At 66.5% G+C, this 225,998-nt stretch carries 202 protein-coding genes, 2 tRNA genes, 3 rRNA genes and 4 pseudogenes (2 of these 211 running past the window's edge); 128 read left to right on the forward strand and 83 right to left on the reverse strand.

The annotated features are described in order from the left end of the window. On the forward strand, window positions 1–501 hold the 3' portion of the coding sequence (locus tag CNE_RS18595) for a putative 2-aminoethylphosphonate ABC transporter permease subunit (RefSeq protein WP_013951818.1). Its footprint begins 1,230 nt before the window's first position; the window shows 501 of its 1,731 coding nt (coding positions 1,231–1,731); its start codon lies off the left edge, out of view; it ends in the stop codon at window positions 499–501. A gap of 61 nt (window positions 502–562) precedes the next feature. Beyond that, window positions 563–1,591 (forward strand): putative 2-aminoethylphosphonate ABC transporter substrate-binding protein, encoded by a 1,029-nt coding sequence (locus CNE_RS18600; protein WP_013951819.1) that lies wholly within the window; start codon window positions 563–565, stop codon window positions 1,589–1,591. 82 nt (window positions 1,592–1,673) lie between these two features. Here CNE_RS18600 and CNE_RS18605 read toward each other — a convergent pair whose 3' ends face one another. After that, window positions 1,674–1,997 (reverse strand): PadR family transcriptional regulator, encoded by a 324-nt coding sequence (locus CNE_RS18605; RefSeq protein ID WP_041228506.1) that lies wholly within the window; start codon window positions 1,995–1,997, stop codon window positions 1,674–1,676. A gap of 537 nt (window positions 1,998–2,534) precedes the next feature. On the opposite strand from CNE_RS18605, the gene CNE_RS18610 reads away from it, so the two are divergent. Both CNE_RS18610 and CNE_RS18615 read left to right on the forward strand, forming a co-directional pair. Next, window positions 2,535–3,458 carry a DMT family transporter gene (locus CNE_RS18610; RefSeq protein WP_013951821.1) on the forward strand — a complete coding sequence of 308 codons (924 nt, stop codon included), beginning with the start codon at window positions 2,535–2,537 and terminating at the stop codon, window positions 3,456–3,458. Window positions 3,459–3,537: 79 nt separating this feature from the next. Further along, window positions 3,538–3,855, forward strand: a complete 318-nt coding sequence (locus tag CNE_RS18615; RefSeq protein ID WP_013951822.1) for a helix-turn-helix domain-containing protein — start codon at window positions 3,538–3,540, stop codon at window positions 3,853–3,855. Window positions 3,856–3,877: 22 nt separating this feature from the next. On the opposite strand, the pseudogene CNE_RS42895 reads toward CNE_RS18615, so the two are convergent. Both CNE_RS42895 and fur read right to left on the reverse strand, forming a co-directional pair. Next, window positions 3,878–4,112: pseudogene (locus tag CNE_RS42895) on the reverse strand (hypothetical protein). Window positions 4,113–4,140: 28 nt separating this feature from the next. After that, window positions 4,141–4,629, reverse strand: coding sequence for a ferric iron uptake transcriptional regulator (gene fur, locus CNE_RS18625; RefSeq protein WP_013951823.1), 489 nt, complete (start codon window positions 4,627–4,629; stop codon window positions 4,141–4,143). A gap of 619 nt (window positions 4,630–5,248) precedes the next feature. On the opposite strand from fur, the gene CNE_RS18630 reads away from it, so the two are divergent. After that, window positions 5,249–5,401, forward strand: coding sequence for a hypothetical protein (locus tag CNE_RS18630; RefSeq protein ID WP_013951824.1), 153 nt, complete (start codon window positions 5,249–5,251; stop codon window positions 5,399–5,401). A gap of 13 nt (window positions 5,402–5,414) precedes the next feature. On the opposite strand, the gene CNE_RS18635 is transcribed toward CNE_RS18630, so the two are convergent. The 3 genes from CNE_RS18635 to CNE_RS18640 form a co-directional block, all read right to left on the reverse strand. Then, a complete protein-coding gene (locus tag CNE_RS18635; protein WP_013951825.1) occupies window positions 5,415–5,840 on the reverse strand; it encodes a PRC-barrel domain-containing protein in 426 nt (141 codons plus the stop codon). A 188-nt stretch (window positions 5,841–6,028) separates the two neighbouring features. Continuing rightward, window positions 6,029–6,187 carry a hypothetical protein gene (locus CNE_RS42130; protein ID WP_228772745.1) on the reverse strand — a complete coding sequence of 53 codons (159 nt, stop codon included), beginning with the start codon at window positions 6,185–6,187 and terminating at the stop codon, window positions 6,029–6,031. A 133-nt stretch (window positions 6,188–6,320) separates the two neighbouring features. Continuing rightward, window positions 6,321–7,238, reverse strand: coding sequence for a LysR substrate-binding domain-containing protein (locus CNE_RS18640; protein ID WP_013951827.1), 918 nt, complete (start codon window positions 7,236–7,238; stop codon window positions 6,321–6,323). A 187-nt stretch (window positions 7,239–7,425) separates the two neighbouring features. Between CNE_RS18640 and CNE_RS18645 the strand changes: the two genes are divergently transcribed. Beyond that, window positions 7,426–8,448, forward strand: coding sequence for a DUF1338 domain-containing protein (locus tag CNE_RS18645; RefSeq protein WP_041228507.1), 1,023 nt, complete (start codon window positions 7,426–7,428; stop codon window positions 8,446–8,448). Window positions 8,449–8,539: 91 nt separating this feature from the next. Here the strand turns inward: CNE_RS18645 and fusA are convergent, their stop codons facing one another. Then, window positions 8,540–10,648 (reverse strand): elongation factor G, encoded by a 2,109-nt coding sequence (fusA, locus tag CNE_RS18650; RefSeq protein WP_041228508.1) that lies wholly within the window; start codon window positions 10,646–10,648, stop codon window positions 8,540–8,542. Window positions 10,649–10,940: 292 nt separating this feature from the next. On the opposite strand from fusA, the gene CNE_RS18655 reads away from it, so the two are divergent. Beyond that, the gene (locus tag CNE_RS18655; RefSeq protein ID WP_041228509.1) at window positions 10,941–11,570 is read left to right on the forward strand and encodes a response regulator transcription factor; all 630 of its coding nucleotides are present in this window, start codon (window positions 10,941–10,943) and stop codon (window positions 11,568–11,570) included. Window positions 11,571–11,639: 69 nt separating this feature from the next. On the opposite strand, the gene CNE_RS18660 is transcribed toward CNE_RS18655, so the two are convergent. Next, window positions 11,640–12,413 carry a FadR/GntR family transcriptional regulator gene (locus CNE_RS18660; RefSeq protein WP_041228510.1) on the reverse strand — a complete coding sequence of 258 codons (774 nt, stop codon included), beginning with the start codon at window positions 12,411–12,413 and terminating at the stop codon, window positions 11,640–11,642. Between the two features lie 155 nt (window positions 12,414–12,568). Between CNE_RS18660 and gudD the strand changes: the two genes are divergently transcribed. From gudD to CNE_RS18675, 3 genes are all read left to right on the forward strand, one after another. Continuing rightward, complete coding sequence (gudD, locus tag CNE_RS18665) at window positions 12,569–13,924, forward strand: glucarate dehydratase (protein WP_013951832.1); 1,356 nt, start codon at window positions 12,569–12,571, stop codon at window positions 13,922–13,924. An 87-nt stretch (window positions 13,925–14,011) separates the two neighbouring features. Continuing rightward, on the forward strand, window positions 14,012–15,034 hold the full coding sequence (locus CNE_RS18670; RefSeq protein ID WP_013951833.1) for a Bug family tripartite tricarboxylate transporter substrate binding protein: 1,023 nt from the start codon (window positions 14,012–14,014) through the stop codon (window positions 15,032–15,034). A 100-nt stretch (window positions 15,035–15,134) separates the two neighbouring features. Then, window positions 15,135–16,133, forward strand: coding sequence for a Bug family tripartite tricarboxylate transporter substrate binding protein (locus CNE_RS18675; protein WP_013951834.1), 999 nt, complete (start codon window positions 15,135–15,137; stop codon window positions 16,131–16,133). Window positions 16,134–16,682: 549 nt separating this feature from the next. On the opposite strand, the gene CNE_RS18680 is transcribed toward CNE_RS18675, so the two are convergent. Both CNE_RS18680 and kdgD read right to left on the reverse strand, forming a co-directional pair. After that, the gene (locus CNE_RS18680) at window positions 16,683–18,209 is read right to left on the reverse strand and encodes an aldehyde dehydrogenase (NADP(+)) (protein WP_013951835.1); all 1,527 of its coding nucleotides are present in this window, start codon (window positions 18,207–18,209) and stop codon (window positions 16,683–16,685) included. A gap of 104 nt (window positions 18,210–18,313) precedes the next feature. Continuing rightward, a complete protein-coding gene (kdgD, locus tag CNE_RS18685) occupies window positions 18,314–19,228 on the reverse strand; it encodes a 5-dehydro-4-deoxyglucarate dehydratase (RefSeq protein ID WP_041228511.1) in 915 nt (304 codons plus the stop codon). Window positions 19,229–19,640: 412 nt separating this feature from the next. On the opposite strand from kdgD, the gene CNE_RS18690 reads away from it, so the two are divergent. After that, complete coding sequence (locus CNE_RS18690; RefSeq protein ID WP_013951837.1) at window positions 19,641–20,621, forward strand: DedA family protein/thiosulfate sulfurtransferase GlpE; 981 nt, start codon at window positions 19,641–19,643, stop codon at window positions 20,619–20,621. 25 nt (window positions 20,622–20,646) lie between these two features. On the opposite strand, the gene CNE_RS18695 is transcribed toward CNE_RS18690, so the two are convergent. From CNE_RS18695 to CNE_RS18720, 6 genes are all read right to left on the reverse strand, one after another. Next, complete coding sequence (locus tag CNE_RS18695) at window positions 20,647–21,603, reverse strand: DUF1177 domain-containing protein (RefSeq protein ID WP_013951838.1); 957 nt, start codon at window positions 21,601–21,603, stop codon at window positions 20,647–20,649. Between the two features lie 58 nt (window positions 21,604–21,661). After that, on the reverse strand, window positions 21,662–22,822 hold the full coding sequence (locus tag CNE_RS18700) for a porin (RefSeq protein WP_013951839.1): 1,161 nt from the start codon (window positions 22,820–22,822) through the stop codon (window positions 21,662–21,664). A gap of 134 nt (window positions 22,823–22,956) precedes the next feature. Then, on the reverse strand, window positions 22,957–23,712 hold the full coding sequence (gene pepE / locus CNE_RS18705) for a dipeptidase PepE (RefSeq protein ID WP_013951840.1): 756 nt from the start codon (window positions 23,710–23,712) through the stop codon (window positions 22,957–22,959). A 44-nt stretch (window positions 23,713–23,756) separates the two neighbouring features. Then, window positions 23,757–24,950, reverse strand: a complete 1,194-nt coding sequence (locus CNE_RS18710; protein WP_013951841.1) for an aminotransferase class V-fold PLP-dependent enzyme — start codon at window positions 24,948–24,950, stop codon at window positions 23,757–23,759. A gap of 67 nt (window positions 24,951–25,017) precedes the next feature. Continuing rightward, window positions 25,018–26,625: an OPT/YSL family transporter gene (locus tag CNE_RS18715; protein WP_013951842.1), complete on the reverse strand. Its 1,608-nt coding sequence runs from the start codon at window positions 26,623–26,625 to the stop codon at window positions 25,018–25,020. Window positions 26,626–26,689: 64 nt separating this feature from the next. Continuing rightward, complete coding sequence (locus CNE_RS18720) at window positions 26,690–27,403, reverse strand: IclR family transcriptional regulator (RefSeq protein WP_013951843.1); 714 nt, start codon at window positions 27,401–27,403, stop codon at window positions 26,690–26,692. A 203-nt stretch (window positions 27,404–27,606) separates the two neighbouring features. On the opposite strand from CNE_RS18720, the gene CNE_RS18725 reads away from it, so the two are divergent. Next, the gene (locus CNE_RS18725) at window positions 27,607–30,390 is read left to right on the forward strand and encodes a hypothetical protein (protein WP_013951844.1); all 2,784 of its coding nucleotides are present in this window, start codon (window positions 27,607–27,609) and stop codon (window positions 30,388–30,390) included. 12 nt (window positions 30,391–30,402) lie between these two features. On the opposite strand, the gene CNE_RS18730 is transcribed toward CNE_RS18725, so the two are convergent. Beyond that, window positions 30,403–31,158, reverse strand: coding sequence for an IclR family transcriptional regulator (locus CNE_RS18730; RefSeq protein ID WP_013951845.1), 756 nt, complete (start codon window positions 31,156–31,158; stop codon window positions 30,403–30,405). A 189-nt stretch (window positions 31,159–31,347) separates the two neighbouring features. Between CNE_RS18730 and CNE_RS18735 the strand changes: the two genes are divergently transcribed. The 8 genes from CNE_RS18735 to CNE_RS18770 all read left to right on the forward strand — a co-directional run bounded on the left by CNE_RS18735 (window position 31,348) and on the right by CNE_RS18770 (window position 40,411). Further along, window positions 31,348–32,388, forward strand: coding sequence for an LLM class flavin-dependent oxidoreductase (locus tag CNE_RS18735; RefSeq protein WP_013951846.1), 1,041 nt, complete (start codon window positions 31,348–31,350; stop codon window positions 32,386–32,388). Window positions 32,389–32,609: 221 nt separating this feature from the next. Next, complete coding sequence (locus CNE_RS18740) at window positions 32,610–34,616, forward strand: sigma-54-dependent Fis family transcriptional regulator (protein ID WP_013951847.1); 2,007 nt, start codon at window positions 32,610–32,612, stop codon at window positions 34,614–34,616. 235 nt (window positions 34,617–34,851) lie between these two features. Beyond that, on the forward strand, window positions 34,852–35,931 hold the full coding sequence (locus CNE_RS18745) for an ATP-NAD kinase family protein (protein WP_013951848.1): 1,080 nt from the start codon (window positions 34,852–34,854) through the stop codon (window positions 35,929–35,931). Between the two features lie 71 nt (window positions 35,932–36,002). Beyond that, window positions 36,003–37,004 carry a thiamine pyrophosphate-dependent dehydrogenase E1 component subunit alpha gene (locus CNE_RS18750; protein WP_013951849.1) on the forward strand — a complete coding sequence of 334 codons (1,002 nt, stop codon included), beginning with the start codon at window positions 36,003–36,005 and terminating at the stop codon, window positions 37,002–37,004. Window positions 37,005–37,040: 36 nt separating this feature from the next. Then, window positions 37,041–38,057 (forward strand): alpha-ketoacid dehydrogenase subunit beta, encoded by a 1,017-nt coding sequence (locus CNE_RS18755; RefSeq protein ID WP_013951850.1) that lies wholly within the window; start codon window positions 37,041–37,043, stop codon window positions 38,055–38,057. After that, window positions 38,057–39,181, forward strand: a complete 1,125-nt coding sequence (locus CNE_RS18760; protein ID WP_013951851.1) for an acetoin dehydrogenase dihydrolipoyllysine-residue acetyltransferase subunit — start codon at window positions 38,057–38,059, stop codon at window positions 39,179–39,181. The genes CNE_RS18755 and CNE_RS18760 overlap by 1 nt, the downstream gene beginning before the upstream one ends. Window positions 39,182–39,261: 80 nt before the next feature. Beyond that, entirely contained in the window at window positions 39,262–39,603 is a 342-nt protein-coding gene (locus CNE_RS18765; protein WP_013951852.1) for a carboxymuconolactone decarboxylase family protein, read from the forward strand. Window positions 39,604–39,649: 46 nt separating this feature from the next. Continuing rightward, window positions 39,650–40,411 carry a lipoyl protein ligase domain-containing protein gene (locus CNE_RS18770; RefSeq protein WP_013951853.1) on the forward strand — a complete coding sequence of 254 codons (762 nt, stop codon included), beginning with the start codon at window positions 39,650–39,652 and terminating at the stop codon, window positions 40,409–40,411. Between the two features lie 182 nt (window positions 40,412–40,593). Here the strand turns inward: CNE_RS18770 and CNE_RS18775 are convergent, their stop codons facing one another. Beyond that, window positions 40,594–41,415: a hypothetical protein gene (locus CNE_RS18775; protein WP_013951854.1), complete on the reverse strand. Its 822-nt coding sequence runs from the start codon at window positions 41,413–41,415 to the stop codon at window positions 40,594–40,596. Window positions 41,416–41,850: 435 nt separating this feature from the next. Next, window positions 41,851–42,240 (reverse strand): OsmC family protein, encoded by a 390-nt coding sequence (locus CNE_RS18780; protein ID WP_013951855.1) that lies wholly within the window; start codon window positions 42,238–42,240, stop codon window positions 41,851–41,853. Window positions 42,241–42,805: 565 nt separating this feature from the next. On the opposite strand from CNE_RS18780, the gene CNE_RS18785 reads away from it, so the two are divergent. The 6 genes from CNE_RS18785 to CNE_RS18810 all read left to right on the forward strand — a co-directional run bounded on the left by CNE_RS18785 (window position 42,806) and on the right by CNE_RS18810 (window position 48,398). Beyond that, window positions 42,806–44,337, forward strand: a 16S ribosomal RNA gene (locus CNE_RS18785). A 62-nt stretch (window positions 44,338–44,399) separates the two neighbouring features. Then, window positions 44,400–44,476: transfer RNA gene (locus CNE_RS18790), tRNA-Ile, on the forward strand. An 11-nt stretch (window positions 44,477–44,487) separates the two neighbouring features. Then, a tRNA-Ala gene (locus CNE_RS18795) sits at window positions 44,488–44,563 on the forward strand. Between the two features lie 296 nt (window positions 44,564–44,859). Beyond that, window positions 44,860–47,740: ribosomal RNA gene (locus tag CNE_RS18800) — 23S ribosomal RNA — on the forward strand. 126 nt (window positions 47,741–47,866) lie between these two features. Next, window positions 47,867–47,979, forward strand: a 5S ribosomal RNA gene (rrf, locus tag CNE_RS18805). The 16S, 23S and 5S rRNA genes sit together here with 2 tRNA genes alongside, the layout of an rRNA operon. A 140-nt stretch (window positions 47,980–48,119) precedes the next feature. Continuing rightward, window positions 48,120–48,398 carry a GIY-YIG nuclease family protein gene (locus CNE_RS18810; protein WP_013951856.1) on the forward strand — a complete coding sequence of 93 codons (279 nt, stop codon included), beginning with the start codon at window positions 48,120–48,122 and terminating at the stop codon, window positions 48,396–48,398. A gap of 69 nt (window positions 48,399–48,467) precedes the next feature. Here CNE_RS18810 and CNE_RS18815 read toward each other — a convergent pair whose 3' ends face one another. Continuing rightward, window positions 48,468–48,890 carry an organic hydroperoxide resistance protein gene (locus CNE_RS18815; RefSeq protein ID WP_013951857.1) on the reverse strand — a complete coding sequence of 141 codons (423 nt, stop codon included), beginning with the start codon at window positions 48,888–48,890 and terminating at the stop codon, window positions 48,468–48,470. Between the two features lie 46 nt (window positions 48,891–48,936). Next, window positions 48,937–49,413: a MarR family winged helix-turn-helix transcriptional regulator gene (locus CNE_RS18820; RefSeq protein WP_013951858.1), complete on the reverse strand. Its 477-nt coding sequence runs from the start codon at window positions 49,411–49,413 to the stop codon at window positions 48,937–48,939. A 181-nt stretch (window positions 49,414–49,594) separates the two neighbouring features. Between CNE_RS18820 and CNE_RS18825 the strand changes: the two genes are divergently transcribed. Continuing rightward, window positions 49,595–51,061, forward strand: a complete 1,467-nt coding sequence (locus CNE_RS18825; protein WP_041228512.1) for a DegQ family serine endoprotease — start codon at window positions 49,595–49,597, stop codon at window positions 51,059–51,061. 260 nt (window positions 51,062–51,321) lie between these two features. Then, the gene (locus CNE_RS18830; protein WP_010809792.1) at window positions 51,322–51,654 is read left to right on the forward strand and encodes a hypothetical protein; all 333 of its coding nucleotides are present in this window, start codon (window positions 51,322–51,324) and stop codon (window positions 51,652–51,654) included. Window positions 51,655–51,806: 152 nt separating this feature from the next. Here CNE_RS18830 and CNE_RS18835 read toward each other — a convergent pair whose 3' ends face one another. From CNE_RS18835 to CNE_RS18855, 5 genes are all read right to left on the reverse strand, one after another. Next, window positions 51,807–53,390, reverse strand: coding sequence for an MFS transporter (locus CNE_RS18835; protein WP_013951860.1), 1,584 nt, complete (start codon window positions 53,388–53,390; stop codon window positions 51,807–51,809). Continuing rightward, on the reverse strand, window positions 53,387–53,875 hold the full coding sequence (locus CNE_RS18840; RefSeq protein WP_013951861.1) for a MarR family winged helix-turn-helix transcriptional regulator: 489 nt from the start codon (window positions 53,873–53,875) through the stop codon (window positions 53,387–53,389). Before CNE_RS18840 ends, CNE_RS18835 begins: the two co-directional genes overlap by 4 nt. Window positions 53,876–53,999: 124 nt before the next feature. After that, window positions 54,000–55,970, reverse strand: a complete 1,971-nt coding sequence (locus tag CNE_RS18845) for a transglutaminase TgpA family protein (protein ID WP_013951862.1) — start codon at window positions 55,968–55,970, stop codon at window positions 54,000–54,002. Further along, window positions 55,967–56,998: a DUF58 domain-containing protein gene (locus CNE_RS18850; RefSeq protein ID WP_013951863.1), complete on the reverse strand. Its 1,032-nt coding sequence runs from the start codon at window positions 56,996–56,998 to the stop codon at window positions 55,967–55,969. The genes CNE_RS18845 and CNE_RS18850 overlap by 4 nt, the downstream gene beginning before the upstream one ends. A 5-nt stretch (window positions 56,999–57,003) precedes the next feature. Further along, complete coding sequence (locus CNE_RS18855) at window positions 57,004–57,930, reverse strand: AAA family ATPase (protein WP_013951864.1); 927 nt, start codon at window positions 57,928–57,930, stop codon at window positions 57,004–57,006. 255 nt (window positions 57,931–58,185) lie between these two features. Between CNE_RS18855 and CNE_RS18860 the strand changes: the two genes are divergently transcribed. Continuing rightward, the gene (locus CNE_RS18860; RefSeq protein ID WP_013951865.1) at window positions 58,186–59,007 is read left to right on the forward strand and encodes a phytanoyl-CoA dioxygenase family protein; all 822 of its coding nucleotides are present in this window, start codon (window positions 58,186–58,188) and stop codon (window positions 59,005–59,007) included. Between the two features lie 15 nt (window positions 59,008–59,022). Here CNE_RS18860 and CNE_RS18865 read toward each other — a convergent pair whose 3' ends face one another. Both CNE_RS18865 and CNE_RS18870 read right to left on the reverse strand, forming a co-directional pair. Next, complete coding sequence (locus CNE_RS18865; RefSeq protein WP_013951866.1) at window positions 59,023–59,856, reverse strand: IclR family transcriptional regulator; 834 nt, start codon at window positions 59,854–59,856, stop codon at window positions 59,023–59,025. A 118-nt stretch (window positions 59,857–59,974) separates the two neighbouring features. Next, window positions 59,975–61,576 carry an MFS transporter gene (locus CNE_RS18870; protein WP_013951867.1) on the reverse strand — a complete coding sequence of 534 codons (1,602 nt, stop codon included), beginning with the start codon at window positions 61,574–61,576 and terminating at the stop codon, window positions 59,975–59,977. Window positions 61,577–61,637: 61 nt separating this feature from the next. Between CNE_RS18870 and CNE_RS18875 the strand changes: the two genes are divergently transcribed. Then, the gene (locus CNE_RS18875) at window positions 61,638–62,618 is read left to right on the forward strand and encodes a LysR family transcriptional regulator (protein ID WP_013951868.1); all 981 of its coding nucleotides are present in this window, start codon (window positions 61,638–61,640) and stop codon (window positions 62,616–62,618) included. Between the two features lie 53 nt (window positions 62,619–62,671). Here the strand turns inward: CNE_RS18875 and CNE_RS18880 are convergent, their stop codons facing one another. Beyond that, on the reverse strand, window positions 62,672–62,953 hold the full coding sequence (locus CNE_RS18880) for a hypothetical protein (protein ID WP_013951869.1): 282 nt from the start codon (window positions 62,951–62,953) through the stop codon (window positions 62,672–62,674). A gap of 140 nt (window positions 62,954–63,093) precedes the next feature. Then, on the reverse strand, window positions 63,094–63,657 hold the full coding sequence (locus tag CNE_RS18885) for a YggT family protein (RefSeq protein WP_041228513.1): 564 nt from the start codon (window positions 63,655–63,657) through the stop codon (window positions 63,094–63,096). A gap of 238 nt (window positions 63,658–63,895) precedes the next feature. Between CNE_RS18885 and CNE_RS18890 the strand changes: the two genes are divergently transcribed. Then, window positions 63,896–64,354 carry a MarR family winged helix-turn-helix transcriptional regulator gene (locus CNE_RS18890; RefSeq protein ID WP_013951870.1) on the forward strand — a complete coding sequence of 153 codons (459 nt, stop codon included), beginning with the start codon at window positions 63,896–63,898 and terminating at the stop codon, window positions 64,352–64,354. Window positions 64,355–64,486: 132 nt separating this feature from the next. Then, the gene (locus tag CNE_RS18895) at window positions 64,487–65,206 is read left to right on the forward strand and encodes a glycine zipper 2TM domain-containing protein (protein WP_013951872.1); all 720 of its coding nucleotides are present in this window, start codon (window positions 64,487–64,489) and stop codon (window positions 65,204–65,206) included. On the opposite strand, the gene CNE_RS18900 is transcribed toward CNE_RS18895, so the two are convergent. The 3 genes from CNE_RS18900 to CNE_RS18910 all read right to left on the reverse strand — a co-directional run bounded on the left by CNE_RS18900 (window position 65,203) and on the right by CNE_RS18910 (window position 68,387). Then, window positions 65,203–66,753 carry an acyl-CoA synthetase gene (locus CNE_RS18900; protein ID WP_013951873.1) on the reverse strand — a complete coding sequence of 517 codons (1,551 nt, stop codon included), beginning with the start codon at window positions 66,751–66,753 and terminating at the stop codon, window positions 65,203–65,205. The two genes, CNE_RS18895 and CNE_RS18900, sit on opposite strands and share 4 nt — an antisense overlap. A gap of 112 nt (window positions 66,754–66,865) precedes the next feature. Further along, window positions 66,866–67,576 (reverse strand): dienelactone hydrolase family protein, encoded by a 711-nt coding sequence (locus tag CNE_RS18905; RefSeq protein WP_013951874.1) that lies wholly within the window; start codon window positions 67,574–67,576, stop codon window positions 66,866–66,868. Between the two features lie 94 nt (window positions 67,577–67,670). Further along, window positions 67,671–68,387 carry a phospholipase D family nuclease gene (locus CNE_RS18910; RefSeq protein ID WP_238553110.1) on the reverse strand — a complete coding sequence of 239 codons (717 nt, stop codon included), beginning with the start codon at window positions 68,385–68,387 and terminating at the stop codon, window positions 67,671–67,673. Window positions 68,388–68,620: 233 nt separating this feature from the next. Here CNE_RS18910 and CNE_RS18915 point away from each other — a divergent pair, with 233 nt between their 5' ends. Beyond that, window positions 68,621–68,827, forward strand: coding sequence for a dodecin (locus CNE_RS18915; RefSeq protein ID WP_013951876.1), 207 nt, complete (start codon window positions 68,621–68,623; stop codon window positions 68,825–68,827). Window positions 68,828–69,003: 176 nt separating this feature from the next. Here CNE_RS18915 and CNE_RS18920 read toward each other — a convergent pair whose 3' ends face one another. Then, window positions 69,004–70,671: a ShlB/FhaC/HecB family hemolysin secretion/activation protein gene (locus CNE_RS18920; RefSeq protein WP_013951877.1), complete on the reverse strand. Its 1,668-nt coding sequence runs from the start codon at window positions 70,669–70,671 to the stop codon at window positions 69,004–69,006. 183 nt (window positions 70,672–70,854) lie between these two features. Then, window positions 70,855–72,360 (reverse strand): collagen-like triple helix repeat-containing protein, encoded by a 1,506-nt coding sequence (locus CNE_RS18925; RefSeq protein WP_013951878.1) that lies wholly within the window; start codon window positions 72,358–72,360, stop codon window positions 70,855–70,857. A gap of 730 nt (window positions 72,361–73,090) precedes the next feature. Between CNE_RS18925 and CNE_RS18930 the strand changes: the two genes are divergently transcribed. From CNE_RS18930 to CNE_RS18995, 14 genes are all read left to right on the forward strand, one after another. Then, a complete protein-coding gene (locus CNE_RS18930; RefSeq protein ID WP_013951879.1) occupies window positions 73,091–74,197 on the forward strand; it encodes a collagen-like triple helix repeat-containing protein in 1,107 nt (368 codons plus the stop codon). A 370-nt stretch (window positions 74,198–74,567) separates the two neighbouring features. Beyond that, window positions 74,568–74,747 carry a Flp family type IVb pilin gene (locus CNE_RS18935; RefSeq protein ID WP_013951880.1) on the forward strand — a complete coding sequence of 60 codons (180 nt, stop codon included), beginning with the start codon at window positions 74,568–74,570 and terminating at the stop codon, window positions 74,745–74,747. Window positions 74,748–74,771: 24 nt separating this feature from the next. After that, window positions 74,772–75,299 carry a prepilin peptidase gene (locus tag CNE_RS18940; protein WP_013951881.1) on the forward strand — a complete coding sequence of 176 codons (528 nt, stop codon included), beginning with the start codon at window positions 74,772–74,774 and terminating at the stop codon, window positions 75,297–75,299. 72 nt (window positions 75,300–75,371) lie between these two features. Next, window positions 75,372–75,848: a TadE/TadG family type IV pilus assembly protein gene (locus CNE_RS18945; protein ID WP_013951882.1), complete on the forward strand. Its 477-nt coding sequence runs from the start codon at window positions 75,372–75,374 to the stop codon at window positions 75,846–75,848. Window positions 75,849–75,898: 50 nt separating this feature from the next. Further along, entirely contained in the window at window positions 75,899–76,852 is a 954-nt protein-coding gene (gene cpaB / locus CNE_RS18950) for a Flp pilus assembly protein CpaB (RefSeq protein ID WP_013951883.1), read from the forward strand. Window positions 76,853–76,871: 19 nt separating this feature from the next. Further along, window positions 76,872–78,311, forward strand: coding sequence for a type II and III secretion system protein family protein (locus CNE_RS18955; protein ID WP_013951884.1), 1,440 nt, complete (start codon window positions 76,872–76,874; stop codon window positions 78,309–78,311). Between the two features lie 46 nt (window positions 78,312–78,357). Beyond that, window positions 78,358–79,599: an AAA family ATPase gene (locus CNE_RS18960; RefSeq protein ID WP_013951885.1), complete on the forward strand. Its 1,242-nt coding sequence runs from the start codon at window positions 78,358–78,360 to the stop codon at window positions 79,597–79,599. Window position 79,600: 1 nt separating this feature from the next. After that, on the forward strand, window positions 79,601–80,917 hold the full coding sequence (locus tag CNE_RS18965; RefSeq protein WP_013951886.1) for a CpaF family protein: 1,317 nt from the start codon (window positions 79,601–79,603) through the stop codon (window positions 80,915–80,917). Next, window positions 80,910–81,836: a type II secretion system F family protein gene (locus CNE_RS18970; RefSeq protein ID WP_013951887.1), complete on the forward strand. Its 927-nt coding sequence runs from the start codon at window positions 80,910–80,912 to the stop codon at window positions 81,834–81,836. The genes CNE_RS18965 and CNE_RS18970 overlap by 8 nt, the downstream gene beginning before the upstream one ends. A 31-nt stretch (window positions 81,837–81,867) precedes the next feature. Then, window positions 81,868–82,914, forward strand: coding sequence for a type II secretion system F family protein (locus CNE_RS18975; protein ID WP_013951888.1), 1,047 nt, complete (start codon window positions 81,868–81,870; stop codon window positions 82,912–82,914). Continuing rightward, window positions 82,911–83,774 (forward strand): tetratricopeptide repeat protein, encoded by an 864-nt coding sequence (locus CNE_RS18980; protein ID WP_013951889.1) that lies wholly within the window; start codon window positions 82,911–82,913, stop codon window positions 83,772–83,774. Before CNE_RS18975 ends, CNE_RS18980 begins: the two co-directional genes overlap by 4 nt. Next, on the forward strand, window positions 83,771–84,118 hold the full coding sequence (locus CNE_RS18985) for a DUF3613 domain-containing protein (RefSeq protein ID WP_013951890.1): 348 nt from the start codon (window positions 83,771–83,773) through the stop codon (window positions 84,116–84,118). Before CNE_RS18980 ends, CNE_RS18985 begins: the two co-directional genes overlap by 4 nt. Further along, complete coding sequence (locus CNE_RS18990) at window positions 84,115–85,803, forward strand: TadG family pilus assembly protein (protein ID WP_013951891.1); 1,689 nt, start codon at window positions 84,115–84,117, stop codon at window positions 85,801–85,803. The genes CNE_RS18985 and CNE_RS18990 overlap by 4 nt, the downstream gene beginning before the upstream one ends. A gap of 38 nt (window positions 85,804–85,841) precedes the next feature. Next, window positions 85,842–87,206 carry a sigma 54-interacting transcriptional regulator gene (locus tag CNE_RS18995; protein WP_011616405.1) on the forward strand — a complete coding sequence of 455 codons (1,365 nt, stop codon included), beginning with the start codon at window positions 85,842–85,844 and terminating at the stop codon, window positions 87,204–87,206. Between the two features lie 15 nt (window positions 87,207–87,221). Here CNE_RS18995 and CNE_RS19000 read toward each other — a convergent pair whose 3' ends face one another. After that, window positions 87,222–87,578, reverse strand: coding sequence for a YgiW/YdeI family stress tolerance OB fold protein (locus tag CNE_RS19000; protein WP_013951892.1), 357 nt, complete (start codon window positions 87,576–87,578; stop codon window positions 87,222–87,224). A 138-nt stretch (window positions 87,579–87,716) separates the two neighbouring features. Here CNE_RS19000 and CNE_RS19005 point away from each other — a divergent pair, with 138 nt between their 5' ends. Beyond that, entirely contained in the window at window positions 87,717–88,865 is a 1,149-nt protein-coding gene (locus CNE_RS19005; protein WP_013951893.1) for an exonuclease SbcCD subunit D, read from the forward strand. Then, a complete protein-coding gene (locus tag CNE_RS19010; protein ID WP_013951894.1) occupies window positions 88,862–91,924 on the forward strand; it encodes an AAA family ATPase in 3,063 nt (1,020 codons plus the stop codon). Before CNE_RS19005 ends, CNE_RS19010 begins: the two co-directional genes overlap by 4 nt. A gap of 18 nt (window positions 91,925–91,942) precedes the next feature. On the opposite strand, the gene CNE_RS19015 is transcribed toward CNE_RS19010, so the two are convergent. Next, window positions 91,943–92,200 carry a hypothetical protein gene (locus tag CNE_RS19015; RefSeq protein WP_013951895.1) on the reverse strand — a complete coding sequence of 86 codons (258 nt, stop codon included), beginning with the start codon at window positions 92,198–92,200 and terminating at the stop codon, window positions 91,943–91,945. A 482-nt stretch (window positions 92,201–92,682) separates the two neighbouring features. On the opposite strand from CNE_RS19015, the gene CNE_RS19020 reads away from it, so the two are divergent. The 5 genes from CNE_RS19020 (at window position 92,683) to CNE_RS19040 (ending at window position 97,286) form a co-directional block, all read left to right on the forward strand. Beyond that, the gene (locus CNE_RS19020; RefSeq protein WP_041228515.1) at window positions 92,683–93,345 is read left to right on the forward strand and encodes a 3-oxoacid CoA-transferase subunit A; all 663 of its coding nucleotides are present in this window, start codon (window positions 92,683–92,685) and stop codon (window positions 93,343–93,345) included. Window positions 93,346–93,367: 22 nt separating this feature from the next. Then, window positions 93,368–94,009: a 3-oxoacid CoA-transferase subunit B gene (locus CNE_RS19025; RefSeq protein ID WP_013951897.1), complete on the forward strand. Its 642-nt coding sequence runs from the start codon at window positions 93,368–93,370 to the stop codon at window positions 94,007–94,009. 40 nt (window positions 94,010–94,049) lie between these two features. Continuing rightward, entirely contained in the window at window positions 94,050–95,252 is a 1,203-nt protein-coding gene (pcaF, locus tag CNE_RS19030) for a 3-oxoadipyl-CoA thiolase (RefSeq protein ID WP_013951898.1), read from the forward strand. A gap of 90 nt (window positions 95,253–95,342) precedes the next feature. Continuing rightward, the gene (locus CNE_RS19035) at window positions 95,343–96,074 is read left to right on the forward strand and encodes an SDR family NAD(P)-dependent oxidoreductase (RefSeq protein ID WP_013951899.1); all 732 of its coding nucleotides are present in this window, start codon (window positions 95,343–95,345) and stop codon (window positions 96,072–96,074) included. A gap of 204 nt (window positions 96,075–96,278) precedes the next feature. Beyond that, window positions 96,279–97,286 carry a Bug family tripartite tricarboxylate transporter substrate binding protein gene (locus CNE_RS19040; RefSeq protein ID WP_013951900.1) on the forward strand — a complete coding sequence of 336 codons (1,008 nt, stop codon included), beginning with the start codon at window positions 96,279–96,281 and terminating at the stop codon, window positions 97,284–97,286. A gap of 100 nt (window positions 97,287–97,386) precedes the next feature. On the opposite strand, the gene tcuB is transcribed toward CNE_RS19040, so the two are convergent. From tcuB to CNE_RS19055, 3 genes are all read right to left on the reverse strand, one after another. After that, window positions 97,387–98,586: a tricarballylate utilization 4Fe-4S protein TcuB gene (tcuB, locus tag CNE_RS19045; protein ID WP_013951901.1), complete on the reverse strand. Its 1,200-nt coding sequence runs from the start codon at window positions 98,584–98,586 to the stop codon at window positions 97,387–97,389. Further along, entirely contained in the window at window positions 98,573–99,982 is a 1,410-nt protein-coding gene (gene tcuA, locus CNE_RS19050) for an FAD-dependent tricarballylate dehydrogenase TcuA (RefSeq protein ID WP_013951902.1), read from the reverse strand. The genes tcuB and tcuA overlap by 14 nt, the downstream gene beginning before the upstream one ends. Window positions 99,983–100,093: 111 nt before the next feature. Then, the gene (locus CNE_RS19055; RefSeq protein ID WP_013951903.1) at window positions 100,094–101,020 is read right to left on the reverse strand and encodes a LysR family transcriptional regulator; all 927 of its coding nucleotides are present in this window, start codon (window positions 101,018–101,020) and stop codon (window positions 100,094–100,096) included. Window positions 101,021–101,219: 199 nt separating this feature from the next. Between CNE_RS19055 and CNE_RS19060 the strand changes: the two genes are divergently transcribed. Continuing rightward, a complete protein-coding gene (locus tag CNE_RS19060; protein ID WP_013951904.1) occupies window positions 101,220–102,206 on the forward strand; it encodes a Bug family tripartite tricarboxylate transporter substrate binding protein in 987 nt (328 codons plus the stop codon). Window positions 102,207–102,358: 152 nt separating this feature from the next. Beyond that, window positions 102,359–103,537 carry an FIST signal transduction protein gene (locus CNE_RS19065; RefSeq protein WP_041228516.1) on the forward strand — a complete coding sequence of 393 codons (1,179 nt, stop codon included), beginning with the start codon at window positions 102,359–102,361 and terminating at the stop codon, window positions 103,535–103,537. 1 nt (window position 103,538) lies between these two features. Here CNE_RS19065 and CNE_RS19070 read toward each other — a convergent pair whose 3' ends face one another. Then, entirely contained in the window at window positions 103,539–104,585 is a 1,047-nt protein-coding gene (locus CNE_RS19070) for a phytoene/squalene synthase family protein (protein WP_013951906.1), read from the reverse strand. Between the two features lie 111 nt (window positions 104,586–104,696). Further along, window positions 104,697–105,353, reverse strand: a complete 657-nt coding sequence (locus CNE_RS19075) for a dienelactone hydrolase family protein (protein ID WP_013951907.1) — start codon at window positions 105,351–105,353, stop codon at window positions 104,697–104,699. Window positions 105,354–105,510: 157 nt separating this feature from the next. Between CNE_RS19075 and CNE_RS19080 the strand changes: the two genes are divergently transcribed. Both CNE_RS19080 and CNE_RS19085 read left to right on the forward strand, forming a co-directional pair. Then, window positions 105,511–105,996, forward strand: coding sequence for a SixA phosphatase family protein (locus CNE_RS19080; RefSeq protein WP_013951908.1), 486 nt, complete (start codon window positions 105,511–105,513; stop codon window positions 105,994–105,996). Between the two features lie 125 nt (window positions 105,997–106,121). Further along, window positions 106,122–107,048 (forward strand): LysR family transcriptional regulator, encoded by a 927-nt coding sequence (locus tag CNE_RS19085; RefSeq protein WP_013951909.1) that lies wholly within the window; start codon window positions 106,122–106,124, stop codon window positions 107,046–107,048. Window positions 107,049–107,051: 3 nt separating this feature from the next. On the opposite strand, the gene CNE_RS19090 is transcribed toward CNE_RS19085, so the two are convergent. Together CNE_RS19090 and CNE_RS19095 are read right to left on the reverse strand one after the other, a co-directional pair. Beyond that, complete coding sequence (locus CNE_RS19090; protein WP_013951910.1) at window positions 107,052–108,635, reverse strand: aldehyde dehydrogenase (NADP(+)); 1,584 nt, start codon at window positions 108,633–108,635, stop codon at window positions 107,052–107,054. 20 nt (window positions 108,636–108,655) lie between these two features. Next, window positions 108,656–109,588, reverse strand: coding sequence for a dihydrodipicolinate synthase family protein (locus tag CNE_RS19095; RefSeq protein WP_013951911.1), 933 nt, complete (start codon window positions 109,586–109,588; stop codon window positions 108,656–108,658). Window positions 109,589–109,700: 112 nt separating this feature from the next. Between CNE_RS19095 and CNE_RS19100 the strand changes: the two genes are divergently transcribed. The 6 genes from CNE_RS19100 (at window position 109,701) to CNE_RS19125 (ending at window position 116,357) form a co-directional block, all read left to right on the forward strand. Next, window positions 109,701–110,657 (forward strand): LysR substrate-binding domain-containing protein, encoded by a 957-nt coding sequence (locus CNE_RS19100; protein ID WP_013951912.1) that lies wholly within the window; start codon window positions 109,701–109,703, stop codon window positions 110,655–110,657. Between the two features lie 109 nt (window positions 110,658–110,766). Then, window positions 110,767–111,735, forward strand: coding sequence for a Bug family tripartite tricarboxylate transporter substrate binding protein (locus tag CNE_RS19105; RefSeq protein ID WP_013951913.1), 969 nt, complete (start codon window positions 110,767–110,769; stop codon window positions 111,733–111,735). A gap of 15 nt (window positions 111,736–111,750) precedes the next feature. Beyond that, window positions 111,751–112,767: a 4-hydroxythreonine-4-phosphate dehydrogenase PdxA gene (locus CNE_RS19110; RefSeq protein WP_013951914.1), complete on the forward strand. Its 1,017-nt coding sequence runs from the start codon at window positions 111,751–111,753 to the stop codon at window positions 112,765–112,767. A gap of 90 nt (window positions 112,768–112,857) precedes the next feature. Next, window positions 112,858–114,033: an L-rhamnonate dehydratase gene (locus tag CNE_RS19115; RefSeq protein ID WP_013951915.1), complete on the forward strand. Its 1,176-nt coding sequence runs from the start codon at window positions 112,858–112,860 to the stop codon at window positions 114,031–114,033. Window positions 114,034–114,108: 75 nt separating this feature from the next. Then, window positions 114,109–115,422, forward strand: a complete 1,314-nt coding sequence (locus CNE_RS19120) for an MFS transporter (protein WP_013951916.1) — start codon at window positions 114,109–114,111, stop codon at window positions 115,420–115,422. After that, on the forward strand, window positions 115,419–116,357 hold the full coding sequence (locus CNE_RS19125) for an amidohydrolase family protein (protein WP_013951917.1): 939 nt from the start codon (window positions 115,419–115,421) through the stop codon (window positions 116,355–116,357). The genes CNE_RS19120 and CNE_RS19125 overlap by 4 nt, the downstream gene beginning before the upstream one ends. Here CNE_RS19125 and CNE_RS19130 read toward each other — a convergent pair. Then, a complete protein-coding gene (locus tag CNE_RS19130) occupies window positions 116,348–117,325 on the reverse strand; it encodes a LysR substrate-binding domain-containing protein (protein WP_041228517.1) in 978 nt (325 codons plus the stop codon). The two genes, CNE_RS19125 and CNE_RS19130, sit on opposite strands and share 10 nt — an antisense overlap. A 211-nt stretch (window positions 117,326–117,536) precedes the next feature. Here CNE_RS19130 and CNE_RS19135 point away from each other — a divergent pair, with 211 nt between their 5' ends. Further along, a complete protein-coding gene (locus CNE_RS19135) occupies window positions 117,537–119,282 on the forward strand; it encodes an IlvD/Edd family dehydratase (protein WP_013951919.1) in 1,746 nt (581 codons plus the stop codon). 67 nt (window positions 119,283–119,349) lie between these two features. Continuing rightward, window positions 119,350–120,693 carry an MFS transporter gene (locus CNE_RS19140; protein WP_013951920.1) on the forward strand — a complete coding sequence of 448 codons (1,344 nt, stop codon included), beginning with the start codon at window positions 119,350–119,352 and terminating at the stop codon, window positions 120,691–120,693. A 24-nt stretch (window positions 120,694–120,717) separates the two neighbouring features. Here CNE_RS19140 and CNE_RS19145 read toward each other — a convergent pair whose 3' ends face one another. Further along, entirely contained in the window at window positions 120,718–120,954 is a 237-nt protein-coding gene (locus CNE_RS19145) for a hypothetical protein (RefSeq protein WP_013951921.1), read from the reverse strand. A gap of 183 nt (window positions 120,955–121,137) precedes the next feature. Here CNE_RS19145 and CNE_RS19150 point away from each other — a divergent pair, with 183 nt between their 5' ends. Next, on the forward strand, window positions 121,138–121,683 hold the full coding sequence (locus CNE_RS19150; RefSeq protein ID WP_013951922.1) for a GNAT family N-acetyltransferase: 546 nt from the start codon (window positions 121,138–121,140) through the stop codon (window positions 121,681–121,683). 59 nt (window positions 121,684–121,742) lie between these two features. Beyond that, a complete protein-coding gene (locus tag CNE_RS19155) occupies window positions 121,743–122,888 on the forward strand; it encodes a hypothetical protein (RefSeq protein ID WP_013951923.1) in 1,146 nt (381 codons plus the stop codon). 103 nt (window positions 122,889–122,991) lie between these two features. On the opposite strand, the gene CNE_RS19160 is transcribed toward CNE_RS19155, so the two are convergent. Together CNE_RS19160 and CNE_RS41030 are read right to left on the reverse strand one after the other, a co-directional pair. Continuing rightward, on the reverse strand, window positions 122,992–123,219 hold the full coding sequence (locus CNE_RS19160) for a hypothetical protein (protein WP_013951924.1): 228 nt from the start codon (window positions 123,217–123,219) through the stop codon (window positions 122,992–122,994). 83 nt (window positions 123,220–123,302) lie between these two features. Continuing rightward, window positions 123,303–123,560, reverse strand: coding sequence for a hypothetical protein (locus CNE_RS41030; RefSeq protein ID WP_148271640.1), 258 nt, complete (start codon window positions 123,558–123,560; stop codon window positions 123,303–123,305). Between CNE_RS41030 and CNE_RS19165 the strand changes: the two genes are divergently transcribed. Further along, a complete protein-coding gene (locus CNE_RS19165; RefSeq protein WP_013951925.1) occupies window positions 123,559–124,107 on the forward strand; it encodes a PadR family transcriptional regulator in 549 nt (182 codons plus the stop codon). The genes CNE_RS41030 and CNE_RS19165 overlap by 2 nt on opposite strands. Window positions 124,108–124,161: 54 nt before the next feature. Here the strand turns inward: CNE_RS19165 and CNE_RS19170 are convergent, their stop codons facing one another. Both CNE_RS19170 and CNE_RS19175 read right to left on the reverse strand, forming a co-directional pair. Continuing rightward, window positions 124,162–125,157 (reverse strand): NAD(P)H-dependent flavin oxidoreductase, encoded by a 996-nt coding sequence (locus CNE_RS19170; protein ID WP_013951926.1) that lies wholly within the window; start codon window positions 125,155–125,157, stop codon window positions 124,162–124,164. 61 nt (window positions 125,158–125,218) lie between these two features. Continuing rightward, window positions 125,219–125,653 (reverse strand): nuclear transport factor 2 family protein, encoded by a 435-nt coding sequence (locus CNE_RS19175; protein ID WP_013951927.1) that lies wholly within the window; start codon window positions 125,651–125,653, stop codon window positions 125,219–125,221. A gap of 223 nt (window positions 125,654–125,876) precedes the next feature. Here CNE_RS19175 and CNE_RS19180 point away from each other — a divergent pair, with 223 nt between their 5' ends. Both CNE_RS19180 and galE read left to right on the forward strand, forming a co-directional pair. Next, window positions 125,877–126,899 (forward strand): tyrosine-type recombinase/integrase, encoded by a 1,023-nt coding sequence (locus CNE_RS19180; RefSeq protein ID WP_013951928.1) that lies wholly within the window; start codon window positions 125,877–125,879, stop codon window positions 126,897–126,899. 159 nt (window positions 126,900–127,058) lie between these two features. Then, window positions 127,059–128,078, forward strand: a complete 1,020-nt coding sequence (gene galE, locus CNE_RS19185; protein WP_013951929.1) for a UDP-glucose 4-epimerase GalE — start codon at window positions 127,059–127,061, stop codon at window positions 128,076–128,078. A 110-nt stretch (window positions 128,079–128,188) separates the two neighbouring features. Here the strand turns inward: galE and CNE_RS19190 are convergent, their stop codons facing one another. Next, the gene (locus CNE_RS19190) at window positions 128,189–128,497 is read right to left on the reverse strand and encodes an H-NS histone family protein (RefSeq protein WP_010809859.1); all 309 of its coding nucleotides are present in this window, start codon (window positions 128,495–128,497) and stop codon (window positions 128,189–128,191) included. Window positions 128,498–129,024: 527 nt separating this feature from the next. Between CNE_RS19190 and CNE_RS19195 the strand changes: the two genes are divergently transcribed. From CNE_RS19195 to CNE_RS19325, 27 genes are all read left to right on the forward strand, one after another. Next, window positions 129,025–130,731 (forward strand): methyl-accepting chemotaxis protein, encoded by a 1,707-nt coding sequence (locus tag CNE_RS19195; protein WP_013951930.1) that lies wholly within the window; start codon window positions 129,025–129,027, stop codon window positions 130,729–130,731. A 113-nt stretch (window positions 130,732–130,844) separates the two neighbouring features. Next, window positions 130,845–132,815 carry a putative bifunctional diguanylate cyclase/phosphodiesterase gene (locus CNE_RS19200; protein ID WP_013951931.1) on the forward strand — a complete coding sequence of 657 codons (1,971 nt, stop codon included), beginning with the start codon at window positions 130,845–130,847 and terminating at the stop codon, window positions 132,813–132,815. A 152-nt stretch (window positions 132,816–132,967) separates the two neighbouring features. Further along, window positions 132,968–133,360 (forward strand): response regulator, encoded by a 393-nt coding sequence (locus tag CNE_RS19205; RefSeq protein ID WP_013951932.1) that lies wholly within the window; start codon window positions 132,968–132,970, stop codon window positions 133,358–133,360. 141 nt (window positions 133,361–133,501) lie between these two features. Beyond that, entirely contained in the window at window positions 133,502–133,978 is a 477-nt protein-coding gene (locus CNE_RS19210; protein ID WP_013951933.1) for a chemotaxis protein CheW, read from the forward strand. A gap of 103 nt (window positions 133,979–134,081) precedes the next feature. Next, a complete protein-coding gene (locus CNE_RS19215; protein WP_013951934.1) occupies window positions 134,082–135,731 on the forward strand; it encodes a methyl-accepting chemotaxis protein in 1,650 nt (549 codons plus the stop codon). Window positions 135,732–135,851: 120 nt separating this feature from the next. Next, window positions 135,852–137,711, forward strand: a complete 1,860-nt coding sequence (locus CNE_RS19220) for a methyl-accepting chemotaxis protein (RefSeq protein WP_013951935.1) — start codon at window positions 135,852–135,854, stop codon at window positions 137,709–137,711. 44 nt (window positions 137,712–137,755) lie between these two features. Beyond that, window positions 137,756–138,490, forward strand: coding sequence for a DUF4088 domain-containing protein (locus CNE_RS19225; protein WP_013951936.1), 735 nt, complete (start codon window positions 137,756–137,758; stop codon window positions 138,488–138,490). Between the two features lie 485 nt (window positions 138,491–138,975). After that, window positions 138,976–139,293: a flagellar transcriptional regulator FlhD gene (flhD, locus tag CNE_RS19230; protein ID WP_010812713.1), complete on the forward strand. Its 318-nt coding sequence runs from the start codon at window positions 138,976–138,978 to the stop codon at window positions 139,291–139,293. Continuing rightward, entirely contained in the window at window positions 139,290–139,895 is a 606-nt protein-coding gene (gene flhC / locus CNE_RS19235) for a flagellar transcriptional regulator FlhC (RefSeq protein WP_013951937.1), read from the forward strand. Before flhD ends, flhC begins: the two co-directional genes overlap by 4 nt. A 119-nt stretch (window positions 139,896–140,014) precedes the next feature. Further along, on the forward strand, window positions 140,015–140,878 hold the full coding sequence (motA, locus tag CNE_RS19240; RefSeq protein ID WP_013951938.1) for a flagellar motor stator protein MotA: 864 nt from the start codon (window positions 140,015–140,017) through the stop codon (window positions 140,876–140,878). Between the two features lie 27 nt (window positions 140,879–140,905). Continuing rightward, window positions 140,906–141,871 carry a flagellar motor protein MotB gene (gene motB / locus CNE_RS19245; RefSeq protein WP_013951939.1) on the forward strand — a complete coding sequence of 322 codons (966 nt, stop codon included), beginning with the start codon at window positions 140,906–140,908 and terminating at the stop codon, window positions 141,869–141,871. Window positions 141,872–141,923: 52 nt separating this feature from the next. Next, window positions 141,924–143,939: a chemotaxis protein CheA gene (cheA, locus tag CNE_RS19250; RefSeq protein WP_013951940.1), complete on the forward strand. Its 2,016-nt coding sequence runs from the start codon at window positions 141,924–141,926 to the stop codon at window positions 143,937–143,939. Window positions 143,940–143,981: 42 nt separating this feature from the next. After that, on the forward strand, window positions 143,982–144,476 hold the full coding sequence (locus CNE_RS19255; protein ID WP_010812708.1) for a chemotaxis protein CheW: 495 nt from the start codon (window positions 143,982–143,984) through the stop codon (window positions 144,474–144,476). 30 nt (window positions 144,477–144,506) lie between these two features. Next, window positions 144,507–145,418: a CheR family methyltransferase gene (locus tag CNE_RS19260; protein WP_013951941.1), complete on the forward strand. Its 912-nt coding sequence runs from the start codon at window positions 144,507–144,509 to the stop codon at window positions 145,416–145,418. Next, window positions 145,418–146,068 carry a chemoreceptor glutamine deamidase CheD gene (gene cheD / locus CNE_RS19265; protein WP_013951942.1) on the forward strand — a complete coding sequence of 217 codons (651 nt, stop codon included), beginning with the start codon at window positions 145,418–145,420 and terminating at the stop codon, window positions 146,066–146,068. The genes CNE_RS19260 and cheD overlap by 1 nt, the downstream gene beginning before the upstream one ends. 23 nt (window positions 146,069–146,091) lie before the next feature. Continuing rightward, entirely contained in the window at window positions 146,092–147,174 is a 1,083-nt protein-coding gene (locus CNE_RS19270) for a protein-glutamate methylesterase/protein-glutamine glutaminase (RefSeq protein ID WP_013951943.1), read from the forward strand. Between the two features lie 88 nt (window positions 147,175–147,262). Then, window positions 147,263–147,649: a chemotaxis response regulator CheY gene (gene cheY, locus CNE_RS19275; RefSeq protein ID WP_011616433.1), complete on the forward strand. Its 387-nt coding sequence runs from the start codon at window positions 147,263–147,265 to the stop codon at window positions 147,647–147,649. Between the two features lie 17 nt (window positions 147,650–147,666). Next, a complete protein-coding gene (gene cheZ / locus CNE_RS19280) occupies window positions 147,667–148,299 on the forward strand; it encodes a protein phosphatase CheZ (protein ID WP_013951944.1) in 633 nt (210 codons plus the stop codon). Window positions 148,300–148,862: 563 nt separating this feature from the next. Continuing rightward, window positions 148,863–149,543 (forward strand): CsgG/HfaB family protein, encoded by a 681-nt coding sequence (locus CNE_RS19285; protein WP_013951945.1) that lies wholly within the window; start codon window positions 148,863–148,865, stop codon window positions 149,541–149,543. Window positions 149,544–149,570: 27 nt separating this feature from the next. Then, on the forward strand, window positions 149,571–149,945 hold the full coding sequence (locus CNE_RS19290; RefSeq protein ID WP_013951946.1) for a DUF4810 domain-containing protein: 375 nt from the start codon (window positions 149,571–149,573) through the stop codon (window positions 149,943–149,945). Next, window positions 149,942–150,601 carry a DUF799 domain-containing protein gene (locus tag CNE_RS19295; protein WP_013951947.1) on the forward strand — a complete coding sequence of 220 codons (660 nt, stop codon included), beginning with the start codon at window positions 149,942–149,944 and terminating at the stop codon, window positions 150,599–150,601. The genes CNE_RS19290 and CNE_RS19295 overlap by 4 nt, the downstream gene beginning before the upstream one ends. Before the next feature lie 239 nt (window positions 150,602–150,840). Next, window positions 150,841–151,983 (forward strand): flagellar biosynthesis protein FlhB, encoded by a 1,143-nt coding sequence (gene flhB / locus CNE_RS19300; RefSeq protein ID WP_013951948.1) that lies wholly within the window; start codon window positions 150,841–150,843, stop codon window positions 151,981–151,983. After that, the gene (gene flhA, locus CNE_RS19305) at window positions 151,980–154,061 is read left to right on the forward strand and encodes a flagellar biosynthesis protein FlhA (RefSeq protein ID WP_013951949.1); all 2,082 of its coding nucleotides are present in this window, start codon (window positions 151,980–151,982) and stop codon (window positions 154,059–154,061) included. The genes flhB and flhA overlap by 4 nt, the downstream gene beginning before the upstream one ends. 10 nt (window positions 154,062–154,071) lie before the next feature. Next, the gene (gene flhF / locus CNE_RS19310; protein WP_013951950.1) at window positions 154,072–156,402 is read left to right on the forward strand and encodes a flagellar biosynthesis protein FlhF; all 2,331 of its coding nucleotides are present in this window, start codon (window positions 154,072–154,074) and stop codon (window positions 156,400–156,402) included. Between the two features lie 11 nt (window positions 156,403–156,413). Continuing rightward, the gene (locus CNE_RS19315) at window positions 156,414–157,208 is read left to right on the forward strand and encodes a MinD/ParA family ATP-binding protein (RefSeq protein ID WP_013951951.1); all 795 of its coding nucleotides are present in this window, start codon (window positions 156,414–156,416) and stop codon (window positions 157,206–157,208) included. Window positions 157,209–157,304: 96 nt separating this feature from the next. After that, a complete protein-coding gene (locus CNE_RS19320) occupies window positions 157,305–158,021 on the forward strand; it encodes an RNA polymerase sigma factor FliA (RefSeq protein WP_013951952.1) in 717 nt (238 codons plus the stop codon). Continuing rightward, the gene (locus CNE_RS19325) at window positions 158,021–158,458 is read left to right on the forward strand and encodes a flagellar protein FlhE (protein WP_041228771.1); all 438 of its coding nucleotides are present in this window, start codon (window positions 158,021–158,023) and stop codon (window positions 158,456–158,458) included. Before CNE_RS19320 ends, CNE_RS19325 begins: the two co-directional genes overlap by 1 nt. A 27-nt stretch (window positions 158,459–158,485) precedes the next feature. On the opposite strand, the gene CNE_RS19330 is transcribed toward CNE_RS19325, so the two are convergent. The 3 genes from CNE_RS19330 to flgA all read right to left on the reverse strand — a co-directional run bounded on the left by CNE_RS19330 (window position 158,486) and on the right by flgA (window position 160,238). Continuing rightward, window positions 158,486–158,947: a flagellar protein FlgN gene (locus CNE_RS19330; RefSeq protein ID WP_013951954.1), complete on the reverse strand. Its 462-nt coding sequence runs from the start codon at window positions 158,945–158,947 to the stop codon at window positions 158,486–158,488. Between the two features lie 5 nt (window positions 158,948–158,952). Next, window positions 158,953–159,261, reverse strand: coding sequence for a flagellar biosynthesis anti-sigma factor FlgM (gene flgM / locus CNE_RS19335; RefSeq protein ID WP_013951955.1), 309 nt, complete (start codon window positions 159,259–159,261; stop codon window positions 158,953–158,955). Window positions 159,262–159,422: 161 nt separating this feature from the next. Then, window positions 159,423–160,238, reverse strand: coding sequence for a flagellar basal body P-ring formation chaperone FlgA (flgA, locus tag CNE_RS19340; RefSeq protein WP_013951956.1), 816 nt, complete (start codon window positions 160,236–160,238; stop codon window positions 159,423–159,425). 244 nt (window positions 160,239–160,482) lie between these two features. On the opposite strand from flgA, the gene flgB reads away from it, so the two are divergent. The 14 genes and pseudogenes from flgB (at window position 160,483) to CNE_RS43080 (ending at window position 175,078) form a co-directional block, all read left to right on the forward strand. After that, the gene (gene flgB, locus CNE_RS19345) at window positions 160,483–160,890 is read left to right on the forward strand and encodes a flagellar basal body rod protein FlgB (protein WP_013951957.1); all 408 of its coding nucleotides are present in this window, start codon (window positions 160,483–160,485) and stop codon (window positions 160,888–160,890) included. A gap of 24 nt (window positions 160,891–160,914) precedes the next feature. Beyond that, a complete protein-coding gene (gene flgC, locus CNE_RS19350) occupies window positions 160,915–161,322 on the forward strand; it encodes a flagellar basal body rod protein FlgC (protein ID WP_010812667.1) in 408 nt (135 codons plus the stop codon). A gap of 55 nt (window positions 161,323–161,377) precedes the next feature. Then, on the forward strand, window positions 161,378–162,049 hold the full coding sequence (gene flgD, locus CNE_RS19355; RefSeq protein WP_013951958.1) for a flagellar hook assembly protein FlgD: 672 nt from the start codon (window positions 161,378–161,380) through the stop codon (window positions 162,047–162,049). Between the two features lie 68 nt (window positions 162,050–162,117). Then, on the forward strand, window positions 162,118–163,359 hold the full coding sequence (gene flgE / locus CNE_RS19360; RefSeq protein WP_013951959.1) for a flagellar hook protein FlgE: 1,242 nt from the start codon (window positions 162,118–162,120) through the stop codon (window positions 163,357–163,359). Window positions 163,360–163,385: 26 nt separating this feature from the next. Beyond that, window positions 163,386–164,129 (forward strand): flagellar basal body rod protein FlgF, encoded by a 744-nt coding sequence (locus CNE_RS19365; RefSeq protein ID WP_013951960.1) that lies wholly within the window; start codon window positions 163,386–163,388, stop codon window positions 164,127–164,129. Window positions 164,130–164,183: 54 nt separating this feature from the next. Continuing rightward, a complete protein-coding gene (gene flgG, locus CNE_RS19370; RefSeq protein ID WP_010812663.1) occupies window positions 164,184–164,969 on the forward strand; it encodes a flagellar basal-body rod protein FlgG in 786 nt (261 codons plus the stop codon). An 11-nt stretch (window positions 164,970–164,980) separates the two neighbouring features. After that, a complete protein-coding gene (gene flgH, locus CNE_RS19375) occupies window positions 164,981–165,679 on the forward strand; it encodes a flagellar basal body L-ring protein FlgH (RefSeq protein ID WP_013951961.1) in 699 nt (232 codons plus the stop codon). Continuing rightward, the gene (locus tag CNE_RS19380; protein ID WP_013951962.1) at window positions 165,663–166,832 is read left to right on the forward strand and encodes a flagellar basal body P-ring protein FlgI; all 1,170 of its coding nucleotides are present in this window, start codon (window positions 165,663–165,665) and stop codon (window positions 166,830–166,832) included. Before flgH ends, CNE_RS19380 begins: the two co-directional genes overlap by 17 nt. Before the next feature lie 2 nt (window positions 166,833–166,834). Next, window positions 166,835–167,878, forward strand: a complete 1,044-nt coding sequence (gene flgJ / locus CNE_RS19385) for a flagellar assembly peptidoglycan hydrolase FlgJ (protein WP_013951963.1) — start codon at window positions 166,835–166,837, stop codon at window positions 167,876–167,878. Window positions 167,879–168,187: 309 nt separating this feature from the next. Beyond that, a pseudogene (locus CNE_RS39305) lies at window positions 168,188–169,203 on the forward strand (IS110 family RNA-guided transposase); the annotation flags it as partial. Window positions 169,204–169,399: 196 nt separating this feature from the next. Further along, window positions 169,400–171,325, forward strand: a complete 1,926-nt coding sequence (flgK, locus tag CNE_RS19395) for a flagellar hook-associated protein FlgK (RefSeq protein ID WP_013951965.1) — start codon at window positions 169,400–169,402, stop codon at window positions 171,323–171,325. A 46-nt stretch (window positions 171,326–171,371) separates the two neighbouring features. Beyond that, window positions 171,372–172,601 (forward strand): flagellar hook-associated protein FlgL, encoded by a 1,230-nt coding sequence (gene flgL / locus CNE_RS19400; protein WP_013951966.1) that lies wholly within the window; start codon window positions 171,372–171,374, stop codon window positions 172,599–172,601. Between the two features lie 593 nt (window positions 172,602–173,194). Next, window positions 173,195–173,638 (forward strand): GNAT family N-acetyltransferase, encoded by a 444-nt coding sequence (locus tag CNE_RS19405; protein ID WP_041228519.1) that lies wholly within the window; start codon window positions 173,195–173,197, stop codon window positions 173,636–173,638. A 1,146-nt stretch (window positions 173,639–174,784) separates the two neighbouring features. Continuing rightward, window positions 174,785–175,078: an SOS response-associated peptidase family protein gene (locus CNE_RS43080; RefSeq protein ID WP_407919949.1), complete on the forward strand. Its 294-nt coding sequence runs from the start codon at window positions 174,785–174,787 to the stop codon at window positions 175,076–175,078. 363 nt (window positions 175,079–175,441) lie between these two features. On the opposite strand, the gene CNE_RS19415 is transcribed toward CNE_RS43080, so the two are convergent. The 3 genes from CNE_RS19415 to CNE_RS19430 form a co-directional block, all read right to left on the reverse strand. Further along, a complete protein-coding gene (locus CNE_RS19415; RefSeq protein WP_013951971.1) occupies window positions 175,442–175,681 on the reverse strand; it encodes a DUF2789 domain-containing protein in 240 nt (79 codons plus the stop codon). 347 nt (window positions 175,682–176,028) lie between these two features. Beyond that, a complete protein-coding gene (locus tag CNE_RS19425) occupies window positions 176,029–176,727 on the reverse strand; it encodes a hydrolase (protein WP_013951972.1) in 699 nt (232 codons plus the stop codon). Window positions 176,728–177,337: 610 nt separating this feature from the next. Continuing rightward, a complete protein-coding gene (locus tag CNE_RS19430; RefSeq protein ID WP_013951973.1) occupies window positions 177,338–177,577 on the reverse strand; it encodes a hypothetical protein in 240 nt (79 codons plus the stop codon). Window positions 177,578–177,958: 381 nt separating this feature from the next. Here CNE_RS19430 and CNE_RS19435 point away from each other — a divergent pair, with 381 nt between their 5' ends. Both CNE_RS19435 and CNE_RS19440 read left to right on the forward strand, forming a co-directional pair. Beyond that, a complete protein-coding gene (locus tag CNE_RS19435; protein ID WP_041228522.1) occupies window positions 177,959–178,879 on the forward strand; it encodes an AraC family transcriptional regulator in 921 nt (306 codons plus the stop codon). A gap of 209 nt (window positions 178,880–179,088) precedes the next feature. Next, entirely contained in the window at window positions 179,089–179,799 is a 711-nt protein-coding gene (locus tag CNE_RS19440; protein WP_013951975.1) for a response regulator transcription factor, read from the forward strand. Between the two features lie 72 nt (window positions 179,800–179,871). Here the strand turns inward: CNE_RS19440 and CNE_RS19445 are convergent, their stop codons facing one another. The 9 genes from CNE_RS19445 to CNE_RS19485 form a co-directional block, all read right to left on the reverse strand. After that, on the reverse strand, window positions 179,872–180,264 hold the full coding sequence (locus CNE_RS19445; protein ID WP_041228523.1) for a response regulator transcription factor: 393 nt from the start codon (window positions 180,262–180,264) through the stop codon (window positions 179,872–179,874). Window positions 180,265–181,019: 755 nt separating this feature from the next. Continuing rightward, window positions 181,020–181,748 carry a YoaK family protein gene (locus CNE_RS19450; protein ID WP_013951977.1) on the reverse strand — a complete coding sequence of 243 codons (729 nt, stop codon included), beginning with the start codon at window positions 181,746–181,748 and terminating at the stop codon, window positions 181,020–181,022. A 33-nt stretch (window positions 181,749–181,781) separates the two neighbouring features. Further along, window positions 181,782–182,930: a porin gene (locus tag CNE_RS19455; RefSeq protein WP_013951978.1), complete on the reverse strand. Its 1,149-nt coding sequence runs from the start codon at window positions 182,928–182,930 to the stop codon at window positions 181,782–181,784. Between the two features lie 4 nt (window positions 182,931–182,934). After that, on the reverse strand, window positions 182,935–183,228 hold the full coding sequence (locus CNE_RS19460) for a XapX domain-containing protein (protein ID WP_013951979.1): 294 nt from the start codon (window positions 183,226–183,228) through the stop codon (window positions 182,935–182,937). 37 nt (window positions 183,229–183,265) lie between these two features. Next, the gene (locus CNE_RS19465; protein WP_013951980.1) at window positions 183,266–184,879 is read right to left on the reverse strand and encodes an MFS transporter; all 1,614 of its coding nucleotides are present in this window, start codon (window positions 184,877–184,879) and stop codon (window positions 183,266–183,268) included. After that, complete coding sequence (locus tag CNE_RS19470) at window positions 184,876–185,310, reverse strand: DoxX family protein (RefSeq protein WP_013951981.1); 435 nt, start codon at window positions 185,308–185,310, stop codon at window positions 184,876–184,878. Before CNE_RS19470 ends, CNE_RS19465 begins: the two co-directional genes overlap by 4 nt. A gap of 28 nt (window positions 185,311–185,338) precedes the next feature. After that, a complete protein-coding gene (locus tag CNE_RS19475) occupies window positions 185,339–187,285 on the reverse strand; it encodes an amidohydrolase (protein ID WP_013951982.1) in 1,947 nt (648 codons plus the stop codon). A 6-nt stretch (window positions 187,286–187,291) separates the two neighbouring features. Further along, window positions 187,292–188,281, reverse strand: coding sequence for an alpha/beta fold hydrolase (locus tag CNE_RS19480; protein WP_013951983.1), 990 nt, complete (start codon window positions 188,279–188,281; stop codon window positions 187,292–187,294). Window positions 188,282–188,397: 116 nt separating this feature from the next. Continuing rightward, window positions 188,398–189,084, reverse strand: a complete 687-nt coding sequence (locus tag CNE_RS19485) for a hydrolase (protein WP_013951984.1) — start codon at window positions 189,082–189,084, stop codon at window positions 188,398–188,400. 530 nt (window positions 189,085–189,614) lie between these two features. Between CNE_RS19485 and CNE_RS19490 the strand changes: the two genes are divergently transcribed. Next, complete coding sequence (locus CNE_RS19490) at window positions 189,615–190,223, forward strand: response regulator transcription factor (protein ID WP_049800663.1); 609 nt, start codon at window positions 189,615–189,617, stop codon at window positions 190,221–190,223. 21 nt (window positions 190,224–190,244) lie between these two features. Here CNE_RS19490 and CNE_RS19495 read toward each other — a convergent pair whose 3' ends face one another. Further along, window positions 190,245–195,752, reverse strand: a complete 5,508-nt coding sequence (locus CNE_RS19495) for a trifunctional serine/threonine-protein kinase/ATP-binding protein/sensor histidine kinase (RefSeq protein ID WP_013951987.1) — start codon at window positions 195,750–195,752, stop codon at window positions 190,245–190,247. A gap of 213 nt (window positions 195,753–195,965) precedes the next feature. Between CNE_RS19495 and CNE_RS42135 the strand changes: the two are divergent. Further along, window positions 195,966–196,160 (forward strand): annotated as a pseudogene (locus tag CNE_RS42135) (LysR family transcriptional regulator); the annotation flags it as partial. A 60-nt stretch (window positions 196,161–196,220) separates the two neighbouring features. Here CNE_RS42135 and CNE_RS19500 read toward each other — a convergent pair. The 7 genes from CNE_RS19500 to CNE_RS19530 form a co-directional block, all read right to left on the reverse strand. Further along, window positions 196,221–197,333: an alkene reductase gene (locus CNE_RS19500; RefSeq protein WP_013951988.1), complete on the reverse strand. Its 1,113-nt coding sequence runs from the start codon at window positions 197,331–197,333 to the stop codon at window positions 196,221–196,223. Between the two features lie 289 nt (window positions 197,334–197,622). Further along, window positions 197,623–198,546, reverse strand: coding sequence for a LysR family transcriptional regulator (locus CNE_RS19505; RefSeq protein WP_013951989.1), 924 nt, complete (start codon window positions 198,544–198,546; stop codon window positions 197,623–197,625). Window position 198,547: 1 nt separating this feature from the next. Beyond that, window positions 198,548–199,213 carry a TetR/AcrR family transcriptional regulator gene (locus CNE_RS19510; protein WP_013951990.1) on the reverse strand — a complete coding sequence of 222 codons (666 nt, stop codon included), beginning with the start codon at window positions 199,211–199,213 and terminating at the stop codon, window positions 198,548–198,550. Between the two features lie 165 nt (window positions 199,214–199,378). Then, window positions 199,379–201,010, reverse strand: coding sequence for a cation acetate symporter (locus CNE_RS19515; RefSeq protein ID WP_013951991.1), 1,632 nt, complete (start codon window positions 201,008–201,010; stop codon window positions 199,379–199,381). Continuing rightward, a complete protein-coding gene (locus CNE_RS19520; protein ID WP_013951992.1) occupies window positions 201,007–201,369 on the reverse strand; it encodes a DUF485 domain-containing protein in 363 nt (120 codons plus the stop codon). Before CNE_RS19520 ends, CNE_RS19515 begins: the two co-directional genes overlap by 4 nt. Before the next feature lie 97 nt (window positions 201,370–201,466). Continuing rightward, complete coding sequence (locus CNE_RS19525; RefSeq protein ID WP_013951993.1) at window positions 201,467–202,690, reverse strand: FAD binding domain-containing protein; 1,224 nt, start codon at window positions 202,688–202,690, stop codon at window positions 201,467–201,469. 2 nt (window positions 202,691–202,692) lie between these two features. Continuing rightward, window positions 202,693–203,181 (reverse strand): VOC family protein, encoded by a 489-nt coding sequence (locus CNE_RS19530; RefSeq protein WP_013951994.1) that lies wholly within the window; start codon window positions 203,179–203,181, stop codon window positions 202,693–202,695. Window positions 203,182–203,587: 406 nt separating this feature from the next. On the opposite strand from CNE_RS19530, the gene CNE_RS19535 reads away from it, so the two are divergent. Beyond that, window positions 203,588–204,703 (forward strand): amidohydrolase family protein, encoded by a 1,116-nt coding sequence (locus CNE_RS19535; RefSeq protein ID WP_013951995.1) that lies wholly within the window; start codon window positions 203,588–203,590, stop codon window positions 204,701–204,703. 98 nt (window positions 204,704–204,801) lie between these two features. Here the strand turns inward: CNE_RS19535 and CNE_RS19540 are convergent, their stop codons facing one another. Then, entirely contained in the window at window positions 204,802–205,914 is a 1,113-nt protein-coding gene (locus CNE_RS19540) for a helix-turn-helix transcriptional regulator (protein ID WP_013951996.1), read from the reverse strand. A 267-nt stretch (window positions 205,915–206,181) separates the two neighbouring features. Between CNE_RS19540 and CNE_RS19545 the strand changes: the two genes are divergently transcribed. Next, complete coding sequence (locus CNE_RS19545) at window positions 206,182–207,780, forward strand: hypothetical protein (protein ID WP_013951997.1); 1,599 nt, start codon at window positions 206,182–206,184, stop codon at window positions 207,778–207,780. A 147-nt stretch (window positions 207,781–207,927) separates the two neighbouring features. Here CNE_RS19545 and CNE_RS19550 read toward each other — a convergent pair whose 3' ends face one another. Then, a complete protein-coding gene (locus CNE_RS19550; protein ID WP_013951998.1) occupies window positions 207,928–208,422 on the reverse strand; it encodes a hypothetical protein in 495 nt (164 codons plus the stop codon). A gap of 365 nt (window positions 208,423–208,787) precedes the next feature. Between CNE_RS19550 and CNE_RS19555 the strand changes: the two genes are divergently transcribed. Then, on the forward strand, window positions 208,788–209,195 hold the full coding sequence (locus CNE_RS19555; RefSeq protein WP_013951999.1) for a PPC domain-containing DNA-binding protein: 408 nt from the start codon (window positions 208,788–208,790) through the stop codon (window positions 209,193–209,195). Between the two features lie 110 nt (window positions 209,196–209,305). Here the strand turns inward: CNE_RS19555 and CNE_RS19560 are convergent. Then, window positions 209,306–209,772 (reverse strand): annotated as a pseudogene (locus CNE_RS19560) (DUF1697 domain-containing protein). Between the two features lie 524 nt (window positions 209,773–210,296). Between CNE_RS19560 and CNE_RS19565 the strand changes: the two are divergent. The 3 genes from CNE_RS19565 (at window position 210,297) to CNE_RS19575 (ending at window position 214,680) form a co-directional block, all read left to right on the forward strand. Next, entirely contained in the window at window positions 210,297–210,947 is a 651-nt protein-coding gene (locus CNE_RS19565; protein WP_013952001.1) for a response regulator transcription factor, read from the forward strand. Next, window positions 210,944–213,865, forward strand: coding sequence for a hybrid sensor histidine kinase/response regulator (locus tag CNE_RS19570; RefSeq protein ID WP_013952002.1), 2,922 nt, complete (start codon window positions 210,944–210,946; stop codon window positions 213,863–213,865). The genes CNE_RS19565 and CNE_RS19570 overlap by 4 nt, the downstream gene beginning before the upstream one ends. Before the next feature lie 308 nt (window positions 213,866–214,173). Continuing rightward, window positions 214,174–214,680, forward strand: coding sequence for a glycine zipper family protein (locus CNE_RS19575; RefSeq protein ID WP_013952003.1), 507 nt, complete (start codon window positions 214,174–214,176; stop codon window positions 214,678–214,680). A gap of 94 nt (window positions 214,681–214,774) precedes the next feature. Here the strand turns inward: CNE_RS19575 and CNE_RS19580 are convergent, their stop codons facing one another. After that, complete coding sequence (locus CNE_RS19580) at window positions 214,775–215,221, reverse strand: hypothetical protein (RefSeq protein ID WP_013952004.1); 447 nt, start codon at window positions 215,219–215,221, stop codon at window positions 214,775–214,777. 268 nt (window positions 215,222–215,489) lie between these two features. Here CNE_RS19580 and CNE_RS19585 point away from each other — a divergent pair, with 268 nt between their 5' ends. Genes CNE_RS19585 through CNE_RS19600 form a run of 4 tightly spaced genes read left to right on the forward strand, consistent with a single transcriptional unit; the run spans window position 215,490 to window position 218,976 of the window. Continuing rightward, window positions 215,490–215,819: a hypothetical protein gene (locus CNE_RS19585; protein ID WP_041228524.1), complete on the forward strand. Its 330-nt coding sequence runs from the start codon at window positions 215,490–215,492 to the stop codon at window positions 215,817–215,819. Window positions 215,820–215,872: 53 nt separating this feature from the next. Beyond that, window positions 215,873–216,367, forward strand: coding sequence for a DUF3302 domain-containing protein (locus CNE_RS19590; protein WP_013952006.1), 495 nt, complete (start codon window positions 215,873–215,875; stop codon window positions 216,365–216,367). Next, entirely contained in the window at window positions 216,368–217,546 is a 1,179-nt protein-coding gene (locus CNE_RS19595) for an HlyD family secretion protein (RefSeq protein WP_013952007.1), read from the forward strand. A gap of 44 nt (window positions 217,547–217,590) precedes the next feature. Further along, the gene (locus CNE_RS19600; protein ID WP_013952008.1) at window positions 217,591–218,976 is read left to right on the forward strand and encodes an efflux transporter outer membrane subunit; all 1,386 of its coding nucleotides are present in this window, start codon (window positions 217,591–217,593) and stop codon (window positions 218,974–218,976) included. Between the two features lie 381 nt (window positions 218,977–219,357). Here CNE_RS19600 and CNE_RS19605 read toward each other — a convergent pair whose 3' ends face one another. Further along, window positions 219,358–220,056 (reverse strand): alpha/beta hydrolase, encoded by a 699-nt coding sequence (locus tag CNE_RS19605; RefSeq protein ID WP_013952009.1) that lies wholly within the window; start codon window positions 220,054–220,056, stop codon window positions 219,358–219,360. Between the two features lie 221 nt (window positions 220,057–220,277). Next, window positions 220,278–221,249 carry an NAD-dependent epimerase/dehydratase family protein gene (locus CNE_RS19610; RefSeq protein ID WP_013952010.1) on the reverse strand — a complete coding sequence of 324 codons (972 nt, stop codon included), beginning with the start codon at window positions 221,247–221,249 and terminating at the stop codon, window positions 220,278–220,280. A gap of 114 nt (window positions 221,250–221,363) precedes the next feature. Here CNE_RS19610 and CNE_RS19615 point away from each other — a divergent pair, with 114 nt between their 5' ends. Beyond that, the gene (locus CNE_RS19615; RefSeq protein WP_013952011.1) at window positions 221,364–222,260 is read left to right on the forward strand and encodes a LysR family transcriptional regulator; all 897 of its coding nucleotides are present in this window, start codon (window positions 221,364–221,366) and stop codon (window positions 222,258–222,260) included. A gap of 14 nt (window positions 222,261–222,274) precedes the next feature. On the opposite strand, the gene CNE_RS19620 is transcribed toward CNE_RS19615, so the two are convergent. Both CNE_RS19620 and CNE_RS19625 read right to left on the reverse strand, forming a co-directional pair. Then, the gene (locus CNE_RS19620) at window positions 222,275–223,294 is read right to left on the reverse strand and encodes a class I fructose-bisphosphate aldolase (protein WP_013952012.1); all 1,020 of its coding nucleotides are present in this window, start codon (window positions 223,292–223,294) and stop codon (window positions 222,275–222,277) included. 85 nt (window positions 223,295–223,379) lie between these two features. Beyond that, window positions 223,380–223,715: a DUF3175 domain-containing protein gene (locus tag CNE_RS19625; protein ID WP_013952013.1), complete on the reverse strand. Its 336-nt coding sequence runs from the start codon at window positions 223,713–223,715 to the stop codon at window positions 223,380–223,382. 224 nt (window positions 223,716–223,939) lie between these two features. On the opposite strand from CNE_RS19625, the gene ilvD reads away from it, so the two are divergent. Next, window positions 223,940–225,799, forward strand: a complete 1,860-nt coding sequence (ilvD, locus tag CNE_RS19630) for a dihydroxy-acid dehydratase (protein WP_013952014.1) — start codon at window positions 223,940–223,942, stop codon at window positions 225,797–225,799. 161 nt (window positions 225,800–225,960) lie between these two features. Here ilvD and phnE read toward each other — a convergent pair whose 3' ends face one another. Next, window positions 225,961–225,998 carry the 3' end of a phosphonate ABC transporter, permease protein PhnE gene (gene phnE / locus CNE_RS42140; protein ID WP_013952015.1) on the reverse strand. Its footprint extends 751 nt past the window's final position, so the window shows 38 of its 789 coding nt (coding positions 752–789); its start codon lies beyond the right edge, outside the window; it ends in the stop codon at window positions 225,961–225,963.

The raw sequence follows: 225,998 nt of genomic DNA on the forward strand, positions 1-225,998 counted from the left end.
GCGGTGCCGGGGCTGGTGCTGGGCCTGGGCTATGTGTTCTTCTTCAACGCGCCCGGCAATCCGCTGCACGCGCTGTACGGCACCATGGCGCTGCTGGTGCTGTGCAACGTGGCGCACTGCTACACCACCGGCCACCTGACCGCGGCCGCGGCGCTGCGCCAGCTCGATAACGAGTTCGAGGCCGCGGCGCTGTCGCTCGGGGTGGCGCCGCTGGTGACATGCTGGCGCGTGACCGTGCCGGTGTGCCTGCCGGCACTGCTTGATATCTTCCGCTACCTCTTCGTGTCGTCGATGACCACGGTCTCGGCGGTGATCTTCCTGTACAGCCCCGACACCGTGCTGGCCGCGATCTCGGTGCTGAACATGGACGATGCCGGCGACACCGCGCCCGCTGCCGCGATGTCGACGCTGATCCTGCTGACCTCGGTGCTGGCGGCCTTGCTGCTGCACGCGGTCTCGGCCGGCTGGCTGCGCCGCGCGCAACGCTGGCGCGCCGGCTGACCCTTGCCCGATTCGCCGTACCCCTGCATTCCGGAACACTCACCGAACCCAAGGAGAAACCATGTCCCGCATCACCAACCTTGTCACGGCGCTTGCCGCCGCGGCCGCCCTGCCGATGCTGGCGGGCAACGCCAGCGCCGCCACCGTGCTGACGGTCTATACCGCGCTCGAAGCCGACCAGATCGCCGCCTACAAGGCCGCGTTCGAGAAGGTGCATCCCGATATCGAAATCAAGTGGGTGCGCGACTCCACCGGCATCGTCACCGCCAAGCTGCTCGCGGAAAAAGCCGCGCCGCGCGCCGACGCGGTGTGGGGCCTGGCCGGCTCCAGCCTGGCCATCCTGGACAAGGAAGGCATGCTCGACCCGTATGCGCCGAAGAACCTGGCCGCAATCGATGCCAAGTACCGCAGCCCGGCCAACCCGCCGGCATGGGTCGGCATGGACGTGTGGGGCGCGGCGATCTGCTTCAACACCGTGGAGGCGCAGAAGCAGGGCCTGCCCAAGCCGACCTCGTGGGCCGACCTGACCAAGCCGATCTACGCGGGCAAGGTGGTGATGCCGCACCCGGCCTCGTCGGGCACGGGCTTCCTCGATGTCAGCGCCTGGCTGCAGATGATGGGCGAGCAGAAGGGCTGGCAGTACATGGATGGCCTGCACAAGAACATCGGCCTGTACACGCACTCGGGCTCCAAGCCGTGCAAGATGGCCGCGCAGGGCGAGTTCCCGATCGGCATTGCGTTCGAGTACCGTGCCATGAAGTCGAAGAAGGAAGGCGCGCCGATCGATATCGTGCTGCCGAGCGAAGGCCTGGGCTGGGACATCGAGGCCACCGCCATCGTCAAGGGCAGCAAGAACCTGGACGCCGCGCGCAAGCTGGCTGACTTCTCGGCCTCGCGCGAAGCGATGGCGCTGTATGAGAAAAACTTTGCCGTGCTGGCCGTGCCCGGCATTGCCAAGCCCGACGCGCTGCTGCCCGCCGACTACGAGAAGCGCCTGATCAAGAACGACTTCCGCTGGGCGAGCGACAACCGCGACCGCATCCTGGCTGAATGGAGCAAGCGCTACGAAGGGAAGGCGGAGAAGAAGTAAGGCACAAGGCGCGCCTGGCGGCGAGGGGATGGCCCGCAGAAACGGGTACGCCCCCCGCGCCGCGGCGGCCGCCCTGGCCGGATCAGGCCAGGCGCGGCACTTCGTCGGTGGCCGGCTGGCCGGCGTGCAGGCGGCGGTAGAGATCGTCGATGCGCTTGCGGCTGGCCTGCAGTTCTTCGCGGCCGCGCTCGGTCAGCAGGTAGACCCGGCCGATGCCGTCGCGCAGCACGCTTTCCAGATAGCCTTCCATTTGCAGGGCGCGCAGCAACGGGCGCACTGAGCCGATATCGACCTGGAAGCCGTATTCCAGCAACATGTCGGCAAGCATGGCCACCGTAGCCGGGACTTCGAGCGCAAATTGCAGGACGTAGACGCGGGCCAGCAGGCCCAGGAACTGTCGTTTCATGTGGACTGGCAACGCGGCAGACGCCGCGCCGGTTGACGCAGGCGCCGTCCGGAACCCGGGGTTTGCAGGCGTTGTGACGCCGGCGGCGCGGCAGCCTGCCATTCTGTTGGACTGGCAGTGCGCGATGCGCCGGGCAAGGCGCATTTTACCCGTTCGGGCAAAAAAGAAGCCGCCAGGAGCCCTGGCGGCTTGTCGGGAATGCGTCGGAGGGGTCAATTAACTCTGGCGCAGACCAGAGTTTAATTTAATCGAAGGCGGCTTGTCACGCGTCGGTAACAGCGCCCCCTCCAGCGTGGGGTGATGACGAAAGCCTTTGATAAGAAAAGTGACGAGTTCGCGCGACATTGTGCCGAGAACGGCGCTCAAACATGTCGTAGATTCGTCAACATCACTTAAATTCCTAGGCAGAAAGCGGGTCGCCATCGTGGCAACGGCGGGCACAGGTCCGAATCCGGCTTGCGGTATGCGCTGCACAGGCGTCCAATCGCGGCAACCCTCAACCTGCGTCGGCTTGCACGGCGCCTCCTGGTTCCCCCGATGAAACCCGCCGATCTCGCCCGCTTGCTTGCCCTGGCCGCCATCTGGGGCGCCAGTTTCCTGTTTATCCGCATCGGCGCGCCGGTGCTGGGACCGATGCCGACCGCCTTCGCCCGGGTGCTGATCGGCGCGCTCACGCTGGCGGCATGCCTGCCGCTGCTGAAGCTGCGCTGGGATATGCAGGGCAAATGGCCGGCGGTGCTGGCGCTGGGCGTGGTCAATTCCGGTATCCCGTTTGTCATGTACGCCGTCGCCGCGCTGTGGCTGCCGGCCGGCTATTCGGCCGTGTTCAATGCCATGACCCCGCTGATGGGCGTGCTGATCGGCGCGCTGGCGTTTTCCGAACGGCTCACGCGCGCCAAGGCCGCGGGCGTGCTGCTGGGCGTGGCGGGCGTCGCGGTGCTGACCCGCACCGGACCGGTGGCGTTCTCGGCGGACGTGCTGCTGGGCGCGCTGGCCTGCCTGCTGGCCACCGCCTGCTACGGCCTGTCCGGCTTTCTCGCGCGGCGCTGGATCACGCAGCGCGGCGGGCTGGACAGCCGGCTGGTCGCCGCCGGCAGCATGGTCGGCGCCACCGTGTTCCTGCTGCCCTTCTGCCTCGCCGCGCTGTGGCGCCACAATACGCTGCCCGCTGCCGGCACCGGCGTGTGGGCGGCCATGCTGGGGCTGGGCGTGTTGTGCACGGCGCTGGCCTACATCCTGTATTACCGCCTGATTGCCGACCTGGGCCCGGTGCGCTCGCTGAGCGTCACCTTCCTGATCCCGCCGTTCGGCATCATCTGGGGCGCGCTGTTCCTGGGCGAGGCACTATCGTGGGCGCACGCGGCGGGTGGCGCGCTGATCGGGGTGGCGGTGTGGCTGGTGTTGCGGCCGGTGGCGGGGGTGGAGACGCCCGTGCAGGCGCGGCCGGTGGCAGGACGTTGAGGTCGTAACGCTCCGAAACTTGGGCCCGGTAACGGTGCCCGTGGCGTATGGTCATCCTCGTCGGGATATAGTCGGGCCCATGAAGATCCAGACAATCTTCGGCGCGGATGGCCAACCTGCATTCGTCGTGATCCCTTACGCCGACTATCTCTCGCAACATGCGCGCGCAAGCGAGCTGATTCCATATCCGGTCGTGCGCCGCGTGCTGGCCGATGACGTGCCGCCACTGCGCGCCTGGCGCGAGCATCTTGGCCTGACCCAGGCAGACGTCGCAGTGCGCCTCGGCATTTCACAGCCCGCCTATGCGCAGCAGGAGAACAGCACCCGCCTGCGCAAGACCTCGCGTGAGCGCATTGCCGCCGCACTCGGCATCACTGCCGCGCAACTCGATATCTGAGCCAGGACGCCAGGCCGCGGGTTCAGGCCTGTGCCGTCGTGCCCGCCGCCACGTTGTACTGCTCGCGCACCATCACCACCACGCGGCGTGCCTGGCGCAGGTGACGCACGGCGTCGGCTTCGCTGCGTTCGGGCGGTGTGGTCGGGCCGGTGCACGCAGACCGCGCGCAGCTGGCAGTCGTGGCAGCGGGGCTCCTGCCGCAGGCACAGGTTGATCAGGCGTTTGAGTTCGGACAGGGGCTTCTTCAGGCGCTCCATGGATGGCTCCGTCAGGTGCGCGGCGCGCTTACGCCCGGGCGGGCAGCCCCGGCGTGGGTTCGGCCTCGGTGGCGCCGGCCCGGCATTGCGGGCAGACACCGTACAGCACCAGCATGTGCTCGCGCAAAACAAAGGCGTTGTCGGCGGCTACCTGGCGCTGGCGCTGCTCGATGCTTTCGTCGCGGAATTCCTCCACGCGGCCGCAGGCAACGCAGATCAGGTGGTCATGATGGCCGCCTTCGTTGAGTTCGAACACGGCGTGGTCGGACTCGAAGCTGTGCCGCAGCAGGATGTCGGCCTGCACCAGCTGGTTGAGCACGCGATACACCGTGGACAGTCCCGCGTCCTCGTCCTGCGTCAGCAGGATGCGGTAGACGTCTTCGGCGCTCAGGTGGCGCCGGGCGCTGGTGCGGAACACTTCAAGGATCCGCATGCGCGGCGACGTGGCCTTCAGGCCGGCGCGCTTGAGATGGATCGGCTTTCTGCTCTCGAATGACATGGCGGAAGGCATTGGCATGCGGCTGGCGCCCCGCGGGCAGGGCGGCGCCCGGCCCGGCGCCGCGCACGGGCGGCGTCGATGGCTTGGCGGGATTTCAGGCTGAAGCGCCAGGGACGGACCAGCGCTGGCGCTCCCGTCCCTGGCGGCGCGCCGTGCCTGCACGACGCGCGGAATAAAAAGGTGGCCTGGCTTGTCACCGGAAGACGCGATCGGGAAAGCGGGGTCTGGTTGCTTTCCCGATCTTCCGAAGACTGGCTACTGCCAAACGCTCCGCGTGACGGAGCGGTCCCCACAAAAGTCGGTGTCGAATGCCGCCGCGGCGGCATCCGGAAATCCTGTTCCTGCCAGCTTCGGTTGCTGCCGCGTGCCGCGGCGCGCCGGACCTGGCCGGTCTGCCTGTCGGGCGGTGCGCCGTGCGTCAGGCAGTGATCGAATGGTAAATGGGAATCGATCTCATTACAAGAGAAATTTTACCGGGCAGCCTCTTTTTTTGAGGGTGGTCTGGTGGCTGCAGGGGGCGATCCGGCGGCGGTAGCTGGCTTCGACCTGATGACGCTGGCGCTCGCGGCAGCAAGCCGGCGCGTTCGCGCTGGCCTGGTCGCTCCATGTTGCTGCCGACGGCGGGCCACTGGGAACGGTGTCGTGGCTTGGCACGCTGACCGCCAGCGCGTTTGCCGTGGCGCTGGGCCGTTCCTATGCGCCACGCGCGGTGCAGCGCCTGCTGCCCGGCGTGGCGGGTATCGGCCTGGCCGCGCTGGTCGCGCGCTGGTTGCTCGCAACCTGGGTGTAGCCCCTGCGTAGCCTTACAGCGGCGGGGACACCCAGTACGGGTCGCGGCCGTAGTACTCGTGCAGCGACTTGCCCCACTGGGGATCGGCCATGCTCGGCCAGCTGTCCTTGTTGAAGCCCGGTGCGGATTTGAGCCGGTCTGCCGTCACGGCAATCCGGAAGCATTTCTCGTCGGTGTCCATGACCAGTGCATTCCATGGGATGGCGTGCAGTGTGTCGCCGATGCCGAGAAAGCCGCCGGTGGTCAGCACCGCGTAGGCGATGCGGCCGTGCGGTACATCCAGCATGATCTCGGAAATCTTGCCGACGTGTTCGCCGTCGGATGAATAGGCCTTGGTGCCGTCAAGGCTCGATGCCGCCATCACTTCAGGGCCCGGGCCTTCGCCCACGCCTGAACCGATGATGGCCGCGCCTTCACGGGTGGGAGGTTGGTTCGGCATGCTGTGCTCCTTGTCGCAAGACGTTGGAATGCATGGCATGCGCAATGACCATGCCTGCGCCGTTTGTGGCGCCGTGCGCATGGAGCTGAAGTCGCCAGCTGCCGCCGTGGTAATTCTTTCGTGTGGCATGGAAAAAAGGCGCGTCAGCGTGGCGCTGCGCGCCTTCCTGCAGCGGTTCCCGGCGGAGCCTAGAAGCGATGCCGCATGCCAAGCATGACGCCCACGCGCGTGGTGCTGTCCACGCCCGCGGCGGGCGGCGCGCCCTGCTGGAACATCAGCCCGCCCCCCAGCGTGGTGCCGCGCGCCAGGCTGCCAGGCTGCTCGCCGGCGGTCTTCATGTAGACCACGCTGTTGTTAATCCGGTAGTCCTGGAAGAAGAAGTCACCGCCGATATACAGCGGCTCGGACCAGGCGCTGGTTTACCTGCATTGCGCAAACGCCCCCGGAAAGTGCGTCATCGACCGCAGCGAGGTGGCGCGATCAGTTGCCCGCAGCCGTGGCCGGCGCATCGCGCGACAGGCCCAGGATCCAGTTGCGGAAGGCCGCCAGCGCTTCGGATTCGGGCCGGCCCTCCGGATAGGCAAAGTAGTAGCCCTGCTGCTCGTCCAGCATGCCCGCCAGCGGGATCACCAGCTGGCCGGTCTGCAGCTCGCGCTCGATCAGCAGGCGCGGCGCCAGGCCGATGCCGAGCCCGGCCGCGGCGGCGGCCGTCATCATCGTGAACAGTTCATAGCGCGGCCCGCGCGAGGCGGCCAGGTCATAGGCCCAGCCCTGTGCCGCGTACCAGTCGCGCCAGGCGTTGGCGCGCGTGCTCAGGTGCAGGTGTCGGCAGCGCGCCAGGCTGGCGGCGCCGGTCACGGGGTGCCCGGCCAGGAAGGCGGGACTGCACACCGGCACCATGCCCCCTTCGCGGAAGATCACGCCGCCGCGCGTGCCGGGCCAGAACTGGTCGCCGAAGTAGATCGCCGCGTCATAGGCGCATTCCTGGAACGAAAACGGCTGCGAGCGCGCCGACAGGTTGACCGTCACATTGGGATGGCGCCGCGCAAAGTCCGGCAGGCGCGGGATCAGCCATTGGGTGGCAAAGGTGGGCACCACCGCCAGCTCCAGCGTGTAGCCCATGGCCCGGCCGGTGGTGATTTCCAGCGTGTCGCGCTGCAGGTGGTCCAGGTGCCGGCGGATGCGCGCGGCGTATTCGCGCCCGGTATCGGTCAGCTCCAGGCGCCGGCGCACGCGCGTGAACAGCGCCACGCCCAGGCGCTGCTCCAGCTGCGCCACCTGCCGCCCCACCGCGCTGTGCGTCAGCGCCAGCTCTGCCGCGGCGCGGGTAAAGCTGCCCAGCCGTGCCGAAGCCTCGAAGGCCTGCAGCGCGCCCAGGTTGGGGATGTCGTTTCTCATGGGACTGCGAGGGAAGGAAGGCTGACAGTATAAACAGCGGCGCCAGGCCGCACCGCTACCGCGGTCGTGCGCCGCACGCACAACGTTGTGCGCAATGCGCGCTTGTGCGCGCCATGGGGGCGCCCCTATCCTGCCTCGCGGATCGTCGCCAGCCCGGCTGCCATCCAGTGCTCACCTGTTTGCGCCCATGACCTCCAAACTCTCCACGCTCCTTACCGCCAACGTCGGCGCCGCCCGCGCCGCGCAACTGCTCGCGCTGGTCACCTTGCCCGCGGATCTGCCGCAGGCCCCGCAGGGCCGTGCCAGCCGCGCGGAAATCGCCCAGGCCCTGAACATGGTGCTGTTCGGCGGCATCCTCGAGCGCGTGCCGAGCGGCCGCGCCTACACCGACGATGTCGCCGCTGCCGGCGGCAAGGTCACCTTCGACCATGGCGCGCTGCGCACGGTCAAGTGGCGCGACAACGGCGCGCTGCCCGAAGGCGAGGCCGCCTTCACCCGCATCCTGCGCCCGCTCGGCTACGTGCTCAACGGCACCTATCCGCTGGACCGCATCGGCATGACCGGCCGCTCATACGCGCATGCCGACGCGCCCGAGGACATCGCCCAGTTCTTCCTCAGCGAATTCCATCCGGAACGCTTCAGCGAAGCCTTCCGCGCCGCCGTCAGCCGCGTCACCGGCACCTCCGCAGACCCGCTCACGCCGCGCGCGCAGACCCTGCTGTGGCAGCTGGAGCGCGACGGCGCGCTGGACCTGGCCGACGGCGCCGAGCTGGTCGGCCTGCTGGTGCCATGCTTCGAGCGCCAGCACGCCACGCCGAGCCTGGCCGACTATGAAACCCTGCTGAGTGAATCGGCGGAGATGGCCTGGGTCGCCACCGAAGGCAACGCCTTCAACCATGCCACCGACCGCGTCGACGACGTGTTCGCGCTGGCCGAGCAGCAGAAGCAGCTGGGCCGGCCGATGAAGGACAAGGTGGAAGTCTCGCGCAGCGGGCGCGTCAAACAGACCGCGTTCCGCGCGGATACGGTGCGCCGCAACTTCGTCGGCGCGCAGGGCGAGACGGTGGAGCGGGACGTGCCGGGGTCGTTCTACGAGTTCATCACGCGAGACCGCTTTGCCGAAGAAGCGGCCGCGCCGCAGCGTTATGACCTGGGGTTTGATGCGGGCAATGCGCAGGGGATCTTCAAGATGACGGCGGCGGCCTGCTGAGGTGATGAGGGGGGAGGGCGCGGGCGCGTGGATGCGCCGGCCCTCTCCCCCGGCCCCTCTCCCGCAAGCGGGAGAGGGGGGCAAACCCTTGTTACCCCGCCCGCTTCGTCGAAATCACCGCCTCAGCCACATTGGCCGGCGCCTCGGCATAGTGCTTGAACTCCATCGTGTACGTCGCGCGTCCCTGCGTCAGCGAGCGCAGCGTGGTGGAGTAACCGAACATGGTTGCCAGAGGCACCTCGGCGCGCACGATCTTGCCGCCGCCACCGGCGATGTCTTCCATACCGTGCACCATGCCGCGGCGTGACGACAAATCGCCCATCACGTTGCCAGTGAATTCCTCAGGCGTTTCCACCTCGACGGCCATCATCGGCTCCAGCAGGATGGGCCTGGCCCGGCGCATGCCTTCCTTGAACGCCATCGAGCCGGCCATGCGGAATGCGTTCTCGTTCGAGTCGACGTCGTGGTAGGAGCCGAACACCAGCGTGGCCTTGATGTCGACTACCGGGTAGCCGGCCAGCACGCCTGACTGCAGGGTCTCGCGGATGCCCTTGTCCACCGCGGGGATGAACTCGCGCGGGACCACGCCGCCCTTGATGGCATCGACGAACTCATAGCCGCCGCCGTGCGGCATCGGCTCGAGGTTGAGCACCACGTGGCCGTACTGGCCGCGTCCGCCCGATTGCTTGATGAACTTGCCTTCCACGTCCTTGACCGGCTGGCGGATGGTCTCGCGGTAGGCCACCTGGGGCTTGCCGACCGAGGCCTCCACGCCGAACTCGCGCCGCATGCGGTCGACCAGGATTTCCAGGTGCAGCTCGCCCATGCCGGAGATGATGGTCTGGCCGGATTCCTCGTCCGTAGTCACGCGGAAGGACGGGTCTTCCTGCGCAAGGCGGTTCAGCGCAATGCCCATCTTTTCCTGGTCGGCCTTGGTCCTCGGCTCGACGGCCTGCGAGATCACCGGTTCCGGGAAGCTCATGCGCTCCAGGATGATGACCTTGTCGGGGTCGCACAGGGTGTCGCCGGTGGTCGCTTCCTTCAGGCCGACGGCCGCGGCGATGTCGCCGGCGCGCACTTCCTTGATCTCCTGGCGCACGTTGGCGTGCATCTGCAGGATGCGGCCCAGGCGCTCGCGCTTGGCCTTGACCGGGTTGTAGACGGTGTCGCCGGATTTGACCACGCCGGAATAGACGCGGAAGAAGATCAGCTGGCCGACAAAGGGGTCGGTCATGATCTTGAACGCCAGCGCCGCAAACGGCTCGTCGTCGCTGGGATGGCGCTCGGCCTCGCGGTCGTCTTCGGTGTGGCCCAGGATGGCCGGCACGTCGGCGGGCGAGGGCAGGTAGTCGATGACGGCGTCCAGCATGCTCTGCACGCCCTTGTTCTTGAAGGCGCTGCCGCACAGCATCGGCACGATCTCGTTGGCGATGGTGCGCTTGCGCAGGCCGCGCTTGATCTGCTCCTCGGTCAGCGGCTCGCCCGACAGGTACTGGTGGAGCAGCGTCTCGTCGGCCTCGGCGGCGGCTTCGACCATCTTGTCGCGCCATTCCTGCGCGGTGGCCAGCAGGTCCGCCGGAATGTCCTGGTATTCGAAGCGCACGCCCTGGCTGGCATCGTCCCAGACGATGGCCTTCATCTTGACCAGGTCGACCACGCCCTGGAAATGGTCCTCGGCGCCCAGCGGGATCTGGATCGGCACGGCGCGGCCCTTGAGGCGGTCGGCGATCTGCGTCTGCACGCGGAAGAAGTCGGCGCCGACGCGGTCCATCTTGTTGACGAAGGCAATGCGCGGCACCGCGTACTTGTTGGCCTGGCGCCAGACCGTCTCGGACTGCGGCTGCACGCCGCCGACAGCGTCATAGACCATGCAGGCGCCGTCGAGCACGCGCATGGAACGCTCGACTTCGATGGTGAAGTCGACGTGTCCCGGTGTATCGATGATGTTGATGCGGTGTTCGGGGTAGTTGCCGGCCATGCCCTTCCAGAAGGCAGTGGTGGCGGCCGACGTGATGGTGATGCCGCGCTCCTGCTCCTGCTCCATCCAGTCCATGGTGGCAGCGCCATCGTGCACTTCGCCCAGCTTGTGGTTGACGCCCGTGTAGAACAGGATCCGTTCGGTCGTCGTGGTCTTGCCGGCGTCGATATGCGCGCTGATGCCGATATTGCGGTAGCGCTCGATGGGGGTCTTGCGAGGCACAGTGTTCTCCATGGATGAAACACGCTGGAATAGAGTAGCACCACTGGCCGTTTGCCGTTGTCCCTGCCGTGCGCAGGGGCACACCGCCGCAGCCCGGTGCTCCGGCATGAGCGTGTGTCTGAGGCGGGCCTAGGATTCGGCTTCATGCGAAACCGATTTCTCCCATCCTGCCAGCGTCCGCGGCTCCCTATACTGGCGCAGCATCGCGCCCCGCGTGTTCATCGCCCTGCCATCCCATGCCCGGTCAGGATGCGCCCGGTTGCCGATGCATTCCCGGACTACGAAGCCACGCATGACAACCATCCTGATCGTTGACGACCATCCGGCGATGCGGCTGGTGCTCAGGCACCACCTGTTGCAGCTGCTTGGCGTAGACGAGGTGATCGAAGCAGACAACGGACAGTGCGCCATCGAGCTGGTGCGCGCGCGCATGCCGGACCGCGTGCTGCTCGACCTGGACATCCCGCGCTCCAGCGGGCTGGATGTGGCGCCACGCCTGCGCGCGATCCATCCGCAGGTGCGCATTCTGGTGGTGACGGCGCTGGACCCGGCGGTGTTCATCAGTCGGTCATGGCAGGCCGGTGCGCAGGGCTTCGTCAGCAAGACCCAGGACATCAAGGAAATCCTGCGTGCGGTCGAGGCGGTGCTGGCGGGCTATACCGTGTTCCCGGTGCTCAACCGCGGCGGCGCGCCGCGCCAGGCCATGTCGGCGGACGAGGAGATCCTGCGGCGCCTCTCCGACAAGGAACTGGTGGTGCTGCAGATGCTGGCGCGCGGCATGTCCTACAAGGCCATCAGCGCCAGCCTCTTCATCAGCAACAAGACCGTCAGCAGCTACAAGGCACGCATCATGGGCAAGCTGCAGGTCTCGTCCCTGGTGGAGCTGGGGGATTTTGCGCGGTGCTGCCGGCTGACGCCCTGAGCCCGGTCATTCTCATTAGACATCGTATGACTTGGCGGGGCGACACCCACCCGGGTGCGTGCGCGCCGGTCAGCCTTGGGCGGCGGCCGTCCCTGAGGCCTTGCGCAGCCGTTCGCGGCTGTTGGTCAGGTGCATGCGCATGGCGGCCTTGGCCCCGTCGGGGTCGCGGCGCTCGATCGCGTCGTAGATGTTCTCGTGCTCGATGCTGACGCGCTCCAGGTACTGCTCGCGCTCGGGCGTGCTGACCTGCAGGCGGCTGCGCGGGATCACCATGGTGCCCAGGTGGCCCATGATGTCCGTGAAGTAGCGGTTGCCGGTGGCGCGCGCGATCGCCAGGTGGAAGGCAAAGTCGCTCTCCACGGCGTCGTTGCCGGCGCCGGCGCTGCGCTTGAGCTCATCCAGCGCCTGGCGCATGGCGGCCAGCTGCGCGTCGGTGCGGCGCGATGCGGCCAGGCCCGCGGCCTCGGCTTCAAGGCTGACGCGGAATTCCAGCATCGCCATCACATCCATGGCCGTGCCCAGCGCGTCCGGCCCGATGCGGAAGGGCGAAGGCGCCTCGGCCGCGCGCGCCAGCACGAAGGTGCCGATGCCGTGGCGGGTCTCCACCAGGCCGCTGGCCTGCAGCCGCGACAGTGCCTCGCGCACCACGGTGCGGCTGACCCCCATCGACGCCATGATCTCCGACTCGGTCGGCAGCTTGTTGCCGGGCTTGAGCTGGCCCTGGCGGATCTCTTCGCCAAGGGCCTGCACCACTTCCTCGGCAAGCGTGCGGCCGCGGCGGCGCAGCGGCGCTTGCGGCGCAGGAACGGGCGGAACGGACTGGGCGGGGGTGGAGTTCGGCATGGTGGATACGGGCGGGGTTTCCCGGACTTGACCGGTTCGAGATGGCCTCATTATACTGGGTTATCAGTCATACGATGACAGATAACATACGCGACACGATGGTCGGGGTGAACGATACTGCGCCCGCCATCAGAAATGCCGGAGACAACCCAGAGATGACCCCAACCGCCGCCCCCATGGCGTCCGCCCACACCCCGGTCGTAACCGAACTGACCGTGGTGCCCGTGGCCGGGCATGACAGCATGCTGATGAACCTGTCCGGCGCCCATGGCCCGTACTTCACGCGCAATATCGTGATCGTGCGCGACAGCGCCGGCCAAACCGGCGTGGGCGAGGTCCCGGGCGGCGAGGGCATCCGCCAGACGCTGGAAGACGCGCGGCCGCTGCTGGTGGGCCAGCCCATCGGCCAGTACCAGGCCATCCTGAACCGCGTGCGCGCGGCATTCGCCAGCCGCGATGCCGGCGGCCGCGGCCTGCAGACCTTTGACCTGCGCATCACCATCCATGCGGTGACGGCACTGGAGGCGGCCCTGCTCGACCTGCTCGGCCAGCACCTGGAGGTGCCCGTGGCCGCGCTGCTCGGCGAAGGCCAGCAGCGCGACGCGGTGGAGATGCTGGGTTACCTCTTCTATATCGGCGACCGCCAGCGCACCACGCTGGACTACCGCACCGAGCCCGATGCCGACAACGCGTGGTTCCGCCTGCGCAATGAAGTGGCGATGACCCCCGCGGGCGTGGTGCGCCTGGCCGAAGCCGCTTATGAGCGCTACGGCTTCAACGACTTCAAGCTCAAGGGCGGCGTGCTGAGCGGCGACGAAGAGATGGAAGCGATCCTGGCGCTGGCCGAACGCTTCCCGAAGGCGCGCATCACGCTGGACCCAAACGGCGCCTGGTCGCTGGCAGAAGCCGTGCGCCTGTGCCGCGACAAGCGCGGCGTGCTGGCCTATGCTGAAGACCCGTGCGGTGCCGAAGACGGCTACTCCGGGCGCGAGATCATGGCCGAGTTCCGCACTGCCACCGGCCTGCCCACCGCCACCAACATGATCGCCACTGACTGGCGCCAGATGGGGCATGCGGTGCGGCTGCAGTCGGTCGACATCCCGCTGGCCGACCCGCACTTCTGGACCATGCAGGGCTCGGTGCGCGTGGCGCAGATGTGCGCGGAGTGGGGCCTGACCTGGGGCTCGCACTCGAACAACCACTTCGATATCTCGCTGGCGATGTTCACCCACGTGGCCGCCGCCGCACCGGGGCGCGTCACCGCCATCGACACGCACTGGATCTGGCAGGACGGCGAGAACCTGACCCGCAACCCGCTGCAGATCGAAGGCGGCCTGGTGCAGGTGCCCAAGACGCCGGGCCTGGGCGTGGAGCTCGACATGGATGCCCTGGCGCGCGCGCACGCGCTGTACCAGCGCAAGGGCCTGGGCGCACGCGACGATGCCGCGGCGATGCAGTTCCTGATCCCGGGCTGGAAGTTCAACAACAAGGCGCCCTGCACGGTGCGCTGACGCGGTACCGGCAATGACGCCAACCGGCCGTTGCCGTTATCGGGACGGCCGGGCTCATCTGATAAAGACACACTGCAGGAGACAACGATGTACACGTTCCAACGCCAGCCCGCCCTGCGCCTGCACCACTGGCTGCGCGCCTTTGCGCTCGGCTCTGTCGTCACGGTGGCGGCCCTGACCGTCAGCGCCGCCGCCTACGCCGCGCCACAGGACTGGCCGCAACGCCCGGTATCGGTCGTGGTGCCGTTCCCGCCGGGCGGCTCCAGCGACGCCATCGCGCGCATGCTGACCGTGCCGCTCAATGAAAAGCTGGGCCAGCCCTTCGTCATCGACAACCGCCCCGGCGCGACCGGCGCCATCGGCGCCACCTTCGTCAAGCGCGCGCCGGCGGACGGCTACACCATGATGGTGGCGTCGATCGGCGTGTATGCGGTGAACCCGTTCCTGCAGAAGAACCTGGCCTATGACCCGGCCAGGGATTTCGACCTGCTGACGGTGGCGGTGCGCGCGCCCAACGTGCTGGTGGCCAATCCGCAGTTCCCGGCCAACACGCTGCAGGAACTGGTGGCCTACATGAAGAAGAACCCGGGCAAGGTCAGCTTTGCCTCGTCCGGCGCGGGCTCGTCCGATCACCTGACCGCGGCGCTGTTCTGGCAGAAGAGCGCCACCGACGGCCTGCACGTGCCCTACAAGGGCGGCGGCCCGGCCATCTCCGACCTGCTTGCCGGCCAGGTCGACGTGTCGTTCCAGAACGTCAACGCCGTGCTGCAGCACATCCGCACCGGCAAGCTCAAGGCCATGGCGGTGACCTCCGACAAGCGCTCGCCGGTGCTGCCCAATGTGCCGACCATGGCCGAGGCCGGCGTGAAGGATGTGGAGGTGTACTCCTGGCAGGGCGTGGCCGCGCCGCGCGGCCTGCCGCCCGAGGTGAAGAGCCGCCTGCACGGCGCGCTGGTGTCGTCGCTGAACGACCCGAAGATGCGCCAGAAGCTGTCCGAGAACGGCTTCGAGGTGGTGGCCAACACGCCTGAGCAGTTCAGCCAGTTCGAGGCGCAGGAGCTGCAGCGCTGGAAGACCGTGATCGAGAAGGGCAAGATCGCGCTGGACTGAAGCCATCCCACTGAACCCGGACACTGCAGCACCGACCGCACCGGCCATGCACGCATAGCGTGCCGCGCCAGCGCGCGCGTCATCGACAGGAGACAACAGCATGACCCAGGGACGCCGCACCTTCCTCAAGCAATCCTCCGCACTGGCCGCCGGCCTGGCCGCCGGCCCGCTCGCGGGCCTGTCATCGGCGGCGCACGCCGCGCAAGACTGGCCCACCCGCCCGATCCGCCTGGTGGTGCCATACACCGCCGGCGGCTCGTCGGACATCATCGCGCGCCTGATTAGCAAGCAGCTGGGCGAAGCGCTGGGCCAGTCAGTGGTGGTGGACAACCGCCCCGGCGCCAACGGCAACGTCGGCGCGGCACTGGTCGCGCAGGCCACCGACAACCACACGCTGATGCTGTGCGATATCGGCGCGCTGGCGATCAGCCCGTCGGTCTATACCAAGCTGACCTTCAATATCGCCAAGGACCTCAAGCCGGTGTCGATGCTGGCCTACTCGCCGCACCTGCTGGTGGTGCATCCGTCGGTGCAGGCGGCCAGCGTGAAGGAACTGGTGGCGCTGTCGCAGCGCAGCCAGCTCAACTTCGCCGTGACCGCCATCGGCAGCGCGCCGCACCTGGCCGGCGTGGCGGTGGAGCAGGCCACCGGCGCCAGGTGGCAATACGTACCCTACAAAGGCGGCTCGCAGGCCATTGCCGATACCGTGGGCGGCAGCGCCCAGGTGCTGATGAACGGCATGCTGGCCACGCTGCCGCACGTGCAGTCGGGCAAGCTAAAGCTGATCGCCCAGTCCAAGCGCACGCGCATGCCGCTGCTGCAGAACGTGCCGACCATCGCCGAGCAGGGCGTGCCGAATTTCGAATCCGGAACGTGGCAGGGGGTGATGGCCCCGGCCAGCATGTCCGATGCGATGGTGGCGCGCATCAGCGGCGAGTTGATCCGCATCATCCGCGCGCCGGATCTGCGCGCGCAGCTGGTGGCCCAGGGGGCGGAGGTGGTGACGATGACGCCGGGGGAGACTGGGAAGTTCTTTGTTGCCGAGCAGACGCGATGGGCGGGGGTGGTGAAGCAGGCGGGGATCAAGCTGGAGGCTTGAGTGGGAGCTAGCGGACCGCAGCAGGTTCTTCACAGATTTGCGGGTGTGGCTGGTTTTGGCTTGGTGCCATGCGCTCGGGTGTCGCTCTTGACTAGCGTGGGCTGTTTCGCCGGCGTAGCCGGCGAGTCACTTTTTGTCCGAGCGACAAAAAGTAACCAAAAAACGCGTCGCCTATGCGGCTGGCAATCAATTCCACGGCGTTGGTGGTTCGCACGGTGGTGCTTGCCGTTTGGGCGTGGTTGCTCGTTCGACCCTGCTACGCCATGTGAGTCAGGGATAGTGCCTGCGTTAGCCCACTATTGAACGATCCCCATGCGGGGCGTAGGCCGCCTGCTGCAAACGGCATCGCGGGGACGCCTACGGCTGCTGCGCGGGCTCAAAATGCGCTGACGGTCATCGGGCGCTTGCGCGAAGCGCAGCCCACGCCCGCCAAGAACAACACCCGACCGCATGGCGGCCAATCCAAAGCAGCCCCGTTCGCCAAGGGCTCCCCTAATCTAGCGAAGTCCCCAATAAGAAAAGGCCCCGCGTACTGCGGGGCCTGCGGGATTAACCCTTCACCGCTTCCGGCAACAACGCCTGCGGCAAGTTCTGATAACAAACCGGCCGCAAGAACCGGTCAATCGCCGTCGCCCCCACTGAAGTCGAACGCGCATCCGAAGTCGCCGGGAACGGCCCGCCATGCACCATCGCATAGGCAACCTCAACCCCAGTCGGATAGCCATTGCACAGCACCCGCCCGGCTTTGCGTTCCAGCACCGGCAGCAGGCGCCGCGCGGCCGCGTGGTCGGCATCGTCGAGCTGCATCGTCGCCGTCAGCTGGCCCTCAAGCTGCCGCGCCACCGTCAGCATCTCGTCGAGATCGCGGCACACCACCAGCACCGTCGACGGCCCGAACACCTCGGCCTGCATCCGGTGATCCGCCATGAACTGCGCCGCGGTGGTCTCGAACATCACCGGCCGCGCCTGGTTGGCCCCGTTGCCGTCGACGCCGTCGCCAATGCGTTGCAGACCGTCGAGCGACGACAGCTGCGCCACGCCTTGCTCAAAGGCGGCATGGATGCCGGGCGTCAGCATGGTCGCTGCCGGCTTGCCTTGCAGCGCGCCGAGCGCCGCTGCGCGGAACTTGTCGAGCGCGGGGCCTTCAATGCCGATCACCAGCCCGGGGTTGGTACAGAACTGGCCGACGCCCATCACCAGCGAATCCACCAGCTGGCGGCCGATTTCCTCGCCGCGTGCATCGAGTGCCGCCGGCAGCAGGAACACCGGATTGATGCTGCTCATCTCCGCATACACCGGAATCGGCTGCGGGCGGCGCTGGGCAGCCTGCATCAGCGCCAGGCCGCCGGCGCGCGAGCCGGTGAAGCCCACCGCCTGGATTGCCGGATGCGAGACCAGTGCCGTGCCGATGGCATTGCCCGCCCCGACCAGCAGCGAGAACACGCCTTCGGGCAGGCCCGCGTCCTGCACGGCCTTCTGGATCACGCGTCCCACCAGTTCCGACGTGCCCAGGTGCGCCGGGTGTGCCTTGACCACGACCGGGCAGCCCGCGGCCAGTGCCGAGGCGGTGTCGCCGCCGGCCACGGAGAAGGCCAGCGGGAAGTTGCTGGCGCCGAACACCGCCACCGGGCCGATGGCGATGCACTGCATGCGCAGGTCCGGGCGCGGCGGGTTGCGCTCGGGCAGCGCGGCGTCGAAGGTGGCCTGCTGCCAGCGGCCTTCGCGCAGCACGGTGGCGAACAGGCGCAGCTGGCCGGCGGTGCGGCCGCGCTCGCCCTGCAGGCGCGCGATCGGCAGCGCGCTTTCCAGGCGGGCGCGTTCGGTCAGCGTGTCGCCCAGCGCTTCGATGCCGGTGGCGATGGCTTCGAGCAAGGCCGCGCGCTGCTCTGGCGTGGTGTTGCGGTAGGTGTCGAAAGCGGCTTCAGCCAGCGCACAGGCGCGCTCGACCTCGGCCTGGCCGCCGCCATGGAAGTCAGGGCCCAGGGCTTCGCCGGTGGTGGGATTGATGGCCTGCAGCAGGGCTTCGGTGCCGCGCACGGCTTGCGCGCCGATCAGCATGTCGCCGGTGATGTGCATGGAAGGATTCCTTGTCAGCGTTTGAATGGGAAAGCCGGCCGGAGGGCATATGCCCCGCGGCCGGCCTGTCGCTATGCAGTGCGAGGACGGGCTTACGTTGGCGATTACTGCGGGCCGAGCTTGTTGATCAGCGTGCCCAGCATCTCCATCTCCTCGCCGGTCAGGTCGGTCAGCGGCGCGCGCACCGGGCCGCCGTCGCGGCCGACCAGGCGGGCGCCGGCCTTGACGATGCTCACGGCATAGCCGGCCTTGCGGTTGCGGATGGCCAGGTAGGGCAGGAAGAAGTTGTCGAGCAGGCGGCCCACGGTGTCGTGGTCATCCGCGGCGATGGCGCGGTAGAAGTCCATCGCGGTCTTGGGGATGAAGTTGAACACGGCCGACGAATACACCGGCACGCCCAGCGCCTTGTAGGCCGCGGCATAGACCTCGGCCGTGGGCAGACCGCCGAGGTAAGAGAAGCGGTCGCCCAGCTTGCGGCGGATGCTGACCATGGCCTCGATGTCGCCCACGCCGTCCTTGAAGCCGACCAGGTTGGGGCAGCGCTCGGCCAGGCGTGCCAGCTGCGTCGCATCCAGCTTCGAGTTGGCGCGGTTGTAGACGATCACGCCGATGTCCACCGACTTGCAGACCTGCTCCACGTGCGCGGCAATGCCGTCCTGGCTGGCTTCAGTCAGGTAGTGCGGCAGCAGCAGCACGCCGGCCGCGCCCAGGCGCTGGGCTTCCTGCGCGTAGGCGATGGCGGTGCGGGTCGGGCCGCCGGCGCCGGCCAGGATCGGCACCATGCCGGCGCAGGTGCGCACAGCCGTGTCGACCACGGCCGAGTAGTCCTGCGGCGTCAGCGAGAAGAACTCGCCGGTGCCGCCCGCAGCGAACAGCGCGGTGGCGCCGTAAGGGGCCAGCCACTCCAGCCGCGCGGCGTAGGCGTGCGGCGCGAAGTCGCCCTGGGCGTCGAAGTCGGTGATGGGGAAGGACAGCAGGCCTTCAGAGACGATTTTCTTGAGTTCGTTGGGTGCGAGCATCGCGGCAATCCTGAGCGGGCCAGTGGCCCCGGGTGGCAGTGGCGGCTGACTGCGACGGCGCAGGTCATCCGAGTTATCAGTCATCGTACGACAAGGTTTTAGCGAAGGCAATAGGGCAGGCGATCATTCGGGGTTAACCGGGATGGGGCCGGCGTTTCCGCTGGAGAGCCTTGCGGGCGCCAAAAAAAACGACAGGAACGCGCAGTCAGGGGCACTTCATGCCTGCGATGGCGGCGGTCGTACTGTGGTGAGGCCCGGTGAGGCTGGAATGTGATGTTGTAGGACAACGTAGGTCAGGCGGCTCCCTGCCGGCGCGCCGTCCACTCAGGAAATTTGAAACACCGATGCAAAGCTGCCGGTGCACGGGTCCCCGGCGACTGGCACACTGGCAACCTGGACTGACGGGGAGAACATGGTGGGAGAGTTACAGGCCTTGCTGGAGAACCACGGGCTGATGCTGGTGTTCCTGAACGTGCTGGTCGAGCAGGCCGGGCTGCCGGTGCCCGCGTACCCGATGCTGTTCGTCGCCGGCGCGCTGGGCGTGCAGGACACCGGGCCGTCGATCGGCGCGGTGCTGGCGGCGGTGATCTTTGCCTGCCTGATTGCCGATACCGGCTGGTACTTCGCCGGACGCCGGCTGGGGCAGCCGATGCTGCGCACGATCTGCCGGGTATCGATTTCGCAGGACTCGTGCATCCGCCAGACCCAATCGCTCTATCTGCGCGTGGGGCCGCGCTCGCTGGTGATTGCCAAGCTGCTGCCCGGTGCCGGGGCCTTGTCCACCGCGATGGCGGGCATGACGGGCACGCCGTTGCCGGTGTTCCTCTTCTATGACGCCATCGGCGCGCTGGTCTGGGCTGGCAGCGCCTTGCTGATCGGCGTGGTGTTCAGTGATTTCATCGATGCCATCCTGGAGGCGTTCAGCGCCTACGGGCATATGGCCGTGGTGGGGCTGTTGGTGGCGTTCGCGCTGTTCCTGGCGTGGCGCTGGTGGCGCCGCCTCCGGCTGCTGCGCCGCACGCGGCGCGTGCCGCGCATGACGGTGGATGAGCTGGAAGCGCGCCGGCTCGCCGGCAGCCTGCCGGTGGTGATCGACGTGCGCGCCCACGGCGACACGCCGATGGAGCGCATCCCCGGCTCGGTGGTGCTCGACATGCAGGGCGCGCTGGACAGCCTGGACGCGCTGGGCGTGCCGCACGCCGGGGCCGACATCGTGGTCTATTGCGCCTGCCCCAATGAACTGTCCGCCGCGCTGCTGGCCGAGCGCCTGCGCGTGGCCGGCTACCCGAAGACCTGGGCGCTGGCCGGCGGCTTCGACGAATGGAAGCGGCGCCACGGCGGCACCGCGCCGACCGAGGCGGCCAACCAGCCAGGGCCGGCCGAAGCCGCCTGAACCTGCCAGGCCGTCGGCGCTGCGCTCAGCGCTTGCCCGCGGTCTGGAAGACCGACAGGTCCGGGTAGACCGCGCGGATCTTCTCCCACTCGGCCGCATTGAAGAACTGGCACTTGCCGGCGCCGAAGCGCTTGGACACCTCCACGCAGAAGCGCACGGCTTCAGCGATGTCGATCTCATGGTTGGCCGAGGTCGCGCTGCCCGACACCACCGACTGCGCCGTCACCGCCACGCCGACCACCGGCGCCTGGGTGGCCACGTGCGGCTGCATGATGCTGTTGAAGTGGTACAGGCCGTTGTGGTACGGCGTGATGTCCTGCTGCGAGATCGGGAAGGTCACCGCTGGGCAGCCGGTGGTGGACTCCATGGTCGCCACCAGGTCTGGCGCCACGCGCAGGATGTAGCCCTGCATCGCCGTCGGCGAAATCGCAAAGCCGCGGTGCTTGATGATGCTGTTGCCCTTGGAGGCATCGATCGACAGGATCGCGTCCATCTCGGGCAGCACCTGGTAGTCGTTCATGGTGTCGGACGAGACCGGCATGCCCATGAACGGCACCGGGTCGTGCGGCTGCATCGAGACATTGGTCGACAGGTGCGTGGTCACGATCACGTCGCCCACCAGGTGGTCGCCGCGCGCCTTCATCTGCGCCAGCTTGAGCGCCACCGCCAGGCAGCCGATCGGACCGTCGGCGTCAGACACCAGCCCCACCAGTTCCGGGCGCGCGCCGATCGCGCCGTTGCGGCCGATCACGCCCAGCGTCGGCGCACTGCCGCCGCTACGCTTGCCCGTGGTGCCGGGGATCACGATGGTGATGAAGTCGGTGGTGTTGGCAGTGTTCTCGGGCGGGGCGTTGTGGACCGTGGTCACTTCCACGCTCACGCCGGCGCCGGCATAGGGCACGAACAGTTCGCTGACGACCGCACCGTTGGCGTGCGGGCTGTCCAGGGCTTCATGAATGACCAGCGTCTGCTGCAGGGCCATGGCTTTCTCCAAATGATGTGCCCTGCCCGCGCGGCGCGGGCAGGGCGTCTACAAAAAGTCAGAACTGGTGGCGCAGGCCGACCATCATCGTGGTCTGGCTGTCGCGCCCGTCCAGCGGCTTGCCGCTGCCGCCGGTCCAGCTGGTGGTGTTGTTGCCGAACAGGCCCGACCAGTCACCGTGCACACGGTCGTAGGCCAGCGCCAGGTAGGCATCGGTGCGCTTGCTGAAGGCGTAGTCGGCGACTGCGTAGGCAGTGGTGCGGTTGCCGCTGAAGCCGTCGGCGCGGGTGCGGTTGTGCATCACGCTGCCGATCAGCGTGACGTTGCCGGTGACCGGGTAGCTCGCGCCCAGCGTGAAGAAGTCGTCGTGGCGGCTGCCGCCGAAGACCGAGTTGATGGCGGCGCGATTGGTCGGCGTGGCGGCGGTGGACATGCTGGTGATCGTGGCCGTGTCGGTGCCGCCCTTGGAAGAATCGAAGCCCGCGTCGCGGTCGCTGTGGATGTAGTTGGCGAACAGGCTGGCGCGGCCCACCGCGGCCTTCAGGCCGGCCAGGTAGATGCTCGCGGCGCGGCTCTGGCTGTCGCGGGTCTGCTGGAAGTCGCCCACTGCGGCGATGGGGCCGGCGGCGTACCTCACGCCGAACGACATCGACGAGGTCGCGCGGGTGTTGCCCGCGGTTTCGCCCAGCGCGTATTCGGCGATCACCGAAACCGGGCCGAAGTTGCCGGTGTAGCTGACGGCGTTGTCGTAGCGCTGGCCGGTCAGGTAGACCATCCACGCATTGGACGGCGCCGCGCCCACGCCGAGCGGGTCGACGTAGTACAGCATGGTGTTGGCGGTGGTGTACTGCCGGCCCAGCGCCAGCTCGCCCCACTGGTTGCCGATCTTCACATACGCCTGGCGCCCGAACAGCTGCCCCTGCTGGTCCAGCTTGCCGGTGTCGGCCAGCAGGCCGTTTTCCAGCACGAAGCCGGCCTTCAGGCCGCCGCCCAGGTCTTCAATGCCGCGCAGGCCGAAGCGGCTGCCCGACAGGAAACCTTCGCCACCTTGCTGCAGCCCGATCTGGGCATCGCCCGCCGGGTTCGAATGGGACTGGTAGGTCAGCGCGGTGTCGATCACGCCGTACAGCGTCACCCCGGACTGGGCCATCGCGGCGGCCGGTAGGCCCAGCAGCAACGGCAGTGCCAGGCGGCCCGCGTGGCGAGTGGTGTGGCTCATCTTGTTTTCTCCTCCAGAAGGCAAAGGGGGGCCCGCGCGGGCGGCACGGCGCGGCCCGCGAGGCGGCTTTCTCTTTGTTGTGCCCGGGACCGGCCCGGGTCAGTGCGTCAGCGGATCAGGGCAGTGCCGCCGGCTCAGGCAGCAAAGCCCGGCCAGTCCGGCATCCCGGCCGGACCGGTGATCTGCGACAGCGGGAACGTCTCGCCTTCGCGAATCGTTTCGGCCTTGCCTTCGGCCGGGAACCACAGCGCATGGCGCTCGCCCAGCACAGTGCCGCGCGTGCCGTCCGAGAACAGTGCCGAACCCTCCGGCAGCGCAAACACCTGCTCCGGCGCGTTGATGTGCAGGAACTCGGCCAGGCGCTCTTCGCGGCTTTCGCCGTTGTGGCCGGCGGGCTTGCCGCTGATGAAGTGCGGGTTGATCTGGAACGGCACCAGCCCCAGCGCGCGCAGCGACGGCGGCTGCACGATGGGCATGTCGTTGGTGGTGCGGATGGTCGGGCAGGCGGCGTTGCTGCCGGCGCTCCAGCCGACGTACGGCATGCCCGCGCGCACCCTGGCGCGGATCGCGTCGACGATGCCGGCGTCGTACATGCGCTTGAGCAGCGCAAAGGTGTTGCCGCCGCCGACCGCGATGGCCTCGGCCTGCTCTACGGCGCGCAGCGGATCGGCGCTGTGGTGGATCGATTCCAGCGCGTAGCCCAGCGTCTCGAACACCGGCTTGACCATGCCTTCATAGGTGTCGAAGCTGAACGTCACGCCGGCGAACGGAACGAACAGCACCTTGCGCGGCTCGCGCCTGAGCAGCGTGTGGATCTGCTCGCCGGCGTGCTCGAGGTAGCCGTGGTTGTCCTTGCGCGAGCTGCTCATCAGGAGGATGCGTTGGGTCATGTCTTGGTTTCCGTCAGGAGAGTCTGGTGAAGTTCAATGCGGGATCAGGCGATCGCGGCGCGGATCAGCGCGGCCACGCGGTCGATCTCTTCATGCGTGTTGAAGTAATGCAGCGAGACGCGGGCCATGGTGGACACGCCGTAGCGCGCCAGGATGGCGTCGGCCATGAAGTTGCCGGCTTCGATGATGCATTGCTGCGCTTCCAGCGCTGCGACGATGCGCGCCGGGTCCACGCCGCGCACATTGAACGGCACGATGCCGATGCGGTTGGCCAAGTCGGCCGGACCGTACAGCTCGAAGCCCGGGATCGACGCGAACTTTGCCACCGCATACCCGGTCAGGTCGCGCACGCGCGCTTCGATGGCGTCGATGCCGATGGCGGCGGCGTAGTCGATGGCGGTGCCCATGCCGAGGATCGCCGGCACGATCGGGCAGCCAGCCTCGAAGCGCCTGGCACCAGCCACCAGCGACAGCGCGCCGGTGGCGCGGTCATAGGCGCCGTTCCACCAGCCCACCAGGGCGGGCTCGACCTGCTCGATCAGCGCGCGGCGCACATACAGGAAGCCCGAGCCCTCGGTCGCGCGCAGCGCCTTGCGGCCGCAGCCAGCCAGGAAATCGCAGTCCAGCTCGGCCACATCCGAGCGCAGCATGCCCACGCTCTGCGCCGCATTGACCAGCGACAGCACGCCGTGGCGGCGCGCCACCGCGCAGATCTGCTTGGCCGGCTGCACCGCACCCGTCGAATTGGGCAGGTGCGAGAAGGTGAGCAGGCGCGTGCGCGGCGTCACGGCGCCCTCGAACGCCTCGGGCGAAAGCAGCCCTTCGGCATTGGCCGCGACCATCTTCACGACGATGCCGTGCGATTGCTCCAGCCGGCGCCAGGGCAGCAGGTTGCTCAGCATCTCGGTGTCGGCCACCAGCACTTCGTCACCGGCCTCCCAGGCGATGCCGCGCGCGACGATCGAGATGCTCTCCGTGGCGTTCTTGGTGAAGGCGACTTCGTCGGCGGCGCAGTTGAGCAGCCCGGCCAGCTTGCCGCGCACCGCTTCCACGCGCGTATAGGTCTCTTTGCGGAAGGCTGGCAGGTAGATGCCGACATGGCCGGTATCGAGCAGGTAGCTGCGCACGGTATCGAGCACCGCGTCGGGCGGCAACGAGGCCGCGGCGGTGTCGAGATAGATGGTGGAGGCCGTCAGCGGGGTGTCGGCGCGGATGGCCTGGATGGCTTGGATATCCATGGAACGTCTCGGGTAATGACAGGCGGGACGCGGCGGCCGCGCCCCGAGGTAAGACTCAGTTGCGCACTTACTTGCGCAGCTTGGTGACGGAGCCGAAGAAGCTGAACAGCGCGTCGCCGGCAATCACGCCGCCGGCGAAGGCGCTCATCTCGGCCACGTGCTTGTCGCCGCGCAGGCGCTGCAGCACGAAGCGGATCGCCAGGCCGGCCAGCACGGCCCAGCCGGCCAGCGGCGAGGCAATCAGCATGCCGGTGGAGAGCAGGATGCCAAGCTGGCGCCTGGAGCCGCCGATCAGCTGCAGCAGCGCGCCGGGGATGGCCCAGATCACCAAGTTGCGGGCAATTTCCGCCGACGAGCCCGCCTTGATCGAAGCCGCGTAGACGCGGTCCACCGGCGGGATCATGTTCTGCGCGAAGAAGGTGCGGTGGAACACCAGCACCACCACCGCGGCCACGGCAAAGCCGATCATCGCGGCCAGGAACTGCTGCTTGCGCCCGGCCAACTCGGCCTCCATGTCGCGGCCTTCGCCACGCAGCAGGTAGCCGGTCTTGAGGTCGTAGCCCATGTCGGCAAAGGCCGGGCCGGTGGCGGCGGAGAAGCCCACCAGCACCGCCAGCGCCGTCGGCGGGAAGCCGATCAGGATGCCGATGGTCAGCGTGATCAGCGCCACCGCGAAGGCCGGGAACCAGCCCGAATGCATTGCCGCGATGCCGACGATCAGCTCATGCACATAGGCGGCAAAGGCGGCATACAGCACGAACACCACCAGCATGCCCAGCGACATGTCAGAGACATGGCCGGCCAGCACCGAGATCAGCAGCGCAATCGCCAGGTAGATCAGGAAGCCGCCCGACAGGATGCGGCTCGCGCGCGAGGCCGGGACTTCGATGGTGCGTGCGTCAGCGGCCGGGACGTAGCGCGCGCGGCGGATTTCATTGGCGACCTGGAACAGCGCGACGATGCCGGCGCCGATCATCAGGCCGTGCGGGATATAGGCCTTGGCGATGTCGATGCCGGTCAGCGCCACCGAATAGCCACGCACCAGCAGGCCGATGCCGAACATGGTCAGTGCCGCCAGGTTGCCCAGGAAGGCCGCGCCGAACGCGGACATCGGCACGCCCAGCCAGGCGCCGCCCACACCCACGGCAATGCCCAGGCCCAGGAACGCGGCCTTGCGTCCGCCGCGGTCGCCGGCCCAGATGGCCTCTGCCGTGGCGATGCCGGCCGGCCAAGTGCCGGTGGCGGGGAAGATCCTGCTGCCGAACAGGAAGTACAGCATCGCGCCGTCGACGAACATGGCGATCACCGCGCCGATCAGCATCGGCGTGGCCAGCTCCGGCATGCCCATCGCGTATGGCACGCCGATCGGGATCATCAGCGAGTTGGCGGCGCCGAAGGTGGCCGACGAGATTGCCGTCTGCACCAGGTTCTGCCGCTCCAGCACGCGGAAGCGCCGCGTGATCTCCAGCGGGATGCGCGAGAACACGATCGCGATCAGCGCGCCGATGATCGAGGTGTTGGCCGAGATCCCCAGCGACACGATCAGCTGCATCCCGATCATGGCGCCGAATACCGACAGCCCCACGGAGACCAGCAGCAGCAAGGGCTCCATGAAGCGTGTCCGTGTTGCAGGCTGCGCCGCCATCGGCGCGTTCAGTTGTGTTGGCATGGTCATGTTGTCCACCGCTCCCCGTAGTGTTGTCTGGTTTTGTCTGTTGTGTGTGATGCCTTGCGCGCGCTCAGCGCATGAAACCCGCCACCGGTCCGATGGTGTTGCGCGTGGTGCGCAGCGCCTCCAGCAAGCGCGGCACCGCCTCAGGCGTCAGGCGCTGCAGCGGGCCGGCGATGGCCAGCGATCCCACCACCGCCTGGGTGTCGCGGTGGCGCAGCGGCAGCGCCAGCCCGGCCACCGTGGCGGCGGATTCCTCGCAGGTGTAGGCCCAGCCGTCGGCGCGGATCTGATCCAGCCGTGCTTCCAGTTCTGGCGCGTCGCCCGCTACCTGGCGCCGGAACGCTTCCGGCTGGAATGCCAGGATGGCCTTGGCGTGCGCGCCCGCGTCCAGCGCGAAGCGCTGGCCCACTTCGATCGAAAAGCGCAGCTGGTGCTGGCTCTGGGCGATATCCGTGCACAAGCCCTCGCCACCGTCCAGCCACGACAGGAACACGGTCTCGCCGCATTCGCGCGCCAGCGCTTCCAGCGCGGGCTGCACCACCTCGGCCGGCGAAAGTGTCCTGCGCATCACCTGTCCCAGCTCGAACCAGCGCAACCCCAGGCCGTAGCGGCCAAGCGCGTCCTGCACCAGGAAGCCATTGCCGGCAAAGGTCGCCAGCACGCGATGCACCACGGCGTGGTGCACGCCGCTGTGGCGCGCCAGTTCGCGCACGCCCCAGCTGGGCTGGCGGGCGGTGAAATGGGTCAACAGCGCCAGGGCGCCGTCCAGGGTCTTGAGCATGGTGAGTGGTTGCGTCAACTGCTTGTGTCTCTATATAGGAGACACCGTCTCTGATACAGAGAAATGCTAGGCTTCAGTCAGGCTCTCAACAATCAGGGTTAACGCGGGGCCGGCTGGCCGCGCCGGGCGAATGCCGGCGCCGGCAACGGCGGAGCGCCGCCGCCTATACTTGGCGCAGACCGACTGCTACCGGGAGGGCGCGCATGGCCGCGGAACACCACGGAACCGGCGGATCTGGCGACGAGGCCACCCGCATCGCCCAGCGCCGCCGCCAGCTCGGCATTGCGCCGCGCGCCGACGATGGCCAGCGCAACTGGGCCCTGGCGCTGTCCGGCGGCGGCATCCGCAGCGCCACCTTCTGCCTGGGCGTGATGCAGGCAATGGCGGGCACCGCGATGTCCGCCAAGGCGGCAGCGCCGGCCCCCGCGCCGGAGGCCGCGACGCCGGCGGCCGCCACCGCCGCCGCGGCGCAGACCGTGCCGGGCCTGGCCTCGCTGCTGGCGCAGTTCGACTACCTGTCCACCGTCAGCGGCGGCGGCTACCTCGGCGCCTTCTTCGTCAGCCTGTTCGTGCCCGGCCGCCTGCGCCGCGGCGCAGGCCCGGTCCAGGCCGCCACCGACGCCTATCACACGCTGCAATGCGAGCCGCCGGGGCGCATCCATACCTCGGTGTCCTACGCCGCCGACCCCGGCCGCGGCGCGGTCGCATGGCTGCGCGAGAACGGCCGCTACCTGTCGCCCACCGGCGCCGGCGACAACCTCTATGCCGCCGCGCTGGTGGTGCGCAACTGGCTGGCCATGCATTTCGTGATCGGCAGCGCGCTGCTGGTGCTGCTGGCTGCGCTGGCGCTCGGGCAACACATTGCGGTGGGGGTTTCCTACGGGTTGGGGCGCCATGAGATGGACCTGCTGCACGACGCGCGGCAGGCCTACAACCAGGGCGAATGCGCGATCTGGTGGAGCACGCTGCTGTGGCTGCCGCTGGCCACCGCGCTGGCTGGCGCGGTGCCGCCCGGGCTGGCCTACTGGCTGATCTACCCGCGCGCCAACGATCCGCAGGCGACGGCCCGCTTCCTGAGCCCCGCGCCGCTGCTTGCCACGCTGCTGGGCCTGATGCTGCTGGCCGCGGCGCGCTGGTCGGAATGGCTCGGTTCGGGGCTGGTCATCGGCAAGCTCTTTGCCGCGCTGGGCGTGCTGACGTTGCTGGGCGTGCTGTGGTGCCTGGCGCTGCTGCAGGGCGAGCCGCGCACCGTGGCCGCCTACCGCGTGCGTGCCACGCGCGCACTGCGTGGCGCGCTGACGCTGACCCTGTGGCTGGCGGCGCTGGGCATTGCCGACACCATCGCACGCACCGCTTACCTGTTTGCCCACCAGGCCCACCACCAGTGGGGCGCGGCGCTGCCCGCAACCGTGCTGGGCGTGCTGGTCTGGCTCGTGCGCTACGGTTCGCGCTGGCGCGATGCCGGCCGCCAGGGCAGCACCGACACGCCATGGCGCGCGCTGTGTGCCCGGCTGCCGGTATCGCTGCTGGCGGGCGCGGTGGCGGCCGTGCTGGCCCTGCTGTTGTTCGTGCTGTGGTCGTGGCTGGTGCTGTGGGTGCGCTGGGACGGGCGCGAGCCGGTCGACTGGCTGGTGTTCGGCAACGCCTATACCGGCCCGGCGCTGGCCATGCTGACCGTGGTGAGCCTGGCGCTGGCGCTGGTGGTGGGGCGCTTCGCGGGCTTCCTGAACCTGTCGACGCTGCAGCCGTTCTATGCGGCGCGGCTCACCCGCGCGTACCTGGGGGCGTCCAACGGTGAGCGCTTTGCGCCGCCCGATCCGACGACCGACCAGGACGGCAGCCAGGGCGCCCGCTTCAGCGTGGCCGAGCCCGTGCCCGGCGACCAGCTCAGCCTGAACACCTACTACGATCCGCGCGTGCTGGCGCCGCTGCACCTGATCAACGTCACGCTGAATCTCACCGTCGACCCGGCCGAGCAACTGGTGCAGCGCGACCGCAAGGGCAAGCCGCTGTGCCTGGCGCCCGGCCCCTGCGTGGCGCAGTCCGGCGTGGCGGCGGCGATCCCGCCGGACGCCTACGCGCGCTTTACCATCGACGGCCGGGGTTGCTGCCCCGACGTTTCATGGCCGTCGTCGGGCAAACTGGCCGAATCGCGCACGGTGGGAGATTGGATGGCGATCTCGGGCGCGGCCGTCTCCACCAGGCTGGGGCGCGCGACCACGCTGGGCACATCCATGCTGCTTGGCCTGGCGAACCTGCGGCTGGGCATATGGTGGCCGTCGTATCCGGCCAGCCACGCACGCGAAGGCGGGCGCCGGGGCCGCGCCAGGCGCCATCCGGAACGCGCCACGCATCCGTGGCTGGCCGCGGGCATCGCGCTGTTCCGCACGCAGTACTACCTGGGCTGCGAACTGAGCGCGCGCTTCCATGGCACGCGGCGCGGCTGGCAATTTCTGTCCGATGGCGGGCATTTCGACAACACCGGCGTGTACGAGTTGCTGCGCCCGGGCCGCGATGTCTCGCTGATCGTGCTGTGTGATTGCGGGGGCGACCCCGACTACCGCTTCGGCGACCTGGCCAACCTGATCCGGCTGGCGCGCATCGACCATGGGCTGGAGATCGTGGTCGATACCGAGGCTGCCACCACGCACCCGGTGCTGAGCCGGGTCTTCGGCGTACCGGATGATTTCATGCCGGGCGCGCCGACCGGCGACAAATGCGCGGTGCTGCTCAACGTCTTTCGCACCGGCCCGGAGTGCGGGGCGCCACGCGCACGCACCTGCCGCATCGTGCTGCTCAAGCCGCGGCTGGTGTCATGGGCGCCGGCCGACGTGCGCCACTACGGCGCGACCCATCCCGCGTTTCCGCAGGAGGCCACCGGCGACCAGTTCTTCGATGAGGCGCAATGGGAGAGCTATCGCGCGCTGGGCCATGCGATCGGCCAGCGCGTGCTGGGCGGGGCCGTGGGCAAGGCCCTGCTGGTGTGAGGAGACTGCGCGTCAGCGCACGAAGCCGATGACGTCTTCCAGCCGGCCGCTGGCATCGCGCAGCGCCTCCAGCAGGCGCGGTACCGCGGCTTCGTCCAGCCGCTGCTGCGGCCCGGCGATGGCGACCGAGCCCACCACCGCGCTGCGGTCGCGCGACCAGAGCGGCAACGCTAGGCCGGCCACGCTGGCGGCGGCTTCCTCGCGCGTATGGGCCCAGCCGCGCTCGCGCACCTCGGCCAGCTGCTGCTCGATGCGCTCGCGGTTCAGCGTCGTGTGGGGGGCCATGCGCGCCAGCCCCTGGCGGTAGACCTCATCGCGAAAGGCATCGTCCTGGAAGGCCAGCATGGCCTTGGCATGCGCGCCCGCATAGAGCGGGAAGCGCTCGCCCAGCTCGATCGAAAAGCGCAGCTGGTGCTGGCTCTGCACCAGTCCCACGCACAGGCCCTCATGGCCATCGAGCCAGGACAGGAACACGGTCTCGCCGCTTTGCGCGGCGAGCTTTTCCAGCACCGGGCGCACGATCTCGTCGGGCGAGAAGCTCTTGCGCACCACCTGTCCCAGCTCGAACAACCGCAGTCCCAGCGAATACTTGCCGGTGGCCGCGTCCTGCACCAGGAAGCCGTTGGCGGCAAACGTGGCCAGCACGCGGTGTACCACCGCGTAGTGCACGCCGCTGTGCTTGGCCAGCTCGCGCACGCCCCAAGTCGGCTGGCGCACGGTGAAGTGGGTCAGCAGCGCCAGCGCACCGTCCAGTGTCTTGAGTGTCATCGCTTGTTCCTTCGCATCGGGCTGCATGGTACGGGCAAGCGCGGCGCGACTCAATCTTTCGTGCCCCGACTATACCCACGCCGCCCGAAGGGCCGCGATCAGGCCCCCAGCACGATCGCGCCGGGGTCACTAAGATAGCGAGCCATATGCATTGCCCGCGTGCGGCACCAGCCGCCCGCCATCCACCACATGAATCACGACTCTATCCCCAACGGCGCAGGCGTCGCCTGGTCCGTGCTGGACCTGGCCCCCATCCCTGAAGGCAGCGATGCCGGCCAGGCCATGCGCAACTCGCTCGACCTGGCCCGCCATGCGGAGCAGTTGGGCTACCACCGCTACTGGCTGGCCGAGCATCACAATATGCCCGGCATTGCCAGTGCCGCCACCGCCGTGCTGATCGGCTATGTCGCCAACGGCACCAGGACCATCCGCGTGGGTTCGGGCGGCGTGATGCTGCCCAACCATTCGCCGCTGGTGATCGCCGAGCAGTTCGGCACGCTGGCCTCGCTCTACCCGGGCCGCATCGACCTGGGCCTGGGCCGCGCGCCCGGCACCGACCAGGCCACCGCGCGCGCCTTGCGCCGCCACCTGTCGGCCGACAGCGCCGATACCTTCCCGCAGGATGTGGAAGAACTGCAGGCCTATTTCGAAGACGTGCGCCCCGGCCAGCGCCTGCGCGCGGTGCCCGGCGCCGGGCTCAAGGTGCCGATCTGGTTGTTGGGTTCGAGCCTGTTCAGCGCGCAGCTGGCCGCGGCGATGGGCCTGCCGTTCGCCTTTGCCTCGCACTTTGCGCCGGGCTTCATGCGCCAGGCGGTGGACCTGTACCGACGCACCTTCCGGCCCTCCGAAGCGCTGGACCGGCCTTATGTGATGCTGGGCCTGAACGTGTTTGCGGCCGAGACCGGCGACCAGGCGCGCCGCCTGTTCAGCTCGCTGCAGCAGCAGTTCCTGGCGCTGGTGCGCGGCACTCCGGGGCAGCTGCGCGCGCCGGTGGATGATATCGAATCACTGTGGACCGAGAGCGAGGCCGACCATATCCGCCGCTCGCTGGCGTGCTCCGTGGTGGGCGATCCCGACGCCGTGCGTGCCGGCATGCAGCGTTTTGTCGATGACCTGCGCCCGGACGAGCTGATGCTGGCCGGGCAGATCCATGACCACCAGGCGCGCCTGCGCTCGTTCGCCATCGCCGCCGATGCGGCGCGCAGCCTGAAGACCTCATCAGCGCTCTGAGCGCCTGCGATGCTCCGGTATGGCGTGCGCCGCACTTGCGGGGTGCGCCCGTGAGCGCGTCTCCCCTAATCCTGTTTGCGCACCGCCGATCCGCTCGGATACATTAGAAGGCCCGAGACACAGAGAGGCACGGCTCCCGCAGCACGCGCCCGACAGTCCGCCCGATCCACCACCCCATTCATCACCCATGGGGCCGACGGCAGCGACGACAGGAGACAACGATGGACCTGCGGCAACGCGAGCACATCGAGACGGTGGTCCAGGCTACCACATACCTTGCCCCGCCGGCCGTGCTTGCGGACCGGATCGCGCACGACGCCATCATCCAGAACTCATGGCGCCGCTGCGTGCACCAGTACGGCCTGGATCCGTCGCGCATGCAGGAGGCGCGCATCCTGCCGCAGCCGCGCCTGCGCGAACACCAGGAACGTATCGACGACTTCGCGCGCATCGCGCGCCACGGCCTGCAAAGCCTGTATGGGCAGGTGGCGGGCCTGGGCTATGTGGTGCTGCTGACCGATGCGCAGGGCGTGACCGTCGACTATATCGGCGAGGCCCGCAGCGATGCCGCGCTGCGCCACGCGGGCCTGTACCTGGGCGCCGAGTGGAGCGAGAGCGGCGCCGGCACCTGCGCGGTCGGCACCGCCCTGGCCACGGGCCAGGCGCTGACGGTGCACCAGGCCGACCATTTCGACGCCACCCATATCCCGCTGACCTGCACCGCCGCGCCGCTGTTCGACACGCACGGCAACCTGCACGCCATCCTCGACATCTCCGCGCTGACCTCGCCGCAGGCCAAGGACAGCCAGGGGCTGGCGCTGCAGATGGTGCGCATCTACGCCGCGCATATCGAGAACGCCAACTTCCTGCGCGCGCACCGCCGCGACTGGATCCTGAAGCTGAACGTGGCGCCGGAGTTCGTCGACGTCAATCCCGAATACCTGCTGGCGCTGGACGAGGCGGGCCGCATCGTCGGCCACAACCACCGCGCCAGGCTGATGCTGGAAGGCGAGCTGGGTGGTGCACCGGGCGCCACCGTGCTGGGCCAGCGGTTCGAGACGCTGTTCGACGCGCGCCTGGAAGACCTGGGCCATTACGTCTATTCGCGCCCGAGCGAGCAGCGCCTGGTGGCGCTGACCCGCAGCGGCGGCCTGCTGTACCTGAGCGTGCTGCCGCCCGCGCTGCGCTGGCAGGCGCCGCCCGCCGAAACGCAGGTGGAGATGCCGGCTGCGCTGGCAGCACTGACCGGCGGCGATGCCGCGCTGCAGCAGCAGTTGCAGCGCGCGGCGCGCCTGGTCGATTCGCCCATCAACCTGCTGATCCACGGCGAGACCGGCAGCGGCAAGGAGTTCCTGGCCAAGGCGCTGCATCTTGCCAGCGCGCGCCGCGGCGGGCCGTTCGTAGCGGTGAACTGCGCGGCGATCCCTGAAACCTTGATTGAAAGCGAATTGTTCGGCCACCTGCCCAACAGCTTCTCCGGCGCAGGCCCGCGCGGCAAGCGCGGCCTGATCCAGGAGGCCGACGGCGGCACGCTGTTCCTGGACGAGATCGGCGACATGCCGCGCGAGCTGCAGTCGCGGCTGCTGCGCGTGCTGGCCGAGGGCGAAGTGCTGCCTGTCGGCGCCGCGCGGCCGGTGCCGGTGCGGCTGCGGGTCATCTCCGCCACGCACCACAGCCTGGAGCAACTGGTGGCCGACGGGCGCTTCCGCGAGGACCTGTACTACCGCCTCAACGGCGCGCGCTTTACGCTGCCGCCGCTGCGTGCGCGCACCGACCTGGACTGGCTGGTCCGCAAGCTGCTGCAGGAAGGGGGCGCAGAAGGCGGCGAGATCACGCTGTCGCCCGCGGCACGCGAGCGGCTGCACCGCCACCGCTGGCCCGGCAACCTGCGCGAACTGCGCAACGTGCTGGAGTACGCGCGCGCGGTCTGCGCCGACGGCTATATCGATGTGCCGGACCTGCCTGACAGCCTGGCGGGACCCGCTCCGTCCGCCGCCCTGCCGCAGCCAGGGCCCGCCCAGTCACCCGCTGCCGCGCCGTTCGATCCGCACCAGTTGCCGCCGGAAGGCATGCTGCTGATGCAATACCTGCGCGCCTCCGGCTGGAACCTGAGCGCGGTCGCGCGGCAGATCGGCGTCAGCCGCATGACGCTGTACCGCCGCATGGAGCGCTACGGCATCCAGTCGCCCAACCGGCGCGACGGCGGCCCAGAGCCCACCGACGCATAAGCCGGCAGGCAGCACGGCGCACGCGCGCCATCCCTGCGATACGGTTGTCCATCCCCTGTACACCTGCGCTGTGACACCTGTCACAGCGCAGCGTCGCTTTTGCCCTTCCGCCTCGGGGTAATCCCTCGGATCCGACCCCGCTGATACCCCTGTTTCCCCGGTTTTCACTGCCTGCGCGCACTGGCACGGCCATTGCAAATACGCTTGGCAAGACAACGACAACAGGAGACAGGCAATGGGGCACGCAGCAGGCGCCAGCGCGCAGATCGCGCCAGTGGTCGGCATCATCGCCAACCCGATTTCCGCGCGCGATATCCGCCGCGTGATCGCCAACGCCAACAGCCTGCAGCTGGCCGACCGCGTCAATATCGTGCTGCGCCTGCTGGCCGCGCTGGCGTCCTGCGGCGTGGAGCGCGTGCTGATGATGCCCGACCGCGAAGGCCTGCGCGTCATGCTGGCGCGGCACCTGGCACGCCGGCAGGGGCCGGACTCGGGGCTACCCGCGGTCGACTACCTTGACATGCCGGTCACCGCGCGCGTTGACGACACCCTGCGCGCCGCGCGCTGCATGGCCGATGCGGGCGTGGCCGCCATCATCGTGCTGGGCGGCGACGGCACCCACCGCGCGGTGGTGCGCGAGTGCGGCGCGGTGCCGATCGCGGGCCTGTCGACCGGCACCAACAATGCCTACCCCGAAATGCGCGAACCCACCATCATCGGGCTGGCCACCGGCCTCTATGCCACGGGCCGCATTCCCCCTGCGCAGGCGCTGGCGTCGAACAAGCGGCTCGACATCGTCATCCGCGACGGCAACGGCGGCTTTCGCCGCGATATTGCGCTGGTGGATGCGGTGATCTCGCACGAGCACTTCATCGGCGCGCGCGCCTTGTGGAAGACCGACACGCTTGCCGCCGTCTACGTGTCCTTTGCCGACCCCGAGGCCATCGGCCTGTCATCCATCGCCGGGCTGCTGGAGCCGGTGGGCCGGCGCGAAGAGGGCGGCCTCGCGATCGAGCTGGCCGCCCCCGGCGAAGGCGAATTCGACCTGTGCGCGCCGATCGCACCCGGCCTGATGTGCACCGTGCCGGTGGCCGGCTGGCAGCGGCTCGAACACGGCCGGCCCCATCGCGTGCGCCAGCGCAGCGGCATTGTCGCGCTGGACGGCGAGCGCGAACTGGCCTTCGGGCCGGACGACGAAGTCACCGTCACCCTGCATGACCACGCCTTTCGCAGCATCGACGTCGCGGCCTGCATGCGCCATGCCGCGCGCCACCACCTGATGCGCCGCCTGCCGCGGCACGCCGCGGCGGGATGACGCGCGGGCACCGCGTCCGCCCGCTTTTCCCCTTTCTTGAAGTGCAACACCTGAAAACGAAGGAGACAGACATGACAGCCAGAGCTTCTCAAGATTCCGCCGCGCTGCCGCTCGATAAGGAGACGTTGCTGACGGTGTACCGGAAGATGCGCACCATCCGCGATTTTGAAGAACGCCTGCACGTGGACTTCGGGCGCGGCGACATCCCGGGCTTCGTCCACCTGTACGCGGGCGAGGAAGCCGCGGGCGTCGGCATCCTGCACCACCTGAACGATGGCGACCGCATCGCCAGCACGCACCGCGGCCACGGCCACTGCATCGCCAAGGGCGTCGATCCGGTGGCGATGATGAAGGAGATCTACGGCAAGAAGGGCGGCTCGTGCAATGGCAAGGGCGGCTCGATGCATATCGCCGACCTGTCCAAGGGCATGATGGGCGCCAACGGCATCCTGGGCGCGGGCGCGCCGCTGATCTGCGGCGCCGCGCTGGCTGCCAAGTTCCGCGGCAAGGGCGAGGTCGGCATCACCTTCTGCGGCGACGGCGCCTCCAACCAGGGCACCTTCCTGGAGAGCCTGAACCTGGCCGCGGTGTGGAACCTGCCGGTGATCTTCGTGATCGAGAACAACGGCTATGCCGAATCGACCTCGCGCGATTATGGCACCGCGGTGGACAGCTACGTGGACCGCGCCGCCGGCTTCGGCATCCCGGGCGTGACGGTGGACGGCACCGATTTCTTCGCCGTCCATGAAGCGGCCGGCGAAGTGATCCGGCGCGCGCGCGACGGCGGTGGGCCGTCGCTGCTCGAATGCAAGATGGTCCGCTTCTACGGGCACTTCGAGGGCGATGCGCAAACCTACCGCGCCGCAGGCGAACTCGACGATATCCGCGCCAACAAGGATTGCCTGAAGCTGTTTGGCCGCGCCGTGACCCAGGCCGGCGTGGTCGCGCGCGAAGAACTCGACGCCATCGACCGCGAGGTCGCCGCGCTGATCGAGCATGCCGTGCAGGAGGCCAAGGCCGCACCGCAGCCCGGGCCCGAAGACCTGCTCACCGACGTCTACGTCAGCTACTGATCCGCCACGCGCTAACTCAATATCAGGAGACAAACCATGGCTCGCAAACTGAGCATCAAGCTGGCGATCAACGAGGCGATCGACCAGGAAATGACCCGCGACCCCAGCGTCATCATGCTGGGCGAAGACATTGTCGGCGGCGCCGGCGCGGACGGCGAGAAGGACGCCTGGGGCGGCGTGCTGGGCGTGACCAAGGGCCTGTACGCCAAGCACGGCGACCGGCTGCTGGACACGCCGCTGTCTGAATCCGCTTACGTGGGCGCCGCCATCGGCGCCGCGGCCTGCGGCATGCGCCCGATCGCCGAGCTGATGTTTATCGACTTCATGGGCGTTTGCTTCGACCAGATCTTCAACCAGGCGGCCAAGTTCCGCTACATGTTCGGCGGCAAGGCCGAGACCCCGGTGGTGATCCGCGCGATGGTCGGCGCGGGCTTTCGCGCGGCCGCGCAGCACAGCCAGATGCTGACGCCGCTGTTCACTCATATCCCCGGACTGAAGGTGGTGTGCCCGTCCACGCCGTACGACACCAAGGGCCTGCTGATCCAGGCGATCCGCGACAACGACCCGGTGATCTTCTGCGAGCACAAGAACCTATACGGCCTGGAGGGCGAGGTGCCCGAAGGCGCCTACGCGATTCCGTTCGGCGAGGCCAATATCGTGCGCGACGGCAAGGATGTGTCGATCGTCACCTACGGGATGATGGTGCATCGCTCGCTCGAAGCGGCCGCCACGCTGGCCAAGGAGGGCATCGAGGCGGAAGTGATCGACCTGCGCACGCTCTCGCCGCTGGACATGGACACCGTGCTGGAATCGGTCGAGAACACCGGCCGCCTGGTGGTCGTGGACGAGGCCAGCCCGCGCTGCAATATCGCCACCGATATCTCCGCGCAGGTCGCGCAGCAGGCCTTCGGCGCGCTCAAGGCCGGCATCGAGATGGTGTGCCCGCCGCATACGCCGGTGCCGTTCTCGCCGACGCTGGAGGACCTGTACATCCCCAGCGCCGCGCAGATCGTGGCCGCCGCGCGCAAGACCATGAAGGGAGGCAAGCACTGATGGCAACCGCAATTTCCCCCACGATTATCCCGATCGTGATGCCCAAGTGGGGCCTGTCGATGAAAGAAGGCACGGTCAATGCGTGGCTGGTCGACGAAGGCACCGAGATTACCGTGGGCCTGCCGATCCTCGACGTGGAAACCGACAAGATCGCCAATGCGGTGGAGGCGCCCGACGCGGGAACGCTGCGCCGCAAGGTGGCGCAGGCCGGCGACGTGCTGCCGGTGAAGGCGCTGCTGGGCGTGCTGGCACCTGCGGAGGTGAGCGATGCGCAAATCGATGACTATGTCGCGGCTTATGAAACGCCGGCGGACGATGCTGGCGAAGAAGAAGCCGCTGCCGCGTACCAGTTTGCCGACGTCGACGGCATCCGGGTCCGCTATGCCCGCAAGGGTGGCGGCGCCGAAACCGTGCTCTTCATCCACGGATTTGGCGGAGACCTGGACAACTGGCTGTTCAACCTCGATCCCCTGGCCGACGCGTACACCGTGGTGGCGCTCGACCTGCCCGGCCACGGACAGTCGTCGCCGCGGCTCGCGGGCACGACGCTGGCGCAGATGGCCGGCTTTGTAGCGCGCTTCATGGACGAGACCGGGATCGAGGCGGCGCATGTGGTCGGCCATTCGATGGGCGGCGGCGTGGCGGCGCAACTGGCTGTGGATGCACCGCAGCGGGTGCTGTCGGTGGCGCTGGTGTCGCCGGTGGGCTTTGGCGACGCCGTCAACAGCGGCTATACCGAAGGCTTCGTCAGTGCCCAGTCCCGGCGTGAGCTCAAGCCCGTGGTCGAGCTGCTGTTCGCCGACGCGGGGCTGGTCAGCCGCCAGATGCTGGACGACCTGTTGCGCTACAAGCGGCTGGACGGCGTCACCGAGGCGCTGACGGCGCTCGGGCAGGGGCTCTTCGGCGGCGGCCGCCAGAGCGAGCAGCCTGGCCAGCGGCTGGCCGGCAGCGGCAAGCGCGTGCTGGTGGTGTGGGGCGGTCAGGACCAGATCATCCCGGCCGCGCACGCTGAAGCCGCGCCGGCGGGAGCAACCGTCAAGGTCTTTGCCGATGCTGGCCACATGAGCCAGATGGAGAAGGCCAATGACTTCAACGCGCTGCTGAAAAAGCATCTGGCCGGCTGATGCCGCGCGCGGATGGCGCCGCCCCAGGGCGCCATCCGCTCGGCCAGTTCGCCTTGTTCGAATTCAAGACAGGACACCTCATGACCACAGACCTGAAGACCCGCCTGACCGAGATCAACAAGCAATTCGGTGCGCTCGGCCAGGCCCAGCCCGCCGCCATGAGCGCCTTCCAGGGCGTGATGAAGGCCGCCACGCAGGACGGCAGCCTGCCGGCCGCCGTCAAGGAACTGATTGCCGTCGCACTGGCGGTGCAGAAGGGCTGCGACGACTGCGTGCTGTTCCACACCAGTCAGGCGCTGCGCCATCGCGCCACGCGCGAGCAGCTGGCCGAAGTGCTGGCCATCAATATCGAGATGGGCGGCGGACCCGGCGCCATGTATGCGTCGAAGGCGCTGGCGTACTTCGATGCGCTCAACGTCTAGCCTTGCTAGACTCGGCACGTTGCCATCCGGAGGCTGGTGCCATCCCATGCCGTTTGAATTTGTCGATGCGGCCCATGCCGGGCAGGCGGGCAGCGACCCGCTGCAGGATGAGCTGGCCTTGCTGGATCTCGCGGCACAGGGCCGGCAGGTGGCGCAGCTGTGGGAGGCGCCGCTGTCGCTGGTGGTGCCGCGCACCTACCTGCGCCATGCCGCGCTGGAAACCGCGCGCGCCGACTTCGCGCAGCAAGGGTGCCCGGTGTTCCTGCGCATGTCGGGCGGCGGGCTGGTGCCGCAGGGCCCCGGCATCCTCAACCTGAGTCTGGCCTACGCAGTGGGACAGCCGCCGGGTGCGCGCAGCGACGCGGTCTACCTGCACTTGTGCGAGGTCATCGGCGATGCGCTGCAAGCGCTGGGCGTCGACACGCACTGGCAGGCCGTGGCCGGCTCCTTCTGCGACGGCCGCTTCAACCTGGCCTGGGGCCCGCCCGAAGCCGCGCGCAAGATCGCCGGCACGGCGCAGTACTGGCGGCGTGCACCCGCGGCCATGCAAGCGCCCGACGGGCAGCGCCACCTGGTGCTGGCCCATGCGGTGCTGCTGGTCAGCGCCGACCCTGTGCAGATCAACGCGCGCGCCAACGCGTTCGAAGCGGCCATCGACAGCGGCCGGCGCTATGACGCGGGCAAGGTCGTCAGCGTGCGCGAGGCATTGTTGGCCGGCGGCCGCGCGGTCGATGACGACGGCGCGCTGATGGCGCAGGTATCGGATGCGCTGCGGCGAAGCGTCGGGCAGACGCCGCCGCCGGCGTAGCCACTTGAAGCGGGAGACGCCAATTGGCGACCCCAAAAAAATCGCGGCCCACGCGGGGCCGCTAAAAATCGGGAATGCGAGGCGTGTCAGATGCCTCAGGAGACGTTATCGACACAGTGTGGACCACCGAGACCCCACTTCGGTGGGGTCTATCGAGTCCAATCATGGAGGCGAGTGACCGCTTACGCGATCAGGTAGGCGGAGTGCGGGTCCGGCCGGATGGCAGTGCGCAGCTTGCGCACGCTGGCTTCCAGTTCGGCATGGGCGGCATCGAGCCAGGCGACGCGATGGCGCACCGGGTCCTTGGCCGACAGATCGCTGGCGGCGATCTCGCGCAGGAAGTAGCGCACCATGCTGCCGGCGCGCGCCGGCACTGGCATCATCCCCAGCAGTTGAGACTTCGCCAGCAGCCGGCGGCTGACTGCATGCCGCAGTCCTGCCCAGGCGGTACGGCCCAGCGCGATGTACAGCGCATCCGTGCGCATCTGCCGCACGGCGCCCAGGAACTGCACTTCGAATACCTCGCGCAGCATCGGTGTCTCCAGCAGTTCTTCCAGTGGCCCGTCGAACGCCAGACCGCGCCGCGTGGTGGCATGCGGCAGCAAGGCAAGCGGTTGCAGGCGCTCGAACCCGTCATTCCACAATGCCGCGGCGTGCGGCAGGCCGACCAGTTCGGGCACCCGGAAGTGGTCGAGCATGCGGATCAGGTTGGGCCGCACCAGCTTGCCGCCCAGCTCGACGCGCCGCTTGTTCTCGCGCTGGATCACGCGGCCGGGTGCATGGGCGCGCATCAGTTCCTCGGTGACGGCGGCGGCCAGCCGCACATGGGCGTGGCCGGGCGTGGTGCTGACCAGCACCAGGGGTGCCTGGGTGTTCAGGTATTCGCAGGGCACGTAGTGCATGGCGTAGGTGCTGTCCTGTGCCACCACAACCGGTTTGGCGATCACGCCGACTGCGCCCGCAAGCCGAACCTGCGCGCAATACGCTTCGATGAAGTTGGTCAAGGAATCCCCCCGCTCGCTTCGATGTATCGGCGCTTTCTATTGGCGCCTTCTACTTGTTCTGCTTTCCGTTCATGGTAAGCCTGCGGTGCAGGGCAGATAAAGCGCGCGGCGCCGGTTTGACCGGAATCCGACGAAACCTTGGTGGGCCAGCCAACATACCGGAGCAGGATGCCCCTCGAACGGGTGGGGCACGCGCGTGGTTCACGGCAGGTACGGTATCGCACCGCGTGCGTCAGGACGATGACATCAGACGGGAGGGAATCAGCCGGAACGGGACGGCCGCGGGCGGCGGGTCGCCGGAAAGAAAAGACCGGACACGTGCGTGTCCGGTGAACCCATTTGCTGACTCAGGTAGTGTCACAGCCCGAGAGCTACAAATGATAACGATTATCATTTGAGATGACAATAGCAAAGGGCGCGATCTTGCCGGTGGGGTCAGGCAATCGAAGTCTGGATGGAAAACTGTCCCGACAAGGTTTTGTGCACCGGGCAGCGGTTCGCCACGCGGAGCAGGTCATCCAGGATCTGGGGCGTGAGCTCACCGCTGACCTTGACCTCGCGGTTCATGGTGTAGGTCCCGTTGGCCTCTTCATGAGCGACCGATACATGGACTCCGGTGATCACGTAGCCCTTGCGTTTGGCGTACAGCTGCAAAGTCAGCGTGGTGCAGGCGGCCAGGGCCGAATCCAGCAGGTCATGCGGGTTCGGGTATTGGGTGTCGCCGCCGGCAGATGCATCCAGGTCGGCCCGCCACTCGGCAGTCCCGTTGGTCAGGTGGCAGATGCTGTTGCCCTGGCTTGGTTGCCAGGTCGCTTGGATAGTCATCAAACGTCCCCATCTATAAGAGAGCGGCCCGGTGGGCCGGAACAGCCATTCTATAAGCAGCGCCGGGCGAGGGCTGAAGTGGCTTGAAATGCCTTTTTTGGGCGAGTTGGCTTTTTTTCAAAGAACCTCTTGCCAACCCCGCTGCGGTCACTTAATATTCGCCCCCTCGCAACACAACGCAGCGCTGCAAAGCAGACGGGGCGCGGGTTGCGGGGTCGACCGGGTAGGTTGGCGCAGCGAAGTTAGCGCGCCGGCCGCAGCGAAAAAAGTTGCTGAAACGGTTGACGAAACGAAGAAAGCTCTGCATAATTTCGTTTCTCTGCTGCAGACAACGCAGCAGCGCTGAACGGCAAAGCCGGCAGCGAAGTTCTTTAACAACCAAACAACCGATAAGTGTGGGCGCTGGGTAGCGGACGCCGCTGTCTTCGGACAGTGTTGCTTCACAAGTTATACAGTGCTCGCACAGCAAAACGTGACTGGATCTTCGGATCTGGTCAGTCAGTTTTCTGAGAGTGAGCGACCGCTCGAAAGAGCGAGGGAGCCGCGAGGCTTCCACACAGAGATTGAACTGAAGAGTTTGATCCTGGCTCAGATTGAACGCTGGCGGCATGCCTTACACATGCAAGTCGAACGGCAGCACGGGCTTCGGCCTGGTGGCGAGTGGCGAACGGGTGAGTAATACATCGGAACGTGCCCTGTAGTGGGGGATAACTAGTCGAAAGATTAGCTAATACCGCATACGACCTGAGGGTGAAAGCGGGGGACCGCAAGGCCTCGCGCTACAGGAGCGGCCGATGTCTGATTAGCTAGTTGGTGGGGTAAAAGCCTACCAAGGCGACGATCAGTAGCTGGTCTGAGAGGACGATCAGCCACACTGGGACTGAGACACGGCCCAGACTCCTACGGGAGGCAGCAGTGGGGAATTTTGGACAATGGGGGCAACCCTGATCCAGCAATGCCGCGTGTGTGAAGAAGGCCTTCGGGTTGTAAAGCACTTTTGTCCGGAAAGAAATGGCTCTGGTTAATACCCGGGGTCGATGACGGTACCGGAAGAATAAGCACCGGCTAACTACGTGCCAGCAGCCGCGGTAATACGTAGGGTGCGAGCGTTAATCGGAATTACTGGGCGTAAAGCGTGCGCAGGCGGTTTTGTAAGACAGGCGTGAAATCCCCGAGCTCAACTTGGGAATGGCGCTTGTGACTGCAAGGCTAGAGTATGTCAGAGGGGGGTAGAATTCCACGTGTAGCAGTGAAATGCGTAGAGATGTGGAGGAATACCGATGGCGAAGGCAGCCCCCTGGGACGTCACTGACGCTCATGCACGAAAGCGTGGGGAGCAAACAGGATTAGATACCCTGGTAGTCCACGCCCTAAACGATGTCAACTAGTTGTTGGGGATTCATTTCTTCAGTAACGTAGCTAACGCGTGAAGTTGACCGCCTGGGGAGTACGGTCGCAAGATTAAAACTCAAAGGAATTGACGGGGACCCGCACAAGCGGTGGATGATGTGGATTAATTCGATGCAACGCGAAAAACCTTACCTACCCTTGACATGCCACTAACGAAGCAGAGATGCATTAGGTGCCCGAAAGGGAAAGTGGACACAGGTGCTGCATGGCTGTCGTCAGCTCGTGTCGTGAGATGTTGGGTTAAGTCCCGCAACGAGCGCAACCCTTGTCTCTAGTTGCTACGAAAGGGCACTCTAGAGAGACTGCCGGTGACAAACCGGAGGAAGGTGGGGATGACGTCAAGTCCTCATGGCCCTTATGGGTAGGGCTTCACACGTCATACAATGGTGCGTACAGAGGGTTGCCAACCCGCGAGGGGGAGCTAATCCCAGAAAACGCATCGTAGTCCGGATCGTAGTCTGCAACTCGACTACGTGAAGCTGGAATCGCTAGTAATCGCGGATCAGCATGCCGCGGTGAATACGTTCCCGGGTCTTGTACACACCGCCCGTCACACCATGGGAGTGGGTTTTGCCAGAAGTAGTTAGCCTAACCGCAAGGAGGGCGATTACCACGGCAGGGTTCATGACTGGGGTGAAGTCGTAACAAGGTAGCCGTATCGGAAGGTGCGGCTGGATCACCTCCTTTCTAGAGGCTTGTGTCTCAAGCCTAGCGTTCACACTTATCGGTTTGTTTGCTGTTACAGCCAAGGGTCTGTAGCTCAGGTGGTTAGAGCACCGTCTTGATAAGGCGGGGGTCGTAGGTTCAAGTCCTACCAGACCCACCAAGTTATCCGAAGGGGGATTAGCTCAGCTGGGAGAGCACCTGCTTTGCAAGCAGGGGGTCGTCGGTTCGATCCCGTCATCCTCCACCACTACCTGGTACCTTGGATTGGTTGTCAAATGAAAGCGCTTCGCGACGCTGAGTTGCGAGTGTTTCCATTTGGCATTGCCAAGCGATCTAACGATCGGCTGTTCTTTAAAAATATGGGATGTAGTAAAGGTGTCGCGAAGCGTTGATGAGACGCTGCAGTACAAAACGCGATACCGGGTTGTGATTGTATCAACCAAAATGTATTTAAGTGATCGAAAGATGACTTGGAATACGGCACAAATGCGAGAACTCATCCTGTAGCGACTGTTTCGAGCAATCGAGACACACTCGTTATAGGGTCAAGCGAACAAGTGCATGTGGTGGATGCCTTGGCGATCACAGGCGATGAAGGACGCGGTAGCCTGCGAAAAGCTTCGGGGAGCTGGCAAACAAGCTTTGATCCGGAGATGTCCGAATGGGGAAACCCGGCCCGTATGGGTCATCCCTGACTGAATACATAGGTCAGGGAAGCGAACGCGGCGAACTGAAACATCTAAGTAGCTGCAGGAACAGAAATCAACCGAGATTCCCAAAGTAGTGGCGAACGAAATGGGAAGAGCCTTGTACTCTTTAGCAGCATTGTTAGCAGAACGGGATGGAAAGCCCGGCCATAGCAGGTGATAGCCCTGTATGCGAAAACAGCGTTGTGGAACTAGGTGTACGACAAGTAGGGCGGGACACGTGAAATCCTGTCTGAAGATGGGGGGACCATCCTCCAAGGCTAAATACTCGTGATCGACCGATAGTGAACCAGTACCGTGAGGGAAAGGCGAAAAGAACCCCGGGAGGGGAGTGAAATAGATCCTGAAACCGCATGCATACAAACAGTCGGAGCCTCGTAAGGGGTGACGGCGTACCTTTTGTATAATGGGTCAGCGACTTACATTCAGTGGCAAGCTTAACCGATTAGGGAAGGCGTAGCGAAAGCGAGTCCGAACAGGGCGTTGAGTCGCTGGGTGTAGACCCGAAACCAGATGATCTATCCATGGCCAGGTTGAAGGTGCGGTAACACGTACTGGAGGACCGAACCCACTAACGTTGAAAAGTTAGGGGATGAGCTGTGGATAGGGGTGAAAGGCTAAACAAATCTGGAAATAGCTGGTTCTCTCCGAAAACTATTTAGGTAGTGCCTCGTGTCTCACCTTCGGGGGTAGAGCACTGTCATGGTTGGGGGGTCTATTGCTGATTACCCCGCCATAGCAAACTCCGAATACCGAAGAGTGCAATCACGGGAGACAGACATCGGGTGCTAACGTCCGGTGTCAAGAGGGAAACAACCCAGACCGCCAGCTAAGGTCCCCAAATATAGCTAAGTGGGAAACGAAGTGGGAAGGCTAAAACAGTCAGGAGGTTGGCTTAGAAGCAGCCACCCTTTAAAGAAAGCGTAATAGCTCACTGATCGAGTCGTCCTGCGCGGAAGATGTAACGGGGCTAAGCTATATACCGAAGCTGCGGACGCACAGTAATGTGCGTGGTAGGAGAGCGTTCCGTAAGCCTGTGAAGGTGTCTTGTAAAGGATGCTGGAGGTATCGGAAGTGCGAATGCTGACATGAGTAGCGATAAAGGGGGTGAAAGGCCCCCTCGCCGTAAGCCCAAGGTTTCCTACGCAACGTTCATCGGCGTAGGGTGAGTCGGCCCCTAAGGCGAGGCAGAGATGCGTAGCTGATGGGAAGCAGGTTAATATTCCTGCACCGTCGTATGATGCGATGGGGGGACGGATCGCGGAAGGTTGTCCGGGTGTTGGAAGTCCCGGTCCCTGCATTGGAGAAGGCGCTCAGGCAAATCCGGGCGCGGAATTCAAGGATGTGGGGCGAGCGGCCTAGTGCTGCGAAGCAATTGGAAGTGGTTCCAAGAAAAGCCTCTAAGCTTCAGTCATACGAGACCGTACCGCAAACCGACACAGGTGGGCGAGATGAGTATTCTAAGGCGCTTGAGAGAACTCGGGAGAAGGAACTCGGCAAATTGGTACCGTAACTTCGGGATAAGGTACGCCCTGGTAGCTTGACTGGCCTGCGCCAGAAGGGTGAAGGGGTTGCAATAAAATGGTGGCTGCGACTGTTTAATAAAAACACAGCACTCTGCAAACACGAAAGTGGACGTATAGGGTGTGACGCCTGCCCGGTGCCGGAAGATTAAATGATGGGGTGCAAGCTCTTGATTGAAGTCCCGGTAAACGGCGGCCGTAACTATAACGGTCCTAAGGTAGCGAAATTCCTTGTCGGGTAAGTTCCGACCTGCACGAATGGCGTAACGATGGCCACACTGTCTCCTCCCGAGACTCAGCGAAGTTGAAGTGTTTGTGATGATGCAATCTCCCCGCGGCTAGACGGAAAGACCCCATGAACCTTTACTGTAGCTTTGCATTGGACTTTGAACCGATCTGTGTAGGATAGGTGGGAGGCTTTGAAGCGTGGACGCTAGTTCACGTGGAGCCGTCCTTGAAATACCACCCTGGTTTGTTTGAGGTTCTAACCTTGACCCGTGAATCCGGGTCGGGGACAGTGCATGGTAGGCAGTTTGACTGGGGCGGTCTCCTCCCAAAGTGTAACGGAGGAGTTCGAAGGTACGCTTGGTACGGTCGGACATCGTACCTAAAGTGCAATGGCAAAAGCGTGCTTAACTGCGAGACCGACAAGTCGAGCAGGTGCGAAAGCAGGACATAGTGATCCGGTGGTTCTGAATGGAAGGGCCATCGCTCAACGGATAAAAGGTACTCTGGGGATAACAGGCTGATACCGCCCAAGAGTTCATATCGACGGCGGTGTTTGGCACCTCGATGTCGGCTCATCTCATCCTGGGGCTGTAGCCGGTCCCAAGGGTATGGCTGTTCGCCATTTAAAGAGGTACGTGAGCTGGGTTTAAAACGTCGTGAGACAGTTTGGTCCCTATCTGCCGTGGGCGTTGGAATCTTGACGGGGGCTGCTCCTAGTACGAGAGGACCGGAGTGGACGTACCGCTGGTGTACCTGTTGTCTCGCCAGAGGCATCGCAGGGTAGCTATGTACGGAAGAGATAACCGCTGAAAGCATCTAAGCGGGAAACTCGCCTGAAGATGAGGATTCCCTGGAGGCTTGACCTCCTTGAAGGGTCGTTCGAGACCAGGACGTTGATAGGCTGGGTGTGGAAGCGCAGTAATGCGTTAAGCTAACCAGTACTAATTGCCCGTAAGGCTTGATCCTATAACCAGTGTGTTTTGCCTGGTGTGTGATCGTGACTGTGCCGAAACAGTTGACACAAGACGCACAACCCCAACTACATCCCTATTCGCAGCGTTGACCTCAACCTCAGCGCTGCAACCCCTTATGCCTGGTGACCATAGCGAGCTGGAACCACCCCTTCCCATCCCGAACAGGTCCGTGAAACAGCTCCGCGCCGATGATAGTGCGGATACCCGTGTGAAAGTAGGTCATCGCCAGGCTCTTATACCGCAGAACCCCCAGCCCCAAAAGGCTGGGGGTTTTTGCTTTGGCGCGGCGAAAATGCAATGACTCGCCGCCGCCGCACCGGCGTAATACCATTACCGCTGAAATCCCTCGCTGAATCCCCCATTACCCATCCATGTCGGCTGACAGCGCCTGGTATCTCTATCTGCTCGAATGCACCGGTGATTCCATCTACACCGGAATCACGACCGATGTTGCCCGCCGCTTCGCCGAGCATCTGTCCGGAAAAGGCGCCAAATACACGCGATCGCGCAAGCCCATACGCGTCCTGGGCCAGTTGCGCTTCGAGACGAAGTCCGAAGCGTTGAAGGCGGAAATCGAGATCAAGCGCTTGAGTTCGACGCAGAAGCGCGCATTTTGCGCCCAATTGCCGGCAGCCGAGCCGGCTCAGTAGACCGCAGGGCGATCAAACAAAAAGGCCGGTAACGCCTTCGCGATACCGGCCTTTTCCATGCCTGCAGGATCAGACCACAGTCAGCGTCACATCGATATTGCCGCGCGTTGCGTTCGAGTACGGGCACACCTGGTGCGCCTGTTCGACCAGCTTTTCGGCAGCCTCGCGCTCGAAGCCCGGCAGCGAGATCTTCAGTTCGACCTGGATGCCGAAGCCTTGCGGGATCGGGCCGATGCCGACGGCGCCCTCGATGGTGGCATCGGCGGGCACGGCGATCTTCTGCTGGCCGGCAACGTAGCGCATGGCGCCCAGGAAACAAGCCGAATAGCCGGCAGCAAAGAGCTGTTCCGGATTCAGGCCGTTACCGGCGCCACCCATTTCCTTGGGCACGGCCAGTTTGGCGTCGAGCTGGCCATCGGACGTGGTGGCACGGCCGTCACGGCCGCCGGTGGCGGTGGCATGGGCGGTATAAACGACTTTTTCGAGTTTCATCTAAGGCTCCGGTTTGTTGCCCGAGAGGGCGTATCAATGCTTGCCGTCAGTCCGGCAGGCTGGAATCGGTCCGCGCTTGTTCAAGCGACGACCGCAGTGCATGCAGGCGCTGCGTCAGGGCCTGGATCTCTTCGACCGGGCACTGCGTGGCGCACAACATCTGTTCAGGAATATGCTCGGCACGCTGGCGCAACGCACGGCCGGAGTCGGTCAGGCTGACCAGCACCCGCCGTTCGTCGGCTGCGTCACGTGTGCGCGTGACCAGCCGCGCCGTTTCCAGCCGCTTCAACAGCGGCGTCAGCGTCCCCGAGTCCAGTGCCAGCCGGGCGCCGAGTTCTGAGACCGTCAGCGTTTCCGTCTCCCACAACACCAGCATCACCAGATATTGCGGATAAGTAAGTCCAAGCTCACTTAAGAGCGGCTTGTACAACTTGGTCATGGCCAGTGAGCTCGAATACAGCGCAAAGCACAGTTGACGATCCAGCAGCAGCCAGTTTGGGGAGGGGTCGTTGTCGCGTTCCATGGCGATATATTAAACACAATTAAATTGTGCGCAAGGTAAATTTACACTTTTCCAAAATGTGCTCGATACGCCCGTGCATGGCCAGTGCTGAACCTTAAGTCTGTTTTAAGTCTGGGTCGCTAGCATGACCGTGTCGCGTCGCAAAGTGCCGACGCCTGATGCACAAGGAAAGGAACCACACATGATGCGCCAGACCATTGCTCGCACGGCCGTTGGTATCGCGGCCCTTGCCGCCCTTGGCGGCGGCTATGCCTATCTGCAGAAGGAAGTCATCACGCCGGGGTACGCGGCACCTGCGCCAGCCGTCGCGCCTGCGCAGCCGGCGGCCGCCGTGGCCACGCCGACGGATTTCTCCGGCATCGTGGCACAGTACGGGCCTGCCGTGGTCAATATCAGCGTCACCGCGCGCGCCCAGCGCACCGCGGCGCAGATGCCGCCGGGCATCGATCCGGACGATCCGCTGTTCCAGTTCTTCAAGCGTTTCGGGCCTCAGTTCCAGGGTCCGCAGGGCGGCCAGCAGCAACTGGTGCGCGGACTGGGCTCGGGCTTTATCGTGAGCCCGGACGGGCTGATCCTGACCAATGCGCACGTCGTCGACGGCGCGCAGGAGGTCACCGTCAAGCTGACCGACCGCCGCGAGTTCAAGGCCAAGGTGCTCGGCAGTGATCCGCAGACCGATGTGGCCGTGATCCGCATCGACGCCAGGAACCTGCCGACCGTGCGCCTGGGCGATCCTTCACGGGTGCGCGTGGGCGAGCCGGTGCTGGCGATCGGTTCTCCATATGGCTTCGAGAATACCGTGACCGCGGGCATCGTCAGCGCCAAGTCGCGCTCGCTGCCGGACGATACCTATGTGCCGTTCATCCAGACCGATGTTGCCGTCAATCCCGGCAACTCGGGCGGGCCGCTGTTCAACCAGCGCGGCGAGGTGGTCGGCATCAACGCGCAGATCTACAGCCAGACCGGCGGTTACCAGGGCCTGTCGTTTGCGATCCCGATCGACGTGGCCACTAAGGTGCAGCAGCAGCTGGTGGCGCATGGCAAGGTCACGCGCGGGCGCCTCGGCATCAGCGTGCAGGAGGTGAACCAGGCGCTGGCGCAATCGTTCGGGCTGCCCAAGCCTACCGGTGCGCTGGTCAACTCGGTCGAGCTCGACAGCCCGGCCGCGCGCGCTGGCCTGAAGCCCGGCGACGTCATCGTGCAGCTGGACAATGACGTGATCGACCATTCGGGCGACCTGCCCGAGCACGTGGCCGATATCAAGCCGGGCACGCAGACCTCGCTGAAGATCATCCGCAAGGGCCAGCCGATGACGCTGTCGGTGACGGTGGGCACGGCCAAGGACCGGGCCGTCGCACAGAAGGGTGGCGGCAGCGAGGCCGGTGGCCGGCTGGGGCTGGCGGTGCGCCCGCTTACGCCCGCGGAGAAGCGTGACAGCGGCATCGACGGCGGCCTGGTGGTCGAGGACGTGGCCGGTCCCGCCGCGCGCGTCGGCATCCAGCCGGGCGACGTGATCCTGTCGCTCAACGGCACGCCCATCAGCTCGGCCGAGCAGCTCAGGTCGCTGGTATCGAAATCGGGCAAGCAGGTGGCACTGCTGGTGCAGCGCGACGATGCGCGCATCTTCATTCCGCTCGACCTGGGCTGATTGCCGCGGGCACGCCAGACTGCCCGCAAGCCGTTAACTGGCAAGGCTTTGCTGCCCGCGCGGGACGTATACCCCGACGTATACCGACACGTATACGAAGAGGGTATACGGCCCGCTAAGCCTTGCCGGAGGCGGGATTCAGCGCAACGAACTGCTTACAGAAAGCGCGCCAGCAGGTATTATCTCGACTGCGATGCACGAAGCATGCGGCGGCAGCCCCCGCCGACCCTGGTTCTGCTGAATCGACAAAGAGGAAGTCTATGCAGTTGGATTTCACCCGCGCCATCACGCCGGGTACCGATAGAGCGCGGCGACTGACGTCCACGACGTCCACCGCCGGCTCCGCGCCGAAGCCCCGGCGGCGCAAGAAGGTTGTCGCCCCCCACTGGGAGCGCGGCTACCGCTCACACTTCTACCGCAACGAACGCGGCGACAAGCTTGGCGAAGTGCGCCTGTCCGAGCGCGGCGACATCCCCGTGGTCTACCACTGGGCCGCCGGCAATTACTCTGGCGCAGAAGGCTCGCTGGCCCACGCCCGTGCGCGCGTGGAAGAGACCATCGGTTTCGGCATGCGCCAGCTGTCGCTGTTCTGAGCAGGTACTTCGCCGGTGCCGCATCCGCCGGCACTGCGACCCGTCCGCGCCATCGCCTCGTGCGCGGTGCCTTCGCTTCTCCCCGAATTCCGCGTCTGTCCCGCAGTAGTTCCAGTCGTCGCACGGCTTGCGCATAGCCGCTCGCGCGGGCATCAGGCCAGCCGCCGCTGCAGCAGCATGTACGCCGCCGCACCCAGCGCCAGTACCGCAATCAGCCGATAGATATCCTCGCAGGCAATCAGCCTGGCCTGCTGCTCGATCAGCCCGTTTAGTTGTGCGAGCGCGCCCAGGTGGGCCTGCGCCGCATCGAAGCCGCGCGCGGCCAATGCTGCCTGCATGGCAGCCATCCAGTGTTCGGTCTCGGCGGGGCGCTGGCCCACCGCGTGCAGCAGGCTGTCGTGCACCGCGAACTGGCGGTTCTGCAGCAGCACCGCACCCAGCGCCGAGGCAAAGGAGCTGGCGACCTGCCGCATCAGGTTCTTGCTGCGGTAGCCATGGGCGAATTCATCGGGACTCAGCGCCCGGAACGTCAGCCCGGCAATGGGGATGATCACCAGCACGCCGAACAGCCCCTTGCCGACCAGCCCCCATGCCAGCGCGGGCGGGCCGGCGTCGGGCGGCATCTGCGAGAACCACCATGCCGTGGCGGCCATCAGCACCAGGCCGGCGACCATCAGCGGCTTCTTGCGCGTCAGGCGCGGCGCCACCTGCAGGTAGACGAAGATGCCGGCCAGGCTGACCAGCGCGGCAAAGGTGTTGAGCCAGCCGGTGGTGGCCAGCGGGATCTTCAGCGCCTGCTCGGCGTAGATCGGGAACAGGTAGCCGCTCAGGTTGCTGATCATGTAGTACACGAAGTACATCGCCAGGCCGGTCAGGTACACCGGCTGGCGCAGTGCGCGCAGGTGCAGCACCGGGTCGCGGTGGTGCCACTGGTGAAACAGGAACACGGCCAGCAGCGCCAGGCCCGCGGCAGCCACCAGCGCGAGCCGCAGCGGGTGCGAGAACACGTCGAAGCGCGCCTCGGTCAGCGCCGCCTGCAAGGTCACGATGGCGGCGCCGAACAGCAGCAGCGGCCCGAGCGCGGGGCCGCTGGTATCGGCGCGCGGCTCCGCATCCGGCAGCAGCAGCCAGGCACCCAGCGTGGCCAGCGCGGCGAACGGCAGCACGCCGTAGAACACGTCCTGCCATACGCCATGGTCAATCAGCTCGGCGGCGAAGGCCGGGCCCAGCGCCGACGCCGAGAAGATGCCGATCATGAAAATGCGGGTGGCGCGCGGGCGCGCCGTCGGCCCGAACAGCACGTTGACCAGGATGCGGCAGCTGGTGAACAGCGCGCCGCCGCCCACGCCCTGGATAAAGCGCGCCACCACCATCTGCGGCAGCGCATGGCTGGTCGCGGCCACGACCGTGCCCGCCATGAACAGCAGCAGCGCCCCCGTCAGGTAGTAGCGGTAGCCGAACCGGCGCGACAGCCATTGCTGCTTCAGGATCATCAGCATGCTGCCCACCGCGTAGGCCGCCTGCACCAGCGCAAAGCTGCGCGGGTCGGCGTCGAGGCCGCCGACGATATGGCTGGAGGCAAACACGAACATGATGTTCTCGAGGAACTCCACGCCGGTGGCCAGCGCCAGCAGCATCATCAGCAGGGTCTGGCGCTGCCGGTGGCTCAGCCAGCGCAGCCACCGCATGCTGACGCGCAATCGCCACAGCGGCTGCCAGGGTGAGCCGGGATTCATGGCTGGAGCCCCTCCAGGGTCTGGTGCAATTGGGTCAGTGCACGCGTGGCGCTGGCCAGGCCGCCTGCGCCGAGCGGCGCCCAGGCCTCGCCGTAGGCGGCATGCACCGCCGGCGCGGCGCGCTCCAGCAGCCGGCGGCCGGCCGGGGTCAGGGTCAGCTCCAGGCTGCGCCGGTCGCTGGCCGACGCCCGCCGGCGCAGCAGCCCGCGCGCTTCCAGGCCGTCCAGCAGCCGCGTCATCTGCGTGCGCGTGGCGTCCAGCGTGGTGCCCAGCTCGGACGGCATGCTGGGCTGGTTGTCGTCGACGGCAAGCATGCTCAGGAGCAGGTACTGGCTCATGTCCAGTTCGAACGGGGCCAGCGCCTGGTCGATATGGCCGCGCAGCAGGCGCGCGGTGCGCAGCAGCAGCCTGGAGGCCAGGATCAGGTCGCGCGGGGCCTCGGGATGGCTGGCGCAGAAGCGGTCGATGCGTTGTTCGAAAGACATGGCGGGAGGCGTTGCGATCCACGCGAGCGGCGGATCGGTTGCATTCGATATAGTTACAGATGAAATTATATCAAACGAAGCTAATTCTGTCGGGGGCGTGCCGGCCGATCTGGCTGGCGGGGGCCTAATGCCGCAACGCCGCGGCGATCTGGCGAATGCCTGCCCGCATCGCTGCCAGCGCCTGCGCATGGCGCGCGGCCGGCAGGTTGCTGTAGCGCAAGCCGACATAGGCGGCGCTGACGGCAGCGATTGCGTCGGCCGCGCGCGGCAGCCGTGCGCTGGCGCGCGCGGCGAAGTCTTGCGGTCCTTCGGCCTGGGCGCGCTCGCAGCCGTGGCGGGCCAGCAGGGCGCAGAAGCGGGCATAGGCCGCATCGACCGGGTCTGCCGGCCCGCGGCGCCGCCACAGCGGCACCAGTGCCAGCAGGCACAGTGCGCCCAGCACGCCGGCCAGCAACTGCCCGGCGCCCACGCCGGCGCCGAGTGCCAGCAGCAGCCGCTGCTGCTGCGCATGGTCGTACTGCAGCACCCAGCGCTGCCAGGTGTAGACGACGCCTTCATAGGCCCAGCGCAGGTCCTTCAGCCATGCCGGTTGCTGCGACGGCCGCCAGTCGGCGGCTTCGCTGCCCACCACCGCATCCAGTCCCTGCTCGATGCGGCTCGGCGCGACGGCGCCGGTCGGGTCCACGCGCACCCAGCCGCGGCCGTCCAGCCAGACCTCGGCCCAGGCATGCGCATCGGACTGGCGCACCACGTAGTGGTTGCCGATGGGGTTGTACTCGCCACCCTGATACCCCGTGACCACGCGCGCGGGCACGCCGGCAGCGCGCATCAGGAAGACGAAGCTGCTGGCGTAGTGCTCGCAGAAGCCGCGCCGGGTGTCGAGCAAAAAGCTGTCGACCTGTTCGCTGCCCAGCGGCGGTGGGCTCAGCGTATAGGCGAAGGGCGCCGCCGCGAACAGCCGCAGTGCGGCCTGCACGCGCGCGGCGGGATCGGCATGGCGGTCGGCCCATTGGGCGGCCAGCGCGCGGGCGCGCGGATTGCCGTCGGGCAGGCTCAGGGCCAGCCGGCGCGTGGCGGCTGTCAGCGCTTCGGGCGCGGGGGACAGCGTGGAATGCGTGCGGTAGCGGATGCGCTGGTCCACCGGCCCGCGCACCATGAATTCGCCGTCGGGCGTGGCGGCGGCGTCCACGCCGGCGGACAGGGCCTGGCCGCGGTCCAGCGCGAACAGCCAGCGCTGCTGGCTGGGCTCGAGCGTGATGCTGATGTCGATGCCTTCCGTGTTGCCGGCGGCGGGCGCGGGCGCCAGTTGCTGCCGGCGCTGTCGCGACGGGTGCCAGGTGGTGCCGTCGTATTCCCACAGCACCAGCGCACGCCAGTACAGCGCTGCGGAGGGTAGCGGCGGGCCGGCGACCTCGGCACGCAGGGCGACTTCCGGCGAGCGGATCAGCTGCCCGACGCTGCCCGGCCGCATGGTGTCGCTGATGCCGGTGGTGCCGCGCGGCGCCGATTGCGGCAGTTGCCACAGCGGGTGCTCCAGCCGGGGGAACAGCACGAACAGCGCCAGCGCCCAGGGCAGGCCCAGCAGCGCCATGCGTCCCAGCAGCGGCCAGATCGCCAGCCGGCTGCGCGCCTCGGGGTGGTGCAGCAGCAGCCAGTTGCGCAGCACCCAGGCGCCGATTGCCAGGCTGTACAGCGCCAGCCAGAACGGCTGGTCGGACAGGTACAGCGTCAGCAGCAGGTAGAACGACAACTGCGTGACCAGCGTCGCGTCCGACAGCGCGCGGCATTCCAGCAGCTTGAGGATGACAAAGGCGCCCAGCAGCGCCACCGCGAGCTCGCGCCCCATGCCGCCGCCGTCCTGCCACACCAGCGCGCTGGCCACCAGCAGCACCATGACCGCGGTGATGCCGAGCATCCAGCGCGAGGGCAGCGGCGCCCGCCGCCGCCACAGCAGCCAGCGCCAGCCCAGCAGCAGCACCAGCAGCAGGCTGACCGCCACCGGCAGCGTGCGCGCCTGCGGCGCCAGCACCAGCGCCAGCTGGCCCAGCAGCAGTCCATGGTCGTCATGCTGCAGCGGTCGCGCGACGGGTTTCACACCCGGTCTCCGGCACGGCAGGCCGCGGGCCGTTGCGGCCATAACGCCAGCGCTTCTAGGCAGGCGCGCCGGTGGCTGGCGCCGCGCGCCGGCGGCAGTTCAACGCCGGGCAGGCGCAGGCCGATCTCGGCATCGTCACCGGCGGCCAGCAGCCACGCGCACAGGCGCGACAGCCGCGCTTCCGCTTCCATGCCGGCCGGGAGTGCGTGCCAGTCCAGCCAGCGCGCCGGCTGCTGCGGCGGATCGCCGGCGCGACTGAGCCAGCGGCCGGTGCGCGCGCTGTGCTTCCAGGCGATGCGGTGCAGCGGGTCGCCGCTGCGGTAGCGGCGCAGCTGGTCGACGCCGTCGTCGCTGCTTGCCGCGCTGGCGGTGGTGTGCACGGCGTCGCCACCGTCGGGCCGATATGCGGCAGGCGGTGGCGGGGCATCGGGCTCCGGGGCAGGATAGACCAGCGTCGACATGTCCAGGTCCGCATAGCTCCAGACCCGGAACAGCCCGAACGGAAAGCGGCTGGCGATTGCCACGCGCGGCAGCACCAGCCGGCCCCGGCGCGCTGTTGGCACGTACAGGGCGAGCATGCCGCTGGCGCTGCCCTCGAGCATCAGCATGGCGATTGCCACGTTTGGCAGCGTCGGCACGTGCGCCTCGATGCCGATGCGCGCGTCGGCATCGCGGTTGTCGATGCGCAGCTGGAACACGGCATCCTGCCCGGCATAGGCCGGCGCCGCCGGGCCCGCGGCCACGGCGAGGTCGAGCAGGTTGCGGTAGGCCAGCCACATGCAGGCCATGCCGATGCCGGCCAGCAGGAAGGTCAGCGCAAAGCCCAGGCTGATGTTGTAGTTCAGCGAAGTCAGCAGCATCGCCGCCAGCACGACCGCAAAGCCGAGGCCGCCGCGGGTGGGCAGGATATAGAGGTGGCGGCGATCCAGCAGCAGCGTGCCGCCGGTTTCGCCGGCCGGGCGCCGGCCCGCCGTGCGGCGCTGAGCCATGGCCGGCGCGCCGCGGAGCACGCTCTTGCGCGCCGCCATGGCCTTCAGGGAATGGCCACGCCGGCCTGCAGCGCGGCCAGCTCGCCGGCAACGGCCGCATGGCCGCCCGCGCCGGCGGGCAGCAGCCGGTGCGTGGCCACTGCGGTGAAGACCGCCTGCACATCTTCCGGCAGCACCATGTTGCGCTGCGCCAGCAGGGCCCAGGCGCGCGCGCAGGCCAGCAGCGCCAGCCCCGCGCGCGGCGACAGCCCCGCGGCAAAGCCGCCGTGGCTGCGCGTGGCCTGCACCAGCGCCAGCACGTAGTCCACCAGCGCCGGGCTGGCGTACACCTGTGCGGCAGCCTCCTGCAGCGCCAGCACCTGGCTGCCATCCATCACCGGAGGCAGCTCCGGCGCGCTGGCGCCGCCCAGGTACAGCACGCGCTCGAAGACGGGGTCGGGGTAGCCGAGCGACAGCCGCATGGTGAAGCGGTCCAGCTGCGATTCGGGCAAGGCATGCGTGCCGATCTGCTCCAGCGGATTCTGCGTGGCGATCACGAAAAACGGCGACGGCAGCGCGTGCGTGGTGCCGTCATGGGTCACCTGCCCCTCGGCCATGGCCTCGAGCAGCGCGCTCTGGGTCTTGGGCGGCGCGCGGTTGATTTCGTCGGCCAGCACCACCTGCGCGAACACCGGGCCGCGATGGAAGCGGAACTCGCCAGCGTCGCGGACAAAGACGGAAACCCCGATCAGGTCGGCCGGCAGCAGGTCGCTGGTGAACTGCACGCGCTGGTATTGCAGCCCAAGCGTGCGCGCCAGCGCATGGGCCAGCGTGGTCTTGCCGACGCCGGGCACGTCTTCCAGCAGCAGGTGGCCGCGTGCCAGCATGCAGGCCAGCGCCAGCCGCACCTGTTGCGGCTTGCCAAGAACGATGCGGCCCAGCTGGGCCTGGGCCTCGGACAGCGAAGCGACGATGCGTGGGCGAGCTGTCACGTTGGACCTCGGCGCAAAAGGTGGAAAAAGCGGGTGGATGCGGGGAATATCGGGTGAAGACCAGCGCATTGTAGCGGCGCGGGCGGCACGCGGCACCGTCTGTTTCCGTACGGAGACAGACGATGCCCCGGCGCTGTCTGCATGGTTATGGTGCAGCGCCTGCGCCAGATCGCGCAGGTTCTGGCATCATGAGCCTGTCGGGCCACCGCGGCCCTTCCCATTCCTCTTTCCGCTGCCTGTGCCGCGCCTGCTGCAATGACCTCGCTGGACCCCTGCGCCGACCTGCCTTCCTCCGTCCTGTCTGCCGATCCCGGCGCGCTGCCGCGCCTGGTGCAGGCCTTCCACGCCAACGGTTTCGTGATCCTGCGCGGCTTTGCCGATGAGCCGGCGTGCGCGGCGCTGGAGGCGGTGACGCGTGAGCACCTGGCGGTGGCGGTGCCGCCGGTGGAGTTCGAGGCCGACCTGGGCTATCCCGGCGCGCCGGCCGCGCGCGATGCCGCTGGCGGCGGCACGGTCAGGCGGCTGCGCCAGGCCTACGGGCGCGACGAGGTCTTCCGCCGCTGGGCCAGCGACCCGCAGCTGGTGGCGGTGGTGCAGGCGCTGCTGGGCGAGCCCGCCCGCATCACGCTGGCGCACCACAACTGCGTGATGACCAAGCATCCGCACTACGGCAGCCAGACCGGCTGGCACCGCGATACGCGCTACTGGTCGTTTGCCCGGCCGGAACTGGTGACAGTGTGGCTGGCGCTGGGCGACGAGGACGAGCGCAACGGCGTGCTGCGCGTCATCCCGGGTTCGCACCAGGCGAAGCTGGAGCCGGGCCAGCTGGACCCGGCCGAATTCCTGATCGAGGCCCACCCGGCCAGCCAGCCCCTGCTGGATGCCGCGCAGCCGCTGGCGCTGCACCGCGGCGACGTGCTCTTCTTCGACAGCCGGCTGTTCCATGCGGCTGGCCGCAATGCGTCCAACGCGGTCAAGCTGTCAGTGGCGTTTGCGTATTTCGGGGCCAGCAACCGGCCGCTGGACGGCACGCGCTCGGCCGAATTCGGCAGCGTGGAGCTGCCCGCGGCAGTCTGATCCCGGCGGCCGCGCTCAGGTGCGCAGCCCGACCAGCCCGGAAATCTTCTCCGAAGCTTCCAGCAGCGGCGGCAGGAAACGCTCCAGCATCTCCTGCGCGCTGGTGCGGTTGGCCTGGCCGCTGATATTGATGGCGGCGATGGTGTGGCCGGCGCGGTTGCGGATCGGCGCGGCCAGCGACACCAGCCCTTCTTCCAGCTCCTGGTCGTTGAGCGCCCAGCCGCGCTTGCGGATGTCGGCGACGATGGCCTTGAGCGCATCCACGTCGGTGACGGTGCGGCCGGTGCGCGCGCGCAGTTCGGTGGCGCGCAGCACGCTGTCGAGCTCGGGCTCGGCCAGGCCGGCCAGCAGCACCCGCCCCATCGACGAGCAATAGGCCGGCAGGCGGCTGCCGATCGACAGGTTGATGGTCATGATCTTGCGCGCCGGCACGCGCAGCACGTAGACGATCTCGGTGCCGTCCAGCACCGAGATCGAGCAGCTTTCATGCACCTGCTGCGACAGCGTCTCCATGATCGGCTCGGCCAGGTTCCAGAACGGCATCGAGGTCAGGTAGGCGAAGCCCAGGTCCAGGATCTTGGGCGTCAGCCGGAACAGGCGGCCGTCGGCCTGCACGTAGCCCAACCCCACCAGCGTCAGCAGGATGCGGCGCGCGCCGGCGCGCGTCAGGCCGCTAGCCTGGGCGATCTCGGTCAGCGTCTGGGCCGGGTGCTGCGCGTTGAAGGCCCGGATGACCGACAGCCCGCGTGCAAAGGACTGCACATAGCTGTCGCTCGGCTTTTCGGGCGTGGCGGCGGCGGTCTGCGGTGCTTGCGGCGGGTTCTGGCGGGAATCGGCGGGACTGGCCATTTACGTAGCCCGGCGCGGTTCGCCGGATTGGCACGGAAAGGCCGAAAGGGTAGAGGAAATGCCGGGATTGCGCCAGTACCGGCCCCGGGCGCGGCCTGGCGCCCGGGGCGTGGGTTCCTTACCGGAAGCTGCGCTGCGCCAGCACGAACACCGCTGCCACCACGCACAACACGGCAAAGCCGTGCAGCATGTCCATGCCGGCCAGCAGCGTGGCCTGCCGGTCGACTTCCAGCGAGATTTTGGCCAGACTCGTTGCCGAGAGCGCATCCGGCGCCTGCAGCACCGGGTTGTAGCGCGTGATGTGCTCCACCAGGTGGGTGCGGTGCTGCGCCAGGCCGTCCTGCATGAACACGCTGGCCAGGCCGGTGCCCATCGCCGAGGCGATCTGCTTGCACACGTTCTTGAACTGGTAGGCGTGCGAGAAATCCTCGACCGGCACTTCCAGGTAGGTCATCGATGCCACCTGAACCATCAGCAGCACCGGCGTCAGCCCTTCAAGCAGCACCACCGGCACCAGCGCGTAGTCCGGCGCGCCCGGCATCAACTGGTGCGACAGCAGCATCGCCGCGCAGGCGTAGACGACAAAGCCGATGGCGATCACGCGCCGCTTGCGGAACACCAGCGCCATGCCCAGCGTGATGACGACGGCGCCGATGGTCGACACCGTGCCGCTGGTCGACAGCAGCATGCAGGTAGTGCGGAAGGTCAGCCCCAGGCCGGTCTGCGTGAGCGACGGCAGCAGGAACGACCAGGCCGACGAGAGCAGGTAGTACAGCGTGTAGAAGCCCAGCCCGTACAGGTACTGGCGCCCGGCCAGGCGCGAGAAGTCGATCCACGGGTCGGGATGGCGATACAGCCGCCAGCCGCTGAAGGCGAACAATGCCAGCCCGCACAGCGCGGCCAGCGGCATTTCCAGCGAACTGAAGAAGCGCGTATAGCGCATCTCCTGCAGCGTGTGCAGGAACACCAGCGCGCCCAGCGCGGCGGCGATGGCGGCGGGCCAGTCCAGTGTCGATACCGGCGGATGCGGGTCGCGCGGCGCGCGGGTCGGGTAGGTCAGCGCCACCGACAGCAGCACCGGCAGGGCAATGCCGGCCTGGAACAGGAACACCGCGCGCCAGCCGATATCGTCCAGGAAGATGCTGGTCAGCCAGGGCGTGATGGCCAGCATCGAGAACGCGCCGCCGCCGAAGCGCAGCATCAGCGGGCCGCGCTCGGCCGGCGTCGACACCAGCTGCACCAGGATGCGCGAGGCCGCGAACAGGCCGCCGGCACCCAGCCCCTGCACCGCCTTGCCGGTGATCAGCCCGGTGGGGCTGGCAAACTCGGCGCAGATCAGCGAGCCCAGGACAAATACCAGCAGCGACCCCATGGTGAAGCGCTTGTAGGTGATGCGGCGCGCGACCTGGTCCAGCACCATGTTCATCAGCACCGCGGTGGCCGCGTAGGCCGAGATCGCGTACAGATAATCTTCCGGCGCGGCACCGACGCCGCCCTGGATATGCTGGCTGGCCACGCCCATCATCAGCGTGGAAGAGAAGTCGATGCCGGTCACCAGCCCGAGCGTCAGGCCGAACAATGAAAGACGCCAGTGACCCATTTCCGGGTGACTGGCGAGCTGCATGCGCGGGCGCTGGGGTGTGGGGGCGGCGGGGGCTAGGGCTGCTGGAACTGCGGGGGCTGAGGCGTCCGGTCCAGCTGGGACAGGCGTTTGTTGCATCGCTCAAGCATAATGTAGGCCTGCCGTCGGGAACTACAGCTTGTCAGGGAAACATTGTCCGGTGAACGAAACAATCCAATGGAATGATTGGGAGGCGTTCTGCTGCGTGGTCGAGCAGGGGACGTTCACGGCCGCGGCGGAGCAGCTGGACTGCCCCAAGTCGCGTGTCTCGGCCGCGGTGGCGCGGCTGGAAACCGCCATCGGCGCCAAGCTGCTGGAGCGCACCACGCGGCGCATGCGCCTCACGGATGCGGGCAAGGCGGTCTACCGCGATGTTGCCCCCTTGTTTGCGCGCCTGCGCGAGATTCGCCAGGAAACGCTGGCGCGTGAAGAGCGCGTACAGGGCGTGCTGCGCATCGCCACACCCTATGAGTTCGGCGCCCAGCAGCTGGGCGGCGTGATTTGCCGCACGCTGGCGGCGCACCCGGCGCTGGATGTGGCCGTGGAAATCACCCAGGGCCTGGTCGACCCGATCCGCGACGGGTTTGACGTGGCCTTTGTCGTCGTCGATACCGACCTGCCGGACTCGGGCACGGTGGCGCGCCGTATCTACCACGTCGAACGCGGCCTGTTTGCCGCGCCGGCGCTGGCGGACAGCCTGCCGGCGCAGCTGCGCCCGGAAGACCTGGCCAATATGCCGACGCTGACCACGCCCGGCGACACCGTCTGGGAATTCACCCGCGACGGCCAGACCGTGTCCGTGCCGATCCGTCCGCGCATGCAGACCCACAACGCCGAACTGCGCGTGCAGGGTGCGCTGGCGGGGCTTGGCATCGCCCGGCTGTCGGTCATTTATTGCGAGGCCGAGATTGCGCAAGGGCGGCTGGTGCGCGTGCTGCCGGACTACCCGCTGCCGCCGCTGCGCGTGTTCGCGCTGCTGCCGGACCGGCGGCTGCAGCCGCGCAAGGTGCGGGCCTTCATGGAAGCGATCGAATCGATGATGGTGTCCGAGCTGGAGCCCAACGCGGGCCTGGACGGGGGCATGGGGGCGGAAGCAGCCGCGAGCGGGCATGCTGAGGGAGAGGCCCACCCGGCGGGTTGAGGGCGCTGGCGGGCCGCCACGGCCGGGGCCGTGGCAAGGGAAGGGGCAGGGACTCAGGCGCCGTCGGTGAAGGCGTCGCGGCGGTCGGTGACATTGGCGCCGTCAGTGAACGGGTCAGGCTTGCCAACCCGCGCGCCATCGGTGTACGGATCGGGCTGGCCGATTTTGGCGCCGTCCAGGAACGGGTCGGCCTTGCCGACGTGGGCGATGCTGCCGTCCAGGCGGGCGATGTCGGAAACGGGTTCGGAGGCGTGGGCGGCGGCCGCGGCAAACGACAGGCTGACGGCGCACAGCAGGGAAAGCGCCAGGCTGCGGCGTTGGGTGATGGTCTTCATGATGTGTGGTCCTTCTAAGGCAGGGTACGTGGCGGAAGCGCCGCGGTGCCTGTAATGTAGGACTTCACACTGGGCAGAAAAAGGGGCAATTCTCGACACACTGTCCAGGACTCTGGACAATGTGCCGAGCCGCCGGTAGGTCAGTAGTGCATGCCGAAGATGCCGGCGCCCAGCCGCGCGATCACCATCAGCAGGATCTGCGCGATCACGAACAGCACGAGCGGCGAAACATCGAAGCCGCCCAGGCGCGGCACCACGCGCTGGATCGGGCGCAGCACCGGCGCGGTCAGGTGGTCGATGGCCGGGGTGACCGGCGAATGCGGGTTGACCCACGACAGGATCGCCATCAGCAGCGTGACCCACATCACCAGGCTGATCGCCCATTTCAGCACATAGAGCAGGGCGGTCAGCAGCATGGCCGGCAGGAAGCCCAGCAAGTCGATGCCGCTGATCAGCGCGACCAGCACCAGGAACACCACCGCGGTCAGCCAGGCGCCCACCACCGTGGCCCAGTCGATGCCGCCCAGCCCGGGGATGATCCGGCGCAGCGGGCGCACCAGCCAGTCGGTGATCTGGAACACTCCCTGGGAGACCGCATTGCGCGTAGGCAGCCGCGTGAGCTGCATCCACACGCGCAGCAACAGCGCCATGCCGAACAGGGTGAAGACGGTATCCAGCAGGAAGAGAGCGATTTCCGAGAACATCGGTGCGTTTTTCCGGTGACGGGTGAAGGTGTCTGCAACCGCACAGATTCTGCCATAGCCGGACGCCGGCACGATGCAACTGTGCGCCGGGCACGTGACCTGGCTGACAGGTTTGTGCTGGCGGCGCGGTGCGCGGCCCCTATAATTGCGTGCGCCCCGGTTGCGGGACCGGCCGCGCGCCCGTGGTCTTGCGCGTTGTGCCCGCGCTTTCCTCCTCTTTGCGCTTTTTCGCCACCTTATGCCCAGCAAGTCCGCCCCGTCCCGGAAATCCACATCGCTTACCAAGGCCGACTTCGAGGCGCTCTCGGATTTCCGCTACCAGTTGCGGCGCTTCCTGCGGTTTTCCGAAGATGCGGCGCGCGAGGAAGGGCTGACCGTGCAGCAATACCTGCTGCTGCTGCATATCCGCGGCTGTGCCGACAAGGACTGGGCCTCGATCGGCGAGCTGGCAGAACGGCTGCAGGCCAAGCAGCACGGCGTGGTGGCGCTGGTCAACCGTTGCGAGGCGGCGGGGCTGGTCAAGCGCCGGCTCAACCCCGAGGACCGCCGCGTCGTGCAGGTGCACCTGCTGGCCAAGGGCGAGCGCTACCTGAACCGCCTGGCGATGCTGCACCGGTCCGAGCTGGAATCGCTGCGCGGCGCTTTCCGCGTGGCCCGCATCACCCAGTTCAACGACGACGGCGCCGAGCGCGGTTGAGCCCCGGCAGGCCAGCACTGCCAGCCGGTTACAGGCAGTTACCAATCACAAGTTCCGGTGACACCCGCCGGCCGCCGGCGGCCCTAGACTCGCGCGCATTCCCCAATACGCGCAGCGCGCAGGAGTCCTGACATGTCGATCCCCTTTCGTTCGGTTGTGCTAGCGGTGCTTGGCGCCGGTGCGCTGGCCGGGTGTGCCTCGCCGTACGGTTACGACAACGGCTATGGCGGAGGGTACGGCGGCAGCTACGGTGGTGGCTATAACAGCAGCGGCTACGGCAGCAGCGGCTATGGCGGCAGCACCACCATCAGCGGCTACCCGGCGCAGCAGGGCTACCCGCAGGCATCGGGCTACCCGCAGGGATATCCGCAGCAAGGGTATCCGCAACAGGGTTACCCGCAGCAAGGCTATCCCCAGCAGGAATACCCGCAGTCTTCCTACCCGCAGCAGCCGTATCCGCAGCAGTCATATCCGGACGGCAGCTATGGCAACAACCATGGCAACCAGGCCTATGGCGTGCGCTACGGCTGGGTCGAGGCGATCGAGGTGGTGCCCGGCCAGCCGCCTTCGACCAGCGGCGCGGGCGCCGTGGTCGGGGGCATCGTGGGCGGGCTGCTGGGCCACCAGGTCGGCGGCGGCCGCGGCAATACCGTGGCCACCATCGGTGGCGCCGTGGCCGGCGCGGTGGCCGGCAACGAGGTCGAGAAGCGCACCGGATCCTCGGCCGCGGCTTACCGCGTGCGCGTGCGCACCAGCGACAACGCCTACCTGACGCTGACGCAGTCCAATGCCTACCAGATGCGCATCGGCGACCGCGTCAAGGTCGAGAACGGCGTAGCCGTGCCGTACTAAGCCTGCGTGCCGAACAGCTGCGCGTAGTCCTCGCGCAGCTGGCGCTTGAGCAGCTTGCCCGCCGTGTTGCGCGGCAGGTCCGCGACGAACACGATGCGCTTGGGCACCTTGAACGGCGCCAGCGCCTGGCGGGCATGGGCGATCAGCTCCTCCTCGGCGGCGTCTTCATGGCCGCGCTTGCGCACCACGCAGGCGGCTACCGCCTCGACCCACTTCGGGTGCGGCAGCGCGAACACCGCTGCCTCGGCCACCGCGCCGTGGGTGTACAGGCACTCTTCCACCTCGCGGCTCGATACCAGCACGCCGCCCGAGTTGATCACATCCTTGATCCGGTCCACCACGTACAGGTAGCCCTCGGCATCCATATAGCCGAGGTCGCCGGAATGGAACCAGCCGCCGGTGAAGGCTTCGGCGGTCTGTTCGGGCTTGGCCCAGTATTCCGTCAGCAGTTGCGGCGAGCGATGCACGATCTCGCCCAGCTCGCCAGGCAGCACGTCCTGCATGGTCTCGTCGACGATGCGGGTCTCGACATTCAGCACCGGCCGGCCGGCGGACGCCGGGCGCCCCGCATGCTCGTCGGGCCCCAGCACCGTGGCCAGCGGCCCGATCTCGCTCTGGCCGTAGCAGTTGTAGAAACGCAGTGCCGGCAGCTTCTGCTGCAGCTCCAGCAGCACCGGCACCGGCATGATCGAGGCCCCGTAGTAGGCCTTGGTCAGCGACCCCAGCCGCGCCGGATCGAAGTCCGCATGGCGCAGCAGCGCGATCCACACCGTGGGCGGCGCGAAGAAGCTGGTGATGCCCTCGGCGTGGATGGTGCGCAGGCAATAGCCGGCCTCGGGGCTGTCGGCGATCAGCGTGGTGCCGCCGCACAGCAGCAGCGGCATCAGGAAGACATGCATCTGCGCCGAGTGGTACAGCGGCAGCGCGGCCAGCGAGTAATCCGACGCGCGGATATCGCAGGCGGCGATGGTGCTGCCGTATTCAGCGAGCAGCGCGCGGTGGGTCAGCACGGCGCCCTTGGGCGCGGAGGTGGTGCCCGAGGTGTACAGGATTTGCGCGGGCGTGTTGTCGGTCAGCGCTTCGGACACCGGTGAAACGGGGCCGTTGGCCGCCGCCGCCACCAGGATATCGCGCACCTTGCCGCCATGCAGCGTGCCGCTGACCTTGCAGGGCAGGCCGTCGACGCGGTCGGCCAGCGCCGGATCGGCAAAGATTGCGCTGGCGCCCGATTGCGTGACGATGTACTCGGCCTCCGCGCGCGTCATCGAGAAATTGACCGGCACATGGATCAGGCCGCTGCGCAGGCAGGCCAGCCACAGCAGCACGTAGGCGTCGGAGTTCTTGCCGAAGGCGGCCACGCGGTCGCCGGAGCGCAGGCCCCATTGCGCCAGCGCGCCCGCCACGCGGGCCGCGGCCTCATCCAGCTGGCGGTAGGTCCAGGCCCGATCGCCGAAGCGGATCGCGGTCTTGCCCGGGCTGCGCCGCACGGCGCGGGCAATGGCGTCGGGGATGGTGTTGCGCAGGGCGCGCTGCTGCTCTGACTGCATGGTGGTCTCCATTGTTATGGTTTGGGGTCCAGCAAGTCTTGAAGCCAAGCGCCGAGGATAAAGGCTGCCGCCCGGCCATGGCAAGGCGGCAGCGGCTCTCGGGGATGAGGGACTACAGCGCTTCCGACAGGAACACCAGCGCGCGCCCATGCGCCAGCGCGGCGCTGGGCTGGTGGTAGGAGCCGCGCGCCCAGCAGTTGAAGCCGTGGTCCGCGCCCTCATAGACGAAGATCTCGCTGCCGGGTTTGCCGGTCATGGCGTCGCGCACGCCTTGCACGGCCCCTGGCGGGATATGCGCGTCGAGCGCGCCGTAGTGGAACTGCACCGGCACGCGGATGTTTGCCGCCTCCTGCAGCTGGTTCTGGATGCCGCCGCCGTAGTAGGGCACCGCGGCATCCACCAGTCCGCGCGCCGCGCTCAGGTACGACAGCAGGCCGCCGAAGCAGTAGCCCACCGCGGCCACCTTGCCGGCACCGGTGTGCTGGCGCAGCACCTGCACCGTGGCGGCGATATCGTCCAGCGCGGCCGGCACATCCACCGCCTTGCGCAGCGCCATGGCGCGCGCCATGTCGTCGCCTTCGTAGCCCAGTTGCACGCGCGGCGCCTGGCGCCAGAACACGTCTGGCGCCAGCACCGCATAGCCGTCGGCGGCGTACTGGTCCGCCACGGCGCGGATATGCTCGTTCACGCCGAAGATCTCCTGCAGCAGCACGATGCCAGGCGCGCCGGGCTGCACGCCTGCCGGCGGCAGGCTCAGGTAGGCATCGAAGCTGCCCGCGGCGGTGTCAACGCAGATCCACTGGCTGTCGGGGATGGCTGTCATGGGGAAAGGCTCCGGAAGGCTCTGAACAGGAAACCTGCAAGTTTGCCACTGCGCGCCAATTCATGCAGGGCAGGGCGCCCCGACGCTGCTGCCGTCAGTACGCGCGCGACTGCTTGTAGCGCTTGTTCCAGTTGTCGGTGTAGGCCCTGACCACGGCGGCGTCGCCGCGGATCAGCATGCCGTTCTCGGCGTTGCGCTCTTGCGCCGACTTGGTGAAGTTGAACGATCCGGTGAAGACTGCCTGGTCGTCGAACACCATCACCTTGTTGTGCGCGATCGCGGGCTTGTTGTCGATCACCACCGGCACGCCGGCGTGCTTGAGGTAGGTGGCGCTGGTATAGCGCTCGGACTGCTGGCTCTTGTCCAGGATCACGCGCACGTCCACGCCGCGCCGGTGCGCCTGTGCCACGGCCTCGGCAATCGGTGCGCTGGTGAACGAATAGGCCTGGATCAGCAGGCGATGGCGCGTGCTGCGGATGGCATTGACCAGCAGCGCCTGGCAACTCGCGCCATCGGGCACGAAGCACAGCGTGTAGCCGCTGCCATCGGCAAAGGGCCTGGCCGGCACCGGCTTCGCGTCCGGCGGCTGCGCCGGCTGGGCCGGCTTGCCGGCGCGCGTGGGAAAGTGGTTGGCGACGGCCTCGTTGAAGGTCTCGCTAATGCTGTTGGCGATGGTGTCGGTCACCTGGTCGAAGGTGGAAGCCGAGCGGGCGTGCGCCAGCAGCGCGAAGGGACTGAACGAGGTGAAGGCCGACACGGCGGCGGCCAGGCCCAGGCCCAGCACGGCCCGGCGAATGAATCTGTAGGTCACGGCGGATCTTTGCGTCGGTGAATGACAGCATGCGCGCGCCGCGCGCCGCATGCTGTCGGGGCGGGTCCGCAGCGTAGCAGCCGCATACGCCACTGGCAAAGCGTGATTGTGTAACAGGATCTGTGGCCGGCTATGCGGTGCAGCATCGGTGCGCCGCCGCTGCCCTTGGGACTATCCGCACCCGCGCCTATGATGGATGGAACCCCCGCGGGCCGCCCGCCAAGGAGAGGGATATGAGCAACCATACCTACAAGCTGGTCGAGATCGTCGGATCTTCACCCGATGGCTGCGACCAGGCCATCCAGAGCGCCATTGAAAAGGCCGGTGAAACCATCAAGAACATCGACTGGTTCGAAGTGGTGGAAACGCGCGGCCACATCACCAACGGCAAGATCGCGCACTACCAGGTCACGCTGAAGGTCGGTTTCCGCGTGACTTGAGTGCGGCGCCGCGCTTGCGCGGCGGTATCGCGCGACGGCACAGGCTGCGCTGCTTGTGCGGGTTGGTGCGCGTGCTCGCTCCAGACGCAGCCATCGGGATAAAAAAACGGCCGACGCGAGACTGCCGTCGGCCGGGTACAGGGAAACCTCGTGTCGTCAGCCCAAACGCGACCAGCTCAATCGAACTGGTACGAATAGGTCATGTTGATCCGCGGCGACCGATGGCTCGCATTGGTCGGCTTGTCACCCACCGGTTGTGCCACCGACAGGTCCAGCGTGTAGTAGCGCCGGTCCGAGAAGCGCGCGCCGATGGCCACCGACGACAGGCTGCGGTGCGACAGCGACACGCTGTTGGAGAACACGCGCGCCACGTCGGCCGACACATATGGCTGGATCGTGCGCAGGTAGGCCATGTCGGGCAGGAACAGGCGGCTGATTTCGGCCGAGGCCCCCCAGCCCTTGTCGCCCGCCACTTCGCCGGCGGGATAGCCCAGCCCGAAGAAGCGTCCGCCGAAGCTGATCTGCTCGCCCGAGGCCAGGCGGTCGCCGCTGTACTGGCCCGCCGCGGCCACGGTGAGGCCGAAGCCCGCCGGCAGGTCTTTCGACTGCGACAGCAGCAGCCGCGTGCGGAAGAAGCTCAGGTCGTTGGTATTGTTCTGGCGGCTCGCACCCAGCGCATCAAAGCCCTTGTACAGGCCCAGCGTGGCGTTGCGGCTCACGCCTTCGCCGCGCTGCGCGTAGGTCAGCTCCGCGGTGCCCACGCGCACGTTGGTGCCCAGCGTCACGCGCGTGCCGGTGGCGGTGTGGGTGTAGCGCTCGAACTGGTCGGCGCCGTAGAAGCCGCCGGTCAGCGTGAGCGAGTGTGCGTTGGACAGCAGCAGCGGATAGCTGAGTGAGCCGCCGATGCGCTTGGTGTCGTTGACGTAGCGCGGGTTGAACCCGATCGCCTCCAGCGTGGCGTTCTGCGGCACGCCGCGGTAGTGCGAGGCATTGAGCCGCGCGATCATGCCCTCGGTGCCGAGCGGCTGCGCGTAGCTGGCAGCGTAGTACTCCTCGTTGTCGCGGCCTTTGGGGAACAGCGCCGACACCGAGATCTGCTCGCCCAGCGGCGTCAGGCTGTTGGTAGTCGCGGTTGCAATCGCGCGCAGGCCCGGCGACATGTATTCGATGCCGGTGCCGAAGGTGAACGGCTTGCGCTTGACGTCGAGCACCATCTCGCAGGCGCCGTCGGTGGTGGTCGGCGGCTGCACCGTGGCCGCCACCTGCAGTCCGGGCTGCAGGGCCAGTGCATTGACGTAGTGTTCGAAACGGTCCTGGCGCAGCGGGCGGTCCTGCTGCAGCTTCTCGGCAATGGCGCGCAGCCGGCCCTCTGCCGGGCCCGCCTTGCCAGTGACCGTCACCTTGGCCACATAGCCTTCGACCACGGTGATCAGCACATCGCCGTTGGCAAAATCCTGCGCCGGCACGAAGGCGAACGAGAGCGGATAGCCACGGTCCTTGTACATCTGCGTCACCGTGCTGGCCGCTTCCAGCAGCTGTGCCACCGTGATCTCGCGATTGGCCAGCGGCTTGAACTGCGCGGCCACTTCCTCGAAAGGCAGCGTCTTCGCGCCCTCGATGCGAAAGCGCCGCGGTGTCAGGCGTGTATTGAGCAGGTCCTGCATGGCCGCCTGCGGCCGTTCGACCTGCACGGTCACGCTGCTGTCCGGCCGGGCCGGAGCGATCTTCGGGAGCGTCTGGGTCGGGTCGCCCTGGACCGGGCTGCGCGGATCGGCCTGGACCAGGCCGTGATGGAACGCGCCGACGCTGACCAGCAGCGCGGCAACGCGATGACGTGCACGCATGGTAATACCCCTGTAAGGAAATACTGCGGCTATTGACGTCGCGTGCCACTGGCGCGGGGATTGCCGCTACCCCCGGGCGCCTGCTGTCCGATGCTGCCGGCTTAGCGCGTGGCCGCTACGTTGAATCTGGTGTGCTCCGCTGCCCGCGATCAGGCGATCGCCCGGGCAGCGGCTGAGACTGGATTACTTCTGGCCGAGCGCGCCGGTCAGGCCGCCCAGCAGGCCGCCCACCAGACCGCCGATCGGGCCGGTGGCGCCGGTGGTCGAACCCTTGCTTGTGGTGCTGCCCGCGGTGGAGGTGGCGCCGCCGGTCACGGCGGCGACAACATTGGTGACGGGGGCCAGCGGGCTGGTGGTGCCCGTGCCCGCCGCGGCGCCGGAGACGCCGCCAACCACGCCATTCACCACGCCGCTGACGGCGGTGGTGGCCGGTGCCAGCGGCGAACCGGTGCTGCCGCCGGTGGCACTGCCAAGGCCGCCGGTGAAGGTGCTGACCAGGCTGGTGACCGGTGCCAGCGGCGAACCTGAGCCGCCGCCGGTGGCACTGCCAAGGCCGCCGGTGATGGTGCTGACCAGGCTGGTGACAGGCGCCAGCGGCGAACCCGTGCCGCCGGCGCCTGCACCGCCAGTCAGCCCCCCGGCCAGCGCAGTCACCGGTGCCAGTACCGGGCTCAGCGCGCCCAGGCCGCCGCCGCTGGCGGGCCCGTTCACTGCGCCGCCCAGCGATGCCACGGTCGTGCCGGTGGCGTTCACCACGCCGCCGATGCCCGAGACCACCGGCGTGTTGGTCTGTTGCAGCTTGATGCCGGCCGTGGCCAGCGCACCGCCCACGGTCGCCAGTAGCCCGCCGGTCGGAGCGCCCAGGCCCGTGGCCGCGCCCAGCGTCTGGGTGGCGCCGGTCAGCTGCGAGGTGATCGGCACGATCAGCTTGCTGGTGGTAGTGGTCACTTGCTCGACCGCGCCGGTCGACAGCACCGTGGTCAGCGTGCCGCCGGTGCTGGTCACCGTGTCGCCCAGCTTGTCCACCACCGTGCCCAGCGGCGAAGTCAGCGGCGCCAGCGGCGCGAGCTGGCCGGTGCCCAGCCCGCTGACAGCGGTGCCGGCGCTGGACACTCCCTTGCCGAGTTCGGTGACCACATTGCCGGTGCTGGCGACCGTGGTGCCAACCGGGTTGGTCGAATTGGGGATGCTGCCCAGGCCCGCTTGCAGGCCCGTGGCCAGCGCGCCCACGGCATCGCCGGTGGAGGCCACCACGCCGCCCAGGCCGCTTTGCGTCTGCGTCGGCACCAGCGGCAGGTTGGCGCTGCCGAGCTGGTTGCCGAGGTCGGTGACGGTGCTGCCCGTATTGCCCAGCACCGTGCCGGCATTGTTGATGACCGTGGCGGTCGGGGTCAGCGAGGTGGGCGTTTCGCCGCCGCCAGTGTTGCCGCCGTTGCCACCCGTTCCACCGGTGCCGCCGGTACCACCCGTGCCGCCGCCCGTGCCACCGGTACCGCCGCCGGCCAGGTCGGTGCTGCCGCCGGAGCCACCCATGCCGCCAGTGCCATCGGTTCCGGTAGTCTTAGTGCCGCCATTGGTGCCCGCCGTATCGCTGGTGCCCATGGAGGTCGATCCGCTGCCGCTGGCGCAGCCACCCAGGGCCAGCAAGGTTGCGAGGAGTGCCGTTACGGCGAGTTGTTGTTTGCGCATGTTCTGTTCCCTCATTCCCGTCGTTTAAATCGCTCGGCCGCGCAACGCGTTCGCTTTCTGCGTGCGGCGGTGACGGATATGGCGCAATCGGTATGCCAGCGCCGCGACGCGTCCCGGAAGGGACCCTGCGGAAGTCGGGTGTGGTGCCCGCAAAGCCTTGCCGGGCGCGGTTCCCAGGGGAGTGGCGGGAACCGCTTGCGGCGCCGCCGGGGACGGGTGTCGGGGCGGCTGCGCGTTACGCGTTACGTAACGTGTGGCGTCTGCAGGGAACAAAACAGCCGGAACGGCGGGCCATGCGGCGATGGCGACCCAGCCAGGAAAGCGCGCCGTGCCGTGCGCTGCCACCGCCCTCCCGCCACGGTCATCCGCGCCGCCGTGTTCCCGTGTTCCCGGAACACGTTACGTAGCACGTAACACGTCAGGCCCGCGCCGCAACGGCGTTTGGGCCCAGCACGTGGCTACCCCGGACCCCCGGCAATCCGCGCCAGGCAAGGCTTGCAGCGCCGCGGCCGGTTCCGTGCCGGCACCGCCGGCGCCGCTGGCACGGGCCTTGCCATTTGTTGTCCAGACGCGCCGACGATCCCGCGTTCCACTGTCTTGCCGTGCCGGTTCGGAGCGGTCCGCCAGAGGAACAAAGCGGGACTCCGGGGAGGCTCGTCGGCAATCCCATGCGGCGCACATAAGACAAGACGGCCGGCAGCACCGTGGCCAACAAGACAGGAGAAGGACAATGCAAACCAAGCATCCGTCGCAGCATTCCATGACCTCACTGGCCGCGGCCGGCGTGGCCGCTATTGCCTTGCTGATGGCAGGCTGTTCGTCGAGCGGTGGCGGCAGCGGCGCCAATCCGCGGCCGAACAGCAACATCGACACGCCGGTCACGCCGGGACCGTCCGCATCGGGCGAGACCACGCCCACCGCCAAGGTGACCGAAGGCGCGGGCAATACCGTGGTGGCCACGGGCAATGCCATCAGCGAGGTCGGCAAGAGCATCCAGGAAGCGCCGCTGCCGTTGCTGCCCACCAAGGCGCGCGAAGGCGCCGGCGACGTGGTGATCAATGCCGGCAGGGCCGTTGGCTCGCTCGGCGCGGGCGTGCGCGACGGGCTGGGGCAGATCGGTTCGGTCGACAACCCGGTTGGCGTGACGGTGGCCAGCACCAGCAATGTGGTCCACGACGTGGGCGAGACGCTGATCAGCGGCGGCGACCTGGTGTACGGCCTGGGCACCGAGAAGCTGGCACCACTGGCGCCGGTGACCGAGCCGGTGGGCGGCCTGGTCAGGCACGTGGGCATCGCGGTGCACGATAGCAGCGGCAAGGTGCACAGCGTGCTGTCCGAAGGCCCGGTCGCGCAGGTCACGAATTCGGTCAGCAAGGTCATCGTGCCGCTGACCAGCAAGGTCACCGACGGCACGCAGACCCTGGGCGCGGTCACGCACCTGGGCGATCCGGCCAACGGCCTGCTCTACAAGGTCGGCAATACCGCGGCTGCCGGCGGCAGCATGATCAGCAACAGCCACGCGCCGGTGGTCTCGCCGCTGGGCGGCGTGGTGACTGAGGCCGGCAAGACGGTCGCGGCCGCTGGCGCGCTCCTCAACGGCAATGGTCAGGGCGGCGGCAACCCGCTCGGCGGCGTGGTGAACAACCTGCCGCTGGCCAAGGTCGCCGGCGGCGGTGAGGGCGGCTCCGCGGGCGGCGCGCTCAGTCCCGTGACCGCGCTGCTGGCGCCGGTGACCGGGCTGGTCGGCGGGCTGAAGCAGGGCGCTCAAGACAGCCAGGGTGGCAGCGGCGACGTCAAGACGCTGCAATTGCCGCTGGTGGGTGGCCTGCTGCGCTGAAATGTCTCATACCGGCTAGGTGTTTTCACGGTGCGCTGTCGCTCATCACCCCGTCGCAGCGCATCTTTTTATTTTGGCTGGCATTGCGGCCGCAATGACCGCAATGCCAGCTTGCAGGCCGGTTCCCGGCCTGCAAGCCTGTTCTTTGACAACCTGTGACCCGGGCGTGCCGGGTCGTTTCAAACGCATGTCTTAACCCCTTTGGGTCATTGCTATCACCCATAGGAGGGGTATGGTTGAGACATTCCATATCTTAAAAAGAAAACGCAGCAAGCGTGAAATGTCGATAAAAGAGCGGGCCACAGAGCACCGTGATAATCGAACGGGGGAAGCGTGATCGCGGCTTCTTAGATCACTCGGGAGTGACAACATGAAACGACTCATTGCACGCTTTATTAAAGATGAGCGCGGGGCGACGGCTATCGAGTATGGCTTGATCGTCGGGCTCGTCGCTTTGGCCATCGCAGTCGGCGCCGGCCAACTCGGCACAGAACTCAACGCCAGCTTCACCCGGCTCTCAGTCAAGGTTTCGGGATGGTTCGTCAATTGAGCAGGCCGAAACCATAAGACCGGCGTGATTGCCGCGCTCCTCTGCGCGGCGACCCTCTACACAGATCTTGCCTACCGGCGCGTTCCCAACGCCTTGCTGGCGGCCGCCGTGCTGGTCCTCGGACTTGCACTGCTCGCCGGGCAGGCCACGGAACTGCCGCTGGCCGCGCGTCTGACCGGCGCGGGGCTGGGTCTTGCCGTCACGCTGCCGGCGTACGCCCTCGGGCGCATGGCCGCAGGGGACGTCAAGTTCCTGGCGGTGGTGGGCCTGTTCACCGGCCCGCAAGGACTGGTGGTGGCATGGGTCGTCGGCAGCCTGCTCGGGCTGGTGCACGCGCTGCTGGCGCTGGCACTGGACAGCAGCGTACTGGCCGCGCTTCGGCAGCGGGCCGCGGCACGCCTGCGCGTGGCAGCCAGCACGCCGGCTACGGAGCAAGCCTTGCATCACCAGGACAGACCCATTCCAACGGCGCAGTTTTCGCGGGCGCGCGGCATTCCATATGCCGCGTACCTGGCCGTGGGCGTGCTGGTCTGGATGGCCGCGGGCCAATAGCCGGACAGGCCACGGGCAAGCAGGCTGCGTCGCCGGTCGGCGCGAAAGAACACCAAAGGACCGGGGTTTCAGATGTTGCTGCACGCAAGGGCCAACAGGGGGATCAACCGACGCCGCCACGGCGCCGGCAGCGCTGCGATCGAGTTTGCGATCGTGGCGCCGGTGCTGCTCGCCATCGTGATCGGCATCATTTACTACGGCGTGATGCTGGCGCTTCAGCAGGTGCTGACGCTGGCCGCCGAGGAAGGCGCGCGCGCTGCGCTGCGCTATCCAGCGGGCGTTTCCGGCTCAGGCCTCGCGGCCACGCAGGGCGCGCGCGTCGATGCCGCGGCAGCGATGGCGCGGGGCACGCTTCCCACCTCCATCAGGAATCTGCTGCCCCCCGGCAACGTTGCGCAGGCGGTGCCCTGCGCGCCCGGTTCCACCGATGTCTGCGTGCAGGTCACGCTGAACCTTCCCACCACCAACATCCTCCCCGCCGTGCCGATGGTCCCGATCCCCGCGATGCTGTCGGGCTCGGCCATGGTCCAGCTTTCTCCTGATATCTGAGCCGCCATGCCGCGACGCCCCCACGCCATGCTCATCCCAAGGAATCCCGCATGACCAGCAAGCAGATCCGACTCCTGGCGGGGGTGCTGCTCGGCCTGGCCCTGCTGCTTGCGCTGCTGGCGTGGCAGGTGGGCCGCCAGCCGGCCCAGGTGCCCGCGGCGTCGAATGCGGCCAGGCCGCTGCATCCGGTGGTGGTGACCACGCGCGCGGCGGAAGCAGGCAAGCCGCTTGACGCCGATGCGCTCAAGGTAGAGATGCTGCCCATCGATCCTGCCGGCGCCTACAGCGAGGTGGCACGCGTGACCGGGCAGGTGCCGCTGCTGGCACTGGGTGCCAACGTGCCGGTGCTCGAAAGCCAGTTGCTGGCCGGCCTGGCCACGCAGGTGCGGGAGGGCGAACGCGCGGTGGCCGTGTCGGTCGATGAAGTCATCGGCGTCGGCAACCAGGTGCAGCCGGGCGACTATGTCGATGTCTTCCTGGTGCTGCGCCGCGACCAGCAGGAGATCCCGGAAAGCCAGGCGCGCATGCTGCTGTCGCGCCTGCGCGTGCTGGCCTATGGCGTCGCCTCGGTCAACCGGCCGCAGAACGCCAAGCCGGAGCAGATGATGGCGCGCCAGGAAGGCGCCAAGACCGCGGTGCTGTCGGTGCCGCTGGAGCAGGTCAGCCGGCTGGCGATGGCGCAGCAGTCCGGGCGCCTGCTGCTGGCGCTGCGCAATCCGCAGGATGAAGCCATGCCCAGCGACGGCATGTTTGCCGAACCCCAGCCCGCGCTGGCCGCGCGCGCCGGCGTTCCCGCCGACGCGCCGCGCGCCGCCCCCGACAAGGCCATGGCCGGCGTGGTGCTGTCCGGCCTGGCTGCTACCACCGGTGCCTCTGCCCCCCGCGCGCCGGTGGCAGCCCCGGTGCCGCGGCCGTTGCAGGTTGCCGCGCCGCCCGCGCCAGCTCTGGCAAGACAAAGCGCAGGCGTGGAAGTGATCCGCGCGGGCAAGCGCGAGATCGAATAAGAACGTGGGCGCCGACCTTATGCATATCCAGAAGAACCAGGCCCGGAAGTACCAGGCCCGGAAGTACCCCCATTCGGCGGCCCTGCGCCGCAGGCTGATGCAGCTCGCGCTGGCCGCGATGCTGGCCACTACCGCGTGGTGCGCACTGGCGCCGCGCGCACGGGCGCAGGAAGCCGTGAACGCACGCCAGTTGCGCCTGCTGGCCGGCGCGCAGAAGGAGATCCGCAGCGCGCAGCCGGTGGAGCGCGTGGCGGTGGGCAACCCGGCGGTGGCCGATGCGCTGGTGCTGCGCACACGCGGTGCCCCCAGCGTGCTGCTGGTGGCCAAGCAACCCGGTGTGACCGACGTGATGGTGTGGACGCGCGGCGGCGCCGAGCCTCTGACTTACAACGTGCAGGTCGATGCCATCGCGCCCGATGCCGATGGCGCGAAGCTCGGCTATTCCGCGGCCGGTACCACCATCACCGGGCAGTCGCCCGATGCCTATGCCGCGGCGCGCGCGCAGGCCGCTGCGCGCGCGGCCACCAACGGCAAGAGCGATGGCAAGCCCGGCCTGGTGGTGGACCGCTCGACCGTGCCGCTCTCCGGCACCGTGCAGGTCGACGTCAAGGTGGTGGAGATCAGCAAGACCGTGCTCAAGGAAGTCGGCATCAACTTCTTCCGCAACAACTCCGGCTTTGCCTTCGGCACGTTCTCGCCATCGACGCTGAACAAGTTCACCTTTACGCCCGGCAGCGGCGGCGCGCCGGGCAGTTTCAGTGCCGACATCGCGTCGCCGATGAGCAATGCCTTCAACCTGGTGGCCGCGTCGCTGACGCACGGCATCTTCGCCAATATCAGCCTGCTGGAGGCCAACGGTCTGGTGCGCGTGCTGGCCGAGCCCAGCCTGGTGGCGCTGTCTGGCCAGAGCGCGAGCTTCCTGGCCGGCGGCGAGATCCCGATCCCGGTGCCGCAGGCGCTGGGCACGACCACGATCCAGTTCAAGCCGTTCGGCATCGGGCTGACGGTGTCGCCCACGGTGCTGTCGGCCGACCGCATCGCGCTGAAGGTGGCACCGGAGGCAAGCGACCTCGACCCCTCGCGCGGCATCTCGATCAATGGCGCGGTGGTGCCCGCCATCGTCACGCGGCGCGCCGACACCACGGTGGAGCTGGGTGACGGCGAGAGCTTCGTGATCGGCGGGCTGGTCAGCCGCAACACCGTCAGCAACGTCAACAAGGTGCCGGTGCTGGGCGACCTGCCGGTGATCGGCGCCTTCTTCAAGAACCTGAATTTCCACCAGGAAGACCGTGAGCTGATGATCGTCGTCACGCCGCGCCTGGTGAAGCCGCTGGCCAAGGGCGCGCCGGCGGCGCAAGCGGTTGGTGCCGACGGCCGCACCAGCGGCAACCCCAATGTATGGGGCTGGTATGTGCTGGGCGAATACGCGGACCCGACTTTGCCGGGTTTCTCAAAATAGCCGCCGGCCGTGCCGGCAGGCATGGCCAACGGCTTGAGGCAGAGAGATGGACTATTTTCTGTTGCATGCAACGCAGGGCGAAGTGAAGGACTGGCTGGGCAGGGTCCTGGGCGGGCTGGGCACGCTGGTGGCTGAAGGCGGCGCCCAGGAAGCCTTTCTCGAGCGCGCGGCCCAGCTGCGCCCGGGGCTGGTGTTCCTGCATTTCTCGACGGAACTGGCCGGCGCGTCGGCGCGGCTGGGCGAGCAGCTGCTGCGGCTCTTCCCAGGCCTGCCGCTGGTCGCGGTGGGCCACGCCGACGAGCCCGGCATCATGCTGGCGGCGCTGCGCGTGGGCGTGAAGGATTTTATCGACCTGCGCGACGCGCCGGCCGATGCCGAGGCCGTGGTCAAGCGCCTGGCCGTGCCGGGCGAGCAGGTGCGCCCGGCCCAGTCGGTGCGCCAGGGCAAGATCGTGGCGCTGCTGGGCGCACGCCCCGGCGTGGGCGTGACCAGCCTGGCCGTGAACCTAGCGGCGGCGGCACGCCGCCACCTGCCGCTGAACGAAAAGACCGATGCGCGCGCCGAAGTGCTGCTGCTGGACCTGGGCCTGCCGGCGCGCGACGGCGCGCTGTACCTGAACCTAAGTCCGGGCTTCCACTTTGTCGAGGCGGTGCGCAACCTGCGCCGCTTCGACCAGGTCTTCGTGCAGACCGCGCTTACGCGCCACGGCAACGGCGTGTGCGTGCTGCCCCTGCCCGCGGCGCTGGGCGAGCTGCGCGACATCTCCTACTCCGAAGCCAGCAGCCTGCTGGAGCGGCTGCGCGCGTTCTTCGACATGCAGATCATCGACCTGGGCGGCTTCGGCAATGCCGAATTCACCGCGCAAATCTTCAAGGCCGCCGACAGCGTGGTGCTGGTAGCCGACCAGAGCGTGGGCGCGATCGTCTCGGCCGCGGAGCTGGTGCATGAACTGCGCGCGCGCGAGGTGGAGCGCGACGACCTGCACCTGCTGGTGTCGCGCTTCGATGCGCGCCTGGGAGTGGATGCCGCGCAGATCGCGCAGCGCGTGGGCGTGCAGTCGGTGGGCACGCTGCCTGACAGCCGCGCGCCGCTAGTGCTGGCCATGAACCGCGGCGCGGTGCTGGCCGACGACGATCCGCACGACCCCTATGTGCGCGCGCTGGCCGACCTGCTGGCGCGACTGGGCTACCGCGCGGCGCAGGCCAGGGAAACCAGCCTGCTGGCGCGGATGAAGGACAAACTGCCTGAGGCGCTGCGCGCGGTGCGCGTGGCACGCACTGGAAGCTGACATGACGCAAGCGATTGAATTCTCCGACAATACCCCCGCACCGTTCCCGGTCTCGCAGGAATTCCAGAACATCAAGGAAGCGGCGCACGAGCACCTGCTGACCCGCATCGAAGAGCTTGGCGCGGAGTTCGGCCGCTGGTCGCGCACCGCGATCCAGCGCTTTGTCGACCTGGAGCTAGAGAGCTTTACCCGGTTGCGCCGCATCCCCATCAACGAGGCCGAGCTGCGCCAGATTGCCGAGGCGCTGACCAAGGAGCTGGCCGGCTTCGGGCCGATCGAAGACCTGCTCAACGACCCCGCGGTGGAAGACATCCTGGTCAACGGCCACCTTGACGTCTACGTGTCGCGCCACGGCGTGCTGGAGCGCATCCCGGTGCGCTTTACCGACAGCGGCCACCTGCTGCGCATCGTGCGCCGCATCCTGGCGCCGATCGGCAGGCGGCTGGATGAGTCCAACCCGATGGTCGATGCGCGCCTGCCCGACGGCGGCCGCATCAACGTGGTGATCCCGCCGCTGGCGCTGGAAGGCCCGGTGGTGTCGATCCGCAAGTTCCGCAAGGACCCGATGACGCCTGCTGACCTGCAGGCGCTGGGCACCATGAGCCCCGAGATCTGCGACCTGCTGCAGGCCGCGGTGCAGGCGCGCTGCAATATCCTGGTGAGTGGCGGCACCAGCTCGGGCAAGACTTCGCTGCTCAACGCGCTGGCCACCTTCGTGCCGACCACCGAGCGCGTCATCACCATCGAGGACACCGCCGAGCTGGCGCTGAACCACCCGCACGTGGTGCGGCTGGAAAGCCGTCCCGGCGGCTTCGAGGGCACCGGCGCGGTGTCGATCCGCGACCTGCTGCGCAACAGCCTGCGCATGCGTCCGGACCGCATCATCGTGGGTGAAGTGCGCGGCGGCGAGGTGCTGGAAATGCTGCAGGCGATGAGCACCGGCCACGACGGCTCGATGGGCACCATCCACGCCAGCAGCCCGCGCGAATGCCTGTACCGGCTGGAGATGCTGGCCGGTTTTGCCGGCTTCCAGGGCAGCGAGGCGAGCCTGCGCCGGCAGATCGCCAACGCCATCGACTTCATCGTGCAGATCGCGCGGCTTTCCAACGGCAAGCGCCGCATCGTCTCGATCACCGAGATCACCGGGCTGGGCGACAACATCATCTCCACCCAGGAGCTGTACCGCCACGAGCCCTTCATGAACCCGGACGGCACCGAGACCGACCGCTGGCTCTCGCTCGGCCTGCTGCCGCACTCGCCCAAGCTGGCGCGCATGCGCGGACAGGGCTTCATGCTGGACGATCGCTTCGATGTCTAGCGCCACGCTGCTGCTCGCCGCCATGGCCCTGGTCATCACCGGCCTGGGCCTGCTGCTGCTGGCCAGCGCGCAGGCGCGTGCACGCCGCGAGCAGCAGCAGGCCTTCCTGCAGGCGCAGACCGAGCAGGTGCGCCTGCGCTATGCGCAGGCGCCGGATCCGGCGCTGCAAGCGCCCGCGCGCGACCTGCGCCGCCGCTGGGACGACTTTCTGCGGCGTGCCGACCTGGCGCCGACGCGACGCACCGCCATCGTCTGGATCACGCCGGTGGTGCTGTGCACGCTGGCCGGCGCCGTGGCGGGGCAATGGCTGGGCGCGGTGTCGGCCCTCATCGTGGCGCTGGCCGTGGCGGCGTTCGCGGCATGGAACCGCGTGCGCCGCCTGCACAAGAAGCTGCTGTCGCAACTGCCCGGGTTCCTGGACGGCGTGGTGCGGCTGATGACGATCGGCAGCAGCGTGCCGGCGGCGTTCCAGAACTCCATCGCCAATACCGAGGCGCCGCTGCGCCAATGCCTGGTGCAGGCCATACACCTGCAGCGCGCCGGCAAGGAGCTGGACCAGGCGGTGCTGCAGGTCGGGCGCGTGTACAAGGTCGAGGAACTGGTGCTGGTGGCTTCCGTGCTGCGCCTATCAGTGCGCTACGGCGGCCGCGCCGATGTGGTGATGGAGCGCACCGCCGCCTTTATGCGCGACCGCGAACAGGCCCAGCGCGAGCTGATGGCGCTGTCGGCCGAGACCCGGCTGTCGGCGTGGATCCTGGGGCTGCTGCCGCTGGTGGTGGCCGGCGGCCTGTTCATGCTGAACGCGGGCTACATCATGATGATGTGGAAGGATCCCACCGGCAAATCGATGCTGCTGTCGGCCCTGGCGCTGGAAATTGCCGGGGCGTTCATGCTGTACCGGCTGGCCAAGTCGATCTGAGCGGCATGCCAGCACGCAGACAAGAGCCAACATGGACCGCCTGACACTGATTTCGCTCAGCCTGCTGGTCGCCGCTTGCGGCGTGGGCGTACTGACGCTGCCGCTGTTGCGCGACTGGCGCCAGCGCCGGCTGGCGGCGCGCACCATCGACGGCGCGCTGGCCCGGCAGCGCGCGGCAGAAGCTGCCCAGGCCGCGCACGCCGCGCAGGCCGCAGCCCCCGCTGCGCCTGGCGCCCAGGCTGCGGCAAAGGCCGGTGCCGCAGCGCCGCAGGGCAGGGGCGGGGCGGCCACAGCGATTGGGGTGCAACTGGGCGCGCGCGTGGGCGAGCGCATCAGCGCTCACTGGCTGGATTCGCGCCTTGGGCGCGCGGTGGTGACGCCGGAAGACCAGCAGTTGCTGGAGCAATGCGGCTGGTACGGGCCGCAGTCGCGCATGCTGTTCGGCGTGCTGCGGCTGGGGTTGCCGTTGGCGCTGGCGCTGGCTGCCATGCTCTGGCAGGTGGGCGCGGGCGCCTTCGCCATCGTTGCGTGGGGCTTCGGCACGTTTGCGCTGGCCTACCTGGCCCCCAAGTGGCACCTGCGCCGCCGTGCCGCGGCCCGCCTGCGCATGGTCGATGACGAGCTGCCGGTGCTGATCGACATGCTGCGCCTGCTGCAGGGCGTGGGCCTGTCGATCGACCAGAGCCTGCAGGTGATCGTGGCCGAGTTCGGCAGCATGCTGCGCGTGCTGGGGCCGGAGCTGGCACGCGCGAATCAGCAGTTTGCCTCGGGACGCTCGCGCGAACAGACGCTCTTGCGCATCGGCCGGCTGTTCGACAGTGAAGACCTGAAGAGCCTGATCACGCTGCTGACGCAGGTCGACAAGCACGGCGGCGCGGTGCAGGAGCCGCTGCGCCAGTTCGGCCTGCGCATGCAGGAGGCGCGCAAATCGCGCATGAAGGACGAGATCGGCCGGCTCACGGTCAAGATGACTGCGGTGATGGTGGTAAGCCTGCTGCCGGTGCTGCTGATCCTGACCGCGGGCCCCGGCTTTCTAGGGGTGATCCGCATGCTGGCACATATGGGAGGGACGCGATGACGCGCTCAGTCGGTCCGGCGCTGGGCCGGATCTCCAAAACGGCGGCATGCCTGCTGCTGGCGGCGCTGTCCGGCTGCGCCGCCAATCAGAACGGCGCCGCGGCCATGCATGAGCAGGCGGAGGCCCAGGTGGAACTGGCCAAGCTGCGCGACAAGACCGCTCGCGCCGAATACAGCGAGCAGGCGGTCTACCTGGGCCTGATCCGCAAGATGCAGCAGGACGGACTTTACTTCGCCTCGCTGGCGCATATCGAGGTCTACGTGAAGCGCTTCGGCGCCGGCCCGGAGATCCAGGCCATGCGCGCCGATGCGCTGCGTGAGACCGGGCAGGACAAGGCTGCCACCGATGCTTACCAGCAACTTGCAGCGACGTCGCAGGGCGAACAGGCCGCGCATGCGCACCACGGGCTCGGCCTGCTGGCGGGGCGCCAGGATGACTTTGCGCGCGCCGTCACCGAGCTGCGCCAGGCCGCCGCGCTCGACCCCGTCAATCCGCGCATCTCCGGCGACCTGGGCTACGCACTGATGCGTGCCGGCGCGCTGCAGGACGCGCGCGTGCCGGTGATGCAGGCGCTGGAACTGGACGCGCACAATCCGCGTGTGATCAGCAACGCCGTGGTGTGGCTGATGGCCGACGGCAAGCGCGCGCAGGCCAACGCCATGATGCAGAAGGCCGCACTGCCCGAAGCCACGCGCAGCGCCATCCGCAAGGAAGCCGACCGCATCGCCCGCGCCACCGCGGCGCGCGACCGCGCAGCGGCCCGTCCTGCGCCGGCAGTGCGGGCGCCATCGAAACCCGCCACGACCGCACCGGCCACCTCGGTGGCGGCCGTGGCCGCAACAGCAGGGGCTACCCCATGACCGCCATATTCCGCATTGCCATCCCTGCGCTCTGCCTGCTGATGCTGGCGCTCGCCGCGCAGGCGCAGACCGACCGTGCCACGACCGAAGCCGCCACCACCGGCATGCCGGCAGGCAGCCCCGCACAACGCGAGATCGGCGCCGACACGCGTGCCATCCTCGCCATCCAGCGCGAAGGCACGCAGGCCGGCCCCATGCTGCCGATGCACGGCGAGCAGGCGGCGCTGGGCTATGAGCGCTACATGAACAGCTTCCGCTTCGCGCTGCCGGAGTTCTACACGGGGCAGGCCAACGCCAGCACCGCGCGCTCCGGCTCCGCTGGCCAGATGCTGGGCGGCAAATGAGCTTGCGCCAGCCGCGGCTGCGCCGGGCACCTCGATCCGCGCGCGGCGCCATCAGTGTGATGGCGGCGCTGCTGATCGCCACCGTGGCGATCGCCGCGCTGGTGTCGATCGACGTGGGGCATGTGTTCATGCGCCAGCGGCAGTTGCAGAACATGGTGGACCTGGCCGCGATGTCGGCGGCGCAGCAGCTCAAGCGGGCGGATAGCGCGGCGAATCTCAACGCCGCTGTGCTGGGTACGGTCAGAAATATCGGTGCGAAGAACGGGTATCCGTCGGGCATTGCCATGGGTTGCGGCGATGCCACCGGTGGCAGCGCGGATGCCATGACTGCCTGCCTTGGCGTGTGGGATCCGGCGAGCGGCGGGCCCAGGCATTTCAGCGCTGCCTACAATCCGGCCCAGGTGTCGCCCAATGCCGTGCGCGTTCAGGCCACGCAGACTGTGCCGATCCTGTTCGTGATCAATGGGGGGGGCGGCCGGCAACTGTTTGCGGAATCGATTGCCAGTGGCAGTCCGCCGGTGGCGGCGTTTTCGCTGGCTACTGGGTTGCTGGACGTCTCCACTGCCAACAGCATGCTGAGTGTGTTGCTGGGCAATACGGTGAGCTTGTCGTTGGTGGACTGGCAGGGACTGGTCAATACCAACGTGACGCTGGACCAGTTGCGGCTCAAAGCGGATGTCGGCACGGTGGACCAGCTGCTGAATACTTCATTGAACCTGCGTGATTTCTACGCGCTGGTGCTTGGCGCCGCTGGCCGCGACGCGCTGCTGACGACGATGCTGGGCAGCCCGCCAACCGCGCTTGGGGCCAGCGGGGCGGCGGCTACGGTGTCACTGGCCAGGCTGCTTGATCTGGGTGTGATGGCGCCTGCGGCATCGTCGGCGGTGGAGGTGGGCCTGAACGTGGCGCAGTTGCTGCTGGCCTCCGCGCAGGTGGCGCGAGGGGATACGGCAGTTGCCCTGCCGCTGAACATACCCAAGCTCCCGCTTGGCCTGGGGGGCATCAGCGCCAACCTGCGCGTCATCGAGCCGCCGGTGACGGCGGCGGGTCCGGCGCGACAGCTCTCCAGCAACCCTGACACCTGGCAGACGACCGCAAGCGCGTCCCAGGTAAAACTGACCCTGATGCTCCAGATCACCGCCAATATCCTGAAACCGGTACTGGACGCCAACTTGAACGTGCCGCTCTATCTCGATGTGGCCAACGCCACCGCCGACCTGACCAAGCTGCAATGCGCGGCAAATCCTGGGGACCGCCGTGCCACGATGCACGTCAAGAGCGGTCTCGTCACGGCGTGCCTCACCGATGGCTGCACAAGTAGCGATGTGGTGCTCGGCCAGGCTAAGCTGGGGCTGTTCGACATTGCGGACGTGATTGCCACGGACGTCCCACGCTATGGCAGCACGGCTGGCCAGGAGGTCACGCTGGCACCGGGCGGGCATGCGCAAGTTGGTACTGCCGATCCGTTTGGCGGGTTGTTCTCCCAAGTGCTGGCCCTGAAGGTGCGGACCAAGCTGCTGGGGATCCTTAGCGTGCCCATCGATCTCGGCCCGCTACTCGCGCCGGTCGGGGCAGCGCTCGACGCGCTGGTCCCGCCGCTGCTCAACAGCCTCGGCATCCAGCTAGGCACCGCCGACCTCTGGGTCCACAGCATCGACTGCAACAATGCCGAACTGGTGTACTGAGCCATGATCGCGCCAAACCGCCTGATGGCAGAAATCGAATGAAGACAGACCGCTGGGCCTACGAAAACCTTGAAGTCTACGTGTGGGAAGGCAAGTACGAGATTGCCGACCGCGTCACGCGTTTCCTGGCGCCGCTGGGCGTGGACGTGATCCGCGCCGGCGCGCTCGAAGCCTTGCCCGCCGAGCCGCGCCTGAAGCCCTGCATCGCGGTGATCAGCGTGTCGGTGATTGGCGCGGCGCGCTTCTCGCTGGACTGGGAGGCCGCGCACGGCATGCCGGTGATCTGGGTGGCCGGCCCGGGCCGCGAGGCCGATCCCGGACGCTTTCCGCCGGAGTACGCGCATATCCTTGCCGATGACTTCACCGGCGCCGACCTGCGCAGCCAGATCGGCAAGCTGCTGCCGCAACTGCTGGCCACGGACGCGCCGGGCGAGCGCGAGGCCGACCTCGTGGCCGGTTCTCCGGCGATGCGCCAGCTGCTGCAGCATGTGGAAACCTTTGCCGACTTCGGCAGCAACGTGATGCTGTATGGCGAAACCGGTGCGGGCAAGGAACGCATCGCGCGCCTGTTTCATGAGCGCAACGGCACCTACGGAAAGGGGCCGTTCGTCGCGGTCAACTGCGGCGCGATCCCTGACGGCTTGTTCGAGTCGCAGTTCTTCGGCCATGCCAAGGGCGCGTTCACCGGCGCCTCATTCGCGCACCGTGGCTATTTCGAGCAGGCCAACGGCGGCACGCTGTTTCTCGATGAAATCGGTGACCTGCCGCTGTTCCAGCAGGTCAAGCTGCTGCGCGTGCTCGAAGAGAACGTGATCACCCGGCTTGGCTCGACCCTGGCGGTCAAGCTGGATTTCCGGCTGGTGGCGGCAACCAACAAGGACCTGCGCGACGCGGTGCGGCAGGGGCGCTTCCGCGCCGACCTGTTCTTCCGCCTGGCGGTGATCGAGATGCGCATCCCCAGCCTGGAAGAGCGTGGCCAGGCCGACAAGGTGGCGCTGCTGCAGTCGTTCCTGCGCCATATGCTGGGGGAATCCGGCTTCGACGCATTGCCGCCGATGCCGGACTGGCTCAAGGGCGCGGTCGGCACCGCCTATTTCACCGGCAATGTGCGCGAGCTGCGCAACCTGGCCGAGCGTGTGGGCATCACCGTTCAGCAGACCGGGCACTGGGACGAAGAGCGCATCCGGCCGCTGTTCCGCTCGCTGCATCCGGGTGCGTTCGATGGCGGCGAGCGCAACGACCTGCGTGCCGATACGGAAGAACGCCGCCGCATCCTGGCCGCGCTCGATGCCAATGGCTGGCGGCGGCAGGACACGGCGGCAAGCCTGGGCATCAGCCGCAAGGTGCTGTGGGAAAAGATGCGCAAGTACCAGATCGCCGACAGCGAGGCCGAGCCGGTGTGAGCGCGCGCATTCGCCTCACTGCAGGCGGATCTCCTTCACGTCGAAGTGCGATTCGCCAATCAGCTCCTTGTCGTACTCGCCGACCAGTTCCACCGTGGTCTGCGCATCCACCGGCTTCTGTGCCGGCCAGAGCCTGGCCTTGACTTTCACCTTCATCTGGCCGGTGCCGTCCGAGAACAGGTAGTGCTCGTGGCCGACGTTGCTGACGATCTTGCCGCGCAGCATGGCATGCTGGTCGTCCTTGCCTTCCGCCTGCAGCGCCTTGACGGTCATCGCCGGGATGGCCGACGGGCCGGTGTACTGGGCGCTGGCGCCGGTGGCGGCCAGGCCCAGGGCGAGCGTCAGGGCAGTGGCGGTCAAAATGCGTTTCATGAGCGTTCTCCGTTAGCTTCAATCTGGGGGCGACTGCATGCATGATGCACGCGTCCGCCTGAACCATTGCTGAACGGGTGGTCAGGTCGCGACGCATTATGATGCGGGTTTCGCCCTTTTCATCCACCGGATCCCGGATTGCGTTTCCTTCACACCGCCGACTGGCATCTCGGCCGGCTCTTCCATGCGCGCAGCCTGCTGGAAGACCAGGCCCATATCCTCGACCAGTTTGTCGAACTGGTCCGCACCGAACGCCCCGACGCCGTGCTGATCGCCGGCGACGTCTACGACCGCGCCGTGCCGCCGCCCGAGGCGGTGGCATTGCTCGACGACGTGCTGGGCCGCATCGTCATCGACACCGGCGTGCCGGTGGTGATGATCGCGGGCAACCACGACAGCGCGCAGCGGCTGGAATTCGGCGCGCGGCTGATGCGGGCCCAGGGCCTGCACGTGGCCGGCCGCACGCTGGCCGAGGCTGCCTGCGTGACGCTGCACGATGCCCACGGCGAGGTGCGCATCTACGCGCTGCCGTATGCGGAGCCGGCGGTGGTGCGCGATGCCATGGGCACCGACCTGCCATCGCATGAAGCCGCGCTGCGCGCGCAGCTCGATGCCATCCGCGCGGTGCATCCGCCGGGCGTGCGTGCCGTGGTGGTGGGCCACGCCTTCGTGGTGGGCGGCGCGGCAAGCGAATCGGAACGGCCGCTGTCGGTGGGCGGCAGCGGCGCGGTGGCCGCGGACCTGTTCGCCGGCTTCGACCTGGTGGCATTGGGTCACCTGCACCGGCCGCAGACGCTGGGCGGCGGGCGCGTCCACTATGCGGGCTCGCTGCTGAAGTACTCGCTGTCAGAGTGCGCGCACGACAAATCAGTGTCGAGTATCGAGCTGGGCGCGGACGGTGCCGTCACCATCACGCCAGTGGCGCTGCAGGCGCTGCGCGACGTGCGCGTGGTGGAAGGCGAACTGGCGCAAGTGCTGGCAGCGGGGGCCGATGACCCGCAACGCGATGACTATATCCATGCGCGGCTCACCGATACCGGCGCACTGCTGGACCCGATGGCCAGGCTGCGGCAGGTCTATCCCAATGCGCTCGCGATCGAGCGGACTGTGCTGGCGCGCACCGGCACGGCCTCGGAGGCCGGACGCAAGCTGCGGCAGCTGGGAACCGGCGAGCTCTTTGCCAACTTCTTCCGCGAAGTGGCGGATGCCGAGCTGGAACCGGACCAGCGTGCCGTGCTCGACCAGGTGCTGACCGGGATCGCCGCCGCGGACAGGGAGTCGGCATGAGACCGCTGCATTTGACGCTGCAGGCCTTCGGCCCCTTTGCCGCGACCGAGCAGGTTGATTTCACGCGGCTGGGCGAGCAGGCCTTCGTGCTGATCCACGGCCCCACCGGTGCGGGCAAGACCACGCTGCTCGACGCGATCTGCTTTGCGCTGTACGGCGATACCTCCGGCGGCGAGCGCAGTGCGCAGGCCATGCGCAGCGCCAACGCCGCGCCGGCGCTGCGCACCGAGGTGACGCTGGAGTTCAGCCTGGGCGCGCAGCGCTGGCGCGTGGCGCGCTCGCCCGTGCAGGAGCGGCCCAAGCAGCGCGGCGAGGGCTGGGTGACCGAGCCGGCCAGGGCGCAGCTGGACCTGCATGACGGCAACGACTGGGTCAGCAAGGCCAGCCAGCCCGCCAGGGTCAGCGATGCGGTGCGCGACTTGCTGGGCTTCGACAGTGCGCAGTTCCGCCAGGTGATCGTGCTGCCGCAGGGGCGCTTCCGTGAATTGCTGACTGCCAGCTCGCAGGCGCGCCAGGCCATTCTGGAGCGCCTGTTCCGCACCGAGCTGTACCGGCGCGTGGAAGAGCTGCTGAAGGCCGAGGCCGCCGGCATCCGCCGCGATGCCGAGCGCATCGCCATCCAGCGCGACGAAGCGCTGCGCCAAGTTGGCGTGGAATCGGCGCAGGCGCTGGCCGAGGGAATCGAGGCATTGCAGGCCGAGTTGCAGGCGCTGCAAGGGCAGGAACAGGGCGCGCGCGCCACGCTGGCCACAGCGCAGGCGGCGTTGGGTGCCGGCGAGCAGGTGGCGGCGCGATTGCAGGAACGCCAGCTGGCGCAGGCCGCGCACGCGGCGCTGCTGGCGCGCCAGCCAGCCATGGAGGATGAGCGCGCGCGCCTGCACGCCGCCCAGCGCGCTGCGCGTGTCAGGCCGGCCCTACAGGCATGGCAAGCCGCGCAGCGCGACCAGGCCGCCAGCGCCGTTGCCTTGACGCGGGCCGGCGAGCAGGCGGCCCGCGCCGCGCAACAGGCCACGCAGGCGGCTGCCGCATTGCAGGCCGAAACGGCACGCGCCGAAGCGCGCCAGTCCGCGCAGCGGCGGGTTTCGCAGCTGGCAGACATGCTGCCGCGCGCACAGCAGCTGGGTGCGCAGCTGGCCGCGCTGCAGGCGGCCGAAGCCAGGCAGGTGGCAGCCGCCACCGCGCGCGAACGCGCCGCCGCACAGCTTGCCACGCGGCAAGCCGATGCCGTTGCCGCGGAGTCCGCGCTGGCGCAAGGCCAGATTGCCGCAGCGCAGGCACAGGCCACGGCGTTGCAGCTGGCCGCATTGCAGGAACGCGCGCGGCAGCTTGACCGTCATCAGCAAGCTGCCCGGGCGCTGGATGTCGCGAACGCACAGGCGGCCACTGCCGCCGCTGCCGAACAGCTGGCCCTGCGCCAGCGAGAGCAGTGCCGCGCCGCACTGGCCGAAGCGGAAGCCGCGTGGCGCGCCGGACAGGCCGCGCGGCTGGCTGCAACCCTGGCAGCGGGCGATGCCTGCCCGGTCTGCGGCAGCACTGCGCACCCGGCACCGGCGCAGCATGTGGCGGCGCCGCTGTCGGACCAGGCGCTGGAGCAGGCCCGCCACGCCGCGCTCGAGGCCGAATCCCATGCGGTGCGCAGCGCCGGCCAGCACCAGGCGGCACAAGCCGCCATTGCCCAGGCGCGCGAGCGGCTGGACGAACTGGCGCAGGCGCTGGGCGAGGTCGGCGACGAGTCCGCCCGCAAACTGAAGGCGGAGATCACTGCGCTGGAAGCGGCATTGGCCGAAGGCCGGCAAGCAGCGGCAAGCCTTGCGCAATGCGAAGTCGCCATTGTCAGTTGCCGAACGGCGCTCGCAGCGGCGGAAGCCGCCAGCCGCGATGCCGCCGCCGCCGCCGAGGCCGCTGCCCAGGCGCTGGCCCACTGCCGTGGCGAATGGCAGGCCGCCAGCGCGCAGGTCCCTGAGGATTCACGCGACCCCGTGGCGCTGGGCGAGGCCCTGCGCCAGGCGCAGGCCATGCTCGCCGCGCTGGAACAGGCGCTGGCCGCTGCGCAGGCGGCCGAGCGCCAGGCTGCGGCGGACGCAGCAGGGGCCCAGGCCGGACTGGTTTCGGCACAGCAGGCACAGGCGCAGGCGGCCCACCGCCTGGCCGAGGCCGAATCCGCGCTTGCGCAGGCGCTCGCGCAACAAGGCTTTGCCAATGAGCCGGCCCACGCCGCCGCCTGTCTTGGCGACGATGCCATGCAGGCGCTCGACGCGACGCTGCGCGCCTTCGATACCCAACTGGCCACAGCCGCCGACCGGCGCGAACGCGCCGAGGCCGCCGCGCAAACGCTGGACGCGCCGGACCTGGACGGCCTGCGCGCAGCGCGGGATGCGTCGACAGCCGCGGTGGAAGCCCTGGTCCGGCAACAGGCCGAGCGCGGCCGTTCGCGCGACACGCTGCTGCAGTGCCAGCTGCGCCTGCAGCAGCTCGATGCGCAAGGGCGCGACATCGAGGCACGCTACGCGGTGCTGGGCCGGCTGGCCGAAGTCGCCAACGGCAATAACCCGCGCCGCATGACGTTCCAGCGCTTCGTGCTGGCCACGCTGCTCGATGAGGTGCTGGAAGCCGCGTCCGCGCGTTTGCTGGCGATGAGCCGCGGCCGTTATGTGCTGCAGCGCGTGCGCGAGCAGGCCGACCAGCGCAGTGCAGGCGGACTGGATATCGAAGTGTTCGACCACGATACCGGCGCGGCGCGGCCGGCCAATACGCTGTCAGGTGGCGAGGGCTTTCTCGCGTCGTTGTCGCTGGCGCTGGGCCTGGCCGACGTGGTGCAGTCGCGCGCGGGCGGCATCCAGCTCGATACGCTGTTTGTCGACGAAGGCTTTGGCACGCTCGATCCCGAGAGCCTGGACTTCGCCATCCGTACGCTGCTGGACCTGCAGCAGGCAGGGCGGCTGGTCGGTATCATTTCGCACGTCACCGAGCTGCGTGAGCGCATCGACGTGCGGTTGGAGGTGCGCCCTGGGGTTGGCGGCAGCCGGGTACTGTTGACGGGTGTGGCGACACCCGCGTAGTGCGGCGTGACTTCCCCGTCAGGCGACGAATACCTGGCGGCAACGAATCGCCATCACTTGCGCTTCAAACGCGCGGGCGGCTGCCCGCGCCAGGCGCGCACGGCGTGACAGCGGCGGCGGGCGGGATGGCATGTCGGTGCCTGCCGGGGCAGGCACGGGGGATTGCAGTCGATCCTTGCGGGGTTTCAGTCCCCACGCCTGCTGCGTGACATGCAGGATGCGCGCAAGCGCCGCTGCATGGGGCGTGGATGTAAACGGGACGTGGACGGTGGCCATGATCGGGCTCCTCGTTCTTGTTTGTTGCCAGGCTGCCCTGCTCAGCCGGGTGGTCCGGTGGCTGCTGTGCGGGTCTTGCCTTGCCTGATTCCACAATAGCCCGCGCGGCCCCCGGGCCATATCGAGTGCGAGCCGATTGTGATGTCGGCCCCTTCCTACATACGGGGCGTGCCCGTCACCCGCGCGCGCTTATCGCACAATCTGGTTGGCCGACCGCCCGGTCGGCTTGACCGTCGTCGACGCGCAGGTGTAACCTGTTCATTCTGCGAATTCAAGTTCGTATATCGAACAAATCGGTTAACGAACAACCGGTCCACACCACAAAGGCCACACGCAGACTGCTGGACTCGTTCAAATGGGTAGCGCCCCGCCGCCCGCCGCGACGAAACTCCTTCCGGCAGGATTACCGGAGACAGCCTTTCATGCGCCGCGTCTTGCGGCCCGCTCCGGTAGCCTGGCGGATCTTCCGACCTGGAACGCAAGTGATCAACAAGCTATACGACACGGTGGAAGCGGCAGTCGCCGGCATCCACGACGGCGCCACCATCCTGATTGGCGGCTTTGGCCTTGCAGGCATGCCTGCGGAACTGATCGACGCGCTGATCGAGCAGGGCGCGCGAGACCTCACCATCGTCAACAACAACGCCGGCAACGGCGACACCGGGCTGGCCGCGCTGCTCAAGACCAAGCGCGTGCGCAAGATCGTCTGCTCGTTCCCGCGCCAGGCGGATTCGTACGTCTTCGATTCGCTCTACCACGCGGGCGAGATCGAGCTGGAACTGGTGCCCCAGGGCAACCTGGCCGAACGCATCCGCGCCGCCGGTGCCGGCATCGGCGGCTTCTTCACGCGCACCGCGTACGGCACGCCGCTGGCCGAAGGCAAGGAAACGCGCATCATCGACGGCCAGGGCTATGTGTTCGAAACCCCGATCCACGCCGACTTCGCGCTGATCAAGGCTGACACGGCCGACCGCTGGGGCAACCTTACCTACCGCAAGACCGCGCGCAACTTCGGCCCGATCATGGCGATGGCCGCCAATTGCGCCATCGTGCAGGTCAGCCGCGTGGTCGAGCTGGGCGAGATGGACCCCGAACACATCGTGACGCCGGGCCTCTTCGTCAAGCGCGTCGTCAAGGTCGCCTGAGCGCGAACACAGGAGAAACAGCATGCAACGCCTGACCCGCGATCAGATGGCCGCCCGCGTGGCCAAAGACATTCCCGAAGGTGCCGTGGTCAACCTCGGCATCGGCCTGCCGACGCTTGTCGGCAACCACCTGCCCGCAGACAAGGAAATCCTGCTGCACAGCGAGAACGGCCTGCTCGGCATGGGCTCCGCGCCCGCGCCGGGTGAGGAAGACGGCGACCTGATCAACGCCGGCAAGCAGCCGGTGACGATCAAGCCGGGCGGTTCCTACTTCCACCACGCCGATTCGTTTGCGATGATGCGTGGCGGCCACCTCGACTTCTGCGTGCTGGGCGCGTTCCAGGTATCGGAGAAGGGCGACCTGGCCAACTGGCACACCGGCGCGCCCGGCGCCATCCCCGCCGTGGGCGGCGCGATGGACCTGGCCATTGGCGCCAAGCAAGTGTTCGTGATGATGGAGCACCAGACCAAGCAGGGCGAGAGCAAGATCGTGCCGCAGTGCACCTATCCGCTGACCGGCATCGGCTGCGTGACCCGCATCTACACTGACCTTGCGACCATCGACGTGACCGCCGACGGGCTGGTCGCGCGCGACCTGGTCGAAGGGCTGAGCTTCGATGAACTGCAGCGCATTACCGGCGTTCCCCTGAAGCTGGCCGCCTGAGCGCCGGCATCACCACACACCAAAACGAGAGAGACACACCATGACCGAAGCCTTTATCTGCGACGCCATCCGCACCCCCATCGGCCGCTACGGCGGCAGCCTGTCCGCGGTGCGCCCGGACGACCTCGGCGCGGTGCCGCTGAAGGCGCTGATGGCCCGTAATCCGAACCTGGACTGGAAGGCGATCGATGACGTGATCTACGGCAACGCCAACCAGGCCGGCGAAGACAACCGCAACGTGGCGCGCATGTCGGCGCTGCTGGCTGGCCTGCCGCAAGAGGTGCCGGGTGCGACCCTCAACCGCCTGTGCGGCTCCGGCATGGACGCCACCGGCACCGCCGCGCGCGCCATCAAGGCCGGCGAAGCCACCCTGATGATCGCCGGCGGCGTGGAAAGCATGAGCCGCGCCCCGTTCGTGATGGGCAAGGCCACCAGCGCCTTCTCGCGCGATGCGCAGATCTTCGACACCACCATCGGCTGGCGCTTTATCAACCCGGCCATGCGCGCGGCCTACGGCGTGGACTCGATGCCCGAGACCGCCGAGAACGTCGCCACCGACTACAAGATCAGCCGCGAAGACCAGGACCTGATGGCCCTGCGCAGCCAGGAAAAGGCCTCGCGCGCGCAGGCCGACGGCACGCTGGCGCAGGAAATCACCCCGGTCACCATCGCCCAGAAGAAGGGCGACCCGATCGTGGTCGAGCGCGACGAGCACCCGCGCGCCACCAGCATGGAAGCGCTGGCCAAGCTGCGCGGCGTGGTCCGTCCTGACGGCACCGTGACCGCTGGCAATGCCTCGGGCGTGAACGACGGCGCCTGTGCGCTGCTGCTGGCGAGTGAAGCCGGTATCAAGCAACACGGCCTGACCCCGCGCGCCCGCATCGTCGGCATGGCCACCGCCGGCGTGGCGCCGCGCGTGATGGGCATCGGCCCGGCACCGGCGTCGCAGAAGCTGCTCAAGCAGCTGGGCATGACCATGGACCAGATCGACGTGATCGAGCTGAACGAAGCGTTCGCCGCGCAAGGCCTGGCCGTGCTGCGTGAACTGGGCGTGGCCGACGACGACAAGCGCGTCAACCCGAACGGCGGCGCGATCGCGCTGGGCCACCCGCTGGGCATGAGCGGCGCGCGCCTGGTCACCACCGCGATGTACCAGCTGCACCGCACCGGCGGCCGCTTCGCGCTGTGCACGATGTGCATTGGCGTGGGCCAGGGTATTGCGATGGTGATCGAGCGGGTCTAAGTCAAGCCAGTTGGAAAGCTGAGGGTGTACTCCCTCTCCCGCAAGCGGGAGAGGGAGCGAGTTAGCGGTAGTTCTTGGAGTGAGCAAGAGATGTCCCTTCCCGTAGCCACGCTCGTGACCGGCGGCAGTTCCGGTATCGGCCGCGCCATCTGTGAAATGCTGCTGGCCGATGGCGTGACCCAGGTGGTCAATGTCGACTATGCCGAACCGGCCTGGTCGCACCCGAACATGACTTTCTTCCAGGCCGACCTGACCGATGCCGAGGCGACCCGCGCCGTGGCCGCGCAGGTGACCTCGCGCTTCGCCGTCACGCGCCTGGTGAACAACGCCGGCGCCACGCGCCCCGGCACCGCCGACACCGCCACCGTTGCCGACCTGGACTACGTGACCGGCCTGCACCTGCAAGCCACGCTGCTGCTGACGCAGGCGTGCCTGCCCGCGATGCGCGCCGCCGGTTTTGGCCGCATCGTCAACATGGCCTCGCGCGCCGCGCTGGGCAAGGCCGAGCGCGTGGTGTACTCCGCTACCAAAGCCGGCCTGATCGGCATGACCCGCACGCTGGCGATGGAGCTGGGCGGCGACGGCGTCACCGTCAACGCCGTGGCTCCGGGCCCGATCGCCACCGAGCTGTTCCGCAAGAGCAACCCCGAAGGTGCTGAACAGACCAGGCGCATCCTGGCCAGCATCACCGTTAAGCGCATGGGCACGCCGGAAGACGTTGCGCGTGCCGCGCTGTTCTTCCTGTCGCCCGACAGCGGCTTCGTCACCGGTCAGGTGCTGTACGTGTGCGGCGGCACCACGCTGGGCGTTGCGCCGGTGTAAGCACCGCGCCTCGGCATCCAGCATTTAAGCATTCAACAAGAAGAGACGTTAACCAAGCGTCACGCATGGCGGCCCCTGGCCGGGCCGCCCACCGGATGCGCGCATGTGCGCGCCATCCGTTCGGGAACGGCAATCACGCCATTCAGCACAACCTCCCGCGGTACCCAATCACCGCCGGAACGATATAGCACCGGAGCATTACCGATGAGACAAGATTCCCAGACTTCCACCACGCGCCGCCGCCTGCTTGCCGCTGGCGTGGCGCTGGCCACCACCATCGCCGGCTTTGCCGGTGCGGCCCATGCGCAGGGCGGCTACCCGACCAAGCCGATCACCCTGATCGTGCCGTTCTCGGCCGGCGGCACCACCGACATCCTGGCCCGCATCGTCGGCCTGCAGCTGGGCAAGGCGCTCGGCCAGCCGGTGGTGATCGACAACCGTCCGGGCGCAGGCGGCAACATCGGCGCCTCGCTGGCGGCCAAGGCCCCGGGCGACGGCTACACGCTGTTCATGGGCACCATCGGCACGCACGCGATCAACCAGTCGCTGTACTCCAAGCTGCCGTACGACCCGGTCAAGGACTTCGCGCCGATCACGCGCGTGGCCATGGTGCCGAACCTGGTGGTGGTGAATCCCAAGGTGCCGGTCAACAACGTCAAAGAACTGATCACCTACGTCAAGGCCAACCCGGACAAGCTGTCGTACGGTTCGTCGGGCAGCGGCTCGTCGATGCACCTGTCGGGCGAGCTGTTCAACTCGATGACCGGCCTGCATATCCAGCACATCCCGTATAAGGGCAGCGCCCCGGCCGTGAACGACCTGCTGGGCAACCAGATCGGCCTGATGTTCGACAACATGCCGTCGTCCTACCCGCACGTGAAGGCCGGCAAGCTGCGCGCCATCGCCGTGACCTCGGCCAAGCGATCGCCGGCGCTGCCCAACGTGCCGACCGTGGCCGAATCGGGCGTGCCGGGCTATGAAGCCACCTCGTGGTTTGCGCTGTACGCCACCGGTGGCACGCCGCAGCCCATCGTCGACCGCCTGAACGCCGAAGTGGTGAAGATCCTGGCCATGCCGGAAGTGAAGAAGCAGATGGCCGACCAGGGCGCCGAACCCAACCCGGAAAAGCCGGCCCAGCTGGCCGCGTTCATGAAGTCGGAAACGGCCAAGTGGGCGAAGGTGGTGAAGGCTTCGGGCGCTACGGTGGATTGATTCACATCCTGGCTGCGCCAAAGAAAAGCCGGTTCCCTGTCGGGGACCGGCTTTTTGTTTATGCGTGGGCGGGGACGGCTTGTGCGGGCATGGCTGCCACTCAGTCGCTGCCAAGCTGCAGCTTGTTCTTCTGCCGCTTCTCGATCGCGGCCTTGAGCAGCGCCGCACTGCGATAGATGCCGTGTGCGAACTTGCCATACGGCAGCGTCGCAAACAACGCCATCACCACGCCAAGGTGGACCGCCAGCAGCAGCGGCATCGCCGCCGTGCCGCGCCCGGCCAGCAACCCCAGCCCGGTGGCGCTGGTCAGCAGCAGCAGCGCGATAAAGCCGCGGTCCATCGGCCGCTGCCGGGCATCCCCATGCATCGGGTGCCGGCGCAGGTTCAGCCACATCAAGCCGGCCGGGCCCACCAGCAGGCCCACGCCGCCGGCGGTGCCCAGCAGCACTGGCAGGCTCATGACCGGATAGGGCGCATGCCAGCCCAGCAGATAGTGGTAGCCGGTCGCCACCACTGTCGATGCAAAGCACAGCATGAAGCCGTAGAACGTGAAATGGTGGAAGCGCCGCCGCGCCAGCGTGAAGCGGTCGCTGGCCTCGTTGCAGCCATCGCCGTGGCCGCCATCGAGGTAGGTGAGCGCCAGCACGTTCCGGGCCGCCTCTGCCACGGCGGGTGCCGATGCCGTACCGGCCGACACATCGCGCCAGAATCGGCGCACGCCCAGGCCAAGCGCAAGCACGGCAAAGGCGAACACCCCGCCGAACAGCGCCGCCAGCGTGTTGTGCGGGAATACCGCATAGAAGTTGCCGCGCGCATGCGTCTGCCACAGCGCGCCGCCCAGCGTGGCGGCCAGCACCAGGAACAACGCCAGCCCGAAGGCCAGCGCCACCGACACCGTGAGCCCGTTGCGCTGGTACAGCTTGCCCAGCGGCGCGGGCCATGCATACTCGCTATAGGTTTCCAGCCGCACCTTTGCCATCGCCTGCGGCACATTGACGCCGAAATCATGCGGCGGCGCGTACTGGCAGGCGTGGTAGCAGGCGCCGCAGTTGTGGCACAGGTTGGCCAGGTAGTTGACGTCGGCCTTGCCGAACTCCAGCCGGCGGGTCATGGCCGGGAACACCGCGCAGAAGCCTTCGCAGTAGCGGCAGGCATTGCAGATCTGCATCTGCCGGGCGACTTCGGCCTCATTGTCGGTTAACGGCAGCACGCGGATGATGCGGGATTGCGGCGCGGGCGTGGCAGCGTCCTGCCCGGCCAGTTGCGCGGCCTCGCGTGCCAGGGCCTCAAGCTTCTGCATGGACGGCTCCCGTGTTGATGCCCGCCGCCAATGCAGCCTGCGTGCCCGCGATGCGCCCGAAGGCCGTGCCGATCGACATGCCGACACCGGCGGTGTATCCCTTGCCGAGCACGTTGCCGGCCATCATTTCTCCTGCCACGAACAGATTCCCGCTTGGCTTGCCGCCAAAGTGCACCTGGGCGCAGTCGTTGACCTTGAGCCCCAGGTAAGTGAAGGTGATGCCCGGCCGCAGCGCGTAGCCGTAGAACGGCGCCTGGTCGAGCGGCCTGGCCCAATGCGTCTTGGCCGGTGCCAGGCCTTCGGTGTGGCAGTCGTCCAGCGCGGTATGGTCGAAGGTGCCGACGCGGCACGCCGCGTTGTGGTCCTGCACCGTGCGCACGAACTGCGCTTCCGGCAGCCCCAGCTTGCGTGCGAGTTCGGGCAGCGTGTCGGCCTTCTCGCCGGGAAACACCGGCGGCATGAAGCGGCCGATGGCCTGGCTGTCGATGATCGAATAGCCGATCTGCCCGGGCTGCTGCGCCACCAGCCGGCCCCAGATGGCGTAGCGCTTGGGCCAGAAGTCCTCGCCCTCGTCGTAGAAGCGCACGGCGTCGCAATTGACCACGATGCCCAGCGACACGCAATCGATGCGCGTGCAGATGCCGCCGTCGTACAGCGGCGCGCGCGCGTCGATGGCAACGCAGTGCGATTGCGACGGGTCGCCGATGGTATCGGCGCCGGCGTCGATCATGTGCCGCAGCAGCACGCCCTGGTTGAAGCGCGTGCCGCGGATCAGGAAGTTGTCGGCGGGCCATTCGCCACGTTCGTTCTGGCCCCAGGCTTCGCGCAGCCATTCGCGGTTGGATTCGAAGCCGCCCGCGGCCAGCACGCAGGTGCGCGCCGTGAAGCGCTGGCTGCCGCTGCGCGCGGCGACGAAGCGGTCGCCGTCCAGCTCGATCGTATCCACCGGGGTTTCATAGCGGACCTGCACGCCCATCGCTTCGGCGCTGCGGTAGTACGCGTTGACCAGCGCCTTGCCGCCACCCATGAAGAAGGCGTTGGTGCGCGCCACGTGCAGCGCACCCGACAGCGGCGGCTGGAAGCGCACGCCGTGCCTGCGCATCCACGGCCGGCACGTCGATGACGCGCGGATCACCAGCCGCGCCAGGTTTTCGTCGGTGATGCCGCCGGTGACCTTGAGCAGGTCCTGCCAGTACTCTTCCTCGGGATAGGCATCGACCAGCACGTCTTGCGGCGCGTCGTGCATGCAGCGCAGGTTGCGCGTGTGCTGGGAGTTGCCGCCGCGCCAGGCGCGCGGTGCGGATTCGAGCAGCAGCACCGAGGCCCCGGCTTCGCGCGCCATCAGCGCCGCGCACAGGGCCGCGTTGCCGCCGCCAATTACCAATACGTCGACCATAGGGATTGTCTCCTTGCAGGCGCCATCTTGGCGGGCAAGGCGGGCGGGCGCCAGCAGGGGCGCGGCAAGGGGGCTTCAGTTTTCGTGAAGCCCGGCCAGGGCGACGCGGGCTCAGCGTGGGCGCAACGTGGCGCCGGGCCAGCGCCCCTCGCGCACCAGCGTGGTGGCGACGTCGGCCAGCACCACGCGCGCGGCCAGGCCCGCCGGCGACAGTTCATCGTCGGACAGGCTGACCAGCAGGTTGGGCCGCGTGGCGCCGTCGTCGGTGACCAGTATGCTGCGGTAGGGCGTGCCATGGCTGCGCGCAAGCGCCGCACCCGGCTGGATGGTGGCGCCCAGGCCACCGCGCACGGCATCCATCAGGATCGCCAGCCCGTCGATCTCCGCCACCACCTGGGGCTCGCGCTTCGCCTGGCGAAAGCAGGCGGCGACCAGCGCGCGCAGTCCATGCGAGCCGCTGGGCAGGATCAGCGGCAGCTTGCCCAGTGCCGCCACCGAGGTCTGCTCGCCGCGCGGCATGCCGGCCAGCCCCTCGGCGCCGATCACGAACAGGCGCTCATCAAGCAGCGGCAGCACGCTCCAGCGCTGTGCGGGCTCCTCGCTGAACAGCACCGCCAGGTCGATCTGGCGCGCGCTCAGCATCGTGCCGAGGTAGCCGGACAGGCTCTCCACCATGCGCAGCCGCACGTCGGGGTAGCGCTCGCGCATGGCCTGCATGAAGGGCAGCGCCAGCACCGCGGCGGTGCTGGGCGGCAGGCCCACGCTGACATGGCCCGACAGGCGCGCCTGCCGCGCGGCCAGCGCGGCATCGTCGATATGGCGCAGCGCTAGCTGGGCCTGGCGCCAGAAGGCCAGCCCGGCATCGGTGGCGACCACGCCGGTGGAGGTGCGCTGCAGCAGCCGCGTCGACAGCTCGCTCTCCAGCCGGCTGATCTGCTGGCTCAGCGCGGACGTGACCACGCCCAGCTCCAGCGCCGCCTTGCCCATGCTGCCATGCTCGATCACGCTGACGAAGTAGCGCAGTTGCCTCAGTTCCATGTCGCGTCCCCGTTGCCGCAATTTGCCCGCATGGTAGCGGAAAACCTGCCGCAGTTCACGAATCCTGAAGACCCCTTAACGCCCGCCCGATGGCGCGCTTGCCAGCGGCTGCGTAGAGTCGCACCGGTCAGAAACGGGCGGAAGCAACGCTACGCAGCCGCCATTCCATAACAACATGACTTCCCGCAAAGGAGACTGCATGACAACCGTTTCGCGCATGCGCCGCGCCGTGGTGGCCGGCCTCGCCGGTACCGCTGTGCTGGGCGCGCCCGCCGCGTTCGCCGCGGACAACTGGCCAACCAAGCCGATCACCCTGGTAGTGCCCTTCGCCAGCGGCGGCACCACTGACATCCTCGCCCGCACCATCGGCCAGAAGCTGGGCGAGGCGCTGCAGCAGCCGGTGGTGGTGGACAACCGCCCCGGCGCCGGCGGCACCCTCGGCGCGGCCAACGTGGCGCGCGCGCCGGCCGACGGCTACACCTTCCTGCTGGCCACCGTCGCCCACACCATGGCGCCGGCCATCCACAAAAGCCTGCCCTACGAGTTCACGCGCGACCTCGATCCGGTGGGCCTGGTGGCGCTGACGCCCAATGTTCTGGTGGTCAATCCTGCGATCCCGGTGAAGTCCGTGTCCGACCTGATCGCCTATATCAAGGCGCATCCCGGCAAGGTCAACTACGGCTCGGCCGGCATCGGCAGCACCGAGCACCTGTCCGGCGAGCTGTTTCGCGCGCTGACCGGCACCGACATTGCGCATGTGCCGTATAAGGGCGGCGCGCCGATGATGACCGACCTGATCGCAGGCCAGATCCAAATGGCGATCGAGACCAGCCCGTCGGCGTCGCAACACGTGCGCAGCGGCAAAGTGCGGGCGCTGGCGGTCACCACCGCGAAGCGTTCCGCCGCCTATCCCGGCGTGCCGACGCTGGCGGAAAGCGGCGTCAGGGGCTACGAAGTCACCACGTGGTTCGCGCTGATGGCGCCGCGCGGCACGCCCGCGGCGATCGAGCAGCGTGTCTCGGCGGAGCTGGGCAAGCTGCTGAAGGCGCCGGAGGTGCAGAAGCGGTTTGACGAGCAGGGCGTGACCGCCGGCGACATGACGCCAACGCAGCTTGCTGCCTTTATCCGCGCCGAGACCGACAAGTGGGCCAAGGTCGCGCGGGATTCGGGGGCGAAAGCGGAATAACGGCCTCGCTCACAGGAGCGGCGCTGGCGTTACAGAAGGAGATTGTGCAGGAGCGGCTGCGGCAGCCGACCGGCCGCCAGAACAGGGGCTGAACACCCCTTGCCGGCCAGGGTCCAATGGATGTCGCCAGCCTGAATACGGAGGAACCCACCATGCATGACCTTTCCTTCGTTCACGCTGACGCGGCCCACGTCGAGTGGCAGGTCGCGCTGGCAGACTGCCAGCGCCAGCTGGACACGCAGGATTTCCTGCGCCAGGCGAAGGCAGACAACGCGCCGCCGCTCACGCTCGGCTGGTGCTACCTGAGCGACTACTACGCGCTGGCCGCCGAGGCCATCCTTGCCGCGCTGCAGCAGAACTGGCCCGGCGTGTCCTGGGTCGGCACGGTCGGCCTGGGCGTATCCGCCAGCGGCAAGGAGTATTTCGACGAGCCGGCCATGGTGCTGATGGCGGCGCCTTTTCCGCGCGATGCCTTCCAGCTGTTTTCGGGGCGCCAGCCCTTGCCGTCGGCGTCTTCCGGCTTCGTTCCCCATACCGCGCTGGTGCATGCCGAGGGCAGTACGCCGGATGTGCAGGACCTGTTGCATGAGCTGAGCGCACGCACGGCCACCGGTTACCTGTTCGGCGGCTTGTCGTCGGCCCGCAACCGTACCTTGCATATTGCCGATGGCGTGTTTTCCGGTGGGTTGTCGGGCGTGCTGTTCGGCCCCGAAATCGAACTGGTCTCCCGCGTCACGCAGGGCTGCCAGCCGATCGGGCCGGTGCGCGCCGTGACGCGCAGCGATCACAACCTCCTGTTCGAGCTGGACGGCAAGCCGGCCCTGGATTGCATCCTGCATGACCTGGGCGTCGAGCGCGACGCCCAGGTGGAGACCATGGCGGAGGCGCTGTCCGGAACGCTGGCCGGCTTGAATTCAGCCGCCGACGATGCTCCGGTGCTGCCCGGCAGGTTCGGCTCGGACACGCTGGTGCGCCACCTGATCGGCCTGGACGTGCAGCATCGCATGCTGGCGCTGGCCGACATGGTCGAGCCCGGCATGCGGCTGGCTTTCTGCATGCGCAATGCCGACGCGGCGCGCGCGGACCTGGTGCGCGTCGCCACCGAGATTCGCACAGAGATCGAACGCGGCGGCAGCCGCGCACGTGGCGCGCTCTACATCAGTTGCTCAGGCCGGGGCGGGCCGCATTTCGGCGCGCCGCATGCCGAGTTGCAAACCGTACGCCGCGCGCTTGGCGACCTGCCGCTGGCTGGTTTCTTTGCCGGCGGCGAGATCGCAAGGGATCACCTCTATGGCTATACGGGGGTGCTGACGGTATTCACCGGCCATTGAATCAGCGAATGACAGCATCGATGTTGCGCATCTGGCGCGCAAACCAGATGCGCAACAGGCTGTTCGACGGCACCATCGGCAGCGAACACGCAATGATCCGATATACCTTGCTGCGCTGCAGCCGGGATGTCTTTGCCGGGTCCAGCCAGTCGTCGTTGCGCACCAGGAGCAGCAGGGTCTCCATGCCGATAAGGACGGGCCACAGGCAAGCCAGCCGCAGCCGGATAAAGTGCGGGGGAATGGCAAGCGTGTAGGCCATCGCCTCGTGAAAGTGGTCCAGCGTGTCGTGCACGAGTTCGAGCATCAAGGCCCGCGCGCGCAGCGAGGCGTCCGGGAGCAGGAGATCCTGCGGGCTCAAGCCATGCTGGTGCAGCATCGTCGCCGGAAGATAGCAGCGCCCGATGCGCAGGTCCTTGCCGCAGTCCCGCAGGACATTGGTCATCTGCAAGGCCTTCCCGAAGCGGACCCCGCGGCGCAGCATGGCGTCGGGCACGCGGATTGCGCCGGGCACATGGGCGGCAGTCATGCTGGTCCAGAATTCGCCGACGCATCCGGCGACCAGGTACGTGTAACGGTCAAGCGCTTCCGGTTCGCCAAGCGCGACGATGCGGCCGGCGTGTTCATCGGGGAACGTTCGCAGGTCGAATTCCATGCCCTCGGTCAGGGTCGACACGATCTGCCGTACCGCTTGCTGGTCGTCCGGCTCCAGCTGCGCCAGCAGCGCCAGCGCGGGGCCCAGTGACTGGAGCAGGATGCGCTCATCCGACTGTTCCTGCCGGCCTGCCACCTCGGTTGCGATGCTGTCGGCCAGCGCTGAGTCTGCTGTGGCACCGTTGACCTGGTCGCGCAACGACAACAGCAGCGTCAGCCGCCGTTGTGGCGGGATCAGCGAGGTATCGGCAATCGTGTCGGCGGCGCGCGCCAGCAGATAGGCCAGGCCGACCGGATCGCGCATATGGACAGGCAGCACGCGCAGCGTCAGATAGAACGAACGCGAGACGCCTTTGAGCAGCGGACCGAGGAGGAACGCCCGGCTGGGGTCGCGCATGGCTGGTGTCCTGTTCCCTGAGAGGTTTGCGAAAGTGACATTGCCCGGGTGGCCGTCAGGCCGGGCCCGGGCATTGTACCTTCGGCGCCAGGGGCAGGTTGCAGGCCCTGGTCAGGGCGAGTCTTTGCCGAGATAACGCTCGAACCACTGCGCCGCCAGGCGAGCGACCGATTCCAGCGCGCCGGGCTCCTCGAACAAATGGGAAGCGCCGGGCACGATCACCAGCTTCTTGGTGCATGTCAGCTGGGCATAGGCCGACTCATTGCGTTCCAGCACGCTCAGATCCAGCCCGCCGATGATCAGCATGGTGGGCGCAAGCAGCTTGGCAAGGGCGTCGGGGCCCGCCAGGTCGACCCGGCCCCCGCGCGAAACGACGGCGTGTATTGGGATGGGCGACTGGCACGCGGCACGGATCGACGCGGCGCCACCAACGCTGGCGCCGAAGTAGCCGAACCGCTGTGGCACGGCTTGCTGCCGCGCCACCCAGCTGGTCGCCTGCGCCAGCCGTGTCGCCAGGAGCTCGACGTCGAAGCGGATGGCCTGCACCTGGTCTTCCTCGGGCAGGAGCAGGTCCATCAGCAGCGTTGCCATGCCGCAGCGATTGAGCTCCGCGGCCACATATCGATTGCGCGGGCTAAGCCGGGAACTGCCCGTGCCGTGCGCAAACAATACCAATGCGACTGCGCCAGGTGGCAACGTGAGTATGCCTTGCAGGTCCACGCCGCCGGCGGGGATCACAACCTCGATGGCTTCTGAATTGCTCCGCATGGCGCAGTCCTCCGACAGGTGGTGCGTTGACGTGCATCGCGTTGCAATCGCGCCCATCCAAGTCCACTATAGGGCGGGCGTGGCGGCGAGGCCAGTCGCCGTGTGCAGGTCTCCTGACGCGCGCAATCGACATCATTCCTTTGGATCAGGAGGAAACATGAAGACCCTGTTTCTCGTCCGGCATGCCAAGTCAAGTAAAGATGATCCCTCCTTGCCCGACCGTGAGCGCCCCCTGAATGACCGGGGCCGGCAAGACGCCCCGGAAATGGGCAAGCGCCTGGCCGAGCGCAAGCTGAAGCCCGACCTGCTCCTGTCGAGTCCGGCCCTGCGTGCGCTGACGACAGCGCAACTGATCGCCGACGAGCTCGGCTATGCACGCAAGGACATCGCGCTCGATGACCAGCTGTACGCCACCAGCGCGGAGGAGTTGCTGGCCGTCGTTCGTGCGCTCGACAAGAAGCTCGATTGCGTGATGCTGTTCGGTCACAACCCCGAGTTCACCGACTTCGCGCATCGCTTGTCGGACGAGATTACCGACATGCCGACCTGCGCCGTCGCCAGATTCAGCTTCGACACAAAGGCGTGGGAGGATGTCGGCGAAATCACCCCCTCGAAAGTCACGCTGGAATCGCCGAAGGAGTAATCCGATGCCGGCCGCCGTCGGCGTGACAGTGATATATCCGGCTTGACCATACGGGGCGAAGCGATAAGAATTTGTGATCGCAGGCGAAAGCCTGCCCTCACGCTTCTCTACGCTTCGTCCCACCCATGATCCCACCCGTCAGCACCCTCCACGGCCGCCTGAAAATGCAGCACCTGCGCCTGCTGCTGGCGGTGGAGGAGCGCGGTTCGCTGCGCCAGGCCGCCGAGGCGCTGACGCTGACGCAGCCCGCGGTCAGCAAGATGCTGCAGGACATGGAAGACCTGCTCGGCGTGCCGCTGTTCGAGCGCCATGCGCGCGGGCTGCGGGCCACGCGCTTCGGGCTGGCGGCCACGCGCTATGCCCGGCTGGTGTTTGCCGACATGGGCGGGCTGCGCGATGAACTGGTGGCGCTGGAGTCCGGCAAGATCGGGCGCGTGCGGGTCGGGGCGGTGATGGCGCCCACGCCGGGGCTGCTTGCCGATGTGATCCGGCGGCTCAATCGCGATCATCCGCGGCTGGAAGTGGCGGTGCACGTGGAGACCAGCGATGTGCTGATGCCGCAGCTTGAGCGCGACCAGCTCGATATCGTGCTGGGGCGCGTGCCGGATGGCTGGGACAGCAGCGGGCTGGAATTCGAGCAGCTGGGCGACGAGGGCCTGGCCATCGTGGTCGGGCCGCAGCACCCGCTGGCGCGGCGCCGCAAGCTGTCGTTCGAGGAACTGACGGGCTACCCGTGGATCATGCAGCCGCGCCCCAGCCCGATGCGCGCGCTGATCGACCGCTCGTTCGAGGATGCCGGCGTGCCGGCGCCGCCGTCGACCATCGAGACGGCGGCGGTGCTGATGACCACGTCATTGCTGGCGGACAGCGAACTGATTGCGGTGCTGCCGGAGTCGGTCGCCGCCTACTACGGCCGGCTTGGCGCGCTGGCGGTACTGCCGCTGCCCCTGCCGCGCAAGCTCGGGCCCTATGGCATCGTCACGCGGCGGGGCCGCCCGCCGACGGCATCGATGAGCCTGCTGATCGATGCGTTGCGGGCGTTGTCGAGGTGAGCCTCAGCCGGGCATGCCTTGCAGCTTGCCGTCGAGGCGCCACGCGTGGCGTTGCGGGCTGTCCGGGCGCAGCGATGCGGGCAGCAGGCCGGGCGGCATGTCCTGGTAGCTGACCGGGCGCAGGAAGCGCGCGATGGCCAGGCTGCCGACCGAGGTGCTGCGGCCGTCGGACGTAGCCGGCCAGGGTCCGCCATGCACCATCGCATGCCCGACCTCCACGCCCGTGCCGAAGCCATTGACCAGGATGCGTCCCGCCAGGCGCTCCAGCGCTGGCAGCAAGGTGCGGGCGGCGTCGTGGTCGGCATCGTCGATATGGAGGGCGGCGGTCAGCTGCCCCTCCAGGGCGTCGATGACGCGCCGCATCTCGGTGAGGTCGCGGCAGCGCACCACCAGCGAGGCGGCGCCGAAGACTTCGTGGCGCAGCGCTTCGTCGGCCAGGAAGGCACCGGCGTCGGTGGCGAACAGCGCGGCCTGTCCCTGCGCAGCCGATCCCGCCGCGCCACGCGCAACGGTCTGCACTTGCGCATGGCTGGCGAGCGTATCGACGCCGGCGCAATAGGCTCGATGGATGCCGGGCGTCAGCATGGTCGCAGCCGGCAGCACACCCAGCCGCGCAGCCGCGGCATGCAGGAAGCGATCCAGGTCATCCCCCGCAACCGCCAGCACCAGGCCAGGGTTGGTGCAGAACTGCCCCGCGCCCAGCGTCAGGGAATCAGCGAACGCCGTGCCGATGGCTTCGGCGCGATTGGCCAGTGCGTGCGGGAACAGCAACACCGGGTTGATGCTGCTCATCTCGGCAAACACGGGGATCGGCTCGGACCGTGCGGCCGCGATCGCCATCAGCGCCATGCCGCCGGCGCGTGAGCCGGTGAAGCCGACGGCCTTGATGCGCGGGTCGGCCACTAGCCCTTGCCCGACCTTCAGCCCGGCATCGAACAGCAGCGAGAAAGTGCCTTCGGGCAGGTCCATGTCGTCAACGGCCTTGCGGATGGCGCGGCCGACCAGCTCCGATGTGCCGGGGTGCGCCGGATGTGCCTTGACGACGACCGGGCAACCCGCGGCCAGGGCCGAGGCGGTATCGCCGCCGGCCACCGAGAACGCCAGCGGGAAGTTGCTGGCGCCGAATACCGCCACCGGCCCCAGCGGGATATGGCGCAGGCGCAGGTCGACGCGCGGCAGCGGCTTGCGTTCAGGTTGCGCGGGGTCGACGCGCAGTTCAAGGAAGTCGCCCTGGCGCAGCAGGCTTGCGAACATGCGCAACTGCCCCACGGTGCGGCCGCGCTCGCCTTCGATGCGGGCGCGCGGCAGGCCGGATTCGCTGGTGCAGCGTTCGATCAGGGCATCGCCCAGCGCCAGGATATTGGCGGCGATGGCCTCGAGGAAATCGGCGCGCCGCTCGGGCGCGGTCTCACGGTAGGCGTCGAATGCCTGCCACGCCAGTGCGCAGGCCCGGTCGAGCTGCGCAGCCGTGGCGCCGCCGAATGCCGGTTCGAGGGTGGCACCGGTGGCCGCGTCGATGGCGCGGATGGTGCCGTTGCCGCCGCGTTCCGCGCGGCGGCCGATCAGGAGTTCGCCTGAGAGAGTCATGCCTTGTCCTTTCAATGAGATCAGCGGGCCCAGCGCAGCACCAGCGGATCGAGCCGGCGTGCAATCTTCAGCAGCCCTTCGCGGGTGGCCGGGTGCATCGGCTGCAGCGGATGGCGCACCGCGTCCGATGCGATCACGCCGCCTGCCTGCATCAGCACCTTGCTGGTGGCCAGCCAGCCTTGCCGGTTCTCGTAGTTGATCAGCGGCAGCCACTGCTGGTAGCGCTGCGCGGCCAGTTCGGCGTCGCCGGCCTGCCAGGCATCGAGGATCTGGCGGATGCCGTCGGGGAAACCCGCGCCGGTCATGGCGCCGGTGGCGCCCGCTTCCAGGTCGGCCATCAGCGTGATGGCCTCTTCGCCGTCCCAGGGGCCGACGATGGCGTCGCCACCCAGTTCGATCAGCTCGCGCAGCTTGGCCGCGGCCTGCGGCACTTCGATCTTGAAGTACGACACATTGCCGATCTCGCGCGCCATGCGCGCCAGGAACGGCGCGCTCAGGATGGTGCCGCTGACCGGCGCGTCCTGGATCATGATGGGAATGTCGATGGCATCCGAGACCGTGGCGAAGAACTCGTAAATGCTGCGCTCAGGCACGCGGATGGTGGCGCCGTGGTAGGGCGGCATCACCATCACCATGGCAGCGCCCGCGTCCTGCGCCGCGCGGCTGCGCTCGGCGCACAGGCGCGAGCTGAAATGCGTGGTGGTGACGATCACCGGCACGCGGCCGTCCACGTGTTCCAGCACGGTCTTCATCAGCACGTTGCGCTCGTCGTCGCTCAGCACGAACTGCTCGGAGAAGTTAGCCAGGATGCAGATGCCGTGCGAACCCGCATCGATCATGAAGTCGATGCAGCGGCGCTGGCCGTCGAGGTCGAGGCCGCCTTGGGCGTCGAAGATGGTGGGCGCTACCGGGAATACGCCGCGGTAGACGTTGGGGGATGGGGTGCGGGTCATGGTCTCCTCCGGCTGCTTATGAATTGGATCGGGCCAATATACGAGCCGACCCGCGGGCTGTATATTGAAACCTTTCCATCTGGTGATCGCTTTTGCGACTCACAGACCCTTCATGAAATCCACCCTCGACACCCTGACCGGCCGGTTGCGCATGAAACAGCTGCAACTGCTGATCGCGCTGGACGAGCATTCCTCCCTGCACCAGGCTGCCGCGGCGATGGCGATGACCCAGTCGGCGGCCAGCAAGTCGCTGCAGGAACTGGAAAGCATGCTGGAAGCGCCGCTGTTCGAGCGCTCCAAGCGCGGCATGCGTCCCAATGCCTTTGGCCATTGCGTGATTCGGCACGCACGCCAGCTGGTGGCCGACCTGGGCGCCATGTGCGAGGAGGTGGCGGGCATCCGCGCGGGCAGCGGCGGGCGCGTGGCCATCGGCGTGATCATGGGCGCGGTGCCGGAGGTGCTGGTGCCGGCGCTGGCGCAGTTGCGCGAGGCGCAGCCGGAGCTGGCGCTGGAGATCATCGAGGACACCAGCCTGCGCCTGCTGGGGCTGCTCGACGACGGCCACCTCGACCTGGTGATCGGCCGCTCGCTGGTCAGTGATGAGCCGGCCCGCTACCACTACCACCCGCTTGGCGACGAGCAGGTAGCGGTCGTGGCGGGCCATGCGCATCCGGCGCCGCGCGCGCGGGCGATGGGGTTTGCCGACCTCGCGGGTTATCGCTGGATCACCTATGCCGGCCATATGCCGATGCATGCGCTGCTGCAGCGCGAGCTGGACCTGGCCGGCATGAGCTTCCCCGCCAATGCGATCTCGACCTCGTCGGCGTTGGTCACCGTTGCCATGCTGCAGGGCGACCCCGGGCTGGTGTCGCTGCTGCCGACCGGCGTGGCTGCGATGTTCGAGCGCCAGAAGATGCTGCGCATCCTGCCCGTGCGGCTGCAGTCGCGGCAGCAGACTTTTGGCATCGTGACGCGGCGCGGCGGCACCTTGTCCGCGTCGGCGCGGCAGCTCGTCGCGATCCTGAAGGCATTGCCGCGCACCGCGCAGCAGGCGGCTGCCGAGGTATAACGCCAGGTGATCGCCAGTTCAAAAAACATCAGTAGTGGTGAATCACTGATGCTCCTATAGTCTGCTCATCCGTGCCGCAGAGCCGGACAGCAAAACGACGGAGACAGCAATGAAGACATGGATCGCCGGCGCACTCGCCGGCCTGGTCACGGTGGCGGCAGTAACGGGCAATGCCTGGGCGCAGGACACACGGCCGGTGCGGCTGATGGTGGGCGCCGCGCCCGGCGGCGGCACCGACGTGATGGCGCGCATCGTCTCCGACAAGCTCGCCGCGCAGCTGAAGCAGCCCGTCGTGGTGGACAACCGCCCCGGCGCGTCCAACACCATTGCCGCGGATTTGACCGCCAAGGCGGCGCCGGACGGCAACACGCTGCTGATGGGCGTGGTGACTTCGCAAGCGATTGCCCCGCACCTGCTCAAGCTGCAGTTCGATCCGCTCAAGGACCTGGCGCCGGTGGCGCTGGTGTCGTCGGTGCCCAATGTGCTGGTGGTCAACAACCAGGTGCAGGCGCGCGACGTCAAGGCGCTGGTGGCGCAGATCCAGGCCAATCCGGACAAGTTCCGCTACAGCTCGTCCGGGGTCGGCAGCACCCAGCACCTGGCCGGCGCGTCCTTCGCGCGGCAGATCAAGGGCAAGCTGCTGCACGTGCCATACAAGAGCAGCAGCAGCGCGCTGGTGGACCTGATGGGCGGGCAGGTGGACATGAGCTTCGAGACCATGCCGTCGGTCATCAGCCATATCAAGGCCGGCAAGCTGCACGCGCTGGCGGTCACCGCGGACCAGCGCTCGGCGCTGCTGCCCAACGTGCCCACGCTGGCTGAAGCTGGCGTGCCCGGCATCCAGATGAGTGCGTGGTACGGTGTCTATGCGCCGGCCGGCACGCCGCCCGCGACGCTGCAGAAGCTGAGCAGCGCGCTGGCCACGGTGATCAAGGACCCTGACACCGTGCGCCGGTTGGCCGATGTGGGTGCGGTGCCCGGCGCGCTGACCGCGGCGCAGTTCGATGCCTTCTCGCGTGCCGAGTATGTGCGCTATGGCAAGCTGATCGCTGAACTGGGCGTCAAGCTCGACCAATAACTACCCGGAAGTCCAATGAATTCCCGTCCAAGAATCGCCATGGTGCTGGGCGACCCCGCCGGCATCGGCCCCGAATTGATCGCCAGGCTGCTGGCCGACCCCGCGACCGCCGCGCAGGCCGAGATCCTGCTGATTGCCGACCGCGACGAATGGCGCCACGGCATGAGGATCGCAGGCGTCGAGCTGGCGCTGGCCGAGACCGATGCGCCCGCCTTTGCCGATGATGGCAAGCCGCGCCTGTACCACTGGCAGCTGCCGGAGCGCCCGACATTTGCGCGCGGCGAAGCCAGTGCCGAGGGCGGGCGCTACAGCCTGGGCACGCTGGCGCTGGCACTGCAGCTGGCGCAAGCGGGCCAGGCCGACGCGATCCTGTTCGGGCCGCTCAACAAGAGCTCGCTGCACGCCGCCGGCATGGCGCATAGCGATGAGCTGCACTGGTTTGCCGAGCAGCTTGGCTACCACGGCAACTTCTGCGAGTTCAATGTTCTGGACGGGCTGTGGACCTCGCGCGTGACCTCGCACGTGGCGCTCAAGGACGTGCCGGCGATGATCACGCAGGAACGCGTGGGCGGCGCCATCGACCTGATCGACCACGCCCTGCGCCGCGCCGGCATGGCGCGCCCGCGTATCGCGGTGTGCGGCCTGAACCCGCACAACGGCGACAACGGCGCCTTCGGCCGCGAAGAGATCGACGTGATCGCCCCGGCGGTGGCCGCGGCGCGTGAGCGCGGCGTGGCGGCCGACGGTCCGTTCCCGGCCGACACCATCTTCCTGAAGGTGCAGGGCGGGCCGTCGCAGCGGCAGTTCGATGCCATCGTCACCATGTACCACGACCAGGGCCAGATCGGCATCAAGCTGATGGGCTTCTCGCGCGGCGTGACGGTGCAGGGCGGGCTGCCGGTGCCGATCACCACGCCCGCGCACGGCACCGCGTTCGACATCACGCAGCAGGGCCGCGCCGATCCGGGCGCCACGCTGCAGGCATTCCAGATCGCCTGCCGCATGGGTGCGCAGCGGCGCGCCGCGCCCTAGCCACCACCTTCACCACACCAAATCCAGCAAGACCGCCCCCGGTGCGGCCGGGGAGCGTTCGCGCCAACACATCGCCATCAGGAGCTGAACATGAAGATCACCAACGTCCGCGCCCGCGTCTTTGAATGGAAGGGCAAGACCGTGCCGCCGCAGGCGCATTTCTGCACCAACGCCACCGACATCCTCTTTGAGCGAGGCGACGCCATGGGCTCGTTCCGCTTCCATGGCTGGCTGGTGGTGGAAGTGGAAACCGATACCGGCCTGGTCGGCATCGGCAACTGCGCGCTGGCGCCGCGCGTGGCCAAGGAGATCGTCGACCAGTACCTCGCACCGGTGGTGATCGGCCAGGACCCGTTCGACAACGAATACCTGTGGCAGAAGATGTACCGCCGCACCCATGCGTGGGGCCGCAAGGGCATCGGTATGGCGGCAATCTCCGCAGTCGATATCGCGCTGTGGGACCTGATGGGCAAGGCGGTCGGCAAGCCCGTATTCAAGCTGCTGGGCGGGCGCACCAAGGAGAAGATCTGGTGCTACGCCTCCAAGCTCTACAACAACGACGACCGCGACGCGTTTCTGGCCGAAGCGCAGGGCTACCTCGACCAGGGCTTCACCGCGATGAAGATGCGCTTCGGCTACGGCCCCAAGGACGGCCCCGCCGGCATGCAGAAGAACATCGAGCAGGTGCGCCTGCTGCGCGAGCTGGTCGGCGACGGCGTCGACATCATGCTGGAGTGCTACATGGGCTGGACCCTGGAGTACGCGCGCCGCATGCTGCCGCGCCTGGCCGAGTTCAACCCGCGCTGGCTGGAAGAGCCGGTGATCGCCGACGATATCGAAGGCTATGCCGAGCTGAAGAAGGCGAGCCCGTTCCCGATCTCCGGCGGTGAACATGAATTCACCTCTTACGGCTTCAAGGACCTGCTGGAGCGCCGCGCGGTGGACGTGATCCAGTACGACACCAACCGCGTCGGCGGCATCACTGCGGCGCAGAAGATCAACGCCATGGCCGAGGCCTGGTCGGTGCCGGTGATCCCGCACGCCGGGCAGATGCATAACTACCACCTGACCATGGCCTCGACCGCTTCGCCGATGTCGGAGTACTTCCCGGTGCACGACGTGGAGGTGGGCAATGAGTTGTTCTACTACATCTTCAAGGGCGATCCGGCGCCGGACAACGGCTACCTGCAGCTCGACGACAACCTGCCGGGGCTGGGCCTGGAGCTGAATGAGGAATACTTCAGCCAGTTCAACATCATCGGCTAAACGCACCAGCCTACGCGGCAGCGCGGAAGATACCGCGCGCCGCTTGTCCCACCGACACCGAGGACAGGAGACACCATGACGACATCCGTCACTCCCGAGGCCGCGGCCTCGCCGCCAGCGGCCATTGCAAGCGCCGAGGCACCGAGCCGGGTGCGCTGGCGCATCTTTGCCGTGGTGTTCGTGCTGGTGGTGATGAACCTGCTCGATCGCATTTCGCTGTCGATCGCCATGCCGACCATCGGCAAGGAGTTCGGCCTGTCGCCGACGATGCAGGGGCTGGTGCTGAGCAGCTTCTTCTGGTCGTATGCGCTGCTGCAGGTGCCGGGCGGCTGGCTGATCGACCGCTTCGGGCCGCGCAAGGTCATCACCGGTTCCACCGCGCTGTGGGGCGCGTTCCAGGCGCTGGCGGCGTTTGCCACCGGCGGCATCTCGCTGATGGCGACGCGCATGGCGCTGGGTGCGGCGGAGGCGCCGCTGTTCCCGGCCGGCGCCAAACTCAATGCGCTGTGGCTGTCCTCGGGCGAACGCAGCCGTGGTGCGGTGCTGGTCGACGCGGGAAGTCCGCTCGGTGCGGCCATCGGCGGCATCGTGATTTCCTACCTGATCGTCGCGTTCGGTTCGTGGCGGACTGCGTTCTTTATCGCGGGCGCGGTGACCGTGGTGATGAGCTGGGTGTCGTGGCGCTACCTGCGTGACCAACCTTCACAGCATCCGGGCGTCAATGATGGCGAGCTTGCGCATATCCGCGCCACCGCGGGCAATGCGGCCGCTGCGGCGCAAGACAGGCGCATCGCGCCACGCTCATGGTGCGGCCTTACCATCGGCCGCGCCTGCTGGGCGATGGTGTTCTTCGGCCTGCTGACGTGGGGCCCTAACTACCTGGCGCATGCGCGCGGCTTCGACCTGAAGCAGATCGGCATGGCCATGTTCTTCATCTTCTTGTCCGGTGCGGTGGGGTCGCTCGCCAGCGGCTTCGGCGCCGACGCGCTGATGCGCCGGCTGCCGCGCGCACTGGTGCTCAAGGGCATGCTGACCGTCTCAGGGTTGGTGATCTGCGCGGTGTTCCTGCTGTTGCCGCGCATCGACGATCCGGTCGAGGCCGTGGTGCTGCTGTGCCTGGCCGCGTTCATCACCATGTGGGGCAGCCTGTACTGGAGCCTGCCGGCAATCCTGGCGCCCGCCCACCGCGTCGGCATCGTCGGTGCCACCATGAACTTAGCTGGGAGCCTCGGCGGCATCGTGGTGCCGATTCTGGTCGGGCTGATCCTGCAGCATCTGGGCAGCTACCAGACCGTGCTGCACTTCTTTGCGGGCTGCGCGGTGGTGTTCGTTGCCTGCACGCTGCTGATCGATCTTGGCAGCGGCAAACTAAACAAGGAGCTGCGGTGAACGCATCCACGCGCTACGACGGCCCCATCGTCGACGCCCACCACCATTTCTGGGATCCGGTCACGAACTATCATCCGTGGCTGTCCGACCCCGGCCTGATCCCGTTCCGCTACGGCGATTACAGCGCGCTGAAGCGCCGCTACTACCCGGCGGACTACTTTGCCGATGCGGGCGGGCATGACGTGCGCAAGACCGTCTACGTCGAAACGGAATGGGATCCATGCGATCCGATCGGTGAGACCGCGTTCATCTCGCGCGTGGCCGCCGAACACGGCACGCCGCATGCGGTGGTGGCGCAGGCGTGGTTGCATCACGATGACGCGGCCGACGTGCTGGCGCGGCAGGCGGAATTTCCGCTGGTTCGCAGCGTGCGGCACAAGCCGGGCGGCGCCCCCGATGCGCTGTCGGCAGCGCGCATGCCAAGCCTGATGGAAGACGAGCGCTGGCGCCGCGGCTTTGCCGAACTCGGGCGCCATGGGCTGCATTTCGACCTGCAGGTGCCGTGGTGGCATGCGCAGGAAGCGGTGCGGCTGGCGCGAGATTTCCCGGCGACGACGATCATCCTCAACCACGCGGGCCTGCCTGCGGATCGCAGCCCTGCAGCGCTTGCTGCATGGGAAGACGCGATGGCGATGCTGGCGGAATGCCCGAACGTCGTCATCAAGGTTTCGGGGCTGGGACAGGCCGGCCAGCCGTGGACGGCGGCGGCCAACGCGCGGATCGTGCTGGCCTGCATCCGACTGTTCTCACCCGCGCGCGTGATGTTCGCCAGCAATTTCCCGGTCGACGGCCTGTGCGCCAGCTTCGACCAGATCTTCAGCGGCTTCAAGGTGATCACCGCCGGTTTTACGCCGGCCGAGCAGCGCGCGATGTTCCACGACAACGCCTGCCGAATCTACAGCCTCGCAGCCGATACTGCAGTGCCTCAGGGCTGAGCGCCGTAGATTTGCTGCCCGCTCTCGCGCAGCGCGTCGGCCACCAGCAGCGCGCCCGGCGACATCAGCCGGTCGGTCGGCGTGATCAGGCCGAAATCGTCCATATGGCAGGGCATCTCCATCGGCAGGATCTCCACCATGCCGAACGCGGCGTAATACTGCGCCACATCGGCGGTCAGCACCGCGATCATGTCCGATTGCGTCACCATGCGCGTCAGGAACAGCAGCGCGGCGGTTTCCACCACGTTGACCGGCGGCGCCAGGCTGGCGCGCTGGAACATCAGCTCGAAGCGGTGGCGCAGCACCGTGCCCGCCGGCGGGATCAGCCACGCGGCCTCGGTGGTGTCGGCCAGCGACAGGCCCTGCGCCGACAGCATCGGGTGGCCCGGTCTGACCACCGCGCACACCGGCTCTTCCGACAGCGGTTCATAGCGCAGCCGCCCCTTGTCGTGCTCCGGAAAGAGCCGCGCCACTACCATGTGCAGCTTTTCCTGCCCCAGGCGGTCGAGCAGCACGTTGCTGTTGTCGATCTCCACCGACACGCGCAGGCCCGGGTAGCGCGCCTTGATCTGCGCGATCGCCGGCGGCAACAGCCGCACGCCTGGCGACGTGATGGCGCCGATCGCCACATGGCCGAGCCGCCCCGCCTTCAATGCCAGCACCTCTTCACGCGCCTGGTTCAGGCTGCCGATCACCGCGCGCGCATGCCGGATCATCGCCCGTCCGTAGTCGGTCGGCGCCATGCCGCGCGGCAGGCGCTCGAACAGTAGCACCGACAACATCTCTTCCAGTTCCCGCAGTAGTTTCGACGCGGCCGGCTGCGTCATTGCCAGCCGCTCGGCGGCACGATGGATGCTGCCTTCGTCGGCGACCGCCAGCAGCAGCAACAATTGCCGGCTCTTGAGGCGGGTGTGGCTTTGCCAGAGCGGCGCGGCGTCGGGGGCAGGGGAATTGGCGGGGGCTTGCATAAGGACTAGGGTTAATACCAATGCCGGAATTGATATGGCAATGGCTGAACTCTTCATTAGTAGCATATCGGCAAGCTGCATACACTCCGTCCGACAAAAGAAAAACGACCGGAGACAGCGTGGCGCCGCGCCGCCATGACGCAACGCCGCTGGATCCGTCGTCCCTGCCATTCCGGCCGCCAGCCATGGCGGCCATCGCATCAGGAACAACATGTCGGATTCCAAGGACAAGCAACGCAAGCCGCTGCGCTCGACGGCGTGGTTCGGCAGCGCGGACAAGAACGGATTCATGTACCGCAGCTGGATGAAGAACCAGGGCATCCCCGACCACGCCTTCGACGGGCGCCCCGTGATCGGCATCTGCAATACGTGGTCGGAGCTGACCCCTTGCAACGCGCACTTCCGCAAGCTGGCCGAGCACGTCAAGCGCGGCGTGTATGAAGCCGGCGGCTTTCCGATCGAATTTCCGGTTTTCTCCAATGGCGAGTCCAACCTGCGCCCGACTGCGATGCTGACGCGCAACCTGGCCGCGATGGATGTCGAGGAAGCCATCCGCGGCAACCCCATCGATGCGGTGGTGCTGCTGACCGGCTGCGACAAGACCACGCCCGCGCTGCTGATGGGCGCGGCCAGTTGCGATGTGCCGGCCATCGTCGTCACCGGCGGGCCGATGCTCAACGGCAAGCTCGACGGCAAGGACATCGGCTCGGGCACCGCGGTGTGGCAGCTGCATGAATCGCTCAAGGCGGGCGAGATCAACCTGCACCAGTTCCTGTCGGCAGAGGCCGGCATGTCGCGCTCAGCCGGCACCTGCAACACCATGGGCACGGCTTCGACCATGGCCTGCATGGCCGAGGCGCTGGGGACTTCGCTGCCGCACAATGCCGCGATTCCGGCGGTGGACTCGCGCCGCTACGTGCTGGCCCACATGTCCGGCATCCGCATCGTCGAGATGGCGCGCGAGGACCTGACGCTCTCCAGGATCCTGACGCGCCAGGCCTTCGAGAACGCGATCCGCGTCAATGCCGCGATCGGCGGCTCCACCAACGCTGTGATCCACCTGAAGGCCATCGCGGGCCGCATCGGTGTGCCGCTGGAGCTGGAAGACTGGAGCAAGGTGGGGCGCGACACGCCGACCATCGTCGACCTGATGCCGTCGGGCCGCTTCCTGATGGAAGAGTTCTATTACGCGGGCGGCCTGCCGGCGGTGCTGCGCCGCATGGGCGAGGCCGGCCTGCTGCCGCACCCCGGGGCGCTGACCGTGAACGGCAAGGCGATCTGGGACAACGTCAGGGACGCGCCCATCACCAACGACGAAGTCATCCGCCCGCTCGACCAGCCGCTGATCCGCGACGGCAGCATCCGCATCCTGCGCGGCAACCTGTCGCCGCGCGGCGCCGTGCTCAAGCCGTCGGCGGCAACGCCGAGGCTGCTGCGCCATCGCGGCCGCGCGGTGGTGTTCGAGAACCTGGAACACTACAAGGAACGCATCGTCGATGAAGCGCTCGACGTCGACGAGAATTCGGTGCTGGTGCTCAAGCGCTGCGGACCGCGCGGCTACCCTGGCATGGCCGAGGTGGGCAACATGGGCCTGCCGCCCAAGCTGCTGCGCCAGGGCGTCAAGGATATGGTGCGCATCTCCGATGCGCGCATGAGCGGCACCGCCTACGGCACCGTGGTGCTGCACGTGGCGCCCGAGGCCGCCGCCGGCGGCCCGCTGGCCATCGTGCGCGACGGCGACTGGATCGAACTCGACTGCGAGGCCGGGCGCCTGCACCTGGATATCGACGAGGCCGAGTTCGCGCGCCGCATGGCCGACGTGCAGCCGCTGGAAGCCCCGGCCGACGGCGGCTATCGCAAGCTCTATGTCAACCACGTACTGCAGGCGGACGAGGGCTGCGACCTCGACTTCCTGGTGGGCTGCCGCGGCCGCGAGGTGCCGCGCCACTCGCACTGAACCACGGCGCCGGCTGCCGCCGCGCAGCCGGCGCGATCCTGCCTGCCACAATAAGAGGAGACTTGCCATGCATGGCACCCAGACCGCGCCGATGGAGCGCGCCGCCCCGACACAGGGTGAAGATTCACAAGCGATAGAGGAAAGCCGCATCATCGGCATGCTGGTGCGGCGGCTGATTCCGTTCCTTGCGCTGATTTACGTGGTCGCGTATATCGACCGTTCGGTGGTGGGTTTCGCCAAGCTGCACATGAACGCGGCCATCGGCATCAGCGATGCGGCCTACGGCCTGGGCGCGGGCCTGTTCTTCATCGGCTACTTCCTGTGCGAAGTGCCGAGCAATCTGGCGCTGGAGCGCTTTGGCGCGCGCCGCTGGTTCGCGCGCATCCTGCTCACGTGGGGCGTCATTACCATGGCGATGGCGCTGACCAGCGGCCCCTACAGCTTCTATGCGCTGCGCTTCCTGCTGGGTGCGGCCGAAGCGGGCCTCTACCCGGGCATCCTTTACTTCCTCACCAAGTGGTTCCCGATGCGGCACCGCGCGCGCATCATCGGTCTGCTCGTGCTGGCGCAGCCGATCGCACTGATCATCACGGGTCCGCTGGCAGGGCTGGTGCTGTCCACGCATGGGCTGTTCGGCATGAACAACTGGCAGACGCTGTTCGTGCTGAGCGGCCTGCCCGCGGTACTGCTGTGCCTGCCGACGCTGAAGCTGCTGCCGGAGTCGCCGGCCAGCGCCGCGTGGCTGGCGCCGGGCGACCGCGCCTGGATCGAGCGTGAGCTGGCTGCCGACCAGGCCGCCTATGCGCTGAAATCCTACGGCAATCCGCTGCAGGCGCTCAAGGACAAGCGCGTGCTGCTGCTGTCGCTGCTGTTCCTGCCATTCCCGCTGAGCATCTACGGACTGTCGCTGTGGCTGCCGACCATCATCAAGCAGTTCGGCGTCACCGATGTGATGACCGGGATGCTGTCGGCCGTGCCCTACCTGTTCGCCGTGGTCGGGCTTTACCTGGTGCCGCGCCATTCGGATCGCAAGCGCGAGCGCTACGGCCATATTGTGGTGGTGTCCGGCATGGCCGCGGTAACCATGGCGCTGAGCGCATGGGTGCAGTCGCCGGTGCTGCAGTTCCTGTTTATCTGCCTGACGGCGTTCTCGATCTATTCGATCCAGGCGGTGGTGTGGGCGCTGCCGGGCGAGTTCCTGACCGGCGCCAGCGCCGCGGTGGGCATCGCTACGATCAATTCGCTGGCCAATCTCGGTGGCTACTTCGGGCCGTATGGCATCGGCGTGATCAAGGACGCCACCGGCAGTCTCGCTGCCGGCCTGTACTTCCTGGCGGTGATGCTGCTGTTTGCGGTGCTGATGGCCTTCGTGGTGCGCGCCGCGCTGCGGCCTGCGGCCGCGCGGGCCTGAGGGGGCATGGCGGCCTGGGAATCCTCAGGGCCGCCTCTTCTTCCACTCGTAGTCGGGCGGCGGATCCGCCGCCCCGGCTCGTCCCACCGAGTTGGGATTCTCCGAGCACAGCGTGACAAAGCTCACCGGCTCGCCCGCGTGCTGGCGCTGGCGCAGCGCTTCGGTAAAACGAAGCGCTTCGCGCATGGCGTCGCTGGGGAATGACTGCGCGTGGGGACTGAGTCCGGTGCCGTCGCCTTCGGACCAGTAGACCATGTACATGGGGGCTTCCTCTTCATTGTGCCGGGTCACGTGCCGGGTGCTGCATCCTGCGTTCCCGGCATGCCAATTGCAATCCCTGCATCCGGATTTTGCAAGCCTGGGCTTGCCGCAGGCACAATGGGCACTTCCCGATGCCTCGCCGGGTGTGTGGCGAGCCCGGCCTTCAGATTCGTGCCGCCTATCATGTCCGATCTTGCGCTGATCCCCGCCACCGCTGCCGATGCCGAACGGCTTGCCGCCATGCACGCCGCCAGCTGGCAGCACACCTATCCCGGCATGCTGCCAGCCGCTTACTTGCGGGACCAGGCCTACCCGGAACGGCTGGCCGCCTGGCGCGCCCGCATGCACGACGGCGCCGACGGCCCCGTGGAAGTCACGCTGGCCATGGTCGACGGCGAAGCCGCTGGCTTTGCCTGCCTGCTGCCCGAGGCGGAGCCCCGGTTCGGCATCTATCTCGACAACCTCCACGTGCTGCCCGCCTTCCACGGTCAGGGCCTGGGCAAGCGCTTGCTGGCCCACTGCGCGCAGCGCGTGGCCGCGCGCTGGCCAGGGCGGCCGCTGTTCCTCTATGTGCTGGAAGCCAATACGCAGGCGCGCGAGTTCTACCAGCGGCTGGGCGGCGAGGAATCCGAGGCGTTCGAGGATGACTTCCACGGTCCGGACCTGCGGGTCATGGTCCGCCGCGTGACCTGGCCGGACGTGGCGGCGCTGGTCAGGCGCCTGGGCTGACCAGGGCAGCGCGTCCGGGTCCGTCGCCGGCAAAACATTCCCACAGGAGTCGCTTCCCCATGCTGCAAGCCATTGCTCTCGTTGTGCCAAGGAAACCATGCCGGGCTTTGGCCGGCGCCTCCATCGCCATGGCCGTGCTGGCCGGTTGCGCCAGCGCACCTGACACGCCTTCCGCCGCCAGGGCGATAGAGGCGGCGGCCACGCCGGCCCAGACGAAGCCGCACTGGCAGCGCGTGCACCTGGGCACGGGCGCGGGCTATGACTTCCCGGTCTACGCCAACCATCAGCTCGACGCAGACCTGTCGCGCATCCGCGAGGTGGTGTTCGTGCAGCACGGCCTGCAGCGCAACGGCGATGACTACTACGCCGCCGGTGCTGCACTGCTCAAGGCCAGCGGCCGCAATCCGGACGAGGTGCTGCTGGTCGCGCCCAACTTCCCCGGCACGCCTGACCACGGCAAGGGCTTCGACGGCATGCCGCAATGGTCGGTGCAGGGCTGGATGAGTGGCCAGAACGCGGTCAACTCGCCGTTCACGGTCAGTTCACTGCAGGTCCTCGATGACCTGATGGCCTTCGTCACCGACAAGGCGCGCCTGCCGCAGGTGGCCAGGGTGACCGTGGCCGGGCATTCGGGCGGTGCGCAGATCGTGCATCGCTATGCCGTGCTGAACAATGTCGACGAGCGCATCCGCGCGCGCGGCATCGACCTGCGCTATGTGGTGGCCAACCCCTCGTCCTACCTGTACTTCACGCCGGTGCGCCCGGCCGGCGCGGACGGCCGCTCGTTTGCGCCTTACGACAAGGCGGCGTGCCCGGATTACGACAAGTACCGCTATGGCATGCAGGACATCGTGCCCTACGCAAAGGGAGCCAATGGCCCGTCGCTGTACCAGCGCTACGCCGGGCGTCAGGTGACCTACCTGGCCGGCACGGAAGACAACGACCCCAACCACCGCGTACTCGACAAGGCGTGCGGCGCTGAGGCCGAAGGCCCCACGCGCCTGCAGCGGGCCCGCGGCTACCTGCGCTATGAGCGCTATCTGGCCAGCCCCGGGCTGGTGATCCGCCACCAGGCCTATGAAGTGGTGGGCGTTGGCCACGACCAGGCGCGTATGTTCGGCTCGCAATGCGGCGCGAGGGCGGTGTTCGGCATGGCGGAAACAGCCAACCCGGACGGCGCGGCCTGCCTGGCGCCGCAGCTCTGATTCGGCCGGCCAAGAAAAAACCCGCGAAATTCACGGGTTCAAGTCCCTGCCCGCAGGAACGGGCTCGGAGGAGACAACCACAGGGAAACGGTTACGTGCCTGGTCAGCCCAGGCTGAATTTGACAACCTGTTCTTCGACGCCGACAAAGCGCACCAGCTGGCGCAGCCCGCTGGCGTATTCCTTGATATGGTGCCCGTCCGGCGTATCGGGCAGGCGGTAGTAAATGGGCGCCTTGTCGCGCATGGGCGGCAGGATGCCGAACGGGAGTTCGCCGGCGTCGGCTTCCCAGGCCACGTCGCGCTCTTCGGCAAGCAAAATTCTTCCGGTCATGGACACACTCCAGGATTGCTGCAAGGTGCGGCCGGGGGCAGATATGCGCTCGCACTGGATTTCAATGTATGGAATGTATTGCATCAAGCGCAGAAATGCCATTCAGCGTTTTTTAATTCTGTCTGCCAGGAAATTTCGAAACTGACAAATTTAATGAATGTATGGCATCTGCTGGCGACGCCGATGACGACATCGCAGAGGGTGCTGCGCAAGGCCGGCATTGCGATACCATAGCGCCAGCCCGGCGAAGTGCGGCTACCGGCGCGTTCCGGTTCCGGGTCTGCCGCATCCGCTTCCAACCATTTTTCATCGCCCCCCGACGGGCCACTGCCCAGACGCATGTCGACCCAGCACGCCTTGTTGATTTCCCTGATCGAAAAACCGTCGTCCGGTTATGACCTGGCGCGGCGCTTTGACCGTTCCATCGGCTATTTCTGGCATGCCACGCACCAGCAGATTTATCGCGAGCTGGGACGGATGGCTGATAGTGGCTGGATTGCCGCGGATGAAGCCGAGGCGGCGGAAGGCGAGACCGGTGCCGGCGATCGCAAGAACCGCAAGAAGGTCTACCGGGTGTTGCCGGCCGGCCGTGACGAACTGGCACGCTGGGTGCTGACCCCCGGCGCCAGCCTGGACCAGCGCGAGGAAATCCTGGTCAAGCTGCGCGCCGATGCGGTGATCGGGCCGCTTGGCCTGGGCGACGAGATGCGGCGGCTGATCGCGCTGCACCGGGCCCGGCTGGAGACTTACCTGGCGATCGAGCGGCGCGATTTTTCTGCGCCGGACATGGACCGCGCGCAACAGTTGCGCTATGCGCTGCTGCAGCGCGGCATCCGCTTCGAGCAGGACTGGGTGGCCTGGGGCGAGGAACTGCTGCCGCTGCTGTAGCCGCGCCCCGCACGGGCGGCGGCTACAGCCTGCCAGGCCAGCTGACTGGCAGCGTCAGGCCAGATCGACGGCACGCGTGCCGGCCTGCCTGGCCTCACCCAACCCCAGCCGGCGGCGTGCCAGCGCATATTCCTCGGCAAAGCGGCGCACCAGCTCGCCCGCGGGCACCACGCGCTTGATCGCGCCCACGCCCTGGCCGGCGCCCCAGATGTCCTTCCACGCCTTGACGCTGGTGGAGCCGAAATTCATCTTCGACGGATCCGATTCGGGCAGCGCGTTCGGGTCCAGGCCGGCGCGCTCGATGCTGCCGCGCAGGTAGTTGCCGTGCACACCGGTGAACAGGTTGGAGTAGACGATGTCGTTGGCGTTGCTGTCGACGATCATCTGCTTGTAGCCGTCCTGCGCGTTGGCTTCCTGTGTGGCGATAAAGGCCGAGCCGATATAGGCCAGGTCGGCGCCGGCGGCCTGCGCGGCCAGGATCGCGTCGCCACTGGAGATCGAGCCGGACAGCAGCAGCGGGCCGTCGAACCATTCGCGGATCTCGTGCAGCAGCGCGAACGGCGACAGCGTGCCGGCATGGCCGCCGGCACCAGCGGCAACCGCGACCAGTCCGTCCGCACCCTTCTCGATGGCCTTGCGCGCGAAGGTGTTGTTGATCACGTCGTGCAGCACGATGCCGCCGTACGAGTGCACTGCGTCGTTGACTTCCTTGCGCGCGCCCAGCGAGGTGATCACGATCGGCACCTTGTAGCGCACGCACAGCTCCAGGTCATGTTCAAGCCGGTCGTTGGACTTGTGCACGATCTGGTTGACGGCGAACGGCGCCGACGGGCGGTCCGGGTGTTTGGCGTCGTGTTCGGCCAGCTCGGTGGTGATGCGGTCCAGCCATTCTTCCAGCTTGGGTGCCGGGCGCGCATTCAGCGCGGGGAACGAGCCCACCACGCCGGCCTTGCACTGGGCGATGACCAGGTCGGGGTTGGAGATGATGAACAGCGGCGAGCAGACCACCGGCAGCGACAGCCGGTTCTGGAGTTGGGCGGGAAGGGCCATGGGTGAAGTCTCCTGGGTAATCCGGTAAAACGAAAAAGCGGTGCTGCGAAACAGGGTTGCGTCAGGCCGTGCCGGTCAGCACGTCTCTCTGGCTGGCCAGGCGCGCGCCCATGGCGGCGGCCAGCGCCTCCAGGCCAGAGCGCGGGCGCACCATGACTTCGAACTCGGCAATGCGGCCGGCGTCGTCGAAGCGGATCATGTCGATGCCCTTGAGCGCCTTGCCGTCCACGGCCGCGCTGAATTCCAGCACCACGCTGTGGCCGTCCTCGCTGACAAAGCTGCGGTGATAGCGGAAGTCCTGGAACACCTGGTTCACCGTGGTCAGCACCAGCCCAATCGCGGCGCGGCCGGGGTAGGGGGTGTGCGCGACCGGAGAGCGGAACACCACCTCATCGGCCACGATGGCGTCGAGCCCGGCCATCGAACCGTTGGCCAGCATCTGGTGCCAGGCTTCAAGTGAGGCCTGAGCAGCGGGAATCAGGTTGGTGGTGGTCACGTCGGTCTCCTTGGCTGGCGTCGGTGCGCGGGCGTCTCGTTTGACGGGGTCTGGCTGCGGGGTTTATGCAACCAGTTGCATAGTGGATGGAAAGGTAGCATGCGCCGGGGCACTGTGCAAGCGATGCGGGGCCAACGGTGCCGGCGCCCCCGCCGCGCAGTGACGGGTTGTCTACAATAGGCGGGATCCCAACCCCGCACGCCGGCCCCCGGCAGGAGAGTCAGTGACCACTAAGCCCTCCGCTGCCCATCCTGAACAGGCGGCCTTGTTCGATGCCGACCTGGCCGCCTGGCGTGACCATCCGGAGCGCGCGTTCGACGGCTGGCTGGCACGGCATGGCTTCCGGCACGGCACCAGCGTGGTGTACCGCGCCATGTGGGGCAAGCTGCTGCGCTGGTCGGCCGAGCGCGGGCTGCCGCCGCTGAGCTGGTCGGCGGAGCAGATCGGTGAGTTCCTGGACGCGCAGCAGCTGCACAAATCGCACCGCTATCGCTATACGCGGCTGATCGAACGGGTGTTCCATCACCTGGCGCGGCTGCGCGAGGGCATGCACAACCCGGCCAGCCAGGCGGTGCGCGCCCATCTGGCCGATGGCGAGAACGATCCCACCGCCTTCCTGCTGCCGGGCGAGCGCGACCTGCTGGTGGCGCGGATACTCGGCCCGGCCGGCATGCTGGCCGGCGACACGCATACCGCGGCATCGCCCACCCAATGGAAGCGCGCCCGCGATGCGGCCCTGCTGGCGGTGCTGCTCGGCGGCGGCCTGAAGGTAGGCGAAGCCCGGGCGCTGCGGGTCGATGCTATCGAAGCTGGCGCACCCGGCCGGATGGCGCTGCGCATGGTCCGCGCGGACAACGGCCGGGCCTATACCGTGCCGCTGTTCAGCCTGGCCCATGCGCCGCTGCGGGCCTGGCTGGCATTGCGCGAAGCCTCCGGCACGCTTGGCGGCCTGGTGTTTCCCGCCATGCCGTCGGGGCGGCCGATGCATGCCGCCTCGGTCTACCGGCGCGTGGAGATCCTGCTGGACGAGGCCGGTGTGCTGGCCAGCCGCAGCGAACGCGCGTCGCCGCAGACGCTGCGCAATACCTGCGCCGCGATGCATTTCGAGGCCGGCACGGCGCCGGCCGAGGTGGCGCAATGCCTGGGCATGCGCGACCTGGAGTCCGGCTGGCGGCTGCGCGCCGCCTATGAAGCCTGGCAGGCGCGGGCAGGGCTGGTGGCGGAAGCGCCGGCAAGCCGGGCCTAGCATTGCCCGCGCTCTGCGCCGGCTAACCTGGGCGCAACGGCAGATCGTGGATAATAAGCTGCTTCACCGGCTTACGCTGCTGAAAGTTGTGCTTGAGTAACTTTTTGAATCCGCCAGGCCAAGGCCCGGCCCTGAATCGAATTCCGACGCGTATTTTCCATGCCTGAAACCTTGCTCCTGACCGGTGCCACCGGCTATATCGCCTCGCATACCTGGGTTGCGCTGCTCAATGCCGGCTACCACGTGATCGGCCTGGATAATCTATGCAACAGCAGCCCGGTGGTGCTGGAGCGGCTCGCCACCATTACCGGCCAGACCCCGCATTTTGTGCAGGGCGACGTGCGCGACCGCGCGTTGCTGGACCGGCTCTTTGCCGAACACCGCATCAGCGGGGTGATTCATTTTGCCGCGCTCAAGGCAGTGGGCGAATCCGTGAGCCAGCCGCTGGAGTATTACAGCAACAACCTTGGTGGGCTGCTGACGGTATGCGCGGCAATGGGTGCGGCCGGGGTGAAACAGCTGGTGTTCAGTTCTTCGGCCACGGTTTATGGCAATCCGCATGCGGTGCCGATCCTGGAAGATTTCCCGCTGTCGGCCACCAATCCGTATGGCCAGACCAAGCTGATGGGCGAGCAAATCCTGCGCGACCTGGAAACATCGGATCCGGACTGGCGCATTGCCTACCTGCGTTATTTCAATCCGGTCGGCGCGCATGAAAGCGGGCTGATCGGCGAGGATCCGCGCGGTATTCCAAACAACCTGATGCCTTATGTGGCACAGGTGGCCGGCGGGCGCCGTGAAAGGCTGATGGTATTCGGCGGCGACTACCCGACGCCGGACGGCACCGGCGTGCGCGACTATATCCACGTCTGCGACCTGGCCGACGGCCACCTAGCGGCGCTGGGTTACCTGCGCGCGCAGGGCAAGAGCATGACCGTGAACCTGGGCACGGGCCGTGGCTACAGCGTGCTGGAAGTGGTGCAGGCCTACCAGCGTGCCAGCGGCAAGCCGGTGCCGCATGACATCGTGGCGCGGCGCCCGGGCGACATCGCTTCGTGCTACGCCGATCCCGCGCTGGCCAACCAGCTGCTGGGCTGGCGCGCGCGCCATGACATCGACCGCATGTGCGAGGACTCATGGCGCTGGCAGTCGATGAATCCGCAGGGGTTCGACGCCTGACGGCCGGGGCAGGCGGTGCCGCGGTGTTGCACGGGCGCCGCGGCAGGCCAGAAAACAAAAACGCCACGGATCAATTCCGTGGCGTTTTGCCATCTGCCGGATCGCGTGTTTCAGCGGATCAGAAAGTCTTCAACTGCCTTGCCCTGGGCCAGGGCCTGAGTCAGCCAGCCCGGGCGCTTGCCGCGGCCGGTCCAGGTATTGCCGGCGCTGTCGCGATAGCGTACCGGCACCTTGCGGTTGACCGCCTTCTTGCCGGCCGGCACCTTTGCGCCAAAACCCAGGTCTTCCGCGGTCAGGCCATATTGCTCGATTTTCTCGCGAATATCCGCGATCACCGTGGCTTGTTCGCGTGCCTTGATTTCCTCGGCCTGCTTCTGCAGTTCACTGATTTTCTGAACGATTTCCTGATAAGTCGCCATTGGGTCCTCGGTTTCCGGTGGAGTGGAATGCGGTGGGTGTGTGCGGGGGTGAAAATGCTGAAAACAATTATAACGAGGTCGCCGCCCGCTGCAAATCCTGCCGTAGTAATCGGATGCTGTTTTTGCGAAAATTCTTGGCGCCGATAATTGTGTGAACTTTCGGTGTCGTGGTCTGTCGCCGGGATTTCCGTCCTCGTCGGTGTTGCCCGGCCGCAGTTCGCGGCTCAGGCCCGCAAATGGTGCGGCCGTATGCAAACCGGCCCGGCGGCAGCCAGCCGCCGCCAAAATCAAATCGCGATAATCGGCGGCGGCAAATTCGCCAGGGCGTTCGTGGCGATCGCGCGGCAAGCCACGTGGCGTATATCCGACACGCCGGTTATGGCCGATTAATTGCGTCGCCACCGGCGCGGCGCCTCAAGTACCAGGAGGCGGCGCCGTTATCCGGGCAGGGCGGATCATCTGGGCGTCGATCCTGCCGGAACGGGGCCAGGGGTGTGCCCCGCGGGTTGCACAGTCTTCTTTCATTCATGTCCTTCCACAACAATATCCAGATCAAGACCCTGCTGCGGGGCGCCATGGGAATGCTGTCGCTGCTGCTGTTGCTGGTCGGCGGTGCCGGCCTGCACGGTATTTCACAAAGCAATGATGCCCTCAGGGAGACTTATGCCAACCAGCTCGGCTCCACCGTCGCGCTCAGCGAGGCGATGCAGGCCACCACGCGCATGCGCCTGGCGCTGGACCGCAACGTGATGCAGGGCGAGCAGGACGATCCCAAGGTTCACGTGGACCGCTCCAGGGTGTTCGTTGAGGCTTCGGAGGCTGCCTGGAAGCGCTATATGAGCCTGCCGCAGAATCCTGAGGAAAAGGCGCTCGCCGCGGAACTGGGCAAGCAGCGCCAGGTGTTCATGGAGCAGGGCGTGCTGCCGCTGCAGGCGGCCTCGCTGGCGGGCAACCAGGAAGAGGCCCTGCGGCTGGCGAAGAAGGTGCTGCCTGACCTGCAGCGCAGCATGTCGGGCGTGCACGAGAAGCTGCAGAAGTTCCAGATGACTGCCGGGCAGGCCAACTTCGATGCCGCGCAGGCCAGCTTTGCGCGCATCCGCATGCTGTCGATCGTGCTGATCGTGCTGGGCCTGGCGGTCGCTGTGCTGTGCACGGTCACGCTGAACCGCGCCATCGTCACGCCGGTGCAAGAGGCGCTGGCTGTGTTCGAGCGCATCGCCCGCGGCGACCTGACCTCGCGCATCGCTAGCGTCTCGAAGAACGAGATCGGCCGCATGATGCAGGCGCTGGCCGCGATGCAGGCCAGCCTGTCGGGCATCGTTGCCGAAGTGCGCACCGGCGCCGATTCGATGGCATCGGCCACGCAGCAGATTTCCACCGGCAACCTGGACCTGTCGCAGCGCACCGAGGAACAGGCCTCGTCGCTGGAGCAGACCGCGGCCAGCATGGAAGAGCTGACCACGGTGGTGCGACAGAATGCCGACAACGCGCGCCAGGCTGGCGTGCTGGCCAACGAGGCCTCGCAGATCGCGCTCAAGGGCGGCGACGTGGTGGGCCGCGTGGTCGACACCATGAACGAGATCAACGGCGCCTCGCGCAAGGTGGTCGAGATCATCAGCGTGATCGAGGGCATTGCCTTCCAGACCAATATCCTGGCGCTCAATGCGGCGGTGGAAGCCGCGCGTGCCGGCGAGCAGGGCCGCGGCTTTGCTGTGGTGGCGGGCGAGGTGCGCAGCCTGGCGCAGCGCTCGGCCTCGGCCGCCAAGGAGATCGAGGCGCTGATCGGCGAGTCGGGCCAGCGCGTGGAGAGCGGCACCCGGCTGGTGGCCGAAGCCGGCCAGACCATGGGCGAGATCGTCCAGGCCGTGCGCCGCGTGACGGACATCATGAACGAGATCGGCGCCGCGTCGCAGGAACAGACCAGCGGCATCGAGCAGGTCAACCAGGCGGTGACCCAGATGGACGAGGTGACGCAGCAGAATGCCGCGCTGGTGGAAGAGGCCGCCGCCGCAGCCGGGGCGCTGGAAGTACAGGCGCAGAAGCTCAAGAACGTGGTCTCGGTGTTCAACCTTGGCACGGGTACGGGAGTGGGGGCAGGCGCGGCCGCGACGGCTGTCGCTGGCCGCACCGCACGCACCATGTCGGTGCGGCCGGCGGCGCTGCCGGCAGGCCGTCCGGCGGCGAGGCCCGCGCTGGCCGTTGCCGGGGCCGATGATGACTGGAGCGCGTTCTAGACTATTGTCCCCACCATTGCCTTGTTCACACGGCGACTGCAAGATGCCATGATGCGGGGTTTGCCCCGCGTCCTGACCTTCTTCGCGCATTCTCTTCATCATCGCGCAGCCCAATGATTGCCCTGAGTTCCGTCCTGTTGCTGCTGGCTGCCCTGCTGGGCGTGGCCGCCGCCCTTGGCGTTCGTGCCGGGCGTGCGGACCAGTCAGCCGGTGGCCGCTCGCTGCGCACGCTGACCTGGTCGGCGGCACTGTTGTCGCAGCTGAGCGTAAGCGTGCCCGTGCTGGTGGTGATGCTGTCGGGCAGCGTGCCGGCGGCCAACGACACGGCGCAGATGGCGGCCAGCTTCGCTGCCGCCGCGGCCGCCACCGCGGCTGCCAAGCTGCTGGTGCAGTGGCTGCGCCAGGGTACGCGGCTGTGGCGTGGTGCGGCGATCATGGCGGTCGTCGCTGGCGCCGGGCTGGTGGCGGCGGCTGGCACGCACCTGGGCCGCGCCTGTGGCGCGGGCTCGGCCTCGGCGCGCGCCTGCATCGATGCCGCCGGCCTGCCGCACCCCGCCTGGCTGGCGGGCGGACTGACCGCGCTGTGCGCGCTGATGTTCGCCGTCCACCGCGCGCAGTCGCGTGGCTTGCTGCCGGCGCACCACGAAGCCGGCCTGGCCGATGAGCTGGCGGACGAGGCGCATGGCCTGCCGCGCGGGCACGAGCCCCGGCTGGCGCGGCGCGGCGCGCGCATTCCCGGCCGCCCCGGCCGTCTTACCGTGCGTGCCGCCGCGCGCGGGCAGGGCACGGTGGGCGAGTACAGCGTGGCAACGACGATGCCTGACCGCGTCGCCTTCGGCCGCTGGCTGGACCAGGCGATCGCGCAGGCGCGGCTGGCCGAGACCGGCTGCGCCGTGTTGCTGATCCATATTGCCGACTACCGCGAGGTCGACGAGGTCTTCGAGATCCGCGCCGACGATATCCTGGCCCAGGACGCCGGCGCGCTGGCGCAGGCGGTGCTGGAGCCGCACGACTTCCTGGCCCGGCTGGCGCGCGACGAGTTTGCCGTGGGCGTGCCCGAGCTGGTCCACCATGGCCGCGCGCAGGAACTGGGCTCGCGCATGCTCGGCTCGCTGGCCGAGTTCATCGCCGCGCGCGGCTTGCAGATGCAGATCGGCGTGAACATCGGCATTGCCATCTATCCGCGCGATGCGCAGACCTCAGAGGCGCTGATGCAGGCCGCGCGCGTCAGCCTGGCCGAGGCCCGCCAGAGCGGCTCGAACCAGGTGCGCCTGTTCAACAGCGCCGCCGGCGAACGCGCGCGCCGCACCCGCGTGATCCGGCGCGACCTGTGGCTGGCGATCCAGGACGACGCACTGTCGCTGCAGTTCCAGCCCAAGTACGATGCGCGCCGGCGCACGCTGGTGGGGGCGGAAGCGCTATGCCGATGGCGCCATCCCGCGCTGGGCCAGGTGAGCCCGGCCGAGTTCATCACCGTGGCCGAGCAGTCGGGCCAGATCGACAAGCTCGACGACTGGGTCCTGACCAGCGTCTGCCGCCAGGTGCGCCAGTGGCGGGACGCCGGCGTGCCCACCGTGCCGGTGGCGATCAATGTCTCGGGGCTGCGCTTTGCCAGCCGAAATTTCCCGCAATACCTGCTCGAGCAGATCCACCAGCACGACATCCCGCCCTCGGCGATCACGCTGGAGATCACCGAGACCGCGGCGATGAAGGATATCGGCAAGTCACTGGAAACGCTGGCTGAGCTGCAGTCGCTCGGCATCCAGGTGGCGCTGGACGATTTTGGCAGTGGCTATTCCAGCCTGGGCTATCTCAAACGCCTGCGCGTGGGCACGCTCAAGATCGACCGCACGCTGATCGGCGGGCTCGACACCGATGCGCAGGGCCGCGCCATCGTCGGCTCGATGGTGGCGCTGGCGCACGAACTGCGCATGAAGGTGGTGGCCGAGGGCGTTGAATCGGCATCGCAGTTGGAAATCCTCAATGAGATGGGGTGCGACGAGGTGCAGGGTTACCTGCTGTCGCTGCCGCTGGATGCTGCCGGTTTTGCCGATGCCTTGCGCGAGCAGGGCGGCGGCGCCTGACGGCTAAAGTTCGCCCGCAACGCGGCCGATAACCGGTCTGGCAGGCTGCCAGCGTTTGCAGCGCAGCCCTGCGCCGGCCCGTCCGTCGCCGGCTGCGCTGCCCGTGTGTCCATCCTGGCGGATCAATCGAGTCCTGCAAACCGGAGGCGCCCATGTCATCGCCCAGCATCCTCGTCGTCGACGATTCTCCTTCTCTACGCCGCATGATCGGCGCCTGCCTGCGCGCAGGAGGGTTTGACGTGACCGAGGCGGCTGACGGCGATCAGGCACATGCGCTCGCAGCCGGCGCCAGCTTCGGCATGCTGGTCACCGACCAGGTCATGCCCGGCATGGATGGCCTCACGCTGATCCGCAGCCTGCGCGCCACTGAGCGCTATGCGTGCATTCCCATCCTGATGCTGACCACCGAGCAGGACGGCAGCATCCGCGAGCAGGCCCGCGCCGCCGGCGCCTCGGGTTTCCTGCCCAAGCCCTTCGATCCTGACCAGCTGATGCAGGCCGTGACGGCGCTGCTGTCCACCGCGCCCCCTACCTCGGAAGGGTAAGGGAAGCCGGGCGTCGCCCTTCAGTCAGCCGGATTGCTGCCGTAAACACTGGTGGGCGAAGTCATGCCCCGGTGCCAGCCAGCGGCCTTGGCCGCAGCAGCGCCAGCAAACCAGCATGAGCCAATTTTGGGGGGCTAGACGATGAAGCACATCGACAAGGCAGACGGCGCGGGCGAGGAGTTCCTGGCCTTCACGCTGGGCCGGGAAGAATACGGCGTCGACATCCTGAAGGTCCAGGAGATCCGCGGCTACGAGTCGGTCACCCAGATTGCCAACGCACCGGACTACATCAAGGGCGTGATCAACCTGCGCGGCATCATCGTGCCGATCATCGACCTGCGCATCAAGTTCCGCCAGCAGAACGTCAGCTACGACCAGTACACGGTCGTCATCATCGTCGACCTCAACGACCGCACCACCGGCATCGTGGTGGATGGCGTGTCCGACGTGCTGACCCTTGCCGCCGAGCAGATCAAGCCCACGCCGCATTTCTCCGGCGAACTGGCGACCGACTACATCCGCGGGCTGGGCTCGGTCGAGCAACGCATGCTGATCCTGGTCGACATCGAGAAGCTGCTCAACACCGAAGAACTCGCCGCGCTCGACGCGGTGGCCTGATCCCGCGGCAGCGCCAACGTTGTCCGGCCGGCACCCGCCTGCCGGACCGAACCCGCCCAGGGTGCAGCACATTGCCGCGCCCGGGCCTGCAGTATTGTCATAGATGCGAAACAACCAACCCGTTACGCAGCGCGAATACAAGCTCTCCCCATCGGACTACCTGATCTCGCGCACGGACCTCAAGGGCCGGATCACCTTTGCCAACCGCACCTTTATCGAGGCGAGCGGCTTTGCGGCCGAAGAGCTGCTCGGTGCGGCGCACAACCTGGTGCGCCATCCCGACATGCCGCCCGAAGCGTTTGCCGACCTGTGGCAGGACCTGCAGGCCGGCCGCACCTGGATGGGCGTGGTCAAGAACCGCCGCAAGAACGGCGACTTCTACTGGGTCAACGCCGCCGTGACGCCCACGCGCGTCGATGGCAGCGTGGTCGGCTACACCTCGGTGCGGTCGATGGCGACGCGCGAGCAGGTGGAAGCCGCCGGCGCCGCCTACGCACGCTTGCGCGCCGGCCGCGCGGAGGGGCTGGCGATCCGCCACGGCGCCGTGGTGCGCACCGGGCTGCGCGGCCTGGTGCAGGGCCTGCTGCGCCTGAACCTGAAGCGCCGCATCCTGTGGGCGCAGGCCGGCGGCATGGTGTGGTTCCTGGCCGCACTGGTTGCGGTGGAAGCCCTGGGCGGCGCAGGCGTGGCCGCGGTGCGCCCGTGGCTGTGGGGCGGCTTTGCGCTGGCGCTGGCGTCGTCGTTCGCGGCCGGCACCATGCTGCTGGCGCGCGTGCACCGTCCGGTGCGCCACATGCTGGACTTTGCGCTGCGCATGGGCGCGGGTGACCTGACCACCCGCTTCGAGCACCGCAGCGCGGATGAGATCGGCGCACTGGCGCAGGCCATGCAGACCATGCAGCGCAGCCTGCAGTCGGTGGTGCATGAGATCCAGGAGGGCATGGCCAGCATCTCCACGGCAACGCGCCAGGTGGCCGCGGGCTACAACGACCTGTCGCAACGCACCGAGCAGCAGGCGGCGGCGCTGGAGCAGACGGCGTCGAGCATGGAAGAGCTGACCAGCACGGTGCGCCAGAACGCGGACAACGCGCGCCAGGCCAGCGGGCTGGCGGCGAATGCGTCGGAGACGGCGCTGCGCGGCGGCGAAGTGGTGGGCCGGGTGGTGCAGACCATGGACGAGATCAACGATGCGTCGAAGAAGATCGTCGACATCATCGGCGTGATCGAAGGCATCGCCTTCCAGACCAACATCCTGGCGCTGAACGCGGCGGTGGAAGCGGCGCGCGCCGGCGAGCAGGGCCGCGGCTTCGCGGTGGTGGCGGGCGAGGTGCGCAGCCTGGCGCAGCGCAGCGCCAACGCGGCCAAGGAGATCAAGGGGCTGATCGGCGATACGGTGGAGCGCGTGGACAACGGCTCGGCGCTGGTGGGCCAGGCGGGCAAGACCATGGACGAGATTGTGCAGGCGGTCGAGCGCGTGACCGACATCATGGGCGAGATCAGCGCGGCGTCGGCCGAGCAGAGCGCGGGCATCGAGCAGGTCAACCAGGCCGTGGCGCAGATGGACGAGGGCACGCAGCAGAACGCGGCGCTGGTGGAAGAAGCTGCCGCCGCCGCGGGCTCGCTCGAAGAGCAAGCCATGCGCTTGCGCGACGCCATTGCCACGTTCCGCGTCAGCATGCAGGCCGAGGTGCGTCCGCAGCGCCTGCCGGCCCATGCGCGTGCCGACGCGGCCCAGTCACTGGCACAGGCCTAGTCCACGGAACCAGGCCAGTCCGAATCAAAGACGAGGCAGGCGCGGGAACACCGACCTGCATGCGTACAAAAAGGGTGCGGCACGCCGCGCCCGAGGCTTCAGTTACAAGGGGGAGTTGCTATGCATTGGTTCAATCAACTGCGCGTCACGACCAGGCTGGTTGCCGGATTCCTGGTCGTTGCCGTGATCGGCGCCGTGATGGGGCTGCTGGGTGTGGTCAACATGGGGCGCATGGCCGACTGGACCGGCAAGATCTACAACGGCGACCTGCAGGCGCTGAAGGCTGTGCAGGACGCCAATATCAACCTGGTCTATGCCAGCCGTGCGCAGATCGCGCTGCTGTCGGCATCGACCATGGGCGAGCGTTCGGCCGAGAAGGAGCAGATCGTGAAGTCGCTCGGCGCGATGGACGAACGCATCCGCCAGGTCGCGGGCGTTTTCGACAAGCCTGAGGGCAAGGCACTGGTCAAGCAGTACCAGGAGCTGTCGCCGGCTTTCCGCGCACGCATGGAGAAGTACGTCGAACTGGTCAGCAAGCAGCCGCTGGATACCTCGCAATTTGAAAGCCAGGTGTTCTCCGAGAGCGCCGACCTGCTCAAGGACAGCCATGCGCTGGAAGCGGTGATGTTCCAGATGGTCAAGCGCCGCGACGACCGCGCCCGCAACAACATGGAAGAAGCGCGCAGCGTCTACAACGCCTCCCGCCTGTGGATGCTGGGCCTGGTGCTGGGCGGCCTGGCGCTTTCGGTGCTGCTGGGCGTGCTGCTGGCGCGGGCGCTGTCGCGCCAGCTTGGCGGCGAGCCGGCCTATGCGGCCGCGATTGCCGCGCGCATTGCCGAAGGCGACTTCTCCTCGCCGGTGACCACGCGCGCAGGCGACAAGAGCAGCCTGGTCTATGCGATGCAGCAGATGCAGCAGCAGCTGTCGCGCATGGTGCGCGATTTCAAGGTGTCGGCGGAATCCATCGGCAGCGCCTCGCGTGAAATTGCCGCGGGCAACAACGACCTGTCGCAGCGCACCGAGCAGCAGGCGGCAGCGCTGGAGCAAACGGCGTCGAGCATGGAAGAACTGACCAGCACGGTGCGCCAGAACGCGGACAACGCGCGCCAGGCCAGCGGGCTGGCGGCGAATGCGTCGGAGACGGCGCTGCGCGGCGGCGAAGTGGTGGGCCGGGTGGTGCAGACCATGGACGAGATCAACGATGCGTCGAAGAAGATCGTCGACATCATCGGCGTGATCGAAGGCATCGCCTTCCAGACCAACATCCTGGCGCTGAATGCGGCGGTGGAAGCGGCGCGCGCCGGCGAGCAGGGCCGCGGCTTCGCGGTGGTGGCGGGCGAGGTGCGCAGCCTAGCGCAGCGCAGCGCCAACGCGGCCAAGGAGATCAAGGGGCTGATCGGCGATACGGTGGAGCGCGTGGATAACGGCTCGGCGCTGGTGGGCCAGGCTGGCAAGACCATGGACGAGATCGTGCAGGCGGTCAAGCGCGTGACCGACATCATGGGCGAGATCAGCGCGGCATCGGCGGAGCAGAGCGCGGGCATCGAGCAGGTCAACCAGGCCGTGGCGCAGATGGACGAGGGCACGCAGCAGAACGCGGCACTGGTGGAAGAAGCTGCCGCCGCTGCCGGCGCGCTGGAAGAGCAGGCCAGCCGGCTGCAGGCGGCCGTGGCGACGTTCCGCCTGGCGGCTGAGGATGCCCGCGCGGGTTCGTTCGCGGCCCAGCCCCTGCCTGCGGCGACGGCGCTGCCGGCCAGGGCGTCTCGTGCCGCCGGCGCGGTGCGCGCCATCGCTGCCGGCAAGCGGGTCGCCAAGGCCCTGCCTGCCAGCACGAAGGCCGCCGCTGTGCCTGCGGCGGACCATGCCGCCGCACCCGAGGCGGCTGATGCTGTCGCCGCGCAGCCGGCGCGGCTGGTGGCAGGCAGGACCGCGCGCCCCGCGCTGGCAGCAGCCGACAACGGCGACTGGAGCGCGTTCTGATCCCCACTGGCAACGGGCCGCGCGGCGGCCCGGATGGCAAGGCTATGACGACCGAGATCAACCTGGCCCTGCCGCATGACGATGCGGCCCGGCTGCGCAAGGAATTCGAGCAGTTCGTCGGGGTCTCGACCGGCCTGGACCGCGAGTTCCTGCCGCCCGATTTCCAGGAATTCCTGCGCGCGCGGCTGCTGCAGCATAACGGCCCGCTCACCGAGCGCGCGGTCTCGCGGCTGCTGTCCGGCGGTGAATACGGCTGGGCACGCCGCGTGTTCGACAAGCAGTTGCCCAATGCGCTGGCGGCGCTGATGCGCGATGCCCAGCGCTTTGGCTTCGGGCTGGCAGTGCAGCCCGACTGGACGCCGGACCAGCGCCTGGCGCATGCGCGCGAATGGGCCGCGCAGGTGCTGTCGGAATGCGGCGCCGATGCGGCCTTCACCGAGGCGCTCGCCACGCAGGTGGCGGCTTCGGCCGAAGACGTGCGCGTGCTGGAAGAGCGCATGCGCACGCCCGCATGGCGCCTGGCCGAAAGCCTGCGCCAGCGCGCCTATGACCTGATGTACGCGCTGCAGACCGAAGACAGCGAAGCCGCGGGCCGCGCCCGCGTGGGCGAGCTGCGCGGCATGCTGGGCCTGGCCCTGGAATACGGCTCGGTGCGGCCGGAAGAAGCCTCGCGCGTGCTGGAGCAGGTGGAGCGCATGCGCCCGGCGCTGTTCCGCGAAGCGCCCGACGATGTGTTCGCCCGGCTGGCGGCGTGGCTGCGGCGCATGTTTGGGCACTGAGGGCGCGGTTGGCATCCGGCGCGCTGCATCCGGCCACGAATCTCGTACTGGGATGACGGACAGTGCTTGCGCGCTAAGCGCAATAGGCGGCACTCGTCAATAGAGGATTCCAGCAGGCTACCGAGGGCGCTGGTCGCGCGTTTGCAGATATGACGTTTGCGAGACTGGCTTGCGCCAGATCAAGTGTCAGAGATGTGACATGTTACAAAATGTGCGCGCTCATGTATGTTTCATGCGACATTTGGTTCCCCCCCCGCGTAAGTAGGGATTGGCATTGCGGGTGGATTGCCGATATAAACGTAACAGTCTTGCTTACACTCTGTAACACTTGTAACGGGGTTGATTACAGTTGGACACGGGCGTAGTTCCTTAGTCGTACGTTGTACCCGCCCAGCCGCATACAAACGATCTGGTCGCCGGGCCCGCGAGGGCATCGGTAAGCGCCGGACAAGCGGCCACGGCGGGTTTTTGGTAGCGGGGATAAATTGGAAAGCAGTGAAGTTCTCCAGGAGATCAGGGAGGTTAATCTCGCCTATCTGCTGCTCGCGCAACGCCTGGTGCGCGAAAACCAGGTCGAAGCCATGTTCCGGCTCGGGGTCAGCAAGGAAATCGCGGATATTCTTGCCAAGCTGACTTCCGCGCAACTCGTCAAGCTGGCGGCATCCAACATGGTGCTGTGCAGGTTCCGCTTCGACGACCATGCGCTTCTGTCCACTCTCACCCACACGGCCAAGAGCCATGACATGCAGCAGATCCACGCCGCGATCCTGCTTGCACGCCAGCCTGTGGAGTCGCTCAATTGACCGCGCTCCTGCAGGCCGAGCCGACCCGGAGTTACACGGCCACCTCCGTTCCCAGCCGCAAGAGCGTGCTCCAGGATGCCAACCAGACCCAGCTTGCGATCGAGCTGATCGGCTTGGGTGCGCGCCTGCAGGTGCTTGAAGCCGAGACCACGCTGTCGCGTGACCGGCTCATCCGCCTGTACAAGGAGCTGCGCGGCGTCTCGCCCCCCAAGGGCATGCTTCCCTTCTCGACGGACTGGTTCACCACCTGGCTGCCGAATATCCATTCCTCGCTGTTCTTCTCTGCCTACCAGTTCATGGTGCAGGAGGGCGAGACCGTAGGCATTCGCGCGGTGGTGGCTGCCTACCGCCTGTACCTTGAGCATGTTTCGCTGCTCGGCGGCGAAATTGTCTTAAGTTTCACGCGTGCCTGGACGTTAGTACGGTTCTTCGAGAGCAACATGCTGCAGCTGTCCCGGTGCACGTGTTGCGGCGGGCAGTTTGTCACGCACGCGTATGAGCCGCACGCGAACTTTGTGTGCAGCCTGTGCCGTCCGCCGTCACGCGCAGGGAAAGTGAAGAAGCTCTCGAAAGACGCCGCCGCCGTGCAGACCAACACCTGATCCTGGTCAAGGTCCGCCGGCTGGCAAGCTTGCTGCGCTGGCGGACGGATTCTCTCCGTGCGCCCGTGCAACGGGCAAATGAGCGTGGCTGACGCGCGTTTTTAGACGGGGATCCGATCGTGCTAGTAGTTCTTGGCTATGTCGTCGTGGTTGTGGCGGTGCTTGGCGGTTACGCCATGACCGGCGGCCACATGGGCGCGCTATATCAACCGGCGGAATTTGTAATCATCGGGGGCGCCGCCTTCGGTGCCTTTATCGCCACCAATACAGCAAAGGCCATCAAGGCCACCGCCAGGGCGCTGCCGGGTCTGTTCAAGAGTTCCAAGTACAAGAAAGAGCTGTACCTGGACGTCATGTCGCTGCTGTACGTGCTGCTGTCCAAGGCACGGCGCGAGGGCATCCTGTTCCTGGAAAAGGAAATCGCGGACCCCGCCGCCAGCAGCGTCTTCAGCCAGTACCCGCGCATCCTGTCGGATCCGGTGGTGATGGAATTCCTCACCGATTACCTGCGCATGATGGTCAACGGCAACATGAATGCCTTCGAGATCGAGGCCCTGATGGACCACGAGATCGAGACCTTCCGCCACGAGGCCGAGATCCCCGCCCATGCGCTGTCGCGCGTCGGCGACGCGCTGCCCGCCTTCGGCATCGTTGCCGCGGTGATGGGCGTGGTGCATGCGCTGGGTTCGGCCGACCTGCCGCCGGCCGAGTTGGGCGCGCTGATCGCGCACGCCATGGTCGGCACCTTCCTGGGCATCCTGCTGGCCTATGGCTTTGTCTCGCCGCTGGCCGCGCGCATCGAGCTGCAGGTGTCCGAGAACGTCAAGGTCTACGAATGCATCAAGGTGGTGCTGCTGGCCTCGCTCAACGGCTACGCGCCGCTGGTGGCGGTGGAATTCGGCCGCAAGGTGCTGTACTCCACGGTGCGGCCGTCGTTCCTTGAGCTCGACGACCACGTGCGTGAAGTCAAGAGCCTGAATTAAGGCACGCAAGCAGCAAGGGGCACCGTCATGAGCAGCGCACACGATATGCGTCCGATCATCGTCCGCCGGGCGAAATCGCACGCCAAACCGCATGGCAACCACAGCTGGAAGATCGCCTACGCCGACTTCATGACCGCGATGATGGCGCTGTTCCTGGTGCTGTGGCTGCTCTCCAGCGCCAACAAGAAGACGCTGGAAGGCATTGCCGAGTACTTCCGCATGCCGCTCAAGGTGGCCGTCGTCGGCGGCGAGCGGAGCAGCCAGACGCCCAGCGTGATCCCGGGCGGCGGCCAGGACGCGCTGCGCAAGGACGGCGACACCATGCGCGCGCGCGCCAACGAACCCAGCGACGAGCAGCGGCGCAACGAGCAGCAGGAAGCGCAGCGCCTGCGCGCGCTCAAGCAGCGCCTTGAGCAGATCATTGAGAACAACCCAGTGCTGCGCCAGTTCCGGCCGCAGTTGCTGCTGGACATCACCAGCGAGGGGCTGCGCATCCAGATCCTGGATACGCAGAACCGGCCCATGTTCCGCACCGGCAGCGCCACGGTCGAGACCTATATGCGCACCATCCTGCGCGAGATCGGGCCGGTGCTGAACGAGCTGCCCAACAAGGTCAGCCTGTCGGGCCATACCGATGCGGCCAACTATTCCAACGGCGAGCGCACCTACAGCAACTGGGAGCTGTCGGGCGACCGCGCCAACGCTTCGCGCCGCGAGCTGATCGCCGGCGGCATGCAGGAAGGCAAGGTGCTGCGCGTGCTGGGCCTGGCCGCAACCATGCCGCTGGACAAGGAAGACCTGCTGGCGCCGGTGAACCGGCGCATCAGCATCGTGGTGCTCAACCACAAGGCCCAGGCGCGCTTCGAGGCCGAGAACGCCAGCGCCGCAGAGGTCTCGGTGGCGGCGCAGGCCGGCAAGGCTGTGCAGGAGATGCAGGCGGGGCTGGCAGCGGCCTCCGCGCCCGCGCCTGCGCCCACGGGCAGCAAACCATGACGCGCAGCCGCTGCGGCAGCGCCAGTGCAGTAACCAAGTGACTCAGGACGCCATGTCTGTCGATATCGATATCACACAGTTTTACCAGACCTTCTTCGAGGAAGCGGAAGAACTGCTCGTCGAAATGGAGCAGCTGCTGCTCGGCCTGGACATTGAGTCGCCCGATCCCGAGCATTTGAACGCGATCTTCCGGGCGGCGCACTCCATCAAGGGCGGGGCCGCCACCTTCGGCTTCGCGGCGCTGACCGAGACCACCCATATTTTCGAGAACCTGCTGGACCGCACGCGCCGGCAGGAACTGGCGTTGACCAGGACCATCATCGACACCTTTCTGGAAACCAAGGACGTGTTGCAAGACCAGCTCAACGCCTACCGCAACGGCACCGAACCCGATCCGGAAACGCTGGCGCGCATCTGCGCCGTGCTGCAACAGCTGGCGCAGGAAGCCGCCGGCGATGCCGGCGCAACTGCCGCCCCGGCCCCGGCGCCCGCTCCTGTTGCCGCAATGACCCCCGCTGCCGCTGCCACGGGCGGCGGGCTCAAGATCCGCCTGATCCGGGTTTCCGCCTCTGACCAGGCGCTGCTGCGCGAGGAACTGGCCAACCTGGGCGAGATCACCGGCCAGCAGGAGGTGAATGGCGAACTGGTGGTGTGGCTCAACACCCAGTGCAGCGCCGACGACATCATCGCGGTGTGCTGCTTCGTGATCGATCTGGACCAGATCGTGATCGAAGCCGAAGCCGAGGCACCTGCCGCCGCCCCAGCGGTGGTCGAGGCGCCGGTCCCGGCGCCCGTCCCGGTCGCGGCGGCCCCCGTAGCAGCGGCGGCAGCGCCCGCCGCCGCGCGCGAGAAGGCCAAGCCGCAGGCGAGCGCCGCGCACGGCGAAGGCTCGATCCGCGTGCCGACCGAAAAGGTCGACCAGATCATCAACCTGGTGGGCGAGCTGGTGATCACGCAGTCGATGCTGGCGCAGACCGCCTCTGCGCTGGACCCGGTGCTGTTCGACCGCCTGTTCTCCGGCATGGGCCAGCTCGAGCGCAACGCGCGCGACCTGCAGGAAGCGGTGATGTCGATCCGCATGATGCCGATGGACTACGTGTTCTCGCGCTTCCCGCGGCTGGTGCGCGACCTGGCCAGCAAGCTTGGCAAGCAGATCGACCTGGTCACCTTCGGCAAGGCCACCGAACTGGACAAGAGCCTGATCGAACGCATCATCGATCCGCTCACGCACCTGGTGCGCAACAGCCTGGACCACGGCATCGAAACCCCTGACAAGCGCGTGGCCGCCGGCAAGGACGCGACCGGCCAGCTGATCCTGTCCGCGCAGCACCACGGCGGCAATATCGTCATTGAAGTCAGCGACGACGGCGGCGGCCTGAACCGCGAGCGCATCCTGGCCAAGGCCATCCAGAACGGCCTGCCGGTGTCCGAGGCCATCACCGATGAAGAGGTCTGGCAGCTGATCTTCGCGCCGGGCTTTTCCACCGCCGAAGTCGTCACCGACGTGTCCGGCCGCGGCGTTGGCATGGACGTGGTCAAGCGCAATATCCAGGAGATGGGCGGCCACGTCCAGATCAGCTCGCGCCCGGGCCTGGGCACCACCATCCGCATCGTGCTGCCGCTGACGCTGGCGATCCTGGACGGCATGTCGGTCAAGGTGGGCGAAGAGACCTTCATCCTGCCGCTGAACTGCGTGATGGAGTCGCTGCAGCCCAAGGCCGAGGATGTCCACACCGCCGCCAACTCCGATCGCGTCATGCACGTGCGCGGCGAATACCTGCCGCTGCTGGAAATGCACCGCGTGTTCAACGTGGCCGGCGCGCTGCAGGAACCCACGCAGGGCATCGCTGTGATCCTGCAGGCCGAGGGGAAGCGCTTTGCGCTGCTGGTGGACCAGCTGATCGGCCAGCACCAGGTGGTGCTGAAGAACCTGGAAACCAACTACCGCAAGGTGCCATGCATCTCGGCGGCGACCATCCTTGGCGACGGCAGCGTGGCGCTGATCGTCGATGTCGGCGCGCTGCAGCGCACCGGCGTGCGCCGGCAGGAACCGGCGCTGGCGCAATAAGCGGCCAACACCCATCGTCCAAACACAGGAGAACGAGACATCATGGCCGGCATCGGACACATCGATACCCCCGGAAGCGACGCTTCGGGCCAGGAGTTCCTGGTCTTCACGCTGGGGTCGGAGGAATACGGCATCGACATCCTCAAGGTGCAGGAGATCCGCAGCTACGAGACCGTGACCCGCATCTCCAGCGCGCCGGACTTCATCAAGGGCGTGACCAACCTGCGCGGCGTGATCGTGCCGATCGTCGACCTGCGCCTGAAGTTCCGCCTGGGCAACGTGCGCTACGACCACCAGACCGTGGTCATCATCCTGAACGTGGCCGGCCGCGTGGTCGGCATCGTGGTGGATGGCGTGTCCGACGTGCTGACGCTGACGGGCGATGCGATCAAGCCCGCGCCGGAGTTCGGCGTGTCGATCTCAACCGAGCACCTGACCGGGCTGGGCACCATCGACGGCCGCATGCTGGTGCTGATCGATATCGAACGCCTGATGACCAGCGCGGAGATGGCGCTGGTCGAGGCCGAGCTGGCCTGACCCAGCGCACGCACCACTGAAGCACATCCCATGACGCCGTTCCGCACCGCCGCCAGCGTTCCCGGCCAGACCGGGTCGGTCCTTGCGCCGGGCGCCATCCTGCGGCGCGACGATGCACGCGACTTCCTGCTGACCGAACGCGACTTCGAGAAAATCCGCGCGCTGATCCACCGGCGCGCGGGCATCTCGCTGGGCAGCCATAAGCGCGAGATGGTTTACAGCCGGCTGGTGCGCCGGCTGCGCGCGCTGCAGCTGTCGGACTTCGCCTCGTACCTGGCGCTGCTGGACGCGGACGACCGCTCGTCGGAGTGGGAGTTTTTCACCAATGCGCTGACCACCAACCTGACCTCGTTCTTCCGCGAGGCCCATCACTTCCCGCTGCTGGCCGAGCATGCCAAGAAGACCGGGCGCCCCTACAGCGTCTGGTGCTCGGCCGCGTCCACCGGCGAGGAGCCGTACTCGATCGCCATCACGCTGGCCGAAGCGCTGGGCGACCGTGCCGGCACGGTGCTGGCCACTGACATCGACACCCAGGTGCTGGCCAAGGCCCGCGGCGGCGTGTATTCCGCGGAGCAGGTCGCGCGGCTGTCGCCGGAACGGCTCAAGCGCTTCTTCCTGAAGGGCACCGGGCCGCGCACCGGTTCGGTCAAGGTCAAGCCGGAGCTGGCCGCCACCATCGCGTTCGAGCCGCTGAACCTGCTCGCGCCCGACTGGGGCATGCGCGAGCAGTTCGACGCCATCTTCTGCCGCAACGTGATGATCTACTTCGACAAGCCGACCCAGGGACGCATCCTGGAGCGCTTCGTGCCGCTGCTCAAGCCGCACGGGCTGCTCTTTGCCGGCCACTCGGAGAACTTCTCTTATGTCACGCGCGCCTTCCAGCTGCGCGGGCAGACCGTTTATGAACTGGCGCCGGATGCGGCCAGGGCGGGAAGGCCGTGATGCGCACGCCCCATCTGCCCGAAGCCCTTGCCACGCGCACATATTTCGACCGCGAGTTCGGCAAGCAGGCCATCAAGCTGTTGCCCAACGAGTACTACGTGACCCGCGAGGACGTGGTGCTGACCACCGTGCTGGGCTCGTGCGTGGCGGCCTGCATCCGCGACGAGAGCGCCGGCGTGGGCGGCATGAACCACTTCATGCTGCCCGATGACGACGGCAGCGCCGACCGCATGCTGTCGGCGTCGATGCGCTACGGCAGCTATGCGCTGGAAGTGCTGATCAACGAACTGCTCAAGATGGGCGCGCGCCGCGAGCGGCTGGAGGCCAAGGTCTTCGGCGGCGGGGCGGTGCTGGCCAATATGACCACGCTGAATATCGGCGACCGCAACGCGGACTTCGTGCTGCGCTACCTGAAGACCGAGGAGATCCGCGTTGCGGCGCAGGACCTGCGCGGCCCGCATGCGCGCCGTGTCAGCTACTTCCCGGTCGGCGGGCTGGCGCTGGTACGCCGCCTGACGCGGCAGGACGACCAGGTTTCGGTGGCGCGCGACGAGCGCGCCCTGGCCCGCGCCATTGCCACCTCGGCCCGGGCGCCGGCGCAATCGCCTGAACTGTTTGCGCGGCAGTCCTTTGCACGCCAGCTTCCCTGAAACCAAACCAAGCACGATCAATCATGACTGCCGCCAAGATCAAGGTGCTCTGCGTGGACGATTCCGCGCTGATCCGCAGCCTGATGACGGAGATCATCAACAGCCAGCCCGACATGGAAGTGGTCGGCACCGCGCCCGACCCGCTGGTGGCGCGCGACCTGATCAAGCGCCTGAACCCGGATGTGCTGACGTTGGACGTCGAAATGCCGCGCATGGACGGCCTGGACTTCCTGGAGCGCCTGATGCGGCTGCGGCCGATGCCGGTGCTGATGGTGTCGTCGCTGACCGAGCGCGGTTCCGAGATCACCATGCGCGCGCTGGAGCTGGGCGCGGTGGACTTTGTCACCAAGCCCAAGCTGGGCATCCGCGACGGGCTGCTGGAATACACCCACACCATCGCCGACAAGCTGCGCGCCGCGTCGCGCGCCCGCGTGCGCGCGGCCGCGCAGCCAGCCGCGCCGACAGCGGCCGGCGCCGAGCCCGTGCCGATGCTGCGCAGCCCGCTGCTGTCGACCGAAAAGCTGATCATCCTGGGCGCCTCCACCGGCGGCACCGAGGCCATCAAGGAATTCCTGATGCCGCTGCCGCCCGACAGCCCCGCGGTGATGATCGTCCAGCATATGCCGGCCGGCTTCACGCGCTCGTTCGCGCAGCGGCTGGATGGCCTGTGCCGCATCACGGTCAAGGAAGCCGTGCACGGCGAGCGCGTGCTGCCCGGCCATGCGTACATCGCGCCGGGCGATTCGCACCTGCTGCTCGCGCGCAGCGGCGCCAACTATGTCGCGCACCTGTCGCAGGAAGCGCCGGTCAACCGCCACCGCCCGTCGGTCGACGTGCTGTTCGATTCGGCCGCGCAGCATGGCGGCAAGAACGTGATCGGCGTGATCCTGACCGGCATGGGCAAGGACGGCGCGCGCGGCATGCTGCGCATGCGCGAGGCCGGTGCCTACAACCTGGCCCAGGACGAGCACACATGCATTGTGTTTGGCATGCCGAAGGAGGCGATCGCCACCGGCGGCGTGCATGAAGTCGTGCCCTTGCCGGCGATGACCCAGCGCGTGATGGCACGCCTGGCCACATACGGCACGCGCGCGCAGCGGGTGTAAACGAAATCGGGCCGAGCGGGGCGCGCATGCCGGCGCGCAGCGCTCGTCCTGGCAACAAGCCAACACTGTATTTTCTGGAGCCCTCAAAGTGGACAAGAGCATCAAGATCCTGGTCGTGGATGATTTCCCGACCATGCGCCGGATCATCCGCAACCTGCTCAAAGAGCTGGGTTTCGTCAACGTCGAGGAAGCCGAGGACGGCGCCGCCGGCCTGGAGAAGGCCAAGGATGGCAGCTTTCAGTTCGTGATCTCGGACTGGAACATGCCCAATATGGACGGCCTGACCATGCTGCAGGCGATCCGCGCCGACGCCAATATCGGCAAGATCCCGGTGCTGATGGTGACCGCCGAAGCCAAGAAAGAGAACATCATCGCCGCGGCCCAGGCCGGTGCCAACGGCTACGTGGTCAAGCCGTTCACGGCCGCCACGTTGGACGAGAAGATCACCAAGATCTTCGAGAAGCTCGGCGGCTGAGGCGGAGGCGCGTTTCCATGACCCCGACCCTGAGCAATGATTCCGCCGAGCAACTGATCCTGCGCATCGGCAACCTGACGCGGATGCTGCGCGACAATATGCGCGAGCTCGGCCTGGACAAGGAGATCGAACGCGCCGCGCAGGCCATCCCCGATGCGCGCGACCGGCTGAACTACATCGCCGCCATGACCGAGCAGGCCGCCGAGCGCACGCTCAACGCGGTCGAGCTGGCGCAGCCGATCCAGTCCGGTATCGAGCAGCAGGCCGAAACCCTGGACAAGCGCTGGGACGCCTGGTTCGAGCAGCCGGTGGAGCTGGCCGACGCCCGTTCGCTGGTGCTAGACACCCGCGCCTTCCTGTCCGAGGTGCCCGCCCAGGCCCGCGCCACCAACAGCCATCTGCTCGACATCATGATGGCGCAGGACTTCCAGGACCTGACCGGCCAGGTCATCAAGAAGATGATGGACATGATCCGCGCGCTGGAGCAGGAGCTGCTGCAGGTGCTGATCGACAACGTGCCGTCCGAGCGCCGCGTGGAAGCGCCGGCCGCCACGCTGCTGAACGGGCCGCAGATCAGTCCGGAGGGCAAGCCGGACGTGGTTTCGGACCAGGCGCAGGTGGATGATCTGTTGGCCAGTCTGGGGTTCTGAGAGCCTGGTGAGCTGAGCTCTCCCGCCGGTTTGCTCCCCTCTCCCGCCTGCGGGATAGGGGCAGGGCGTGAGGGCAGGCGCGTGCCTCGCGGCAAGGCATTTCGTTTATCGGCGCCCCGCCCTCAGCGGGGCGCTGCCGTCAACCTCCACCTCCTGTCGGGCCGGCGCCCTGGGCGCCCAAGGAATGTGAACGATTGTGATGGCGTGTAGGTGGAGCTTCTCGCGTGCGCTAGGCTGAAGCCCTTTGCGGCGCCGGATTGCGGGTGCGCGACGGCCTAGGTCATGCTCGGACTGGCTGCCACATTGCCCCGACGAACTGCGGAAATGTCCGCCACCCGATTCGGAATCCTCCGATCCCGACGCCAGACTGGGCTGGGTACAGTGGCTAGCCTTGGCCTCCTCTGGCGGGCGCCGCCGAATCGTCTGCGCTCCCGCGCCGTCGAAGACTGACCAGCGAGGTGACGCCCGGCTGCCCGGTCACCCGCCCGAACGGGGCGGAGTATCGACTTGCTGCTGTGCCAGAGCATGAATGTAGTGTTGACCCAACTGAAGGAGAAGATCGCATGAACAAAGTGACGGCCATATCCCTGGTCGCCGCGGCCGGGCTACTCGCCATGCTCGGCGGCTGTGCCACCGAATCGTCCACGGCGCTGCCGGTGCAGAAGGTCGAGAGCGCCAGCCGTCCCTACGCCGGCGTCCGCACGCCGATTTCGGTCGGTAAATTCGACAACCGTTCGAGCTACATGCGCGGCGTGTTCTCCGACGGCGTCGACCGGCTGGGCGGCCAGGCCAAGACCGTGCTGATCACGCACCTGCAACAGACCAACCGCTTCAATGTGCTCGACCGCGACAACATGGACGAGATCAAGCGCGAGGCAGCCATCAAGAGCCAGGCTCAGCGCTTGAAGGGGGCCGACTACGTGATCACCGGCGACGTGACCGAGTTCGGCCGCAAGGAAACCGGCGACCACCAACTGTTCGGCATCCTGGGCCGCGGCAAGTCGCAGGTGGCGTATGCCAAGGTCGCGCTCAACGTGGTCAATATTGCGACCTCGGAAGTCGTGTTCACCGCCCAGGGCGCGGGCGAGTACTCGCTGTCGAGCCGGGAGGTAGTCGGCTTTGGCGGCACGTCCAGCTATGACTCGACGCTCAACGGGAAGGTGCTCGACCTCGCCATGCGCGAAGCCGTGACCAATCTGGTCAGCGGCATCGAAAGCGGCGCCTGGAAGCCCGTCACCCCCTGATTCCAAAAACCCAGTCAAGGACAAATCGTGAAGACATTGTTCCAGCCGCAGCGCCTGGCGGTGCCTGCCCTGGTCGCAAGCGCATTGCTGACAGGCTGCGCGGCTCCCGCCAAGCCCCTGTATCAGTGGGAAGGCTACCAGCCGCAGGTCTACCAGTACTTCAAGGGCGAACCGAAGCAAGCCCTGATCGAGGTGCTGGAGCGCGACCTGCAGAAAATCATGGCGGCCGGCAATACCCCGCCGCCCGGCTACCACGCGCACCTCGGCATGCTGTATGTCGATATCGGCAAGGATGACGAAATGGTCCGCGAATTCCAGACCGAGAAGGCGCTGTTTCCCGAGTCGGGAGCCTATGTGGACTTCCTGCTGAAGAACGTCAAACGCAAGGGAGAGAAGAAATGAGCAAGCTGTTCCATCGCGTCCTGATGCTGCTGGGCGTCGCCATGCTGGCAGCCGGCTGTGCCGCGCCGACGAAGAACGTGGATTACGCCGCCTTCAAGGAAAGCCACCCCCGCTCGATTGTGGTGCTGCCGCCGCTGAACAACTCGCCGGACGTGAAGGCCACTTACGCCATGCTGTCGCAGGCCACACAGCCGCTGGCGGAATCCGGCTACTACGTGCTGCCGGTCGCGCTGGTTGACGAGACCTTTCGCCAGAACGGGCTGACGATACCGGGCGACATCCACGCGGTGGCGCCCGCGAAGCTGCGCGAAATCTTCGGTGCGGACACCGCGCTGTACATCACCGTGACCGACTATGGTCCGAAGTTCCAGGTCGTCAGCAGCACAACCGTTGTCGCCGCCGAAGCGAAGCTCCTGGACCTGAGGACGGGCAAGACGCTCTGGACCGGACAGGCGTCGGCTGCCAACAATCAGTCGGGTAACGCTGGCGGTGGGTTGATCGGAGCGCTGATCGGGACGGCCATTGCGCACGCGATCAGCAGCGTGTCGGATGCCGCCTATGGGGTGGCCGGCAGGACGAGCCAGCAACTGCTCTCGGCGGGTACGCCTGGCGGCATCCTGTATGGGCCGCGGTCGCCGAAGTACGGCACGGACTGACTATCATGGCTCTGGTTTTGTGAGGGGACCGGCCTGACGTAGTTCGCGCGGGCATCTCCCGATGCCCGCCTCCCCATCCACGCCTAAAGTCCTCCCAATCAGGCGCCGTTAACGCCACCAGGCCCCTGATTTCCCAAACAACACCCAATTCCGCCGCCTTTTCCCATGAATGGGAAGGCTGTCCCGCTTCGATAATCCCTGCTGACGAATAGCGGCCTGCCGCTTCGCACGGAGCATGGATGTCCGAAGAAAGCGACCTCGAGAAAACCGAACCCGCCTCACCCCGGCGCCTGGAAAAGGCGCGCGAGGAGGGGCAGGTGGTGCGTTCGCGCGAGCTCGCCACGTTCGTCATGCTGATTGCCGGCGTGACCGGCCTGTGGACGCTGGGCGGCCATCTGGGCCGCAGCCTGAACCAGGTGATGCAGGGGGCGCTGCGATTCGAGCCGGCAACGGCGTTCGATACCTCACGCATGCTGTCGCGCTTTTCCATGATGGTGTGGGACAGCCTGCTGGCCTTCCTGCCGCTGCTGTTCCTGTTCGGCGTTGCCGCGCTGGCGGCGCCGTTGCTGCTGGGGGGCTGGGTGTTCTCGGGCAAGTCCTTCGCGCCGCAGTTCTCGCGCCTGTCGCCGCTGGCGGGGCTGGGCCGGATGTTCTCCGCGCATTCGCTGGTGGAGCTGCTCAAGGCCGTGGCCAAGTCGCTGCTGGTGGGCAGCGTGGGCGCCTGGGTGCTGTGGCGACGCCTGCCCGAGGCCATCGCGCTGATGAATGCGCCGGTGCAGGAAGCACTGCTGCACATGGTCGACCTGGTCATGAATTGCTGCCTGGTGGTGTCGCTGTCGCTGCTGGTGGTGGCGGCCATCGACGTGCCGTGGCAGTACTGGGAGTACTTCAAGAAGCTGCGCATGACCAAGGAAGAGGTCAAGCAGGAATTCAAGGAAAGCGAGGGCGACCCGCATATCAAGGGCCGCATCCGCCAGCAGCAGCGCGCCATGGCGCGCCGCCGCATGATGACCGAAGTGCCCAAGGCCGACGTGGTGGTGACCAACCCCACCCACTTTGCCGTGGCGCTGCGCTATGAGGAAGGGCGCATGGGCGCGCCGCGCGTGGTGGCCAAGGGCACCGGCGATATTGCCGCCCGCATCCGCGAGCTGGCCGCCGAGCACCGCGTGCCGCTGATGTCGGCCCCGCCGCTGGCGCGTGCGCTGCACCGCCACGTGGAGCTGGGCCAGGAAATCCCCGCCGGACTCTATACCGCCGTGGCCGAAGTGCTGGCCTGGGTCTATCAACTGAAGCACTGGCACTACTCGCAGGGCCCGCAGCCGCAGGCGCCCGCGGACCTGCCGGTGCCCGATGAACTCGCCGTACCGGAAATGCGCGAATGAACGCTCTGAGCAACCTGTTCAACCTGCCCGGCCTGCGCTCCGCCGGCCAGCTCAAGGCCATGACCGGTCCGCTGCTGATCATCATGATCCTGGGGATGATGATCCTGCCGCTGCCGGCCTTTGTGCTGGACCTCCTGTTCACCTTCAATATCGCGCTGGCGATCATGGTGCTGCTGGTCAGCATGTACACGCAGAAGCCGCTGGACTTTGCCGCCTTCCCGGCGGTGCTGCTGTTCACCACGCTGCTGCGCCTGTCGCTGAACGTGGCGTCCACGCGCGTGGTGCTGCTCGAAGGCCATACCGGCCCGGACGCTGCCGGCAAGGTGGTGGAGGCATTCGGCCACTTCCTGGTGGGCGGCAACTTCGCGGTCGGCATCGTGGTGTTCGCGATCCTGGTGGTGATCAACTTCATGGTGATCACCAAGGGTGCGGGCCGTATCGCCGAAGTGGGCGCGCGCTTTATGCTGGATTCGATGCCCGGCAAGCAGATGTCGATCGATGCCGACCTGAACGCCGGCCTGATCGACGAAGCCGCCGCCAAGAAGCGCCGCGCCGAAGTGGCGCAGGAGTCCGACTTCTACGGCGCCATGGACGGCGCCAGCAAATTCGTGCGCGGCGATGCCGTGGCGGGCCTGCTGATCATGTTCATCAACGTTGCCGCCGGCATGGTGGTGGGCATGGTGCAGCACGACCTGGACTTCGGCACCGCCGTGCACAACTACACGCTGCTGACCATCGGCGACGGCCTGGTGGCGCAGATCCCGGCGCTGGTGATCTCCACCGCCGCCGGCGTGATCGTGTCGCGCGTGTCGAACGAGCAGGACGTGGGCGAGCAGCTCACCGGCCAGCTTTTCGCCAACCCGCGCGTGCTGTACCTGACCGCGGGCATCATCGGCCTGATGGGCATCATCCCGGGCATGCCGCATTTTGCCTTCCTGCTGCTGGCGGGCGTGCTGGTGTGGATGGGCCGTTATATGTCGCGCCGCGCCGCCACGCAGGAGCAGGTCAAGCAGCGCGAGGAGCGCACCCCGGCGGTGGCGCAGGAATCCACTGAAGCCAGCTGGGACGACGTCACGCTAGTCGACCCGCTCGGCATGGAAGTGGGCTACCGCCTGATCACGCTGGTGGACCGCGCGCAGGACGGTGAGCTGCTGGGCCGCATCAAGAGCATCCGCAAAAAGGTGGCGCAGGAGATCGGTTTCCTGGTGCCGGTGGTGCATATCCGCGACAACCTGGAACTCAAGCCCAACGCCTACCGCATCACGCTCAAGGGCGTGGAGATCGGCCGCGGCGAAGCCATGCCGGGGCAGTGGATGGCGATCAACCCCGGGCAGGTCAGCGGCACGCTGCCGGGCGCGGCCACGCGCGACCCCGCCTTCGGCCTGCCGGCCGTCTGGATCGACGCGGGCATCAAGGAGCAGGCGCAGTCCTACGGCTATACCGTGGTCGATGCCAGCACGGTGGTGGCCACGCACCTGAACCACCTGATCCACATGCACGCCGCCGAGCTGCTGGGCCGCCAGGAAGTGCAGGCGCTGCTGGACCGCATCGCCAAGGACTCGCCCAAGCTGACCGAAGACCTGGTGCCGAAGGCCATTTCGCTGACCGCGCTGCAGAAGATCCTGCAGAACCTGCTGGACGAAGGCGTGCCCATCCGTGACATGCGCACCATCCTGGATGTGGTGGCCGAGCATGCGCCCAAGATCAGCGACCCGAACGAGCTGACCGCGATGGTGCGCGTGGCGCTGGGCCGCGCCATCACGCAGCAGCTGTTCCCGAACAACGCCGACCTGCAGGTGATCGGCCTGGATGCCGGCCTGGAGCGCGTGCTGTCGCAGGCTCTGACCAATGGTGGCGGGATCGAGCCGGGCCTGGCCGATGCGTTGCTGCAGCAGACCCAGGGCGCGGTCACGCGCCAGGAACAGATGGGCATGGACCCGGTGCTGCTGGTGCCGTCGCAGCTGCGCCCGCTGATGGCGCGCTTCCTGCGGCGCACCATGCCGCAGCTGAGGGTGCTGTCGCATGCCGAGGTGCCGGACAACCGCAATATCCGCATCACCGCCATGATCGGCGCGTGAGGAGTCATAGATGAGCGTAGCCAAGTTTGTCGCGGCCAACGGCCGCGAAGCCATGCGCCAGGTGCGCGAAGCCATGGGTCCGGACGCCGTGGTGCTGTCCAACCGCACCATCGAGGGCGGCGTGGAGATTGTCGCCATGCGCGATACGGATCTGGGCAGCGTGCAGGCCACGGCGCAGGTCTACGTGCCACCCGCGCCGGTGGTCGAGCCCGCCGCCATCAGCGACCTGCGCGGTGAGCTGCAATCGATGCGCGCGATGCTGGAGCGCCAGCTGGCCGGGATCAACCCTGCCCCAAGCGCGGTTGCAAGCGCGGCAGCGCACGGCGTGGCCGCCAGCGACCCGCTGCGCGAATCCCTGTTTGAATGGATGGTCGGCGCCGGCTTCTCCGGGCAACTGGCGCGCACGCTGCTGGCGCGGCTGCCACTGGGCTACGACCGCCCCGCGGCCATGGGCTGGATCCGCACCGAACTGGCCAGCAAGCTGCCGGTGCTGGGCGACGAGGACAGCCTGTTCGCGCAAGGCGGCGTGCTGGCGCTGGTGGGTCCCACCGGCGTGGGCAAGACCACCACCACGGCCAAGCTGGCGGCGCGCTTCGTGCTGCGCCACGGTGCCGACAAGCTGGCGCTGCTGACCACCGACAGCTTCCGTATCGGCGCGCACGAACAGCTGCGCATCTACGGCGACATCCTCGGCGTGCCGGTGCATGCGGTGAAGGATGCCGCCGACCTGCGCTTCGCGCTGGCGGCGATGAAGGACAAGCACCTGGTGATCATCGACACCGTCGGCATGAGCCAGCGCGACCGCAGCCTGTCGGAACAGATCGCCATGCTGGCCGGCGTGCCCGCGCCGGTGCAGCGCGTGCTGCTGCTCAACGGCGCCAGCCACGGCGATACCCTCAATGAAGTGGTGCATGCCTACCGCCATGACGCCGCGCCCGATGGCGGCGGCATCGACGGCTGCATCATCAGCAAGCTGGACGAAGCCACCCACCTGGGCTCGGTGCTGGACGTGGTGATCCGCCATCGCCTGCCGGTGTTCTACGCCTCCACCGGCCAGCGCGTGCCCGAGCACCTTGAGCTGGCCAACAGCACCGCGCTGGTGGAGCGCGCCTTCCTGACGCCGCGCCGCGGTTCGGTATTTGCCGATGCGGACGCCGCACGCCGGCGCAGCGCCGGCACCGATGACGAGGTGCCCGCGCGTGGCGGCGCCGACGAGGTGCTGCGCTCGCTGACCGACAGCGCGGACGCGCTGAGCCAGTGCGTGGCAGAACTCAATGGCGCGGGCCTGGGCCTCGACCTGGCCCGCTCGCTGTGGCAACAGCGCGGCGCCGACGCCCCGGCCCTGCGCGCCATGTCGCAGCAGGTGCGCGAGGCGGTCTGCCGCGACGTGACCCGCCAGTGCGAGCAATACGTGCTGGCCAGCGCCGCCACGCTGCAAGTGGCCGTGCCCGGCCGCCGCACGCCGCAGCCGATGCAGCACACGCTGTGGTTCGCCGACCGCGACGGCATGCCGCTGGCCGCCACCGTGACCCCGACCGGCCGTGCCGGCCATCCGCTGGGCGAAGCCGAGTCCGATGCCGCCAGCCTGCGCGCCGCCATGAGCGCCGCGCGCAAGGTGGTCAACCTGATTGATGCCATACCGTCCGCCGCCATGCTGGCACGCTGGCAGCAGGCCGGCGAGCGCTGGGTGGCCAGCGCGCGCAAGACCGCGCGCGTAGTCAGCGCCGGCGCCGCCTGGAAGCTCGATGCGCTGGCCGACACGCTGACCTTCCACGCCGTCGGCGAGGACACCGTGCGCGAGCGTGAAGCCGTGCGCTGGCTGGCCAGCGCCGAAGTGCGCGTACCGGACAGCCCGGTGCGCGGCAAGGGCACCCCCGAAGGCGGCATCGATGCCTGCCTGGTGGTGGCCCGCCTGGCCGACCGCGCCACCGGCGAACTGCTGGATACCCGTTACCTGCTGTGCGACCCGGCGCTGGCGCAGGATGCCGCGCAGGTGGCGCGCTGGGCCTTGTGGACCGACGCAGCCGATGCGCGCCTGCGCACGCTGCGCCACGCCATCGACCACTTCGCCCAGGACGCCGAAAGCGGCCACGCCGCCGGCGCCGCGCTGGCCGCGCTGCAACTGGGCCTCTCGGTGCTGCGCTTGGAACACGCGCCGACCGCGGCCGCGCCCGCCTTCCTCGCGCGCCTGGCTGGCCGCACGGCGCGCCAGGGCGCGCCGGTGCCGGGCACGGTGCTCAATGAAGGCATGGGCCGCATGCTGGCATTGCTCGACGTGCTGGAAAACTATCCGGGCCGCGGCACCGCCGTGTCCGCTGAAGCCATGGAGGTCCTGCAGTGAGCGCCCTCGCCATGGACCAGGCCGAGAGCCTGCGCCGGATGCTGGCGCCGCGCACGACGCGCCGTATCGCCGTGGTCGCCAGCGAAGGCGGTGCCGGCGCGACCACCGTGGCCCTGGGCTTATCGCACGCGCTGGCCATGCAGGGCGAACGCGTGCTGCTGGTCGACGAAGACGCTGCCGCGGCGCGCGCCACGCGGCTGTCCGGCGCCAGGCCCGCCGGCACCCTGGCCGATGTCAGCGCAGGCCGCCTGCCGCTGGAAGCTGCTGCAGGCACCGGTCCCGGTGGCGTGCTGTCGGTACTGCCGGCTGGCCGGCCTGTGCCGGGCAGCGCCTTGTCGGCTGCTGCCGCGAGTGGCTTTCGCAGCGTGCTGGTGGATGCCGGCGTCGATGCCGACGGCGCGCTGTCGCCGCTCGCGGGCGGCGCGCACAATGTGCTGATCGTAATGCGGCCTGAGCTCGCGTCGATCACCGCCGCCTACGCCTGCATCAAGCGCCTGCATCACCTGTATGCCTGGCGCCAGTTCCACCTGATCGTCAACATGGCGGCGAGCGAGGCCACGGTGCAGGCGATCCTGCGCAATCTAGCGCGCACGGCCAGCCAGTACCTGGGCGTCGAGGCGTTGTGCGCGGGCTGGTTGCCATCCGACCCGCTAGTGGCGCGCGGCGTGCAACTGGGGCGCTGCGTGGTCGAGGCGTTTCCGGCGGCGCCGGCCACCACCGCGCTGCGCCGCACCGCCGGCAGCATCGGCGCCTGGCCGCTGCGCGCGGACGCGTCCGCCCCCGTGCCCGCAGCCGCAATGGCGTGAGCCTGCCAGTTATGCCATCTCACCGAACCAGACCCTGAGCCAGCCCCCGCCCACGTTGTGGCGGTCCAGCAATCCAGCATTCACGAGAATTGCACCATGTACACGATCCAGGGAAAGCTCGAACAGGCCGATGTGGTCAAGGCGCATGCACAGCTGGTGCGCCGCATCGCTCTGCAACTGGCCGCCAGGCTGCCTGCCAGCGTGCAGATCGACGACCTGATCCAGGCCGGCATGATCGGCCTGCTGGATGCCGCCAAGCGCTATGAAGACACCCACGGCGCGCGCTTTGAGACCTATGCCAGCCAGCGCATCCGCGGCGCCATGCTTGACGAGGTGCGCGCCAACGACTGGCAGTCGCGCAGCCTGCGCCAGTTCACCCGGCGCATCGAGCGCACGCAGCGAGGGCTGGAGCAGAAGCTCGGGCGCGCGCCGGTCGACTCCGAAGTGGCCGAGGCCATGGAGATGGCGCTGGACGAATACCAGTTGCTGCTCAATGAGGTCTATGGTTGCCAGCTACTGCACTACGAGGATTTCGAGCGCTCCGGCGAAGAAGACTTCCTGGACCGGCACCTTGGCGGCAGCGATGACGGCAACCCGCTGACCGTGCTGATGGAAAGCGGCATGCGCGAGGCGCTGATCCGCGCCATCGACCGGCTGCCCGAGCGCGAGAAGCTGGTGCTGTCGCTGTGCTACGACCAGGAGCTGAACCTGCGCGAGATCGGCGCGGTGCTCGATGTGACCGAGTCGCGCGTGTGCCAGATCCGCGGCCAGGCGATCACGCGGCTGCGCAACCAGTTGCGCGGCTTGCTGTGATGCAGAGGATGGGCCGCGCCGCGCGCGGCGCTTGCTGCCTGCTGGCTGCCGTATCGGCCTGCGCCTGGGCCGCCATCGAGGGCGGCACCCGCCATGCCTGGACCGGATCGGTCAACGGGCCGGCACTCTACGGCCGCGGACAGCGTGCTGTGTCGCCGCCGATCCTGCCCATCGGCGTCTTGCCGCAGTCAGAAGGGGTCATCACGTCGGTGCGCTGGCGCTACAGCTTCGCCAAAACCCCACCCCTGGAACTGCAAGCCTATCTCTGCAATGCCCAGCGCTGCGTGCTGCTGCCGCAGGCGGAAGGCAAGACCGATGCGTTCTTCGGGGATGATGCCACCAAGGGCTTTGTATTCGCGTTCCGGGTGCCGGGGCAGGGTAGCCTGGTGCCGGTGCTGCAGGGGCGCAGCAATGAGTTGGTGGTGGGGTTTCGGTAGGAAAGAACGGAACATCAGGCGATAGCTTCAACCCGCCGCCAGACTCACCCCACCCGCTCCAGCCGCAGCCTTCCCATCCTTCCCATACAACCCCGCATCCCCGCCACTATGCTGGCGCAGCGCCTGGATGGCTTCGCGGGTGAAGTCGAGGTGGGCGTTGACGACGGCGCCGTTCAGGGCGTTGCCGTCGCGCGCGGTGCGGGCGGCGAAGATCAGCTGGCGCCAGGCGTCGGCCACGGCCGGGTCGACCTGGCGGCCGAGCAGCTGGCCTTCGGGGCCGGCGCGCAGGCCCAGCGTGCCCATCTGGGCTTCGCGGGCCTTGAGCTGGCGGGACAGGGCCTGGCCCAGTTCAACCTTGCGCGTCAGCAGTCCGCTCAGGGACTGGAAGTCGCCCCGCTTGAGGGCGTCGCGCTCTTCGGCGAGGAGTTGGCCGAAGGCCTGGATGCCTTCGGTTTCGCGCTGCAGGGACTGGATCAGGCTCTGGTTCATTTGGGCTAGCGGGGTTCGGCCTGGCCAAGCTCGCGCAGGGTCGCGAGCAGGCCGTCGGCAATCTTGCCCGGGTCGATCCTGATCCGGCCCTCGGCGATGGCCTGGCGGATCTCTTCGACCTTGGCGGTGTCGATATCGTCGTCCGTGGGCTGCATCAGGCGGGCGCTGATGTCGCGTACCTGGGCGGCCAGCGGGCTGACGCTCAGGCCGGCGGACGGCGCCGCGGCGCTGGCCGGCGCGGCCTGGGGCCGGGCGGCGGCGTCGCCCGCGGGGGCGTCGGCGGGCCGGGACGAGGCGGTGTGGTTGATCTTCACGGGGCGTTCCTTGCTGGTTTCCTATGGCATTACGGTCGCGCCGGCGAATTCTTTAGGGCGCTCGCCCCGATTTCGCCGCGCAGCGGTTTCGGCGGCATTTTCGCATGCCGCTTGCCACGGGTTTCCAGTCTTTTGGCCACGATCAAGGCACTTACGGTGGGCTACTGCAGCACCACGGTGTCGCCGCTGCGTACCAGCCCGTTGACCACCTGGCCGCTGCGCAGGCGTACCTGCACGGTGTTGCCGGTGGCGGCATCGGCCAGCACCTTGCCTTCGCTGGTGATCTGGAAGGCATCGCCCTCCACGGCCACGGTGACGGTCTGGCCCTGGCGCACGGCGATGGCCTTGCGCAGCAGGTCGGCGCGTATCGGCGAGCCCGCGGCAATACGGTTGGCGGTGACCGCGCCGGCAAGCTGCGCCGGATCGGTGATCACCGCGCGTGGCAGCGTGCCCAGGTCGCCCTGGCGGACTTCGATATCGGCCTGGCTGACCGGCTCGCCCGGGCCCAGCGCGCGTGCGGCGACGTAGTAATCGGTCAGCACCGACACGCGCGCCTGCATGTAGCGCACCCACGGCCGCTCGCCGCCGCAGCGCACGCCGACGGAGACGCGGCCCCACGTCGACGTGCCGGCGGGCAGGAACGGGTCGGGCGCAAGGCAATCCGGCGCGCGGCCGCCCGAAGGCGGCGCCACCTGCACGCTGACCTTGCCCGGCAGGCCGGCGGTCTGCTGCAGCAGGAAGCGTTCGACGGCAACGCGCGCGGGGTCTTCGGCAAAGGGGCTGGCAGCGGGGTTGGCAGCGGGGTTGGCAGCGGGGTTGCCTGCATAAGCAGCCTGCTGCTGGCCGTGCGCGGCCGGCGCCTGCATGGCGACGGACATGACCTGCGCCGGCGCGGCACCGGCGGCGGCCGGCCCAAGCAGGCAGGCCGCCAGCAGGTCTTGCGCCAGGCTGCGGGCGTTGCGGCGATTCTGTTTCATCTGGACTTCCCGGCAAGGACGGCACGGCATGGATGGCATGCCTGGCGCACCGCCCCGTGACTGGCCGCGCGCCCGTTTACATCTGTCATCGGGGTCCCATTGTAGGCAGCCCCTCGCGCGAGGGCAGGCCGAAATGCATGGATTTCCCGTCCTTATTCATCCGATTGGCGTGACAGGTCGCCGCCTAAGATGGCAACCCTGAAGAAGGTCGTTCGCTCCGTTCATGTGAGCAGGGAGATGCCAGATGATTGACAGACTCGACGCGGCACTACGTTTCCAGCAGGAAGCGCTGAGCCTGCGCAACCAGCGGCAGTCGGTGATTGCCTCCAACATCGCGCACGCGGACACGCCCGGCTACAAGGCGCGCGACTTTGATTTTTCCAGCACGCTGGCGCAGAGCGTCGAACGCGGCCACCGCAATGAAGGCATGTCGCTGTCCACCACCTCGATACGCCATCTGCCCGCGCAGGCCCCGGGGCGCGAGGAATTCGACCTGGCCTACCGCATCCCGCTGCAGTCCAGCGTCGACGGCAACACCGTGGAAATGGATACCGAGCGCGTGGCCTTTGCCGACAACGCCGTGCACTTCGAGTCCGGCCTGACGGTGATGAATTCGAAGATCAAGACCATGCTGGCCGCGATCCAGCAATAAATCGAGCAGTAAGGGAGAGAGCGCATGCCGGCAATGAACATCTTCGACGTCGCGGGCTCGGCCATGGCCGCGCAGTCGCAGCGCATGAACGTGACCGCCTCCAACCTGGCCAATGCCGACAGCGTGGTCAGCCCCGACGGCCAGGCCTATCGCGCCAAGCAGGTCGTGTTCGGCATGGCGCCCACGCCGGGGCAGACGGACATCGGCGGCGTGCAGGTGCGAGGCGTGTCGGAAGACCCGTCGCCGCCGCGCATGGTGCACAACCCTACGCACCCCATGGCCAATGCCCAGGGCTATGTGGTGATGCCCAACGTCAACCCGGTGGAAGAGATGGTCAACATGATCTCGGCCTCGCGCTCCTACCAGGCCAACGTGGAAGTGCTCAACACCGCCAAGAACATGATGCTCAAGACGCTGACGATCGGCCAGTGACAAGCCCCGGCCTGTATCGGCAACGCCTCCACCCGCACGCAGACAACGAACCGACATGACAACCACCTCCGCGGTAGGCAGCAACAGCAACACCCAGGGTATCAACGATGCCCTCAAGAGCGGCAGCGCCAGCGCGTCCGAGCTGCAGAACAACTTCCTGACCATGCTCGTCACGCAGATGAACAACCAGGACCCGCTCAACCCGATGGACAACGCGCAGCTGACCTCGCAGCTGGCGCAGATCAGCACGGTCAGCGGCATGCAGACCATGAACGCCACCCTGTCGCAGTTGCTGTCGCAGGTCAGCGCCAGCCGCGCCATGGACTCCGCGGCGCTGATCGGCCATACCGTGATGGTGCCGGGCAAGCAGGTGTCGGTGGCAGGCGGCGTACCGGGCAAGTTTGGCCTGGACCTGCCGTCGACCGCGGATGCGGTCACCGTCGACGTGCTCGACAAGGACGGCAACGTGGTGCGCACCATCGACATGAAGGGGCAGACCGCGGGCGTGCACAACGTCGCATGGGACGGCAAGAACAACGCCGGCGCGGCCGTGGCCGACGGCGACTACACCTTCAAGGTGACCGCCACCGCCAACGGCACCTCGGTGCAGCCGGTGGCGCTGGTCTACGGCAAGGTCCAGAGCATCAGCGGCGACGCCAGCGGCGTGCTGGTGGACCTGGGCGACGGACAGACCGCGAACGTCGACGACGTACGGCGCATTCTCTAAAACGCAGGTGCCGGCAGCGCACAGGCGCCGGCCGGCTTCAATGACAGCCTAGTCAAAAGGAAGCAATCATGGGTTTCGGTCAAGGGGTAAGCGGCCTGAACGCCGCCGCGTCCAATCTGGACGTGATTGGCAACAACATCGCCAATGCCAACACGGTTGGCTACAAGCAATCGGCCGCGCAGTTTGCCGACATCTACGCGGGCACCAAGATCGGCCTGGGCGTGCGCGTGAACTCGGTGGTGCAGTCCTTCAACCAGGGCAATATCGAAGCCTCCGGGCGTGCGCTGGACGTGGCCATCACCAACGGCAACGGCTTCTTCCGCCTGACCAGCCCGGAAGGCGCGGTCTACTACTCGCGCAACGGCCAGTTCCAGCGCCAGGAAGACGGCCGCATCACCAATATGCAGGGCCTGCAGGTGACCGGCTATCCCGCCGGCGTGGCCGGCGGTGCCGGTGTGCAGCCGCAGCCGCTGGTGGTCAGCAACGCGCAGATGGAACCCAAGGCCACCAGCAACATCACGGCCAAGTTCCAGCTGGATTCGCGCAGCAAGGTGCCGGCCAATCCGTTCCCGACGGCAGCCGTGCCGCCGGCGACGACGCCCGCGCCCGACAGCAGCATGTTCAACTACAGCACGGCGATCAACGTCTATGACTCGCTGGGCAACAAGCAGCAGCTGATGGCGTACTTCGCCAAGTCAGGGGGCGCGCCCACTGTTGGCGGCGGCACTGACTGGAAGATGTATGTCACCGACGTCAACGGCAACCCGGTCGGCGGCGCACCGCTCACGCTCGCGTTCGACAACGCCGGCGCGCTGAAGTCGCCCGCGGCCAATGCCGTGACCCTGACCCAGCCGGCCGCCAACGGCGCGCAGGCCATGACGATGGCGCTGGACCTGACCGGCACCACCCAGTTCGGCGCCGACAACGACGTCAAGCAGCTCAGCCAGAACGGCTACACCTCGGGCAGCCTGCTGGGCTTCTCGGTCAATGGCGACGGCACCATCACCGGCAGCTATTCCAACGAGCAGACCAAGCCGCTCGGCCAGATCGTGATGGCCGCATTCGGCAACGTCGAAGGCCTGAAGCCGGAGGGCGACAACGTGTGGTCGGCCACCGGTGCCTCCGGCCAGGCGCTGGTCGGTACGGCCGGCGGCAGCATGGGCACGCTGCGCTCCAATGCGGTGGAAGCTTCCAACGTGGACCTGTCCGGCCAGCTGGTCAACCTGATCGTTGCGCAGCGCAACTACCAGGCCAATGCGCAGACCATCAAGGCGCAGGACACGGTCATGCAGACCCTGGTCAACCTGTGACCGCCACGCTGAGCTGAGCCGCCGCCATGGACCGCATGATCTACACTGCCCTGTCGGGCGCCAAGCAGATACTCGACCAGCAAGCGGCGGTATCGAACAACCTCGCCAACGTCTCCACGCCGGCCTTCCGCGCGCAGGTCAACCTGTACCGCGCGGTGCCGGTGGTGGGGCCGGAGGCGGGGACGCGCGCCTTTACGCTGGCCTCGACCCCCGGCGCCGACATGCGCGCCGGTCCGCTGACCTACACCGGCCGCACGCTGGATGTAGCGCTGCAGGGCAATGGCTGGCTGGTGGTGCAGGCACCGGACGGCACCGAGGCCTACACCCGTGCCGGCGCGCTGCAGGTGGCGCAGGACGGCCAGGTGCAGACCATCTCCGGCCTGCCGGTGATGGGCGACGGCGGTCCGCTGGCGGTGCCGCCAGGCTCGCAGGTAACCATCGGCACCGACGGCACCATCACCGCGCGCGGCCCCGGCGAAGCCTCCGCCGGCCTGGCGCCGGTGGGCCGGCTGCGCGTGGTCAACCCGCCCAACGACGCCATCGCGCGCGGCGATGACGGCCTGTTCCGCCTGCGCCCCGGCGCCCAGCCGCTGGAGGCCGATCCCACTGTGCGCGTGATCTCGGGCGCTCTGGAAGGCAGCAACGTCAACCCGACCGAAGCCATGGTCGAGATGATTGCCAATGCCCGCCGCTTCGAGATGCAGATGAAGATGATCCAGGGCGCCGACGGCAACGAGCAGCGCGCCAACCAGCTGCTCTCGACCAACTGACCTGAATGACTGACCGGCACGGCGCGCCGTGCCAGGACCAACGCAAGGACCACCATGATCCGCTCTCTCTGGATTGCCAAGACCGGCCTCGATGCGCAGCAGACGCAGATGGACGTGATCTCGAACAACCTGGCCAACGTGTCGACCAACGGCTTCAAGCGCGGCCGCGCGGTGTTCGAGGAACTGATGTACCAGACCATCCGCCAGCCCGGCGCGCTGTCGTCGGACCAGACCACGCTGCCTTCCGGCATGCAGCTGGGCACCGGCGTGCGCCCCGTGGCCACCGAGCGCATCCACACCCAGGGCAACCCGCAGCAGACCGGCAATGCCAAGGACGTGGCCATCCTGGGCCAGGGCTTCTTCCAGGTGGCGCTGCCCGACGGCACCACCGCATACACGCGCGACGGCTCGTTCCAGGTGGACCAGAACGGCCAGCTGGTGACCTCCAGCGGCTTCGTGATCCAGCCCGCCATCACCATTCCGGCCAATACGCTGTCGATGACCATCGCGCGCGACGGCACCGTGTCGGTGACGCAGCCGGGCTCCAGCGCCAACGTGCAGGTGGGGCAGCTGCAGCTGGCCACCTTCATGAACCCAGCCGGCCTGGAAAGCATGGGCGAGAACCTGTACGTGCAGACCGATGCCTCGGGCGCGCCCAACACCACCGTGCCGGGCCTGAACGGCGCTGGCGTGGTGCAGCAGAACTACGTGGAAGCGTCCAACGTGAACGTGGTGGAAGAACTGGTCAGCATGATCCAGACGCAGCGCGCGTATGAGATCAACAGCAAGGCCGTGCAGGCATCCGACCAGATGCTGCAGCGCCTGTCGCAACTGGGTTGATTGGTGTGAACATGGCCACCTTGCTTTCCCGCCTAGGCGCGCATGCGCTGGTTTGCCTGGCCGGCGTGGCAATGCTGGCCAGCGGCGGCTGCGCGCTGATGCCGCGCGAGCCGCTGGTGCAACTGCCCACCACCGCGCGCGCAGAGCCGCGGCCGATGGGCCCGGCTTCCGGCTCGATCTACCAGTCGTCCTACGCCGGCAACCCGCTGTTCGAGGACCGGCGTCCGCGCTATGTGGGCGACATCCTGACGATCCTGATCACGGAGAACGTCAACGCCAGCAAGAATTCCGGCACCAATGCCAGCCGCACCGGCAACACCGCGCTGGCGTTCGACGCCGTGCCGCGCGCGCTCAGCGGCCTGTTCAACAGCAGCAGCAACGCCAGCATCAACGGCGCCAACACCATGAAGGCCAGCGGCGGCGCCAGCGCGGCCAATACCTTCAACGGCACCATCACCGTGACCGTGCTGGAGGTGCTGACCAACGGCAACCTGGTGGTCTCCGGCGAAAAGCAGATGGCCATCAACCAGGGCGCCGAGTTCATCCGCTTCTCCGGCGTGGTCAATCCGCGCACGATCACCGGCGACAACGCCGTGCTGTCGACGCAGGTCGCCGATGCGCGCATCGAATACACCGCCAAGGGCGTGATCGACGAAGCGCAGAACATGGGCTGGCTGCAGCGCTTCTTCCTCAATGTTTCTCCGTTCTGACCGCGCCATGTCCGCTCCCATGCTCGCCCGTTTTCTGTCCCGCCTGCTGCGCCTGAGCGTGATCAGCCTGGCGCTGGGCGTGGCCTTCGGAGCCTTTGCCACCGTTGCCAAGGCCGAACGCCTGAAGAACCTGGCCACGTTCCAGGGCGTGCGCGAGAACCCGCTGGTGGGCTACGGCCTGGTGGTCGGCCTGGACAACACCGGCGACCAGACCATGCAGACGCCGTTCACCACGCAGAGCCTGACCAACATGCTCTCGCAGCTGGGGATCACGCTGCCGGCCGGCAAGAACATGCAGCTCAAGAACGTGGCGGCGGTGATGGTGACCGCCTCGCTGCCCGCGTTCGCGCAGCCCGGCAGCCAGCTGGACATCGTGGTGTCGTCGATGGGCAATGCCAAGAGCCTGCGCGGCGGCACGCTGCTGATGACCCCGCTCAAGGGCGCCGACGGCCAGGTCTATGCCATCGCCCAGGGCAATATGCTGGTGGGCGGCGCGGGGGCGTCGGCCAACGGCAGCAAGGTTCAGATCAACCAGCTGGCGGTGGGGCGCATCGCCAACGGCGCGATCGTGGAGCGCGCGGTGGCGCCGTTCCAGCCAGATGGCGGCGTGCTCAACCTGGAACTGAAGGATACCGATTTCGGCACCGCCGAGCGCGTGGTGGAAGCCATCAACCGCTCCATGGGCGGCGGCGTTGCCGCGGCGCTGGACGGGCGCGTGGTGCAGGTGCGTGCGCCGGCGTCGGCGGCCGCGCGCGTGGGCTTCCTGGCCCGCATAGAGAACATCGACGTGACCCCGGCCAAGGCCGCGGCCAAGGTGATCCTGAACGCCCGCACCGGCTCCATCGTGATGAACCAGGCCGTGACCGTGGAAGACTGTGCGGTCGCGCACGGCAACCTGTCGGTGGTGATCAACACGCAACCCGTGATCAGCCAGCCCGCGCCATTTAGCGAAGGGCGGACGGTGGTGGCGCCGGTGTCGCAGATCGACATGAAGCAGCAGGGCGGCTCGCTGCAGATCGTCAAGGCGGGCGCCTCGCTGGCCGCCGTGGTCAAGGGGCTGAACGCGCTGGGCGCAACTCCGGCCGACCTGCAGACCATCCTGGAAGCCATGCGCGCGGCCGGGGCGCTGCGTGCCGAGCTGGAAGTGATCTGACCATGAACACGGCACGACCCCCGCAGGCGGCGGAGCTGACGCAGCGCTTCGCGCTGGACACGCAGGGCTTCGAGGCGCTCAAGCGCAGCGCGCGCGGCGGCGCCGACGCCAATACGCTGCAAGCCGTCGCCAAGCAGTTCGAGGCGGTGTTCACGCAGATGGTGCTCAAGAGCATGCGCGATGCCACGCCGCAGGACGGCCTCTTCGACAACGAGCAGAGCAAGCTCTATATGTCGATGATGGACCAGCAGCTTGCGCAGCAGATGTCGTCGCGCGGGATCGGCCTGGCCGATGTGATGGTGCGCCAGCTGGCGCGTGCCACGGGCACGGCGATGCCGGCCGGCATGAGCGCCATGAGCCCGGCCGAGTCAGGCAAGGCGGCCGATGCCGAGATGGCAAGGCTGCTCGACAGCCGCGGCGCCGGGGCGGTCCCGGCCGACGCCGGCGAGCAGGCCGACCTGCCGGCGCTCGGTACCATCGTGCCGGGGCAGAACTGGAATCCCACGGCCGGCCTGCGCCAGTACCAGCCGCAGTGGTACGCGGACCGCGGCCAGGGTGAGGACAAGCTGGGACGGCTGCCGGACGACGCGCCGGCCCACGTCAGCGCCTTTGTCGCCCGCATGGCCGGACCCGCGGAAGCCGCCGCGCGCGCCAGCGGCGTGCCGGCGCGGCTGATCGTAGGCCAGGCCGCGCTGGAATCCGGCTGGGGCCAGCGCGAGATCACGCACGCCGACGGCTCTACCACCTTCAATGTCTTCGGCATCAAGGCCGGCGCCAGCTGGAAGGGGCGCGTGGCGGAGATCACCACCACGGAATATGTCGACGGGCAGCCGCAGAAGGTGCGGGCGAAGTTCCGTGCCTATGGCTCGTATGACGAGGCTTGTGCCGACTATGCCCGCCTGCTGACGAACAACCCGCGTTACGCGGGCGTGGTCAGCGCGGCGTCTGCTGAAGAGGCGGCGCATGGCCTGCAGCGCGCGGGCTATGCCACCGATCCGGCGTACGGGCACAAGCTGGTGAAGATCATGAAGAAGGTGGCGGCCTGAGGGCAGGGGTGTTGCCCTAGCGCCGGCCGTAGCTGACACCGTATGGTCGCGGCACCCCTCTCCCGCCTGGCGGGAGAGGGGTGGGGGAGAGGGCAGGAGCGTCCCTTGCAAGAGAGGATATCGCGAGGCACAGGCCTACCCTCTCCCCCGGCCCCTCTCCCGCAAGCGGGAGAGATGGTATGAACACCGCCGCCCTTCGGGGCTAGCGTAGGCACTCGGCCGGAAATGCAAAGGGGCTCTCGCTTGACCGACGGCATCGATGTGCCAAGGTGAAAGTTCGACCAATCACTTGAGGTAAGGAGAGCCCGAATGAATGCTACGACATACGGACTGGATATTGCAAAGTCGGTTTTCCAGATGTATTGGGTAGACCCCTCGACTGGCCAGATCCATAACCAACGCTTCTCCCAGCCCCGGCTGATTCAGTTTCTGTCCAACTGTCCGGCCGGTCACTTTGCCCTGGAGGCTTGCGGCGGCTCACACTGGTGGGCGCGCAAGATCCAAAGTTTGGGGATCAAGCCACCCTGCTCAATCCGCGCTATGTCCGCTCGTTCGTACGCACCAACAAGACTGATGCTGCCGATGCGCGTGCCATATGGACGGCTGCACTCCAACCGGGGATGCCCAGCGTGCCGGTAAAGACTGAGGCCCAGCAGGCTCTGCTGGGCTCGCACCGGATTCGCTCCGAGCTGGTCGACACGCGTACACGGCGAGTCAATCAGCTTCGCGGATTGCTGGGCGAATTCGGGCTGCACTTCACCGCAGGTCGCCACGCCGGGTTGGCCGAAATACGCGCCCGTCGGGAAGAAATTGAGAACGCCGTGCCGCCTGTGCTGTGGTCGGCCTTGGCCCGGCAACTGGATGAAATCCGGCGTGAGGATGAGCAAATCCTGGAAATAGAGCGCGAGATCGCCAACTGGCTGCGCAGCCATCCCGCGGGGCAGACCGTCGAAGAGATTCCGGGCATTGGTCCGATTACCGCCTCGGCCCTGGTGGCGACCATGGGCTCTGCCCAAGCCTTCCGCTCAGGCAGAGCCTTCGCGGCAAGCTTGGGTCTGGTGCCAAGACAGTCGGGCTCTGGCGGCAAAGTACAGTTGGGCGGGATCAGCAAACGGGGCGACCCATACCTGCGGCGCCTGCTCATCCATGGGGCTCGCATCGTGCTGACCCGATCCAGAAAACGGCCGGCCTGGGCTGAAGCCCTGCTGGCACGTCGCCCCACCCCCTTGGGCCACCAAGCCCGCCATGAGAGATTAGGACGTTCCCAGCTACTTCCATCGAGGCCGCAGTCATATCACCGCACAAGGCCGGATATAGGACCGCAGCCGATACCTAACACGTCAAAACACTTAACCCAAACCTTGGCATCCGGGCGGTGTTCATATAAGGGGAGCAAACCTGCAGGATCTGGAGAACGCCACTTCCACACCTAAAGTCCCGCCCCCAACCAGCCGATAACTTCCACATCCACCACCGCCGGCCCTCGCCGCGGCAGTCCCATCCATCCGGGGTCAGAGCACAATGTCTCTCTTCAGTATTGGTCTTTCCGGCCTGAACACCGCGCAGAACGCGCTGACGACGACCGGCCACAACTTTGCCAATTCGGCGACCGAAGGCTATTCGCGCCAGAACACCATCGTGGCCTCGGCCGGCGGCCAGTACACCAGCCAGGGTTTCTATGGCTTCGGCTCCAACACCACCACGGTGACCCGCGTCTATGACGAGTTCCTGACCGGCCAGCTGCGCGGCGCCACCTCGGCCAGCGCATCGCTGGCGGCGTACTCGGACCAGATCGCCCAGATCGACAACCTGCTCGCCGACCAGAAGGGCGGCCTGGCGCCGCTGATGCAGAAGTTCTTCGCGGCGGTGCAGGCCGTGGCCGACACCCCCGCCGATCCGGCAGCGCGCCAGGGCATGCTATCGGCCGGACAGGCGCTGGTGGGGCAGGTGCGCTCGGCCAGCAACTACTTCAAGCAGCTGCAAGCGGGCGTCAATGAGCAGGTCGGCACCGCCGTCACGCAGGTCAACGCGTATACCAAGCAGATTGCCAACCTGAACCAGGAAATCACCCGCCTGAAGGCTGCCTCCGGCGGCCAGCCGCCCAACGATCTGCTGGACCAGCGCGACCAGGCCGTGGCGGAGCTGACCAAGCTGGTCGGCGCCAAGGTGGTGGTGCAGGACAGCGGCACCTACAACGTCTTCGTCGGTAACGGCCAGCCGCTGGTGATGGGCAATGACGCGTACGCGCTGAAGGCGGTTGCCTCGGCGGCCGATCCCAACCGTACCGTGGTGGCCTATACCCTGCCCAACGGCAATGTGTTCGAGAGCGAGCCGGGCGCGATCACCGGCGGCTCGCTGGGCGGCCTGCTGCAGTTCCGCACCGAATCCCTGGACGCGGCGCAGAGCGCCATCGGCCGGCTGTCGCTGGCGATCGGCCAGAGCTTCAATGCGCAGCACGAGCTGGGCATTGACCTGAACGGCGCCATTGGCACCGACATGTTTGCACTGGGTGGTGCCACCGCCATCCCCAACGCCAACAACACCGTGAAAACCACGGTGGCAACGGCCAAGATCGCCAATGCCTCGGCCCTGACCACCAGCGACTACAAGCTGCAGTTCGACGGCACCAACTACACGCTGACGCGCCTCTCCGACAACCAGCAAGTGGTCGCGCCGGTGCCCGCCGGCGGCGCCAGCTATCCGCTGCAGTTCAGCGCCGACGGCTTCACCGTCGAGATCAATGCGGCGATGGGCACCAACGATTCGTTCACGATCCAGCCCACGCGCAATGCCGCCACCGGCTTCGACATGGCGATCAGCGACCCGGCCAGGATCGCCGCGGCATCGCCGGCACACGTCGAAGCGGGAGCCTTGAACAAGGGCAGCGGCACGGCGAGCCTGAGCAACGTCGCGCCCGGCTTTACACTGCCGGCCGCCAATATCACTGCCGAGTTCGACGGCAGCCTCAACAAGTACGTCTTCAAGGTTGGCGGCACCGCGATGGCGCCACAGCCGGTGGGCGTAGCCAACGGCAGCAATACCGACTTCACCCTCAACGGCCTGACCTTCAGCTTCGGCGGCACGCCCAAGGCCGGCGACACCTTCACGCTGGTCAGCAACGCTGGCGCGGTCAAGGACAACGGCAACATGCTGGCGCTGGCCAAGCTGCAGAACGCCAAGACTATCGGCGGCGTGTCCAGCTTCAGCGAAGGCTACGCGCAGCTGGTCAACGACGTCGGCACGCGCGCCAAGTCGGTCAAGATCGCCTCGGCCTCGCAGGACAGCATCACCACGCAGATCAAGACCGCGCAGCAATCGGTGTCCGGCGTCAACATGGACGAGGAGACTGTGTCGATGCTGCGCTTCCAGCAGCTGTACCAGGCCAATGCCAGGGTGATCCAGACGGCCGGCACGCTGTTCGACACCATCATCGGCATCGGCAGGTAAGCGGCGGCACCCAAAAGCGTCAGCAGAGTCAGAAGAGGTAACCAATATGCGCGTTGCAAGCTCCACCCTGTACCAGCAAGGCCTGGCTTCGATGAACTACCAGCAGGGCTCGCTGCTGCATATCCAGCAGCAGCTCGGCACCGGCCGCAGCATCCTGACGCCGTCCGACGATCCCGTCGGCGCCACCCGCGCGCTGGGCGTGAGCCAGGCACAGGCCGTCAACGGCCAGTACGCAACCTCGCGCAAGCAGGCCAATATCGCGCTGGCCGCGGAAGAGAACGCGCTGCAGTCCGTGACCACCGTCACGCAGAACATCCAGACGCTGCTGGTCCAGGCCGGCAACGGCACCATGAGCGATGCCGACCGCGGCTCGCTGGCCACGGCGCTGGAAGGCCTGTATAACCAGCTGGCGGGACTGGCCAACTCCGACGACGGCAACGGCCAGTACCTGTTCGGCGGCACCCGCTCCGGCAGCGCGCCGTTCACGCAGAGCACGGGCCCCGGCACCTACATCGGCGACAACGGCCAGCAACTGCTGCAGGTCGATGTGGCGCGCCAGATGCCCGCCGGCAACACCGGGCGGGAAGTGTTCATGAGCGTGACCGGCGGCGCCGGCTATGTTGTCAAGGGCAATGCCAACAACACCGGCAGCGCCACGTTCGGCACGGTGTCGACCACGAACCCCAGCGATCCCAACTATGGGCTCTCGATGGAGGTCAAGTTTGCGACCAATGCCAGCGGCCAGATGGAATACACCATCACCGACCTGTCGGCAGGCACGACCCCCGCACCGGTCGTGAAGGGCCCCGTTGCCTACACGTCGCCAGCCCATATCGACGTCGCCGGCGTCAGCTTCAACGTGACCGGCGACCCCAAGGACGGCGACACCATGACCATGGATCCCGCCAGCAAGGCCGGCACCGACATGTTCGCCAACCTGCAGACGGTGATCGACACGCTGCGCCAGCCCACCCCCAACAACAGCGATCGGGCCCATCTTGGCAACGTCATCTCCACCGCCACGCGCCAGTTCTCCAACTCGCTCGACAACGTTCTGACCGTGCGCGCATCGGTGGGCTCGCGCATGAATGAACTGGATGCGCTGGACGACGTGGGGTCCAATCGCGACCTGACCTATGCGCAGACGCTGTCGGGGCTGCAGGATCTGGATTACGCGAAGGCGATCACCGAGTATTACCAGCGGCAGACAGCGCTGCAGGGGGCGCAGCAGTCGTTTATGCAGATTCAGGGAATGAATTTGTTTAAGTATTTGTAAGGCGGGTGGGGCGCCCGATATTGAGGAAGTGGCAATGAAAAATACATAACTGCGAAAACCACAAATAAATAGGTGCTCAGCACATCCAAATCAGGCTGTATTCCTTGTCCAGTAAGGCTGGCAGCTATATTTTTGCGATGATGCGCACTAGACGTTCCGGAGCATCACCCGCGGCTCCGCAGCGCTCAATGTAGATTCCTATTTCTTTATCGCAGTGAGTGCTTGCAAACTGTTATGTGGCCCTTCGTCGATATTATGACGTGAAATTAATCTGACTTATATCAGAGTTAAGAGTGGCAATGTGCGTTGAAGAACATTGATGACTCAGTCGGGTGAAAGAATTTATCTCCACTAGGACATACTGTCTAGAAGAGCGAGCTTTTAGCACGACGCGTTTTCGGGGGACTTTTATTGTGGTTAGCAGGACCGCCTTTTGATGAAGAGGCAGAAAATGTGACAGTATATTCCTCAGTCATTGACGTATGACACTGGCCGATATAGCAAATCGGGAAGACGCGCGGATGCACGGCGCACCTTTGTGAGGTGATACGCTCAATCGGTCGTACGCACGTCGGGAGGCCAGGATAAAAAGAATGATAAAAGACATGCGAATCCGGGCAGCCGTCCCTGCAGATATGCAGGCCGTCTCGCAGGTGCTCCACTCCTGCGGTTTGCCCATCAGCGATATGGACCACTTGTCCCGCCTCTTCAGTCTGGCGGTCCTAGGGGAAAAGGTAATCGGTTGCGCCTGCGGTGAAATATATGGCGAGACGGTCATCATCCAATCCGTTGCGGTTCTAGCGGAGTGTCGGGGCCACCAGGTTGCCACTCATCTTGTCGGGGCTGTCTTGATGCGTGCCCGCGCCCATGGCTGCACCAAGGCTGCGGTGCTCACGTCTGAATATCCCGCATTCTTTGCCCGCTTTGGGTTCACACTCACCGCCGTCGGCGAGATGCCGCAAGAAATGCAGCTATCGAAGGAGTTCGTTCGACGCTTCGGCGCGAGAACGCATTGCATGTGCCGGCGACTCGATTGACGAATTCATTGGTAGAGCTTGCATCAAGCTCAATCAGCCTGGCAAAAAGAAGGCCCGTGAGGCGCGAACCTCAGCGGGCACTATCAATCGGTCTTTCGACCACGCAGAGAAGGAGATTGCAGCTGTTGCGGAGATACCCAACCAAGCTGTTTAAGAGTAAGGCAAGCCGAAGCAAATTGCTAGGCATGCGGACCGTTCAATCTTGAAACGCAGCCCGAACTTCGCCATGACGCTCGCAGCAATATGGTTCTGAGGAACGTTTAGATGCAGCCACGACTGAAAGTCGACTTACATTTCCGCTGTCGTCTTATACAACCGCCGAGTGAACAGGCCGTCAAACGAGATAGTTGAGAGTTGCCGGGAACAATTCCCGAACGTGCGCCGCTGGTTCTGCGAAATCAGGACCTGATTGGCCTCATTGCTTGCGTGCCCTAACAACGAGTTGATTTGAATGGAGCGACCGAGGTTGTCGGGTTCATGCGACATCTCAGTGGACATTTTAGATTCCCCCGCCCCCCTCGTTAGTGGGACCCATTTTCGGGCATTGTCGATTGCTGCTCACGCCGCAGCGGCCTATGATGGATTGCAAATATTGCACCACACAGGTATCTGGTCATGGCTACTGTCGCCTTGGTCGCATATGGAGGTGGCGCTCGGGTATCGGGGGTCAAATGGACGACGAGGGCTACAAGCCTTGGCGGCGTCGCTGGTTGCGCTTGCATTCGCGGTCGCTGCTAGCTAACTCGCTGGCATTGGCGGCGGAGGTCGAGCTGGAGGCGTATCTAAGAGAAATGCGCACCGCCTACCGCAACTATGGCGACTTCACTGAGAATGAGATTGACTTCATTTTTCGGCGAGTTCGTCGAGGCATCCAACGGATGCCGACGCCTCACAGCGCACCGCAGTGCGCGCGGCGAGCGCGTGGACGAATCCGGGCACTTGGCCAGCGTTTAATGACGGAGGCTGCATGGCTCAATGCACGTGTGCCGTAGTACTCGAGCGGCCCAACCACGAACTTTATTTTTCGGCAAATCCAGTCGCCAGGGCGCATTGCCCTAGCTCCTTCTCCGCGCCAACTGGCCGGAGGCCTGAAGAACAGAGAACCCCAAAACCGGTCGCAAAGGTGGACCTTGTTTCCTAGCAGCCTTGGCATATTGGGCACCTGGCGTATCCGTTCAGCCGGAGGGGGCAGGTTTTGTCCTCATTACCGACGATGCCAAAGGAGGTCTAACCGATGTCAATGACAGCCGGCCTGTCGTACTGTCTGGCGTGAATGCCGCAGCATGGGTAGACCCAGAGTTAACGCCTCGGGGAGCGTCAGTGTTGATGCACCAGCATTGCCTCCCCGCCGAAGCCTTCCAGTGGTGGGAAGTAGGCGTGGCAATCGGCAACGTGCCGAATCAGGGCAAGGAACTGATACGGAGCGTTGCCGCAGTTTGAGCAGTCCCTGGGGACAGATACGACTGATATTTCCTCTCGGCCATGGCATTTGCGGTAGAGGACGCGCTTTACTACTTGCTGGTCTTCTTCACTTTCTCCTTTGGCAAAGCAGATGGGGCTTCGGGTTCGGAAACGAAGGAAGTCGGGGCCACCGTACCAGGCGTTGCTGTTGCGCTTGTCTTGTCGGTGGCCTGGACCTGGGTTGCTTGACCGCTACAAGACTGAAACAAACAGCGCGGCGACTGTTCGACCGCCGCAGGGTCCTGCGGCGAGCGGAGCAGCATTCGTGTCAATACACCGGTTCCGTGCAGCAACAGCATTGGCCTCAGTCAGGAATTGGAGCAGGTCTCCAGCACCGTTCCGTCAAGCAGTTGTGCGCAACGCAAGATTCAATTGGTCCACGGCCTGTGCCCAGTCTGCATCCTCGTCAAATTCGTCGCGCAGCAAGGCTGCCTGGGCCGGCGTCCAGAATGGTGCTTCCCAAAGATTGATGTCTTGCGGTAACGGCGAATGCTTTGCAATGAACGCAAGGATGTCCGCTTTGCTGGATGGCAAACCGAGCTGGGCGAACAGGTCAGAAAACTGGTGAAATGGGGTGTCCATGGGAAACGTCCGGGAAGCGGGGTTTTGGCGGATGAAATGAAAGTGTGGCCGTAGGACTGCGCTTTTCTTACCAGGGAGCGGCGCTCGCGTTAAAGGGCTGTTCTGCCCAGCTATGCATGGCCCGCGCAATCAGCGCGCAAACGGCGAGGGTGCCTGAGACAACGCCCAGTGACGAAGACGTGTGGGCGTGTGCATTAAAGCCGGTAAGGAATGCAAACGCCGCCATTTCCCACTTTGTGGCGATCTTCTTGTCGTGTGTCATTTTTCAGTGAGCCGTGGCGGCGTTGCAGCCGAAGGTTGTATGGCGCCGAAAACTACAGAAAGCTTTCGGCGCAGACTGGAGTTGTTTAGTTCTCGATCACTGGCGCATGCACGGGCGCGATCGACTCGTGCGTGGTTGCAGTACGTTGCGCGGCCTTGTGGACCATCGTGTAGGCATAGTCCACGCCCATGCCGTAGGCGCCAGAGTGTTCCTTGACGAGCTTCATCACGGCGTCATAGGTATCGCGGTGTGCCCAGTCACGCTGCCATTCGAGCAGCACCTGCTGCCAAGTCACCGGTACCACGCCGGCCTGGATCATGCGCTGCATCGCGTAGTCGTGGGCTTCTTTGGTCGTGCCGCCCGAGGCATCGGCCACCATGTAGATTTCATAGTCGCCTTCGAGCATCGCACTCAGGGCGAAGGTGGTATTGCAGACTTCGGTCCACAGGCCTGCCACGACGATCTTCTTGCGGCCATCAGCGGCCAGCGCGTCGCGCACCTTCTGGTCATCCCAGGAATTCATCGAGGTGCGCTCCAGCGTTTCCTTGCCGGGGAACACGTCCAGGATCTCTGGGTAGGTATAGCCGGAGAACGACTCGCTCTCCACCGTGGTGATGGTGGTCGGCACGTCGAAGATCTTGGCCGCCTTGGCCAGGCCCACGACGTTGTTCTTCATGGTCTGGCGGTCCATCGACTGCACGCCAAAGGCCATCTGGGGCTGATGGTCGATGATGATCAGTTGGCTGTTGTGCGGGGTCAGGACTTCCAGCTTGGCGTTCGACATGATTTCTCTCCAAAAAATTTGATTCAACGATTTGAGTTTTGGTTGCCGGCGTGAATTCGCAAAACTGCGTTGTTGCGCTCTCCATGTGCGGAACTATACCGATCGACACATCCCAGAGAGCGGCCTATCTCCGCAATAGTTATTCAAAAAAATTGAATTCCGTTCGTCGAGACGCGAGAGAACCCTGTCTTGGTGGGTCCATCGCCCTTGGAAGAAGCGCAACATGAGTTCCGCGGCGTCGAGCGTCATCGTCTTGCAAGTGCGTACCTTGTTAAGGTCGCTGGGTGACCAGCCGTTTGTTGAAAATCGCCGCGCGAGCGATATAGCGCGACAAATAGGGAGCAGGTCCCTACGAATGGACGACCGGCGTAGACCGCCCAATCACATGTGCGTATGCAAGGCACTGGGTGAAGCCGGATGGCCAGAGTGGCCGCCGAAGAAGTGCAACCGGCCACCGGCGATACGCCACGTCGAGAGCTTCGAAGTAGCGGCGGCAGCCGTAAAGTACTGCCTCGTTGTACTAGGCGATGGCCTTAATGGGTGCCGGCAGCGGCAAGAGCGCCAATTGTCGACCCTGTGAGCCGCAGCGCGTACATCGTCACCGGCTCGTCTACAAGGCTTTCAGTGCGCGGCAAAGGAAGTGAGCGGCGCGAACCGCCAGGTCGAAGGACGGGTCACGCGCCAGTTCGCGACCGGCCACGCAAATGATCCAGTCTCCCCTTTTGCGTTCGCAGCTCATCATCTGGTCTTCCATCTGATCTGAGAACCAGCGCCACAACGTCGCGTCTTGTTCATTGGCATGGGCCGCTGCCTGGAGCTGGGCCGTCTTTAAGCAGATGTTGCCATTCATGGAATCTCCGTGTTTGCTCATCCCGTGTCTGTCTCAAGTGCCGGGCTAGCGCGGCCAAATGTTGACTTGGGGCTTGTGCACTTTATTCGGATGAGCCCACAGTTTCCATCGTCTTCTGGTATGACTGGCCTACACGCTTGGCGCGTCTGTAACGTATTCGGCATCCAGGCCGGCAAGCATGTCGCGATCTGCTTGAAGATCGGGGGGCGATATCAGCAGCCTTAATTCCTTCGGAGTTGGCGATGATAGTATGTTCTCCAGGCAGTCGTCTGACTGCGGGAAGGCGGGCGCTTTACGAGCTGCCAGCGTCAATGGTATTTTCAGTAACGCAAGGTCGCCCGGTCGTGTCTGGCTTGGCGCGACGATCATGACTACCTGGCCATGCGACTCTCCACATCTACTCACGAATCTGCCAAGCCGGCCATTCAGCGCGACTCATTGGGGTGCTTGTCGGAGGCATTGCGATACGATCAGGCGCTTGCCGCCGGCGATCTCAATTTCTACCGCAAAAGTTCCGTGATTGAGCGGATGAGTCAGGTAGTGACCCCAGCTTCAGCACGAGGGTTTCTGGTTGGCGTCTCCCTGATGGAAGGCCATCGTCGACGCATTTTTCGTCCGAATCAGGCGAACATGCATGCATTCGAGGCAGGTTCCATCTATCTGCGGAACTTCCAGGATGACTACAAGGCGGACATGTATGGGACGTTTGATTTCGTACTCATCGAACTGCCGCGCCCCTTCATGGAGCGTACAGCCCTGGAACTTGGCTGCCCCGCAGGTCTTGAACTGCGGCATGCCGCGGCGCAGACGGACGCCGTGCTGGCCCATCTCGCCCAGGCACTCTTACCCGCGCTCGCGCGGCCTGAAGGCGCGAGCAGGTTGTTTATCGATCAACTCGGACACGTGATCGGCACATACCTGGTCGAACACTATGGAGGTGTCAATCGGGGACGCATTCCCTCCATTGGCCGGCTTTCGCCTCGCATACTTGCGCGGGCGCAGGAGTTCCTCGCGGCGCGGCTGGACGACGGAAACGTGTCCATTGCCGAGGTTGCGGATGCGTGTCAATTGTCCCGAAGTCATTTTTCCCGGGCATTTCGGCAGAGTACCGGCAAAACACCGCATGAATGGCTGCTGGAGCGTCGCCTCGAGCGCGCGGCGGCACTGCTGCGCACCACGGACTTGCCGATAGCTGGGATTGCCGCGTCGTGCGGCTTTGCGGATCAGAGCCATCTCACACGCAGCTTCTCTAAGAAGCTTGGCCTGACGCCGGGTGACTGGCGGAGCGGTCGGCAGGACTAGGCACGCCTGGTGCCAGCACTTGCCAGCCATTATCTGGCCCGCGCTGAGCACAAAAAGACAATGGAGCGCACACGCGTTCAAGCCAAAGGGCTGGCGTAACACTACATTGCTGTCGGGTGCGTCGTATCTCCCCACATGGAGTCATGGGGTGATCGCGCCTCTGATGTCGATGCTACGTGGAGGGCCCTACCGTGACTGCTGTATTACCGATGCGCGCCGAATCAGCGCCGCAGGACGACGCGGTGGTCCTTGTTGTCGATGATGACTTGCAGGTGCGAAACGCGCTGGGAAGCCTATTTCGTTCAGTCGGCATCCAAGCCGTGCTGCTCGGCTCGGCGGCCGAGCTCTTTGCCTTCGGCTTCCCAGATGCGCCTTGTTGCCTGGTTCTCGATGTGCGCCTGAAGGGGCAAAGTGGCTTGGATGTGCAAGCCCGCATGGCAGAGCTCGGCATTCATATTCCCATCATCTTCATGACCGGCTACGGGGACATTCCGATGACGGTTGCTGCCATGAAGGCGGGGGCAGAACACTTTCTTTCCAAGCCGTTCCGTGAACAGGAACTGCTCGATGCCGTCACGGAGGCACTACAGAAGGAGGGCTCGCGGCGTGAGCGCTTGTGCCGATTGGCTGCAGTGCGCGACTGCTTCCGTTCCCTGACGCCGCGGGAGAGTGAGGTCATGGCGCATGCCGCATCAGGTTTGACAAACAAGGAGATTGCCGCCGCCATGTGCATCAGCGTGGTGACTGTCAAAGTTCATCGATGCCAGGCAATGCGAAAAATGAGAGCTCGGAGTTTCGCCGATCTGGTGCTTCTTGCGCAAACTCTCGGTCTCGTGCTGCTTCCCTCTGAGTCCGAAGCTGATGAGCAGCCTGCCATCCGGCTGCAGCCTAGACAGCTTGGAACCGCAACCATAGCGTAGGGACGGCGTCGGGCAGCGTGCAGAGGATGAAGGTGATGTAAGGACGTCTCATCGATCCACTGCACGACACACTCACGATGGAGGAGAGTCCGTCTTGCGAGGACGAATTGCTTTTTCAATGCATCGGATCATGTCCGTGTCCTGAAATGGCTTGTAAAGAACGCACGTCGCACCCATTGCCTTGGCACGCTGATCGAATCCCTCATGCGCAAATGCTGTCATGAAAATGACAGGCATATCGAGATTGCGTGCGCGCAAGGCCTCTATCAAAGCGAAGCCGTCCATGCCGGGCATTTGCGCGTCCGTGATCACGCAGGACATGCAAGGCAGCGAAGTGCACCGCAGTAGCTCTTGGCCGCCTCCGAACAACTGCACGCCAAAATCGAGCGAACGCAGCAGCCCCCCCATGGCATTTCGGACGGCGACATCGTCGTCAACTATTGCGATCGTGGGGCGAGCTATCACACTGACTCCTTGAACACGCGCTGAGCGCCGGCAATGCTCTGCTGGAAGAGTAACGCCGAACCTGTGCACACCCTATCATACGATGGTATCGCCGATTCCTCGGGTGCACGTCCCACGCTACGTTGCGATGAAGTCACGCTGGCCAGGAAAATCAGTCCCCCCGCGATAGTGAGGCAGCCAGCTATTCTGTCCGTGTCATACCAAGGTATTACATGCATAGCTGCGTCGAAATGGCGCCGCTCTGGGAGTTCTGATTGTCGGTGACCGGTGCGCCCGCAGCCGTGGTGAGAGTGTCTCTGTTCATCGTGATTCTTCTTGTTGGTGAAGGAGATTGGGGGGCTTCGTGCCGGCGATCAGTACACGGATGCGAAACCAGAGGGGGCAGCCGATGAGTCACCCTTCCCCGCGGAGGACTGTCCGTCGCACAGTGCACTGCTCCGGCTACACAGGACCTGGCTATGGCCGACCACTTGTTTGGGGGCGAACTCCGGACCCGTACAGCAAGGTGACCGGACAGGCTTCCAAACGCCGATTCAGGTCAATGTCAGTTGCAGCGTGTCGTGATCCTGCAAAGCCAGGAGAGATTAATTGGCGATGCAGGATGTGGCCATTGTCTGTTCGTATTAGCTGGCTGGGTCTTCGGCCTGGTCGCGGACTTTGGAATGCTGTTTGCTCAGTTCGGCACTGGTAGCGGCGATGTGAGAGCGGTGAACCGCAGGAAGGCGAGGGCGTCTCGAATTCACACGTCTGCCAATTCACTTCTGCAGGCTGTTCGCGCCATTGCGCCAAGTCAGGAAACTGAGCGCCGTCAGCAATACGGCTGGCAGCATTACACACCAGAGCGAAAGCATCGAATAGCCAAGGGCGCCGAGAGCGGCGCCCGATGCGAAACCCGCGAGCGCCGGTACCATCTTTTTGAGCCGACCGCGTATGGCTTTGCCGTCCGCCTCAGATGCGGATGGCAGGTCCACCAGGTCAATGATAATTTGCGTCGTATTTCCGGTCATGATCGTGGTGGGGCCGAGGTCTGACAAGGACGTCCGGGACAGTGAGTTCTGAATACCCATGGCCACTACGGCAAGCATGCCGGCGCCGACGGCTGCAGGCGTACTTGGATCGGAAATGGGAGAGGCGTGGAACCCTGCAACTATGAAGAGAACCAGCGCCAAGGCCTCGGCAAACAGCAACAGCGAGGGTGCCGATTGTTTGTCCCGTACGATGCGTGACTCGGTCAGCCTGGCGGCCGCAACCGCCAAGGCAAAAGTCGGAAGCGCAAGCAGTTTTGCGAGCAGGCCCGGAGAATCACCGGCGATGTCGACGCCGATCATCACGAAGTTTCCTGTCACGTGCGCAGTAAACAGGCCGAATAGTGAAATGAACCCGACCACGTCTACATAGCCGGCGACGAAGGCCAGGATGCAGCCGAACGCCGGTCCTGAAAGATCCGCGCGGCGACCGGCGTCAGGAAGCTGTGTGGGTGTCAATGCGGTCTCTCACGTTGGTTGGTCAGCGGACGGTCAGAAGCTGTGCCGCATCGCAATGGCGAACGTCTGCGGGTCTGCGCCAGCCTTGATACCGAGGTTGTTGATGGCGAAGTCATAGTTCGCATTGCTGCGGTTGTTGATGCGGCTGTAGTAGGCGTATAGCGCGGTTCGCTTGGAAAGGGGGTAGTCATAGCCGACGGTCACCTGAAATGCGCCGGTATCCGAACCACTTCGGACGGATCCAATCGTTTCCATAGCTGTGCCGGTGCCATCGCCGACAAAGGCGAAGCCGGCGCGTATGCTGCCGGGGCCAAACTCCTGTATCAGCGAGACATAGTAGCCATTGCGCGTAAGGTCTCCGGTGGCGGTACGATAGTGCAGGCGTTCATACAGGGCACTGATGCGCGTCGATGGGAACTGGTAGGAAACTCCTGCCTTGATTGCGTCGTCGTTGCGTCCGCTGGTCTGATAGTGCTGGTGGATTTCATAGGCAAGCGTCAGGTTCAGGTTGCCGTGACCATAGGCCGTGGCAAAGGAATACAACGCTGGATTGCGCGGCACCGTGGTCTTTTCCTCCGGCAATCCCCAGGCAATGGCGCCGCTCAAGCCGTGCCACGTCGGCGACTGGTAGTGCAGCGAGTTCTTTTGCCGTCGATCAAATGAGCTGGTGTTCTGGACATTGTCGCTGGTAGACGCAGCGCCATTGCCTATCAGCGCCATGTAACCCGCAGTGGTGGCGTAATACGGGTCGTAGCTCTTGGTTGCACTTGTGTATGGCGTGTCCCAGTTGCCCATGAAGAGGGTGCCGTACGGGCTCTGAAGGCCGAGCCGGGTATCCCGCGCGGCGATTTGCCCAGCGCCGTTGTCAACCGACAGGGCGCTTTCGATTTGCCAGATCGCCTTGATCCCATTGGCCAACTGTTCCTCGCCCCGCATGCCGAACACAGAGCGGTTATTCGTGAGGCGCGCCGTATTGCCCAATCTGGTGCCGTCGGTTGCGGTGGTCACGGTCACATACTCGATTGCCGTGTTCAGCCGACCATAGATCGCGACGTTGTTGTCCGCCACGGCAGGTGCCGCGGCCGCGGACAAAGACGCTGCCAGGGCGACGTGAATGCGCCGGGGCGCGATTGCGTTAGTACGGCTGGCAAGTGCTTCGGGCTGCTTTCGGGAGCGACTCATGCGGTTATTGGTTCCCTTCCTTGCTACGCGCGGGGAGGGACGCCGACGGTTCAACGGCCGTGTCCGCATTGGGCGGTGTACCCGTAATCTTCGGGACGCATTCGCCGCGGAACCATGCAATGGTGACTGGCTCGCCGGCCAGCATGCGCTTGACCGGCGGCACAACCTGCTCGCCAATCAGCATGCCCAGCAGCCCGATCAAAGCAATTGCGGGCGGCGCAGGCGAGCGGACCTGCATCAGTGCATAGATAATGCCGACCAGGATGCCGGCGCCAAGGGAGATGAGATAGAGCTTCATATGTGACAAGGTTGGAGAGGGGGAAATCGGTGCGACGTCACGCCGGCGGCAAGCCCAGGCCGAGCAGGTGTCTTACGTGGGGCGGCTCGGCGCCCACGTGGAAGCTGGCTACGTCGCGCTGCACATCGGCATCGGCATGCGGTACGCGCTGGTGCTGGCGCAGGTGCTCGGCCCACGACTCGACCAGGAACCACTCGGTCAGCAGTTCGGGATTGGCCGGATCTTCCATCACGCCCCAGCTGAACGCACCGTCACGCAAACGCTCTTCCGACAGCTTGTGGACCGCATGCAGGAACGCATCGCGGTTGGCGGGCGGGATGCAGTATTCGATCAGGATCATCACCGGACCACGGTCCTGCGCGATCTCGCCGGCCATCTCCGGTTCGGGCCAATGACGTGCGGGACCGAGGTCTTCATCGCCGCCCGGCAGCCGCATGCGGTGCAGGATCAGCGCGGTAACGACCAGCCCCGCCGCGGCGATCAGCAGCGCGTGCGGTGTGCCCAGTGCCTGCGCCACAAAGCCCCAGACCAGGCTGCCACCGGCCAGCGCGCCGTTGAACACCATCTGGTAGACCGCCAGCGCGCGGCCGCGAACCCAGTTCGGCAGGATCGCCTGCGCCGCGCCGCCGAGCGTGGTCAGCGCCATGATCCATGCCGCGCCAAGCAGCAATAGCAGCGGCAATGCCAGCCATATGGGTGGTGCGCTCGACAGCGCCGCCATGACGACCGCCGTGACGATCGCGGACAACAGCACCATGCCATCTGCATCGAGCCGCTGCTGCAGTCTGGACATCGTCAGCGCGCCAAGGATCGCGCCAGCGCCCACTGCGCCCAGTAACACACCATAGAGGCCGGCGCCGCCATGCAACAGCTGACGGGCCACCAGCGGCAACAACGCCCATACGCCGCTGCCGAAGGCAAAATGCACGGCAGCGCGCGCCAATACTACGTGCAGCTTGCTGTGCGCGCGCGTGAAGCGTAAGCCTGCTCTGAAAGCGCTGAAGAAGTGTTCGCGCAGTGGATCGCTTGGCTTTTCGGGACGCTTCCACCAGATCAGCGCAGCGATGACGAACACATAGCTGAGCAGGTCTGCGCTATACGTGGCAGCCGCGCCGAATGCCGCGAGCAGCAGACCCCCGGTAGCCGGTCCAATCGCACGGGCGACGTTCACGCCCAGCGAGTTCAGCGCCACGGCCTGTCGCAGCGTGCTCGGCGGCACGAGCTCGGGCACGATCGACTGCCACGTGGGCCCCATCATCGCCGCACCCACACCGCCGACGAACGCCAGCGCAATCAGGACTTCGATCGTCAGCGCCTGGCGCCACGCCAGCAGCATCAGCGTGCCGCTGACCATGGCCAGTCCGATCTGGATCACGATCAGGAAGCGGCGCCGGTCGAGGATGTCGGAGAGCACACCGGCCGGAATCGCTAGCAGGAAGACGGGCAGCGTGGCAGCCGCCTGGATCGTGGCGACCGCTGCCGGTGAAGTGGAAAGATCGGTTGCCAGCCATGCGCTGGCCACATCCCGCATGAAGCTGCCGATGTTACCGAGGATCGTGGCCACCCACAGTACCGCAAACGTGGGCTGGGCCAGCGGGGCAAACGTGCCTCCCGATGCAGGCTTGGCCGCCGAGATGGCAGATTGCGTCATGGTTGTCTCCGCGTGCGAAGGTCATCCCACGCCACGAGCAGGAACCCACCCACCAGGCCCAGATGTTCGAAGAACGCGTTAGCCATCATGAACTGCGCCTCGGGCGGTGCGCTCCAAAACCGGTTGGCCAGGAACGTGGCCATCAGCGTGAACGCCGCCAGCGCCAGTGCGCCTAGCCAGCGCCAGAAGCCGGTCAGGATCATTGCCGACGCACCAAGCTCCAGCGCAATCGTCGCCGCAGCCAGCGGCACGGCGGGCGACAGGCCGAAGTGCTGCATCTCTGTCACTGCGCTGGAGAAGTCGAACAGCTTGACCAATCCGCCCTGCAGGTAGGCTGCGCACAGCAAAAGCAGGGCGATCCAGCGCAGCCAGCGGGGCAGCCGGTGCGTGTTGTTGCCGGCCGTGGCGAGCGGGGGTGTCGAGATGGTCATGGCCGCTCTCCGATGTGGTCAACGTAGATCAGAATGCCCAGCACGAGCAGCCCAGCGCGCCCCAGAACGTGCTTTCGTCCGACGTCGGCACGCTCGAGGTCCACGCATTGGCATGTGCATGGCCATGTACGCCGCACGAACTGGCGCAGCCGCACGCGGTGTTCAGCGCCAGTGCGCGCGCCTGGGCCTGCGGGCGCGGCTGGTACTGGCTGCCATGGCGGGCCGGTGACCAGTCGGGCATCGCGGGCGGGATGTCGGGCGAATGCTTGCCGAATTCGCTGTCGCCATAGACCACCTTGCCGCCGAGCACGGTCAGCACCGACGTGATGTCCTGGATGTCGTCGCCGGGCACCGAGTAGTAGTCGGCCGACAACACGGCCAGGTCGGCCAGCTGGCCCACCTTGATTTGGCCCTTCTTGCCCACTTCGGATGAGAACCACGTGTTGGCCTCGGTCCACAGGCGCAGCGCCGTTTCGCGATCGAGCAGGTTGGCCTGTGGATACATCGACATGCCGCCGACGGTCTTGCCCGTGGTCAGCCAGTACAGCGAGACCCACGGGTTGTACGAGGCCACGCGCGTGGCATCGGTGCCGGCGCCGACCTTCACGCCTCTTTCCAGCATCTTCTTGACCGGCGGCGTGGCTTCGGCAGCGCGTGCGCCATAGCGCTCGACAAAGTACTCGCCCTGGTAGGCCATGCGGTGCTGCACCGCGATACCGCCACCGAGCGCGGCGATGCGGTCGATATTGCGGTCGGAAATCGTCTCGGCGTGGTCGAAGAACCAGTTCAGGCCGTTGAACGGGATGTCCTTGGCGACCTTCTCGTAGACGTCGAGCGCGCGCGTGATGGTCTGGTCATAGGTCGCATGCAGGCGCCACGGCCAGCGCTTTTCGGCCAGCAGGCGGATCACCGGCTCCAGATCGGCTTCCATCGACGGCGCCATGTCGGGGCGCTCGACACGGAAGTCCTCGAAGTCGGCCGCCGTGTAGACCAGCATTTCGCCGGCGCCATTGTGGCGATAGAGGTCATCGCCCTGGCCTGGCTTCACGGTCGACGTCCAGGTCTTGAAATCGCTCAGCTCTTCCTTGGGCTTCTGCGTGAACAGGTTGTAGGCCAGGCGCACCGTGAGGTGGCCTTCCTTGTGCAGCTCCTCGATGATGCTGTAGTCCTCGGGGTAGTTCTGGTAGCCGCCGCCCGCATCGATCACGCCGGTCACACCCAGGCGGTTCACCTCGCGCATGAAGTGGCGCGTCGAGTTCTTCTGGTATTCAGGCGGTAGCTTCGGGCCCTTGGCCAGCGTGGCGTAGAGGATGGTCGCATTGGGCTTGGCCAGCAGCAGGCCGGTGGGATTGCCGCGCGCGTCGCGCACGATCTCGCCACCCGGAGGGTTCGGCGTGTCCTTGGTGTAGCCAACGGCACGCAGTGCGGCGCCGTTCAGAATGGCGCGGTCGTAGAGGTGCAGGATGAATACCGGGGTATCGGGCGCCACGGCGTTCAGTTCGTCGATGGTCGGCAGGCGCTTCTCGGCGAACTGGTGCTCGGTGAAGCCGCCCACCACCCGCACCCATTGTGGCGCGGGCGTGCGGGCGACCTGGTCCTTCAGCATGCGCATGGCGTCGGCGAGCGAGCGCACGCCGTCCCAGCGCAGCTCCATGTTGTAGTTCAGGCCGCCGCGGATGATATGCATGTGGCTGTCAATCAGCCCGGGAATGGCCCGCCGGCCGTTCAGGTCGATCACCCTGGTCTGCGTTCCCGCCAGCTTCATGATGTCCTGGCGCGTACCCACCCCGACGAAGCGGCCGTCCTGGATGGCCACGGCGTCGGCCTGCGGATTGGCACGGTCGAGCGTGGCGAACTTGCCGTTTACGAGAATGAGGTCGGGAGTCGGGTTCGGTGACATGGCGAATAGTTCAGAAGAGGCTGCCGCACCGAGGGCGGCAGCCGAGGCGATGAAGTGCCGGCGGGTAATGGACATCTCGGCTTATGCGTTCAGGAAGGCCAGCAGGTCGGCATTGACCTGGTCGGCGTTGATCACGCACATGCCATGCGATGCACCTGGATATACCTTGAGCGTGGCGTTCTTGACGATCTTGGCCGACAGGCGGGCCGAATTGTCGATGGGCACGATCTGGTCGTCGTCACCATGCAGGATCAGCGTCGGCACGGTGATCTTCTTCAGGTCCCCGGTGTAGTCCACTTCCGAGAATTCCTTGATGCAGGCGTACTGGCCCAGGAGGCCACCGGTCATGCCCTGTGCCCAGAACGCATCGATGGTGCCTTGCGAAACCTTGGCGCCGGGCCGGTTGAAGCCGAAGAACGGCGTGGTCAGGTCCTTGTAGAATTGCGAGCGGTTTTCCGCCACGCCCTTGCGGATGCCGTCGAACACTTCCATCGGCAGGCCGTTCGGATTGGCCGCGGTCTTGAGCATGATAGGCGGCACCGCGCCGATCAGCACCGCCTTGGCCACGCGCTTCGTGCCATGACGGCCGATGTAGTGCGCCACTTCGCCGCCGCCGGTGGAGTGGCCGACCAGCGTTGCGCCCTTGATGTCGAGGGCGTCCAGCAGCGCGGCCAGGTCGTCGGCGTAGGTGTCCATGTTGTTGCCCTGCGCGGGCTGGTCCGAACGGCCATGGCCGCGACGGTCATGGGCGATCACCCGGAATCCCTTCTGGACCAGAAAGAGCATCTGGGCGTCCCAGGCGTCGGCATTCAGCGGCCAGCCGTGCGAGAAAACCACCGGGCTGCCCGTGCCCCAGTCCTTGTAGAAGATGCGCGTGCCGTCTTTGGTCGTGACGTAGTGGCCCTGATTCGTGGCGCGGCTGCTGGCCGGCGCGGCTTCCGCGGCCGTGGGCGTTAGTGCGGCAAGCGACGCCACCGATGCGGCCGCGGCGCCAACAGTGCTGCCTACCAGCAGTTGCCGGCGCGATGCATCGATGTTGTGACCTTGTTCCTGGGTGTGTTCTATTTGCATGGTTAGGGCAGCTGAAAGTTGGCTCGAAATCCTGGATGAATGAGATCGCTGGTTGCATCGGCCTATGCACGGAAATCGTGCGTAGGCCGATGACTAGCTTCTTCTTGATCAGCTGTTTAGCGTGCGGGCACCGGGGCGATGGATTCGTGCCCCGTAGCCGTGCGCTGGGCGGCCTTGTGGACCATCGTGTATGCGTAGTCGACACCCATGCCATAGGCGCCCGAGTGTTCCTTCACCAGCTTCATTACGGCGTCATAGGTGTCGCGGTGGGCCCAGTCGCGTTGCCATTCGAGCAGCACCTGCTGCCAGGTCACTGGCACCGCGCCGGCCTGGACCATGCGTTGCATGGCGTAGTCGTGGGCTTCCTTGCTGGTGCCGCCCGAAGCGTCGGCGACCATGTAGATCTCGTAGTTGCCTTCGAGCATGGCGCACAGCGCGAAGGTGGTGTTGCAGACCTCGGTCCACAGGCCGGCCACGATCACCTTGTTGCGGCCGTTTGCCTTGAGCGCATCGCGCACCTTCTGGTCGTCCCACGAGTTCATCGAGGTGCGCTCCAGCGTCTTCTGGTCCGGGAACACGTCGAGCAGTTCCGGATAGGTGAAGCCCGAGAACGACTCGCTCTCGACGGTGGTGATCGTCGTCGGGATATTGAAGATCTTTGCCGCCTTGGCCAGGCCGACGACGTTGTTCTTCATCGCCTGGCGGTCCATCGACTGGACGCCGAAAGCCATCTGCGGCTGATGGTCGATGAAAATCAGCTGGCTGTTCTGCGGGGTGAGGACTTCAAGCTTGGGGTTCGACATTGCGTTGCTCCTGTTTGGGGGGGCGAGAGTGAGGCTGCCGTGGCATCACCGCCGGGGCAGAGCCGCGTCGGGGCGGCTTGGCATAAGGGCCGCGACCGGCGTTTGTGTCCGGAACGCAACCTGAGGGGAAGAATAGTCCACGCTGTCGGCCGTCGCTATTGTCGATTCGTATTAGCCGTCCGCTGCCTTGGTTTCATCGCGAAGCCGCCAGGCTGTGCTACGGAAAATAGGGAGTGGCTTCGTCAACCCTTGCGGCGTAGGAAGGCATTGGGGCTGCGTGCGGGTTCGATGTGCGTTAGCCTGCAAACTGGCCGGCCGGGGCAGCCGCCTACAGTCACACTGAACTAACCCCATGGTATAAGTAGTCCATGATCCCGGTTATGTGATGTAATGGAGAGTTTTGCGGGGTCAGGTCATGGTGGCGAGAGTGGGCCTGCCCAGACCCCGCGCACCGATGGGTGCACTGGAGATAGACTTTGACAATCAACAGCTTCGTAACCGCGGACACCAGTGGTGCGAGTGATGAAGCGATGGTGCTGATCGTTGATGACGACGCGATGCTTCGCGGCGCGTTGGAGAACCTCTTCCGATCAGTCGGGATGCGCGTCGCACTGTTCGCATCCGCTGCCGAACTGCTAGCATTCGCGTTCCCGGACGCGCCCACTTGCCTTCTGCTCGACGTCAGGCTCCGCGGGCAGAGTGGCCTGGACCTGCAGACCCGGCTGTCCCAAATGGGCATCCAGGTCCCAATCATTTTTATGACTGGTTACGGCGACATCCCCATGACCGTTGCCGCTATGAAGGCTGGTGCTGAGGATTTTCTGGCGAAGCCATTCCGCGAGCAGGACCTGCTCGATGCCGTGGCCGCCGCCTTGCAAAAGGATCAGCATCGCCGCCATGGCATGCGTAAGCTGGATGAACTGCGAGCCAGCTACCAGAGCCTGACGCCGCGTGAGGCCGAGGTCATGCGCATGGTGGTGGCCGGTCTGCTGAATAAGCAGATCGCCAGCGAGCTAAGTATCAGCGAGGTCACAGTGAAAATTCATCGCGGCCAGGCCATGCGCAAGATGAAGGCGCGCACCTTTGCCGAGCTTGTATTGATGGCACAGCAACTCGGCATTTGCGAGGCGCCGCATTGAGCCCCTGTAGCCTCCCGCGGTCTAGTCCTGAGGCGGCAGGGTGAACTGAAACACGGCCCCGCAAGGCACATTGGGGCTCGCCCACAGCCGCCCTCCGTGTGCCTCGACGATCAACCGGCAGATCGCCAGGCCCATGCCAAGACCCTCCGCCTTGGTAGTGAAGAAGGTCTGGAAAACCCGCTCCAGATCTTGCGGCTCCAGCCCGATGCCAGCATCCTGAACGGCAACCAGCACAGCCCCCGATGCGTCGAGGCGCGACCGAATCAGCAGTTCCCGCGGCCGCTCTGCCACCTCTTTCATTGCCTCGATGCTATTCATCATCAGGTTCAGGAGCACCTGCTGCAACTGCACCCGGTCACCCACAACCGGCGGCAGGTCAGGCGCCAGCTCCGTCCGGGGCAGGACTTGATGGCGGCCTACCTCTCCCTGGATGAGGGCAATCGTGTCTTCGATAAGGGTGTTCATGTCAAGGCGCGCCGTGACGGCGGCCGTCTTCTTAAGCAGCGCACGCATGCCTCCAATCACTGCGCCAGCCCGATGGCCATCCTGAACGATGCGCCCCAACGTCTCTCGCACCTCGGCGAGATCGGGCGGCTGGCGAGCGAGCCAGCGCAGGGCCGCATTGGCGTTGGTGACGATGGCGGCCAGTGGCTGGTTGACCTCGTGAGCGATCGACGCGGTCAGCGCGTTCAACGTCGTCACGCGGGTAACGTGTGCCAGTTCGGCCTGTGCCTGGTGCAGCGCCTCCTCTGCGCGCTTGCGCTCGGTTAGGTCAAGTATGTAGGAGACACCTTGGTCCCCACCCTCTTCGAATGTCGCGCACCCTAGCAGAACGAGCACGCGGCTTCCATCCTTGCGGAAGAACTCTTTTTCGAACGGCGGCAAGGTCCCGCTGATCCGAAGGTCCTGGAGCAACCGTGCGTCACGCTCGCGCCAATCCGGGGGCGTCAGGTCCGTCCAGCGCAAGGGGGCCGAGGCGAGGTCCTCGCGATCGTAGCCCAGCATGCGGAGGAACGCGTCATTGGCCTCGAGGATTCGGCCGTCCAGGTGCCAGATGCAGATCCCGATGATGTTGGCCTCAACCAGGCGCTGGATCTTCGCTTCGCGTTGTGCGAGATCCCGATACAAACAAGTAATCTCCAGGGCGATCGCGGCCTGCGAGGCGAGCATCTTCAGTACGGCGGTTCGGCTCGGCGCGAAGACGCGTGGCGAGAGGTTGTTCTCGAGGTAGAGCACCCCGATGAGCTTGGCCTGTGTGAGCAATGGCAGGCAAAGAATCGATCGGGCATGATGCTGCAGAATGTATGGATCGGCGGAAAATGGGTTCTGTGTTGCGGCATTGTCGAGAATGATGTTCTCGCGGGTGCGCAGGACATAGTGGAGCATCGATACCGGCAGCGCAGTCGCAGTCACGCTCTCGTCGCGCAGCTGCACCGTGACAATATCGCCACTGGTCGTAGCCTCTGCTGCGATGCGCTGCTCGGCCCCTCGGGGCAGGATCAGCAGTCCCCGTACCGCGCCGGCCTGTTCAATCGCGGTGCGCATGAGTGTGTCGAGTAATTTGTCCAGGACGATCTCGCCGGACACGGCTTGCGACACGGCAATCACGGTGGCGAGGTCCAGGTGTTCGACCGGCGCCCCGATCGTCGTCGTCGGTGCCGGTGCTCGCTCTTCCCCCCAGAGGTGCGGATACAATGCATCGAGTTGCCGCACCTTGCCGCCGGCGCCCCAGCGGAGATAGCCATGGCGGGCATCCTGCAAATACACGCGGGCAACCTTTTCAAAGCCACGCGCAGCATAGAATCGCGCGGCCAGCTCGTTGGCGAGTGCCTGGTTATGGATGAAATCATTGTCCTGCGCGGAGCGGATGGCCTGCTCGTAGAGGCGCATTGCATCAACTTCGCGCCCATCGAGGCGGGCGATTTCCGCGCCAACCAATGCGGCTCTGTTCTCGAAATTCTCCGGACAATGCTCGGACCAGACAAGGAGCTGGCGATGATGTGCGGCCAATGCCTCCAGGTGCCGGGTCCGTTCTGGCGCGGCGGCCGTGCCGCAACATGCGGCCCGCGCCAACGCTGCGTAGAGGTGGTATTCCGCCTGCTCGAAGAACGATGGCGATGTCCAGAGGAGACTTTCTGCCCTGTCCGCCGCCGTTATGGCGGCTGCGTGGTCGTCGGCGAGGAAGCGTGCCTGCAATTTTCGGATCCAGTACCAGCAGGTGGCGAGGGCGGGGCCCGGAGCCTCATCCAGATACCGCTCAAACTGCTCCTCGTTGAAATCATCATCATCGAAGACGCCGAACACCGGGGTCAGTCCGCGCAGAGTTCGCGCTAGCTGGAGCTGGGGGGTGACCCGGTCGACGGCGAGACCGAAGCTCGCGCGGCGCGCGAAGCCGATCGTGGCCTCAGCTTCATTCTGCACCTCGGCAAGCGGATCGCCGCAGGCGAGCAACTGCGTAATGAGGTTGTTGCGTGCGAAGGACGCGTAGGTAAGGTCACCAAGCTTGCTGGCCACGTCGAAAGCGCGCCGCACCAGGCTGCGCGCGGCACGGATGGGTTGCGTCCATTGCATCACGTGGCCGCCGAAAGCCTGGTAGACGCGGGCCCTGAAGCGGTCCAGCCCGCGCTGCTCGACCAGGTTCAGGCCGAGCTGGCCGAAGCGGAATGCCGCCTTGTAGTCGCCGGACCGAGGCCCCAGGAGCATGCCGAGCCAGGTATAGGCGAGGCACGACGCGTCGCTGTTGCCATGCTCGAGGCTGAGGTTTGCCATCCGCCCGATGATGAGGGAGCCCAGGTTCACGTCGGTGTACCAGGCCGGCAGCATCAGCGCGGTCAGGACATCCATGGTCTCGCACGCGACCGCATTGGTCATCATCGGCAGGTCGAGCAGCGCCTCGATCGGGCGGTCGCCAAGTTGCCGCCACATCCGGTCGTATTCCTGCAGAACCTCCTCATCTGTCGGGTGTGCCGAACACTGGACGCCGGCGCGGTACAGGTAGTCGAGGCCCACCTCGACGGCGCGCTCGCGCTGGCCGAGGGCCAGAAACAGCTCCAGCCGCAGCTGGGTGACGGAGGCCAGATCGGGGAGGCTGGCGGCACGGCACGCAAGCTCGGCCAGGCGCGCGTCCGCCGCGGCCGGCGCGCCGGTCAGAAATTCGCATTCGGCGAGGTGGAACTCGAGCGCGAAAGCAAACTTGGGCCGGCGCTTCCAGGCGTCCCCCTGCATGAGCGCTTCACCGGCGGTGAGATAGGTCAGCGCCGAGGCGTAGGCCGTGGACGCCTTGGCGCGCTGGCCGGCGAGCAGATTCAGCTCGGCCACTTGCTCCCGCTCCTCGGCCGCGGTGATAAGGTCGGCGCCACGGTTGAGCTGGCCGACGATCTCGAAGACACGCTCCGCTATTGCCTCAGGCGGCGTGCCCGCAGCGAGCCGTCTGCCAATAGCGAGGTGCGCTGCCGGCCGCGCGTCTTCAGGAATCAGCGCGTAGGCCGCCTCCTGGATACGATCGTGCTGGAATCGGTAGGTATTTCCCAAATGCAACACAAGTCCGGCACGTACTGCCGGCCACAGAGCCGCGTCCAGCACCGCCTCGCTGGCATCCTGGACCATGGCCAGGGTAGCGATCGCCGCGTCATTACCGAGACACGCCAACTGCTTCAGGGCGCTACGGGTCGCCGCTGGAAGGCGCCTCAGCTTGGCGAGCATGAGATCGACCACATTGTCGGTGAAGCCCTTGGACCGAATCTGCTCAAGGTCCCAAGACCAGCGCGCGCCACGATGATCGAAAACAAGCAGCCCCTCTTCGGTCAGGGCGGTAAGGAACTGGATGGCGAAAAATGGGTTACCGCCAGTCTTCTCCTGCACCAGGCGGGCCAGAGGTGCGGCGTCCCCAGGTGCGCAATGCAAGGCATCGACGATGAGTCTGCTTACATCTTCGAACCCAAGGGGGGAAAGTGCGATGTCATTTACCCGCCCCCCGGCCTGGCGGATTGCCGACAATCGCAGTAGCAACGGATGTCCGGGCTTGACGTCGTCATTCCGATAGGCTCCGATCAGCAGCACGTGGCGTACCTCCGGCTGGGTCGCCAGATACTCGAGCAGATCGAGTGTTGCCGCGTCCAGCCACTGCAGGTCGTCGAGAAAGAGTGCCAGCGGATGCGCGGGTTGGGCAAAGACGGCAAGCAGGCGCTGGAAAACCATCTGGAATCGGTGCTGCTCGTCGCGCGGCGGCAGCTCCGGAACCGGCGCCTGCGGCCCCAGAATCAGCCCGAGCTCGGGTATGAGCGGCACCATGAGGCCGCCATTCGGGCCCAGCGCCTGCGCCAGTGTGGCGCGCCAGGGCGCCAAGTCGGCCTCGCTCTTGCCCAGCAGTGGGCGGATCAGATTCTGGAAAGCCTGTGCCAACGTCGCATACGGGATGTCGCGCTTGTATTGATCGAACTTGCCCGAGGCAAAGAGGCCATTCCTGAGAGCCAGTGCGCTGCGCAACGCAAACACGACCGAGGTCTTCCCGATACCGGCGTAGCCGGAGACCAGCACAATCTCCGGCGTGCCCTGGGTTACTACCCTGTCGAAGGCAGCGAGCAAGGTCTCAATCTCGCGCTCCCGTCCGTAGAGCCGTTCCGGAATCAACGGCCGATCAGGCAGGTCATGCTCGCCAAGCGGGAAGGTGTCAACGCGTCCCAGGCTTTCCCATGCGGTCAGGCTGCGCCGTAGATCGGCCTCCAGTCCGGCTGCCGTCTGGTAGCGCTCCTCCGCCGTCTTGGCGAGCAGCTTCATCACGATGGCGGAGAGCAAGGCCGGGATCGACGGTATCCGCTCCGCCGGCGGTACTGGCTGCCGGGCGAGATGACTGTGCAGCAGATCCATCGGGTCGTCGGTGGCAAACGGCAGCACGCCGGTGAGCATTTGGTAGAGCGTGACGCCAAGCGAATAGAGGTCGCTGCGCGCGTCGATTGGCCGGTTCATGCGTCCGGTCTGCTCGGGGGCCATGTAGGCCAGCGTGCCGGCGATCTCTTCCGGTGGCGCCAGTCCCTGGCGCTCGCGCGACAGGCGCGTGGCAATGCCGAAGCCTGTCAGCCGCGCCTCGCCAAGGGCATCATTCACCAGGATATGGGCCGGCTTGAGGTCCTTGTGAATAAGGCCCCGCTGATGGAGCTGGTCCAGGGCCGCGGCGATGCTGATCGCCTGGCGCAAGAAACGGCCCCCTTCCATGGGGGCGCCCAGTAGCCCGGCAAGCGGCTCGCCGCCGGGGTCCTCAAGCAGCAAAACAGTCCGACCATGTTCCCCCACAAGCGCTAGCGGCCGCACTGCCCAACTGCCGTCCAGCTCACCCTTCAAGCCGTATTCGTGAGCGAGGCGAGCGAGGGTAGAGGGGGGCGGGTGCTCGGCTGCGGGCCACACAGCCAGTACAGCTTTCGGCTCGCCTTCCGGACCGAGGAGCCAGCCTCGACCGACAACGCGATCGCCGTCCTCCCATGCGACCTGGAAGCCGACGCCCGTCTCAGTGCCGAAGGAAAACAATGAGTTCATCTGCCGTGTTCCGCTCTCAAGTCGATAACTGCCGGTGTTTCCGGACCGGATGCATCGAACCAATGTCTCCGCAACTGTCGTACCGGTGAGCTGGTCACGGCGGCCGAGTGAAGCAATTTTGCCACGTGGACGCCTTAACGGTTCGCGTGTCTGCCTTGCGCCACATGTCTTCCACCAGGCACGCCACGAAGCCCGATTCACAAAGAGTGCGAGCTGCTGCACCTTCTGCCGCATTGGCAGGCGGAGCCTTTGCCAATGTACTTGATCTATCCCTATGCCCGCTTCTACCCAGCAAGACTTCGGCTCTTTGTCGACGCAGTGCGCCAGGGAATATCCGGCATGGGCGTTGTCGACCTGCCGAGCGCGAGGCGTCACGGCGGCGAGCGGACTCGCCGGCCCGGGCAGTAGCTTAAAGAAACCCGGTGGCGCGCGTTCCCTGCGTGGGCAGGCATCCCACGCAGGCCTGGCTCAGGTAGCACTCGGATAGTCGATGTAGCCACTGGCCCCGCCGCCAAAGAAGGAAGCGGTGTCGGGCGTATTCAGCGGCAAGCCGTTCCGGAAGCGCGCTGGCAAGTCAGGGTTGGCAATGAACGGACGGCCAAAGGCGATGATGTCCGCACGTCCGTCGGCAAGCGCCTGTTCCGCGCTGTCGCGGTCGTAGCCGCCAGCGAGCATCAGCACGCCGCGGTATTCCGTGCGCAGTTGCCGAATGATCGCGTCCCAGCGCGGATCGGTGTCATCGTCCTTGTCGGTTCCGACCATGGCCGGCTCGACCAGATGCAAGTAGGCCATGCGCCGCTCGCTCAGCGCGCGCACAATGTGGCCGAAGGTGGCCTCTGGGGTGTCATCGCCCATGCCCATGAAGCGGCCCATTGGCGTCAGCCGCACGGCAACCCGCGAAGCCCCGATTTCCGCAATGACGGCGTCGACGACTTCGAGCAGCAGACGAGACCGGTTCTCGATGCTGCCGCCATAGGCGTCAGTACGCGCGTTGCTGTTGGAGTTGATGAACTGGTCGAGGAGGTAACCGTTGCCGGCGTGGATCTCGACCCCGTCCATGCCTGCCCTGATGGCGTTGCGGGCGGAACGCCGGTAGTCCTCCACGATGTCGCGAATGCCCGAGGTGGTCAACGGCTGGGGAACCGGTACGTCGCCCCAGACACCGTTGCCGCTTTCGTCCAGAATGAACGTCTTTCCAGGCACAGGCAGCGCACTGGGTGCCACGGGCAGCGCACCATCAGGCTGGAAGACCGGGTGAGATACGCGACCGACGTGCCAGAGTTGCAGAAAGATGGTGCCGCCGCCCTCATGCACGGCATCACTGATGGCACGCCAGCCCTGCACCTGTTCTCCGGAGTGGATCCCCGGCGTCCAGGCGTAGCCCTGGCCTTGCTGTGAGATTTGCGTTGCTTCCGTGACGATCAGTGCTGCGCTGGCGCGTTGGCGGTAATACTCGACATTCATCGCGGTCGGAACGTTGCCCGGTTGGCCCGCCCGGGAGCGCGTCAACGGCGCCATCGCGACGCGGTGCGAGAGCGTATGGTTGCCAATGTGAACGGGGGTCATCAGATGCTTGGTCACGGTAAATCTCCATCAAGTCGGTACGATCAATGCGGGGCGGCAGGGCAATGCCTGGCGTGCCCGGATCTCGGAAGAGATGGTTCACAGAGTAGGGGCCGGTGCATCCGGCGAGAATCGGTCTGCCGCGCAAAGAAGCATTGCGTGGGCGGCAAGGTGAGGTTGCGTTGGTTGGGACCCCGGCTGCCGGATGAGTGCTGGACGGCGCACGATGGCTCAGGCGCCGGGTACGGGACCATCACAGGATTCCGTGCCACCATGGCCAGTGTTTCGCACTGGCAGTGGCGGGGGGCTACCGTGCGGTATCGCCCCGATAAGTCGGCCCGGGAATCTCGCCAAGAAAGTCGAGAAACGCGCCAATACGCCTTGACCCGCGCTGGTTGGGCAGGAAGAGTGCCGAGATGGCGGAAGTGGCGCGGTTCGGGTTGACGGACCAGTCATCGAAGAGCGACGTCAGATTTCCGCGCTGGATGTCTTCTGCGACAAGCCAGTCCGGCAACAGCGCGATACCTGTTTCGGACATCACTAGCTCGCGCAGTACCTCGGAATTGTTGCTTCTGAAGTTGCCACGAACGGGGACTTGCACCTCTTCGCCGTCACGGACAAAGGTCCAGACTTGCTGCCCCACGCCATAGCTGAACCGCAAGCACTCGTGCCCCGCCAGGTCCAGTGGTGCTGCGGGGAGGCTGTGGCGCAGGAGATAGGCCGGGCTGGCTACTACCTTGCGGCGGAACGTGCCGATCTGGCGCGCAACCACATCATCCAGCGATGCCGCACTGCCAAGCCGGATGGACAAGTCAATACGCTCGCTAAGCAAGTCCACGATCTCGTCCGTCAGCGTCACTTCCAGCTCGAGCTTGGGATAACGTGCCAGCAGACCGCCCAGAAAAGGCGCGATGCAACGCCGCCCGAACGCAACCGGCAGCGAGACGCGCAGTTGGCCGACCGGCGTGTCGCCGCGGTCGGCGATCTGGGCGTCCGCTTCCGCAACGGCATCCAGGATCTTTCGCGCGCGCTGGTAGTAGGCGGCACCGGCAGCAGAAACCGTGACCTGCCGCGTCGACCGGTTCAATAGGACCGCACCGAGATCTTCCTCGAGACTGTCCATCATGCGCGTCACGGACGAGGTGGCAAGGCTCAACCGTCTGGCCGCAGAAGAGAAGCCCTTGGCGTCGACAGTCTCGACAAAAACTCTCAATGCCAGCAGCTTGTCCATGTCAGAGCCGAAGGCTCCGCATGACAGCGGGCGCGCCCTGCAGAAACATATCGACCTTCTGGCGCACAACGCCGCCCAGGTCAGCCGGGACCTTGAGCCCGTAGACCCATTTGCGCACGCCCAGATAGAAGATGGCGGCGTGCAGACTCCAGATCATCTCGACCTCGGCATCAAGCTCGGCGGCGCTGCGCGGTTCCGGGATACCGTACTCTGCCCGGACTTCGGCCAGCACGGGCAGGAAGACCTTGCTGCGAAGCTTGCTGAGGTATTTGTTGTTGATGCCTTCGCGCGTCAGGCCGGCGAAAATGAAGATCCTGATCCACTCCTCGCGTAAGATCACTGACGCATAGTCGAGGTAGAAGGCGTAGAGCCGCTGCGCCAGCGGAGTAGACCGGTCGGCGATTTGCCGCTCCCAATCTGGCCGCCATTGGAAGACCTCATTGTAGACGCGCTCAATCAGGGCATCTTTGCTCTCGAAATAGCGGTAAAGCAGCGGCTGCGTAACGCCGATCTGCTTCGCCAGCTCCCTGGTGCTGCCGGAGAAACCATTCCGGGTGAAATGCTCGATGGCCTTCTGGACAATCTGCTGTTCCCGCTCTTCCGGGAGCAGCCGTTTGCCGGGCTTGGCCGGTATGCCGTGCTTGGCTGTGGTGGCGCCTCGTTCCATTTGTTCACCTGTGCAGAGCCCCGGATGGGGGGTGCCGCTTCCATTGTACCAATCAAGTGATAAATTGGAATATGCCGAATCAGCCCGGATGTGCACGGCTAGCCCTGCGCCGCGGTGAGGGGAGTCCGGCCGAACTGGCGCCGGACACCCCGCCGCAGCCCCCGCTTATTGACGCTTGATCAAGCCCAGCTCGCAATCCACCAGCTGATTGCGGAAGGCACCGCGCTCCCGCGCGCCGCGAGCGGATTTGTCAGTCACAGAGAAGACGTAAATTCCCGCAAACGCGACCAGCATCGAGAACAGCGCTGGATATTCGTAGGGATAGATCGCCTTCGCGTGTCCCAGCACCTGGACCCAGACCGTCGGGCTCAGCACCGTCAGCAGCACCGCAGTCAACAAGCCGAGCGAGCCGCCGACGACGGCACCCCGCGTGGTCAGCCCGCGCCAGTAAATGGAGAGCAGCAGCACGGGAAAGTTAGAACTGGCGGCGATGGAGAACGTCAGGCTGACGATGAAAGCGATGGTCTGCTTCTCAAAAAGGATGCCCAGCAGGATCGACAACACCCCGAGCACCAGTGTCGTCATGCGCGACACCCGCATTTCGTCCTTGTCCGTCGCCGTGCCCTGGCGCAGCACCTTGGCATAAAGGTCATGGGAGATGGCCGATGAGCCAGCCAGCGTCAGGCCCGCAACCACCGCCAGGATGGTAGAGAATGCCACCGCGCAGATGAAGCCAAGGAAGACGTTGCCACCTACGGCATGCGCCAGATGCACGGCGACCATGTTGACACCGCCGATTACCGCGCCCGAGGCGTTGTGATACAGGGGGTCGTTGGCAACGAGCGCAATCGTGCCGAAGCCGATGATGATGATCAGCGCGTAGCCACTCCCGACGATGCCGGTCGCATACAGGATGCTCTTGCGCGCCGCCTTGACGTCAGCGACCGTAAAGAAGCGCATCAGGATATGCGGTAGTCCCGCTGTGCCGAAGATTAGCGCGAGCCCGAGGGAGACGGCCGAGACCGGATCGGAGACAAGGCCTCCCGGACTCATGATCGCGGTGTGCTTGCCGTGGGCCGCGATAGCCTCGGCGAACAAGGTATTGAGGCTGAAGCCAAAGCGGCCCAGCACCATGAACGCCATGAATCCCGCGCCTGCCAGCAGGAGGACAGCCTTGATGATCTGGATCCACGTCGTCGCCAGCATGCCGCCGAAAAAGACATAGATGACCATCAGCACACCGACCAGCACTACTGCCGCCGTGTAGTTGAAGCCGAACAGCAGCTCCACCAGCTTGCCCGCGCCCACCATTTGCGAAACCAGGTAAAGCAGCACGATGACGATCGAGCTCGACGCCGAGAACGCGCGGATCGGGCGTTGCTGCAAGCGGTAGGAGACCACGTCGGCCAGGGTAAACCGGCCCAGGTTGCGCAGTGGCTCTGCAATCAGGAACAGGATAATGGGCCAGCTTGCCAGAAAGCCGATCGAATAGATCAGACCATCATAGCCGCTGGTGAAGACAAGTGCGGAGATGCCGAGCAGGGACGCGGCGGACATATAGTCGCCGGCGATGGCCCAGCCGTTTTGCATGGCGGTGATCTTGCCCCCCGCGGCGTAGTGATCTGCAACGCTGTGGGTGTTCCTGGCGGCCCAGCGCGTAATCAGCAGCGTTGATGCGACGAAGACCAGAAACATCACGATGGCGATGACGTTCAGCCCCTGGCCGACCGTCGGTGTGGCGGCGATGGCTGGCAAGGTGGCCGAAAACAATGCAATGAACAGTGAAAGTCGCTTCATTTTGCCGCCCCTTCGCGAATCGCGTGAATCATCGCGTCATGCACGGTGTTGGCACGATGGACATACAGGGCGACGAGGAAGAAGGTGATCGCGAACATGCCGAATCCGATCGGAATGCCGATGGACATTGGCTGTCCCGGCGTCAATGGACGTCCGAGCAGCGCCGGGTTGAAGGCGAGCGTGAGGATGTACCCGAAGTACACCGCCAGCATGAGAGTCGTAAGCGTATACGCGAAGCTGCGGCGCGCGCGGACCAGCGCCTGGAATGCCGGGTTGCTGAGCACCGGATTGGGTGGGGGAAGCGGCGTCGATGTTGCCTCATCACCGCTTGGCGGATACGTTGCGGCAAGGTGTTCCATGCTTGTCTCCATTTGGACGGATCTTCTCTATTGTTGGCGGCAGCGTAACTGGCTGGCAGCGCACCGCCGCCGGGGATAGCGGTATGCGGTAATGCGATCAGAATCGCGTCGACACCGCCGTCTCGCGCATGACTGCTTCCGGCGTGCGATAGCGCTCGGCCATCTGGCGATCGGTCTCGTCCTTGAGCTGGGCCTGCATGTAGGCGCCGAGGTGGCGGGCGTGCTGGACGATCGCCGCCCCCACTTGAACGCGCTCAGCGCTGTAGCCTTCGAGCGCCGCCGGTACGGTGTCGTGAGCCCGCAGCGCCTTCACCAGTGCCATGGCATCGCCTGCAGCCTTGGTCACACCCATACCGCAGTGAGGTCGCGCCACGAAGGCGGCATCGCCCAACAGCGCGACGCGATCGAACGCCATGCGCGGGACTTCAAGATCAAAGATTGGCTGGAACAGCGGTTGCGCGGCCTTTGTCACGACTTCGCCAAACTGGGGCGCCAGCAGGGTCAGCGCCGCTTCTTCCATGTCCGCGAGCACGTCGGGGCGGATCAGCGTAGGGGGAATACCACCCGACCAGCGCTTGCCGCTGGCGTCGGTCAGCAGATTGGGCAGATCGATGTCCTCGCTGGTGGCGCGATACCACACGAAGTTATAGCGTCGCTCGCCGGGCTGGGTGCTGTTGTCTTGGCCGGCCACCGGGTAGCCGAGAATCTGCTCGTGCGGTGGGAGGCAAAACCCGAACTTTTCGAACAGCGCATCCCGCGTGGACTCGCTGAGCGCCATTTCGTCCACCAGGCCGCGCCACGCAATGTAGCCCGCGTACTGGAGCTGGACATCAGGCAGCAGACGCTCGCGCAGCGCGGAGCGGAAACCGTCGGCGGCAATGACAAGATCGGCAGAATGCGTGGAACCATCATCGAGGGTCACGACGGCACGACCCGGCTCGCTCTCGACGGAAACCACGCTTCCCCCCGGTCGATAACAACCCAAATGGAAGGCTGCGCGCAGCACCTGATACATCTTGCCCCAAGCCGTCAGCATCTGAGGCATTTCCCGCTGCGAGAGCACTGATCCGTCCTGTGACAGCGTCAGGCGCGACTGCACGCGCACACCGATCGAATCGTCGACCTGGACACCTGCCGCGGCCAGCGCTTCGAACAACTCGGGGTGCGTGACAATGCCGGCACCGCGGCCTGCGAGCGCCTCAGGAACGCGCTCGAAGACTTCGACGTCCCAGCCGTCGCGAGACAGAAGATTGGCCGCAAAGAGCCCGCCCAGCGAGCCACCCACTACGATCGCCTTGGGCTGCCTGGAAAATACTGTCATGATCATTCTCCTGTCACTGCCATGCTGTGCGCAGTCGCGCTGCCACCTGGGATGTCAAGGCCCGCGACTTCTGCAGCGGGGTAATTCAGTTCGATGGTGACGCCAGACGGGTCTTCGATGAACACCTGGTGCAGGCCTAGGCTCGGCACCGTGCGGTCGCGCCAAGCCACGCCTTCAGCTTTCAGCTTCGCCCACATTTCCTGAACACCGGTGGCAAGGAAGGCGATGTGGTCGACTGTGCCGGTGCCGGAAACCGGGAGAAGACGGTCACCCAGATAGGCACTCAGGCCAAAGAGGTTGTCCGGATCGACGCCGATGATGTGCACCACGCCGAACTCGCTTTCGTCATCTCCCAAATACAGCCAGGCGCCGGGGAAATCGAACGGCGGGCGGTATCCCTGACGGAAACCAAGAATGCGTTGATAGAAGGCGCACGACCGGTCGAGGTCCGTGGTGCGGATCGAGTAGTGCGCAAGTTTCATAATTGCCATGGCTGCCTCTGCTATTTATCGATCGATAAGTGATCGGTAGATAAATTGTAGGCGAGCGGGTCCGGAGGGCCAAGCGTGATGCATGTGAGGATTTACCCTAGGTGCTATCGGCTGGTGTGCGACCAAGAGAGCACACTGGACTCTTATCGGGCCGCGTCCTGGCGCTGGTCCCCGCCGCCGGCGCTCATCGGGCCGCGACAACAGGGTAATCCCGGATCTTTCTCCGCTTTCTGATTGAAGCCCACCGTCCTACAATGCCACGCAAATAATCGAACGATAAATTGACTGGCGTTGTACTTTGCGTACGCATGGTCAGCGTCCTCCAAGCCGCGCTGGCCACACGCCGGAATAGGCCGGATGAAGGCAAGTGGTGCTTGGAACTTCAACAATAAAAGGAGACAGAGACATGGATTGTCCTTGCTGCGTATCGCCCAAACGGCGTCGACTGCTTGGTTCGGTGAGTGCAATCGCCGCGGGCATGATGGCAGGATTGCCAGCGTTGGCTGCGCAGCCGTCCACGGCCGCTGCGGGCACCGGCAAACCGCTTTCGATCGACATACACGCGCACTATTATTCCGAAAGCTTCCTGGGGCTTCTGGGTGGCGAAGGGAAGCAGTTCGGCGGCCACTTTTTCCGCAACGACGACTCCTTCACGTTCCAGACACCTGCCGGCGGACTGGGGCCTCTGCCCATGAAATTTATCGACGTGGAGCAGCGCGTCCGGGACATGGACAATTCAGGGGTCGACGTCCAGGCCATCTCCCTGAGCGTGCCAATGGTCTACTGGGCCGATCGCACACTCAACGCAAAGCTCGCCAGAGCATGGAACACCGCGGCCTCCGATGTCCACCGGAAGCATCCCACCAGGTTCGTCGTACTGGCGACGCTGCCGATGCTGAATGCGAATGACGCGATCGATGAACTTGAATTTGCGGCGGGATTGCCGGGCGTGCGCGGCATCTACATGGGAACGAACATCAACAATCGTGACCTCGATGACCCGCTGTTTTCGCCGATATTCAAGCGCATCGAGCAGCTGAATCTGCCGATCTTTCTTCATCCCCAGCAAACAGTGGGCGGCGCGCGACTCGCCGACTTTTATTTGAGCAACTTGCTCGGCAATCCGTTCGATACCGCGATCGCTGCGTCCCATCTGATTCTGGGCGGGGTCTTGGACAAGTATCCTGCGTTGCACTTCTCCCTGCCTCACGCGGGTGGCGCTCTGCCAATCCTTGTCGGGCGGATCGATGCGGGCTGGTCGATGCGTTCGGAAACGAAGCGCGTGGCACAGAAGCCCAGCAGCTACCTGCGCCGGTTTAGCTACGATACGATCTCGCACTCCGGCCCAACCCTTGACTTTCTCATTCGGAACATTGGGGCGGACCGCCTCGTGCTCGGCAGCGACTATTGCTTCGACATGGGCTATGAGCAACCCGTGCGCTTCCTGGATCGTCTCGCTCTGCCTGATGACCAGAAGCGCATGGTCGTTGGGGGCAACGCCGCACGTCTGCTGAACCTTTGAGTTCTCAGGCATAGCGGCCACTGGCTGAATGTAGTCCATGCTGGCGGCTCATCAGCGGCGGCCATAACGTGTACCCTGGTATCAGGCCAGCCTAGCGATCAACCCCCCGCCTGCGATAGCACCCACAGCATTGCCCCCACGGCTTCGGCCTGGGATCGCGTGTTTGTCTTGTCGAAAATCGCCCGCAACTGCGTACGCACGGTGGCGAGCGAGACCCTGGCGCTGGCGGCGTACTCGTCAGGGGTCTTGCCGCAAATCAACGCTTCAGCCACAGCCGCCTCGGCCGCTGACAGCCTGAAGGCCCCCTGCAACTGTCTTGCGGTTACCAGCGGCGCCGTGCCGCGCCGCCTGGCTGTAACCAGGAGGGTTGCATCGCCAAACGCCGCGCGCGTGTCCCGGCCGGGAACGCGTGCGATATTGAGGAATATTTCGGGCGTGGCTCCCGATGCGGCCCGCAACGCCAGGCTTTCGCCCTTGCGCGTCTTTCCCACGCGCGCCATGGCCGCCTGCAGGCCATCATTCTCGGCCGCTGTGGTCGCGGCCAGGCGCTCATGCTCCAGTTTCAAACAGGCGCTTGCGCGCAGCATCGCTTCGGCAGCCTGGTTGGCAAAGACCAGCCGAAAACGCCTGTCCAGCGTGAACACCGCAAGGCCCAGCTGCTCCATCAGTTCATTGCCAAGCGCGGCGTCGCGATGCAGGGTCCTGGCGTCCTGCCAGAGGTTGATGGAGCGCTGCAGGTGCCCGACCAGGCCCGCCGCCGCGGCGCGCTCTTCCAGTGTGTATGGCGGCCTGTCTTTCGCTCGCAGCAAGCCCAGCAGAATGTCATCACTGCCGGCGCGAGCCAGGCGTACGCCCTGCAGATAGCGCAACCCTGACGGAAGCTGGTAGTCCTGGAAAAACTCGCTGCGCGCAACGTCTTGCTCGGTAAGGCGGTCCTGGCAGCAGACAAATTCGCCTAGGGCCGCGGCTTCGACAAAGCTGCGCCGTGGATCCAATGCGCCGTAGTACTGATCGTAACTCTCGACGATGGCATCCCAGTCCCTGTCGGGCGTGTAGATGGACAGACGCGGGGCGTTGCGCAGTGCATCCCAGCTGAACATATGGAATACATTGGCGCCCAATGATTCGGCGACTGTCTGAAACACCTCCAGAAAGCCGTCCTCCCGGACTGCGGCCTCATAGAGGTCCCCGATGAGATGATCCCTTGGCAATTCCCCTTCTCCCCAAAGCTCTCTAATTCAGCGATTGCCTGATTGTCGCGACGCTGACGGTCTCTTACGGACCCGCCTAGCTTGCCCAAGCTGTCAGGGGATTTATGCCCCTCTCATTGGGGGTATCTGCGGATTTTCATCTGAATGAATGATGCGCGTCGCTCTGCGTTCTTCGCAGAATCGCCCCCGGGTGGTTTCGATCGCCCACAGTGAACGGGTGAGGCAACGAGCTTGCATTCATTCATACGACAGGGGGAAATCAAAACCATGAAAATCAGACTTCTAATATCCGCTATTGCAGCGGCAGCACTGACCGCGTGCGGAGGCGGGTCCTCGGACACCCAGTCGTCGGCGCCATCGACGCCGTCGACGCCTGGCACACCGGCCACCACCATCGCGGGAACGGCCGCCGTGGGTTCCGCGTTGCCCAATGCCACGGTCCAGGCCAAGTGCGCCAACGGCAGTGGTACCGCCACCACAGCCGCCGACGGGACGTTTACCATCAGCATTCCCGACGCCACGCGTCCGTGCGTGCTCAGCGTAACGACCCCCGACGGCACGATCCTTCACTCCGTCGTGGAAGCTGGAACCGGCACGACTGCCGCCGCCAATATCACGCCTCTCACCGAACTGATCACTGCGTCGATCGCAGGCGGCAGCACCCAGGACTTCTTCAACAGCTTTGACGCTCAGGCACAGGCGAAGCTGACCACGGACGGTGTAGCCACTGCGGTGGAGTCCGTCAAACTGATCCTTTCCGGGACGGTCGATCTCGCTGGCGTGGACCCGCTCAAGGGCACGCTGGTCGCCGCGCATGGCGACACGCCGGGCAATGCGCTTGACCAGAAGCTCGATACGCTCGGCGCCGCGCTCGAGTCGTCGCAAACCTCCCTTTCCCAGCTGTCTGCTGCTGTCGCGTCCAACAGCGGCTCGGCAGCCGGCGTGCAAACCATTCTCCAGCCCGCGTCGGCAACCTGCGCGACGTTCCGCAGCGGCAAGTACCAGAAGGTTGGCCTCACTGCCAACAGCGTGCAGAGGTTCACAATCGATGCGGTCAAGCTGACGCAGACGAACGACACGACCGGGGCGGTCGAACAATTCCAGGCGAACGACACGCAGGCCTGCCGCTTCGGCAACACCGACGCCAGGCTGCTGGTCTCCAAGTCCGGTATCGGCCTTGAGCGCCGCAACGGCCCATCCAGCCTGGTGATTCCTGACCAGACCATTCCGCTGAGCGAAATCACCGGAGACTGGATCGCCATGGGCTTCGAACGGCCCGAGGGCGGCGGCACGCTCGCGCCGGGACTGATCAAGTTCACCGTGGACAGCACTGGAAAGTTCGCCAGCGGTGCCGACTGCGGGTTGAGCGGCTGCTCGCCCTGGCCTGCGGAAGACCTTCCGGTCGTGTCAGTCAACGCGGATGGCGGATTCAATGTCACGGATTCGACAGGAACGGCCCGAGCGTTCGCCTTCAAGGGCGTCGATGGCGGCGTCGCGGTTGTGATCGTGCACAAGGGCGGCTTCATGATCGCAAAGCGGCCGACGCCGCGTGGTCTGCCGGCCGTGGGGGCCGTCAACGCCTACTGGGATGCTGTGATCAATATCAACGGGGGGACCGAAATCTCGGAGTATTCGAACACGGTGACGTCCGTCGACACGGCAGCAAATACCTATACTCGTCAACGTAACGACGGTCGCGTCGATCTTTGGCATAACAACATGCCGTCGGATGGGCTGCGTTATCGCCCTGCCGCACCAAATGCCGCTGAGGTTATCGGCATGAACGTGGCAAACACAGGCCTGACCGTGGCGATCAGCGTCAATCCGGCCAATAGTTTCTACGATATTTCGGTTGACCGGCCGTAAGGCGACTTGCCTGCAGTTCCGTCTGGCCCCACGTAACCCGTGGGGCCTTTTTATTTCTCCGGAGCGCAAGAGTTTTCGTGCTGGGTTCGCCGCAGCTCTATAAGTAGTGCGCGGCCGTTGCAGGCAGTCCGTGGCCGCATGAACGGCTTACGCGAGCACGTGAAACGGGCGTTGGAAGGCTACGGACCCGGCGTCTTGCCCGGGCGGGGCTTCCGCAGCGGACGGAAGCTCCAGTAGCGCGCGCACGTCCCGTTCGACCGTTGCGAGCGAAGCGGACCTGGATAGGGAGCGGGCAAACCGGCCGTCGAGGCCTGGCGGCAGACGCAGCCACATATTATCCGAGACCAGCAGCAGGCGCCTTGGCTTCAGCACCAGGCTGGCCAGGCGCAGCAGGTGCCAGCCGTCGGCAAGATCCGGCGGCATGCCGAACACGAGCAATGGCGGAGCCGGCAGGCGCGCATTGCGTGCCGCCAGCGCATCCGTCTCCACGAGTTCGACCCGGCCAATGCCCGGCATTTCCCCGAGCAGCCGCATGACTCCGTGCCGGTACACCGGCATGTCATCGATCACCACGGCATGTGCCTCGCGGCTGCGCCCCAGGACTTGCTCCCAGGCGGCCGCTCCACGGTTCGTCCAGCTCATCCTTGTCTCCTCCGGTTTGCCGGCGTTGGCTTCGTGGCCAGCGCCCTGCACCAGAACCAGCAAGGGCAATGCCAACTCTGGCAAGGCAGCCTCGTGCCATCGCGCGCAAGCGCGGGAGCCAGGCCCGCTGCGGGTTTCCGGGAGGCTGACGCAGACCTGCCGGCCTTTGCGGGCGACTGGCAGCCGCGGGGGAGGCGTTACGTGTAACGTAACGTGTTACGCGACCGACCCCGGCCGGAAGTTGGCGGCCGTCGAAACCCTCGTGCCGCGCAGAGCACGACGCCAATGAGCGAAAGCTGGTGCTCAATTGCGATTGGTCTCAATTCGCTTTAACCTGTCACGAAGCCCCAACCTGGAGCCGCGTGATGCAAGCACATCCCTTACGCCTCTCTCCCGGCGACGATCTGCGTGCCGCACTCGAAGACGTGCTGAGTCAGCTCAAGCTGCATGCGGCCTTCGTCATCCAGGGCATCGGGAGCCTCAGCGTTGCCCAATTGCGATTTGCCGGGGCGGAAGGCCCTACCGAACTGCGTGGCAATCTGGAAGTCCTGACGCTCGCCGGATCCCTGTCATCGGATGGAGCGCACCTGCATATGTCGGTTGCGGACTCGCGCGGGCGAGTGTTCGGTGGTCATGTGGCACGCGGTTGCACGGTCCGTACAACCGCGGAGATATTGCTGGCGCTGCTTCCCGAACATCGTTTTGCCCGGGAGTACGACCAGAATTCAGGGTTCATGGAACTGGTGGTACGGACTGAACAGCCCATGGAGTAGCCTCGAAACAACACCCGGGCAGCGTAGATGAATGAGGTCGTTCGACCCGTTTCAGCCAGTCGGTGCGAGTGTCCGGGCGATCGCCTTACGCATAAGGCCTATGCCCTGGCTCACTTGATGACCGTGTAGAGCGTGCGAGTGGTGATGTCCTTTCCGAACGAGCGTTCGAGCAGGCGCATGAACACCGGGCCTTTCTTCGGGTCGGGCACGTAGGCGCTGAAGACCTCCGTGGCACGGGCCTTGACGATGCTTGCGCCGTCGCGCTCGATGGGCAGCTTCACGTCTGGCGGCACCGGGCTGCGGAGAAAGGTGCCAATCCGCTTGGCCGAAGGCGCAAGGCTGAGCTCGGCGAAAGGGTCCGAGTCGATGAGGTCCTGGAGATAGCGGGCCGGCCGGACGAAGGTGTCGAAGCTGTGGCCTAGTTCAGACTGAATCGCCTTCTCGGCGCGTCGCTCCAGGCTGGCCAGTGACCACGATCGCGCGTCGAACACGACGTTGCCGCTGGAGAGCAAGGTTTTCACTTCGGAGAAGCCCGCGGCCTCGAGCAGCGCTTGAGTTCGGGCATCCGGGCGTTCATCGGGCTGACGCCGCGAAGAAAGGCAACGTATCGGGGCATGGCTATCTCGTAATTGCTGGCGAACCGCTACACGGCTTGCGGTCAACGGTGAATGCAGGGTGATGTTGATAGTACGGCGTTCGCTGGCCAATTGGCCAGCGCAGCGGCTCGTCAATGGAGCTATGTCCGCAGTAGTTACGAGGTCCCCGCTGCCCATCAATCCTGCAGGCCGAGGCGGCAAGGCTTACCTGGACCGGGGCGTCACCCAAGACGCCGTCGGCACCGTCAGTGGTTTGCGGCCTGTGCGGCCCGTGGGACGATCAGTCAAGCAACTGACCCGATTCGTCAAATGGATGTGTGGGCCAATTGATACAATCGCGAGCCCTATGCAGGCTGGTCCCCCGGCTGGTCGCGCCACCCCGATTCATTCATTGTGCCGCTGAGCGAGCGAAGGCATTTCTCGCCTCAAGGCCGGACCATCCATTGCAGGCTGTAGTAGCAGATACCCTCCCGGAGCCGATCCGGGGTGTGGAGAATTAACGCGCATGCCACCACGTACCATCTCCGCCGTGATCGCGGACGATCACCCGGTGATTCAACTCGCCGTCAAGACCACCCTGAGCGAGATCCCGAATGTCCAGGTTTCTGCGATGTGCGCTTCCGGCAGGGAGCTTTTCGCTGCGCTGGAGGCGCACCGGCCCGATCTCATTGTTACGGATTTCACAATGGGACGTTCCGAAGAGAGCGATGACGGACTTCGCCTGATCCGGCGACTCAAGCAGTCCAGCCCCGACACGCCGATCGTCGTCTTTACGATGCTGACCAACGGCGGTCTGCTCACGCGCATCCAGGAGACCGGTATCGCCGGCATCGTGGGGAAGAACGAGGACCCAGGCATCCTGCGGCAGATCTGCATTGATGCGATCTCCGGTCAGGGCCTGCGCTTGTCGCCGGGGGTATCGGCCAGGATGTCGAGCGCCGGCGCGCTGGCAGGCGCAAGCGCCAGCGCGCTGTCTCCGAAGGAGATCGAAGTCGTGCGGATGTTCGCCGCGGGAAGCACCGTCACCGCAATCGCCGGATACCTCCACCGCACGCTGGCGACCGTGGCGACACAGAAGCGCTCGGCCATGCGCAAGCTGAACATCACCAGCAACGCGGACCTCGTCGCGTACGCGCGCGACAACGGTCTGACATGATGCAGGGCACGTTCGAGCCGTCGCCCGACCTCCGCGCGGTTGAGCGGAATCTGCAGCGGGAACGCCGGGTCTTCTCGCTGGTGATTGTGTTGCTGGGGCTGCTTGCCGTGGCAATCGCCTCCACGGGCGTGTTCGTTCAGCTAAATGGCTCGCTGCGCGCCCAGGAGCAGGTGGCCCGCCTGTATGAGCAGGGTGTCGTCGATGCCGTCCTCGAACGCCGGAGTACACTGGCCGCGAGCAACCTGATCCTGGAACTGCGTGCCAATGGCACGCTTGCGCTCTCACCGGGCAGTCAGGGCGGCCTCTGCACGCAGGTTTTTCCGTCCGCGCCGGCCGACGACGTGCTGCAGCAGAGCTGCGACCAGTCGGTCGGCACGCTGATTGCCGCCAGCCAGAGGCCGTCGATCGAAATGATCTCGATCGCCAGCGGTGCGACGTATCGTTATGAATCGCCCGATGCATCGGGATCGGCGGCGCGGTCGATACCGCCGCCGATGCCGCCGGCACTCATCACCAGGACGATCCTCGATCGCTTCCGGAGCCGCGATATCGATGTTCTGCAGGCCGCGAGGGAAAAACGCGTCGAATGGCTGGGCGTCCCGGCCAGTGCGGCAGGCACCGATCCGGAGATGGTTGGCGCATCGCTGGTCGCGAAGGGAGACACGCTTTACGCGGTCGTGCTGACACGCATCCCACTGCACGAGCTACTGCGGCCTGCCGGGCCCAACCTGTCGATCCCCGAACCGATCGTGTTCGACAGCCTTGGCACTCCGCTGGTCGCGGCCGGCGCACGGGCCAACGCGCAACACCTGAATGCCAGGCTGGAAGCGCGGCCGGACGGATTATTCCACTGGGTCCCGGACTATGGCTGGGCAGTGCGCCGCCCGCCACTCGTGGCAGATTTCGGGCACCTGATCTTCGCGCTCCCGATCGGGCATCAGATTCGGGGGATGACGGAGGAACTGATTGTCATCGGCGCAATCACAGCCGTGCTGATTGCATTGCTGTTCGCGATGTACCGCTACTGGAACTATCGCTTCCTGACCGGCACTTATGCGGAAGCGGCGCGTGCACAGCGGCTCCTGCATGAAGCCCGGCTCGCGACCGAAGCGGCCGCCAGGGCCAGGGTGGCCTTCTTCGCGTCGATGAGCCACGAGATTCGCACGCCGCTTGCCTCGCTGCTGGGTAACATGGAACTCGTCGCAATGGGGCCTCTGGGGCCGGAGCAGCGGATGAGGGTGGGCGCGATGCAGGTGTCGGCGGAGGGACTGCTGCAGATCGTCAACGACGTGCTCGATTTCTCGAAGATCGACGTGGGCGCATTGAGCATCGAGGTACAGCCCGTATCCGTCACGGAGCTTCTCGGCCGCATCGCGATCGCCCATGCCCCGCTTGCCGCGCAGCGCGGACTGAGCTTCCTGGCGGTGTACAGCAGCCGCATTCCCTCGCAGCTCGATCTCGATCCCGTGCGCCTGACCCAGATCGTCAACAACCTGCTTGGCAACGCGTTCAAGTTCACCCAGGCGGGCAAGATCGTCCTGCGCGCGCAATGGCTGGAAGGGAATCTGGAGATCGTCATCGCCGATACCGGCATCGGCATACCGGATGAGTACCGGGACCGGCTCTTCCAGCCGTTCTCCCAGGTCGCCGACAATCGGATCGCCCAGGCGCGGGGAACCGGGCTGGGCCTGTCGATCTGCATGCGGCTGGTGGAACGGATGGGTGGCCGCATCATGCTGGACAGCACCCTGGGCGTGGGAACGCGCGTCACGGTTCGTCTGCCGCTGGGCGTGTCCGACGCGGTGCCGCCCCCGGTGCGCCCAGGCTTGCCGCCGAACCGGACGCTGGTGCTGTCCCGCGAACCCGAGTGCATCGAGGGATTGCTGAACCACTTCGACTGGGGCGCGTGCCAGCCGTCGGCGCGCTCAAACCTGGATGAGCCCGTGGATGCAGACAGCTATGACTGCCTGCTGGTGACCGAGGCATTTGATCCTGGGCACGTCATGGCCTGGTGGCCGAAGCCGGCCTCGGTCGTCTGGCTGAAGCAGTTGGGGCCGCTGGTTGCGACGACACGGCCGGATGGCGGCCGCGAGGTTTCCAGCTATAGCCTCGCAGGCATCCATGCAGCAGCGCTGGCGGTCATCACCGGAGCACAGCCACCGAAGCGGAGCGAGGAAGGCCTTGTCGGGCGCCCCACATCGCCGCTTGTGGGCCACGCCGTGCTGATCGCGGAAGACAACTTGCTGAACCGGAATCTGCTGCGCGACCAGCTTCGCGCACTGGGCGCGAGAGTCATCGTCGCGGGCAATGGCATCGAGGCCATGGCGGCACTGAGGGGGAATCGCATGAACGCGGTCCTGACCGATATCGACATGCCCGTCATGAACGGCTTCGACCTGCTTCGGGAAATGAGGCACGCCGGCATCGACATCCCCGTCTATGCCGTGAGCGCAAGCGCACGGCCCGAGGATGTCGCCGAAGGGCGGGCAAGGGGATTCACTGGCTATCTGACCAAGCCGGTGTCTCTCGCCGCGCTGGCGTCGGTTCTTGCACGCGGTGACGATGGCGTTGGCCATGAGGACGTGGAGCAGACAACCGCATCGCCCGGTGACGATGCTCTCCCCGAGTTGCCACGGATTCCTGCCGGATATGTCGAAGCATTCCTCGCCCAGACCGGAGCGGATCTCGACAAGTACGACGCGATTCGGGCCGGACGGGACATGACTGGGCTGGCGCAACTGCTGCACCGTATCGCGGGCGGCCTGGCGGTCGTCGGGCCGTCAGAACTGGCCGAGCTGTGCGAAGACCTGCGCGACTACGCCGCGGATGCGGACGGCTGGGACGACGAGATCGAGCTTCAGTCCGCGTATATCGCACAAAGCCTCAGGCAGTTGTGCCAGTGCCTGTCCGCTGGCTAGCAGCATTGCCGGCACGCCGGCCCGCCTCTTTCTAATTCCTGTGATTGCGAACGCACCTCTGCGCAGTCAGCATTGAGGGGACGGGTACAGACCGTCTTGCAGGCACCCGTCTTGGGTATTTCCCCAGGCAAGACCTCGCAGTTTGCCCGCCTCCCCGGCGGGCATTTCTTCCTTGGCCAGGGACAAGCGGCGCAGCGTCGGCTGCCACCGCCGGATGCCGTCACGCCTGGGCGTGCGCCGGTATCACCGGGGCATGACGGACCGACGCCCGTGGGTGCCCCGGACCTGGCACCTCATCAGGAGAGCTTATGAGCAATCGTCCAGACTTTGCGCTTGCCGCGTGTACGGCATTCGTTCTGATGTCGGGCGCGGTATCCGGCACGGCCGCAACGGCGCGGGCTCAGACCATGCTGCAGAAGCCCTACGCCTATCCGGCGCGAGGGCAATCGGCGTATCAGCAGACCAATGACGATGGCGCCTGCTACGGCTGGGCCAGACAGCAGACCGGCATCAATCCGTACCGGGTGGCAAGCACGCCGGTTCCGGTCATCGTGCCCGGTGGTGAGCGTATACGCGGCGCGGCGGGCGGGGCTGCTGCTGGCGCCGTGGCGGGCGCGATCGGCGGCGACGCAGGCAAGGGCGCCGCGGCGGGCGCGGCAGTCGGAACCATCGCGGGTGGCGTGGCGCATCGCCAGCAACGCCGCCAGGCCGTTGCCGCCAGTGCACAGGCGCAAGCCAGCAATGACTGGGCCATGACGTCGTACTGGCAAGCCTGGCGGGCCTGCATGACGGGCCGCGGCTACTCGGTGCAGTAAGCGCTGTTGTCAGGTGGACCGTGCTGAAATGGCCGGTCCACGGTGGCTCAGTGCGCCAGCCTGTGGAGCCCTGCAATCCTGCAATCGCGATCCGCTACAGAACAGCGCAGGCTTGCGCGCTGGCGGTGACGGTCAGGCTCACTCGCGCATCATTGCGCAACAGCACGCACAGGTAGCCGCCTGTCAAGTCCTCGGGGCGGGGATCTTCTGGCCACAGGGGCGGAAGCGGCACCGTGGAGGTGTGTTGCGCACCGGCGCCGGCATCGTTCCAGGTGATTGCAATGGGCCGCTCGGGCTTCTTGCCGAGGAAGCAGAACGAAGGCGCGGATTGCGATTGCCGCAACGAGGGCCCGGTCTCGCAATGGCCGGCGCGCACCGCCAGCACATCGTGATCGGTCCGATTGACGGCGACGAGCTTCGTCCATGGCCACGGCTCCTGGAACGGGCTCAAGGTCTCGGCGGTTGGGATTGCGCACCCGGACAGGGCGCTGGCGGCTGCGACGGCGACGAGGCCCGCAACGATAGGGGAAACAGCATTCATTGGGCTCTGCGGGTCGGGCGAGCCTGGACTACACCCGAGCGATGTACGACGGGGAACAGGGTAGGTCGGTCACGCCGTGGGGGCTATCAAAGGAATTCGAAAAGCGCCGCCGTACCGAGAGCGGATCCATGCCGCGCACCCGGACTTTCGAAGTTCTTTGATAGCCGCGACCGGCCCGCTGCCATAAGGTGTGGGCCTCATCGAGACGTGACCGGCTGCGCCGGTGCACGTCGTCGGCATCCGAATCCAATCGAAGGAACCTGCAGACATGATCAACAACTGCCGCCCGGCCGTCCGGGCCTTTGGCATTGCGCTGCTGATCGCGGGCGCCGGGCAAGCATATGCGCAGCTCCCGCGCGGACTGGAGTCAAAGGGTCTGCGAGATCAGCCCGATGCGTGCGCGCAAGCCGGACTTGCCTCGAAGCCCGCGGTCTGCCGCGCTGCCGGCGAGCCCGCCAGCAGCAAGTACAACCTTCTGTACGCCGACGCTGCGTCAGCGGACGAAGGCGAGGACGAATCACCATCCCACCGGCACGCGGGACACGCGCGCGATGACGCCTACCGGGGCGGCCCGCGCAACGAGGCAACCGGCTCTTGACCGGCCCGTGCATTGTGCAACCGAGCGCCAACGCTCCATCTCAAAAAAATTCGATGAAACTGCGCCCCTATCTACTGGCGGGCATCGGCCTGCTGGCATCGAGCGAACCTGCTTTCGCATCCGTACTCAGTGGCAAGGCCCTGGAGACCGCGGCCAATGCCATCTCCTGGGTGGTTCTGTTCTTCGTGCCGGTGGCAGGGGTCTACCTGTTCTGGATGCTGCATATCTGGCCCGAGAAGATCGCACATCGCAAGCGCCATCCGCAAAAGGAGGCCATCCATTCGCTATGCCTGCTGTCGCTCTTCTTTGGGGGCTTGCTGTGGCCACTGGCCTGGCTCTGGGCGCACACGAAACCCGTGTTCTACCGGGCCGCGTACGGCACAGACAAGGCACCGGAAGACGATGACGCGCCAGGCCATGACAAGGTGCCGTCGACGCAGGTAGCTGGGCATGGAGTCTCTTACGGGCCGAGGAACATCGTCACCTTGCGGGCATCCACGGCGATGGACATCGCCAGCGGCAAGCACGCCGGAAAGGAGCAGATCTGAATGGATGCGCTGCTGCTTGGTGTCTACGCGCTCGCCGTCTGGCTGATTTTCTTCAAGTTCAGATGGCTGCCTTGGAACACGACGTCGATGGTCATCGTGTTTACGATTCCCGTGGTTGCGATGACGATGCTGGTCCTTACGCTCAACGTGGTGGCCCCGTCTTCCCATGACGTGCGGGTGGTGGGCAAGGTCCTGCAGGTGGTGCCACAGGTCCGCGGCCGCATCGTCGAACTGCCGGCCGAAGGCAACCGGCGCTACAAGAAGGGCGATGTCCTGCTGCGGATCGATCCGACTCCCTATCAGGCCTCGGTCAGGCAGCTCGAAGGCAGGCTGATGGCCGACGATGCCGCGCTGGCTGAAGCCGAGGCATCGGCGCGCCAGCTCAGCGAATCGGTGCGCGGCGCGGCTGGACGGGTCAGCACTGTGCAGGCCAGGCTGTCGCTCGCCCGCCAGCGGGCCAAGGAGCATGACGCGCTGCTTGCGGCGGGGGCCGGGTCAAAGTTCGACCGGGAAGATGCACTGACCCGCCAGCGTGAACTGGAAGGCGAGCTGGTCAGCGCGCAGGCCACCGAGGATGAGGCCCGGCAGAAGCTGTCGGCCAGAAGCCAGGGGGAGTTTGCCGCCATTGCAACGGCACGCGCGAAGCGGGCGGAAACCGAAGTCATGCTCGAGAACGCCCGATGGGAGCTTGAGCAGACCGTCTACCGGGCGCCCTCCGATGGCAAGGTCGTGAACCTGCAGGTGCGCGTGGGCACCATGCTCGTGCCGTTCCCGTTCTCGCCGGCGTTCAGTTTTGTCGAGGATTCGCAGGAGGTTGTTGCCTTCTACAACCAGAACGAGCTTTACAACGTCAAGGAGGGCGATCGCGCCGAGATCTATCTGCCGACGAATCCGGGCGAGATCATCAAGGCGAAAGTCAATTCGATCGTCTGGGCACAATCGCAAGGCCAGATTGCGCAGGGCGGCATGATCCCGAACACCGGGGCCACCGAGGTGGTGCCGAACCGGTTCGCGGTCAAGCTCGATCTGCGCGACCAATCTAGCGGGCTGATGCTTCCGGTTGGGGCAGTCGGAGCGGGCGCGATCTATACGGAGCATATGGAGATGTTTCACATTATCCGCATGGTCTTCCTGCGCGTCAGTTCCAAGCTGAACTACCTGGTGTTCAAGCTTCACTAGGCTCACTCGATTCGATTTGCCAGAGATTTGGAAGAGGGAAGTCCGTGTCGTCGTTTCAACTGAAGAAGACCTTGCTGCTGGCGCTTCCGGTCGCCATGCTTTGCGGCTGCGCCCTGCAGACACCGCCCGAGGGCGCGGCCCTTCGACGCCAGGCCGTGCCGGCGCTCGAAGGACAGGCCACGTGGGCGAACGCGGCAACGGCCGGCGCCGCCGCAAATGGCTGGCTCGCGACCTTCGACGATGCCGAGCTGCAGCGGCTGGTGCGGGAGGCCATTGCGTACAACGGCGATCTCCGGCTGGCCGCGGTGCGCGTGCATCAGGCGCAGGCGCTGGTCGCCATCCAGCGCAGCGGTATGCTCCCGAGCGCAGGCGTGAAGGGCAGGGCGGGCAATTCGGAAACGCAGATCCTATCGATCGGCGCGAGCTGGGAGATCGACCTCTGGGGACGCATCCGCGCCCAGTCGCGCGCTGCGGAATCGCAATATGCGGCCACGAGGGACGATTATCTCTGGGCCCAGCGCGTGGTCGCGGCGACCACTGCCAGGGCATGGTTCACGCTGATCCAGAACGCGACGCTGGAGGATCGACTGCGGCAGATCGCCGCCATTCAGGATGAACTGGTGCGGATCACCGGCCAGCGCGTCGAGATCGGGATAGCACCGGAGACCGAGCTGCTGGAAGCGCGGAATGCGCTCCGCGCGCAACGCGACGCAATCGGGAAAGCCGAACTGGCCAGAAGCCAGGCCGCGCAAGCGCTGGAACTGCTGCTGGGCCGCTATCCCGCCGGAGAAATCGCGACCGGGCCGGAACTGCCGGCCATGCCCCCGGCCCCGGCTGCGGGCTTGCCGGCGAACCTGGTCGAGCGTCGGCCCGACCTGACGGCGTCGGCGCACCGTGTTGCGGCGGCCTTCGATATGCGGCAGTCGGCGGAGGCAGCGCGCCTGCCGGGCATTTCCATCAGCGCAGCCATCACCGGCATCCGGAGCGACGTGTTCCTGCTCAACCAGGCCGGCAGCCCGATCAAGGGACTCAGTGGTTCGTTCTTCGCACCGATCTTCACGGGTGGAGAGCTCAAGGCCAGGGCGGACTACTACAGCGCCGAAGAGAAAGCCGCCCTGATCGCCTATGGCAACACCGCGCTGCAGGCACTGAGCGAGGTGGAGGCGGGACTGCAGGCCGAATCCGGTTATGACGAGCGCACCAGGCAACTGCGGGAGCGGGTGGATGAAAGCCGTGGACTGGTGCTGCGAGAGGAGGCGCGCGCGGGTATCGGCGCCTCGGATACGCGGAGCGTGCTGAAGCAGCGGCAGGCACTCGTGGCCGCCGAGATGGATCTTATCAACGTGCAGGCCAACCATCTTAACCAGCGCATTGCGCTATTGTTGGCGTTGGGTGGTGATTGGAAGGACGAGGCGGGTGCCGGTGCATGAAGGGCTCGTGCTTGCCTCCAGACGAAAATTCTTGCACCAGAGGATGGGCCGGGGCCTGGCTGTAGCCGAACGAAGTCGGCCGCGATATTTTCCCAAGCGCTTGCCGAAGCCATGACTGCGGTGAAGAGAAATCGTTGAGCAAATTTCAACGCCACGGACATTCGCACCTCGCATTCCGAGGCGATGGCGCGCACGCACTGACGGACGTCTCTACGATCGGGCTTGCCCACGTCGGGGTGCTGGCCATCAGCCCCCATCTCTACACGAGTGTTGGCTACGATTCGCTCAACGACTTTGCACCGGGTCGCGCAGATCAGTGAGTACGAGAAAATCCTGTTGATCAACACCGCCCCATACGTGGACAAGTAGAGTCGGCAGTGGCTACGCCTTGATGGCCTCGCTTGCAGCCTCGTCGATCAAGGCCGCGACGTCTGCTGCCTTGGACGCCAGCGAAGCATGGCTTGCCGCCAGAGTCACGACTTTCCTGGCATTGAGCCGGGCCGCCATCTTCTGCTGGTTCTCCGGGGCGATCATCCGGTCTTCGCTGGAGACCTGGTACCAGGACGGCTTTTTCTTCCACGCCGGCGCAGTGATGGTATCGCCAAAGGTGCTGGCAAGCGGCGCCTTCTGCGTCACCGCCATCACCAGGGCTTCGTCGGGCGAAAGATCCCGGCAGAAGCTCTCGTGGAACTTGTCGGGGTTGAGCCACAGGTAGCCATCGCTGTCGGGCACCAGGTTCGGCGCTGCGGCAGGAAGATGCTGCTGCGTGATTGCGCCGGGGCTCTCTCCCGCGTCGGGAGCAAAGGCGGCGATATAGACAAGCCCGATCACATTCGGCTGGTCACCCACCTGGGTAATCACGGCGCCGCCGTATGAATGCCCCACCAGCAGGACAGGGCCTGCCTGCTGGGCAATCATCTTGCGGGTACGCTCGGCATCGTCAGCCAGCGAAGTCAACGGGAGCTCCACGGCGCGCAGGGACGTATAGCCCTTGCGTGCCAGCTCAATGATGACGTTGCGCCAATGCGCGGCGCCGCCCCAGAACCCGTGCACCAACACAACCGTAGGCTTGTTGCTCATGACCTGGACTCCTGTTCGTGGATGAATACGGCTCGCCGATCATGGCGGCACGCCGTGGGTCTTTCGGCGGCGCGGCCCGTGCTTCAACCGATGCCACGAAGGCTCGGCCTGGCGCCCCATACGACTATAGAAACAATGGCGCAGCGGAGCGAGCCATGATCGCGAGCCTTGACGTATGCGGAATACGGCGCCCCTGGCAGGGGGTAGCTCATGATGGCCTGTCAGGCGGCAGCGATTGCCGTGGGCTGGGTCTCCCGTACCGCGGCCAGTGTCTGGCGGATACCCTCGACATATGGTGTCTTGCGAATTGGCCCGACCAGCCGCTGCAGCGCGGAGTCGTCCATGACCAGCGGGTCCGTCATCAGGTAATGCATCTCGACCAGCTCGCGCATGAACGGGTTGAACAGGCCCAGCAGGCGCAGCATCGTCTTGCCGGCGACGCGCAGTTTCAGCGTGCGCCCGGTCTGCCGTTCCATTTCCGAGACCAGCTCGCGCTGCGTCGTGACACCGGCGCCCGCCAGGTGCCAGATCTTGCCGAAGGCCGCCGGCGTGTCGATCAGCCGCGCCACCACTGGCCCCACGTCGGGCACATAGACGAATTCGTGCGGCTGGTCGAGGAGCCCGATCATGTCAGCCGTGCCACCATTCACGGCCGCCTGCGCGGCGCGGTGCAGCAGGCTGGCTTGCACGCCCGGGCCATAGAAGTCAGGCAGCCGCAGCACCGTGGCGCGGATCCGCCCGCTGGCATCGGCCTGCATCAGCAGATCCTCCTGGGCCTTGCGCATGCGGCCTTTGAACGTGTGCGGCTCGCGCGGATGGTCTTCGCGGACCGGGTTGCCGGTCTGGACCCGGCCGTAGGGATAGACGGTGCCGATCAGGATGAAGTACTTGACGCCAGCGGCCACGGCGCCATCCAGGGTCTTGCGCATCAACTCGGGGTGCAGCTGGAACTGCCAGTAGTTGACGCCGACCATGTAGATCAGCGTCTCGATGCCGCTGGCGGCGGCTTGCACCGACTCGGGCGAATCGGGATTCCAGGTGACGACCTCGGCGAGCGGGTCCGTCCCGAAGGCTGTGCGCAGGCTGCCCGCGCTGCGGCCGACCACGCGATAGGGCCGGCCCTTGCTGCGCAGCGCGGCGGCCACGCTTTGCCCGATCGCGCCGGCTGCGCCGAAAAGAGCGACTTTGGACATGACGAATCTCCTTTTGAGTTGGCACCAGTGCTGAAAGCGGCTTCAGTCTGCAAGCTCGTGGGCTAAAAGGAAATTGCCTATAATCGGCTGGTCACTATAAATAAATGCATAGCCATGCCCAAGCGCGAACCAGACTGGGAGTGGTACCGGGCCTTCCTTCATGTGCTGGAGACCGGCTCGCTGTCCGCAGCCGGGCGGGCAATGGGCCTGACGCAGCCGACCGTCGGCCGGCATATCGACAGTCTCGAAGCCGCCCTCGGGCTGAAGCTGTTCACCCGCTCATTCGACGGATTCGCGCCGACCGACGCGGCGCATGAGCTGAAGCCCTATGCCGCTGGCATTGCCGCGACGGCCGCGGCGATGCGGCGGGTTGCCAGCGGCCACGGAGCGGGCGTGCGTGGCACGGTGCGCCTGTCGGCAAGCGAAGTCATCGGCGTCGAAGTGTTGCCGCCGATACTGGCGGCGCTGCACAACGAGCATCCGGAACTGGAAATCGAACTGGTGCTGTCGAACCAGGCCGACGACCTGCTGCGCCGCGACGCGGATATCGCGGTCCGGATGTTCCGGCCCGAGCAGGCAGCGCTGGTGGCCACGCGCGTCGGCGGGATCGAACTGGGTCTGCATGCCCACGAAAGTTATCTGGCATCCCATGGCGTGCCGAAGTCGCTGGCGGATCTGTCCCGTTTTGCGGCGATCGGCTTCGATCAGGAGAACGCCTTTATCCGCCGCTTGCAGGCCAGGTTCAAGGCCTTCTCGCGCGACGCCCTGGCTTTCCGTGCCGATAGCGACCTGGCCCAGCTGGGCGCGATACGCGCGGGATTTGGCATCGGCGTGTGCCAGTCAGCGCTGGCGGCGCGGGACCCGCGGCTGGTCAGGGTTCTGCCCAGCCAGTTCTCGATGACCATGGATACCTGGGTGGCGATGCACGAGGACCTGCGCGAGAGCGCGCGATGCGCGGTGACGTTTGCCGCGCTGGCTGCGGGGCTGCGCGCCTACGCCGAAGGGGCGTAGGCGCATCGGCAAGCTCAGCCAGCGTTCTCCTGCGCCGCGTCGTATTGCCCCAGGCAGGCCATGGCATTCAGCCGTGAGCGCTGCAGCAGCGCCCGTTGCGCTTGCGCCGCGTTGGCGGCATCGCCACGCCAGGCTAGCAGGGGCGGTTCCTGTAAGGCGCGCCCGTAGGAGAAGGACAGCCGCCAGGGCAGCGGGGCAAGCCGGTTCATGGCGTCCAGATTGACGGTGGCCTCGGTGGGAGTCTGGCCGCCGGACAGGAAGAAGATGCCCGGCACCGCTGCCGGCACCGTGCGCTTGAGCACCTGGACGGTCTGCATGGCGACCTCGGCCGGCGGCGCGTGCCCGGCGTCCTTGCCGGGCAGCACCATGCTTGGCTTCAGCAGCATGTGTTCCAGCACCACCGCATGCCGGTGCAAGGCATGAAAGACTGCATGCAGCACGGCCTCGGTGACCTCGGCACAACGGGCCATGGAGTGTGCGCCATCCATCAGCACCTCGGGCTCGACGATGGGTACCACGCCCGCTTCCTGGCAGATCGCGGCATAGCGCGCCAGTGCTTCCGCATTGGCCTGCACGGCAGCCCACCCCGGCAACTTGTCCGACACGTTGTAGACCGCACGCCACTTGGCAAAGCGCGCGCCCTGCTGGCGATAGCCGGCAAGCCGCTTGGCCAGCCCGTCGAGACCTTCGGTGACCTCGTCCCCGGGTGCCAGGGCCAGCGCGATCTTGCCCTTGTCCACCTTGATGCCGGGCACGATGCCCTGGCGCGCCGCCAGTTCCGGCAGCGGCGTGCCATCGTCGGCTCGCTGGCCCAGGGTTTCCTCGTACAGGATCACGCCGCTGATGAACTCGCCAAGACCCGGGGTCGACAAGAGCAGGTTGCGCCACGCGCGGCGGTTTTCCTCGCTCGACTCCACCCCGATGCGTTCGAACCGCTTGGCGATGGTCGGGCCGCTCTCGTCGGCTGCCAGCAACCCTCTGCCCGCTTGTGCCAGGGCGTCCACGGTGGCTTGCAGTTCGCTTTTTCTGTCCATGATCAGGCTCCGTGCAGGTGACATAGGAACAAGCATTGGCGCGAAAATGCCGTCGCGCAAGCAAGGCGGGGCGCGCAGTGCCCGCTCAAGGTGGCCGCCCGAACGCTTCGCGCAGCTTGCCCTTGGCCTTTTCCAGCGTGGCGCGACGCGCCTTTGGCAGATGACGGCCGGCGCGATTGATGTAGAAATTGAGCATCGACATTGCCGACTGGAACGCCGTGCCCTTGCGGCGCCGGCTGCTCACGGCGGAACGCTTGAGCGAAGCGGCAATTTCCTCGGGATTGTCCGAAGCGAAGAGGTGCGGTTCGAGGTCCAGCGCGTCGCTGTGCTCGGTTACCTGCTGTGACCAGCGCCGTCCCTTGCTGGTGCCAGCTTTGGCGCGGCCCTTTGCCGGCCGGCGGGTGGATTTCGTGGCAGCCATGTCCGGTCCTCCCACAGCGTTATCGGGATCCGTCTAGCCTAGGCAACTTCTCGCCGTCAGTGGGGGCTCAGGCGGGACAGGTGCGTGGTGGCAAGACAGCCCCGGCGGTGTGGGATAATTGCCCCTTTGCCCAGGGCGCAGCTCAAGAGGTTGTTCGCACGGGCGCGCAAGGGCCCTTATTCCCGTGGCCCGCTTCCTTTCTGCGATATTTCTTCAGCAATAAAATGCCCACATACCGTTCCAAAACCTCCACCGCCGGCCGCAACATGGCGGGGGCGCGCTCCCTGTGGCGCGCCACCGGCATGAAAGACGAAGATTTCTCCAAGCCCATCGTTGCGGTGGTCAATTCCTTCACCCAGTTCGTGCCCGGGCACGTGCACCTGAAGGACCTGGGCCAGCTGGTCGCGCGCGAGATCGAAGCCGCGGGCGGCGTGGCCAAGGAGTTCAACACCATCGCGGTCGATGACGGCATCGCCATGGGCCACGATGGCATGCTGTATTCGCTGCCCAGCCGCGACATCATCGCGGACTCGGTGGAATACATGGTCAACGCGCACTGCGCCGACGCCATGGTGTGCATCTCCAACTGCGACAAGATCACCCCCGGCATGCTGATGGCCGCCATGCGGCTCAACATCCCGGTGATCTTCGTCTCCGGCGGCCCGATGGAAGCCGGCAAGACGCGCCTGGCCAACCCCGTCACCAAGGCCATGGAGTTCAAGAAGCTCGACCTGGTGGACGCCATGGTGATCGCCGCCGACAGCGCCTATTCCGACGCTGATGTGGCCGAGGTGGAGCGCTCCGCCTGCCCCACCTGCGGTTCGTGCTCGGGCATGTTCACCGCCAACTCCATGAACTGCCTGACCGAGGCGCTGGGCCTGTCGCTGCCCGGCAACGGCACGGTGGTGGCCACCCACGCGGACCGCGAGCAGCTGTTCAAGCGCGCTGGCAGCCGCATCGTGGAACTGGCCCGCCAGTACTACGAGCAGGAAGACGCGCGCGTCCTGCCGCGCTCGGTAGGCTTCAAGGCGTTCGAGAACGCCATGACGCTGGACATCGCCATGGGCGGCTCCACCAACACCATCCTGCACCTGCTGGCGATCGCGAGCGAGGCGGGCATCGACTTCAGCATGACCGATATCGACCGTCTCTCGCGCGTCGTGCCGCAACTGTGCAAGGTGGCGCCCAACACCAACAAGTACCACATCGAAGACGTGCACCGCGCGGGCGGCATCATGGCCATCCTGGGCGAGCTGGAGCGCGCCGGCAAGCTGCACACCGACGTGCCCACGGTGCATGCCCCCACGCTCAAGGACGCGCTGGAGCAGTGGGACATCAGCCGCACCCAGGACGAAGCCGTCAGGAACTTCTACCTGGCCGGCCCGGCGGGCATTCCCACCCAGGTGGCGTTCAGCCAGAACACGCGCTGGCCCAGCCTGGACCTGGACCGCGCCGAGGGCTGCATCCGCTCCTACGAGCACGCTTTCTCCAAGGAAGGCGGCCTGGCGGTGCTGAGGGGCAATATCGCGCTCGACGGCTGCGTGGTGAAGACCGCCGGCGTGGACGAGAGCATCCTCGTGTTCGAAGGCACGGCCCACGTCACCGAATCGCAGGACGAGGCGGTGGAGAACATCCTCAATGACAAGGTCAAGGCCGGCGACGTGGTGATCGTGCGCTACGAAGGCCCCAAGGGCGGCCCCGGCATGCAGGAAATGCTCTACCCCACCAGCTACATCAAGTCCAAGGGCCTGGGCAAGGCCTGCGCGCTGCTGACTGACGGCCGCTTCTCCGGCGGCACCTCGGGTTTGTCCATCGGCCACTGCTCGCCCGAAGCTGCGGCCGGCGGCGCCATCGGCCTGGTGCGCGATGGGGACAAGATCCGCATCGACATTCCCAATCGCACCATCAACGTGCTGCTGCCCGACGAGGAACTGGCGAGCCGCCGCGAGGCGCAGAACGCCAAGGGGTGGAAGCCGGCCAAGCAGCGTCCGCGCAAGGTGTCTGCTGCGCTGAAGGCCTACGCCAAGCTGGTGATGTCGGCGGACAAGGGTGCGGTGCGGGACTTGTCGTTGCTGGATGACTGATCCCGGGGTGAAGCGCTAGTCCGTTTGCCGAGAAGGCCGCTCTTAGGAGCGGCTTTTTTTGTTCTTCGCCGATCTGCGCGGTGGGATCTGGCAATTTTTCCAGGCGCGAGCGGCATGGATTCCTGGACGCAGGAAGTAACCGCAAGCGTCGCCGGCGCTCTTCACGAATGCCAGCCAGCCCTCATGATCGCGCTGGCTG

The sequence above is a fragment of the Cupriavidus necator N-1 genome (assembly GCF_000219215.1).
GTDB lineage: Bacteria > Pseudomonadota > Gammaproteobacteria > Burkholderiales > Burkholderiaceae > Cupriavidus > Cupriavidus necator.

What these genes read in the sequence shown, in the direction of transcription:
- CNE_RS18600 (WP_013951819.1), top strand. Translation starts at nt 563, where the DNA reads ATGTCCCGCATCACCAACCTTGTCACGGCGCTTGCCGCCGCGGCCGCC.
- CNE_RS18605 (WP_041228506.1), bottom strand. Translation starts at nt 1,997, where the DNA reads ATGAAACGACAGTTCCTGGGCCTGCTGGCCCGCGTCTACGTCCTGCAA.
- CNE_RS18610 (WP_013951821.1), top strand. Translation starts at nt 2,535, where the DNA reads ATGAAACCCGCCGATCTCGCCCGCTTGCTTGCCCTGGCCGCCATCTGG.
- CNE_RS18615 (WP_013951822.1), top strand. Translation starts at nt 3,538, where the DNA reads ATGAAGATCCAGACAATCTTCGGCGCGGATGGCCAACCTGCATTCGTC.
- fur (WP_013951823.1), bottom strand. Translation starts at nt 4,629, where the DNA reads ATGCCAATGCCTTCCGCCATGTCATTCGAGAGCAGAAAGCCGATCCAT.
- CNE_RS18635 (WP_013951825.1), bottom strand. Translation starts at nt 5,840, where the DNA reads ATGCCGAACCAACCTCCCACCCGTGAAGGCGCGGCCATCATCGGTTCA.
- CNE_RS18640 (WP_013951827.1), bottom strand. Translation starts at nt 7,238, where the DNA reads ATGAGAAACGACATCCCCAACCTGGGCGCGCTGCAGGCCTTCGAGGCT.
- CNE_RS18645 (WP_041228507.1), top strand. Translation starts at nt 7,426, where the DNA reads ATGACCTCCAAACTCTCCACGCTCCTTACCGCCAACGTCGGCGCCGCC.
- CNE_RS18655 (WP_041228509.1), top strand. Translation starts at nt 10,941, where the DNA reads ATGACAACCATCCTGATCGTTGACGACCATCCGGCGATGCGGCTGGTG.
- CNE_RS18660 (WP_041228510.1), bottom strand. Translation starts at nt 12,413, where the DNA reads ATGCCGAACTCCACCCCCGCCCAGTCCGTTCCGCCCGTTCCTGCGCCG.
- gudD (WP_013951832.1), top strand. Translation starts at nt 12,569, where the DNA reads ATGACCCCAACCGCCGCCCCCATGGCGTCCGCCCACACCCCGGTCGTA.
- CNE_RS18670 (WP_013951833.1), top strand. Translation starts at nt 14,012, where the DNA reads ATGTACACGTTCCAACGCCAGCCCGCCCTGCGCCTGCACCACTGGCTG.
- CNE_RS18675 (WP_013951834.1), top strand. Translation starts at nt 15,135, where the DNA reads ATGACCCAGGGACGCCGCACCTTCCTCAAGCAATCCTCCGCACTGGCC.
- CNE_RS18680 (WP_013951835.1), bottom strand. Translation starts at nt 18,209, where the DNA reads ATGCACATCACCGGCGACATGCTGATCGGCGCGCAAGCCGTGCGCGGC.
- kdgD (WP_041228511.1), bottom strand. Translation starts at nt 19,228, where the DNA reads ATGCTCGCACCCAACGAACTCAAGAAAATCGTCTCTGAAGGCCTGCTG.
- CNE_RS18690 (WP_013951837.1), top strand. Translation starts at nt 19,641, where the DNA reads ATGGTGGGAGAGTTACAGGCCTTGCTGGAGAACCACGGGCTGATGCTG.
- CNE_RS18695 (WP_013951838.1), bottom strand. Translation starts at nt 21,603, where the DNA reads ATGGCCCTGCAGCAGACGCTGGTCATTCATGAAGCCCTGGACAGCCCG.
- CNE_RS18700 (WP_013951839.1), bottom strand. Translation starts at nt 22,822, where the DNA reads ATGAGCCACACCACTCGCCACGCGGGCCGCCTGGCACTGCCGTTGCTG.
- pepE (WP_013951840.1), bottom strand. Translation starts at nt 23,712, where the DNA reads ATGACCCAACGCATCCTCCTGATGAGCAGCTCGCGCAAGGACAACCAC.
- CNE_RS18710 (WP_013951841.1), bottom strand. Translation starts at nt 24,950, where the DNA reads ATGGATATCCAAGCCATCCAGGCCATCCGCGCCGACACCCCGCTGACG.
- CNE_RS18715 (WP_013951842.1), bottom strand. Translation starts at nt 26,625, where the DNA reads ATGACCATGCCAACACAACTGAACGCGCCGATGGCGGCGCAGCCTGCA.
- CNE_RS18720 (WP_013951843.1), bottom strand. Translation starts at nt 27,403, where the DNA reads ATGCTCAAGACCCTGGACGGCGCCCTGGCGCTGTTGACCCATTTCACC.
- CNE_RS18725 (WP_013951844.1), top strand. Translation starts at nt 27,607, where the DNA reads ATGGCCGCGGAACACCACGGAACCGGCGGATCTGGCGACGAGGCCACC.
- CNE_RS18730 (WP_013951845.1), bottom strand. Translation starts at nt 31,158, where the DNA reads ATGACACTCAAGACACTGGACGGTGCGCTGGCGCTGCTGACCCACTTC.
- CNE_RS18735 (WP_013951846.1), top strand. Translation starts at nt 31,348, where the DNA reads ATGAATCACGACTCTATCCCCAACGGCGCAGGCGTCGCCTGGTCCGTG.
- CNE_RS18740 (WP_013951847.1), top strand. Translation starts at nt 32,610, where the DNA reads ATGGACCTGCGGCAACGCGAGCACATCGAGACGGTGGTCCAGGCTACC.
- CNE_RS18745 (WP_013951848.1), top strand. Translation starts at nt 34,852, where the DNA reads ATGGGGCACGCAGCAGGCGCCAGCGCGCAGATCGCGCCAGTGGTCGGC.
- CNE_RS18750 (WP_013951849.1), top strand. Translation starts at nt 36,003, where the DNA reads ATGACAGCCAGAGCTTCTCAAGATTCCGCCGCGCTGCCGCTCGATAAG.
- CNE_RS18755 (WP_013951850.1), top strand. Translation starts at nt 37,041, where the DNA reads ATGGCTCGCAAACTGAGCATCAAGCTGGCGATCAACGAGGCGATCGAC.
- CNE_RS18760 (WP_013951851.1), top strand. Translation starts at nt 38,057, where the DNA reads ATGGCAACCGCAATTTCCCCCACGATTATCCCGATCGTGATGCCCAAG.
- CNE_RS18765 (WP_013951852.1), top strand. Translation starts at nt 39,262, where the DNA reads ATGACCACAGACCTGAAGACCCGCCTGACCGAGATCAACAAGCAATTC.
- CNE_RS18770 (WP_013951853.1), top strand. Translation starts at nt 39,650, where the DNA reads ATGCCGTTTGAATTTGTCGATGCGGCCCATGCCGGGCAGGCGGGCAGC.
- CNE_RS18780 (WP_013951855.1), bottom strand. Translation starts at nt 42,240, where the DNA reads ATGACTATCCAAGCGACCTGGCAACCAAGCCAGGGCAACAGCATCTGC.
- CNE_RS18810 (WP_013951856.1), top strand. Translation starts at nt 48,120, where the DNA reads ATGTCGGCTGACAGCGCCTGGTATCTCTATCTGCTCGAATGCACCGGT.
- CNE_RS18815 (WP_013951857.1), bottom strand. Translation starts at nt 48,890, where the DNA reads ATGAAACTCGAAAAAGTCGTTTATACCGCCCATGCCACCGCCACCGGC.
- CNE_RS18820 (WP_013951858.1), bottom strand. Translation starts at nt 49,413, where the DNA reads ATGGAACGCGACAACGACCCCTCCCCAAACTGGCTGCTGCTGGATCGT.
- CNE_RS18825 (WP_041228512.1), top strand. Translation starts at nt 49,595, where the DNA reads ATGATGCGCCAGACCATTGCTCGCACGGCCGTTGGTATCGCGGCCCTT.
- CNE_RS18830 (WP_010809792.1), top strand. Translation starts at nt 51,322, where the DNA reads ATGCAGTTGGATTTCACCCGCGCCATCACGCCGGGTACCGATAGAGCG.
- CNE_RS18835 (WP_013951860.1), bottom strand. Translation starts at nt 53,390, where the DNA reads ATGAATCCCGGCTCACCCTGGCAGCCGCTGTGGCGATTGCGCGTCAGC.
- CNE_RS18840 (WP_013951861.1), bottom strand. Translation starts at nt 53,875, where the DNA reads ATGTCTTTCGAACAACGCATCGACCGCTTCTGCGCCAGCCATCCCGAG.
- CNE_RS18850 (WP_013951863.1), bottom strand. Translation starts at nt 56,998, where the DNA reads ATGGCGGCGCGCAAGAGCGTGCTCCGCGGCGCGCCGGCCATGGCTCAG.
- CNE_RS18860 (WP_013951865.1), top strand. Translation starts at nt 58,186, where the DNA reads ATGACCTCGCTGGACCCCTGCGCCGACCTGCCTTCCTCCGTCCTGTCT.
- CNE_RS18865 (WP_013951866.1), bottom strand. Translation starts at nt 59,856, where the DNA reads ATGGCCAGTCCCGCCGATTCCCGCCAGAACCCGCCGCAAGCACCGCAG.
- CNE_RS18870 (WP_013951867.1), bottom strand. Translation starts at nt 61,576, where the DNA reads ATGCAACAAACGCCTGTCCCAGCTGGACCGGACGCCTCAGCCCCCGCA.
- CNE_RS18880 (WP_013951869.1), bottom strand. Translation starts at nt 62,953, where the DNA reads ATGAAGACCATCACCCAACGCCGCAGCCTGGCGCTTTCCCTGCTGTGC.
- CNE_RS18885 (WP_041228513.1), bottom strand. Translation starts at nt 63,657, where the DNA reads ATGTTCTCGGAAATCGCTCTCTTCCTGCTGGATACCGTCTTCACCCTG.
- CNE_RS18890 (WP_013951870.1), top strand. Translation starts at nt 63,896, where the DNA reads ATGCCCAGCAAGTCCGCCCCGTCCCGGAAATCCACATCGCTTACCAAG.
- CNE_RS18895 (WP_013951872.1), top strand. Translation starts at nt 64,487, where the DNA reads ATGTCGATCCCCTTTCGTTCGGTTGTGCTAGCGGTGCTTGGCGCCGGT.
- CNE_RS18900 (WP_013951873.1), bottom strand. Translation starts at nt 66,753, where the DNA reads ATGCAGTCAGAGCAGCAGCGCGCCCTGCGCAACACCATCCCCGACGCC.
- CNE_RS18905 (WP_013951874.1), bottom strand. Translation starts at nt 67,576, where the DNA reads ATGACAGCCATCCCCGACAGCCAGTGGATCTGCGTTGACACCGCCGCG.
- CNE_RS18915 (WP_013951876.1), top strand. Translation starts at nt 68,621, where the DNA reads ATGAGCAACCATACCTACAAGCTGGTCGAGATCGTCGGATCTTCACCC.
- CNE_RS18920 (WP_013951877.1), bottom strand. Translation starts at nt 70,671, where the DNA reads ATGCGTGCACGTCATCGCGTTGCCGCGCTGCTGGTCAGCGTCGGCGCG.
- CNE_RS18925 (WP_013951878.1), bottom strand. Translation starts at nt 72,360, where the DNA reads ATGCGCAAACAACAACTCGCCGTAACGGCACTCCTCGCAACCTTGCTG.
- CNE_RS18930 (WP_013951879.1), top strand. Translation starts at nt 73,091, where the DNA reads ATGCAAACCAAGCATCCGTCGCAGCATTCCATGACCTCACTGGCCGCG.
- CNE_RS18935 (WP_013951880.1), top strand. Translation starts at nt 74,568, where the DNA reads ATGAAACGACTCATTGCACGCTTTATTAAAGATGAGCGCGGGGCGACG.
- CNE_RS18945 (WP_013951882.1), top strand. Translation starts at nt 75,372, where the DNA reads ATGTTGCTGCACGCAAGGGCCAACAGGGGGATCAACCGACGCCGCCAC.
- cpaB (WP_013951883.1), top strand. Translation starts at nt 75,899, where the DNA reads ATGACCAGCAAGCAGATCCGACTCCTGGCGGGGGTGCTGCTCGGCCTG.
- CNE_RS18955 (WP_013951884.1), top strand. Translation starts at nt 76,872, where the DNA reads ATGCATATCCAGAAGAACCAGGCCCGGAAGTACCAGGCCCGGAAGTAC.
- CNE_RS18960 (WP_013951885.1), top strand. Translation starts at nt 78,358, where the DNA reads ATGGACTATTTTCTGTTGCATGCAACGCAGGGCGAAGTGAAGGACTGG.
- CNE_RS18965 (WP_013951886.1), top strand. Translation starts at nt 79,601, where the DNA reads ATGACGCAAGCGATTGAATTCTCCGACAATACCCCCGCACCGTTCCCG.
- CNE_RS18970 (WP_013951887.1), top strand. Translation starts at nt 80,910, where the DNA reads ATGTCTAGCGCCACGCTGCTGCTCGCCGCCATGGCCCTGGTCATCACC.
- CNE_RS18975 (WP_013951888.1), top strand. Translation starts at nt 81,868, where the DNA reads ATGGACCGCCTGACACTGATTTCGCTCAGCCTGCTGGTCGCCGCTTGC.
- CNE_RS18980 (WP_013951889.1), top strand. Translation starts at nt 82,911, where the DNA reads ATGACGCGCTCAGTCGGTCCGGCGCTGGGCCGGATCTCCAAAACGGCG.
- CNE_RS18985 (WP_013951890.1), top strand. Translation starts at nt 83,771, where the DNA reads ATGACCGCCATATTCCGCATTGCCATCCCTGCGCTCTGCCTGCTGATG.
- CNE_RS18990 (WP_013951891.1), top strand. Translation starts at nt 84,115, where the DNA reads ATGAGCTTGCGCCAGCCGCGGCTGCGCCGGGCACCTCGATCCGCGCGC.
- CNE_RS18995 (WP_011616405.1), top strand. Translation starts at nt 85,842, where the DNA reads ATGAAGACAGACCGCTGGGCCTACGAAAACCTTGAAGTCTACGTGTGG.
- CNE_RS19000 (WP_013951892.1), bottom strand. Translation starts at nt 87,578, where the DNA reads ATGAAACGCATTTTGACCGCCACTGCCCTGACGCTCGCCCTGGGCCTG.
- CNE_RS19010 (WP_013951894.1), top strand. Translation starts at nt 88,862, where the DNA reads ATGAGACCGCTGCATTTGACGCTGCAGGCCTTCGGCCCCTTTGCCGCG.
- CNE_RS19015 (WP_013951895.1), bottom strand. Translation starts at nt 92,200, where the DNA reads ATGGCCACCGTCCACGTCCCGTTTACATCCACGCCCCATGCAGCGGCG.
- CNE_RS19025 (WP_013951897.1), top strand. Translation starts at nt 93,368, where the DNA reads ATGCAACGCCTGACCCGCGATCAGATGGCCGCCCGCGTGGCCAAAGAC.
- pcaF (WP_013951898.1), top strand. Translation starts at nt 94,050, where the DNA reads ATGACCGAAGCCTTTATCTGCGACGCCATCCGCACCCCCATCGGCCGC.
- CNE_RS19035 (WP_013951899.1), top strand. Translation starts at nt 95,343, where the DNA reads ATGTCCCTTCCCGTAGCCACGCTCGTGACCGGCGGCAGTTCCGGTATC.
- CNE_RS19040 (WP_013951900.1), top strand. Translation starts at nt 96,279, where the DNA reads ATGAGACAAGATTCCCAGACTTCCACCACGCGCCGCCGCCTGCTTGCC.
- tcuB (WP_013951901.1), bottom strand. Translation starts at nt 98,586, where the DNA reads ATGCAGAAGCTTGAGGCCCTGGCACGCGAGGCCGCGCAACTGGCCGGG.
- tcuA (WP_013951902.1), bottom strand. Translation starts at nt 99,982, where the DNA reads ATGGTCGACGTATTGGTAATTGGCGGCGGCAACGCGGCCCTGTGCGCG.
- CNE_RS19055 (WP_013951903.1), bottom strand. Translation starts at nt 101,020, where the DNA reads ATGGAACTGAGGCAACTGCGCTACTTCGTCAGCGTGATCGAGCATGGC.
- CNE_RS19060 (WP_013951904.1), top strand. Translation starts at nt 101,220, where the DNA reads ATGACAACCGTTTCGCGCATGCGCCGCGCCGTGGTGGCCGGCCTCGCC.
- CNE_RS19065 (WP_041228516.1), top strand. Translation starts at nt 102,359, where the DNA reads ATGCATGACCTTTCCTTCGTTCACGCTGACGCGGCCCACGTCGAGTGG.
- CNE_RS19070 (WP_013951906.1), bottom strand. Translation starts at nt 104,585, where the DNA reads ATGCGCGACCCCAGCCGGGCGTTCCTCCTCGGTCCGCTGCTCAAAGGC.
- CNE_RS19075 (WP_013951907.1), bottom strand. Translation starts at nt 105,353, where the DNA reads ATGCGGAGCAATTCAGAAGCCATCGAGGTTGTGATCCCCGCCGGCGGC.
- CNE_RS19080 (WP_013951908.1), top strand. Translation starts at nt 105,511, where the DNA reads ATGAAGACCCTGTTTCTCGTCCGGCATGCCAAGTCAAGTAAAGATGAT.
- CNE_RS19085 (WP_013951909.1), top strand. Translation starts at nt 106,122, where the DNA reads ATGATCCCACCCGTCAGCACCCTCCACGGCCGCCTGAAAATGCAGCAC.
- CNE_RS19090 (WP_013951910.1), bottom strand. Translation starts at nt 108,635, where the DNA reads ATGACTCTCTCAGGCGAACTCCTGATCGGCCGCCGCGCGGAACGCGGC.
- CNE_RS19095 (WP_013951911.1), bottom strand. Translation starts at nt 109,588, where the DNA reads ATGACCCGCACCCCATCCCCCAACGTCTACCGCGGCGTATTCCCGGTA.
- CNE_RS19100 (WP_013951912.1), top strand. Translation starts at nt 109,701, where the DNA reads ATGAAATCCACCCTCGACACCCTGACCGGCCGGTTGCGCATGAAACAG.
- CNE_RS19105 (WP_013951913.1), top strand. Translation starts at nt 110,767, where the DNA reads ATGAAGACATGGATCGCCGGCGCACTCGCCGGCCTGGTCACGGTGGCG.
- CNE_RS19110 (WP_013951914.1), top strand. Translation starts at nt 111,751, where the DNA reads ATGAATTCCCGTCCAAGAATCGCCATGGTGCTGGGCGACCCCGCCGGC.
- CNE_RS19115 (WP_013951915.1), top strand. Translation starts at nt 112,858, where the DNA reads ATGAAGATCACCAACGTCCGCGCCCGCGTCTTTGAATGGAAGGGCAAG.
- CNE_RS19120 (WP_013951916.1), top strand. Translation starts at nt 114,109, where the DNA reads ATGACGACATCCGTCACTCCCGAGGCCGCGGCCTCGCCGCCAGCGGCC.
- CNE_RS19130 (WP_041228517.1), bottom strand. Translation starts at nt 117,325, where the DNA reads ATGCAAGCCCCCGCCAATTCCCCTGCCCCCGACGCCGCGCCGCTCTGG.
- CNE_RS19135 (WP_013951919.1), top strand. Translation starts at nt 117,537, where the DNA reads ATGTCGGATTCCAAGGACAAGCAACGCAAGCCGCTGCGCTCGACGGCG.
- CNE_RS19140 (WP_013951920.1), top strand. Translation starts at nt 119,350, where the DNA reads ATGCATGGCACCCAGACCGCGCCGATGGAGCGCGCCGCCCCGACACAG.
- CNE_RS19145 (WP_013951921.1), bottom strand. Translation starts at nt 120,954, where the DNA reads ATGTACATGGTCTACTGGTCCGAAGGCGACGGCACCGGACTCAGTCCC.
- CNE_RS19150 (WP_013951922.1), top strand. Translation starts at nt 121,138, where the DNA reads ATGTCCGATCTTGCGCTGATCCCCGCCACCGCTGCCGATGCCGAACGG.
- CNE_RS19155 (WP_013951923.1), top strand. Translation starts at nt 121,743, where the DNA reads ATGCTGCAAGCCATTGCTCTCGTTGTGCCAAGGAAACCATGCCGGGCT.
- CNE_RS19160 (WP_013951924.1), bottom strand. Translation starts at nt 123,219, where the DNA reads ATGACCGGAAGAATTTTGCTTGCCGAAGAGCGCGACGTGGCCTGGGAA.
- CNE_RS19165 (WP_013951925.1), top strand. Translation starts at nt 123,559, where the DNA reads ATGTCGACCCAGCACGCCTTGTTGATTTCCCTGATCGAAAAACCGTCG.
- CNE_RS41030 (WP_148271640.1), bottom strand. Translation starts at nt 123,560, where the DNA reads ATGCGTCTGGGCAGTGGCCCGTCGGGGGGCGATGAAAAATGGTTGGAA.
- CNE_RS19170 (WP_013951926.1), bottom strand. Translation starts at nt 125,157, where the DNA reads ATGGCCCTTCCCGCCCAACTCCAGAACCGGCTGTCGCTGCCGGTGGTC.
- galE (WP_013951929.1), top strand. Translation starts at nt 127,059, where the DNA reads ATGCCTGAAACCTTGCTCCTGACCGGTGCCACCGGCTATATCGCCTCG.
- CNE_RS19190 (WP_010809859.1), bottom strand. Translation starts at nt 128,497, where the DNA reads ATGGCGACTTATCAGGAAATCGTTCAGAAAATCAGTGAACTGCAGAAG.
- CNE_RS19195 (WP_013951930.1), top strand. Translation starts at nt 129,025, where the DNA reads ATGTCCTTCCACAACAATATCCAGATCAAGACCCTGCTGCGGGGCGCC.
- CNE_RS19200 (WP_013951931.1), top strand. Translation starts at nt 130,845, where the DNA reads ATGATTGCCCTGAGTTCCGTCCTGTTGCTGCTGGCTGCCCTGCTGGGC.
- CNE_RS19205 (WP_013951932.1), top strand. Translation starts at nt 132,968, where the DNA reads ATGTCATCGCCCAGCATCCTCGTCGTCGACGATTCTCCTTCTCTACGC.
- CNE_RS19210 (WP_013951933.1), top strand. Translation starts at nt 133,502, where the DNA reads ATGAAGCACATCGACAAGGCAGACGGCGCGGGCGAGGAGTTCCTGGCC.
- CNE_RS19215 (WP_013951934.1), top strand. Translation starts at nt 134,082, where the DNA reads ATGCGAAACAACCAACCCGTTACGCAGCGCGAATACAAGCTCTCCCCA.
- CNE_RS19220 (WP_013951935.1), top strand. Translation starts at nt 135,852, where the DNA reads ATGCATTGGTTCAATCAACTGCGCGTCACGACCAGGCTGGTTGCCGGA.
- CNE_RS19225 (WP_013951936.1), top strand. Translation starts at nt 137,756, where the DNA reads ATGACGACCGAGATCAACCTGGCCCTGCCGCATGACGATGCGGCCCGG.
- motB (WP_013951939.1), top strand. Translation starts at nt 140,906, where the DNA reads ATGAGCAGCGCACACGATATGCGTCCGATCATCGTCCGCCGGGCGAAA.
- cheA (WP_013951940.1), top strand. Translation starts at nt 141,924, where the DNA reads ATGTCTGTCGATATCGATATCACACAGTTTTACCAGACCTTCTTCGAG.
- CNE_RS19255 (WP_010812708.1), top strand. Translation starts at nt 143,982, where the DNA reads ATGGCCGGCATCGGACACATCGATACCCCCGGAAGCGACGCTTCGGGC.
- CNE_RS19260 (WP_013951941.1), top strand. Translation starts at nt 144,507, where the DNA reads ATGACGCCGTTCCGCACCGCCGCCAGCGTTCCCGGCCAGACCGGGTCG.
- cheD (WP_013951942.1), top strand. Translation starts at nt 145,418, where the DNA reads ATGCGCACGCCCCATCTGCCCGAAGCCCTTGCCACGCGCACATATTTC.
- CNE_RS19270 (WP_013951943.1), top strand. Translation starts at nt 146,092, where the DNA reads ATGACTGCCGCCAAGATCAAGGTGCTCTGCGTGGACGATTCCGCGCTG.
- cheZ (WP_013951944.1), top strand. Translation starts at nt 147,667, where the DNA reads ATGACCCCGACCCTGAGCAATGATTCCGCCGAGCAACTGATCCTGCGC.
- CNE_RS19285 (WP_013951945.1), top strand. Translation starts at nt 148,863, where the DNA reads ATGAACAAAGTGACGGCCATATCCCTGGTCGCCGCGGCCGGGCTACTC.
- CNE_RS19295 (WP_013951947.1), top strand. Translation starts at nt 149,942, where the DNA reads ATGAGCAAGCTGTTCCATCGCGTCCTGATGCTGCTGGGCGTCGCCATG.
- flhB (WP_013951948.1), top strand. Translation starts at nt 150,841, where the DNA reads ATGTCCGAAGAAAGCGACCTCGAGAAAACCGAACCCGCCTCACCCCGG.
- flhA (WP_013951949.1), top strand. Translation starts at nt 151,980, where the DNA reads ATGAACGCTCTGAGCAACCTGTTCAACCTGCCCGGCCTGCGCTCCGCC.
- flhF (WP_013951950.1), top strand. Translation starts at nt 154,072, where the DNA reads ATGAGCGTAGCCAAGTTTGTCGCGGCCAACGGCCGCGAAGCCATGCGC.
- CNE_RS19315 (WP_013951951.1), top strand. Translation starts at nt 156,414, where the DNA reads ATGGACCAGGCCGAGAGCCTGCGCCGGATGCTGGCGCCGCGCACGACG.
- CNE_RS19320 (WP_013951952.1), top strand. Translation starts at nt 157,305, where the DNA reads ATGTACACGATCCAGGGAAAGCTCGAACAGGCCGATGTGGTCAAGGCG.
- CNE_RS19325 (WP_041228771.1), top strand. Translation starts at nt 158,021, where the DNA reads ATGCAGAGGATGGGCCGCGCCGCGCGCGGCGCTTGCTGCCTGCTGGCT.
- CNE_RS19330 (WP_013951954.1), bottom strand. Translation starts at nt 158,947, where the DNA reads ATGAACCAGAGCCTGATCCAGTCCCTGCAGCGCGAAACCGAAGGCATC.
- flgA (WP_013951956.1), bottom strand. Translation starts at nt 160,238, where the DNA reads ATGAAACAGAATCGCCGCAACGCCCGCAGCCTGGCGCAAGACCTGCTG.
- flgB (WP_013951957.1), top strand. Translation starts at nt 160,483, where the DNA reads ATGATTGACAGACTCGACGCGGCACTACGTTTCCAGCAGGAAGCGCTG.
- flgC (WP_010812667.1), top strand. Translation starts at nt 160,915, where the DNA reads ATGCCGGCAATGAACATCTTCGACGTCGCGGGCTCGGCCATGGCCGCG.
- flgD (WP_013951958.1), top strand. Translation starts at nt 161,378, where the DNA reads ATGACAACCACCTCCGCGGTAGGCAGCAACAGCAACACCCAGGGTATC.
- flgE (WP_013951959.1), top strand. Translation starts at nt 162,118, where the DNA reads ATGGGTTTCGGTCAAGGGGTAAGCGGCCTGAACGCCGCCGCGTCCAAT.
- CNE_RS19365 (WP_013951960.1), top strand. Translation starts at nt 163,386, where the DNA reads ATGGACCGCATGATCTACACTGCCCTGTCGGGCGCCAAGCAGATACTC.
- flgG (WP_010812663.1), top strand. Translation starts at nt 164,184, where the DNA reads ATGATCCGCTCTCTCTGGATTGCCAAGACCGGCCTCGATGCGCAGCAG.
- flgH (WP_013951961.1), top strand. Translation starts at nt 164,981, where the DNA reads ATGGCCACCTTGCTTTCCCGCCTAGGCGCGCATGCGCTGGTTTGCCTG.
- CNE_RS19380 (WP_013951962.1), top strand. Translation starts at nt 165,663, where the DNA reads ATGTTTCTCCGTTCTGACCGCGCCATGTCCGCTCCCATGCTCGCCCGT.
- flgJ (WP_013951963.1), top strand. Translation starts at nt 166,835, where the DNA reads ATGAACACGGCACGACCCCCGCAGGCGGCGGAGCTGACGCAGCGCTTC.
- flgK (WP_013951965.1), top strand. Translation starts at nt 169,400, where the DNA reads ATGTCTCTCTTCAGTATTGGTCTTTCCGGCCTGAACACCGCGCAGAAC.
- flgL (WP_013951966.1), top strand. Translation starts at nt 171,372, where the DNA reads ATGCGCGTTGCAAGCTCCACCCTGTACCAGCAAGGCCTGGCTTCGATG.
- CNE_RS19405 (WP_041228519.1), top strand. Translation starts at nt 173,195, where the DNA reads ATGATAAAAGACATGCGAATCCGGGCAGCCGTCCCTGCAGATATGCAG.
- CNE_RS19415 (WP_013951971.1), bottom strand. Translation starts at nt 175,681, where the DNA reads ATGGACACCCCATTTCACCAGTTTTCTGACCTGTTCGCCCAGCTCGGT.
- CNE_RS19425 (WP_013951972.1), bottom strand. Translation starts at nt 176,727, where the DNA reads ATGTCGAACGCCAAGCTGGAAGTCCTGACCCCGCACAACAGCCAACTG.
- CNE_RS19430 (WP_013951973.1), bottom strand. Translation starts at nt 177,577, where the DNA reads ATGAATGGCAACATCTGCTTAAAGACGGCCCAGCTCCAGGCAGCGGCC.
- CNE_RS19435 (WP_041228522.1), top strand. Translation starts at nt 177,959, where the DNA reads ATGCGACTCTCCACATCTACTCACGAATCTGCCAAGCCGGCCATTCAG.
- CNE_RS19440 (WP_013951975.1), top strand. Translation starts at nt 179,089, where the DNA reads ATGCGCGCCGAATCAGCGCCGCAGGACGACGCGGTGGTCCTTGTTGTC.
- CNE_RS19455 (WP_013951978.1), bottom strand. Translation starts at nt 182,930, where the DNA reads ATGAGTCGCTCCCGAAAGCAGCCCGAAGCACTTGCCAGCCGTACTAAC.
- CNE_RS19460 (WP_013951979.1), bottom strand. Translation starts at nt 183,228, where the DNA reads ATGAAGCTCTATCTCATCTCCCTTGGCGCCGGCATCCTGGTCGGCATT.
- CNE_RS19465 (WP_013951980.1), bottom strand. Translation starts at nt 184,879, where the DNA reads ATGACGCAATCTGCCATCTCGGCGGCCAAGCCTGCATCGGGAGGCACG.
- CNE_RS19470 (WP_013951981.1), bottom strand. Translation starts at nt 185,310, where the DNA reads ATGACCATCTCGACACCCCCGCTCGCCACGGCCGGCAACAACACGCAC.
- CNE_RS19475 (WP_013951982.1), bottom strand. Translation starts at nt 187,285, where the DNA reads ATGTCCATTACCCGCCGGCACTTCATCGCCTCGGCTGCCGCCCTCGGT.
- CNE_RS19480 (WP_013951983.1), bottom strand. Translation starts at nt 188,281, where the DNA reads ATGCAAATAGAACACACCCAGGAACAAGGTCACAACATCGATGCATCG.
- CNE_RS19485 (WP_013951984.1), bottom strand. Translation starts at nt 189,084, where the DNA reads ATGTCGAACCCCAAGCTTGAAGTCCTCACCCCGCAGAACAGCCAGCTG.
- CNE_RS19490 (WP_049800663.1), top strand. Translation starts at nt 189,615, where the DNA reads ATGGTGCTGATCGTTGATGACGACGCGATGCTTCGCGGCGCGTTGGAG.
- CNE_RS19495 (WP_013951987.1), bottom strand. Translation starts at nt 195,752, where the DNA reads ATGAACTCATTGTTTTCCTTCGGCACTGAGACGGGCGTCGGCTTCCAG.
- CNE_RS19505 (WP_013951989.1), bottom strand. Translation starts at nt 198,546, where the DNA reads ATGGACAAGCTGCTGGCATTGAGAGTTTTTGTCGAGACTGTCGACGCC.
- CNE_RS19510 (WP_013951990.1), bottom strand. Translation starts at nt 199,213, where the DNA reads ATGGAACGAGGCGCCACCACAGCCAAGCACGGCATACCGGCCAAGCCC.
- CNE_RS19515 (WP_013951991.1), bottom strand. Translation starts at nt 201,010, where the DNA reads ATGAAGCGACTTTCACTGTTCATTGCATTGTTTTCGGCCACCTTGCCA.
- CNE_RS19520 (WP_013951992.1), bottom strand. Translation starts at nt 201,369, where the DNA reads ATGGAACACCTTGCCGCAACGTATCCGCCAAGCGGTGATGAGGCAACA.
- CNE_RS19525 (WP_013951993.1), bottom strand. Translation starts at nt 202,690, where the DNA reads ATGACAGTATTTTCCAGGCAGCCCAAGGCGATCGTAGTGGGTGGCTCG.
- CNE_RS19530 (WP_013951994.1), bottom strand. Translation starts at nt 203,181, where the DNA reads ATGGCAATTATGAAACTTGCGCACTACTCGATCCGCACCACGGACCTC.
- CNE_RS19535 (WP_013951995.1), top strand. Translation starts at nt 203,588, where the DNA reads ATGGATTGTCCTTGCTGCGTATCGCCCAAACGGCGTCGACTGCTTGGT.
- CNE_RS19545 (WP_013951997.1), top strand. Translation starts at nt 206,182, where the DNA reads ATGAAAATCAGACTTCTAATATCCGCTATTGCAGCGGCAGCACTGACC.
- CNE_RS19550 (WP_013951998.1), bottom strand. Translation starts at nt 208,422, where the DNA reads ATGAGCTGGACGAACCGTGGAGCGGCCGCCTGGGAGCAAGTCCTGGGG.
- CNE_RS19555 (WP_013951999.1), top strand. Translation starts at nt 208,788, where the DNA reads ATGCAAGCACATCCCTTACGCCTCTCTCCCGGCGACGATCTGCGTGCC.
- CNE_RS19565 (WP_013952001.1), top strand. Translation starts at nt 210,297, where the DNA reads ATGCCACCACGTACCATCTCCGCCGTGATCGCGGACGATCACCCGGTG.
- CNE_RS19570 (WP_013952002.1), top strand. Translation starts at nt 210,944, where the DNA reads ATGATGCAGGGCACGTTCGAGCCGTCGCCCGACCTCCGCGCGGTTGAG.
- CNE_RS19575 (WP_013952003.1), top strand. Translation starts at nt 214,174, where the DNA reads ATGAGCAATCGTCCAGACTTTGCGCTTGCCGCGTGTACGGCATTCGTT.
- CNE_RS19580 (WP_013952004.1), bottom strand. Translation starts at nt 215,221, where the DNA reads ATGAATGCTGTTTCCCCTATCGTTGCGGGCCTCGTCGCCGTCGCAGCC.
- CNE_RS19585 (WP_041228524.1), top strand. Translation starts at nt 215,490, where the DNA reads ATGATCAACAACTGCCGCCCGGCCGTCCGGGCCTTTGGCATTGCGCTG.
- CNE_RS19590 (WP_013952006.1), top strand. Translation starts at nt 215,873, where the DNA reads ATGAAACTGCGCCCCTATCTACTGGCGGGCATCGGCCTGCTGGCATCG.
- CNE_RS19595 (WP_013952007.1), top strand. Translation starts at nt 216,368, where the DNA reads ATGGATGCGCTGCTGCTTGGTGTCTACGCGCTCGCCGTCTGGCTGATT.
- CNE_RS19605 (WP_013952009.1), bottom strand. Translation starts at nt 220,056, where the DNA reads ATGAGCAACAAGCCTACGGTTGTGTTGGTGCACGGGTTCTGGGGCGGC.
- CNE_RS19610 (WP_013952010.1), bottom strand. Translation starts at nt 221,249, where the DNA reads ATGTCCAAAGTCGCTCTTTTCGGCGCAGCCGGCGCGATCGGGCAAAGC.
- CNE_RS19615 (WP_013952011.1), top strand. Translation starts at nt 221,364, where the DNA reads ATGCCCAAGCGCGAACCAGACTGGGAGTGGTACCGGGCCTTCCTTCAT.
- CNE_RS19620 (WP_013952012.1), bottom strand. Translation starts at nt 223,294, where the DNA reads ATGGACAGAAAAAGCGAACTGCAAGCCACCGTGGACGCCCTGGCACAA.
- CNE_RS19625 (WP_013952013.1), bottom strand. Translation starts at nt 223,715, where the DNA reads ATGGCTGCCACGAAATCCACCCGCCGGCCGGCAAAGGGCCGCGCCAAA.
- ilvD (WP_013952014.1), top strand. Translation starts at nt 223,940, where the DNA reads ATGCCCACATACCGTTCCAAAACCTCCACCGCCGGCCGCAACATGGCG.